233 protein-coding genes, 16 pseudogenes and 2 riboswitches (2 of these 251 running past the window's edge) are annotated in these 230,686 nt (G+C 34.3%); of the genes and pseudogenes, 184 read left to right on the top strand and 65 right to left on the bottom strand.

Annotated elements, in window-relative coordinates; genetic code table 11:
* The 5 genes from QOR44_RS05730 to QOR44_RS05710 all read right to left on the bottom strand — a co-directional run.
* Nucleotides 1-209 carry the start of a DUF3862 domain-containing protein gene (locus QOR44_RS05730; protein WP_000612513.1) on the bottom strand. The gene continues 415 nt to the left of window position 1, outside the view, so 209 of the gene's 624 nt are visible here — the first part of the coding sequence; the start codon lies at nucleotides 207-209; its stop codon lies beyond the left edge, outside the window.
* 68 nt (nucleotides 210-277) lie between these two features.
* Nucleotides 278-973 (bottom strand): LrgB family protein, encoded by a 696-nt coding sequence (locus QOR44_RS05725; protein ID WP_000224245.1) that lies wholly within the window; start codon nucleotides 971-973, stop codon nucleotides 278-280.
* Complete coding sequence (locus tag QOR44_RS05720) at nucleotides 954-1,346, bottom strand: CidA/LrgA family protein (RefSeq protein ID WP_000781334.1); 393 nt, start codon at nucleotides 1,344-1,346, stop codon at nucleotides 954-956. The genes QOR44_RS05725 and QOR44_RS05720 overlap by 20 nt, the downstream gene beginning before the upstream one ends.
* A 157-nt stretch (nucleotides 1,347-1,503) precedes the next feature.
* Complete coding sequence (locus QOR44_RS05715; protein WP_000235899.1) at nucleotides 1,504-2,739, bottom strand: cation diffusion facilitator family transporter; 1,236 nt, start codon at nucleotides 2,737-2,739, stop codon at nucleotides 1,504-1,506.
* A 63-nt stretch (nucleotides 2,740-2,802) separates the two neighbouring features.
* The gene (locus tag QOR44_RS05710) at nucleotides 2,803-4,149 is read right to left on the bottom strand and encodes an alanine/glycine:cation symporter family protein (protein ID WP_000956729.1); all 1,347 of its coding nucleotides are present in this window, start codon (nucleotides 4,147-4,149) and stop codon (nucleotides 2,803-2,805) included.
* A gap of 156 nt (nucleotides 4,150-4,305) precedes the next feature.
* Nucleotides 4,306-4,438: riboswitch (glycine riboswitch) on the bottom strand.
* Nucleotides 4,439-4,745: 307 nt separating this feature from the next.
* Here QOR44_RS05710 and QOR44_RS05705 point away from each other — a divergent pair.
* The 14 genes and pseudogenes from QOR44_RS05705 to tpx all read left to right on the top strand — a co-directional run bounded on the left by QOR44_RS05705 (nucleotide 4,746) and on the right by tpx (nucleotide 14,811).
* Nucleotides 4,746-6,071, top strand: a complete 1,326-nt coding sequence (locus QOR44_RS05705; protein WP_000174080.1) for a uracil-xanthine permease family protein — start codon at nucleotides 4,746-4,748, stop codon at nucleotides 6,069-6,071.
* Nucleotides 6,072-6,203: 132 nt separating this feature from the next.
* Complete coding sequence (locus QOR44_RS05700) at nucleotides 6,204-6,590, top strand: PaaI family thioesterase (RefSeq protein ID WP_283572681.1); 387 nt, start codon at nucleotides 6,204-6,206, stop codon at nucleotides 6,588-6,590.
* A 105-nt stretch (nucleotides 6,591-6,695) separates the two neighbouring features.
* Nucleotides 6,696-8,975, top strand: a complete 2,280-nt coding sequence (gene pcrA, locus QOR44_RS05695) for a DNA helicase PcrA (protein WP_001068641.1) — start codon at nucleotides 6,696-6,698, stop codon at nucleotides 8,973-8,975.
* 410 nt (nucleotides 8,976-9,385) lie between these two features.
* A complete protein-coding gene (locus QOR44_RS05690; RefSeq protein ID WP_000523009.1) occupies nucleotides 9,386-9,631 on the top strand; it encodes a GlsB/YeaQ/YmgE family stress response membrane protein in 246 nt (81 codons plus the stop codon).
* Nucleotides 9,632-9,678: 47 nt separating this feature from the next.
* The gene (locus tag QOR44_RS05685; RefSeq protein WP_000053321.1) at nucleotides 9,679-9,927 is read left to right on the top strand and encodes a GlsB/YeaQ/YmgE family stress response membrane protein; all 249 of its coding nucleotides are present in this window, start codon (nucleotides 9,679-9,681) and stop codon (nucleotides 9,925-9,927) included.
* A gap of 14 nt (nucleotides 9,928-9,941) precedes the next feature.
* Nucleotides 9,942-10,523, top strand: coding sequence for an alkaline shock response membrane anchor protein AmaP (gene amaP, locus QOR44_RS05680; RefSeq protein ID WP_000033484.1), 582 nt, complete (start codon nucleotides 9,942-9,944; stop codon nucleotides 10,521-10,523).
* 9 nt (nucleotides 10,524-10,532) lie between these two features.
* Nucleotides 10,533-10,727 carry a DUF2273 domain-containing protein gene (locus QOR44_RS05675; RefSeq protein ID WP_001288927.1) on the top strand — a complete coding sequence of 65 codons (195 nt, stop codon included), beginning with the start codon at nucleotides 10,533-10,535 and terminating at the stop codon, nucleotides 10,725-10,727.
* Nucleotides 10,728-10,782: 55 nt separating this feature from the next.
* A complete protein-coding gene (locus tag QOR44_RS05670; RefSeq protein ID WP_000141116.1) occupies nucleotides 10,783-11,325 on the top strand; it encodes an Asp23/Gls24 family envelope stress response protein in 543 nt (180 codons plus the stop codon).
* 46 nt (nucleotides 11,326-11,371) lie between these two features.
* The gene (locus QOR44_RS05665; protein WP_001288036.1) at nucleotides 11,372-11,569 is read left to right on the top strand and encodes a CsbD family protein; all 198 of its coding nucleotides are present in this window, start codon (nucleotides 11,372-11,374) and stop codon (nucleotides 11,567-11,569) included.
* A 21-nt stretch (nucleotides 11,570-11,590) separates the two neighbouring features.
* Nucleotides 11,591-12,142: an Asp23/Gls24 family envelope stress response protein gene (locus tag QOR44_RS05660; protein ID WP_000431296.1), complete on the top strand. Its 552-nt coding sequence runs from the start codon at nucleotides 11,591-11,593 to the stop codon at nucleotides 12,140-12,142.
* A 163-nt stretch (nucleotides 12,143-12,305) separates the two neighbouring features.
* On the top strand, nucleotides 12,306-12,947 hold the full coding sequence (locus tag QOR44_RS05655) for a GntR family transcriptional regulator (protein WP_000253260.1): 642 nt from the start codon (nucleotides 12,306-12,308) through the stop codon (nucleotides 12,945-12,947).
* A gap of 4 nt (nucleotides 12,948-12,951) precedes the next feature.
* Nucleotides 12,952-13,585, top strand: a pseudogene (locus tag QOR44_RS05650) (HAD hydrolase family protein).
* On the top strand, nucleotides 13,585-14,244 hold the full coding sequence (locus QOR44_RS05645; protein WP_000362932.1) for a DNA alkylation repair protein: 660 nt from the start codon (nucleotides 13,585-13,587) through the stop codon (nucleotides 14,242-14,244). The pseudogene QOR44_RS05650 and the gene QOR44_RS05645 overlap by 1 nt, the downstream one beginning before the upstream one ends.
* A 72-nt stretch (nucleotides 14,245-14,316) precedes the next feature.
* On the top strand, nucleotides 14,317-14,811 hold the full coding sequence (gene tpx / locus QOR44_RS05640) for a thiol peroxidase (RefSeq protein WP_000206525.1): 495 nt from the start codon (nucleotides 14,317-14,319) through the stop codon (nucleotides 14,809-14,811).
* Nucleotides 14,812-14,886: 75 nt separating this feature from the next.
* Here the strand turns inward: tpx and QOR44_RS05635 are convergent, their stop codons facing one another.
* The 3 genes from QOR44_RS05635 to QOR44_RS05625 form a co-directional block, all read right to left on the bottom strand.
* Nucleotides 14,887-15,420, bottom strand: coding sequence for a DUF3278 domain-containing protein (locus tag QOR44_RS05635; protein WP_000660088.1), 534 nt, complete (start codon nucleotides 15,418-15,420; stop codon nucleotides 14,887-14,889).
* Between the two features lie 99 nt (nucleotides 15,421-15,519).
* Nucleotides 15,520-15,717 carry a helix-turn-helix transcriptional regulator gene (locus tag QOR44_RS05630; RefSeq protein ID WP_001081068.1) on the bottom strand — a complete coding sequence of 66 codons (198 nt, stop codon included), beginning with the start codon at nucleotides 15,715-15,717 and terminating at the stop codon, nucleotides 15,520-15,522.
* 150 nt (nucleotides 15,718-15,867) lie between these two features.
* Nucleotides 15,868-17,151, bottom strand: a complete 1,284-nt coding sequence (locus QOR44_RS05625; protein WP_000061229.1) for a hypothetical protein — start codon at nucleotides 17,149-17,151, stop codon at nucleotides 15,868-15,870.
* Nucleotides 17,152-17,629: 478 nt separating this feature from the next.
* On the opposite strand from QOR44_RS05625, the gene QOR44_RS05620 reads away from it, so the two are divergent.
* The 4 genes from QOR44_RS05620 to QOR44_RS05605 all read left to right on the top strand — a co-directional run bounded on the left by QOR44_RS05620 (nucleotide 17,630) and on the right by QOR44_RS05605 (nucleotide 22,571).
* Complete coding sequence (locus tag QOR44_RS05620) at nucleotides 17,630-18,316, top strand: hypothetical protein (protein ID WP_000714060.1); 687 nt, start codon at nucleotides 17,630-17,632, stop codon at nucleotides 18,314-18,316.
* A 107-nt stretch (nucleotides 18,317-18,423) separates the two neighbouring features.
* Entirely contained in the window at nucleotides 18,424-19,431 is a 1,008-nt protein-coding gene (locus tag QOR44_RS05615) for a YeiH family protein (protein WP_000897651.1), read from the top strand.
* Between the two features lie 73 nt (nucleotides 19,432-19,504).
* Nucleotides 19,505-20,881, top strand: coding sequence for an NAD-dependent succinate-semialdehyde dehydrogenase (locus QOR44_RS05610; protein ID WP_000323654.1), 1,377 nt, complete (start codon nucleotides 19,505-19,507; stop codon nucleotides 20,879-20,881).
* A gap of 142 nt (nucleotides 20,882-21,023) precedes the next feature.
* Nucleotides 21,024-22,571, top strand: a complete 1,548-nt coding sequence (locus tag QOR44_RS05605) for a BCCT family transporter (protein WP_000037478.1) — start codon at nucleotides 21,024-21,026, stop codon at nucleotides 22,569-22,571.
* A 22-nt stretch (nucleotides 22,572-22,593) separates the two neighbouring features.
* Here QOR44_RS05605 and QOR44_RS05600 read toward each other — a convergent pair whose 3' ends face one another.
* Nucleotides 22,594-23,481: a polysaccharide deacetylase family protein gene (locus QOR44_RS05600; protein ID WP_000951496.1), complete on the bottom strand. Its 888-nt coding sequence runs from the start codon at nucleotides 23,479-23,481 to the stop codon at nucleotides 22,594-22,596.
* Between the two features lie 176 nt (nucleotides 23,482-23,657).
* Here QOR44_RS05600 and QOR44_RS05595 point away from each other — a divergent pair, with 176 nt between their 5' ends.
* The 14 genes from QOR44_RS05595 (at nucleotide 23,658) to QOR44_RS05530 (ending at nucleotide 36,692) form a co-directional block, all read left to right on the top strand.
* Nucleotides 23,658-24,941, top strand: a complete 1,284-nt coding sequence (locus tag QOR44_RS05595; protein WP_000152820.1) for a homoserine dehydrogenase — start codon at nucleotides 23,658-23,660, stop codon at nucleotides 24,939-24,941.
* Between the two features lies 1 nt (nucleotide 24,942).
* Entirely contained in the window at nucleotides 24,943-25,809 is an 867-nt protein-coding gene (gene thrB / locus QOR44_RS05590; RefSeq protein WP_001220327.1) for a homoserine kinase, read from the top strand.
* Entirely contained in the window at nucleotides 25,796-26,683 is an 888-nt protein-coding gene (gene rarD / locus QOR44_RS05585) for an EamA family transporter RarD (protein ID WP_001224294.1), read from the top strand. The genes thrB and rarD overlap by 14 nt, the downstream gene beginning before the upstream one ends.
* 1 nt (nucleotide 26,684) lies before the next feature.
* The gene (locus tag QOR44_RS05580) at nucleotides 26,685-27,947 is read left to right on the top strand and encodes a bifunctional folylpolyglutamate synthase/dihydrofolate synthase (protein ID WP_000222116.1); all 1,263 of its coding nucleotides are present in this window, start codon (nucleotides 26,685-26,687) and stop codon (nucleotides 27,945-27,947) included.
* An 18-nt stretch (nucleotides 27,948-27,965) separates the two neighbouring features.
* A complete protein-coding gene (gene folE / locus QOR44_RS05575) occupies nucleotides 27,966-28,529 on the top strand; it encodes a GTP cyclohydrolase I FolE (protein ID WP_001133587.1) in 564 nt (187 codons plus the stop codon).
* Between the two features lie 3 nt (nucleotides 28,530-28,532).
* Nucleotides 28,533-29,336, top strand: coding sequence for a dihydropteroate synthase (folP, locus tag QOR44_RS05570; protein WP_000690157.1), 804 nt, complete (start codon nucleotides 28,533-28,535; stop codon nucleotides 29,334-29,336).
* A gap of 1 nt (nucleotide 29,337) precedes the next feature.
* Entirely contained in the window at nucleotides 29,338-29,700 is a 363-nt protein-coding gene (gene folB, locus QOR44_RS05565) for a dihydroneopterin aldolase (protein WP_000358071.1), read from the top strand.
* Nucleotides 29,697-30,185, top strand: coding sequence for a 2-amino-4-hydroxy-6-hydroxymethyldihydropteridine diphosphokinase (gene folK / locus QOR44_RS05560; protein WP_000214500.1), 489 nt, complete (start codon nucleotides 29,697-29,699; stop codon nucleotides 30,183-30,185). Before folB ends, folK begins: the two co-directional genes overlap by 4 nt.
* A 143-nt stretch (nucleotides 30,186-30,328) precedes the next feature.
* Nucleotides 30,329-31,231, top strand: coding sequence for a UDP-N-acetylmuramate dehydrogenase (murB, locus tag QOR44_RS05555; protein WP_000598027.1), 903 nt, complete (start codon nucleotides 30,329-30,331; stop codon nucleotides 31,229-31,231).
* A 48-nt stretch (nucleotides 31,232-31,279) separates the two neighbouring features.
* Entirely contained in the window at nucleotides 31,280-32,434 is a 1,155-nt protein-coding gene (locus QOR44_RS05550; RefSeq protein ID WP_000184098.1) for an ABC transporter ATP-binding protein, read from the top strand.
* A complete protein-coding gene (locus tag QOR44_RS05545; RefSeq protein WP_000753812.1) occupies nucleotides 32,418-33,212 on the top strand; it encodes an ABC transporter permease in 795 nt (264 codons plus the stop codon). Before QOR44_RS05550 ends, QOR44_RS05545 begins: the two co-directional genes overlap by 17 nt.
* On the top strand, nucleotides 33,209-33,985 hold the full coding sequence (locus QOR44_RS05540) for an ABC transporter permease (RefSeq protein ID WP_000712712.1): 777 nt from the start codon (nucleotides 33,209-33,211) through the stop codon (nucleotides 33,983-33,985). The genes QOR44_RS05545 and QOR44_RS05540 overlap by 4 nt, the downstream gene beginning before the upstream one ends.
* The gene (locus tag QOR44_RS05535) at nucleotides 33,978-35,051 is read left to right on the top strand and encodes an ABC transporter substrate-binding protein (protein WP_001255371.1); all 1,074 of its coding nucleotides are present in this window, start codon (nucleotides 33,978-33,980) and stop codon (nucleotides 35,049-35,051) included. The genes QOR44_RS05540 and QOR44_RS05535 overlap by 8 nt, the downstream gene beginning before the upstream one ends.
* 108 nt (nucleotides 35,052-35,159) lie before the next feature.
* Nucleotides 35,160-36,692, top strand: coding sequence for a ClC family H(+)/Cl(-) exchange transporter (locus QOR44_RS05530; RefSeq protein ID WP_000427422.1), 1,533 nt, complete (start codon nucleotides 35,160-35,162; stop codon nucleotides 36,690-36,692).
* 56 nt (nucleotides 36,693-36,748) lie between these two features.
* Here the strand turns inward: QOR44_RS05530 and QOR44_RS05525 are convergent, their stop codons facing one another.
* Entirely contained in the window at nucleotides 36,749-37,678 is a 930-nt protein-coding gene (locus QOR44_RS05525; protein WP_001086430.1) for a helix-turn-helix transcriptional regulator, read from the bottom strand.
* Nucleotides 37,679-37,939: 261 nt separating this feature from the next.
* Between QOR44_RS05525 and QOR44_RS10315 the strand changes: the two are divergent.
* From QOR44_RS10315 to radC, 6 genes and pseudogenes are all read left to right on the top strand, one after another.
* Nucleotides 37,940-38,119 (top strand): annotated as a pseudogene (locus QOR44_RS10315) (hypothetical protein); the annotation flags it as partial.
* Nucleotides 38,120-38,300: 181 nt separating this feature from the next.
* Nucleotides 38,301-39,122 (top strand): Cof-type HAD-IIB family hydrolase, encoded by an 822-nt coding sequence (locus tag QOR44_RS05520; RefSeq protein WP_000593347.1) that lies wholly within the window; start codon nucleotides 38,301-38,303, stop codon nucleotides 39,120-39,122.
* A gap of 100 nt (nucleotides 39,123-39,222) precedes the next feature.
* Nucleotides 39,223-39,837: an SGNH/GDSL hydrolase family protein gene (locus QOR44_RS05515; protein WP_000895132.1), complete on the top strand. Its 615-nt coding sequence runs from the start codon at nucleotides 39,223-39,225 to the stop codon at nucleotides 39,835-39,837.
* 159 nt (nucleotides 39,838-39,996) lie between these two features.
* Nucleotides 39,997-41,436, top strand: a complete 1,440-nt coding sequence (locus QOR44_RS05510; RefSeq protein ID WP_000989489.1) for a 6-phospho-beta-glucosidase — start codon at nucleotides 39,997-39,999, stop codon at nucleotides 41,434-41,436.
* 90 nt (nucleotides 41,437-41,526) lie between these two features.
* On the top strand, nucleotides 41,527-42,660 hold the full coding sequence (locus QOR44_RS05505; protein ID WP_000667246.1) for an AI-2E family transporter: 1,134 nt from the start codon (nucleotides 41,527-41,529) through the stop codon (nucleotides 42,658-42,660).
* A gap of 95 nt (nucleotides 42,661-42,755) precedes the next feature.
* On the top strand, nucleotides 42,756-43,436 hold the full coding sequence (gene radC / locus QOR44_RS05500; protein WP_283572680.1) for a RadC family protein: 681 nt from the start codon (nucleotides 42,756-42,758) through the stop codon (nucleotides 43,434-43,436).
* Between the two features lie 12 nt (nucleotides 43,437-43,448).
* On the opposite strand, the gene QOR44_RS05495 is transcribed toward radC, so the two are convergent.
* From QOR44_RS05495 to QOR44_RS05475, 5 genes are all read right to left on the bottom strand, one after another.
* The gene (locus QOR44_RS05495) at nucleotides 43,449-44,087 is read right to left on the bottom strand and encodes a redox-sensing transcriptional repressor Rex (RefSeq protein ID WP_000605175.1); all 639 of its coding nucleotides are present in this window, start codon (nucleotides 44,085-44,087) and stop codon (nucleotides 43,449-43,451) included.
* Between the two features lie 154 nt (nucleotides 44,088-44,241).
* On the bottom strand, nucleotides 44,242-44,589 hold the full coding sequence (locus tag QOR44_RS05490) for a DUF1831 domain-containing protein (RefSeq protein ID WP_000863504.1): 348 nt from the start codon (nucleotides 44,587-44,589) through the stop codon (nucleotides 44,242-44,244).
* A 1-nt stretch (nucleotide 44,590) separates the two neighbouring features.
* On the bottom strand, nucleotides 44,591-45,706 hold the full coding sequence (locus QOR44_RS05485) for a cysteine desulfurase family protein (protein ID WP_000639601.1): 1,116 nt from the start codon (nucleotides 45,704-45,706) through the stop codon (nucleotides 44,591-44,593).
* A 3-nt stretch (nucleotides 45,707-45,709) separates the two neighbouring features.
* Nucleotides 45,710-46,684, bottom strand: coding sequence for a ribose-phosphate diphosphokinase (locus tag QOR44_RS05480; RefSeq protein ID WP_000840698.1), 975 nt, complete (start codon nucleotides 46,682-46,684; stop codon nucleotides 45,710-45,712).
* Nucleotides 46,685-46,859: 175 nt separating this feature from the next.
* Entirely contained in the window at nucleotides 46,860-47,432 is a 573-nt protein-coding gene (locus QOR44_RS05475) for a CYTH domain-containing protein (RefSeq protein ID WP_000149082.1), read from the bottom strand.
* A gap of 109 nt (nucleotides 47,433-47,541) precedes the next feature.
* Between QOR44_RS05475 and yjbM the strand changes: the two genes are divergently transcribed.
* From yjbM to QOR44_RS05445, 6 genes are all read left to right on the top strand, one after another.
* Nucleotides 47,542-48,213 (top strand): GTP diphosphokinase, encoded by a 672-nt coding sequence (gene yjbM, locus QOR44_RS05470; protein ID WP_000061345.1) that lies wholly within the window; start codon nucleotides 47,542-47,544, stop codon nucleotides 48,211-48,213.
* A complete protein-coding gene (locus QOR44_RS05465) occupies nucleotides 48,188-49,024 on the top strand; it encodes an NAD kinase (protein ID WP_000192908.1) in 837 nt (278 codons plus the stop codon). Before yjbM ends, QOR44_RS05465 begins: the two co-directional genes overlap by 26 nt.
* Nucleotides 49,021-49,905, top strand: coding sequence for an RluA family pseudouridine synthase (locus tag QOR44_RS05460; RefSeq protein ID WP_000667470.1), 885 nt, complete (start codon nucleotides 49,021-49,023; stop codon nucleotides 49,903-49,905). The genes QOR44_RS05465 and QOR44_RS05460 overlap by 4 nt, the downstream gene beginning before the upstream one ends.
* Before the next feature lie 25 nt (nucleotides 49,906-49,930).
* Nucleotides 49,931-50,923 (top strand): phosphate acetyltransferase, encoded by a 993-nt coding sequence (pta, locus tag QOR44_RS05455; RefSeq protein WP_001257096.1) that lies wholly within the window; start codon nucleotides 49,931-49,933, stop codon nucleotides 50,921-50,923.
* A gap of 61 nt (nucleotides 50,924-50,984) precedes the next feature.
* Nucleotides 50,985-51,746 (top strand): SDR family NAD(P)-dependent oxidoreductase, encoded by a 762-nt coding sequence (locus QOR44_RS05450; RefSeq protein ID WP_000625602.1) that lies wholly within the window; start codon nucleotides 50,985-50,987, stop codon nucleotides 51,744-51,746.
* 134 nt (nucleotides 51,747-51,880) lie between these two features.
* On the top strand, nucleotides 51,881-53,881 hold the full coding sequence (locus QOR44_RS05445) for a KUP/HAK/KT family potassium transporter (protein ID WP_001164948.1): 2,001 nt from the start codon (nucleotides 51,881-51,883) through the stop codon (nucleotides 53,879-53,881).
* Nucleotides 53,882-53,952: 71 nt separating this feature from the next.
* On the opposite strand, the gene QOR44_RS05440 is transcribed toward QOR44_RS05445, so the two are convergent.
* The gene (locus QOR44_RS05440) at nucleotides 53,953-54,624 is read right to left on the bottom strand and encodes a hypothetical protein (RefSeq protein WP_000853097.1); all 672 of its coding nucleotides are present in this window, start codon (nucleotides 54,622-54,624) and stop codon (nucleotides 53,953-53,955) included.
* 291 nt (nucleotides 54,625-54,915) lie between these two features.
* Here QOR44_RS05440 and QOR44_RS05435 point away from each other — a divergent pair, with 291 nt between their 5' ends.
* From QOR44_RS05435 to QOR44_RS05420, 4 genes are all read left to right on the top strand, one after another.
* On the top strand, nucleotides 54,916-56,256 hold the full coding sequence (locus tag QOR44_RS05435) for an MFS transporter (RefSeq protein ID WP_000162145.1): 1,341 nt from the start codon (nucleotides 54,916-54,918) through the stop codon (nucleotides 56,254-56,256).
* A gap of 202 nt (nucleotides 56,257-56,458) precedes the next feature.
* A complete protein-coding gene (guaC, locus tag QOR44_RS05430) occupies nucleotides 56,459-57,442 on the top strand; it encodes a GMP reductase (protein ID WP_000481329.1) in 984 nt (327 codons plus the stop codon).
* Between the two features lie 55 nt (nucleotides 57,443-57,497).
* Nucleotides 57,498-57,593, top strand: a riboswitch (purine riboswitch).
* A gap of 103 nt (nucleotides 57,594-57,696) precedes the next feature.
* Nucleotides 57,697-58,278, top strand: a complete 582-nt coding sequence (locus tag QOR44_RS05425) for a xanthine phosphoribosyltransferase (RefSeq protein WP_000770389.1) — start codon at nucleotides 57,697-57,699, stop codon at nucleotides 58,276-58,278.
* Entirely contained in the window at nucleotides 58,278-59,552 is a 1,275-nt protein-coding gene (locus QOR44_RS05420; RefSeq protein ID WP_000671148.1) for a nucleobase:cation symporter-2 family protein, read from the top strand. The genes QOR44_RS05425 and QOR44_RS05420 overlap by 1 nt, the downstream gene beginning before the upstream one ends.
* A 98-nt stretch (nucleotides 59,553-59,650) precedes the next feature.
* Here the strand turns inward: QOR44_RS05420 and QOR44_RS05415 are convergent, their stop codons facing one another.
* From QOR44_RS05415 to QOR44_RS05395, 5 genes are all read right to left on the bottom strand, one after another.
* The gene (locus tag QOR44_RS05415; RefSeq protein WP_000051853.1) at nucleotides 59,651-60,439 is read right to left on the bottom strand and encodes a formate/nitrite transporter family protein; all 789 of its coding nucleotides are present in this window, start codon (nucleotides 60,437-60,439) and stop codon (nucleotides 59,651-59,653) included.
* Nucleotides 60,440-60,537: 98 nt separating this feature from the next.
* A complete protein-coding gene (locus QOR44_RS05410) occupies nucleotides 60,538-61,773 on the bottom strand; it encodes an NAD(P)H-dependent oxidoreductase (protein WP_000673640.1) in 1,236 nt (411 codons plus the stop codon).
* Nucleotides 61,774-61,796: 23 nt separating this feature from the next.
* Complete coding sequence (locus QOR44_RS05405) at nucleotides 61,797-62,399, bottom strand: NADPH-dependent FMN reductase (RefSeq protein WP_000766628.1); 603 nt, start codon at nucleotides 62,397-62,399, stop codon at nucleotides 61,797-61,799.
* Nucleotides 62,400-62,416: 17 nt separating this feature from the next.
* Nucleotides 62,417-63,355 (bottom strand): FAD:protein FMN transferase, encoded by a 939-nt coding sequence (locus tag QOR44_RS05400; protein ID WP_001883325.1) that lies wholly within the window; start codon nucleotides 63,353-63,355, stop codon nucleotides 62,417-62,419.
* Between the two features lie 148 nt (nucleotides 63,356-63,503).
* Nucleotides 63,504-63,686, bottom strand: coding sequence for a 4-oxalocrotonate tautomerase (locus QOR44_RS05395; protein ID WP_001117229.1), 183 nt, complete (start codon nucleotides 63,684-63,686; stop codon nucleotides 63,504-63,506).
* Between the two features lie 137 nt (nucleotides 63,687-63,823).
* Between QOR44_RS05395 and QOR44_RS05390 the strand changes: the two genes are divergently transcribed.
* The 10 genes from QOR44_RS05390 (at nucleotide 63,824) to QOR44_RS05345 (ending at nucleotide 73,538) form a co-directional block, all read left to right on the top strand.
* Nucleotides 63,824-64,393 carry a thymidine kinase gene (locus tag QOR44_RS05390; RefSeq protein ID WP_000068109.1) on the top strand — a complete coding sequence of 190 codons (570 nt, stop codon included), beginning with the start codon at nucleotides 63,824-63,826 and terminating at the stop codon, nucleotides 64,391-64,393.
* A 34-nt stretch (nucleotides 64,394-64,427) separates the two neighbouring features.
* Nucleotides 64,428-65,507, top strand: a complete 1,080-nt coding sequence (prfA, locus tag QOR44_RS05385) for a peptide chain release factor 1 (RefSeq protein ID WP_001028823.1) — start codon at nucleotides 64,428-64,430, stop codon at nucleotides 65,505-65,507.
* Nucleotides 65,507-66,337, top strand: a complete 831-nt coding sequence (gene prmC / locus QOR44_RS05380) for a peptide chain release factor N(5)-glutamine methyltransferase (protein ID WP_001104942.1) — start codon at nucleotides 65,507-65,509, stop codon at nucleotides 66,335-66,337. The genes prfA and prmC overlap by 1 nt, the downstream gene beginning before the upstream one ends.
* Nucleotides 66,330-66,926 carry an L-threonylcarbamoyladenylate synthase gene (locus QOR44_RS05375; protein WP_000998736.1) on the top strand — a complete coding sequence of 199 codons (597 nt, stop codon included), beginning with the start codon at nucleotides 66,330-66,332 and terminating at the stop codon, nucleotides 66,924-66,926. The genes prmC and QOR44_RS05375 overlap by 8 nt, the downstream gene beginning before the upstream one ends.
* 91 nt (nucleotides 66,927-67,017) lie before the next feature.
* The gene (gene glyA, locus QOR44_RS05370) at nucleotides 67,018-68,274 is read left to right on the top strand and encodes a serine hydroxymethyltransferase (RefSeq protein WP_000575539.1); all 1,257 of its coding nucleotides are present in this window, start codon (nucleotides 67,018-67,020) and stop codon (nucleotides 68,272-68,274) included.
* Between the two features lie 4 nt (nucleotides 68,275-68,278).
* On the top strand, nucleotides 68,279-69,256 hold the full coding sequence (locus QOR44_RS05365; protein ID WP_000968657.1) for a nucleoid-associated protein: 978 nt from the start codon (nucleotides 68,279-68,281) through the stop codon (nucleotides 69,254-69,256).
* Between the two features lies 1 nt (nucleotide 69,257).
* Entirely contained in the window at nucleotides 69,258-69,860 is a 603-nt protein-coding gene (locus QOR44_RS05360; protein ID WP_000472259.1) for a lysozyme family protein, read from the top strand.
* A gap of 11 nt (nucleotides 69,861-69,871) precedes the next feature.
* Nucleotides 69,872-71,593, top strand: coding sequence for an ABC transporter ATP-binding protein (locus QOR44_RS05355; protein WP_000826942.1), 1,722 nt, complete (start codon nucleotides 69,872-69,874; stop codon nucleotides 71,591-71,593).
* Nucleotides 71,594-73,327 (top strand): ABC transporter ATP-binding protein, encoded by a 1,734-nt coding sequence (locus QOR44_RS05350; protein ID WP_000647643.1) that lies wholly within the window; start codon nucleotides 71,594-71,596, stop codon nucleotides 73,325-73,327.
* Nucleotides 73,328-73,340: 13 nt separating this feature from the next.
* A complete protein-coding gene (locus QOR44_RS05345) occupies nucleotides 73,341-73,538 on the top strand; it encodes a hypothetical protein (RefSeq protein WP_000746854.1) in 198 nt (65 codons plus the stop codon).
* Nucleotides 73,539-73,600: 62 nt separating this feature from the next.
* On the opposite strand, the gene QOR44_RS05340 is transcribed toward QOR44_RS05345, so the two are convergent.
* From QOR44_RS05340 to coaB, 4 genes are all read right to left on the bottom strand, one after another.
* On the bottom strand, nucleotides 73,601-75,319 hold the full coding sequence (locus tag QOR44_RS05340; protein WP_000222547.1) for a phospho-sugar mutase: 1,719 nt from the start codon (nucleotides 75,317-75,319) through the stop codon (nucleotides 73,601-73,603).
* Nucleotides 75,320-75,428: 109 nt separating this feature from the next.
* Nucleotides 75,429-76,001 (bottom strand): ECF transporter S component, encoded by a 573-nt coding sequence (locus tag QOR44_RS05335; protein ID WP_000728786.1) that lies wholly within the window; start codon nucleotides 75,999-76,001, stop codon nucleotides 75,429-75,431.
* A 45-nt stretch (nucleotides 76,002-76,046) separates the two neighbouring features.
* Nucleotides 76,047-76,589, bottom strand: a complete 543-nt coding sequence (gene coaC / locus QOR44_RS05330) for a phosphopantothenoylcysteine decarboxylase (RefSeq protein WP_283572679.1) — start codon at nucleotides 76,587-76,589, stop codon at nucleotides 76,047-76,049.
* The gene (coaB, locus tag QOR44_RS05325) at nucleotides 76,582-77,268 is read right to left on the bottom strand and encodes a phosphopantothenate--cysteine ligase (RefSeq protein WP_001873490.1); all 687 of its coding nucleotides are present in this window, start codon (nucleotides 77,266-77,268) and stop codon (nucleotides 76,582-76,584) included. Before coaB ends, coaC begins: the two co-directional genes overlap by 8 nt.
* Before the next feature lie 153 nt (nucleotides 77,269-77,421).
* Between coaB and QOR44_RS05320 the strand changes: the two genes are divergently transcribed.
* The 37 genes and pseudogenes from QOR44_RS05320 (at nucleotide 77,422) to QOR44_RS05135 (ending at nucleotide 118,357) form a co-directional block, all read left to right on the top strand.
* Complete coding sequence (locus QOR44_RS05320) at nucleotides 77,422-78,258, top strand: lipoate--protein ligase family protein (RefSeq protein WP_000455158.1); 837 nt, start codon at nucleotides 77,422-77,424, stop codon at nucleotides 78,256-78,258.
* Complete coding sequence (locus tag QOR44_RS05315; RefSeq protein ID WP_001067088.1) at nucleotides 78,251-79,450, top strand: NADH-dependent flavin oxidoreductase; 1,200 nt, start codon at nucleotides 78,251-78,253, stop codon at nucleotides 79,448-79,450. The genes QOR44_RS05320 and QOR44_RS05315 overlap by 8 nt, the downstream gene beginning before the upstream one ends.
* On the top strand, nucleotides 79,447-80,433 hold the full coding sequence (locus QOR44_RS05310; RefSeq protein ID WP_000778219.1) for an LLM class flavin-dependent oxidoreductase: 987 nt from the start codon (nucleotides 79,447-79,449) through the stop codon (nucleotides 80,431-80,433). Before QOR44_RS05315 ends, QOR44_RS05310 begins: the two co-directional genes overlap by 4 nt.
* Nucleotides 80,434-80,461: 28 nt before the next feature.
* Complete coding sequence (locus tag QOR44_RS05305; RefSeq protein ID WP_000717326.1) at nucleotides 80,462-80,794, top strand: glycine cleavage system H family protein; 333 nt, start codon at nucleotides 80,462-80,464, stop codon at nucleotides 80,792-80,794.
* Nucleotides 80,787-81,605, top strand: coding sequence for a protein-ADP-ribose hydrolase (locus QOR44_RS05300; RefSeq protein WP_001133613.1), 819 nt, complete (start codon nucleotides 80,787-80,789; stop codon nucleotides 81,603-81,605). The genes QOR44_RS05305 and QOR44_RS05300 overlap by 8 nt, the downstream gene beginning before the upstream one ends.
* A complete protein-coding gene (locus tag QOR44_RS05295) occupies nucleotides 81,574-82,452 on the top strand; it encodes an SIR2 family NAD-dependent protein deacylase (protein ID WP_000219401.1) in 879 nt (292 codons plus the stop codon). Before QOR44_RS05300 ends, QOR44_RS05295 begins: the two co-directional genes overlap by 32 nt.
* 26 nt (nucleotides 82,453-82,478) lie before the next feature.
* A complete protein-coding gene (gene lplA, locus QOR44_RS05290) occupies nucleotides 82,479-83,498 on the top strand; it encodes a lipoate--protein ligase (RefSeq protein WP_017647129.1) in 1,020 nt (339 codons plus the stop codon).
* Between the two features lie 88 nt (nucleotides 83,499-83,586).
* Nucleotides 83,587-85,257, top strand: a complete 1,671-nt coding sequence (locus tag QOR44_RS05285) for a formate--tetrahydrofolate ligase (RefSeq protein WP_000845305.1) — start codon at nucleotides 83,587-83,589, stop codon at nucleotides 85,255-85,257.
* 118 nt (nucleotides 85,258-85,375) lie between these two features.
* A complete protein-coding gene (gene cls / locus QOR44_RS05280) occupies nucleotides 85,376-86,971 on the top strand; it encodes a cardiolipin synthase (RefSeq protein ID WP_000638285.1) in 1,596 nt (531 codons plus the stop codon).
* 688 nt (nucleotides 86,972-87,659) lie between these two features.
* Nucleotides 87,660-88,268, top strand: a complete 609-nt coding sequence (locus QOR44_RS05275; protein ID WP_000482219.1) for an LPXTG cell wall anchor domain-containing protein — start codon at nucleotides 87,660-87,662, stop codon at nucleotides 88,266-88,268.
* A gap of 206 nt (nucleotides 88,269-88,474) precedes the next feature.
* Nucleotides 88,475-89,551: an aspartate-semialdehyde dehydrogenase gene (locus QOR44_RS05270; RefSeq protein WP_000542449.1), complete on the top strand. Its 1,077-nt coding sequence runs from the start codon at nucleotides 88,475-88,477 to the stop codon at nucleotides 89,549-89,551.
* 169 nt (nucleotides 89,552-89,720) lie between these two features.
* Nucleotides 89,721-90,059 (top strand): ATP cone domain-containing protein, encoded by a 339-nt coding sequence (locus QOR44_RS05265; RefSeq protein ID WP_001165746.1) that lies wholly within the window; start codon nucleotides 89,721-89,723, stop codon nucleotides 90,057-90,059.
* A gap of 130 nt (nucleotides 90,060-90,189) precedes the next feature.
* A complete protein-coding gene (locus QOR44_RS05260) occupies nucleotides 90,190-91,731 on the top strand; it encodes an ABC-F family ATP-binding cassette domain-containing protein (protein WP_000025413.1) in 1,542 nt (513 codons plus the stop codon).
* Nucleotides 91,732-91,770: 39 nt separating this feature from the next.
* On the top strand, nucleotides 91,771-93,003 hold the full coding sequence (locus tag QOR44_RS05255; protein WP_001178658.1) for a threonine/serine exporter family protein: 1,233 nt from the start codon (nucleotides 91,771-91,773) through the stop codon (nucleotides 93,001-93,003).
* 212 nt (nucleotides 93,004-93,215) lie between these two features.
* The gene (gene pyrF, locus QOR44_RS05250; protein WP_000890181.1) at nucleotides 93,216-93,917 is read left to right on the top strand and encodes an orotidine-5'-phosphate decarboxylase; all 702 of its coding nucleotides are present in this window, start codon (nucleotides 93,216-93,218) and stop codon (nucleotides 93,915-93,917) included.
* Between the two features lie 12 nt (nucleotides 93,918-93,929).
* Entirely contained in the window at nucleotides 93,930-94,559 is a 630-nt protein-coding gene (gene pyrE / locus QOR44_RS05245; RefSeq protein ID WP_000362324.1) for an orotate phosphoribosyltransferase, read from the top strand.
* 11 nt (nucleotides 94,560-94,570) lie between these two features.
* Nucleotides 94,571-95,863 carry a dihydroorotase gene (locus QOR44_RS05240; RefSeq protein ID WP_000275472.1) on the top strand — a complete coding sequence of 431 codons (1,293 nt, stop codon included), beginning with the start codon at nucleotides 94,571-94,573 and terminating at the stop codon, nucleotides 95,861-95,863.
* A gap of 164 nt (nucleotides 95,864-96,027) precedes the next feature.
* Nucleotides 96,028-96,951, top strand: a complete 924-nt coding sequence (locus tag QOR44_RS05235; RefSeq protein ID WP_001016471.1) for an aspartate carbamoyltransferase catalytic subunit — start codon at nucleotides 96,028-96,030, stop codon at nucleotides 96,949-96,951.
* Between the two features lie 13 nt (nucleotides 96,952-96,964).
* Nucleotides 96,965-98,041: a carbamoyl phosphate synthase small subunit gene (locus tag QOR44_RS05230; RefSeq protein WP_000826113.1), complete on the top strand. Its 1,077-nt coding sequence runs from the start codon at nucleotides 96,965-96,967 to the stop codon at nucleotides 98,039-98,041.
* 30 nt (nucleotides 98,042-98,071) lie between these two features.
* Nucleotides 98,072-101,254 (top strand): carbamoyl-phosphate synthase large subunit, encoded by a 3,183-nt coding sequence (gene carB / locus QOR44_RS05225; RefSeq protein WP_001126454.1) that lies wholly within the window; start codon nucleotides 98,072-98,074, stop codon nucleotides 101,252-101,254.
* Nucleotides 101,255-101,379: 125 nt separating this feature from the next.
* Nucleotides 101,380-101,703: a hypothetical protein gene (locus QOR44_RS05220; RefSeq protein WP_000921240.1), complete on the top strand. Its 324-nt coding sequence runs from the start codon at nucleotides 101,380-101,382 to the stop codon at nucleotides 101,701-101,703.
* Nucleotides 101,700-102,482: a lipase family protein gene (locus QOR44_RS05215; RefSeq protein WP_001883331.1), complete on the top strand. Its 783-nt coding sequence runs from the start codon at nucleotides 101,700-101,702 to the stop codon at nucleotides 102,480-102,482. Before QOR44_RS05220 ends, QOR44_RS05215 begins: the two co-directional genes overlap by 4 nt.
* Nucleotides 102,483-102,598: 116 nt before the next feature.
* Nucleotides 102,599-102,889, top strand: coding sequence for a WXG100 family type VII secretion target (locus QOR44_RS05210; RefSeq protein ID WP_000057247.1), 291 nt, complete (start codon nucleotides 102,599-102,601; stop codon nucleotides 102,887-102,889).
* A 166-nt stretch (nucleotides 102,890-103,055) separates the two neighbouring features.
* Nucleotides 103,056-103,346 carry a WXG100 family type VII secretion target gene (locus tag QOR44_RS05205; protein ID WP_000057250.1) on the top strand — a complete coding sequence of 97 codons (291 nt, stop codon included), beginning with the start codon at nucleotides 103,056-103,058 and terminating at the stop codon, nucleotides 103,344-103,346.
* 81 nt (nucleotides 103,347-103,427) lie between these two features.
* Nucleotides 103,428-106,445, top strand: a complete 3,018-nt coding sequence (esaA, locus tag QOR44_RS05200; RefSeq protein ID WP_000828089.1) for a type VII secretion protein EsaA — start codon at nucleotides 103,428-103,430, stop codon at nucleotides 106,443-106,445.
* Nucleotides 106,446-106,453: 8 nt separating this feature from the next.
* The gene (essA, locus tag QOR44_RS05195; RefSeq protein ID WP_000769476.1) at nucleotides 106,454-106,927 is read left to right on the top strand and encodes a type VII secretion protein EssA; all 474 of its coding nucleotides are present in this window, start codon (nucleotides 106,454-106,456) and stop codon (nucleotides 106,925-106,927) included.
* A complete protein-coding gene (locus QOR44_RS05190; RefSeq protein WP_001091721.1) occupies nucleotides 106,911-107,153 on the top strand; it encodes an EsaB/YukD family protein in 243 nt (80 codons plus the stop codon). The genes essA and QOR44_RS05190 overlap by 17 nt, the downstream gene beginning before the upstream one ends.
* Nucleotides 107,153-108,430 carry a type VII secretion protein EssB gene (gene essB / locus QOR44_RS05185; RefSeq protein ID WP_000447064.1) on the top strand — a complete coding sequence of 426 codons (1,278 nt, stop codon included), beginning with the start codon at nucleotides 107,153-107,155 and terminating at the stop codon, nucleotides 108,428-108,430. Before QOR44_RS05190 ends, essB begins: the two co-directional genes overlap by 1 nt.
* A 6-nt stretch (nucleotides 108,431-108,436) precedes the next feature.
* On the top strand, nucleotides 108,437-112,846 hold the full coding sequence (gene essC, locus QOR44_RS05180; protein ID WP_283572678.1) for a type VII secretion protein EssC: 4,410 nt from the start codon (nucleotides 108,437-108,439) through the stop codon (nucleotides 112,844-112,846).
* A 13-nt stretch (nucleotides 112,847-112,859) separates the two neighbouring features.
* Nucleotides 112,860-113,195: a TIGR04197 family type VII secretion effector gene (locus QOR44_RS05175; protein WP_001063019.1), complete on the top strand. Its 336-nt coding sequence runs from the start codon at nucleotides 112,860-112,862 to the stop codon at nucleotides 113,193-113,195.
* 14 nt (nucleotides 113,196-113,209) lie between these two features.
* On the top strand, nucleotides 113,210-113,590 hold the full coding sequence (locus QOR44_RS05170) for a hypothetical protein (protein ID WP_000251999.1): 381 nt from the start codon (nucleotides 113,210-113,212) through the stop codon (nucleotides 113,588-113,590).
* A complete protein-coding gene (locus QOR44_RS05165; protein ID WP_000241510.1) occupies nucleotides 113,577-114,809 on the top strand; it encodes a hypothetical protein in 1,233 nt (410 codons plus the stop codon). Before QOR44_RS05170 ends, QOR44_RS05165 begins: the two co-directional genes overlap by 14 nt.
* Before the next feature lie 9 nt (nucleotides 114,810-114,818).
* Nucleotides 114,819-115,475, top strand: coding sequence for a hypothetical protein (locus tag QOR44_RS05160; RefSeq protein ID WP_000479760.1), 657 nt, complete (start codon nucleotides 114,819-114,821; stop codon nucleotides 115,473-115,475).
* Between the two features lies 1 nt (nucleotide 115,476).
* A complete protein-coding gene (locus tag QOR44_RS05155) occupies nucleotides 115,477-115,782 on the top strand; it encodes a DUF4176 domain-containing protein (protein ID WP_000428216.1) in 306 nt (101 codons plus the stop codon).
* A gap of 766 nt (nucleotides 115,783-116,548) precedes the next feature.
* Nucleotides 116,549-117,397, top strand: a pseudogene (locus QOR44_RS10270) (hypothetical protein).
* A gap of 5 nt (nucleotides 117,398-117,402) precedes the next feature.
* Nucleotides 117,403-118,053, top strand: a complete 651-nt coding sequence (locus QOR44_RS05140) for a hypothetical protein (protein ID WP_000414939.1) — start codon at nucleotides 117,403-117,405, stop codon at nucleotides 118,051-118,053.
* A gap of 10 nt (nucleotides 118,054-118,063) precedes the next feature.
* Nucleotides 118,064-118,357 carry a DUF4176 domain-containing protein gene (locus QOR44_RS05135; RefSeq protein ID WP_000926390.1) on the top strand — a complete coding sequence of 98 codons (294 nt, stop codon included), beginning with the start codon at nucleotides 118,064-118,066 and terminating at the stop codon, nucleotides 118,355-118,357.
* 180 nt (nucleotides 118,358-118,537) lie between these two features.
* On the opposite strand, the gene QOR44_RS05130 is transcribed toward QOR44_RS05135, so the two are convergent.
* Complete coding sequence (locus QOR44_RS05130) at nucleotides 118,538-118,663, bottom strand: hypothetical protein (RefSeq protein ID WP_017646361.1); 126 nt, start codon at nucleotides 118,661-118,663, stop codon at nucleotides 118,538-118,540.
* Between the two features lie 124 nt (nucleotides 118,664-118,787).
* Here QOR44_RS05130 and QOR44_RS05125 point away from each other — a divergent pair, with 124 nt between their 5' ends.
* The 84 genes and pseudogenes from QOR44_RS05125 (at nucleotide 118,788) to QOR44_RS04695 (ending at nucleotide 183,986) form a co-directional block, all read left to right on the top strand.
* Nucleotides 118,788-119,030, top strand: coding sequence for a hypothetical protein (locus QOR44_RS05125; protein WP_000395451.1), 243 nt, complete (start codon nucleotides 118,788-118,790; stop codon nucleotides 119,028-119,030).
* Nucleotides 118,996-119,217, top strand: coding sequence for a hypothetical protein (locus QOR44_RS05120; protein ID WP_000915098.1), 222 nt, complete (start codon nucleotides 118,996-118,998; stop codon nucleotides 119,215-119,217). Before QOR44_RS05125 ends, QOR44_RS05120 begins: the two co-directional genes overlap by 35 nt.
* Before the next feature lie 287 nt (nucleotides 119,218-119,504).
* The gene (locus QOR44_RS05115) at nucleotides 119,505-119,837 is read left to right on the top strand and encodes a hypothetical protein (RefSeq protein ID WP_000344812.1); all 333 of its coding nucleotides are present in this window, start codon (nucleotides 119,505-119,507) and stop codon (nucleotides 119,835-119,837) included.
* Nucleotides 119,837-120,709 (top strand): hypothetical protein, encoded by an 873-nt coding sequence (locus QOR44_RS05110; RefSeq protein WP_001060854.1) that lies wholly within the window; start codon nucleotides 119,837-119,839, stop codon nucleotides 120,707-120,709. Before QOR44_RS05115 ends, QOR44_RS05110 begins: the two co-directional genes overlap by 1 nt.
* The gene (locus QOR44_RS05105) at nucleotides 120,702-120,911 is read left to right on the top strand and encodes a DUF4176 domain-containing protein (protein ID WP_366650194.1); all 210 of its coding nucleotides are present in this window, start codon (nucleotides 120,702-120,704) and stop codon (nucleotides 120,909-120,911) included. Before QOR44_RS05110 ends, QOR44_RS05105 begins: the two co-directional genes overlap by 8 nt.
* 240 nt (nucleotides 120,912-121,151) lie before the next feature.
* Entirely contained in the window at nucleotides 121,152-121,430 is a 279-nt protein-coding gene (locus QOR44_RS05100; RefSeq protein WP_000862792.1) for a hypothetical protein, read from the top strand.
* A 460-nt stretch (nucleotides 121,431-121,890) separates the two neighbouring features.
* The gene (locus tag QOR44_RS05095; RefSeq protein ID WP_228379874.1) at nucleotides 121,891-122,133 is read left to right on the top strand and encodes a hypothetical protein; all 243 of its coding nucleotides are present in this window, start codon (nucleotides 121,891-121,893) and stop codon (nucleotides 122,131-122,133) included.
* Nucleotide 122,134: 1 nt separating this feature from the next.
* Nucleotides 122,135-122,572: a hypothetical protein gene (locus tag QOR44_RS05090; RefSeq protein ID WP_000421723.1), complete on the top strand. Its 438-nt coding sequence runs from the start codon at nucleotides 122,135-122,137 to the stop codon at nucleotides 122,570-122,572.
* Between the two features lies 1 nt (nucleotide 122,573).
* Nucleotides 122,574-123,032: a DUF5085 family protein gene (locus tag QOR44_RS05085; RefSeq protein WP_000554277.1), complete on the top strand. Its 459-nt coding sequence runs from the start codon at nucleotides 122,574-122,576 to the stop codon at nucleotides 123,030-123,032.
* A 133-nt stretch (nucleotides 123,033-123,165) separates the two neighbouring features.
* Nucleotides 123,166-123,570, top strand: a pseudogene (locus tag QOR44_RS05080) (hypothetical protein); the annotation flags it as partial.
* Between the two features lie 11 nt (nucleotides 123,571-123,581).
* Nucleotides 123,582-124,126, top strand: a pseudogene (locus QOR44_RS05075) (hypothetical protein).
* A gap of 36 nt (nucleotides 124,127-124,162) precedes the next feature.
* Nucleotides 124,163-124,546: a hypothetical protein gene (locus tag QOR44_RS05070; protein ID WP_283572676.1), complete on the top strand. Its 384-nt coding sequence runs from the start codon at nucleotides 124,163-124,165 to the stop codon at nucleotides 124,544-124,546.
* Between the two features lie 316 nt (nucleotides 124,547-124,862).
* Nucleotides 124,863-125,156 (top strand): phage tail protein, encoded by a 294-nt coding sequence (locus tag QOR44_RS05065; RefSeq protein ID WP_283572675.1) that lies wholly within the window; start codon nucleotides 124,863-124,865, stop codon nucleotides 125,154-125,156.
* The gene (locus tag QOR44_RS05060) at nucleotides 125,150-125,818 is read left to right on the top strand and encodes a hypothetical protein (RefSeq protein WP_283572674.1); all 669 of its coding nucleotides are present in this window, start codon (nucleotides 125,150-125,152) and stop codon (nucleotides 125,816-125,818) included. Before QOR44_RS05065 ends, QOR44_RS05060 begins: the two co-directional genes overlap by 7 nt.
* A gap of 1 nt (nucleotide 125,819) precedes the next feature.
* A complete protein-coding gene (locus tag QOR44_RS05055) occupies nucleotides 125,820-126,035 on the top strand; it encodes a DUF4176 domain-containing protein (protein WP_000428218.1) in 216 nt (71 codons plus the stop codon).
* Nucleotides 125,993-126,782 (top strand): annotated as a pseudogene (locus tag QOR44_RS10265) (hypothetical protein). The gene QOR44_RS05055 and the pseudogene QOR44_RS10265 overlap by 43 nt, the downstream one beginning before the upstream one ends.
* Nucleotides 126,783-126,794: 12 nt before the next feature.
* A complete protein-coding gene (locus tag QOR44_RS05035) occupies nucleotides 126,795-127,445 on the top strand; it encodes a hypothetical protein (protein WP_017647134.1) in 651 nt (216 codons plus the stop codon).
* Nucleotides 127,446-127,447: 2 nt separating this feature from the next.
* Nucleotides 127,448-127,741, top strand: coding sequence for a DUF4176 domain-containing protein (locus QOR44_RS05030; protein WP_017647135.1), 294 nt, complete (start codon nucleotides 127,448-127,450; stop codon nucleotides 127,739-127,741).
* 246 nt (nucleotides 127,742-127,987) lie between these two features.
* Nucleotides 127,988-128,161, top strand: coding sequence for a hypothetical protein (locus QOR44_RS05025; RefSeq protein ID WP_017647136.1), 174 nt, complete (start codon nucleotides 127,988-127,990; stop codon nucleotides 128,159-128,161).
* 321 nt (nucleotides 128,162-128,482) lie between these two features.
* A complete protein-coding gene (locus tag QOR44_RS05020; protein ID WP_283572671.1) occupies nucleotides 128,483-128,833 on the top strand; it encodes a hypothetical protein in 351 nt (116 codons plus the stop codon).
* 33 nt (nucleotides 128,834-128,866) lie between these two features.
* Nucleotides 128,867-129,325 (top strand): hypothetical protein, encoded by a 459-nt coding sequence (locus tag QOR44_RS05015; RefSeq protein ID WP_017647138.1) that lies wholly within the window; start codon nucleotides 128,867-128,869, stop codon nucleotides 129,323-129,325.
* Complete coding sequence (locus QOR44_RS05010; RefSeq protein ID WP_017647139.1) at nucleotides 129,325-129,783, top strand: DUF5085 family protein; 459 nt, start codon at nucleotides 129,325-129,327, stop codon at nucleotides 129,781-129,783. Before QOR44_RS05015 ends, QOR44_RS05010 begins: the two co-directional genes overlap by 1 nt.
* 20 nt (nucleotides 129,784-129,803) lie before the next feature.
* On the top strand, nucleotides 129,804-129,944 hold the full coding sequence (locus tag QOR44_RS05005; RefSeq protein ID WP_017647140.1) for a hypothetical protein: 141 nt from the start codon (nucleotides 129,804-129,806) through the stop codon (nucleotides 129,942-129,944).
* A 51-nt stretch (nucleotides 129,945-129,995) separates the two neighbouring features.
* A complete protein-coding gene (locus QOR44_RS05000; RefSeq protein ID WP_017647141.1) occupies nucleotides 129,996-130,232 on the top strand; it encodes a hypothetical protein in 237 nt (78 codons plus the stop codon).
* A gap of 155 nt (nucleotides 130,233-130,387) precedes the next feature.
* On the top strand, nucleotides 130,388-131,023 hold the full coding sequence (locus QOR44_RS04995) for a hypothetical protein (protein ID WP_017647142.1): 636 nt from the start codon (nucleotides 130,388-130,390) through the stop codon (nucleotides 131,021-131,023).
* A gap of 5 nt (nucleotides 131,024-131,028) precedes the next feature.
* Entirely contained in the window at nucleotides 131,029-131,913 is an 885-nt protein-coding gene (locus QOR44_RS04990; protein ID WP_017647143.1) for a hypothetical protein, read from the top strand.
* Complete coding sequence (locus QOR44_RS04985; RefSeq protein ID WP_366650194.1) at nucleotides 131,906-132,115, top strand: DUF4176 domain-containing protein; 210 nt, start codon at nucleotides 131,906-131,908, stop codon at nucleotides 132,113-132,115. The genes QOR44_RS04990 and QOR44_RS04985 overlap by 8 nt, the downstream gene beginning before the upstream one ends.
* 299 nt (nucleotides 132,116-132,414) lie before the next feature.
* On the top strand, nucleotides 132,415-132,756 hold the full coding sequence (locus QOR44_RS04980; RefSeq protein WP_000957310.1) for a hypothetical protein: 342 nt from the start codon (nucleotides 132,415-132,417) through the stop codon (nucleotides 132,754-132,756).
* Nucleotides 132,757-133,497: 741 nt separating this feature from the next.
* Nucleotides 133,498-133,707 (top strand): annotated as a pseudogene (locus QOR44_RS10310) (hypothetical protein); the annotation flags it as partial.
* 566 nt (nucleotides 133,708-134,273) lie between these two features.
* Nucleotides 134,274-134,513: a DUF4176 domain-containing protein gene (locus QOR44_RS04970; RefSeq protein WP_000600994.1), complete on the top strand. Its 240-nt coding sequence runs from the start codon at nucleotides 134,274-134,276 to the stop codon at nucleotides 134,511-134,513.
* 3 nt (nucleotides 134,514-134,516) lie between these two features.
* Entirely contained in the window at nucleotides 134,517-134,861 is a 345-nt protein-coding gene (locus QOR44_RS04965; protein WP_228322087.1) for a hypothetical protein, read from the top strand.
* A 345-nt stretch (nucleotides 134,862-135,206) separates the two neighbouring features.
* Nucleotides 135,207-135,599, top strand: a pseudogene (locus tag QOR44_RS04960) (hypothetical protein); the annotation flags it as partial.
* 881 nt (nucleotides 135,600-136,480) lie between these two features.
* On the top strand, nucleotides 136,481-137,194 hold the full coding sequence (locus tag QOR44_RS04950; RefSeq protein ID WP_000772907.1) for a hypothetical protein: 714 nt from the start codon (nucleotides 136,481-136,483) through the stop codon (nucleotides 137,192-137,194).
* A gap of 1 nt (nucleotide 137,195) precedes the next feature.
* On the top strand, nucleotides 137,196-137,327 hold the full coding sequence (locus QOR44_RS04945) for a hypothetical protein (RefSeq protein ID WP_017284921.1): 132 nt from the start codon (nucleotides 137,196-137,198) through the stop codon (nucleotides 137,325-137,327).
* Nucleotides 137,302-137,478 (top strand): hypothetical protein, encoded by a 177-nt coding sequence (locus QOR44_RS04940; RefSeq protein WP_230247763.1) that lies wholly within the window; start codon nucleotides 137,302-137,304, stop codon nucleotides 137,476-137,478. Before QOR44_RS04945 ends, QOR44_RS04940 begins: the two co-directional genes overlap by 26 nt.
* Nucleotides 137,451-137,807: pseudogene (locus QOR44_RS04935) on the top strand (hypothetical protein); the annotation flags it as partial. The gene QOR44_RS04940 and the pseudogene QOR44_RS04935, both read left to right, overlap by 28 nt.
* A pseudogene (locus tag QOR44_RS04930) lies at nucleotides 137,794-137,997 on the top strand (hypothetical protein); the annotation flags it as partial. The pseudogenes QOR44_RS04935 and QOR44_RS04930, both read left to right, overlap by 14 nt.
* An 8-nt stretch (nucleotides 137,998-138,005) precedes the next feature.
* On the top strand, nucleotides 138,006-139,124 hold the full coding sequence (locus QOR44_RS04925) for a CHAP domain-containing protein (RefSeq protein ID WP_001883338.1): 1,119 nt from the start codon (nucleotides 138,006-138,008) through the stop codon (nucleotides 139,122-139,124).
* Between the two features lie 394 nt (nucleotides 139,125-139,518).
* The gene (locus tag QOR44_RS04920; RefSeq protein ID WP_025195485.1) at nucleotides 139,519-139,968 is read left to right on the top strand and encodes a hypothetical protein; all 450 of its coding nucleotides are present in this window, start codon (nucleotides 139,519-139,521) and stop codon (nucleotides 139,966-139,968) included.
* Nucleotides 139,969-139,972: 4 nt separating this feature from the next.
* Nucleotides 139,973-140,511: pseudogene (locus tag QOR44_RS04915) on the top strand (hypothetical protein); the annotation flags it as partial.
* Nucleotides 140,512-140,669: 158 nt separating this feature from the next.
* Nucleotides 140,670-141,203, top strand: a complete 534-nt coding sequence (locus tag QOR44_RS04910) for a hypothetical protein (protein WP_001883341.1) — start codon at nucleotides 140,670-140,672, stop codon at nucleotides 141,201-141,203.
* Nucleotides 141,204-141,550: 347 nt separating this feature from the next.
* Nucleotides 141,551-141,875, top strand: a pseudogene (locus QOR44_RS04905) (hypothetical protein).
* A 365-nt stretch (nucleotides 141,876-142,240) separates the two neighbouring features.
* A complete protein-coding gene (locus tag QOR44_RS04900; protein WP_000479582.1) occupies nucleotides 142,241-142,618 on the top strand; it encodes a hypothetical protein in 378 nt (125 codons plus the stop codon).
* Nucleotides 142,619-142,854: 236 nt separating this feature from the next.
* Nucleotides 142,855-143,037, top strand: a pseudogene (locus QOR44_RS04895) (DUF4176 domain-containing protein); the annotation flags it as partial.
* Nucleotides 143,038-143,271: 234 nt separating this feature from the next.
* Nucleotides 143,272-143,471 (top strand): annotated as a pseudogene (locus tag QOR44_RS04890) (hypothetical protein); the annotation flags it as partial.
* 89 nt (nucleotides 143,472-143,560) lie between these two features.
* Nucleotides 143,561-143,685 (top strand): annotated as a pseudogene (locus QOR44_RS04885) (lipoprotein).
* 539 nt (nucleotides 143,686-144,224) lie between these two features.
* Nucleotides 144,225-145,964 carry a sensor histidine kinase gene (locus QOR44_RS04880; protein ID WP_000171906.1) on the top strand — a complete coding sequence of 580 codons (1,740 nt, stop codon included), beginning with the start codon at nucleotides 144,225-144,227 and terminating at the stop codon, nucleotides 145,962-145,964.
* A gap of 11 nt (nucleotides 145,965-145,975) precedes the next feature.
* Nucleotides 145,976-146,710 carry a response regulator transcription factor LtdR gene (gene ltdR, locus QOR44_RS04875; RefSeq protein WP_000866956.1) on the top strand — a complete coding sequence of 245 codons (735 nt, stop codon included), beginning with the start codon at nucleotides 145,976-145,978 and terminating at the stop codon, nucleotides 146,708-146,710.
* 155 nt (nucleotides 146,711-146,865) lie between these two features.
* Nucleotides 146,866-148,350: a carbon starvation CstA family protein gene (locus QOR44_RS04870; protein WP_283572670.1), complete on the top strand. Its 1,485-nt coding sequence runs from the start codon at nucleotides 146,866-146,868 to the stop codon at nucleotides 148,348-148,350.
* Nucleotides 148,351-148,549: 199 nt separating this feature from the next.
* Nucleotides 148,550-149,122: a L,D-transpeptidase gene (locus tag QOR44_RS04865; protein WP_001231795.1), complete on the top strand. Its 573-nt coding sequence runs from the start codon at nucleotides 148,550-148,552 to the stop codon at nucleotides 149,120-149,122.
* Between the two features lie 275 nt (nucleotides 149,123-149,397).
* Complete coding sequence (ylqF, locus tag QOR44_RS04860; protein WP_000201279.1) at nucleotides 149,398-150,249, top strand: ribosome biogenesis GTPase YlqF; 852 nt, start codon at nucleotides 149,398-149,400, stop codon at nucleotides 150,247-150,249.
* A complete protein-coding gene (rnhB, locus tag QOR44_RS04855; protein WP_000201090.1) occupies nucleotides 150,236-150,997 on the top strand; it encodes a ribonuclease HII in 762 nt (253 codons plus the stop codon). Before ylqF ends, rnhB begins: the two co-directional genes overlap by 14 nt.
* A 20-nt stretch (nucleotides 150,998-151,017) precedes the next feature.
* On the top strand, nucleotides 151,018-151,623 hold the full coding sequence (locus QOR44_RS04850; protein ID WP_000136502.1) for a sugar O-acetyltransferase: 606 nt from the start codon (nucleotides 151,018-151,020) through the stop codon (nucleotides 151,621-151,623).
* 182 nt (nucleotides 151,624-151,805) lie between these two features.
* Complete coding sequence (locus QOR44_RS04845; protein WP_000735584.1) at nucleotides 151,806-152,768, top strand: ABC transporter permease; 963 nt, start codon at nucleotides 151,806-151,808, stop codon at nucleotides 152,766-152,768.
* Nucleotides 152,765-153,739 (top strand): iron chelate uptake ABC transporter family permease subunit, encoded by a 975-nt coding sequence (locus QOR44_RS04840; protein ID WP_000588582.1) that lies wholly within the window; start codon nucleotides 152,765-152,767, stop codon nucleotides 153,737-153,739. The genes QOR44_RS04845 and QOR44_RS04840 overlap by 4 nt, the downstream gene beginning before the upstream one ends.
* The gene (locus QOR44_RS04835) at nucleotides 153,736-154,497 is read left to right on the top strand and encodes an iron ABC transporter ATP-binding protein (protein ID WP_000614757.1); all 762 of its coding nucleotides are present in this window, start codon (nucleotides 153,736-153,738) and stop codon (nucleotides 154,495-154,497) included. The genes QOR44_RS04840 and QOR44_RS04835 overlap by 4 nt, the downstream gene beginning before the upstream one ends.
* 61 nt (nucleotides 154,498-154,558) lie before the next feature.
* A complete protein-coding gene (locus QOR44_RS04830; protein WP_000162771.1) occupies nucleotides 154,559-155,587 on the top strand; it encodes a siderophore ABC transporter substrate-binding protein in 1,029 nt (342 codons plus the stop codon).
* A 137-nt stretch (nucleotides 155,588-155,724) separates the two neighbouring features.
* Nucleotides 155,725-156,567, top strand: coding sequence for a DNA-processing protein DprA (dprA, locus tag QOR44_RS04825; protein WP_001015250.1), 843 nt, complete (start codon nucleotides 155,725-155,727; stop codon nucleotides 156,565-156,567).
* A 94-nt stretch (nucleotides 156,568-156,661) separates the two neighbouring features.
* Nucleotides 156,662-158,782, top strand: coding sequence for a type I DNA topoisomerase (gene topA, locus QOR44_RS04820; RefSeq protein ID WP_000246609.1), 2,121 nt, complete (start codon nucleotides 156,662-156,664; stop codon nucleotides 158,780-158,782).
* A 136-nt stretch (nucleotides 158,783-158,918) separates the two neighbouring features.
* A complete protein-coding gene (locus QOR44_RS04815) occupies nucleotides 158,919-159,620 on the top strand; it encodes an ABC transporter ATP-binding protein (RefSeq protein ID WP_000120354.1) in 702 nt (233 codons plus the stop codon).
* 11 nt (nucleotides 159,621-159,631) lie between these two features.
* Complete coding sequence (locus QOR44_RS04810; protein ID WP_000520605.1) at nucleotides 159,632-162,262, top strand: ABC transporter permease; 2,631 nt, start codon at nucleotides 159,632-159,634, stop codon at nucleotides 162,260-162,262.
* Between the two features lie 105 nt (nucleotides 162,263-162,367).
* Nucleotides 162,368-163,246, top strand: coding sequence for a CPBP family intramembrane glutamic endopeptidase (locus QOR44_RS04805; protein ID WP_001232131.1), 879 nt, complete (start codon nucleotides 162,368-162,370; stop codon nucleotides 163,244-163,246).
* A 106-nt stretch (nucleotides 163,247-163,352) separates the two neighbouring features.
* Nucleotides 163,353-163,943, top strand: coding sequence for a restriction endonuclease subunit S (locus QOR44_RS04800; RefSeq protein WP_001135930.1), 591 nt, complete (start codon nucleotides 163,353-163,355; stop codon nucleotides 163,941-163,943).
* A 33-nt stretch (nucleotides 163,944-163,976) separates the two neighbouring features.
* Complete coding sequence (locus tag QOR44_RS04795) at nucleotides 163,977-165,248, top strand: DUF2130 domain-containing protein (protein ID WP_001002576.1); 1,272 nt, start codon at nucleotides 163,977-163,979, stop codon at nucleotides 165,246-165,248.
* Nucleotides 165,249-165,260: 12 nt separating this feature from the next.
* Nucleotides 165,261-165,692, top strand: coding sequence for a GNAT family N-acetyltransferase (locus QOR44_RS04790; protein ID WP_000702700.1), 432 nt, complete (start codon nucleotides 165,261-165,263; stop codon nucleotides 165,690-165,692).
* Nucleotides 165,693-165,783: 91 nt separating this feature from the next.
* Entirely contained in the window at nucleotides 165,784-166,668 is an 885-nt protein-coding gene (gene truB / locus QOR44_RS04785) for a tRNA pseudouridine(55) synthase TruB (RefSeq protein WP_001883507.1), read from the top strand.
* 12 nt (nucleotides 166,669-166,680) lie between these two features.
* The gene (locus QOR44_RS04780; RefSeq protein ID WP_000690918.1) at nucleotides 166,681-167,613 is read left to right on the top strand and encodes a bifunctional riboflavin kinase/FAD synthetase; all 933 of its coding nucleotides are present in this window, start codon (nucleotides 166,681-166,683) and stop codon (nucleotides 167,611-167,613) included.
* Between the two features lie 42 nt (nucleotides 167,614-167,655).
* Nucleotides 167,656-168,069, top strand: coding sequence for a Spx/MgsR family RNA polymerase-binding regulatory protein (locus QOR44_RS04775; RefSeq protein ID WP_000631264.1), 414 nt, complete (start codon nucleotides 167,656-167,658; stop codon nucleotides 168,067-168,069).
* Complete coding sequence (locus QOR44_RS04770; protein ID WP_000625908.1) at nucleotides 168,062-168,343, top strand: UPF0223 family protein; 282 nt, start codon at nucleotides 168,062-168,064, stop codon at nucleotides 168,341-168,343. The genes QOR44_RS04775 and QOR44_RS04770 overlap by 8 nt, the downstream gene beginning before the upstream one ends.
* Nucleotides 168,333-169,097, top strand: coding sequence for an inositol monophosphatase family protein (locus QOR44_RS04765; protein WP_000338948.1), 765 nt, complete (start codon nucleotides 168,333-168,335; stop codon nucleotides 169,095-169,097). The genes QOR44_RS04770 and QOR44_RS04765 overlap by 11 nt, the downstream gene beginning before the upstream one ends.
* 67 nt (nucleotides 169,098-169,164) lie before the next feature.
* The gene (locus tag QOR44_RS04760) at nucleotides 169,165-170,475 is read left to right on the top strand and encodes an RsmF rRNA methyltransferase first C-terminal domain-containing protein (protein ID WP_000775409.1); all 1,311 of its coding nucleotides are present in this window, start codon (nucleotides 169,165-169,167) and stop codon (nucleotides 170,473-170,475) included.
* A gap of 178 nt (nucleotides 170,476-170,653) precedes the next feature.
* Nucleotides 170,654-171,520: a phosphate ABC transporter substrate-binding protein PstS family protein gene (locus QOR44_RS04755; RefSeq protein ID WP_017647148.1), complete on the top strand. Its 867-nt coding sequence runs from the start codon at nucleotides 170,654-170,656 to the stop codon at nucleotides 171,518-171,520.
* A 45-nt stretch (nucleotides 171,521-171,565) separates the two neighbouring features.
* Entirely contained in the window at nucleotides 171,566-172,483 is a 918-nt protein-coding gene (pstC, locus tag QOR44_RS04750; RefSeq protein WP_000795717.1) for a phosphate ABC transporter permease subunit PstC, read from the top strand.
* Nucleotides 172,473-173,360, top strand: coding sequence for a phosphate ABC transporter permease PstA (gene pstA, locus QOR44_RS04745; protein WP_000992187.1), 888 nt, complete (start codon nucleotides 172,473-172,475; stop codon nucleotides 173,358-173,360). The genes pstC and pstA overlap by 11 nt, the downstream gene beginning before the upstream one ends.
* A gap of 11 nt (nucleotides 173,361-173,371) precedes the next feature.
* Entirely contained in the window at nucleotides 173,372-174,175 is an 804-nt protein-coding gene (gene pstB / locus QOR44_RS04740) for a phosphate ABC transporter ATP-binding protein PstB (RefSeq protein WP_000852852.1), read from the top strand.
* An 11-nt stretch (nucleotides 174,176-174,186) separates the two neighbouring features.
* The gene (pstB, locus tag QOR44_RS04735; protein ID WP_000193363.1) at nucleotides 174,187-174,945 is read left to right on the top strand and encodes a phosphate ABC transporter ATP-binding protein PstB; all 759 of its coding nucleotides are present in this window, start codon (nucleotides 174,187-174,189) and stop codon (nucleotides 174,943-174,945) included.
* Between the two features lie 33 nt (nucleotides 174,946-174,978).
* Entirely contained in the window at nucleotides 174,979-175,632 is a 654-nt protein-coding gene (gene phoU, locus QOR44_RS04730) for a phosphate signaling complex protein PhoU (RefSeq protein WP_000946330.1), read from the top strand.
* Nucleotides 175,633-175,777: 145 nt separating this feature from the next.
* The gene (locus tag QOR44_RS04725; protein WP_000859375.1) at nucleotides 175,778-178,327 is read left to right on the top strand and encodes a M1 family metallopeptidase; all 2,550 of its coding nucleotides are present in this window, start codon (nucleotides 175,778-175,780) and stop codon (nucleotides 178,325-178,327) included.
* A gap of 161 nt (nucleotides 178,328-178,488) precedes the next feature.
* The gene (locus tag QOR44_RS04720; protein ID WP_000590620.1) at nucleotides 178,489-179,169 is read left to right on the top strand and encodes a response regulator transcription factor; all 681 of its coding nucleotides are present in this window, start codon (nucleotides 178,489-178,491) and stop codon (nucleotides 179,167-179,169) included.
* A complete protein-coding gene (locus QOR44_RS04715) occupies nucleotides 179,153-180,466 on the top strand; it encodes a sensor histidine kinase (RefSeq protein WP_000042576.1) in 1,314 nt (437 codons plus the stop codon). Before QOR44_RS04720 ends, QOR44_RS04715 begins: the two co-directional genes overlap by 17 nt.
* An 88-nt stretch (nucleotides 180,467-180,554) precedes the next feature.
* The gene (locus QOR44_RS04710; RefSeq protein ID WP_000402075.1) at nucleotides 180,555-180,887 is read left to right on the top strand and encodes a putative DNA-binding protein; all 333 of its coding nucleotides are present in this window, start codon (nucleotides 180,555-180,557) and stop codon (nucleotides 180,885-180,887) included.
* A 17-nt stretch (nucleotides 180,888-180,904) separates the two neighbouring features.
* Nucleotides 180,905-182,470, top strand: coding sequence for a signal recognition particle protein (gene ffh, locus QOR44_RS04705; protein WP_000863591.1), 1,566 nt, complete (start codon nucleotides 180,905-180,907; stop codon nucleotides 182,468-182,470).
* Between the two features lie 66 nt (nucleotides 182,471-182,536).
* Nucleotides 182,537-183,223 carry a SatD family protein gene (locus QOR44_RS04700; RefSeq protein WP_000280308.1) on the top strand — a complete coding sequence of 229 codons (687 nt, stop codon included), beginning with the start codon at nucleotides 182,537-182,539 and terminating at the stop codon, nucleotides 183,221-183,223.
* Nucleotides 183,213-183,986, top strand: coding sequence for a DUF3307 domain-containing protein (locus tag QOR44_RS04695; protein ID WP_000622403.1), 774 nt, complete (start codon nucleotides 183,213-183,215; stop codon nucleotides 183,984-183,986). The genes QOR44_RS04700 and QOR44_RS04695 overlap by 11 nt, the downstream gene beginning before the upstream one ends.
* A 32-nt stretch (nucleotides 183,987-184,018) precedes the next feature.
* Here QOR44_RS04695 and QOR44_RS04690 read toward each other — a convergent pair whose 3' ends face one another.
* A complete protein-coding gene (locus tag QOR44_RS04690) occupies nucleotides 184,019-185,680 on the bottom strand; it encodes a peptide ABC transporter substrate-binding protein (protein ID WP_141444591.1) in 1,662 nt (553 codons plus the stop codon).
* Nucleotides 185,681-186,131: 451 nt separating this feature from the next.
* Between QOR44_RS04690 and xerS the strand changes: the two genes are divergently transcribed.
* Entirely contained in the window at nucleotides 186,132-187,202 is a 1,071-nt protein-coding gene (xerS, locus tag QOR44_RS04685) for a tyrosine recombinase XerS (protein WP_000817926.1), read from the top strand.
* 42 nt (nucleotides 187,203-187,244) lie between these two features.
* Here the strand turns inward: xerS and QOR44_RS04680 are convergent, their stop codons facing one another.
* From QOR44_RS04680 to QOR44_RS04660, 5 genes are all read right to left on the bottom strand, one after another.
* On the bottom strand, nucleotides 187,245-188,183 hold the full coding sequence (locus tag QOR44_RS04680; RefSeq protein ID WP_000620977.1) for a sensor histidine kinase: 939 nt from the start codon (nucleotides 188,181-188,183) through the stop codon (nucleotides 187,245-187,247).
* Nucleotides 188,180-188,848 (bottom strand): response regulator transcription factor, encoded by a 669-nt coding sequence (locus tag QOR44_RS04675; protein ID WP_000076365.1) that lies wholly within the window; start codon nucleotides 188,846-188,848, stop codon nucleotides 188,180-188,182. The genes QOR44_RS04680 and QOR44_RS04675 overlap by 4 nt, the downstream gene beginning before the upstream one ends.
* Nucleotides 188,849-188,957: 109 nt before the next feature.
* Entirely contained in the window at nucleotides 188,958-190,913 is a 1,956-nt protein-coding gene (locus tag QOR44_RS04670; protein ID WP_000499554.1) for an FtsX-like permease family protein, read from the bottom strand.
* Between the two features lies 1 nt (nucleotide 190,914).
* The gene (locus QOR44_RS04665) at nucleotides 190,915-191,667 is read right to left on the bottom strand and encodes an ABC transporter ATP-binding protein (RefSeq protein ID WP_000923535.1); all 753 of its coding nucleotides are present in this window, start codon (nucleotides 191,665-191,667) and stop codon (nucleotides 190,915-190,917) included.
* Nucleotides 191,668-191,692: 25 nt separating this feature from the next.
* Nucleotides 191,693-192,655, bottom strand: coding sequence for a S41 family peptidase (locus QOR44_RS04660; RefSeq protein ID WP_001253128.1), 963 nt, complete (start codon nucleotides 192,653-192,655; stop codon nucleotides 191,693-191,695).
* Nucleotides 192,656-192,820: 165 nt separating this feature from the next.
* Here QOR44_RS04660 and QOR44_RS04655 point away from each other — a divergent pair, with 165 nt between their 5' ends.
* Nucleotides 192,821-193,309 carry a PASTA domain-containing protein gene (locus QOR44_RS04655; protein ID WP_001140790.1) on the top strand — a complete coding sequence of 163 codons (489 nt, stop codon included), beginning with the start codon at nucleotides 192,821-192,823 and terminating at the stop codon, nucleotides 193,307-193,309.
* A 31-nt stretch (nucleotides 193,310-193,340) separates the two neighbouring features.
* Here QOR44_RS04655 and QOR44_RS04650 read toward each other — a convergent pair whose 3' ends face one another.
* The 4 genes from QOR44_RS04650 to QOR44_RS04635 all read right to left on the bottom strand — a co-directional run bounded on the left by QOR44_RS04650 (nucleotide 193,341) and on the right by QOR44_RS04635 (nucleotide 197,289).
* Nucleotides 193,341-194,189 (bottom strand): MetQ/NlpA family ABC transporter substrate-binding protein, encoded by an 849-nt coding sequence (locus QOR44_RS04650; RefSeq protein ID WP_000694284.1) that lies wholly within the window; start codon nucleotides 194,187-194,189, stop codon nucleotides 193,341-193,343.
* Between the two features lie 132 nt (nucleotides 194,190-194,321).
* Nucleotides 194,322-195,065: a GNAT family N-acetyltransferase gene (locus QOR44_RS04645; RefSeq protein ID WP_000559006.1), complete on the bottom strand. Its 744-nt coding sequence runs from the start codon at nucleotides 195,063-195,065 to the stop codon at nucleotides 194,322-194,324.
* Between the two features lie 77 nt (nucleotides 195,066-195,142).
* Nucleotides 195,143-196,477, bottom strand: a complete 1,335-nt coding sequence (gene trmFO, locus QOR44_RS04640; RefSeq protein WP_000083748.1) for a methylenetetrahydrofolate--tRNA-(uracil(54)-C(5))-methyltransferase (FADH(2)-oxidizing) TrmFO — start codon at nucleotides 196,475-196,477, stop codon at nucleotides 195,143-195,145.
* Between the two features lie 113 nt (nucleotides 196,478-196,590).
* Nucleotides 196,591-197,289, bottom strand: coding sequence for a GntR family transcriptional regulator (locus tag QOR44_RS04635; RefSeq protein ID WP_000936162.1), 699 nt, complete (start codon nucleotides 197,287-197,289; stop codon nucleotides 196,591-196,593).
* Nucleotides 197,290-197,501: 212 nt separating this feature from the next.
* On the opposite strand from QOR44_RS04635, the gene guaA reads away from it, so the two are divergent.
* On the top strand, nucleotides 197,502-199,064 hold the full coding sequence (guaA, locus tag QOR44_RS04630) for a glutamine-hydrolyzing GMP synthase (RefSeq protein WP_000129872.1): 1,563 nt from the start codon (nucleotides 197,502-197,504) through the stop codon (nucleotides 199,062-199,064).
* A gap of 67 nt (nucleotides 199,065-199,131) precedes the next feature.
* Here the strand turns inward: guaA and QOR44_RS04625 are convergent, their stop codons facing one another.
* The 4 genes from QOR44_RS04625 to QOR44_RS04610 form a co-directional block, all read right to left on the bottom strand.
* On the bottom strand, nucleotides 199,132-200,325 hold the full coding sequence (locus QOR44_RS04625; protein ID WP_000237797.1) for a site-specific integrase: 1,194 nt from the start codon (nucleotides 200,323-200,325) through the stop codon (nucleotides 199,132-199,134).
* Between the two features lie 26 nt (nucleotides 200,326-200,351).
* Nucleotides 200,352-200,552: a DUF3173 family protein gene (locus tag QOR44_RS04620; RefSeq protein ID WP_000633907.1), complete on the bottom strand. Its 201-nt coding sequence runs from the start codon at nucleotides 200,550-200,552 to the stop codon at nucleotides 200,352-200,354.
* 497 nt (nucleotides 200,553-201,049) lie between these two features.
* On the bottom strand, nucleotides 201,050-201,280 hold the full coding sequence (locus QOR44_RS04615; protein ID WP_000845143.1) for a helix-turn-helix domain-containing protein: 231 nt from the start codon (nucleotides 201,278-201,280) through the stop codon (nucleotides 201,050-201,052).
* Nucleotides 201,277-201,699: an RNA polymerase sigma factor gene (locus tag QOR44_RS04610; protein WP_000804879.1), complete on the bottom strand. Its 423-nt coding sequence runs from the start codon at nucleotides 201,697-201,699 to the stop codon at nucleotides 201,277-201,279. Before QOR44_RS04610 ends, QOR44_RS04615 begins: the two co-directional genes overlap by 4 nt.
* A 530-nt stretch (nucleotides 201,700-202,229) precedes the next feature.
* On the opposite strand from QOR44_RS04610, the gene QOR44_RS04605 reads away from it, so the two are divergent.
* A complete protein-coding gene (locus QOR44_RS04605) occupies nucleotides 202,230-202,583 on the top strand; it encodes a helix-turn-helix domain-containing protein (protein WP_001227350.1) in 354 nt (117 codons plus the stop codon).
* 57 nt (nucleotides 202,584-202,640) lie between these two features.
* Here QOR44_RS04605 and QOR44_RS04600 read toward each other — a convergent pair whose 3' ends face one another.
* The 21 genes and pseudogenes from QOR44_RS04600 to QOR44_RS04500 all read right to left on the bottom strand — a co-directional run bounded on the left by QOR44_RS04600 (nucleotide 202,641) and on the right by QOR44_RS04500 (nucleotide 224,486).
* Complete coding sequence (locus QOR44_RS04600; RefSeq protein ID WP_001803271.1) at nucleotides 202,641-202,808, bottom strand: cysteine-rich KTR domain-containing protein; 168 nt, start codon at nucleotides 202,806-202,808, stop codon at nucleotides 202,641-202,643.
* Nucleotides 202,809-202,926: 118 nt separating this feature from the next.
* Nucleotides 202,927-204,846: a tetracycline resistance ribosomal protection protein Tet(M) gene (gene tet(M), locus QOR44_RS04595; protein WP_283572669.1), complete on the bottom strand. Its 1,920-nt coding sequence runs from the start codon at nucleotides 204,844-204,846 to the stop codon at nucleotides 202,927-202,929.
* 15 nt (nucleotides 204,847-204,861) lie between these two features.
* Nucleotides 204,862-204,909, bottom strand: a pseudogene (locus QOR44_RS10305) (hypothetical protein); the annotation flags it as partial.
* A gap of 313 nt (nucleotides 204,910-205,222) precedes the next feature.
* Nucleotides 205,223-206,152, bottom strand: a complete 930-nt coding sequence (locus QOR44_RS04585) for a conjugal transfer protein (RefSeq protein WP_000584386.1) — start codon at nucleotides 206,150-206,152, stop codon at nucleotides 205,223-205,225.
* A gap of 16 nt (nucleotides 206,153-206,168) precedes the next feature.
* Entirely contained in the window at nucleotides 206,169-207,191 is a 1,023-nt protein-coding gene (locus QOR44_RS04580; RefSeq protein WP_000768371.1) for a bifunctional lytic transglycosylase/C40 family peptidase, read from the bottom strand.
* On the bottom strand, nucleotides 207,188-209,215 hold the full coding sequence (locus QOR44_RS04575) for a CD3337/EF1877 family mobilome membrane protein (RefSeq protein ID WP_000192392.1): 2,028 nt from the start codon (nucleotides 209,213-209,215) through the stop codon (nucleotides 207,188-207,190). The genes QOR44_RS04580 and QOR44_RS04575 overlap by 4 nt, the downstream gene beginning before the upstream one ends.
* Nucleotides 209,212-211,665: a conjugal transfer ATPase TcpF gene (gene tcpF / locus QOR44_RS04570; RefSeq protein ID WP_283572668.1), complete on the bottom strand. Its 2,454-nt coding sequence runs from the start codon at nucleotides 211,663-211,665 to the stop codon at nucleotides 209,212-209,214. The genes QOR44_RS04575 and tcpF overlap by 4 nt, the downstream gene beginning before the upstream one ends.
* Nucleotides 211,649-212,044 carry a conjugal transfer protein gene (locus QOR44_RS04565; protein WP_000723887.1) on the bottom strand — a complete coding sequence of 132 codons (396 nt, stop codon included), beginning with the start codon at nucleotides 212,042-212,044 and terminating at the stop codon, nucleotides 211,649-211,651. The genes tcpF and QOR44_RS04565 overlap by 17 nt, the downstream gene beginning before the upstream one ends.
* A gap of 71 nt (nucleotides 212,045-212,115) precedes the next feature.
* The gene (locus tag QOR44_RS04560; protein ID WP_000248477.1) at nucleotides 212,116-212,754 is read right to left on the bottom strand and encodes a DUF6037 family protein; all 639 of its coding nucleotides are present in this window, start codon (nucleotides 212,752-212,754) and stop codon (nucleotides 212,116-212,118) included.
* A gap of 55 nt (nucleotides 212,755-212,809) precedes the next feature.
* Nucleotides 212,810-213,304, bottom strand: coding sequence for an antirestriction protein ArdA (locus tag QOR44_RS04555; protein WP_000870467.1), 495 nt, complete (start codon nucleotides 213,302-213,304; stop codon nucleotides 212,810-212,812).
* Between the two features lie 66 nt (nucleotides 213,305-213,370).
* A complete protein-coding gene (locus QOR44_RS04550; RefSeq protein WP_001565981.1) occupies nucleotides 213,371-214,132 on the bottom strand; it encodes an abortive infection family protein in 762 nt (253 codons plus the stop codon).
* A 59-nt stretch (nucleotides 214,133-214,191) separates the two neighbouring features.
* Nucleotides 214,192-214,413, bottom strand: coding sequence for a hypothetical protein (locus QOR44_RS04545; protein WP_001009054.1), 222 nt, complete (start codon nucleotides 214,411-214,413; stop codon nucleotides 214,192-214,194).
* On the bottom strand, nucleotides 214,410-214,700 hold the full coding sequence (locus QOR44_RS10335) for a hypothetical protein (protein ID WP_000055376.1): 291 nt from the start codon (nucleotides 214,698-214,700) through the stop codon (nucleotides 214,410-214,412). The genes QOR44_RS04545 and QOR44_RS10335 overlap by 4 nt, the downstream gene beginning before the upstream one ends.
* Nucleotides 214,697-215,881 (bottom strand): MobT family relaxase, encoded by a 1,185-nt coding sequence (mobT, locus tag QOR44_RS04535; protein ID WP_000426689.1) that lies wholly within the window; start codon nucleotides 215,879-215,881, stop codon nucleotides 214,697-214,699. Before mobT ends, QOR44_RS10335 begins: the two co-directional genes overlap by 4 nt.
* A gap of 181 nt (nucleotides 215,882-216,062) precedes the next feature.
* Nucleotides 216,063-217,466, bottom strand: a complete 1,404-nt coding sequence (locus QOR44_RS04530; protein ID WP_001130244.1) for an FtsK/SpoIIIE domain-containing protein — start codon at nucleotides 217,464-217,466, stop codon at nucleotides 216,063-216,065.
* A 21-nt stretch (nucleotides 217,467-217,487) separates the two neighbouring features.
* The gene (locus QOR44_RS04525; protein WP_000185761.1) at nucleotides 217,488-218,261 is read right to left on the bottom strand and encodes a Mom family adenine methylcarbamoylation protein; all 774 of its coding nucleotides are present in this window, start codon (nucleotides 218,259-218,261) and stop codon (nucleotides 217,488-217,490) included.
* Between the two features lie 9 nt (nucleotides 218,262-218,270).
* Nucleotides 218,271-218,648 carry a YdcP family protein gene (locus tag QOR44_RS04520; RefSeq protein ID WP_001234191.1) on the bottom strand — a complete coding sequence of 126 codons (378 nt, stop codon included), beginning with the start codon at nucleotides 218,646-218,648 and terminating at the stop codon, nucleotides 218,271-218,273.
* Between the two features lie 20 nt (nucleotides 218,649-218,668).
* Nucleotides 218,669-218,983, bottom strand: coding sequence for a YdcP family protein (locus QOR44_RS04515; RefSeq protein ID WP_000421279.1), 315 nt, complete (start codon nucleotides 218,981-218,983; stop codon nucleotides 218,669-218,671).
* 199 nt (nucleotides 218,984-219,182) lie between these two features.
* A complete protein-coding gene (locus QOR44_RS04510) occupies nucleotides 219,183-220,976 on the bottom strand; it encodes an ATP-dependent helicase (RefSeq protein WP_000181735.1) in 1,794 nt (597 codons plus the stop codon).
* Nucleotides 220,973-223,162 carry an ATP-dependent nuclease gene (locus QOR44_RS04505; RefSeq protein ID WP_000470931.1) on the bottom strand — a complete coding sequence of 730 codons (2,190 nt, stop codon included), beginning with the start codon at nucleotides 223,160-223,162 and terminating at the stop codon, nucleotides 220,973-220,975. Before QOR44_RS04505 ends, QOR44_RS04510 begins: the two co-directional genes overlap by 4 nt.
* A 133-nt stretch (nucleotides 223,163-223,295) precedes the next feature.
* Entirely contained in the window at nucleotides 223,296-224,486 is a 1,191-nt protein-coding gene (locus QOR44_RS04500; protein WP_000997693.1) for an IS256-like element ISLgar5 family transposase, read from the bottom strand.
* A gap of 650 nt (nucleotides 224,487-225,136) precedes the next feature.
* Here QOR44_RS04500 and QOR44_RS04495 point away from each other — a divergent pair.
* Entirely contained in the window at nucleotides 225,137-226,264 is a 1,128-nt protein-coding gene (locus tag QOR44_RS04495; RefSeq protein ID WP_000547446.1) for a cation:proton antiporter, read from the top strand.
* Between the two features lie 63 nt (nucleotides 226,265-226,327).
* Here QOR44_RS04495 and QOR44_RS04490 read toward each other — a convergent pair whose 3' ends face one another.
* From QOR44_RS04490 to gyrA, 4 genes are all read right to left on the bottom strand, one after another.
* Complete coding sequence (locus QOR44_RS04490; RefSeq protein ID WP_000023418.1) at nucleotides 226,328-227,290, bottom strand: DUF1002 domain-containing protein; 963 nt, start codon at nucleotides 227,288-227,290, stop codon at nucleotides 226,328-226,330.
* Nucleotides 227,291-227,443: 153 nt separating this feature from the next.
* The gene (gene gloA2, locus QOR44_RS04485) at nucleotides 227,444-227,857 is read right to left on the bottom strand and encodes an SMU1112c/YaeR family gloxylase I-like metalloprotein (RefSeq protein ID WP_000767937.1); all 414 of its coding nucleotides are present in this window, start codon (nucleotides 227,855-227,857) and stop codon (nucleotides 227,444-227,446) included.
* 15 nt (nucleotides 227,858-227,872) lie between these two features.
* Nucleotides 227,873-228,616: a class A sortase gene (locus QOR44_RS04480; protein WP_001244682.1), complete on the bottom strand. Its 744-nt coding sequence runs from the start codon at nucleotides 228,614-228,616 to the stop codon at nucleotides 227,873-227,875.
* A gap of 6 nt (nucleotides 228,617-228,622) precedes the next feature.
* Nucleotides 228,623-230,686, bottom strand: the 3' portion of a protein-coding gene (gyrA, locus tag QOR44_RS04475; protein ID WP_001152981.1) for a DNA gyrase subunit A. Its footprint extends 396 nt past the window's final position; 2,064 of the gene's 2,460 nt are visible here — the last part of the coding sequence; the start codon falls outside the window, past its right edge; its stop codon occupies nucleotides 228,623-228,625.

The following is a 230,686-nucleotide window of genomic DNA, read 5'->3' as shown; positions in this document are numbered from 1 at the left end:
CCTCCTTTAAAGTTATTTGCTTTAACCCCTAACTTTACTTTATTAAATTTCAAACGTAATTCTTCGTGGTCAGCTTTGATATTTTTATGTTGTGATACATTTGATTTTGAAGTAGAGGTTTGCTGAGTATTTGAAGAAGAGCATGCTGTTAAACCCAAAAATGAGAGACAGACAATCGTTCCAACAGTTATTTTTTTTAACGGTATCATAATTATTTATCCTAAATTCTATTTTTAAATATTATAACATAATTATTTTGGGTTTACTTTCCTTATCCTCATTTCAATATTAAGCCTGCAACTAAAGGACTGACAATAACATAGCAAATTCCTGTGATACCAATTGCTAGTCCAGCCATGGCGCCTTGAACTTGGCCATATTTTAAGGCTTGTCCAGTTCCTATAGCATGCCCAGTTCCTCCTAGCGCGAGCCCTATAGCAACAGGATCTTCTATCCTTAATAATTTTAGAAAAATAGGACCCAAAACGCTTGTTAAGATGCCTGTAATAACAACTACGACCAGAGTGATAGTAGCTAATCCACCTGCTTTACTTGTAATTCCAACGGCCATAGCTGTAGTTACGGACTTTGGGAAAAGTGAGATTGCTAAGAAATATTTCATACCAAAAAACTTAGCAATTATTGCGGTAAAAACTGTGTTGATAACAGAAGCTAAGATGATGCTAATGCTAATACTTTTAATGTGATGCTTCATTAAATGAAAGGTTCTATAGAGAGGAATAGCCAATACAACCGTTGAAGGCGTAATTAACATCGTTAGAAATGAACCACCATTGTAGTAATCTTTATAGGAGATATGTGTTAATTTTAAAAAAGCAATTAATAAAATAGTCGCCAAAAGAAGTGGAGTTGTTGCAGGGGAAGGATATTTTCTAAAAATCCTTATGCCAATGTAATACGCCCATACGGTTAACATAATACCAAAGATAGGGTTATTCGTTAAAGTTGCCATTTTTACCTCCAATTTCTGGATAATCTCCTTCATATCTCTTTTTGATCCATTGGGATACCAGTCCAATAGTTAGAATATTGAGAAATAGCGCTCCTAAGATAATGATAGCTATCCCAAAAAGATAGGGCTTTATGTCTTGAAAGTGCTCCATCAGTCCAACTGCTGGTGGTAAAAATAAAATGGTCATATTTGCTAATAGAAAATTCCCCACGGCATCAATATGCCTGAGCCTGATGATTTTGTATTTTAACGCTAGGAATAGTAATATTAATCCAATAATACTACCTGGTACAGGTAAGTTGAATAAAGTAGATAGAACCTCACCAGCGAATGAAAAGGTTAAAATAACCATTAATTGAACGTATAATTTCATGAAAAACTCCTTCCATTATAGTCTACTACTCTGAAAGTAATTTTCAAGGCTATGAAACGTTTACATAAAAACAAATTAAAAAGACCGAGATTCTTCTCAATCTTTTTAATTTATTTTTGTAAGCTATTTTATCAAGAGTAACTGATTAAATAGTATATTAATCAAGGGAAGTGATTTGATATCGTCTCGTTTTATACGGGCTTGACTTGGCAGTTATTTGATGGTAGATTAAGAACCATTTTTCATTACGGCGCCAAATACTAGTATGTCGTTTACCTTCCAATTCATAAGACACAAGTTTTGTTTTTTGACTAATTGATTTTACATTGAAATATTTAAAGTTGCTTGCCAATGAATGATTTGTAGCATTAGTGAGCATGTCAGAAGTGATAATATTTCCCTTTTCATTAATCATATAAAAGTCAGGACTAATAAAGGTCTCATAACCGGGAATTTTTGCTAGGATGATTTTTTCGTTTTTGTATAATTTTTGGTAAACATTATCGAAAATTTCGTCTTCTGGGATAGAAGCGGGTTCTACATGAATATCTATGTCATATACAGAAAATTTATCACTGAGTAGTTTTTCCACTCTTTCGGTAATGGCATGACTTTCAAAGACTGAGAGATCAGGGTTCATTTCGAGAACAATATCAAGGTAAATATTACTACCGTAAGTACGTCCACGTTGAGATTTTACAGCGGATATTTTAGGAATTGTTAATATAGCTTTTTCGTATTGTTTTAATTGATAATCATCGAAACCATCCGATAAGCTGAAAGCAGATTCTATAAAAATATCATAAGCTGTTTTAAGAATAAAATAAGTAATAATGATAGCAGCTAAACGATCAATAATAGGAAAATTTAGAGAAGCCGCAATGATAGCAATAGATGTGCCGATAGATGTCACAGCATCAGAAAGGTTATCTTTAGAAGCTGCAACCAGAGCGCTAGACTTTACTCTTTGAGATAATTGTTTATTATAGAAATAAACGCCAAGCATAACAAGAGCAGATATAGCACCTACTATAGCACCTAGAGGATCAATGTTAGTATCAGTATTATTAATAATCTTAGTGACAGTTTGAATAAAAACTTGAATACCTACGACAAACATGATAAAAGAGGTAATCAGGCTTGCTAAATCTTCAATTTTCCAGTGACCAAAACGATGGTTTGAGTCGGCTGGTTGACTAGCCAAGTGTAAACCAATTAAGAGTGCTACATTTCCTAAGATATCAGATAAGTTATTAAATCCATCTGCTACAAGTGAAGTAGCATCAAACCAATAACCTGCAGCTAATTTAGCGACTGCCAGTGTTATATAGGCAATGATACTAATAATAGGCCCTCTTTTTGCAAGTTGTAAGTTTTCAGTAGAAGTTGCCATTTTCCTAATTTCCTTTCATCTACACATTATATCACTTAGGAGCAGACTATAAAACTAGTAAGTTCAAGGCTTAGTGATATTTTTAGTCTCTGAAAAATATTTCTGTGTTTCTTTAACAATAATTGGTGACAAAGCTAGGAGAGCTATTAGATTTGGTAAAGCCATTAAACCATTAACGATATCAGCGATAACCCAAATGAGATCGAGCTGTAAGAAACCACCTAAGCCGACCATAATGACAAAAATAATGCGATAAGCGTTAATAAATTTAGTCCCAAATAGATATTCAAAGCAACGCTCTCCGTAGTAGCTCCATCCTAAAATAGTAGTAAAAGCAAATAAGACAAGGCAGAAGGTTAGGGCAAAACTACCTAGTGAGCCAAATACGGTATTAAAAGATGCTTGTGTTAACGGAGCACCCTGTAAATCAAATTCTAGCCATTTTCCTGTAACTAAAATTGCAATCCCTGTCAAAGTACAAATAACAATAGTGTCAATGAAGGTTCCTGTCATTGAAATAAGGCCTTGTTCAACAGGTTCTTTTGTTTTAGCTGCTGCTGCGGCTATTGGAGCAGAACCCAATCCAGATTCATTTGAGAAAACTCCTCTAGCAATTCCCTTTTGAATTGCTTCTTTAACGATAGCTCCAGAAAAACCACCAATGGCTGCTGTCCCAGAAAAAGCACCGCTAAAGATGAGTTGGAAAGTATGTGGAATCTTATTGTAATTAACTGCAATAATAATCAGAGTTGCTAAAATATAGCTTATAGCCATAAAAGGTACTATTTTTTCTGAAACTTTTGAAATAGATTTTATACCTCCAAATATAATAAATAATACTATAACAGCAAGAATGAGGCTGGTAAATCTAGTTGATATTTTGAAAGTATGCTCAAGAGAAGAAGCAATTGCATTGACTTGAGTGAATGTCCCTATTCCTAAAAGAGCTACTAAGATACCTGCTGCAGAAAAAAAGACTGCTAATGGTTTCCATTTTTGTCCCATTCCATTGACAATGTAGTACATTGGTCCTCCAGAAATTTCTCCATTAGTATCTTTTGTGCGATATTTGATAGCTAATAATCCTTCTGCGTATTTTGTTGCCATTCCAAAAAAGGCAGCTACCCACATCCAAAACAAAGCTCCTGGTCCTCCAGATTTAATAGCCGTAGCCACACCAACGATATTACCTGTCCCTACCGTTGCAGCAAGAGCAGTTGCAAGGGCAGCATAACTTGAAATATCTCCTTGCCCGTTATCCTCTCGGAAAATCAATTTGAAAGCTCTAGAAAGTTGTCTCAATTGAATAAAACCTAAGCGAAATGATAGGTAAATACCTGTTCCGACTAATAAACCAAGTAAAGGTGGACCCCAAACGAAGCTATTGATATGAGTAAAAAGTGTTAGCATATGTTCTCCTTTGATACATGACATACCTATGGATTCTGTAATGAAACGAAAAAAGTTATCTCTAAAAGAGATAACTTCTGAAAGATGCTAGCTAAAAAGCGCACAAATAAAGGTAGTAGTAAACTTAATAAGCTTACTACTCATTATTAATATTGGCTTTTAGCTTCTGTCCTTTTGCCTGAGAGATTGGAGGAGTTGTTTTACTCTTCTTGCCCCTTCGGCGCCTAGAGCACATCTTGGTGTCAATACAAAGATGTTGCTACTTATAGGTCTCTCCAGAAGTCCGTCTGTCAATCAGTCCTGTCTTAAGACACCTGAGAGTGTAATTCCTTCGGCGAAAGTCTAACTTTCTTCTCCTGAATGACGTCATTCGGTATATTTTATTATGTTAACTATCATAATGGAAAAGCATAGTTTTGTCAATATAGTTTCAAAAAAGTCTTGTTTTCTAAAATGTCTTATGCTATAATTCTTTCAGCGTAGGTTTTTAAACTCATCCCGTGAGGTGAGAAAAACATCAGGAAAAAAATAAAGCCTATGACTATATTGCTATAGAAAGTGGGCTTTTTTGTATGCCCAAGAGGACCAGTCTAGATATGACTTTAAATGCTAAAGGTGAAAGTAATCAAATTCTAGTAGATAAGGAAGTACATTCTACTAACTTATTACTAGATATCGATGAAAAACCAGAATTATTTCAAGGTTTGCTGTTAAGTTTTCAACATGTTTTTGCTATGTTTGGAGCTACGATATTAGTTCCGCTTATTTTAGGGATGCCTGTATCAGTGGCTTTATTTGCTTCTGGTTGCGGAACGCTCATTTATCAAGTTGCGACAAAATTTAAAGTCCCTGTTTACCTAGGCTCATCATTTGCTTATATTACAGCTATGGCATTAGCCATGAAACAAATGCATGGCGATATTTCGGCTGCTCAAACAGGTATTCTTTTTGTAGGTCTAATCTATGTCGTTGTGGCGACGGTTATTAAGTTCGTAGGAAATTCATGGGTTGATAAGATTTTGCCACCAATAATCATTGGACCTATGATTATTGTTATTGGTTTAGGTTTGGCAAACTCTGCTGTAACTAATGCAGGTTTTGTCGCTAAAGGTGATTGGCGTAAAATGCTAGTTGCTGTTGTTACATTCTTGATTGCAGCTTTTATCAATACTAAAGGGAAAGGTTTTATCAAGATTATTCCATTTTTATTTGCAATTATTGGAGGCTATATTTTATCAATCATTCTTGGCTTGGTAGATTTATCTCCAGTTGAAAAAGCTGCCTGGTTTGAATTGCCAAAATTCTATTTACCGTTTAAGACAGGTTTATTTCACAGTTATAAACTTTACTTTGGACCAGAAATGCTTGCAATTCTTCCAATCTCAATTGTAACGATTGCTGAAAATATCGGTGATCATACAGTTTTAGGTCAGATTTGTGGGCGTAACTTTCTAAAAAAACCAGGTTTAAATCGTCTTTTAATTGGAGATGGTTTAGCAACCGCATTTTCTGCTCTTATAGGAGGCCCAGCTGAAACTACTTATGGTGAAAATACAGGTGTTATTGGCATGACGCGTATAGCTTCTGTAACGGTTATTCGTAATGCAGCTTTTATTGCAATCGCTTTTTCATTCTTTGGTAAATTTACAGCTTTGATCTCTACAATTCCTAGTGCAGTACTTGGTGGAATGGCTATATTACTTTATGGTGTTATTGCAAGTAATGGATTAAAAGTGTTGATTGAAAATCGTGTCAATTTTGCTGAGGTTCGTAATCTGATTATTGCCAGTTCCATGTTAGTTTTAGGCCTCGGTGGAGCAGTCCTTGATCTAGGTGCTCTAACTTTATCAGGAACAGCATTAAGTGCTATAGTGGGTATTATATTAAATTTAATATTGCCAAAAGAAAGCATGAAATTATAACAAAAGAGCTCAGAGTATCTGAGCTCTTTTGTTATGATAGATCAGTTAAAAAGTTTAAAATAAAAACGTTTACAGTTATGGTTTCCTTATTTTCTGCTATAATGGTCATAGAAAAAGTGAGGTTATAGTAGAATGAAATTCAATTTAGAACAAGTAAAAGTATTTGAGAATTACGAAATTGAGAACTGGGAAGAAGGTCAAGTTACCTTAACAACGAAGGTCGTTGACTCTTCGCTCAACTATTATGGTAATGCTCATGGTGGTTATTTGTTTACACTGTGTGATCAAGTCAGTGGTTTAGTTGCTATTTCAACAGGATATGAAGCGGTAACTCTACAATCAAATATCAACTATTTGAGGGCAGGCCGATTAGATGATCTGCTTACTGTCATCGGTACTTGTGTTCATAATGGTCGTACTACAAAAGTCATTGATGTTCACATTAAAAATCAGAAAGGCGAGATGGTTACAACTGCTATTTTTACAATGTTTGTAACTGGAGAGAGAAAAGAGAAGTAAAAAAGGTAGGAGTTAGACAGCGTCTGTTTAACTCCTTTTTCTATTGGGAAAAATATGAAAAAATGATATACTAGAGAAGCAATTTTGACAAAATTAGGAGTAGAAATGAATCCTTTAATAATTGGAATGAATGATAAACAAGCAGAAGCGGTACAAACGACAGACGGACCGCTTTTGATTATGGCAGGAGCTGGCTCTGGAAAAACACGTGTCCTGACTCATCGTATTGCTTATTTAATAGATGAAAAATATGTTAATCCTTGGAATATTTTAGCGATTACTTTTACTAATAAAGCAGCGCGTGAAATGCGTGAACGTGCTATCGCCTTGAATCCAGCTACCCAAGATACTTTGATTGCAACTTTTCATAGTATGTGTGTTCGTATTTTACGTCGTGAAGCTGATTATATTGGATATAATCGTAACTTTACAATCGTTGATCCAGGTGAGCAGCGTACTTTAATGAAGCGAATCATTAAGCAATTAAATTTGGACACAAAAAAGTGGAATGAACGTTCAATTTTAGGTACAATCTCTAATGCTAAAAATGACCTTCTTGATGAAATTGCATATGAGAAGCAAGCCGGAGATATGTATACACAGGTAATTGCTAAATGCTATAAAGCTTATCAAGAGGAATTACGTAGAAGTGAGGCCATGGATTTCGATGACTTGATTATGATGACACTTCGATTATTTGATCAGAATAAAGATGTTTTGGCCTATTACCAACAGAGGTATCAATATATCCATGTAGACGAGTATCAAGATACTAACCACGCTCAATACCAATTAGTTAAGTTATTAGCTTCGCGTTTCAAAAATATTTGTGTTGTTGGTGATGCCGATCAATCCATTTATGGATGGCGTGGAGCTGATATGCAAAATATTCTTGATTTTGAAAAGGACTATCCGCAAGCCAAAGTTGTATTATTAGAAGAAAATTATCGCTCAACTAAGAAAATACTTCAAGCTGCTAATAATGTGATCAATCATAATAAAAATCGCCGTCCTAAAAAATTATGGACTCAAAATGATGAAGGTGAGCAAATTGTATATCATAGAGCTAACAATGAGCAAGAAGAAGCCGTTTTTGTAGCATCAACTATTGATAACATCGTTCGAGAACAAGGAAAAAATTTCAAAGATTTTGCCGTTCTTTATCGTACGAATGCTCAATCTCGTACTATTGAGGAAGCACTTTTAAAATCCAATATTCCATATACAATGGTTGGTGGAACAAAATTCTATAGTCGCAAAGAAATTCGAGATGTTATTGCTTATCTCAATATCCTTGCAAATACTTCTGATAATATTTCTTTTGAGCGGATTGTAAATGAACCTAAAAGAGGGGTGGGGCCAGGAACTTTAGAAAAAATACGGTCATTTGCCTATGAACAGAGCATGTCTCTTCTTGATGCCTCTTCAAATGTCATGATGTCGCCCTTAAAAGGGAAGGCTGCTCAAGCTGTTTGGGATTTAGCTAATCTGATTTTGACTCTACGTAGTAAGCTAGATAGTTTAACTGTAACGGAGATTACAGAAAACCTACTGGATAAGACAGGATATCTAGAAGCACTTCAAGTTCAAAATACATTAGAAAGTCAAGCGCGTATTGAAAATATTGAAGAATTCTTGTCAGTGACTAAAAATTTTGACGATAATCCAGAGATTACAGTAGAGGGTGAAACTGGTTTAGATCGTCTATCGCGTTTTTTAAATGATTTAGCTTTAATAGCAGATACTGATGATAGCGCCACTGAAACGGCTGAGGTCACTTTAATGACATTACATGCTGCCAAGGGTCTAGAATTTCCAGTTGTTTTCTTAATCGGTATGGAAGAAGGAGTATTTCCTTTATCGCGTGCAATAGAGGATGCTGATGAATTAGAAGAAGAGCGTCGTTTAGCTTATGTCGGGATTACGAGAGCAGAACAAATACTTTTCCTTACCAATGCTAATACCCGTACTTTATTTGGTAAAACTAGTTATAATAGACCAACCCGTTTTATACGTGAGATTGATGATGAGCTGATACAACATCAAGGGTTAGCTCGACCAGTTAATTCTTCATTTGGTGTGAAATATTCAAAAGAACAGCCTACACAATTTGGTCAAGGAATGAGTCTTCAACAAGCGCTTCAGGCACGTAAAAGTAATTCACAACCTCAAGTAACTGCCCAACTCCAGGCTCTTAACACGAACAATAGCCATGAGACATCATGGGAGATTGGTGATGTTGCAACTCATAAAAAATGGGGGGACGGTACGGTGCTTGAAGTTTCAGGTAGCGGAAAGACTCAAGAGTTAAAAATAAATTTTCCAGGTATTGGGTTAAAGAAATTATTAGCGAGTGTCGCTCCTATTAGCAAAAAGGAAAACTAACTTTCTTCTATTATATACTTAAATAATCAGAGACTAAGAATTGTATTCTTAGTCTTTTTGCATCATTTGAATAGAAAAATAAGTTATCATTTGGTTTTTACTTACTAAAAAGGTTGATATTAAAGCGTTTTCTAAAAGTGACCATACTATTTTAAAAAAAGAAGCGTTTCTCTTGCATTCTTTTCTAAAAAGAGTATAATAACAATATCAATTAAATATCAAGTGGTCACTTAAAAATAAAAGCATTTACCAAGCTTTTTACTTGGCAGTCACTTTATAAAGTTGTATAATATTAGTATAGTTAACAACTTAATTAATTGCCGAGTGGTCACTTAAGAAACTCTTGTTATTTAGTTAAGAACAAAATAAGTTTGTACACTGAGATGTACTTAGGAAGAAAGGTATTTATCATGGGTTTAATTTGGTCATTAATCGTTGGTGCTATTATTGGTGCTATTGCAGGAGCAATCACTAACAAGGGTGGTTCAATGGGTTGGATAGCTAACATCTTAGCTGGTTTAGTTGGTTCATTTGTTGGTCAAAGTTTACTAGGAACATGGGGGCCTAAGTTAGCAGATATGGCTTTGATTCCTTCAATCGTAGGTGCGATTATCGTTATCATTGTTACTTCATTTGTATTAGGCAAAAAATCATAACTACATAACTAGTGGAATGATTAGTTAAGAAAGAGAAGGTATTTATCATGAGTTTAATTTGGTCATTAATCGTAGGTGCGATTATCGGTGCTATTGCAGGGGCTGTTACTAACAAAGGTGGTTCAATGGGTTGGATAGCTAACATCTTAGCTGGTTTAGTTGGTTCATTTGTTGGTCAAAGTTTACTAGGAACATGGGGGCCTAAATTAGCAGGTATGGCTTTGATTCCTTCAATCGTAGGTGCGATTATTGTTGTCATTGTTACTTCATTTGTACTAGGTAAAATGAATAACTAGAAAAGGAGTTACCTATGTCAAAAGGACTAAAAAGTTTATATACTTTACTAGGTCTAATCTCCCTTACCCTACTAGGATTTGTAGCTGTTATCAGTAAACAACACATTTATCTACCATCTTTTAATTGGTTAGATTGGGATTTTAATTTGCCATCACCGATTGACGTTGGTATGTATCATTATTTCTTTTGGGGAGCATTAGTGCTGTTTGTAATCGTTTTACTGGCTATATTGGTAGTTCTGTTTTATCCAAGACGATACACAGAGTATAAACTAGCTGATAAAACTGGTAAATTGATGTTAAAAAAATCTGCAATAGAGGGATTTGTTAAAACAGAAGTATTAAAAACTGGTTTGATGAAATCTCCTAGTGTGACAGCTCATTTATATAAGAAAAAAGTGAAAGTTGATGTTAAAGGTCTTTTAACTTCTCGTACAAATGTACCGGAACAACTTGAACATATTCAAAGTGATGTTGAACTTGGCTTAAAAGAATTCTTTGGGTTGGAAAAGAAAATGAACACTAGAGTATTTGTTAAGCAAGTTGAAGAAGAAAATGTTGGAAATGCTAAGACGAATAAAAGTCGTGTAGAATAGGAGTCTAATATGTCAGAATTCGTGAGGAAATACAGATATCCACTAGGAGGTGCAGTTATTGGGCTCGTTTTAGCTGCAATGATTGTAACCATTGGATTCTTTAAAACAATTCTTGCTCTTGTTATCATTGTGCTAGGTGCTTATGCTGGACTTTATGTGCAAAGAACAGGTATGCTTGACCAATTCTTTAATAAGAGAAAATAAAATTTTTCGTTTATATTTATTCTACATTATTTAAATAAAAGAAAGAGGAACTATTATGACTGAAACTTACATCAAAAACACAACTAACAATTCTGGCACGACAGCTGTTCGTGGAGAATTAACTTTCGAAGATAAAGTGATTGAAAAAATTGTTGGAATTGCGATTGAGCATGTAGATGGTCTTTTGGCTGTAAATGGTGGTTTTTTCTCAAATTTAAAAAATAGCGTTGTAAATTCTGATTCAGTTACAGATGGCGTAAATGTTGAAGTGGGTAAAAAGCAAGTTGCAGTTGATTTGGATATTGTTGCTGAATACCAAAAACATGTTCCAACTATCTTTGCCGATATCAAAAAAGTTGTTGAAGCTGAAGTGAAACGTATGACAGACCTTGAAGTGGTTGAAGTTAATGTTAATGTTGTTGATATTAAAACTCGTGCTCAACATGAAGAAGATTCAGTAACTCTTCAAGATCGTGTAACAAATGCAGCACAAGCAACAGGTGAATTTGCTTCGAATCAAGTTTCAAACGTTAAAAGTGCCGTAGGTAACGGTGTTGATAAAGTGGAAGACATGAAGTCTGAACCACGTGTACAATAATTGATTTAAGTATAGTTTAAAGTATTGTTATTAGTAGGAGGCTATTATGTCTGAAGAAAAATTTGATGCAAAAGTTGATAAGGTTTCTGGTTCAGTAAAAGAATCTGTTGGGAAACTTACTGGCGATAAAGAAGTTGAATCTGAAGGTAAAGTTGATAAATTGAAAGGTCATGCAAAAGAAAAACTTGCTGACATTAAAGATACCATTAAGGGTGCTTCAGAGAGCTTTAAGAAAAAGGACTAGAAGGTTTGAGGTCATTTATTTATGGAAAATCAAAAACAAGATATTAAAACTTCAGTAACTTATGAAGAAAAGGTAATTGCTAAAATTGTTGGACATGCTTTAGAATCAGTAGACGGACTCTTAGCTGTGAGTGGAGGTTTCTTCTCTAATCTAAAAAATAGCGTTGTAAATTCTGACTCAGTAACTGATGGTGTAAATGTTGAAGTTGGTACTAAAGAAGTTGCAGTTGATTTAGACATCGTTGTTGAATACGGCAAGGATATCCCAGCTATCGTTGAAAGCATTAAAGCGATTGTCAGTCAAAACGTTGAAGTGATGACCCACCTTAAAGTTGTTGAATTGAACGCAAATGTCGTAGATATTAAGACTAAAGCTGAACATGAAGCTGACTCAGTGACAGTACAAGATCGTGTATCTGATGCAGCACAAGCAACAGGAAACTTTGCTTCTGAACAAGCTGGCAAAGCTAAAGCAGCAATTTCCTCTGGAGCAGAGAAAACAAAAGAAGCAGTATCAAATGGTACTGAGGCTGCAAAAGGAAAAATCTCAGAAGCTCGTACTAGTGAATCTTAATTCAGTAAACTACTTTTTATGATAAGACACTCGGAGCTGGGAGACCAGCTCCTTTTATATGATATTTACTAAAGACATTAGATATTAACAAAAAAGATATATTTGCAATATTTTGCTAATTGTGGTTTAATATGTATGTTTTTATTAGGATAAGGAGGGTTGGATGGTTTCTGAACAATCTGAAATTGTAACATCTAAATATCAAAAAATAGCAGTAGCGGTTGCACAAAGAATCGCAAATGGAGATTATGAAGTTGGAGAGAAGTTGAAATCTAGAACAACTATTGCTTCAACATTCAACGTATCACCAGAAACAGCACGTAAGGGTCTTAATATTTTAGCAGATTTACAGATTTTAACTTTAAAGCATGGCAGTGGAGCCATTATTCTTTCTAAAGAAAAAGCAATTGAATTCTTAAACCAATATGAAACCTCTCATTCAGTTGCTATTTTGAAAGGTAAAATCCGTGATAATATCAAGGCTCAGCAACAAGAAATGGAAGAGTTAGCTACTTTAGTTGATGATTTTTTGCTTCAAACACGTGCGGTTAGTAAACAATACCCACTAGCACCATATGAAATTATTGTCAGTGAAGATTCTGAACACCTTGGTAAGTCAATAGGAGAATTAAATGTATGGCATCAAACTGGTGCGACTATTGTGGCTATTGAACACGAAGGGAAATTTATTGTTTCTCCGGGGCCTTTCTCAGTTATAGAGCAAGGAGATCATATCTTTTTTGTTGGTGATGAAGATGTTTATGCACGTATGAAAACCTATTTTAACTTAAGGATGGGACTTTGAGAGAATGGATTTTGTCTTTGATATAGATGGAACTCTTTGTTTTGATGGTATGAGTCTATCTAAAGAAATACAAGGAATACTAGAGAGAGCCCAGATTGATTATGGTCATAGAGTCACTTTTGCTACAGCACGATCTTATAGAGACACTATAGGTATCCTTGGCGACAAGCTATCTTTATCAAAAATTATTGGTTTAAATGGTGCGACTTTACATGAAAATGGTCACTTAGTGGATAGTTACTATTTACAAAGTGACTTTTTTAGTACTATTATTTCATATTGTCATCGCCATCAGATTCCATATTTTGTTGATGAGGTCTTTAATTACGCTACTTATCAGGCTTCTAAAATTCCCTTTATTGCTTATGTTGATCCTCAAAAAAGGGGAGAGCTTCTAGAAGTTTCTAAAATTGAGAAACCGATAAAAATGGTGTTGTATTTTGGTGATCAGCTGGGAAGGGCAGACCAAATGTTAGCGAAATTAAATCGTTTTGGACTTAGTAGTCACTTTTTCCACGAATTTGAAAAATGTTTGTACATAAATCCCATTGCAGTTGACAAGGGAAAAGCCACTATCAAGAGAATCTGTACATGAAGGAATTACAACGCTTTTTGAAAAATACAAGGGGATTACGTAATGGATTTATTCCTAAGTTTAGAGAGGAAATTTAAAGCTGCAAGTGACAAAGAAGTTTCTAAGCAACAGGAGGCTTATTTACGCCATCATTTTAAATGCTATGGTATTAAATCACCTGAGCGACGTATGCTCTACAAAGAGCTTATAAAGGCCGCTAAAAGACAAGCAAAAATTGATTGGCAATTGCTTGATAAATGTTGGCAAAGTGACTATCGTGAATATCATTATTTTGTACTTGATTATCTATTAGCTATGAGTCAATTTCTCACCTATAATGATTGCTCTAGACTAGAGTTTTACGCTCGTCATCAACAGTGGTGGGATAGTATTGATATTCTGACTAAGATTTTTGGGAACTTATCCTTAAAAGATGACAAGGTTATGAATTTACTGTCAGAATGGTCACTTGAACAAGATTTTTGGATGAGGCGACTAGCTATTGAGCATCAACTAGGATTTAAAGAAAAAACAAATACTGATATTTTGTCACTTTTTATTTTAAGAAATACAGGAAGTCAAGAATTTTTTATCAATAAGGCGATTGGCTGGGCGCTTAGGGATTATTCAAAGTATAATAAAGTATGGGTAAAGGACTTTATCAGTAATCATTGTGATGAGTTGTCGACTTTGAGCATACGCGAAGGAAGTAAGTACCTTTAATTATCAGTTCAATTATTCGAAAAAGAAGAAGCTTCATAGTAAAATAAAGGTAATTGATAAGGAGGTAAACTTATGACAACATTTCTTGGGAATCCTGTTACTTTTACAGGAAAACAGCTACAAGTTGGGGATATTGCAAAAGATTTTTTACTAATAGCTACAGACTTATCTCAAAAATCTTTAAAAGATTTTGAAGGGAAAAAGAAAGTTATTAGCGTTGTTCCTTCTATTGATACAGGTATTTGTTCAAAACAAACACGTACTTTTAATGAGGAATTATCAGAGCTAGATAACACAGTGGTTATTACTGTTTCTATGGACCTTCCATTTGCTCAGAAGCGTTGGTGCAGTGCTGAAGGCCTTGATAACGTGATTTTATTATCAGATTTTTATGATCATTCGTTTGGTCAAGAGTACGCTCTTTTGATGAATGAGTGGCATTTGTTAACACGTGCAGTTCTTATTTTGGATGAGCATAATAAGGTGACTTACACCGAATACGTTGACAATGTTAATTCAGATGTTGACTACGAAGCGGCGATTAATGCTGCAAAGATATTACCATAAATAATAAGGCTGGAAAATTTTCCAGCCTTATTATTTATATAGACAGTGAGAACAATTAGAGATGAAATGTTGTCATTATTCATCTTTTTCAATATCAACATTGTTTTTAAATATTAGATACATAACCCCATTGTAAGCTACACCGGACATAATACTAGACAAAATAACTTTTAAAGAAAATAGTGATACAATCAGCGGAGTGTTATTGCTAGTTGTTAAACCCAAGATAAGCCACTGGATGACAGTATAAAATATCCCGATTTTGATAAATTTTTGTTTGTTTTTCTTTATTGCTACTGGATAGTCATTTTTTGAGATTTCTAGTGGCGTTATTAAATCATGACTGTTGAGATAAGAGGGAATAACAATTAGAAAAATACAAAAATATAGAAAGAATGTTAAAGCTAGGAGAGTATATGCAGTCTCTGTGGGATATTTACTTACCGTGAACCAGGCGATGATAGAGGATAAAATGTGATAGAGACTAGTGGTTGCAAATAATAGATTTCCAAGATAATTGATTTTTTGTTCTCTGTATTCATCGAATGGGCCATTAATACCATATAGGGATTTTATTAATTTTATCCCCAAATTTTTCTTTTCTTTCATAATATTCTCCTATCCTTGAACTATTTAATAAAGTTTGAGATTGAAATAATAACACGACCTAACCTCCCGAGTTTTCATAGATTTAGAGAGTCTAATCTGTTATAGATGTCTACTATCCCAAAAAAGAGTATTGAGGTCTGTTTGTAGGCATTCCGCTAGTCTTATACAAAGATCTAGCGAAGGATTGTATTTATTATTTTCAATAAGGTTTATTGTTTGTCTGGCGACACCAACTGATTTTGCTAAAGCTAATTGAGATATGCTAGCTTTAATTCTGTATTCTCTAAGACGATTCACGATTATTAGCTCCTTTAGTAAAGAATCTAAGAAGAGTGTCAATTATATGTGACAAATAAATATAAAAAACTTGTTTCCAGTCAAAATGGAAACAAGTTTAATGATTTTAATCAGTATAAGATAATGAGAGATTAACCCTATCGGTTATAACTATTTTTCTAAATAGCTATAGTTGTATGTAGAGTCAGTATTTTCGCAAGCAAATTGTTTGTTTGGATAACAAGCTGCTTGTGGTTTATTACCCAAAAATTCAGTTGAATCTTCTTCAGTATAGATGTTAGGCTGATTTTCAAGTGATCCTGAAGCGCCTGAGTGATAATCCCAATCAACAGGTCTTGCATCATAAGAAATTACGGGAGCGTTCTCTTTAGAATAAGGTGTTTCTGAAAGGTAAACAGTATATTCTTGTTCAGCTGTTTTTTTCATATTTTGAATAAAATATTTTTCTCCTGATTTTGTAGTTGGGATAAGATTTTCTTCAAAGAGTCTGTTATAGACATTGGAGACAGTTGCCAATTGATAACCCGTTAATGTGTGGTTAAATAGCGGTTGTTTAGTTTTGGCATCAACCATTTTAATCGAAATGGTTGATTCTGTACGTGCTAAACTTTTAGCATTTTTAGAAACATAGTAGCGTTCTGTAATGATGTCAGATTCTACTTCAGCTGATGAGCGACTTAATAGTGGACGGATATTCCCGATTTGGTAGTGAATATTTTCCTCATTAAAGTCATAATTGAAAATCAATTTATCAATTTGAAGGTTTTGTCGTACATTCGTGCTAATACGATGTTGAAGTTTGTAACCTTCTTTATCTAAACGAGAGTTTAAAAAAGCTTCGTAAGCAGACTTAGAAAGTGCATAGTCTGTGATATAATCTCCAACACGATAACCGTTAAGTTCCGAATCAGCAGTGTGTAGATTTGTGTATTCATCTAAAACTTTTCCAGAAGATTCTTCAACAAAGTAAATACGGTGTGATATATCGACTGGAGTCCCCCATCGAACTTCATGTGTTTCTGTTACGATAGGAGTAACAGTACAAGTTACTGGAACGTCAATCCAAAATTTGTTTGGACCATCTTTAGGTACAGTAACACCGTCGTTATCAATTGCTATTTCTTCTGTCTTGCCATCATCTAATTGACGCTTCAGATAAGCACTTTCCTTAAACTCGATGTTGCTGTATTGAACGTTTTTACTTTCTCCTCCAACACTAGAGTTTAAATTTCGAGCAATATAATCTAGAATTTCTTTTTTACTTAAAGTTTGTCCCATCTTTACATTGACTTCGATATAATGCGGTAAAATGCTATTTCCGTTTTGATCAGTACCTGTAACATTTACAATAATGTGAGGATTTGGGTTTTCTACGTATTGGCGGTCACTAGGACCAGCAATAGCGTGGGCTTTTTCAGTGTAATAAAGACTCATCGATAGTACGAGCGTGCAAACTCCAATCGATAGTATACGTTTAAATGTTTTCCTAGACATTCATAAATCCTTTCGTTTTAAACAATAAATTGTTTAGTTATCCTAAAATAAAGCGGTGAATGATAGGAATTAATCTCTACGACACTAAGTTATACTGAGATAAAAATCAATAAATATAGAAATGTATATATTAATTTAAAATCTATATTTATTTTATATTACCATAAAAAAGCGACAAATAATATAATAATTCGAAAAAATATTTAAATATACAAATGAAAACCTTTACTGAGATTAATTGTTTTATAATTATTATGTAGTAAAATTAAATGTTTTAGATTATGTCATTTTTACAAATAATAGGTTTTATTAAAATGTATAAAATTACAAACTTTTATATAATTATTTTACTATTTTAATTGAAGGAGTTGTGATATTATGTTATGATTAATGTAGTTTATCATAAGGAGTTTTTATCATGAAAAAGTTTTTAAAAGTTTTTTTAACTGTACTAGTACTTATTCTAATTGTAGGTGCAGGCGGTCTCTATTTCTGGAATAATCATCAGTCACTAGAGGGAAAATGGCGTACAGTTTCTTTAGAGAAGCAAGTTGAGAAAGAAATAGAACAACAACTTGGAAGTCAGGCAGCGGATATGGGGATTAGTGCAGCTGATTTGGTTAAGGGCGCTAATATGCATATGAACGTCAAAAACGATGAGGCAAAGATAACAGTCACTGCTCAAATTGATGAGGTAAAATTCCATCAAGCTATAAAAACTTTTATTGATAAAGCTCTTGAAAAACAATTAAAAGATCAAGGTTTGACTTACAATGATTTAAGTGAAGCAGGTAAAAAGATTTTTGATGAAACAAAAATCACTGACCAACAAATTGACCAACAAATTGATAGAAGTTTTCAAAGTGCTGCACAAGCTGCCGGAGGAAAATATAATACTAATACTGGTGAAATGACATTGCCAGTTATGGATGGTAAAGTACATCGCTTAACAAGTGTTATTAAAGTATCGCATATCAATAAAAAGGCAAATGCGTTCTATGGTAATATTGTGAAAAATGGTGAAAAAACAGCCTATAAAAAAGAGGGCTCTAAATTGATTTTAGGTAACGAAAAATCATATCCATTTATGAAAGTAACTAAATAATTGTGAATTAGTAATGAAAGAGGGTCAGAGCATATTCTGGTCCTCTTTCGGTTTTCCTGCCACGTTTTAAAGCTTGTGATATAATAGTCAATGTGAGGAGGACTATCATGTTATTTAAGGAAAAAATTCCTGGATTAATATTATGCTTTATTATTGCTATACCATCTTGGTTGCTTGGGCTTTATCTCCCTTTAATAGGAGCACCAGTCTTTGCTATCTTGATTGGAATAATTGTTGGATCCTTTTATCAAAATCGACAATTGTTTAATAAGGGTATTGCTTTTACGTCTAAATATATTTTACAAACAGCAGTTGTCTTATTAGGTTTTGGACTAAACCTCATGCAAGTGATGAAAGTTGGTATATCATCGTTACCCATCATTATTATGACGATTTCCATTTCATTGATTATTGCTTATGTTTTGCAAAAGTTATTTAAGTTAGATAAAACGATTGCTACTTTAATAGGTGTTGGTTCATCTATTTGTGGTGGATCCGCAATTGCAGCGACTGCACCAGTTATTAATGCTAAAGATGATGAAGTAGCACAAGCTATTTCGGTTATTTTTTTATTCAATATCTTAGCGGCTTTAATTTTTCCAACGCTGGGGAATTTTATTGGTCTCTCTGATCACGGTTTTGCATTATTTGCAGGGACTGCTGTCAATGATACCTCGTCAGTTACAGCAACTGCTACTGCATGGGATGCTATCAATCACAGCAATACTTTGGGCGGAGCTACTATTGTTAAATTGACACGAACATTAGCCATCATTCCAATTACGATTGTATTATCTATTTATCATATGAAACAAACGCAGAAAGAACAATCTGTAAGTGTTACTAAGATATTTCCGAAGTTTGTGCTTTATTTTATCTTAGCTTCTTTGCTAACAACGATAGTTGCTTCATTAGGTTTTTCGTTACGTATCTTTGAGCCACTTAAGGTTTTATCTAAATTTTTTATTGTTATGGCAATGGGGGCAATTGGTATAAATACTAATGTTAGCAAACTAATTAAAACTGGAGGAAAATCAATTCTTTTAGGTGCAGCGTGTTGGTTAGGCATTATTATAGTTAGTTTAACAATGCAAGCTATCCTTGGAACTTGGTGATCTTGTCTAAAGCTAAATATTTGTAATCGATTTCATAAATGTTATAATGAGGATATCAAAAGGAGGGAACATTATGGCATATAAAACAATTTATCCGTACACTAACGAAGTATTGCATGAATTCGATAATATCAGTGACAGTGATCTCGAACAGTCATTAGACATAGCGCATGCCCTCTACAAGACATGGCGCAAAGAAGATAATGTTGAAGAACGCCAAAATCAATTGCATAAAGTAGCAGATTTATTACGTAAGGATCGTGATAAGTACGCTGAAGTTATGACTAAAGATATGGGAAAACTTTTCACTGAAGCACAAGGAGAAGTGGACTTGTGTGCAGACATAGCTGACTATTATGCTGATAATGGGCAAAAGTTTTTAAAACCTGTTCCGTTAGAAAGTCCAAATGGAGAGGCTTACTATTTGAAGCAAGCTGTCGGTGTTTTGCTTGCTGTTGAGCCATGGAATTTCCCATTTTATCAGATTATGCGTGTATTTGCCCCTAACTTTATAGTGGGTAATACTATGCTTTTAAAACATGCTTCTATTTGTCCTGCCTCAGCTCAAGCGTTTGAGGATTTAGTCCGAGAAGCAGGAGCTCCAGAAGGAGCGTTTAAAAATATTTTTGCTTCGTATGATCAAGTTTCAAACCTTATATCAGATCCTCGTGTTGCAGGTGTGTGTTTAACTGGTTCTGAGCGTGGTGGGGCATCAATAGCAGCTGAAGCTGGTAAAAATTTGAAAAAATCGTCTATGGAATTAGGTGGGAACGATGCTTTTCTTATTTTAGATGATGCTGATTTTGATTTACTTAGTAAAACAATATTCTTTGCGCGTTTATATAATGCAGGTCAAGTATGTACATCTTCAAAACGTTTCATTGTCATGGCTGATAAGTATGACGAATTTGTAAATATGGTAGTTGAGACCTTTAAGTCTACTAAATGGGGTGACCCAATGGATTCGGAAACAACCTTGGCTCCACTGTCATCTGCAGGTGCAAAGGATGACGTTTTAAAACAAATTAAATTGGCGGTAGACCACGGTGCTGAGGTAGTTTTTGGAAATGACACTATAGATCATCCAGGAAACTTCGTCATGCCAACTGTTTTAACGAATATCACTAAAGCAAATCCAATCTATAATCAAGAAATTTTCGGCCCCGTAGCCTCTATCTATAAAGTGGATACTGAAGAAGAAGCTATTGCTTTAGCTAATGATTCTAGTTATGGTTTAGGAAGTACTGTTTTCTCTTCTGATCCAGAACATGCTAAAAAAGTGGCGGCTCAGATTGAAACAGGGATGACATTTATTAATTCAGGGTGGACATCATTACCGGAATTACCGTTTGGAGGTATTAAAAATTCAGGATATGGTCGTGAGTTGAGCCACCTTGGATTTGATGCCTTTGTCAACGAACATTTGGTATTTACACCAAATAGTGATTAATCACTAAGTCAAACACAAGAACCAGATAATGTTATTTGGTTCTTTTTTGTTGAGGAGACAAGGTGAGGTCTTGATACAGGTGGTTAAAATGAGAGGAGTATTTATTAAAGTATGCTATACTATTTTAGTGTAGGAGGAAGTTTTGAGTAAAAAACATATTACGCCTGTGTTTACAGGTTCACTAATTGTATCGCTTATTTTAGTCTTATTAGGAATTATTGTTCCTCGTGGTTTTCAATCTTGGACACAAATCTTGCGTGAACAGGTATCTACCAATTTCGGTTGGTTGTACTTGTTGTTAGTTACTTCAATTCTTGCTTTGTGTGTCTTTTTTATTATGAGTCCTCTTGGACAAATACGTTTAGGGCAACCTCATTCACGTCCTGAATATTCAACTGTATCATGGATAGCAATGATGTTTTCAGCAGGTATGGGGATTGGTTTGGTCTTCTACGGAGCAGCTGAACCCTTATCGCATTTTGCTATTTCGACACCTGGTGCACCTAAGGAATCGCAAACAGCATTAGCTGATGCATTTCGTTTTACATTTTTTCACTGGGGGATACATGCTTGGGCAGTATATGCATTGGTTGCTTTGGCTCTAGCTTATTTTGGATTTCGAAAGCAAGAGAAATACCTCTTGTCTGTCACTTTAAAGCCTCTTTTCGGTGATAAGACAGATGGTTGGCTAGGAAAAATTGTTGATATCACCACAGTTGTTGCTACAGTTATTGGAGTTGCTACGACACTTGGATTTGGAGCTGCTCAAATCAACGGAGGGTTAAGTTTTTTATTGGGTGTTCCCAATAATGCATTTGTTCAAATTGTTATTATCCTGATTACAACAGCTTTATTTGTTATGTCAGCTTTATCAGGTTTAGGAAAAGGTGTTAAAATTTTATCGAACTTAAATTTGATTTTAGCGGTAGCCCTCTTAGCTTTAGTTATTGTATTGGGACCAACAGTTCGTATTTTTGATACCCTAACAGAGTCTTTAGGCTCTTATTTACAAAATTTCTTTGGAATGAGCTTTCGTGCAGCTGCTTTTGACAATACTAAACGTTCTTGGATTGATAATTGGACGATTTTTTATTGGGCGTGGTGGATTTCCTGGTCTCCTTTTGTTGGAGTTTTCATCGCTCGTATTTCTAAAGGGCGTAGCATTCGGGAGTTTTTAACGGTAGTTCTTTTAATACCGACATTATTGAGTTTTGTATGGTTTGCAGCATTTGGCACATTATCAACTCAGGTACAACAACTGGGTACTAATTTGACAAAGTTTGCAACAGAGGAAGTATTGTTTGCTACTTTTAATCACTACACTTTAGGTTGGCTTTTATCCATTATTGCTATCATTTTAATTTTTTCATTTTTTATTACATCAGCAGATTCTGCAACGTACGTTTTGGCTATGTTGACAGAAGATGGTAATTTAAATCCAAAAAATCAAACTAAAGTAATTTGGGGGCTAGTGTTGGCAGTGATTGCTATTGTCTTACTCTTGTCTGGTGGTCTGTTAGCGCTGCAGAACGTTTTAATTATTGTCGCTCTGCCATTTTCATTCGTAATGATTTTGATGATGCTAGCGCTATTAGTGGAACTTTTCCATGAGAAAAAAGAAATGGGCTTATCAATTTCTCCAGATCGTTATCCACGTAAAAATGAACCATTTAAATCTTATGAAGAATAAAAAGAAGCCAGAAGGCTTCTTTTTATTGGTTAATCGTCTTGATCAAATCATCATCGCTAGTAGTTGGTAAGATACGAACTCGATTAAGAGAAAGTAAACCGTTATCTTTTGTTGCAACTCCTTCGTTTGTTGTAAGGCCTAGTTTATAATATTGACTAGCAATATCCAAGGTTGTAGGATTGTAGCGCCCTGATGGATAAGCAATCGCAAGAGTATCTTGAGAGAGTTTTTGATCTAAAAACTGTTTTGATAATGTCATTTCTTGGGTTTGTAGTTCTGGAGTTAAGAGAGAAAGATTGGGGTGAGTAACCGTATGTCCTTGGAATGACATGCCGTTTTGCTTCATTTCTAGCATTTGTTGAACGTTGAGGTTAGATTCTCGTCCTTCTTGAACAAAGCCAGTGATGATATTATTAGTGGCTTTAACCTTGTACTTTTTGAGTATAGGGTATGCCTTAGTGTAGAAATCGGCATTTCCATCATCAAAAGTAATCCAAATGACTTTTTTTTCAGGTAAGGCATTTTCGTTTAGTGCACGATATGCCTCGTTAGGGGCTAAGAAGTAATATCCTTCCTTTTTGAGATGTTTTATATGACTTTCAAAAATGTCAGGTGCCACAATTAAGTTAGCACTGGCGGCTTCAGAAGGGTCCATAACATGAACAGCATGGTACATTAAAATGGGTATTTTAACAGGAGTCTTTTGCTTAATCCATTTCTTTTTTTTGATAGATGTGACAATTTTTCGATGACTAGAGGCGTTCGTTTTTGTTTTTATTTCTTGCTTTGAACGATTGTTGAAGAATAGAAATATGCCGATTAAAGCTATTAACAAAAAAAAGACAGAAGCAATAGCTAACCATGGGGAACGTTTTCGTGGTTTACGATGACTAGTAGGTGTGTGTGCCATTTATTTCTCCTTAACTTTTAAAGTACTTTTATTGTATCATCTTTTCTGAAATAATATTCTCTTTTTAAGAATTTTCATAGGACAAGACGCGTTTGCCCTATAAAAAATATTGGTAATTTGTTATAATATAGCCAATGTTTGTCTTGAAGTTAGAGACAATTTCTAAGGAGAAATTCATGACTATTAAAATAGCTTTATTAGGTTTTGGAACGGTTGCTAAGGGTATTCCATATTTGCTAAAAGAAAATCAACATAAGCTACTGTCTTTAGAAGGCGAAGATATTCTGATTGATAAAGTATTAGTAAGAGATAATGAAAGCCGCCAGCGTTTCATCAATCAGGGATTTACTTATAACTTTGTGACAGAGATAAATACTATTCTTCAAGATCCACAAATTGATATTGTAGTGGAATTAATGGGGGGGATTGAGCCAGCTAAAACTTATTTGAGTCAAGCATTAGGATTTGGTAAACATATTGTGACAGCCAATAAAGATCTCATTGCTTTACACGGAAAAGAGTTGATGGATTTAGCAGACGCTAGAGGTCTAGCTTTATTCTATGAGGGAGCAGTTGCTGGAGGCATTCCTATTTTAAGGATTCTATCGCATTCGTTTGCCTCAGATAAAATGACACGTTTATTAGGAATTCTCAACGGTACCTCCAACTTCATGTTAACAAAAATGTTTGAAGAGGGATGGTCTTATGAACAAGCTCTAAAAAAGGCACAAGAGTTAGGTTATGCTGAAAGTGATCCCACAAATGATGTTGAAGGTATTGATGCTGCCTACAAAGCCACTATCCTAAGTCAATTTGGATTTGGTATGCCTATTGATTTTGATGATGTTAATTATAAGGGGATTTCTAGTATTCGCTCAGAGGACGTTGAAGTAGCTCAGGAGCTGGGCTTTGCCATTAAGTTGGTAGCTGATCTTCGTGAAACTCCAACTGGTATAAGTGTAGACGTTTCTCCGACACTAATTTCTCAAGAGCATCCCTTAGCTGCAGTTAATCATGTGATGAATGCAGTATTCATTGAATCAATAGGGATTGGTCAGTCTCTTTTTTATGGACCAGGTGCGGGACAAAATCCAACAGCAACCTCTGTTTTAGCCGATATCATCGATATTAGTCGTAGTATTCGATCACAGATAAAAATTAAGCCTATGAATACTTATCATTGTCCGTGTAGGTTGTCAATGCAGTCTGATATCTTCAATGAGTACTATCTAGCTATTTCTTTGAGAAATGCTGAAGATAGTGATACACTTGGAAGGTACTTTGAGCAAGAAAATATAGGTTTGAAAAATGTTATCGAAAAAGCATTGGGTGATAAACAACAAGAAATCTATGTATTAACAGATGAAGTTAGCCAAGAGAAAATAACTCAATTTATTGAGGAGTTTCCTGAGAGTGGTGTCATTCAGTTAATCAATGTTTTCAAAGTAATAGGAGGGTGAAATGAGGATAATTGTACCTGCAACTAGTGCGAATATTGGTCCAGGCTTTGATTCAATAGGAGTTGCGTTATCAAAGTATTTAATCATTGAAGTATTAGAAGAAAGTACAGAGTGGTTAGTTGAACACAATTTAGTAAATATTCCAAAAGATCATACTAACCTCCTTATTCAAACAGCTTTGCATGTTAAGTCGGATTTGGCACCACACCGCTTAAAAATGTTTTCAGATATTCCTTTGGCCAGAGGTTTAGGCTCTTCTTCCTCTGTAATTGTTGCAGGAATAGAATTAGCCAATCAATTAGGAAATTTGGCTCTTTCTCAAAAAGAAAAATTAGAGATAGCTACCCGATTAGAAGGACATCCTGATAATGTAGCACCGGCCATTTTTGGTGATTTAGTTATTTCATCAATAGTGAAAAATGATATTAAAAGCTTGGAAGTGATGTTTCCAGATAGTTCCTTTATCGCTTTTATTCCAAATTATGAATTAAAAACAAGTGATAGTCGAAATGTACTACCTCAAAAATTGAGTTATGAGGATGCAGTTGCTTCAAGCAGCGTCGCTAATGTGATGGTTGCGTCGTTGTTGAAAGGTGATTTGGTAACTGCTGGATGGGCTATAGAAAGGGACCTCTTTCATGAAAGATATCGTCAACCTTTGGTGAAGGAATTTGAAGTTATAAAACAAATCAGCACTCAAAATGGTGCGTATGCTACTTATTTGTCTGGAGCAGGACCGACGGTAATGGTTCTGTGTTCGAAAGAAAAAGAACAACCAATTGTCACAGAGTTAAATAAATTATGTTTAGATGGACAGATTCAAGTGCTTAATATTGAGCGAAAAGGAGTGAGAGTTGAGAAAAGATAATTTAGGAATTATCCTTGGCTTGTCAGCCTATGTTTTATGGGGGCTGTTATCTCTTTATTGGAAATTATTATCTGGAATTGAAGCATATAGTACGTTTGCTTATAGGATTATATTCACTGTTTTAACTATGCTTATTTATATGCTCGTTTCGGGTAGAAAAACAGTCTATTTAAAAGACTTAAAAGGCTTGGTTAACAATAAAAAGTCATTTTGGACAATGTTTGTGGCCAGTATTTTAATTTCAATTAATTGGTTGGTCTATATTTTTGCAGTCACGCATGGTCACGCTACTGAGGCAAGTCTTGGTTATTATATGATGCCGATTATTTCAATTTTGTTGTCGGTCCTTGTTTTACGTGAACATCTGGCAAGAGTAGTTAGCCTTGCAATTTTGATTGCAATCATGGGAGTTGGAGTTTTAGTTTATCAAACTGGTCATTTTCCTTTAATTTCACTAACTCTAGCGCTTTCTTTTGGTTTTTATGGGTTATTAAAAAAATCAATTTCTTTATCTAGCGATTTTTCGATGCTGGTAGAAAGTAGTTTTATTGCTCCGTTTGCACTCATTTATATAGTGTTTTTCGCCAAAGATTTTCTAACTGATTATAATATATTACAATTAGTTTTACTCTCACTTTCAGGAATCATTACAGCAGTTCCTCTTTTATTATTTGCAGAAGCCATTAAGAGGGCTCCTCTAAATATTATCGGTTTTATCCAATACATCAATCCAACCATCCAATTATTGCTAGCATTGTTTATTTTTAAAGAAACTATCGTTAGTGGGGAGATAATAGGTTTTATTTTTATCTGGCTTGCTATTTTAGTTTTTAGTATTGGACAAGTACATACGATGTTAAAGAAAGGTAAATAAGATGACTTATCAAGAAGCGCTAGAATGGATTCATAGCAAATTAGCTTTTGGTATTAAACCAGGTTTGGAACGTATGAGATGGATGCTAGAGCAGTTGGGAAACCCTCAAAACAACCTATCTGCCATTCATGTTGTTGGAACGAATGGTAAAGGATCAACAACTAGTTATTTACAACATATTTTTACCAATTCTGGTTATCAAGTTGGAACATTTACATCACCGTATATTGTTGACTTTAGAGAGCGTATTAGCATTGATGGTCAAATGATTCCAGAGTCTGATTTTATCAAACTTGTTGAAACTGTTCGTCCAGTTGTTGAACGGTTGCACCTTGAGACCAACCTAGAACCAGCTACAGAATTTGAAGTTATAACAGTTTTGATGTTCTATTACTTTGGCAATAGCTGTCCGGTTGATATCGTCATTATTGAGGCTGGAATGGGCGGTTATTATGATTCTACCAACATGTTCAAGGCTTTAGCAGTTACTTGTCCGTCAATTGGATTAGATCATCAGGAGGTTTTAGGACGAACTTATGTAGATATAGCTGAGCAAAAAGTAGGTGTTTTAAAAAAAGGAGTTCCATTCGTATATGCTAATGATCGTCAGGATGTTGAAGAAGTCTTTCAAATAAAAGCCAAGGAAACACACAGCCAGACTTATCGTTTACACAATGACTTTTATATAAAAGAAGAGGGAAATTATTTTAACTATATAGGTCCTCAAGCAAATATTGATCATATTCAGTTGCAAATGCCAGGACATCACCAAGTTTCCAATGCTAGCATAGCTATAACTACCAGTTTATTATTAAGTGACAAATATCCAAAGTTAACCCTACAGACCATTAAAGATGGGCTTGAAATGACAAAATGGGTAGGCCGTACAGAATTAATCTTTCCAAATGTAATGATTGATGGCGCTCATAATAATGAAAGTGTCGATGCTCTCGTTCAAGTTATAAAAAAATATCAGCAGAAAAACGTGCATATTCTATTTGCTGCAATTAATACTAAACCGATAGAGAGTATGTTAGAATCATTGTCTAGTATCGCTCCGGTTTCGGTTACTAGCTTTGATTACCCTAAATCAATAAGCCTAGACAAATATCCTAAAGCGTACACTAGAGTTAGTGATTGGAAGAAATGGCTACATGATATAAATCTGATATCAGATAAAGATTTCTATGTGATTACTGGCTCCCTTTATTTTATTTCTCAAGTTCGTCAGGAACTACTATTAATCAAAACTACAACAACTTAAAAAGGATAGGATAAATTAATGCCCAATCAAGAAAAAATGGAAAAAGCTATTTATCAATTTTTAGAGGCTTTAGGAGAAAATCCTGATCGAGAAGGATTGAAAGATACACCGAAGCGTGTGGCAAAAATGTATATAGAAATGTTCTCAGGACTTAATCAAGATCCAAAGGAGCAATTCACTGCAGTCTTTTCTGAAAATCATGAAGAGGTTGTGATTGTCAAGGATATTCCATTCTATTCCATGTGTGAACATCATTTGGTTCCTTTTTATGGTAAAGCTCATATTGCTTATTTACCAAACGATGGACGTGTTACTGGACTTAGTAAGCTTGCACGTGCAGTTGAAGTGGCGAGTAAGCGTCCTCAACTTCAGGAACGTTTAACAGCACAAGTTGCACAAGCTTTAGAGGATGCTTTGGCGCCTAAAGGTATTTTTGTTATGATAGAAGCAGAGCATATGTGTATGACAATGCGTGGCATTAAAAAACCAGGAAGTAAGACGATTACAACGGTAGCTCGTGGTTTATACAAGGACGATCGATATGAAAGACAAGAAATTCTATCGCTAATACAAAAAGGATAAAAGATGAAAATAGGACAATATGATATTACAGGTAAAGCTTGTATCATGGGGATTTTAAATGTAACGCCTGATTCCTTCTCAGATGGTGGTTCTTATACCACAATTGATTCAGCTTTAAATCAAGTTGGTGAGATGCTTGAACAAGGGGTGGCAATTGTAGATATTGGGGGAGAATCAACGCGGCCAGGTGCAGTATTTGTGACTGCTGAAGAAGAAATTAAACGTGTAGTTCCAATGATTAAAGCTATTAGAGAGGTCTACCCTGATCTTTTGTTATCAATAGATACTTATAAAACAGAGGTAGCTCAAGCAGCCCTTGATGCAGGTGTACATATTTTAAATGACGTTTGGTCAGGTTTATATGATGGTAAAATGCTATCTTTAGCAGCAGAACGAAATGTTCCAATTATTTTGATGCATAACCAGGAAGAAGCTGTTTATCAAGATATCAAAAAAGAAGTTTGTGAATTCTTACTTGAAAGAGCAGAGCGTGCTTTAGAAGCAGGTGTTTCAAAGGATAATATTTGGATAGATCCTGGCTTTGGTTTTGCTAAAACAGAGGAGCAAAATTTAGAACTATTAAAAGGTTTGGAACAAGTGTGTGATTTAGGTTATCCTGTGTTATTTGGGATCTCTCGAAAACGTACTGTTAATTATCTTCTAGGTGGTAATAGGGAAGTAACTGAACGTGATATGGGGACTGCTGCTTTATCGGCATGGGCAATAGCAAAGGGGTGTCAGATTGTACGTGTTCACAATGTTGAAGTAAATAAGGACATTGTGACAGTAATTAGTCAGTTGGTGTAATATGGATAAGATTTATTTAAATAAATGTCGGTTTTATGGTTATCATGGTGCTTTTTCGGAAGAACAAACATTGGGGCAAGTTTTTCAAGTTGATGCTGTTCTATCACTTGATTTGGCAAAAGCATCACAAACTGATGATTTAATTGATACGGTTCATTATGGTGAAGTTTTTGACTGTATTAAAAATCATGTTGAAAACGAACAGTATCAATTAATAGAGAAATTAGCAGGTGTTATTGTTGAAGATATTTTCTTACAGTTTCATCCAGTACAAGCTATTACATTAAAGATTACAAAAGACAATCCACCAATTAATGGGCACTATGAATCAGTTGGAATTGAATTGGAGCGCAAGCGAGCATGACAACCGTTTACTTGAGTTTAGGTAGTAATATTGGTGATAGAGAAACTTTTCTGAAGCAGGCTCTCTTTTCAATTGATCATTTGCAAAAGACAAAAGTTGCGCAAATTTCCGCTATTTATGAAACAGCTGCTTGGGGGAATACTAACCAAGAAGATTTTTTTAATATATGTTGTCAGGTAGAGACAGACTTAGCACCTTTTGAATTATTGGATTATTGTCAAGAAATTGAAAAACGCTTAAAGCGCGTGAGACATGAGCACTGGGGTCCAAGAACAATAGATATTGATATCTTACTTTTTGGTAATCAAGTGATTAACCAAGAAGATTTAGTAGTACCCCATCCGTATATGACGAAGCGAGCCTTTGTTCTAGTTCCGTTACTCGAAATAGCACCTCAACTAAGTTTACCTAATGGTTCTAAGCTAGAAGACTATCTCGAAAAATTGAATTTAGGAGAAGTTCATTATTTAAAACCAGTCGAATAGTCAGTTAGGATTTTAAAATTAAAATACACAGAAATTGTGATAATGTATCGTCAACAACCTATATTTTTGGTATAATAGAAATCGGTTTTATGCCGATTTTTTGTGTCTATAAAACACAATAAAACAGAATTGAGATAAAGGTTATGATTAAAACAATACAAAAAGAATTAGAAGGTCTCGATATTCGCTTTGATGAGCCTTTAAAGAAATATACTTATACTAAAGTAGGAGGACCTGCTGATTATCTTGCATTCCCAAGGAATCGCCTTGAACTATCGCGTATTGTTAAGTTTGCTAACAGTCAAAATATTCCTTGGATGGTTTTAGGAAATGCGAGTAATATTATCGTTAGAGATGGTGGTATCCGTGGTTTTGTTATCATGTTTGATAAACTGTCAACTGTGACAGTCAACGGTTATGTTATTGAAGCAGAAGCAGGAGCTAATCTCATTGAAACAACTCGTATTGCACGTTATCATAGCTTAACTGGCTTTGAATTTGCTTGTGGAATTCCTGGAAGTGTAGGTGGAGCAGTCTTTATGAATGCTGGCGCTTACGGTGGTGAAATTGCTCATATTTTATTGTCTGCACAAGTTTTGACACCACAGGGTGAACTCAAAACGATTGAAGCTAGGAATATGCAATTTGGTTATCGTCATTCTGTCATTCAAGAGAGTGGAGATATTGTTATATCAGCTAAATTTGCCTTAAAACCAGGAGATCATCTCATGATTACTCAGGAAATGGATCGTTTAACCTATCTCCGTGAGCTGAAACAACCTTTAGAATACCCTTCTTGTGGTTCTGTGTTCAAACGTCCTCCAGGACATTTTGCAGGGCAACTCATTAGCGAAGCACATCTTAAAGGTCAACGTATTGGTGGAGTAGAGGTTAGTCAAAAACATGCTGGTTTTATGGTTAACATTGCAGAAGGTTCAGCTCAAGATTATGAAAATCTTATTGAACATGTTATTAACACCGTTGAATCAACTTCAGGTGTTCATTTGGAACCAGAAGTTCGTATTATCGGTGAGTCGCTATTATAAAGTAGTTTAGTACTTACTTTAGTCAGAAAAATGGAGGATTTATGAGAATTGACTAACCCAATCATTGCATTTAAAAATGTATCAAAGGTATTTGAAGACAGCAACACTGTTGTCTTAAAAGATATTAATTTTGAACTTGAAGAAGGTAAATTTTACACCTTATTAGGGGCCTCAGGAAGTGGTAAATCAACTATCTTAAATATTATTGCAGGTTTACTAGAGGCGAGTACAGGCGATATTTACTTAGATGGGAAACGCATCAATGATGTTCCCACTAATAAACGGGATGTTCATACCGTTTTCCAAAACTATGCTTTGTTTCCACATATGACGGTTTTTGAAAACGTTGCTTTTCCATTAAAGTTGAAAAAAATGGATAAGAAAGAAATTCAAAAACGTGTTCAAGAAACTCTAAAAATGGTTCGTTTAGAAGGGTTTGAAAAGCGAGCAATTCAAAAATTATCAGGAGGACAACGCCAGCGTGTTGCGATAGCGCGTGCTATCATCAATCAACCTAAAGTAGTCTTACTAGATGAACCCTTATCAGCATTGGATTTGAAATTGCGTACAGAGATGCAATATGAATTGCGCGAACTGCAACAACGTTTAGGAATTACCTTTGTTTTTGTCACACATGATCAAGAAGAAGCGTTGGCAATGAGTGATTGGATTTTCGTCATGAATGAAGGTGAAATTGTTCAATCAGGAACACCAGTAGATATCTACGATGAACCTATCAATCATTTTGTAGCAACTTTTATAGGTGAATCAAATATCTTATCTGGCAAGATGATTGAGGATTATTTGGTTGAATTTAATGGTAAGCGCTTTGAGGCTGTTGATGGTGGTATGCGCCCTAATGAATCAGTCCAAGTAGTTATTCGTCCAGAAGATCTTCAAATTACCCTACCTGATGAAGGAAAACTTCAAGTTAAAGTGGACACACAACTTTTTAGAGGTGTCCACTATGAAATTATTGCTTATGATGATTTAGGTAATGAATGGATGATTCATTCAACTCGTAAAGCTATTGAGGGTGAAGTTATTGGTTTAGATTTCACTCCAGAAGATATACATATTATGCGTCTTAATGAAACAGAAGAAGAATTTGATGCGCGCATTGAAGAATATGTAGACACTGACGATCATGAAGATGGTTTAATCAATGCTATCGAGGAGGAGAGAAATGAAGAAAACCTCTAGTCTATTTTCAATTCCTTATATGGCTTGGTTATTCTTATTTGTATTAGCACCTGTTGCTTTGATTGCTTGGAACTCGTTCTTTGATATTAATGGGCACTTTACTTTAGCTAATTACCAGACGTTTTTTAGCTCAGGAACCTATCTTAAAATGAGCTTTAACTCGGTTCTATATGCAGGTATCGTTAGTTTCATAACGCTTTTGATTAGCTATCCAGCTGCTTATTTGCTTACAAAATTAAAACACAAGCAATTATGGCTAATGCTAGTTATTTTGCCAACATGGATTAATCTTTTGTTAAAAGCCTATGCTTTTATGGGGATATTTGGTCAACAAGGGGGAATTAACGCCTTCTTAACCTTTATAGGTATCGGCCCAAAACAGATTCTATTTACAGATTTTTCATTTCTTTTTGTAGCAGCTTACATTGAATTACCGTTTATGTTATTACCCATTTTTAATGCCTTGGATGATATTGATCAAAATCTCATTTATGCAAGTGATGACTTGGGTGCAAATGCATGGCAAACTTTTCAGAAGGTTATATTTCCTCTATCTCTGAATGGTGTAAGAGCAGGTGTACAATCTGTCTTTATCCCTAGTTTGAGTCTCTTTATGCTTACGCGTCTTATTGGTGGTAATCGAGTTATCACTTTAGGGACAGCCATAGAACAACATTTTTTAATCACACAAAATAAAGGTATGGGCTCAACCATAGGGGTTATTTTAATTTTAGTGATGGTTGCTATTATGTGGTTAACAAAGGAGAGGAAAGCATGAAAAAATTCGCAAATATCTATTTAGCACTTGTTTTTATTATCCTTTATATTCCTATTATTTATTTGATTTTTTATTCTTTCAATAAAGGTGGGGATATGAATTCTTTTACTGGATTCACCTTTAGTCACTATGGAGAACTGTTTCAGGATAGCCGCTTAATGCTAATTTTAGTGCAAACATTCTTTTTGGCTTTTCTTAGCGCCTTATTAGCTACAATTATTGGTACCTTTGGAGCTATTTGGATTTATCAGGTAAGACGTAGACATCAAACCTCTATTTTATCGCTTAATAATATCCTTTTAGTAGCACCAGATGTTATGATTGGTGCAAGTTTTCTCTTAGTATTTACTGTTATTGGTTTACAGTTAGGTTTCACTTCTGTATTATTGAGCCATGTTGCATTCTCTATTCCTATTGTTGTTTTAATGGTCTTACCTCGTTTAAAAGAAATGAATGATGATATGATTAATGCTTCCTATGATTTAGGAGCTTCAACTTGGCAAATGCTTAAAGAAGTTATGTTACCCTATTTGTCGTCGGGTATTATTTCAGGTTTCTTTATGGCTTTCACTTACTCGCTAGATGATTTTGCGGTTACTTTCTTTGTTACAGGTAATGGCTTTTCAACGCTTTCAGTAGAAATCTATTCACGCGCACGTCGCGGTATATCATTGGAAATTAATGCCTTGTCAACTATTGTCTTTTTATTTAGTATTTTATTGGTAATTGGTTATTACTATATTTCGAAAGAGAAGGGAGAAAAGAATGCGTAGAGTTTATTCCTTTTTAGGCGGTATTGTTCTTGTTATCCTGATCCTCTTTGGTTTAACCACTTACTTAGAAAAAAAGAGTAGTTCAACACCTAACTCAGATAAGTTAGTTATTTATAACTGGGGAGACTATATTGATCCAGCCTTATTAAAAAAATTTACAAAAGAAACTGGAATTGAAGTACAATACGAAACGTTTGACTCTAATGAGGCTATGCACACCAAAATTAAGCAGGGTGGGACGACATATGATATTGCTGTACCTAGTGATTATATGATTGACAAAATGATAAAAGAAAACCTTCTGGTTAAACTTGATCATTCAAAGATAGCTAATTGGGATGCTATTGGAGCTAGGTTTAAAAATTTGAGTTTCGATCCTAAAAATAAATATTCGATTCCTTATTTCTGGGGAACTGTTGGGATTGTTTATAATGATCAATTAGTTAAAACTCCTCCTAAACATTGGGATGATTTATGGCGTCCAGAGTTTCGAAATAAAATCATGCTAGTTGATAGTGCACGTGAGATTATTGGAGTTGGTTTAAATTCCTTGGGATATGGATTGAATACAAAGAACATATCAGAATTAAAAGCCGCTTCTAAAAAGTTAGATGCTCTAACACCAAACGTTAAGGCTATTGTTGCTGATGAGATGAAAGGCTATATGATTCAGGGAGATGCAGCGATTGGTGTTACATTCTCTGGAGAAGCACGAGAAATGCTTGATGGGAACAAGCATTTGCATTACGTTGTTCCTAGTGAAGGATCGAACCTTTGGTTTGATAATATTGTAATCCCCAAAACAGTAAAGCATCGCAAAGAAGCCTATGCCTTTATTAATTTCATGATGGAACCTAAAAATGCGGCACAAAATGCAGAATATATTGGTTATGCGACCCCTAATCTCAAAGCAAAAGCGCTGTTACCAGCAGATATCAAAAATGATAAAGCATTTTATCCTCCTGATAAAACAATTGATCATTTAGAAGTTTATAATAACTTGGGTCAAAAATGGCTTGGTATTTACAATGATTTGTACTTACAATTTAAAATGTATCGTAAGTAATCTATTAACTAAAAGTACTTCTCTGATGAGAGGTATTTTTAGTTACCAAGAGTTCCTAGAAAGTTTGTGATATTTTTGTTAAAATAATTGTAAGAAAAGGAGGAAAATATGGAAAATCATAAAAATGAATTTCAGTTTTCACTTGAATCAATTCTGGGATTTGTTTGGAGAGGAATAGTAGTAGGCTTAATAGCAGGATTTGTTGTCAGCATATTTCGATTAGCGATTGAAAAAATTTTTTTAGTTGTTATGGAACTTTATAAAAGTGCCCATTATCACCCAATTATTTTATTGAGCATTACGGTTACTAGTATTATCGCTGCAGTGATAATAGGTTTTTTTATCAAATCTGATCCTGATATTAAAGGTTCAGGTATCCCGCATGTTGAAGGTGAACTTAAAGGAATGCTATCGCCAGACTGGTTTAGTATTGTATGGAAGAAATTCATTGCGGGTATTTTAGCTATTTCTTCGGGACTTATGCTTGGTCGCGAAGGTCCCAGTATTCAGTTAGGAGCTATGACAGGTAAGGGAATTGCACAGTATCTCAATGCTAGTCGAATGGAAAAACGTGTTTTAATTGCTAGTGGTGCGGCAGCAGGTCTTTCAGCAGCCTTCAATGCTCCTATTGCAGGCCTTTTATTTGTAGTTGAAGAAATTTACCATCATTTTTCTCGCTTAGTTTGGATAACAGCTTTGGTAGCAAGTTTAGTGGCAAACTTTGTCTCACTTAATATCTTTGGTTTAACCCCAGTTTTAGCTTTACCATCAGAATTACCATCTTTAAATCTCAACTTTTATTGGATTTTTTTACTCATGGGTCTCTTTTTGGGTATCTTAGGTTTTATCTATGAGTGGGTAATTTTAAGATTTCATGTGATCTATGATTATTTGGGCAAACTATTTCATCTACCATCTCACCTATATGGTATATTAGCGGTAATTTTTATTCTTCCTATTGGTTACTATTTCCCACAATTATTGGGGGGTGGAAATGGCTTAATTGTATCACTGCCTAGGAGTAATCTTAGTCTGATGATGTTAGGATTATTTTTCCTCATTCGTTTTTTATGGAGTATGTTGAGTTACAGTAGTGGCTTGCCAGGAGGAATTTTTTTACCAATTCTAGCTTTAGGATCTTTAGCAGGTGCTTTTTTTGCAGTAGGTATGCAGTACTTTGGTATAATATCTCATCAGCAGATATCTTTATTTGTTGTTCTAGGAATGGCGGGCTATTTTGGTGCAATCTCAAAAGCACCACTAACAGCTATGATTTTGGTTACAGAAATGGTTGGCGATTTAAAACAATTAATGGCTATTGGAATTGTAACAATGGTATCTTATATTGTCATGGATTTATTAAAGGGAGAACCTATTTATGAAGCGATGTTGGCTAAAATGACCTTCAATCCAAAAGATAAAGTAATGACACCTACATTGATTGAATTAACTGTTTCAGATAAAATATCAGGAAAGTATGTCCGAGATTTAGAATTACCAGAAAATGTGTTAATAACGACTCAAATTCATCATAAGACATCGGCTGTAGTATCAGGAAATACTATCTTGAATGCTGGCGACACCATTTTTTTAGTTGTGAATGAATCGGAAATTAAAGAAGTACGTGAACAGCTGATGTAAGCTAATTAACGCTTAAATAATAAAAAATAGAAACTAGTCATGGATTTAACTAGTTTCTATTTTTTTGTATTTATATTTCTATAGACAAGCGTACTACCGTCTTTTTTGTTGGTAAATTGTTTGCGGTACTGGCGAGGAGTTGTATGATAATAGCGTTTAAATTGGCGATTAAAATTTGATAGATTATTAAAACCAACGCTGTTGGCAATATCAATAATGGCCGTAGTGGAGTTAATAAGATGCTCACTAGCTTTATTAAGACGAACTTGTATGATAAATTCTGTACAGGATGTTCCAGTATGCTGTTTAAATACGGTCATAAAATGTGTCTTACTATACCCCATATAATCAGCTAAAAATTCAATGGTAAGATTTTGCTGGTAATTATTATTAATATAATCAATCAGATCACGAATTCTCTCGTTTTTTCTGTAGGTATCATCAGTATGTTTTTTAATGACATATTGATGATAATAGAGTAAATACAAGAGTTCGTTTAATTTAGCTTTTAGGAGTAGCTCAAAATGTCGATTTTCTTCTTTTGAAATATTAAAAATATCAAACAAACAATTTTTGATATCATTATATCCTGTCATACTAGGTTTGATACATTGAATAAACTTAAAAGAGCTAGTCTGCAACGGTTGTAAATAACGAAGGCTAACTTGGTCTACAATAGAATATCCTATTAAATCTAAGTGAAATTTAATGCTATCTGTGATATGCTCTTTATTTTCAATCGGATGAATAGAATGCATACCATTTGGACGGATCAAGATAATATCACCAGATTGGCTATTAAAAAAATCATAATCGATGTGATAACGTGCGGTCCCCTCGTGGACATATGAAATTTCAAGTTCCGGATGCCAGTGAAATAAAATGTCAGGGTAACCATTTCTAACCTCAGTATGCATGTGTTCATAGGGTAATAAATGCCGGTTATCTTCTAAATTATGTGATAGTAAATTATCAAGTGAGTTCATCGTTTTTCTTTCTAAAATCGTAGGATAGTATTATTATAACAGAAAACTATCAAAAAATGGGTTTCGTAGGATAGTATTATTTTTTGAAAGGATAGTGTAAGTTTTGTATAGGAACATGACATATAATATAAGTCATAGAGAAAACGCTTTAAAATTTTTGCTTAGAGTGTTTCTAATAACTTCAAAATCCTTACAGGGTCGTTTAATCTCCTTATCTCATGTAAGGATTTTTTGTTGTATTAATATGACCAAATTTATTAATATACTCAATTATTTATTTTTTCAAAACAGAATAACTATGTGAAAAAAATAATTTTAGGTCTCTCAAAAACACGTATAGCCATTTCGAATCTCAAATATTTTATTATGACTATTGCAATAGTTACGAATCTATTATTCAACTCAACAATAAGAAAACTCTTCAGTAAATCATTATGTTAAACAAGCTCTGATAGTTGAAGATAAGTATAGGTAAAAGTCGATTTAATCTCTGAAACAAAATTTAACTTAATTAATAGAACCGTTGACGTATCAGGTATCAAATCTTTTTGGTTTATATGTGATATAATGAAAGAACATATTGAGATATTTGGCACCCTCTTGAAAGGCAAAGGTTACTTGTATGATTAAACTAATAGCAACAGATATGGATGGAACTTTTCTACGCTCAGATAAAACTTATGATAAAGCACGGTTTTCTTCTTTATTAACGTTGATGGAGAAGTATGATATTAAATTTGTAGCTGCTAGTGGTAATTTATACGATCAATTGTTGTTAAACTTTTTGGAATACCCTAATCGTATCGCCTACGTCGCTGAAAATGGTGGTCGTGTCATTGACCAAGATGGCACATTACTAAAAGAAACTTATTTATCTAATGATACAGTTGCAGCTGTTTTATCCTATTTATATCAGAACTATCCTGAGACACTCATCAGCTTATCTGGTGAAAAACGTTCATACCTTGAGCGAAGAACTCCTATTAATAGGCGGACTGAATTAGAATACTATATGCCTAATTTTATCTATAAAGACCATTTGCTGCCCTTAGATGATGACCGCTATTTTCAAATGACACTTTGGGTAAATGAAAATCTTGTTTCTGAGATGTTGTTAGATATTAGTGAACACTTTAAAAATCATCATATCAGATTGACCTCTAGTGGTTTTGGTTGTATCGATGTCTTACCAGCTGATGTCAATAAAGCGGATGGTATCGCTATTCTTCTTGAAAAGTGGGGATTGAAACAGGATCAAGTGATGGTTTTTGGTGATGGGGGCAATGATGTGGAAATGTTGAGAGCAGCAAATATTTCTTACGCTATGTCAAATGCGCCAGAAGAAATTAAAGCTATTGCTAAATATCAAACAGTTAGTAACGATCAAGATGGTGTGTTAGAAACGATAGAGAACTTTCTTCACAAGATGAGTGATAATGAATAGAACCACGTAGCTTTTAACGAAGCATACTATTCAATTCTCAGGTGAAATTTTGTTATAATACAAGAAAGCCTAGAGAAATATTTAAGAATGAAGGAGAACGATGTTAGAAGTTATTGACAAAGCTTTAAGAGATTATCAAATGAAACGAGAACAGTTTTTTGAGATTAACAATCAGACAGTACAAGAAGGTGCCATTGTTTTCACAGGAGATTCTATCGTTGAGTTTTTTCCTTTAAAAAAACATTTAGGACGTGACTATCCTTTAGTTAATAGAGGAGTAGCAGGATCAGATACTTATTGGCTTTTAGAAAACTTGAGAACCCAAGTATGGGAATTATTACCATCCAAAGTATTTATTTTAATTGGAACAAATGATATTGGTTTAGGGCATTCACAGTCAGAAATCATAGCTAATATCACGGATATAATTGCAGAAATTCGTGCGGAATCTTATATGACAGAGATTAATATACTGAGTGTTTTACCTGTTAGTGAAGAAGATGACTATATAGAGCGTGTCAAGGTAAGAAATAATCAAACAATAAAAGCTTTAAACAAAACCTTATCAGTAATTTCTGGCATTAATTATATTGAATTGTATGATTTATTAGTTGACGAAAAAGGTCAGCTTGCTAGCAGTTTTACAAAAGATGGTTTGCACCTAACAGATCAAGCCTATGCTAAAATTTCTGAAACGATAAAACTCTACCTTTAAAAGTGTTTTGATACTATTTTTATGTATTTAAATACACAGAATTAGTGAAAAGACCTTCTAAGTAGAAAGTTCATGTCATGGATAGTACCAGTATTTGGCGAATCAATGTCAGTAACTGGTCTTTTTTAATATTATGATAAGAAAAAACAAGAGGGGTAAATGATGGTAAAACAAGTATTTCCAAAAGGTTTTTTATGGGGCGGGGCAACTGCTGCCAATCAATGTGAAGGAGCTTACAATGTTGATGGACGTGGCCTAGCAAATGTAGATGTTGTTCCTACTGGAGAAGATCGATTTGCAATTATTTCAGGACAAAAGAAAATGTTTGATTTTAAGGAAGGATACTTTTATCCAGCAAAAGAATCAATAGATTTTTATCACCATTATAAAGAGGACCTTGCATTACTTGCAGAAATGGGTTTCAAAACCTATCGTATGTCAATAGCATGGACGCGTATTTTTCCAAAGGGTGATGAGCTATATCCAAATGAAGCTGGCCTTCAGTTTTATGAAAATATTTTTAAAGAGTGTCGTAAGTATGGTATTGAACCTTTGGTAACCATCACACATTTTGACTGTCCTATCTACCTTATTAAACATTACGGTGGGTGGCGGAGCCGTAAAATGATTGGTTTTTATGAGCGCCTTGTACGAGCTTTATTTACTCGTTTTAAGGGGTTAGTTAAATATTGGTTAACCTTTAACGAAATCAATATGATTTTACACGCTCCTTTTATGGGCGCTGGCTTATATTTTGAAGATGGTGAAAATCAAGAGCAAATTAAATATCAAGCAGCTCACCATGAGTTAGTGGCTTCGGCTATTGCAGTAAAAATTGCTCATGAAGTTGATCCAAATAATCAAATCGGATGTATGCTAGCTGCAGGTCAATACTATCCAAATACATGTCATCCACAAGATTATTGGGCTTCGATGCAAAAAAATAGAGAAAATTATTTTTTTATTGATGTGCAAGCGCGTGGCAAATACCCTAATTATGCTAAAAAACATTTTGAGCATTTAGGTATTTCAATTCAAATGACAGCAGAAGATCTTGCTTTGTTAAGAGACTATACGGTTGATTTTATTTCATTTTCTTACTATTCAAGCCGAGTAGCTTCAGGTAATCCAACCGTCAGTGAACAGGTTCAAGAAAATATTTTCGCATCACTTAAGAATCCTTACTTGAAATCTTCTGAATGGGGATGGCAAATTGATCCGCTTGGATTACGTATTACCTTAAATGCTATCTGGGATCGTTATCAAAAACCGATGTTTATTGTTGAAAATGGACTTGGAGCAGTAGATATTCCTGATGAGAATGGTTACGTAGAAGATGATTATCGTATTGATTACCTCCGTCAGCACATTGCTGCAATGAGAGATGCTATATATGTAGATGGTGTTAATCTAATTGGTTATACTACATGGGGATGTATTGATTTAGTATCTGCAGGAACTGGTGAAATGGAAAAACGCTATGGTTTCATTTATGTTGATCGCAATAATAAAGGAGAGGGAACACTCAAGCGTTACAAGAAAAAATCGTTTTATTGGTATAAGAAGGTTATTGCAAGTAATGGCAGTCAAATAGAATAAAGAACAGACTAATAACTGTTAACTCTCTTTTTCTCATTCATAAAATAGTGTATAATAATTGAAAGAAATTAAGATTAATAAGGAGATTTCATGAAATTTGAAAAACGGCAGGTCTATTATGTTGTCATAACATTTGCTATTTGCTATGCTATACAGGCTTATTGGGGAGCTGTTTCTAATATTTTAACTACGCTTCATAAGGCAATATTTCCTTTTTTGATGGGAGCTGGAATTGCCTATATTATTAATATTGTTATGTCAGTCTATGAGCGGTTATATGTAAAGCTTTTTAAAGGATCTAGACTATTAATGGCAATCAAGCGTAGTGTTTCTATGATTTTATCCTATGCAACTTTTATTGGTTTAATTGTCTGGCTATTTTCAATTGTCATTCCAGATTTGATTTCTAGTTTGAGTTCTTTATTGGTTATTGATACCGGAGCACTTGCTAAATTGGTTAATAATCTCAATGAAAATAAACAAATTTCTGAGGCTTTAAATTATATGGGAACAGATAAAGACTTAGTTTCTACTTTAAGTGGTTATAGCCAGCAGATTTTGAAGCAAGTTTTATCTGTTTTAACAAATTTACTAACCTCAGTTTCCTCTATTGCGGCAACACTCCTGAATGTTTTTGTTAGTTTTATTTTTTCAATTTACGTTTTGGCAAACAAGGAGCAGTTGGGACGTCAGTTTAATTTGTTAATTGATACCTATTTAGGTTCAACAGGCAAAACATTCCATTACGTTCGTCATATCCTTCATCAACGTTTCCATGGTTTTTTTGTAAGCCAAACTTTAGAAGCTATGATTTTAGGAAGTTTGACGGTTATTGGTATGTTGATCTTCCAATTTCCTTATGCTTTAACAGTTGGGGTTTTAGTTGCTTTTACAGCTCTAATACCGGTTGTGGGAGCCTACATTGGTGTTACAATCGGTTTCATCTTAATTGCTACTGAATCGCTTACTGAAGCATTCTTGTTTGTTCTTTTCTTGATCCTTTTACAACAATTTGAGGGAAATGTCATTTATCCAAAAGTTGTCGGTGGATCGATTGGACTGCCTTCTATGTGGGTTTTAATGGCTATTACTATCGGAGGTGCTTTATGGGGAATCTTAGGCATGTTACTTGCTGTTCCTGTTGCAGCTACTATCTATCAGATTGTAAAAGATCATATTATCAAGCGACAAACGCTTAGAAATCGTGCACGAACCTATCGTTAAATAAAAAATACTTAGATTTTTCATCTAAGTATTTTTTATTGATTTAAAACATGAGTTTTTGATTGGTTTACGAATATTATGACTGGAGGTGTTTTATGTACCATATTGAATTAAAAAAGGAAGCTTTACTACCAAGAGAACGCCTAGTTGATTTAGGCGCAGATAGATTGAGTAATCAGGAGTTATTAGCCATTCTCTTACGTACAGGTATTAAAGAAAAACCTGTTCTGGAAATTTCAACACAAATTTTAGAAAACATAAGCAGTTTAGCAGATTTTGGTCAATTATCCTTACAGGAGTTGCAATCCATTAAAGGAATCGGTCAGGTTAAATCCGTCGAAATAAAAGCTATGCTAGAACTAGCAAAACGGATTCACAAAGCTGAATATGATCGTAAAGAGCAAATTTTAAGTAGTGAACAATTAGCGAGGAAAATGATGCTCGAATTAGGGGATAAAAAACAAGAACATTTAGTAGCTATTTATATGGATACACAAAATCGTATTATCGAACAGAGAACTATTTTTATTGGTACTGTACGTCGTTCAGTAGCAGAGCCAAGAGAAATTCTACATTATGCTTGTAAAAACATGGCAACTTCTTTGATTATCATACATAATCCTCCCTCAGGTTCTCCAAAGCCCAGTGAAAGTGATTTAAGTTTCACTAAAAAAATAAAACGATCATGTGATCATCTGGGAATTGTCTGCCTAGATCACATCATCGTTGGAAAAAATAAATATTATAGTTTTCGAGAAGAAGCAGATATTTTATAAATAATGAACTATTTATTGCTGCTGGTTCATGAAATAAAGTAAAGTTTGTAATTCGCTTGTTAAATCTACATACTGAACAATGATATCTTTTGGTAATGTTAAATGAACTGGAGAAAAACTCAAGATGCCTTTTATACCTGCTTTGACTAAGATGTCAGCAACTTCTTGGGCTTCTGTACTAGGTACTGTTAGGATAGCAGTTTCAATATCACTATCTATTAAATGGTCATTGATAGTCGAAATACCGTAGACAGGAATGCCATCCTCGGTTGTTTTACCAACTAAATCATTGCTATCTAAATCAAAAGCCATTGAAATTTGCATTTTATTGCGATCGTGGAAACGATAATGCAAGAGAGCTCTACCGATATTTCCACATCCCACCAACATAACATTTGTTGTAGAATGATCGTTCAATATTTCTGCAAAGAAGTTCATAAGTTTTTTGACATCATAACCAAAACCACGGCGTCCTAGTTCACCAAAATAAGAAAAATCACGTCGAACAGTAGCAGAATCGATACCTAGGGCATCTGCAATTTGTTTGGAACTAGCTTTTTCGATGCCATCAGTATTAAAACGTTTAAAAATACGGTAGTACAGTGATAAACGTTTAGCAGTTGCTTTAGGAATAGACTTATCCATAATCACAAAATTATCTCCTTGTTAAAAATTTTATTATTCGATTTAGAATTAGTTATATAACTTAATTCTTCACATCTCTATTGTACAAAAAGATTGTGAAAGTGACAACAAAATGGTTCGCAAAAAGACCACTAAAATGTTAAAAATAGTGGTCGATAAATTATTTTGCAGTTTTCGTAAAGATATCACGCTCAACGAGGCTGTCCATTAAGAAATAAAATTTGTCTTGAAGAATTTTATGATCGGTAGATTTAAAGATATTTACTATTCTAAGGCCAGATTTATCAGTAATTAAGAGCTTAAAACCAGAAAGTTCTTTATTGATTGTAATCTTTAGAGGAAAGCCATCGCCAGAATTAGGTACTGTTTCTAGGAGACGCTCTAATTCATAATTACCTAAGCGATTTTGAGTGAATGTAGTATCGCGTAAGGTATATTTTTTAATGTTCGGGCTGATAGTGTAAATGTAATTGCAGTCTCGAAGATTTATTTCTTTTTCAAATGCCATATTAATCTCCTATAATTTTTCTTAAGGTTTTAGCTAATTCAAGAATTTCTTCTTGGGTATTTAGTTCTGAAAAACTAATACGTATTGATTCATTTAGACGTGGTGAGTTGGCTCCATACAAGCTTGTTAAGACATGGCTAGGTTCGACTGTTCCTGCAGTACATGCAGAACCTGTTGAAACTGCGAATCCAGCTAAATCTAATTGTGTCAATAACAAGCCATTATTCTGTCCAGGAAAACCTATATTAAGTACATGAGGTAAGCAGTCTTGACCGTTATTAAGATAGAAGTCAAGGTCTGAAATAGCATCTAAAAAGGTCGTTCTCAGCTGACTAATGTGAGTCCAATTTTTAAGGGTGTTAGTCGTAGCATCAGTAAGAGCTTGAGACATTCCAGCAATACCAATTATATTTTCAGTTGAAGCACGCCTTTTTTCCTCTTGGTCTCCACCGTGAAGTAGACTATCAAAGTGATGGGGAGCACAGTAAAGTATCCCAACACCTTTTGGACCGTGAAATTTATGGGCAGAAGCAGCTAAAAAGTCAATTCCTAAAGAATGAGGATCAAGTTCCATTTTGCTAAAGACTTGAACAGCATCAACGTGAAAAACAGCTTGGTGGTTCCTGAGAAGCTGACCAATCTCTTGAATTGGTAAAAAGTCCCCGGTTTCATTATTAGCAAACATGAGAGATACCATAATAGTATCATCTCGTAAAGCCTCTTGAACGTCTTTTGCAGTAATTTGTCCATGGTGTGGTTTTAAGTAAGTAATATCAAAACCAAATCGCTCTGATAAGTAAGTCATAGTATGTAGGACTGAATGATGTTCAATTTCAGAGGTAATAATATGTTTACCTTTTAGCTGATTTGCAAGAGCATACCCTTTGATAGCTGTATTGTTGCTCTCAGTTCCCCCAGAAGTGAAAATAATTTCACGTGAATTAACATTTAGATATTCAGCAATAATTTGTCGACATTCACGTAAAAGTTGATTTGCTTGACGCCCAAAGGTATGTATACTAGATGGATTACCATAGTTACTTGTCATGACATTGGTCATTTTCTCAATAACAGATGGGGTTAGAGCGGTAGTAGCAGCATTGTCTAAATAAATCATCAATTAATCCTTCTTATCTGAACGATATGAAAATAATGGACTTAAAGGTTTTCTTTCATGGATACGGATAATGGCGTCTGCAATGAGATGGCTAGCGGTCAGATATTTAATATTGCTAGGGATACGCTCTTTAGATAAAACAGAGTCTGTTACGATAATTTCTCTAATTGGTGCAGACTCTAAAATATCAGCTGCGCCGCCAGCAAAAAGCCCATGACTAGCAACAGCATAAATCTCAGTTGCTCCACCACGTTCTAAAATTTTTGCAGCTTCGGCAAAGGTTTTTCCTGTATTTAAAATATCATCAATAATAATAGCTTTCTTACCTTCTACCTCACCAATAATATAGCCTTCTTCACGTTCAGAATCATCTTGTGCATAATCAATGATAGCAATTGGAGAGTCAAGGTATTCTGCCAAACTACGAGCACGCTTGATTCCAGAATTTTTAGGACTAACAACGACGACATCTTCACCAGAGAGACCGAGTTGATTATAGTGTTCAGCAAATAGTGGGACAGTAAAAAGATTGTCAACTGGGATATCGAAGAACCCTTGTACTTGCACTGCATGTAAGTCGAGGGTAAGAACTCGATCAACTCCAGCTTTAACTAACATATTAGCGACCAATTTTGCAGTAATAGGTTCACGAGATGCAGCGATGCGGTCCTGACGAGAGTATCCAAAATAAGGGACTACGATGTTAACAGTATTAGCACTTGCACGTTTGCAAGCGTCAATCATAATGAGTAATTCCCAGAGATTATCATTGACTGGGAAGCTTGTAGATTGGATGATATAGATATCGTCACCGCGCACCGTTTCCTCAATATTAATCATAATTTCGCCATCAGAGAATTGACGTGATGACATCTTACCCAAAGGAATTCCTGAAGCTTGGGAAATTTTTTCAGCAATTTCTCTATTAGCGGTTAATGAGAAAAGTTTGATTTGTTTATCGGCGTATTGTTCTGCCATGAGATAGATGACTCCTTTAGATTGATACTAATAGTTTACCAAAAAAATAGAAAAAATTCACGATAAGAAACATGAAAATGCTTGCAATAACAATGTTGAGGAGAGATAGTATGAGATTTTAAGTTCTTGCTTAATGAGAATTATAAAAGAGATTGGAAAATCCAATCTCTCAACGTTAGTTATTTTTTAAAGTAGCAGAGAATCTAGCCACCTTACTTTTGGCGTATTTAAAATTAATATTATTTTCTTTTAAAAACTGGTCGAAATCTCTTTTCCCTTGTTTAGGTTGTTTGACTTCTAACTCAAGTTCATAATCTTTAATATCAGCATATATATTGCTGTCTAGAGCCATTAAGCCGATTGAAGTTTCCATCTCTCGTCTTGTTGTTGTAAGTTGTCCAAAGACAGCTAATTTGGTTGGATCAACTCCCTTTTCAAGGATTAAAGAAGCAATCTCAGTATCTTCAGGGAACTGGCCATTTTTAACGATATATTTAGCTTCTTCTAAAGTAAGGTCATGATTGTGCTCTAAATTTCCCACTTCTCTAGGGATTTTTAGTGTTAGTTCGGCACGGTTAGGTAACGTTCTAATACGAAGTGACATTCGGTGTGCTTTCATTTCAAATGTTTCTGTGTCAAAATAGTAATTGGTTTGAGTAACAGGTTGAACATGAGAAAATAAGCTAGTTAGACGATTAAATTCGTCTTTATTCAATAGAGTTTTGTATTCAATTTCTAGGTGTGTCATCTTATCACTTCCTTTTTCTAAATATGGTATAATATTAATTGTTGTGTTAATTTTATAGAAAAAAAGTTTATTTTACAAGAGAGTACATTAAATATTTTGGAGGATTAGAATGTCAATGGATTGGGAAACATTTCTAGACCCTTATATTCAAACGGTTGGTGAATTAAAAATAAAGCTTCGTGGTATTCGTAAACAATTTAGAAAGCAAAATCGTCACTCTCCAATAGAATTTGTTACTGGACGCGTAAAGTCGGTTGAAAGTATTCAAGAAAAGATGGTTTTACGTGGTATTTCAGAAGAAAATCTTGCTCAGGACTTGCAAGATATTGCAGGGCTTCGTATCATGGTACAATTTGTAGATGACGTTGATGAAGTCCTTGCTTTATTGAGAAAACGTCATGACATGACAGTGGTTCAGGAGCGAGATTATATTACCCATATGAAATCTAGTGGATACCGTTCATATCATGTCGTTGTAGAGTATCCTGTAGACACAATAGATGGACAAAAGAAAGTTTTAGCAGAAATACAAATTAGAACTCTGGCTATGAATTTTTGGGCAACCATCGAACATTCATTAAATTACAAATATCAGGGGGACTTCCCTGAAGAAATTAAACAAAGACTGGAGAAAACAGCAAAAATCGCTTTAGAATTGGATAAAGAAATGCGTAAGATTCGCGAAGATATTCGTGAAGCACAGCTTTTATTTGATCCTTTAAATCGAAAATTGAGCGATGGTGTAGGAAATAGTGATGACACAGATGAATTTTACAGATAGAGCAACACGTGTTGCTATAATTGCTAACGGAAAATATCAAAGCAAGCGTGTAGCCTCAAAGCTCTTTGCTGCTTTTAAACATGATCCTGATTTTTATTTATCAAAAAAGGATCCTGATATTGTCATTTCTATTGGTGGAGATGGTATGCTTTTGTCAGCCTTCCATATGTACGAAAAACAACTGGATAAAGTAAGGTTTGTCGGTGTTCATACAGGACATTTAGGGTTTTATACAGACTATCGAGATTTTGAAGTTGACACATTAATTAATAATTTGAAAAATGATAAAGGTGAACAAATCTCCTATCCCATTTTGAAAGTAACTATTACCCTTGAAGATGGTCGAATTATTCGTGCGCGTGCTTTAAATGAGTCTACTATTAAGCGTATTGAAAAAACAATGGTAGCGGATGTTGTTATTAATCAAGTGGTATTTGAAAGGTTTAGGGGAGATGGCATTTTAGTTTCTACACCAACCGGTAGTACTGCTTACAATAAATCACTAGGGGGGGCAGTACTCCACCCAACGATAGAAGCCTTGCAACTAACAGAAATTTCTAGTCTTAATAATCGCGTCTATCGTACCTTGGGGTCATCGGTTATCATCCCCAAAAAAGATGCTATAGAGATAGTTCCTAAACGAGTTGGTGTCTATACAATTTCTATAGATAACAAAACAGTCCATTACAAAAATGTTACCAAAATAGAATATAGTATTGACGAAAAAAGTATTAACTTTGTTTCAACTCCAAGTCACACTAGCTTTTGGGAACGTGTTAACGATGCTTTTATCGGAGAACCTGAACATTGAAATTTGAATACATAGCAGAAGAAAGGTGCAAAGTTAAAACACTTTTGAAAAGTCATGATGTTTCAAGGGGGTTATTAGCAAAGATTAAGTACAGAGGTGGTAAGATTTTTGTTAATGGTGAAGAGCAGAACGCTATTTTCTTATTAGAGATTGGCGATGTTGTTACAATAGATATTCCTGACGAGCCTTCTCACGAAACTTTGGAACCAGTGCCTCACGATTTAGATATTGTTTATGAGGATGATCATTTTTTGATTTTAAATAAACCTTTTGGTTTCGCTAGTATTCCTAGCTCTATTCATTCAAATACAATTGCTAATTTTATAAAACACTATTATGTGTCTAATAACTATGCCAATCAGCAGGTCCATATTGTGACCCGGTTGGATCGAGATACAAGTGGATTAATGTTATTCGCCAAGCATGGTTATGCCCATGCTCGTCTAGATAAACAACTTCATGCTAAAGCAATTGAAAAAAGGTATTATGCATTAGTATCAGGGAGTGGTGATTTAGTAGATAGTGGTGATATTATAGCTCCTATTGCACGAGATGTTGATAGTATTATTACGAGGCGCGTCCATGAATCAGGCAAATATGCACATACTAGTTATCAAGTAGTTGCTCGTTATGGTGATGTTAGATTAGTGGATATCAAATTACATACAGGGCGTACTCATCAAATTAGAGTTCACTTTGCTCATATCGGCTTTCCTCTTTTGGGAGATGATTTGTACGGAGGACGTATGGATCTAGGAATAAACAGGCAAGCATTGCATTGTCATTCTTTGTCTTTTTACGACCCTTTTATGGGAAAAATAAATAAACAGACGCTAGACTTGACAGATGACTTTGACAGCGTTATCATGGAATTACATTAATTTAGAAATAGAAGGTTTTATATATATGCGTTCCTTATTTGGTGGTTTAAGAGAAAAAGTTGCAAGTGATTATGTTAAGATTGTTTTCCCTGAGGGAAGCGATGAACGTGTATTACGTGCAGCAGCTCGTTTGAAATTTGAAGGTCTTGTTGATCCTGTTATTTTAGGTAAGGCTGACGAAGTTCACGATTCTTTGGCAAGACTTGGTTTTGTTGATCAAGATTATAGCGTTATTGACCCTGAACAATACGAAAAATTTGAAGAGATGAAGGAAGCTTTTGTTGAGATTCGTAAAGGCAAAGCTACTATGGAAGATGCAGATCGTCTTTTGAAGGATGTTAACTATTTTGGGGTTATGTTAGTAAAACTTGGTTTGGCAGATGGTATGGTATCAGGGGCCATTCATTCAACAGCTGATACTGTACGTCCTGCTCTTCAAATTATTAAAACAAAACCAGGAATTTCACGCACTTCAGGTGTATTCTTGATGAACCGTGAAAATACACAGGAACGTTATATTTTTGCTGACTGTGCTATTAACATTGATCCTAATGCACAAGAGCTAGCAGAAATTGCAGTAAATACTGCGGATACAGCTAAAATATTTGATATTGATCCCAAGATTGCTATGCTTAGTTTTTCAACAAAAGGAAGTGCAAAAGCGCCTCAAGCTGAAAAAGTTCAAGAAGCAGCTAAAATTGCCAAAGATTTATCTCCCGAATTAGCTGTTGATGGAGAATTACAATTTGATGCAGCTTTTGTTCCGGAAACTGCAGAAATTAAAGCTCCTAATAGTGATGTTGCTGGAAAAGCAAATGTTTTTATTTTCCCAGACCTTCAATCAGGAAATATTGGCTATAAAATTGCACAACGTTTGGGTATGTTTGAAGCAATCGGACCGATCTTACAAGGATTGAATGCTCCAGTAAATGATTTATCACGTGGATCAAGTGCTGAAGATATTTATAAACTTGCTATCATTACAGCTGCTCAAGCTATTGATGAGAAATCAAAATAAGTTATAAGACGAGAAGGATTTTTCCTGGCTCGTTTTTCTATATACTAGAGGAGGAGTATTTATGATATCACGTAAAGTTGCGCTTGTGACGGGGGCATCTGCTGGTTTTGGTGCTGCTATTGTTACTAAATTAGTTTCAGATGGTTATAGCGTTATTGGTTGTGCTCGTCGAATGGATAAATTAAAATGCCTTGGAGAAAAGTTTTCAGAGGGTTACTTTTATCCACTTCAAATGGATATTACAAGTAGAGAATCGGTTGACAAAGCTTTAGAAAGTCTGCCTAAAAATTTGCAATCAATTGATTTGTTGGTTAATAATGCAGGTTTAGCCCTTGGATTGGATAAATCATATGAAGCTGATTTTGGAGATTGGATGACTATGATTAATACTAACATTGTAGGATTAATTTACTTGACACGATGCATTTTACCTAAAATGGTAGAAGTTAATAGAGGGTTAATTATCAATTTGGGATCAACTGCAGGAACAATTCCTTATCCAGGAGCTAATGTCTATGGCGCATCAAAAGCTTTTGTAAAACAATTTTCTCTCAACTTGCGTGCCGATTTAGCTGGAACTAAAATCAGAGTTACTAACCTAGAACCCGGTTTATGTGAAGGGACAGAATTTTCAACTGTACGTTTCAAAGGAGATCATAAAAGAGTTGAAAAACTTTATGAAGGTGCGCATGCAATTCAAGCAGAGGATATTGCTAATACCGTGTCATGGGTTGCTAGCCAACCAGAACACATTAATATTAACCGCATAGAAATAATGCCAGTCAGTCAAACTTATGGGCCTCAACCTGTTTATCGTGATTAAAATAGTAAAGACCAGGAAACGCTTTAATAATTTCTGGTCTTTTTATAGATAAGTGTTGTTTTTTTAACTTAATCTGCTATAATGAGTTCAGCCATTTTTTTGACTAATATTATTTAATCGGAGGGTTGGCAGAAATGCAACATGTCAATCATTCTTCTTTTGATAAAGCATCAAAAGCAGGATTTATTATTGCTTTAGGCATTGTTTATGGAGATATTGGTACAAGCCCACTCTATACGATGCAATCATTGGTTGAAAACCAAGGTGGTATTTCTAGTGTCACAGAATCGTTTATCTTAGGTTCTATATCTTTAATCATATGGACCTTGACACTTATTACAACTATCAAGTATGTGCTTGTAGCTTTAAAGGCGGATAATCACCACGAAGGTGGTATTTTTTCTTTATATACCCTTGTTCGAAAAATGACACCTTGGTTAATTGTGCCGGCTGTTATTGGAGGTGCAACCTTGTTGTCAGATGGAGCTTTGACGCCAGCTGTAACCGTAACTTCAGCCGTTGAGGGATTAAAAGTAGTTCCTAGTTTGCAGCATATTTTCCAGAATCAGAGTAACGTTATTTTTGCGACCTTGTTTATTTTACTGTTACTTTTTGCCATCCAAAGGTTTGGAACGGGTGTTATTGGGAAATTATTTGGGCCAATTATGTTTATATGGTTTGCCTTTTTAGGTATTAGCGGTCTCCTTAATAGTTTTGCCCATCCAGAAGTTTTCAAAGCAATTAATCCATACTACGGTTTGAAATTGTTATTTAGTCCAGAGAATCATAAAGGTATTTTTATTTTAGGATCTATTTTCCTGGCGACAACGGGGGCAGAAGCACTATACTCTGACTTAGGTCATGTTGGGCGTGGAAATATACATGTTTCATGGCCGTTCGTTAAGGTTGCCATTATACTTTCTTATTGTGGGCAAGGGGCATGGATTTTAGCTAATAAGAACGCAGGAAATGAATTGAATCCCTTTTTTGCTAGTATCCCTTCGCAATTTACAATGCATGTCGTTATTTTAGCTACTTTGGCAGCTATCATCGCTTCACAGGCACTGATTTCTGGATCATTTACCTTAGTTTCTGAAGCTATGCGACTAAAAATATTCCCACAATTTCGTTCAACTTATCCTGGTGACAATATTGGTCAAACCTACATACCTGTTATTAATTGGTTCTTATTTGCCATTACAACCTCTATTGTTTTGCTTTTTAAGACTTCAGCGCACATGGAAGCGGCATATGGATTAGCGATAACAATTACGATGCTAATGACAACTATTTTACTGTCTTTCTTTTTAATTCAAAAAGGAGTAAAAAGAGGTTTAGTCTTATTGATGATGATTTTCTTTGGTATTTTAGAGGGAATCTTCTTCCTTGCTTCAGCTGTTAAATTTATGCATGGAGGCTATGTTGTTGTTATTATAGCAGTAGCAATTATATTCATCATGACTATCTGGTATAAAGGTAGTAAAATTGTTTCGCGTTATGTTAAGTTGTTGGATTTAAAAGATTACATCGGACAATTAGATAAACTTAGACATGATCATCGTTATCCGATTTATCATACTAACGTTGTTTATTTGACAAATCGTATGGAAGGAGACATGATTGATAAGTCTATCATGTATTCTATCCTTGATAAGCGCCCTAAAAAAGCACAAGTTTATTGGTTTGTAAATATTAAGGTCACTGATGAACCTTATACAGCTGAGTATAAAGTTGACATGATGGGAACCGACTTCATTGTGAAGGTAGAACTTTACCTTGGCTTTAAGATGCGTCAGACTGTGTCACGCTATCTTCGTACGATTGTAGAAGAATTACTTGAAAGTGGACGTCTGCCTAAACAAGGAAAGACATACAGCGTTAGACCTGATAGTAAAGTAGGAGATTTTAGGTTTATTGTCCTTGATGAACGTTTCTCAAGTAGTCAAAACCTAAAACCTGGTGAACGATTTGTTATGCTAATGAAATCATCTATAAAGCATTGGACAGCAACACCAATACGATGGTTTGGTCTACAATTTTCCGAAGTTACAACAGAAGTAGTTCCTTTGATTTTTACAGCTAATCGAGGTCTACCAATTAAAGAAAAAATTGAACTTACAACAACTGGAGATTGATTAATAAAAGGCGCTGGAATTAAACCAGTGCCTTATAGTTATTAGTTTTCTTTTTTAGAGTGACGAGTGGATTATAGTTCAAAATCATCGTTAGAGATAGAAGCACCAGACGTGACATCAGACCATCCAACGATAGCTTGACCGGATTCTTTTAAATACCCCTCTAATAGTGGTTTAATATTATGGACATGTTCAATATAACCAACTAGTTGCCCACTATCATTTTCTAAGCGTTTATAAGATTGTACTAGAATATAATCTTGTGATGCGCTAGGTAAGAGTAAATGTAGCTCTTTCGCTTCTTTCTCTATTAGGCTGTTTTGAACCCATTTGTCTATAGGATATTCTTCTTCAGGATAAATATCAAAAGGATCTTCAGGTTTATGGTTCGAATAAATTGTTTGACCGTCCTTATTATGCAATCTAAAACGATATGGGAGATGGTTAAATAAGTCAAAATTTAGCATATAGTGAAACTCGGTCATTGTTTTGGAGAGTTCCGAGAACGTTTTAATATCGTTAGCCTCTATTTTTGAGTTAGTCTGACTAATCGCTAAGTAGTTGGAGTCAATTACCAGATGAGGTATGCTAGTTTCTATATCATGGAATGCAAAGCTACCGTCAAAATCTGCATGATTGAGAGTTGAAATATCTGTAATGATTTGTATAGAAAATAAATAATTAAAGTAAGTCTTTAACGTAATAAAGAAATTATTTTCAGATTCATTTGAGGCAAAAGCCACTATTTTCTTGGGTATTAGCATATGAACATGATAACGGTATTAAGAGTAAATTGCAATTGTTATGTTCTCTGAAGTGGTGATTGATGGGTAGAGAATAGATAAGAAAGTGAAGACATTAATATTCAAAAAACTCTTTGTTTTTCTTAGCTTTATTTGATATAATAAGAGCTGTTGATTGTCCTTTGACAACTAATATAAACAATTTAATTTTAATTCGAATGAATTAAATGGAGCACCTTGATTTAGCGGGGTGCTCTATTTTATGATAATAATCAAAGCAAGGAGATTTTAATGACTAAAAAGGGATGGCGTATTATGCCTGCCATAATTACAACGGCTATATTAGGTTTTTCAGGGATTCTTATTGAAACATCTATGAATGTCACTTTTCCGCTTTTGATGAAAGAATTTGGGGTTAACCCCGCTGTTATTCAATGGGTGACAACAGGAAATTTGTTAGCTGTTGCTGTGACTGTGCCTTTGTCAGCATTTATGATTAAAAATTTATCAGAGAGACAAATTTTTACATTGGCAAATGTGCTTTTTTTATCTGGTGTTTTAATTGATAGCTTTGCCCCTAATTTAGCTATATTGTTAGTAGGGAGAGTCTTGCAAGGTGTTGGGACAGGATTAGCCCTCCCTTTATTGTTTCATATCATTCTTACACAAATCCCGATGGAGCGTAGAGGACTAATGATGGGAGTAGCTGCTATGGTCACACTTTTAGCACCGGCAGTTGGACCTACTTATGGTGGTGTTATTTCAGGAATGTTAGGATGGAAGATGATTTTTATGCTTCTGGCACCAATACTTATCATATCTACCTTTATAGGTTTGGCTTCTATTCCCAAACGTCAAGTAAGAATTAATGATAAACTCAATTTTCCTGCCTTTGTCAGTTTAGGTATTGGCTTGGCAACCCTTCTTTTAGCTATTGAAAAGATGTCTATTTTTTACTTATTAGTAGCTATTGTTAGTTTTGTTATTTTTTACTATTTAAATAAACAGCTAGAATTTTTGAATTTGAATGTTTTTAAAGATAAAGATTTCTCAATCTTATTGTATGGCGTACTGGCTTTTCAAATGATTCCTCTAGCACTTTCGTTCTTATTACCTAACCTTTTGCAACTTGTTTTACATCAAACTTCAACCAAAGCTGGTTTGTTTATGTTTCCAGGTGCAATAGCAGTAGTTTTTTTATCCCCTTTTGCAGGTTATCTCCTGGATAAAATTGGTGCATTTAAGCCAATTATGATAGGTATCTCCTTTTCTTTGATAGGTTTAATTGGTACAGCTATATTCATTCCTGCGAAGTCTGTTGTAGTACTTTTAGCCTTTGATATCCTTACTAAAATTGGTATGGGGATTGGAGCAAGTAATATGGTTACGACAGCTTTAACAAAACTAAAGCCAACACAGTCAGCGGATGGTAATAGTATCTTGAATACACTTCAACAATTTGCGGGAGCTTTTGCAACCGCAGTAGCCTCACAAATTTTTACCATCGGACAAGTAGCTATTCCGAAAAATGGAGCTATAATTGGTAGTCAATTTGCAGTTCTATTCGTTATCGTTGTTGTTATCTTAGCTATTGTAGGATTAACTTATCTTCGAAAAAGAAAAGCAATATAATAAATGTAAAATCCTATAGAGTACTGCTCTATAGAATTTTAATTTCTTTTGAAAAAAACGAACATTATTCAAATAAACTGAGCAAAAATTGACTAAAAATAAATAAAGTCTATAATTTAAAAAGGAAAGGTATGTTTTTACCTAGCGATGCTTTGTTATACAAAGTTATAGGAAGGTCATTTTACTCATTAGGAGAACCATTATGTTTAACGATATTCCTGTTTTTGATTATGAAGATATTCAATTAATACCAAACAAGTGTATTATATCTAGCCGCTCACAAGCTGACACAAGTGTCAAACTTGGAAACTATACCTTTAAACTTCCAGTAATCCCTGCTAATATGCAGACTATTATTGATGAAGAGGTAGCTGAAACATTAGCGTGTGAAGGTTATTTTTATATTATGCACCGTTTTAATGAAGAAGAAAGAAAACCTTTTATCAAGCGTATGCATGATAAAGGTTTAATTGCATCGATTTCGGTTGGGGTCAAAGACTATGAATATGATTTTGTGACAAGTCTGAAAGAAGATGCTCCTGAGTTTATCACTATTGATATTGCACATGGCCATTCTAACAGTGTTATAGAGATGATCCAACACATTAAACAAGAGCTTCCAGGAACTTTCGTTATTGCTGGAAATGTAGGAACGCCTGAAGCTGTTAGAGAATTGGAAAATGCAGGTGCAGATGCAACTAAAGTTGGTATTGGACCTGGTAAAGTTTGTATTACTAAAGTCAAGACAGGTTTTGGTACTGGAGGTTGGCAATTAGCTGCCTTACGTTGGTGTTCTAAAGCTGCTCGCAAGCCAATTATTGCTGATGGTGGTATTCGAACACATGGGGATATTGCAAAATCTATCCGCTTTGGTGCTAGTATGGTAATGATTGGTTCGCTGTTTGCTGGTCACCTTGAAAGTCCTGGAAAACTTGTGGAAGTAGAAGGACAGAAATTTAAAGAATACTATGGCTCAGCTTCTGAATATCAAAAGGGAGAACATAAAAATGTTGAAGGTAAGAAAATTCTATTACCTGTTAAAGGGCGACTAGAGGATACTTTGACAGAAATGCAACAAGATTTGCAAAGTTCTATTTCTTACGCAGGAGGAAAAGAATTAGATAGCTTGAGACACGTTGATTACGTTATTGTTAAAAATTCTATTTGGAATGGTGATTCCATTTAAATTAAATCTTGAAATCTTAATTAAAAATGTTACAATAGTTATCTATCATACATAACAATTAAATATATGATTTACTTATTTATGCTGAGGATTGGCTTAGCGTCTCTACAAGACACCGTAATGTCTAACAATAAGTAAGCTAATAAATAGCTTGCCTGTTGGTTCATGTTAATGAAGCGATAAATTAGAGGAGATTTGTGTCCTCTGATTGAGGTAAGTTATTTTTTTATTTTCTAAAGAGTGAAGGGGTTATTATGAAGTTATTGGAAGAACGTATTCTTAAAGATGGTGATGTTTTAGGTGAGAACATTTTAAAGGTTGATTCTTTTTTGACTCATCAGGTAGATTTTGAGTTAATGCAGGAAATAGGTAAAGTTTTTGCTGATAAATATAAAGAAGCCGGCATTACGAAGGTTGTTACAATTGAAGCATCTGGAATTGCGCCAGCAGTGTACGCAGCTCAAGCATTGGGCGTACCAATGATATTTGCTAAAAAAGCTAAGAACATTACTATGACTGAAGGTATCTTAACTGCTGAAGTGTATTCTTTTACAAAGCAAGTTACGAGTCAAGTTTCTATTGTGAGTCGCTTTTTATCTAACGATGATACTGTACTCATCATTGATGACTTTTTAGCAAACGGTCAAGCGGCTAAAGGATTACTTGAAATTATTGGTCAAGCTGGAGCTAAGGTTGCTGGTATCGGAATCGTTATTGAAAAATCTTTCCAAGATGGGCGTGATTTGTTAGAAAAAACAGGTGTTCCAGTTACTTCTCTTGCCCGTATTAAAGCGTTTGAAAATGGTCGAGTTGTTTTTGCGGAGGCTGATGCTTAATGAAATTTAATGAGCAAAGTAATTCGCAAGCAGCACTTCTAGGCTTGCAACACCTGTTAGCTATGTATGCAGGATCCATTCTTGTACCTATCATGATTGCTAGTGCTCTTGGTTATAATGCTAAGCAACTAACTTATCTTATTGCGACAGATATTTTTATGTGTGGGATTGCCACCTTATTACAATTACGATTAAGTAAGCACTTTGGAGTGGGTCTTCCAGTTGTATTAGGGTGTGCCTTTCAGTCTGTAGCTCCTTTATCAATTATTGGTGCACAACAAGGTTCTGGCTATATGTTTGGAGCTTTAATTGCTTCAGGAATATATGTCGTTTTAGTTGCTGGCATTTTTTCTAAAGTTGCAAATTTCTTTCCTCCAATTGTAACAGGATCAGTTATTACTACAATTGGTTTGACATTAATACCAGTTGCGATGGGAAATATGGGTGATAATGCAAAAGAACCAAGCTTACAATCTTTAACTTTATCACTGGTAACGATTGGTGTTGTTTTATTAATTAATATTTTCGCAAAAGGCTTTTTGAAGTCAATTTCAATCCTTATTGGACTCATTTCAGGTACAATTCTTGCAGCATTTATGGGCTTAGTTGATGCTTCTGTGGTAGCAGAAGCACCACTTGTACATATTCCGAAGCCATTTTATTTTGGAGCTCCTAGATTTGAATTTACTTCTATTTTAATGATGTGTATTATTGCAACAGTTTCTATGGTAGAATCAACAGGTGTTTACCTTGCGCTTTCAGATATTACAAACGATAAATTAGACAGTAAGAGACTTCGTAATGGTTACCGTTCAGAAGGATTGGCAGTATTACTTGGCGGCTTATTTAATACCTTTCCATATACCGGTTTTTCTCAAAATGTGGGATTGGTACAGATATCTGGGATACGTACGCGTAAGCCGATATATTTTACAGCTCTCTTCTTAGTTATACTTGGCTTGTTACCTAAATTTGGCGCAATGGCTCAAATGATTCCAAGTCCAGTTCTTGGTGGTGCTATGTTAGTTTTATTTGGTATGGTAGCACTTCAAGGGATGAAAATGCTTAATCAGGTTGATTTTGAGCATAATGAGCATAACTTTATCATTGCAGCCGTATCAATTGCAGCAGGCGTAGGTTTTAATGGGACAAATCTCTTCATTAGTCTTCCTAATACTTTACAAATGTTTTTGACAAATGGTATTGTTATCTCAACCCTGACAGCTGTTGTTTTAAATATCATTTTGAATGGATTGCCTAAAAAATTAATATGATACTTTCCTTTATTTATCAAAAAAGTTAATTTTTAGTTATTGATTTCAAGATGATAATAGAAAAGAAAAACTGAGTAATTTATTACTCAGTTTTTCTTTTATTCATGGTGAGAAGTTTTTGTTTTATTTAACCAAGTATAGGCTAGGCCGATGAAAACGCCCCCTCCTATCCAGTTACCAAAGAATACAAGTGTCCATTGGCGGATAACGTTTAGAAGAGTAAAACCTTTAATATGTTCGATATGGCTAAAAGCAGCTAACATAAAGGATGCAAAATTAGCAATTAAGTGTTCGTTTGATAGAAAAACAAACATAAAAATAGCAGATAAAATAACCGTCATTTTTGCCGATTCTTCTTTTAATAACATGTAAGCAAGGATAGCTAAATTCACAAACATATTAGCAATAATACCTTCTAGGAAAGCTCCTGAACTAGGTTTTCCTAACTTTTTAGCAACGACATGCCCTAAAAAGCTATCATTTGTTAAATGCTGGAATGAGTACGATTGATTAAACAACCAAGCTAATATGCAAGCACCAACGAGGTTGAAAAAAGTACAATAAATTAAAATTGTCATGGCTTTTTTCCAAGAGATATTTTTATTATAGGCTCCTGCAGTGAGATAAAGCATATTAGATGTCGCCAATTCACCATTAAATATTAAAACATAAATAAGTCCAAAACTAAAGATGAAAGCAAATACAAAACCTGATAGAGCAGGAGAAATTTTACCAATAGTATCAGCTGCGACGATACCGGCAGCAGTACTCATTGTCAAATAAGCCCCTGCTAGCATTGATCTCAAGGCGTAGCGTCCTAAACTCTCTTTATAAAGCGCTTCCTTTTTAGCGCAATTGTAAGCAATTTTTTCTTGAAAAAGTGACATAGTATATTCCTTTTATGTGATTTTATTAACTTGATTAAATATTAAAAAGGAGGATCTTGATATCTTTTTAAGATATCAGATCCTCAAAAGCGAGGAGATTAATGTTCAGAGGCACCAGAAGTGGCATCTGTGGCTTGATCAACGGGAGCATCCCCTGTGCTAGTTGAAGCGCTAGAAGTAGCGTCAACTGCTGAAGCTCCAGGAGCAGCAGTAGTTCCACCGACCAAACGTTGTCCAGTAGTTTGGAGGTACCAATCTAACCACGGTTTAAAGTTAAAGATAATTTCATTAATACCAGCATAAGATCCGTCTGGGTAGTACATAGCTTGATAGTTGTGAGTATTGATAACTTCTGGAGGTGTACCAGGAACGACTGTACGTACATATTCTTGATTTCCATTACGAAGAGTACCGATAACCCATTCAACATTTTTCATTCGTGCCGGTGGTAAACTACCATGAACTGTAGCCATACGGTTTCCTACTTGTTCACGAACACGTTTTCCTAACATTGTATCTGGATCTGGATGATTATTATTGTAATATAGAAATTGATTATTATCATCTGCATATGTTAGCTCAAATGGCATAGCATTTAAAAACATATTAAGTTGGTTAACAGTAAGTAAACCATTGTCTAGTTTAACGTAAGCATCCCCTTCAACGGCGTTAACTTTCTCAGCTGCCTTGTCTAACCAATCAGGATCATCTGGGTCGATACCAGTAATGGTTGTATCAATTTGTCCCTGACAGTAGAGGTCTTCAGATTCAATAGCTTTAGGTTTTCTCAATGATGATACAACTCCTACATATTTGATAAAATTATCAAGACAAGTTTCTAAAAATTGAACAGTCCCAGGATTGATAATGTTTCCATTATCGTCAAAGGCTTCTTTAGCTTTTCCTAATAAGAATTCATTTCCTGGAAGTGTGTAAGCATTAACGCCAGGAGCATCAAGGATTTTACGAAGGTGTATTTGAGCACGTGATGTGCCTTGATCATAATATGAAGCTCCGACAATCATAACAGGTTTATTTTCGAGTGGATGCACAGCAAATGAGAGCCACTCAAGCACACTTTTAAGAGCGGCCGTAATAGTATGATTATGTTCAGGAGTGGCAATAATAACGCCATCAGCTCGTGTGATCTTATTATTAAGAAGACGAAGTTGGAAACTTTCTTCCCAATTTTGGTCTTGATTAAACATTGGAATATCATCAATTTCAAGGACTTCCAATTCAAATTTGGTTTTAAAATTCTTGCGAATAAATTCAAGCAACATACGATTATATGATTGCTCTGCATTTGAGCCAACAATACCTACAAATTTCATCTTAGTTATTCCCTTCTATACTCTTATAAACTTTCCCAGTCAAAATTTTCTGCTTCTTTTTGAAGTAAATCACGAGCATTTGATAATTTACCAGTAATCTTAACAAAAAGACGAAAATCATCAAAGATAGCATCTAGCTTCTGACTTGTTTCGATATCGTGTAGGTTGCCATCTTTATCAAAGGCTTGGAGAGAGTGTGATAACAAGAATTCGTCAGGTAAAACACTTGCTTTTAGTTCAGGAGCGTTAAGTATTTGACGTAATTGTAATTGTGCACGTGATGATCCAAGTGTTCCATATGAAGCACCAGTAATCATAACGGGTTTGTTGAGAAGTGGGTAAATACCATATGATAGCCAAGCTAAAACACTCATTAAGGCCGAAGGTATAGAATGATCATATTCTGGCGTACCAATAATAACACCATCAGCTTCTTCAATTTTAGCAGCAATATCCAAAATTACTTGGGGAACATTTTTATCAGCAGGTTTATTAAATAACGGAAGGTCTTTAACTTCGATGAGTTCAATTTCTGCTTTGTCAGCAAAGTGTTGTTGCATGTATTGTAATAATTGACGATTTGTTGATTTATTTGAGTTAGTTCCAACGATGCCAATAAGTTTCATATTAGAAATCCTCTTTCTTAATGATAAAATAGTTGAAAATGATGTTTTAAGCCATCAGATAAATAGATACGATCATCTTTAGTGATGATAATGCCTTCAATGTAGGAAACAGCGTTTAAAATATCAAGAGCCTCTTTAATGGATAAGCCAAACAACCTTGTGGTCCAGATTTCACAGTCGACGGATTGTTTAGAAACAATAGAAATGCTAGCCATCTCTGTTTGTATCGGATAACCAGTCTGTCGATCAAAAATATGATGGTATTCCTTATCGTCAATAATCAGACGGCGTTCATAAGTACCTGAGGTTACAACAGATTGGTTTTTAATTTTGACAGCTCCAATATTTTGTCCCCGTTTCTTTTTCGGATGTTGAATGCCGATAACCCAATACCCTTCTGAACGATTAGGATTATCCCCGTGAACTAAAACGTTTCCGCCTAAGTTAATGATAGCAGAATCAATCATCTCATTTTTGAGATAGGTCATAATTTTGTCAGCGATATATCCTTTTGCAAGTGCACCCAAATCAATTTTCATTCCTATCTGATTTAAAAAAACAGATTGATTTTTTGAATCTAGAAGTATATGAGTTGGGTTAGATAAAATCATAGCTTCTGATATTTCACTAGGGCTAGGTAGTTTAGCATCTGAAAATCCAATTCTCCAAGTTTGCACTAAAGGACCAATAGCAATATTTAGGTTACTAGGCCTAGCTAAGCTGTGTTCTTTCCCAATTGTGATTAATTCAAAGAGGTCTGGATGTACTTGAATAGGCTTGATACCAGCGTTGTTATTTATAGCCATTAACTCTGAATTAAAGTCATTTGCACTAAAGCGATTTTTGTAGAGCTCCAAGAGTTCTATGACCTCTTGTATTTGTTTTTGAGCATTTTTAGAATTAATTTGAATATCGATAGTCGTTCCCATGAGTCTTAAACTATGAGAAAGTTGCAAATTTTCCACCCCCAAAGCAATATATTCTAATGATACCGTTTTCTAACTTGAAAATCAACACTTATTTTCAAATATTTTCAATTTGTCAAGAAATATGCTTACAAAGACTATCAAAAGAGGTTACCTGGGTAACCTCTTTTACTATTTCTTATTTTTTCTTAAGTTCACCTTGAGGATAGTAGGTTCCTTCAGGCATATCGTTGATAAAAACATGGATATTTTCTTTAGGTGCTTTTGCAATGCGTGATACTACTTCAGTAACCTCGCGAGCTAATTCATTTTTTTGTTCTTGTGAGCGTCCCTCAAACAAGTCAATTTTTACAAATGGCATAATGTTACTCCTTTATGTTATTGGGCATCATTGTAACATAATGTTGTGAAAAAGTACACACTGTTTTCAATGGCTGGGAAAACTTCAGCCTTTGTGGTAAAATAGGTAGAATACTATAGAAAGTAGGATTTTCCGCTTTGGCTCAACTCTATTATAAATATGGGACAATGAATTCTGGTAAAACCATTGAAATTTTAAAAGTTGCTCATAACTATGAAGAACAAGGAAAACCTGTGGTTATTATGACAAGCGCCTTGGACACTCGAGATGAATTTGGAGTCGTTTCAAGTCGTATTGGAATGCGTCGTGAAGCAGTTCCAATTTCAGATGATATGGACATTTTCTCCTATATTCAGAATTTACCACAAAAGCCTTATTGTGTTTTAATTGATGAATGTCAATTTTTGAGTAAGAAAAACGTCTACGATTTAGCTAGAGTAGTAGATGACTTAGATGTACCAGTCATGGCTTTTGGTTTGAAAAATGATTTCCAAAACAATCTTTTTGAAGGTTCAAAACATTTGCTATTATTGGCCGATAAGATTGATGAAATCAAGACAATTTGCCAATACTGTAGTAAGAAAGCAACCATGGTTTTAAGGACAGAAAACGGAAAACCTGTCTATGAAGGTGATCAGATACAAATTGGTGGTAATGAAACATATATCCCAGTTTGTCGAAAACATTATTTTAATCCAGATATTTAAAAGATAATCGGTTTTAAAGGAGATACAAAGAAAAATGAATATTTATGATCAATTGCAGGCAGTTGAAGATCGTTATGAAGAGTTAGGTGAGTTACTTAGTGATCCAGATGTTGTTTCAGATACAAAGCGATTTATGGAATTATCGCGTGAAGAAGCTAATACTCGAGAAACTGTCACAGCTTATAGAGAATATAAGCAAGTCATTCAAAATATTTCAGATGCTGAAGAAATGATCAAGGATGCTTCTGGTGATGCTGAATTGGAAGAAATGGCTAAAGAAGAACTTAAAGAATCAAAAGCAGCTAAAGAAGAGTATGAAGAAAAATTAAAAATCCTTCTATTACCTAAAGATCCTAACGATGATAAAAACATTATTTTAGAAATTCGTGGTGCTGCTGGTGGCGATGAAGCAGCGCTTTTTGCTGGTGATCTTTTAACAATGTATCAAAAATATGCTGAAACTCAAGGATGGCGTTTTGAAGTTATGGAATCATCCGTTAATGGTGTTGGTGGTATTAAAGAAGTGGTTGCCATGGTTTCTGGTCAGTCAGTTTATTCTAAGCTTAAATATGAATCAGGAGCTCATCGTGTTCAACGTGTCCCAGTGACAGAGAGTCAGGGTCGTGTTCATACTTCAACTGCAACTGTTTTGGTAATGCCAGAAGTTGAAGAAGTAGAATACGAAATTGATCAAAAAGACCTTCGCGTCGATATTTACCACGCGTCTGGTGCTGGTGGTCAGAACGTCAATAAAGTTGCTACTGCAGTTCGTATGGTACACATTCCTACAGGAATCAAAGTTGAAATGCAAGAAGAACGTACTCAGCAAAAAAACCGTGATAAAGCGATGAAGATCATTCGTGCTCGTGTTGCTGACCATTTTGCGCAAATTGCTCAAGATGAACAAGATGCTGAACGTAAATCAACAGTTGGTACTGGTGATCGTTCAGAACGTATTCGCACTTATAATTTCCCACAAAATCGTGTAACAGATCATCGTATTGGTTTGACACTTCAAAAATTAGATACTATTTTATCTGGAAAAATGGATGAAGTTATTGATGCACTTGTTATGTATGATCAGACTCAAAAGTTAGAAGCCTTAAATAAATAATGAATTATGCGCAATTAATCAAGCATTATGAACAGTTGTTAGAGGCTTGTGGTGAAGAAGTCGAAAATTTTATTTATGTATTAAAAGACTTAAAACAATGGTCAACAACTGATTACCTTTTAAATCAAAATAGTAGTGTGAGTGATACTGATCAGCAATTAATGGAAAATATTTTTCAACAGCTTAAAAAACATAGATCACCGCAGTATATTACAGGTAAAGCTTACTTTAGAGACCTTATTTTCTTTGTTGATGAACGAGTTTTAATTCCGAGGCCTGAGACAGAAGAGTTGGTTGATCTAATCTTGTCAGAGAATAAAGTAGAAGATTGTTCTGTTTTAGATATTGGTACAGGTAGTGGAGCAATTGCCATTTCTCTAAAAAAAGAACGCCCCTCTTGGGATGTTCTAGCTAGTGACATTTCTGTATCTGCATTAGACTTGGCAAAGGAAAATGCTAATAATTGTGATGCGGAAGTGACTTTTATAGAATCAGATGTCTTTAGTAACATTTCAGGTAAATTTGATATTATTGTGTCTAATCCTCCCTATATTTCTTACAATGACAAAGACGAGGTGGGGAAGAATGTGCTAGCTTCAGAGCCTCATAGTGCCCTTTTTGCAGACGAAGAAGGATTAGCTATTTATCGTAAAATCATTGAAAACTCAAGAGAATATTTGCAACCTAGAGGTAAATTATATTTTGAAATAGGTTACAAACAAGGTGATGATTTACGAAGTTTATTGAAAAGATATTTTCCAAACAATCGTTGCAGAGTTTTGAAAGATATATTTGGTAAAGATAGAATGGTGGTATTAGATAATGAATGATTTGGGACAGATTTTAGAGGATCATGGCGCAGTTATTATGCCAACAGAAACGGTCTACGGAATCTTTGCCAAAGCTTTGAGTGAAGAAGCTGTGAACCACGTCTATGAGCTTAAAAAAAGGCCTCGTGATAAGGCTATGAACTTAAATATATGTGATTTTGAGACTATTTTAAAATATTCTAAAAATCAACCGACCTATTTGAAGCAATTGTACGATGCTTTTTTACCAGGACCGCTAACCATTATTTTGGAAGCTTCACAAGAAGTTCCGCATTGGATCAATTCTGGGTTATCAAGCGTAGGATTTCGGATGCCTAAGCACCCTGTAACCCTTGATATGATAGCTAACCATGGTCCATTGATTGGTCCTTCTGCTAATATTTCTGGATGTGATAGTGGTCGTGTATTCTCAGAAATTCAAAAACAGTTTAATCATCAAGTTTTAGGTATTGAAGATGATAAAGCATTGACAGGTGTGGATTCTACTATTATTGATTTGTCTGGTGATAGAGTTAAGATTTTAAGGCAGGGTGCAATCACGCAAGAGGTACTAACGGCTACGATACCTGAATTAATTTTTGAAAATTAATTTAATCATCTTGCAACTAATAGTAAAAATGTGATAAATATAATGATTGAAACCATTATTTAAAAGTTATAACGAGCTTAAGGAGTAAAAAATGATTTTTGATAAAGACAATTTTAAAGAATTTGACCAAGAACTTTGGCAGGCTATTCATGATGAGGAAATTCGCCAACAAAATAATATTGAATTAATTGCATCAGAAAACGTTGTTTCAAAAGCTGTTATGGCAGCACAAGGTTCTGTTTTGACAAATAAATATGCCGAAGGGTATCCTAGTCATCGTTATTATGGAGGAACAGATTGTGTTGATGTAGTTGAAAGTTTAGCTATAGAACGAGCTAAGATGTTATTTAATGCTGAGTTTGCTAATGTTCAACCACATTCTGGTAGTCAGGCTAATGCAGCAGCTTACATGGCTTTAATCGAGCCAGGAGATACTGTCTTAGGGATGGACTTAGCAGCAGGTGGGCACTTAACACATGGCGCTTCAGTTAGCTTCTCAGGAAAAACTTATCATTTTGTTTCTTACTCTGTTGATCCTAAGACGGAGATGCTAGACTATGATAACATTTTGAAAATAGCACAGGAAACGCAACCTAAATTAATTGTTGCAGGGGCGTCGGCCTATTCTCGCATTATTGATTTTGAAAAGTTTCGTCAAATAGCAGACGCAGTAGATGCTTACTTAATGGTTGACATGGCTCACATTGCAGGTTTAGTTGCTTCTGGTCATCATCCTAGTCCTATTCCTTATGCTCATGTAACGACAACGACAACACATAAGACTCTACGTGGACCTAGAGGTGGTTTGATTTTAACCAATGATGAAGCAATTGCTAAAAAAATTAATTCTGCAGTCTTTCCAGGACTCCAAGGTGGACCATTAGAACATGTAATTGCTGCAAAAGCTGTAGCTTTGAAAGAAGCCCTAGATCCTTCCTTTAAAATATACGGTGAGGATATTATTAAAAATGCTCAAGCCATGGCTAAAGTTTTTAAAGAAGATGATGACTTTCATTTGATTTCTGATGGTACTGATAATCATTTGTTCTTAGTAGACGTCACAAAAGTTATTGAGAATGGCAAAAAGGCACAAAATGTTCTTGAAGAAGTCAATATCACCCTTAACAAGAACTCTATACCGTTTGAGCGACTATCACCATTTAAAACATCAGGTATTCGAATTGGTACTCCAGCAATCACTAGTCGAGGAATGGGAGTTGAAGAATCTCGAAGAATCGCTGAATTAATGATTAAGGCACTCAAAAATCATGAAAATCAAGATGTCCTCACAGAAGTTCGTCAAGAAATTAAATCATTAACGGACGCTTTCCCTTTGTATGAGAATTAATGTTATGATGGATTTTTATATCAAACAGATTATTATACATCAGTTTTCTCCTAACGACACAGAGTTAGTGCTATCAGATACTCCGTTAACCCTAACTCCAAGGATTGATGACTACTTTCGTAAAAAATTAAGTAAAGTTTTTTCTGATGAAGCTAAGCGTGGCTATTTTGGAGAGGATAATGTATTTATGAGTCATTTACAAGATGATTTATATGTTTCTTCCTGTCAAATTGCGCAACTTTGGAAAGAAGAGTTTGTCATATCGGAAGATCAAAAAACGAATGACTTAGTTTTTATTCAATTTGACAAGGATGGAATGGAACATTTTGCTTTTCTTCGAATCTCATTAAAGGAACAATTTGCTCATGTTTCTGAAAATCAAGAGCAACCAATTACAATAACACAGAATAACCTTCCAAGTGCTGCTCAAACTCCAGATGAAGCTTTGGTTGTTAACAAGTCATCAAAGCAATACTATTTAATTGAAAAGCGTATCAAACACAATGGTTCATTTGCTAATTATTTTTCTGAAAATTTATTACAAGTACAACCAGAACAGTCTGTTAAAAAATCTATCAAAATGGTTGAACAGACAGCTCAAAAAATTGCTGAAAATTTCAACAAAGATGATTTTTCTTTCCAATCAAAAATGAGATCGGCTATTTACAAGAATTTAGAAGAAGAGCAAGAATTGTCTCCAGAAAAATTAGCAGATCAATTATTTGATGATAATTTAACAGCCAGGCTGACTTTTGTTGATGAATTGAAAGACGCAATACCTGGACCTGTTCAAGTAAGTGATATTGATCATTCCCGTCAAATTAAGAAGTTAGAGAATCAGAAGCTATCTCTTTCAAATGGTATTGAATTGATTGTACCCAACAATGTCTACCAAGATGCCGAATCAGTTGAATTTATCCAAAACCCTGATGGTACATACTCAATACTAATCAAAAACATACAGGATATTCAAAATAAATAATATGTTTAAATTTTTAAAACGTTTGATAGCATTAATTATTATTATTTTCATTGGGTACCGTCTAGTTATCATCCATGAAAATGTTAAAAAAGTGCTTCAATATCATGATTTAGTGCAGAATACTCTTGCAGAGAATGGTTCAGAGGCTAATGTGCACTTAGTATTATCTATGATTTATACTGAAACTAAGGGAGATGCTATAGATGTGATGCAATCAAGTGAAAGTATCAGTGGAACTACGAACAGTATTACGGATAGCCACACCAGTATTAAACATGGCGTCACTCTGTTGTCACAAAATATAAGTCAAGCTAAAAAAGCTAAGGTTGATGTATGGACTGCTGTCCAAGCATACAATTTTGGTTCTTCTTATATTGATTATGTAGCGGATCATGGGGGTGAAAATTCCATTGAGTTGGCCAAAAATTACTCTAAAAATGTTGTAGCTCCCAGCCTAGGAAATTATAACGGGGACACTTACTTTTACTATCATCCTCTCGCCTTAATTTCAGGAGGGAAGCTCTATAAAAATGGTGGTAATATTTACTACTCACGTGAAGTTCAATTCAACCTTTATTTGATAAAAATAATGGAGTTGTTTTAAGAAGGGTAAGTATGAAAAGACTAACTTATTATTTTAAGGGGTATATCAAAGAAACTATCTTTGGACCCCTTTTCAAATTATTAGAAGCCTCTTTTGAACTTTTGGTACCAATCGTTATTGCAAAAATGATTGACGAGACCATTCCACGAGGGGATAGAAGTAGTTTACTGTTGCAAATTGGATTGATTTTCTTTTTGGCTGCGGTGGGTGTTGTAGTAGCGATAACTGCTCAATATTATTCTTCAAAAGCCGCAGTTGGTTATACGAGACAATTGACAGAGGATCTCTATCAAAAAGTCATGTCACTGGGTAAAAAAGACAGAGATGAATTGGGAACTGCTAGTTTGATTACTCGTTTGACTGCTGATACATTTCAAATCCAAACTGGTTTAAATCAATTTTTACGTTTATTTTTGAGGGCTCCGATTATTGTTTTTGGTGCCATAATTATGGCTTTTTCCATTAGCCCCTCATTGACTATTTGGTTCTTGGTAATGGTTGTCACGTTATTTATCATTGTTTTTGTAATGTCTCGACTATTAAATCCTATTTACCTTAAAATCAGAACTTCAACCGATTATTTGGTAAAGTTGACTAGGCAACAACTTCAAGGTGTACGAGTTATCCGTGCCTTTAATCAAGTAGATAGAGAGAGTGAAGCATTTAATGATATCAATTATCATTATACGAATTTACAATTAAAAGCAGGTAGGCTTTCTAGTTTAGTAACGCCTCTAACATTTCTAGTTGTTAATATCACTTTGGTTGTGATTATTTGGCGTGGTAATTTAAATATAGCTAATCATCTTTTATCACAAGGAATGTTGGTTGCTTTAATTAATTACTTATTGCAAATTCTTGTTGAATTGTTAAAAATGACAATGTTGGTGACATCACTGAACCAAAGTTATATCAGTGCTAAGCGAATTATAGCCGTTTTTGAAAGACCGTCTGAAATAATTGATGACAAACTTGAGCCAAAATATTCGAATAAGGCTTTAGAAGTGCAAGAAATGGCATTTTCTTATCCAAATTCCTCTGAAAAAGCTTTATCTGATATTACTTTTTCTATGAATGTAGGAGAAACTTTAGGGATAATTGGTGGAACTGGCTCTGGGAAATCAACCTTGGTTAATTTACTGCTTCATATTTATAAAGTGCAAGAAGGGGATATTGATATATATCATCAGGGAAAAAGTCCAGATACAATTTCAAATTGGCGTAGCCTGGTAAGAGTTGTTCCTCAAAATGCTCAGTTGTTTAAAGGAACTATTCGTTCTAACCTTTCTTTGGGACTTGGTAAAGTTAGTGAGGAAAAACTTTGGACTGCTTTAGAAATAGCACAAGCTAGTGATTTTGTAAAAGAAAAAGATGGTCAACTTGATGCCCCTGTAGAGAGTTTTGGTAGGAATTTCTCTGGTGGTCAAAGGCAAAGGTTGACGATTGCAAGAGCTTTAGTTCAAGATAAGATACCATTTTTGATTTTAGACGATGCAACATCTGCATTGGATTATTTAACAGAAGCTTGTTTATTTAAAGCTATAACTAAACATTTCAACCAAACTAATCTTATTATTGTATCACAGAGAATTAATAGTATACAAAATGCAGATAGAATCTTACTCCTTGATAAGGGGAAACAAGTTGGTTTTGATAATCATCAATCTTTATTAGCTCATAACAAAGTTTATAAGTCCATTTACCATTCACAAAATTTTAAGGAGGAGGAGTAAATGAAAGCAAGTCATCCTAAAAAGATACAAAAAAAGCTTGTTCAAGATCTTCTTTCTAAAAAAAGCTTAGTAGGAATGGCATTATTAGGGACGGTTGTACAAGTTTGCCTCACTGTTTATTTGCCTGTTCTAATTGGACAAGCGGTAGACGTTGTATTATCACCTCATTCTATGATATTATTGTTACCTATAATGTGGAAGATGATTGCAGTCATTTTAGCAAATACTATTATTCAATGGATTAATCCTCTGCTCTATAACCGCTTAATTTTTCATTATGTTGCTTCTTTAAGAAAGGCTGTAATGGAAAAGTTGAATCAATTACCTGTAGCTTACCTTGATAAACGTGGCATAGGTGACTTGATTAGTCGTGTGACTACCGATACGGAGCAATTATCAAATGGTTTATTAATGGTTTTTAACCAGTTCTTTGTTGGTTTATTAACTATTCTAGTTACTATTTTTAGTATGGCAAAGATTGATTTATTAATGCTTTTTTTGGTATTATTTCTGACGCCTTTATCACTCTTTCTAGCCCGCTTTATTGCTAAAAAGAGTTATCACTTATATCAAAATCAAACGGCATCACGAGGACGACAAACTCAATTCATTGAAGAGATGGTGAGTCAAGAAAGCCTTATTCAAGCATTCAGTGCGCAAGAAGAAAGTAGTGATCATTTTAGGACTATTAATCAAGAGTATGCTAACTTTTCTCAATCAGCAATTTTTTATTCTTCGACTGTCAATCCATCAACCCGATTTATCAATAGTTTGATTTATGGCTTCTTAGCTGGGATTGGTGCCCTTCGTATTATGTCAGGGGCTTTTAGTGTTGGTCAATTAATCACTTTCTTAAATTATGTCAATCAATATACTAAGCCATTTAATGACATCTCTTCCGTCCTGTCTGAGATGCAAAGTGCTCTGGCTTGTGCAGAACGCCTTTACTCTATTTTAGAAGAATCGTCACCAAATATAACAGGGACAGAAAAACTTGATTCATCAACGGTCAAGGGTCAAATCGATTTTAAAAATGTTGTTTTTGGTTATAATAAATCAAAACCACTATTGAATGGTATTAATTTACACATTCCAGCAGGAGCTAAGGTCGCTATTGTAGGACCAACAGGTGCTGGGAAGTCTACTTTAATCAATTTATTAATGCGTTTCTATGAAGTTGACGAGGGAAATATCCTTTTAGATGGTAAGCCTATTACTGATTATGAGCCATCACAATTAAGGCAAGAAATTGGAATGGTATTACAAGAAACGTGGTTAAAAAGTGCTACGATTCACGATAACATTGCATATGCCAATCCTAAAGCTAGCCGTGACGAAGTGATAGAGGCTGCAAAAGCAGCTAATGCAGATTTCTTTATCAAACAATTACCGAATGGATATGATACGTATTTAGAAGATGCTGGAGATTCGTTATCACAGGGGCAATGTCAGCTATTGACAATTGCTCGTATTTTTCTTAAATTACCTAGAATATTGATATTAGATGAGGCGACATCGTCTATAGATACTCGTACTGAAGTTCTTGTTCAAGAAGCATTCCAAATGTTGATGAAGGGGAGAACAAGCTTTATTATTGCACATCGCTTATCTACCATTCAAACAGCAGATATTATTTTAGTTATGGTATCTGGTGAAATTGTAGAAGTGGGTAACCACTCTGAATTAATGGCTCAAAAAGGTATTTATTATCAAATGCAAAATGCGCAAAAGTAGTAAGAGGAATTATATGAAAAAAAGGCTTCAACTATTATTACTGATATTTATTTCTGCAGTTTCATGGTTTATCAGTAACCAACTAGCAACTAAGAATACGGTATTATCTGTTTTAATAGGTTTAGTTGCAGTTATTGGGATAACGTGGTTAATTTTAAGTCTGCTCTATTATTTGTTCGTGAAGTTAATTGCAGTTATATTTCATAATTGAAAATAATAGAACATCGTTAGATAGATATAAAAAAGCTAGGAGTAAGTTCCTAGCTTTTTTTATTAATTTACAAATGTTGTAATCTCTTTTTCAATATTGGCGATTTTTGTTTCTGCATCTGCTAAATCATTACCGACCGTGGCAATATAGAACTTGATTTTTGGTTCAGTTCCTGAAGGGCGAACTGCAATCCATGAATCATCAGCTAACGTGTACTTCAAAACATTACTTGGAGGAGTTGTTAAGTTAGATATTGTTCCATCATTTTTAGTAGCGGTTTGTTTTTGGAAATCTTCTAATAATACAATATCAGTATTGTTAAATTGTTTTGGACCATTTTCACGGAATTTGTCCATAATCTTCTTAATTTCAGCAGCTCCATCCACACCTGAAAGTGTTACTGAAATCGTTTTTTCAGCAAAATAACCATATTCTTTGTAAATTTCATCAATACCATCTGCAAGTGTTAAACCACGCGAACGGTAATAAGCTGCAATCTCAGCAACCAAAAGAACTGCTTGAATAGCGTCTTTATCACGGACAAATGGTTTAATAAGATATCCGAAGCTTTCTTCAAAACCAAACATATAGGTGTGGTTATGTTTTTCTTCAAACTCTTGAATTTTCTCAGCGATGAATTTAAATCCAGTTAAAACGTTAAACATTGTAGCGCCATAACTTTCGGCAATTTTTGTTACTAATTCTGTTGATACGATTGATTTAGCGAGAGCAGCATTTTCTGGAAGTGTTCCTGCTGTTTTATGAGCTTCCAGGATGTATTTCGCAATAATCGCTCCAATTTGATTTCCAGAAAGGTTTTTATAAGAACCATCTGGTTGGCGAATTTCAACGCCTAGGCGGTCTGCATCAGGATCAGTAGCTACTAAGACATCTGCATCAACTTCTCGTCCGAGTTCTTCAGCAAGAGCAAAGGCAGCTTGGCTTTCAGGGTTAGGAGATTTGACAGTAGAAAAGTCTGGATCTGCCTTAGCTTGTGATTCTACTACAACAACAGATTCAAAACCGGCTTGAGCAAGGGCACGGCGTGTCAACATCTCACCAGTTCCGTGGAGAGGAGTATAGACAATTTTCATGTCTTTTCCAAAGTTATTGATTAAATCTTGATTGATATTAACATCTTTAACCTCTCTAAGATATTCAATATCAACATCTTCACCGATAACTTGAATAAGACCCGATGATTTGCTTTCATCTAAATCAGCAAGTTCAACTGCAAATGGATTTTCAATAGCACGGATAAAGTCTGTTAGTGCATCAGCATCAGCTGGTGGTAGTTGACCTCCGTCTTGTCCATAGACTTTATAACCATTGAAAGGTGCTGGATTGTGGCTTGCAGTAACCATAATACCAGCGTAGGCATTTAAATGGCGAACAGCAAAAGAGAGTTCTGGTGTTGGACGAAGAGCTTCAAATACGTAAGATTTAATTCCATGCTGTGCCAAGACCTGTGCAGACTCAAAAGCAAATTCTGGAGAGAAGTGGCGTGAATCATAGGCAATGGCTACACCACGTTTTTTAGCTTCCTCTCCCTTAGTTTCGATTAATTTTGCCAATCCTTCGGTTGCTTGACGGACAACATAAATATTAATACGATTTGTACCAGCACCAATATAACCACGCATACCAGCAGTACCAAATTCTAAGTTTGTGTAAAAAGCATCTTCTTTTGTTTTTTCATCCATTGATAGTAATTCTTGACGAAGATAGTCAGGAAGCTGCTCAAAATCTAACCATTTTTGAAAATTTTCTGTGTAAGTCATTGAAATACTCCTTCAATATTTATAAACGCTTTCATTATAACATGTTTTTTTCAATATGACTATAAAATATAAGTAAGAAAAGCCAGGAAGATTTCTTCCTGGCCAGTTTTTAATGTTTAATATTGAGAATACGAGGAACAGTTAGATATACAATGATAGCTGCAATGACCATCTCAGCTAATGAATTAGATGAAATAATCCCAGCGAGCATTAGCTTGATATTCCCATTATAAGTACTTGAAAAAAAGATAAAAATTCCAGATAAAACAAATACTGTGTTTGTTAGAGAGCCTATAGCACCTGAGATAGCCAAACCAAAGCGGTTGTGTAGTAATTTGTAAACGAAATAAGGAATAATCCCGATTAGAATACGTGGTACAAGTGCAATAATTAGCGAATAAAAATTACCATTTTCAACAAAAGGTGAGAAGAGGTAACTCGTTGGTAATAGAACAATGCTGCTGTTAGCTACGCTGATCCCCCCCATTAAGGCGCCTAGAGTTGCACCAATACGAGGTCCATAGGCTATAGATGCAATAATAACTGGGATATGCATCAAAGTAGGTTTAATAGGAACTAACCAAAAACTAAAAATAAATGATGACAAAAAATGAATGACAAGCATAATAGCAAAAAAGATTGCAATTATAGCAATGTTAGAGGATTTGTTTTTCTTTTTCATTATAACTCCTTAAATTAAACTAGAAATAGTATACAAATTTACAGCCTAATTTGCAACTTCTTGTATACATTTAAGTATAGTAGAGATATCAGCTAGGGCTCCTTGACCGGTATCACCACAGGCAAGCAAACTAATACGAGGTTCAATTTCCTGATAACCTATTTTTTTCAAAATATCAATATTACGTTGGGTGATTGTATTATGATACATCTTTGTATTCATTGCTGGTGCGATAAGTTTTGGAGTTCCATCAGGCATAGCAAGAGCAACGCTTGTTACGATGTTATCAGCGAAGCCATATGCTAGATGAGCAATAGTATTAGCAGAGGCAGGTGCAACGATAAATAAATCTGTGCGTTTTGCTAATTCGATATGGTTGATGATTTTTGGGTTATGCTCATCCATAACATCTAAATGAATAGGATTTTTTGATAATACTTGCAGAGTTAACGGTGTAATAAATTCTGTGGCAGCTTGTGTCATTATGATATGAACATCATAGCCAATTTTAGTTAATTGACTTGTAAGGTCTGCTGCTTTATAGGCCGAAATTGAACCGGTGACGGCTAGTGTAATACGTTTAATCATATTTTTTTACCTTCTCGTAAATTAATTGAGCAATGTCTTCTTTGGTGGTAGCTTTATACACATTATCATGATCAAGTAGGTAGGCTATGTGATGTTTTGAGGTAATATCAATGAGGTCATTAGCTAAAATAAACGTAGCTTTATTTTTGATTAAGCTATGACGAGCAACTTTAAAAAGGTTTTCTTTAGTAACGTTCACAAGTAGTTTAAAACCTACTAGAGTAATTTGAGGATTCCATTTTTTCACAAGGCTGATAACTTTTGGTGTTTTTTTGAGAAAAAGGACTTGATATTCTGATTCAGATGATATTTTCCCTTCGTGGTTATCTTTGCGCAAAAAAGTATCTAAATCATCGCTTGATTTAACCTTTTCGAAATCAGCCATGTAGACGGGGGTATAGTCAGACACTGCCATGCTATGAATTAAAATATCATGTTCTTTCACTAATGGCTTCAAGGTTTTTATTAATGAGTCAACGTCCTCAATCTCAAATATGGATAAGTTGGTAGCAGATTCTGGTTTGACTGCATTTTTAGTAGTCACGAGTGTCACCTGATGTCCTTCTCGTAAATATTTTTCTGCAATTATTTTTCCTAAAGTTCCTGTTGCGTGATTCGTGATACTCCTAACGGTATCAATTTTCTCGGTAGTTCCACCTGATGTAATCAAAATTTTCATAGCCATATTGTACATAAAAAAATGCTTTTCGTAAATAAAAGATATATTTCTTCTTGATAGTAATGGAATTTGAGGGAAACTTACTGGAAAATTTCAAGCGATTGCGATAAAATAAATCTTGCAGAGTTTTCTAGAGAAAGGAGGTCAGATTTATTGGAATGGCAAGATCTAGCGCAGTTACCTGTATCTATTTTTAAAGACTATGTTACAGATGCTCAAGACGCGGAAAAACCTTTTATATGGACAGAAGTATTTTTAAGGGAGATTAATCGCTCAAATCAAGAAATTATTTTGCATATTTGGCCGATGACTAAGACAGTCATTCTGGGGATGTTAGATCGAGAATTACCACATTTAGAATTAGCTAAAAAAGAAATCATCAGTCGTGGCTATGAACCAGTTGTTCGGAATTTTGGTGGTCTCGCAGTTGTAGCTGATGAAGGAATTTTAAATTTTTCATTGGTTATTCCAGATGTTTTTGAGAGAAAATTGTCTATCTCAGATGGGTATCTTATAATGGTCGATTTTATTAGAAGTATATTTTCGGATTTTTATCAACCTATTGAGCACTTTGAAGTAGAGACCTCCTATTGTCCTGGTAAGTTTGATCTTAGTATAAATGGCAAAAAATTTGCTGGCTTGGCTCAGCGCCGTATAAAAAATGGTATTGCGGTATCGATTTACCTTAGCGTTTGTGGCGATCAAAAAGAGCGGAGTCGAATGATTTCAGATTTCTATAAGATTGGTCTAGGTGATACGGGTAGTCCAATTGCTTATCCAAATGTAGATCCTGAAATTATGGCTAATCTATCTGATCTATTAGATTGTCCTATGACAGTAGAAGATGTTATTGATCGTATGTTGATTAGCCTTAAACAAGTAGGTTTTAATGATCGTTTACTGATGATTAGGCCCGATTTAGTTGCAGAGTTTGATAGATTTCAGGCTAAGTCTATGGCTAATAAGGGGACGGTGAGCAGAGATGAATAATGTCCAAGGTAATTTATTTCGTCCATTAACGCTTCCCAATGGATTGAGCTTAGAAAATCGTTTTGTTCTATCACCTATGGTAACTAATTCTTCTACATCAGAAGGTTTTGTAACTGATGACGACATAGCATATGCTGTTCGTCGTGCTAAATCTGCTCCATTACAAATTACTGGAGCAGCATATATCACAGAATATGGTCAGTTATTTGAATATGGTTTTAGCGTTTCAAAGGATGAGGACATTCCTGGTTTGACTAAATTGGCTAAAGCAATGAAGTCTAAGGGAGCGAAAGCTGTTTTGCAGCTGACGCATGCTGGACGTTTCTCAAGTCACACTTTGGCAAGACACGGATATGTGTATGGTCCCAGCCCTATGCAATTGCAATCGCCATACCCACATCAGGTTAAAGAACTAACACACAAAGATATACTAAGAATTATCGATGAATATGTCCAGGCTACAAGACGAGCTATACAAGCTGGATTTGATGGTGTTGAAATATCTTCTGCACAACGATTACTAATTCAAACTTTTTTCTCAACCTTCTCAAATCAAAGAAAAGATGAGTATGGTCCTCAAACTTTGACTAATCGCTGTCGTTTAGGCTTAGAAGTTTTTAAAGCGGTACAAAAAGTTATTAGAGAAGAAGCAGAGTCAGATTTTATCCTTGGTTTTAGAGCGACGCCTGAAGAAACTCGCGGTTCACAAATTGGATATAGCATTGAAGAGTTTATGGAATTTCTTGAAAAAATTTTAGCGATTGCTCAGGTAGATTATCTTGCCATTGCAAGCTGGGGGCATGATGTCTTTAGAAATACTATACGTTCTGAGGGAGTTTACAAAGGGCAGCTGGTTAATCAAGTTATATTTGAACATTTTGGTGATAGAGTTCCAATTATGGCAACTGGAGGTATTAATAGTGCTTCAAAGGTGTTTGAAGCCTTACAACATGCTCATATGGTAGGAGCTTCCACGCCCTTAGTAGTTGATCCGGAATTTTTACAAAAAATAAAAGCTAAGCGTTCTGATCAGATTAATTTAAGGATTAAAGTGAGTGATTTAGAAGGTTTGGCGATTCCAAAAGCCTCCTTTAAAGATATTGTTCCTTTGATGGATTATGGAGAATCTTTACCAAAGGAAGCTCGAGAAGTTTTTAGAGAACTTCGAAGCAATTATAGGGAGGAAAGATGAAATTAAGTGTCCTTGATTATGGGCTTATTGATTATGGAAAAACTGCAAGTGATGCAATACAAGAAACGATTCTTTTATCACAAGAGGCGGAGCGACTAGGCTATCATCAATTTTGGGTGGCTGAACATCACGGTGTTAAGGCATTCAGTATTAGCAATCCAGAATTAATGATAATGCATTTGGCTAACCAGACTAAATCTATCAAAATTGGCTCTGGAGGTATAATGCCTCTGCACTATAGTAGTTTTAAACTCGCGGAGACTCTCAAAACACTAGAGACATGTCATCCGAATCGAGTAAGTATTGGTTTAGGAAATTCACTAGGGACAGTTAAAGTTTCAAATGCACTTCGTAGCTTACATAAAGCACATGACTACGAAGAGGTACTGGAGGAATTGAAGTCATGGCTTATTGATGAATCATCCAGTAAGGAACCATTAGTTCAACCGGCTCTTTCTAGCTTCCCAGACCTATATGTGTTGGGGAGTGGTCAAAAATCAGCTCATCTAGCAGCTAAACTTGGCTTAGGCTTTACCTTCGGTGTTTTTCCTTTTATGGACAAAGACCCATTGACAGAAGCTAAAAAGCTTTCATCTCTTTATTATCATCAGTTTGAAGAATATTATCCTAATAAGTCTCCTAATTTGATGATAGCTGCATTTGTAGTTATAGCTGATACTTCAGAAGAAGCTGAAAACATAGCAAAGACTTTAGATATCTGGATGCTAGGAAATAAAGACTTCAATGAATTTGCAACATTTCCTACTATTGAAGAAGCTAATCATTACCAATTGACTCCTGAACAAAAAGCAAAAATTAAATCAAATCGCCACCGTATGATTGTAGGTGATCCAAAACAAGTTAAAGAAAGCCTTGACGCTTTAGTTAATGCTAGTCAAGCAGAAGAACTACTTTTGATTCCTCTTGTTCCAGGGCTTGATCAACGAATCAAATCCTTAAAATTATTATCACAGTTATATTAATCACGTTTTCTCAGAAAGGAAAATACTCATGAAAAAAATTGCGAACTACTTATTAATTGAAAAAAATGAAGAACTTTATACTATCAGCTTAACTCCCGAACTTCAAGATGACTTGGGAACTGTTGGATATGTGGAATTCACAGACGATACAAATTTAGAAGTTGATGATGTTATTTTAAATATTGAAGCTTCAAAGACGGTTATGGCAATTTTATCTCCTCTTACAGGTAAAGTTGTTAAAGTTAATACAGCTGCAAGTCAAGAACCAACTTTGTTAAATTCTGAAAAAGCTGACGAAAATTGGTTGGTTGTGTTAACAGACGTTGATTATGCTGCTTTTGAAGCTTTAGAAAATGCCTAATCAAAAACAACTATTGCTAGCCATGATTGAGTATCTTCGGTCAGAAAAATTAACAGACGTTGATGACTTGAGGACCACCGATTTACAAACGGTTTGGCGTGGTCTAGTTAATCAACAAGATCCTCAAAACATTAGTCAAGAGTACCTGTCTTTAGAAGATAGGTATTTGTCACATTGGTGGAATACTCAAAAAGTAAAAACGATAGACGTCTGTCATCAAACGGTATATTCAAATGTATTTACCTACTATGGGGATATTTGCTTATTACAAGTGGATGCTATTGTTAATGCAGCAAATAGTAAGTTGTTAGGTTGTTTTATTCCTAACCACCATTGTATTGACAATCAGATTCATACATTTGCAGGTTCACGATTACGTTTAGCATGTCATCAATTGATGACAGAACAAGGACGAATGGAAGCTGTAGGACAAGCTAAACTTACCGAATCCTATCATCTTCCTTGTAAGTATGTTATTCATACAGTCGGACCTTATGTAAAAGTTGATCAAAAGCCATCTCGTATAAGAGAGGATTTATTAAAGTCTTCTTATAAATCTTGCTTACAATTGGCAGTTCGAGCTAATCTTAAAACAATTGTCTTCCCTTGTATATCAACGGGAGAATTTGGTTTTCCTAATCAAAGAGCTGCTGAATTGGCTGTTCAAGCGATATTAGAGTGGCAACGCGAAAATCAGCACAAACTCTATATTATTTTCAATACATTCACACCTAAAGACCAAGAGATTTATCAAAAATTATTATTAAAAGAGGAAATAGATGACAGTGTGGAAGACTCTAGAAAAAACTAATCATTCTCAATCAGAAATACTAAGTCAGTTAATAGAAGAATCAGATGCTATTGTAGTTGGTATTGGTGCAGGCATGTCTGCAGCGGATGGATTCACCTATATTGGCCCCAGATTTGAAGAAGCTTTTCCGGATTTTATTGCTAAATATCAACTATTAGATATGTTGCAAGCAAGTCTTTATGACTTTGAAGATTGGGAAGAATATTGGGCCTTCCAAAGTCGTTTTGTGGCACTTAATTATTTAGATCAACCGGTAGGACAAGCTTATCTTGATTTAAAGGATATTTTAGCGAAAAAAGAATATCATATTATTACAACTAATGCTGATAATGCCTTCGCTGTGGCTGATTATAATTTAGAAAAAGTTTTTCATATTCAAGGTGAATATGGCTTATGGCAGTGTAGTCAACATTGTCATCAACAAACTTATCGAAATGATCAGGCAATTCGTCAAATGATTGCACAACAAAAGGATATGAAGATTCCTAGTAACTTAATCCCCAAATGCCCAAAGTGTGATCAACCGTTTGAAATTAATAAACGTAACGAAGAAAAAGGTATGGTGGAAGATGCTGACTTTCATGCTCAACGACAACGTTATGAAAATTTCTTATCACAACATCAAAATGACAAAGTTCTTTATCTAGAGATTGGAGTTGGACATACCACGCCACAATTTATTAAGCATCCGTTTTGGCGATTCGTCTCTTTAAATGAAAACTCTTTATTTGTTACTCTTAATCACAAGCATTATCGCATTCCTCAAAAGATTCGCTCAAGGAGTGTGCAACTGACACAGCATATCGCTGAATTAATTGCTGAAGCGAAAAAAGAAATTATTGGATAACTAAATTGCTATAAAAGGAGACCTAAATGTATCTTATTGAACCAATTAGAAATGGTAAGCGTATCACAGACGGTGCGATTGCACTTGCCATGCAAGTTTATATTTTACAAAATGTTTTTTTAGATGATGATATTTTATTTCCATACTATTGTGATCCTAAAGTTGAAATCGGAAAATTTCAGAATGCAGTTATAGAGACAAATCAAGAATATTTGAAAGAACATGATATTCCTGTTGTTCGTCGAGATACTGGTGGAGGGGCTGTGTACGTTGACTCAGGTGCTGTAAATATTTGCTATCTAATGAAAGATCATGGACAATTTGGTGATTTCAAACGAGCTTATGAGCCAGCTATTAAGGCCCTAAAAACTTTAGGTGCTTCTAGTGTTGAAATGAGGGGACGAAATGACTTAGTTATTGATGGTAAAAAAGTATCAGGTGCAGCAATGACGATAGTAAACGGTCGTATTTACGGTGGTTACTCTCTTTTATTAGATGTTGATTTTGATGCTATGGAAAAAGTGTTAAATCCTAATCGGAAAAAAATTGAATCTAAAGGGATAAAATCTGTCCGAAGTCGAGTAGGAGATATTCGTAGCCACTTGTCAGAAGATTATCGTCATATCACAACCGATCAATTTAAAGATTTAATGGTTTGTCAATTATTACATATTGATCATATTGATCAGGCAAAACGCTATCATCTAACCGAAAAAGATTGGGCTGCGATTGACGCTCTAGCTGATGAAAAATATAAGAATTGGGATTGGAATTATGGTAACTCACCACAGTATTCGTATCACAGAGATGCTCGTTTTCCGTCAGGAACTTACGATTTTCACTTAGAAATTGAGAAAGGTATTATTACGAATTGCCGTATTTATGGTGACTTTTTCAGTTCTAAAGATATTTCAGATATTGAAAACCTTCTCATTAGTTGCCCTATGAAAGAAGAATTAGTCTTGGAAAAATTAAGTACTTTATCATTAGAAGATTATTTTGGTCAGACTAGTCCAGAAGAAATAAAAGCAGTTTTATTTTCATAAGACGAACATTTTAAATTTTTTTTGCAAAAAAATATGTTTTTATAGGGAATATTGCTATACTATTTTTATTATTTAGAAGGAGAATATCATGAAAACAGATATTGAAATAGCGCAAAGCGTCGCCCTAAAGCCTATTGCTGAGATTGTTGAGCAAGTAGGAATTGGTTTTGATGATATAGAATTGTATGGTAAATACAAAGCAAAATTATCTTTTGATAAGATTGAAGCTGTAAAATCTCAAAAAGTAGGAAAGTTAATTTTAGTAACTGCTATTAATCCGACACCAGCAGGTGAGGGAAAATCCACTATGAGCATTGGATTAGCTGATGCTTTAAATAAAATTGGTAAAAAAACGATGATTGCGCTTCGCGAACCTTCTTTAGGTCCTGTAATGGGTATTAAAGGAGGAGCTGCTGGAGGTGGATACGCACAAGTACTACCAATGGAAGATATTAATTTGCATTTTACTGGTGATATGCATGCAATCACAACTGCTAATAATGCTTTATCAGCTCTACTTGATAATCATATTCATCAAGGCAATGAATTAGATATTGACCAACGTCGAGTGATTTGGAAGCGTGTAGTTGATCTTAATGATCGTGCTCTTCGTCAGGTGATCGTTGGCTTAGGAAGCCCTGTCAATGGGATACCACGTGAAGATGGCTTTGATATTACTGTTGCTTCTGAAATAATGGCTATTCTATGTTTAGCTACTGACCTATCAGATTTAAAGAAACGCCTGTCAAATATTGTTGTGGCTTACTCAAGGGACCGTAAACCAATCTATGTTAAAGATTTGAAGATTGAAGGAGCTCTCACACTTATTCTAAAAGATGCTATCAAACCTAATTTGGTTCAAACCATTTATGGGACACCGGCTCTTGTCCATGGGGGACCATTTGCTAATATTGCACATGGATGTAATTCTGTCTTAGCGACTTCAACAGCTCTACGCTTAGCAGATTACGTTGTTACTGAAGCTGGTTTTGGAGCAGACTTGGGCGCTGAAAAGTTTCTTGATATAAAAACGCCAAACCTTCCGACTTCTCCCGATGCGATTGTTATTGTTGCTACATTGCGTGCATTGAAAATGCATGGAGGTGTTTCAAAAGAAGATCTCTCACAAGAGAACGTCGAAGCAGTTAAAAGAGGTTTTACAAATCTCGAGCGTCACGTTAACAATATGCGTCAATATGGTGTTCCGGTAGTTGTAGCTATCAATCAGTTTACTGCAGATACAGAAAGTGAAATTGCAACTCTTAAAACCTTATGTAGTAATATTGATGTGGCAGTTGAATTAGCAAGTGTGTGGGAAGATGGAGCAGACGGTGGCCTTGAACTTGCACAGACTGTTGCTAATGTGATTGAAACACAATCATCCAATTACAAACGCTTATATAATGATGCAGACACTATTGAAGAAAAAATTAAAAAAATTGTTACTAAAATATATGGTGGTAATAAAGTCCATTTTGGACCTAAGGCACAAATACAATTAAAAGAGTTTAGTGACAATGGCTGGGACAAGATGCCTATTTGTATGGCAAAGACACAATATAGCTTTTCTGATAATCCAAATTTACTTGGTGCTCCAACTGACTTTGATATAACTGTTCGTGAATTTGTTCCAAAAACAGGAGCTGGTTTTATAGTTGCTCTTACTGGAGACGTATTGACAATGCCTGGTTTACCTAAAAAACCTGCAGCTCTCAATATGGATGTTTTGGAAGACGGTACAGCCGTTGGATTATTTTAAATAATAAAGAGGTAGGGCTTGTGATGCTAGCCTCTTTTTATTGGGGATTAGATTTTAACTAGAGATAATTTAGAATAATAGAATGCTATTCAAGTGACAGTATGCTATAATAAAATGATTGATTTGGAGGGGGGAAAAACTTATCAGTAATAAAGTCAAAATTGTTCGTTTACTTAATAAGAGTAAGAAAAGTTTACTAAGGGGTATATTTAGTCGAACAACCGTTATCGCTATTTTATTGATTTTACAATTATTGTTTTTACTAGCCTCTTACTCATGGCTAGAGCAGTATCGTGTTTGGTTAGCAACCGTTGAGCATGTCTTAACAATTGGAGCGGTCTTATATTTAGTTAATAGTGAAATGGATGCTTTGTCCCGAGTAACTTGGTTAATATTGGTAATGATTGCCCCTTTACTAGGGGCGATGTTCCTAATGTACACCAAATTTGACTGGGGTTATCGTGGTTTGAAACAAAGATTGGAGACATTGATTGATGAGAGTCAGATTTATCTAGAGGATGATCCTGAAACTTTGAATCAGCTTAAGTCGAGTACATCCACAACATATCATTTGGTTCAATATTTTGAAAAAGCACATGGAAATTTCCCAGTTTATCGAAATACTGATGTGACATTTCTACCAACGGGAGAAGCATTCTTTGAAAAAATGAAAGAAGAACTACTAAAAGCTAAGAAGTATATCTTTTTAGAATTCTTTATCATTGACGAAGGAATAATGTGGGGAGAAATACTTAGTATTTTAGAACAAAAGGTGGAAGAAGGTGTTGAAGTCCGTATCTTATATGATGGTATGATAGAAATTACAAAATTATCCTTTGATTATACGAAACGACTTGAGAAAATAGGAATAAAAGCAAAAGCATTTTCTCCGATTTCTCCTTTTATTTCAACTTATTATAACTATCGTGACCATCGAAAAATTGTTGTTATTGATGGAGTAGTAGGCATGACTGGTGGTGTAAACTTAGCCGATGAGTATATTAATCACATTGAGTTATTTGGGCATTGGAAAGATTCAGGTATTATGTTAAAGGGGAAAGCAGTGGATAGTTTCCTCCTACTTTTCTTACAGATGTGGTCCATTACTGAGGAAAAAATGTTAGTAGCGCCTTACCTCGGTGTACACGATGATTTAGTTGAAAATGAAGGCTATGTTATTCCTTATGGAGATTCTCCTTTAGACACTGATAAAGTAGGGGAAAATGTTTATATAGATATTCTTAATCATGCTAGAGAATATGTTTACATCATGACACCTTATTTAATATTAGACAGTGAATTGGAACATGCCATTCAGTTTGCTGCGGAACGTGGTGTAGATGTACGTATTATTATGCCGGGTATCCCAGATAAGCCAATCCCTTATGCTCTTGCTAAAACTTACTATCAAGCATTAACAAAATCAGGTGTTAAAATATATGAATACACCCCTGGATTTGTTCATTCAAAAATATTCCTTAGTGATAATACAAAGGCTGTTGTAGGTACGATAAATCTTGATTACCGTAGCCTGTATCACCATTTTGAATGTGCTGTTTATCTTTATAAGGTAGATGCAATCCAAGACATTTATCGAGATTATATGGATACGTTAAATAAATCAAGGTTAGTTAGCTTGAAAGATATAAATAATATTCCAAAATTCCAAAAAGTAATTGGCATAGTGACAAAAACTATTGCTCCCCTGCTTTAGAAATAATTTATTTTTAATTTAATATTAAAAGTAAACTGAAGAATCTAGTTATATTTAAAAAGTAAAGGTTGCATTTTAACTAAATTATGTTAAACTACTGTTATGCGATGAGTCGATATGTGGTTTTACCACTATTGCGCAGGGAGATTATAAACGCAGGAGCGGATCTTGATAAGTTGTGTGAACCTTCTTATCACACTTGAAAAGGTGCCCTTAGCTTACTACTACTTGTAATTCCTTACAAACTGTGGTAAGTAGCTGAAATGCAAAAAAGAAAGAACCAGTTTGGTTCTTTCTTTTTTTTGCATAAATAAGTCACAATTTCCTTCTAAAAATTATGTCTTTACTTAACTTTAATTGAATATGCTACCATCACATTCTTTGTAAAATTTTTAAATAATCTAGTTTCTGATGGTTTAGATGAAGTATTAAAAATATACTATTATCTCATTGTAAATCCTAATGTTAGTATGACTATCTATCATGTTTTATAATATTGAAGGAAAATTTAAAAATATCATGTTTTAGATATCAACTATTTAATTTTAAACATACAAATTAATAATAAATTGCAATTAAATAACAAATTACCTTGACATAAATTATAAAATATTTTAATATATATAATCTAAATAAAAATAATAATAAAATGACTTTTAAAATTTAAAAAAAGTAAGGAGAAAATTAATTGTTCAATAAAATAGGTTTTAGAACTTGGAAATCAGGAAAGCTTTGGCTTTATATGGGAGTGCTAGGAACAACTATTATTTTAGGATCAAGTCCTGTATCTGCTATGGATAGTGTTGGAAATCAAAGCCAAGGTAATGTTTTAGAACGTCGCCAACGTGACGTTGAGAATAAGAGCCAGGGTAACGTTCTAGAGCGTCGCCAACGTGACGTTGAGAATAAGAGTCAGGGTAACGTTCTAGAGCGTCGTCAACGCGATGTGGAAAACAAAAGTCAGGGCAATGTTCTAGAGCGTCGTCAACGCGATGTTGAGAACAAGAGCCAAGTAGGTCAACTTATAGGGAAAAATCCACTTCTTTCAAAGTCAACTATATCTAGAGAAAATAATCACTCTAGTCAAGGTGACTCTAACAAACAGTCATTCTCTAAAAAAGTATCTCAGGTTACTAATGTAGCTAATAGACCAATGTTAACTAATAATTCTAGAACAATTTCAGTGATAAATAAATTACCTAAAACAGGTGATGATCAAAATGTCATTTTTAAACTTGTAGGTTTTGGTTTAATTTTGTTAACAAGTCGCTGCGGTTTGAGACGCAATGAAAATTAAGTATAATCAATCATTTAGTAACTATTATAATGATATATGCAATCAATAAAAAGGAATCGGATACAAGATTCCTTTTTATAATTAGGTTGGTTAGGGTGACTTTTTCATTTGGCTATTCTTGAAAGTTTATAAAAATGTAGTATAATAGTCACATTAAAATGTTTTGAAAATATTGATGAACAACATCAACAAATAGAGGTCATTATATGGGATATACCGTTGCTATCGTAGGTGCTACAGGTGCCGTAGGAACACAAATGATTCGTCAATTAGAACAATCGAATTTACCAATAGAACAAGTGAAACTTTTATCATCAAGTCGCTCAGCAGGTAAAATTTTACATTTTAAAGATGAGGCTATACGTGTTGAAGAGACAACAAAAGAATCATTTTACGATGTTGATATTGCCTTGTTTTCAGCTGGTGGATCTATTTCAGCAAAGTTCGCTCCTTATGCAGTAAAGTCTGGAGCAGTTGTAGTAGATAACACGTCATATTTTCGTCAGAATCCTGATGTTCCACTAGTTGTTCCTGAAGTAAATGCTCGTGCCATGACTGGTCATAATGGTATCATAGCTTGCCCTAATTGTTCTACTATTCAAATGATGATTGCTTTAGAGCCCATTCGTCAAAAATGGGGGATAGAGCGTGTTATAGTTTCCACCTATCAAGCTGTTTCGGGTTCAGGTGCACGTGCTGTTGAAGAAACTAAGGAACAGTTGAGACAAGTTTTAAATGATAATCTTTCACCTGATCAATTAATTGCAACAGTCTTGCCATGTTCTAGCGATCAAAAACATTATCCTATCGCATTCAATGCATTACCTCAAATTGATATTTTTACTGATAATGATTATACGTACGAAGAAATGAAGATGACTTTGGAGACAAAGAAAATTATGGAAGATGCTACTATTAAGGTTTCAGCTACCTGCGTCCGTATTCCCGTTTTATCGGGTCATTCTGAGTCCATTTATATTGAGACGAAAGAATTAGCTTCAATCTCTGAAATTAAAAAGGCTATTGCAGATTTTCCTGGTGCCGTCCTACAAGACCTTCCATCTCAGCAAATTTACCCTCAAGCGATTAATGCTGTAGGCCATAGGGAGACCTTTGTTGGTCGTATTCGAAAAGACCTTGATCAAGAAAATGGTGTTCATATGTGGGTAGTTTCAGATAATCTACTGAAGGGAGCAGCTTGGAATTCTGTTCAAATCGCAGAAACATTGCATAAGAATGGACTGGTTAAACCAGCGAAAGAGTTAAAATTTGAATTAATATAGAAGAATATGACATTGCTTAATACTTATGCTGACTGCTAGTGATATTGATTTTTCATCAATATCAGGTAAAACACTTGACAAATTATGAAAACATTTGCATAATGAAATTAACAAATGAAAATGATTGCAAATCGTTTTAACATTGTTTCCACATTAAGGAGGGGCTCTTATGCAAATCATCAAACGTGATGGACAGATTGTTGAATTTGATCCTGAAAAAATCTACCAAGCTATCTTGAAAGCTGCTCAAACAGTTTATGTGCTTGATGAGTCACTTCGTCAAGACCTTGCTCAAGTGACTAAAAAAGTAATCTTAGATTTAGAGGATGCTCAGGTTGAACGACCAACGATCAATATGATTCAGTCTTTGGTTGAAAATCGTTTATTGGATGCAGGATACATTCATATTGCTGAACACTATATTTCATACCGTTTGCAACGTGATTTAGAGCGAAATGGTTATGATGATCAAATCACTGTTCATTTACACTTTGAAAAAATTAAGTAAGGTTTGACTTTTAAGTTTAAACTCTCTATACTTGTATATGGAACTTACTATGTAATGTACTAATTTAAAAACTTGTAGAGTGTCTCTATGAGTTTTTTAATAACCTCTATTATCAATCAAAGGATTTTAAATGAGTATTTTAGAAGTAAAAAACTTAAGTCACGGTTTTGGTGATCGTGCTATTTTTGAGAATGTTTCTTTTCGCCTTTTAAAAGGTGAACATATAGGACTTATTGGTGCTAATGGTGAAGGAAAATCAACATTCATGTCAATTGTCACAGGTCATCTTCAACCTGATGAAGGAAAAATTGAATGGTCAAAATATGTAACTGCTGGTTACCTTGATCAACATACTGTGTTAGAAGAAGGTCAAACAGTTCGTGATGTTTTGCGAACAGCATTTGATGAACTTTTTAAAACAGAGGCACGTATCAATGATATATATATATCCATGGCAGATGATGGCGCAGATGTAGATAGCCTTATGGAAGAAGTTGGAGAACTACAAGATCGTTTAGAATCACGTGATTTTTATACACTTGATGCTAAAATTGATGAAGTCGCACGGGCATTAGGAGTTATGGATTTTGGTATGGATTCTGATGTTACTGGATTATCTGGTGGTCAAAGGACAAAGGTCCTTTTAGCAAAACTGTTATTAGAAAAGCCAGATATCCTCCTGCTTGATGAGCCTACAAACTACCTTGATGCTGAACACATTGATTGGTTAAAACGCTATTTACAAAATTATGAAAATGCTTTTGTTTTAATCTCACACGATATTCCATTTTTGAACGATGTTATCAATATTGTCTATCATGTTGAAAATCAAGATTTAGTAAGATATTCCGGTGATTATACTAATTTTGAATCAGTCTATGCAATGAAAAAGGCTCAATTAGAAGCAGCCTATGAACGTCAACAAAAGGAAATAGCTGATTTACAAGATTTTGTTAATCGTAATAAAGCACGCGTTGCAACACGTAATATGGCAATGTCTCGTCAAAAGAAACTAGACAAAATGGATATTATTGAGTTACAAGCAGAGAAACCAAAGCCAAGTTTTGAATTTAAAGAATCACGCACACCAGGACGTTTTATTTTCCAAGCTAAAGATCTTCAAATTGGATATGATCGTGCTTTAACAAAACCTCTAAACCTAACATTTGAACGTAATCAAAAAATAGCCATTGTTGGAGCAAATGGGATAGGAAAAACAACATTACTTAAGAGTTTACTAGGTATTATCCCCCCTATTTCTGGTAATGTTGAACGAGGTGATTTTATTGATTTAGGTTATTTTGAACAAGAAGTACCCGGAGGAAATCGCCAAACTCCACTTGAAGCAGTATGGGATGCTTTTCCTGCTTTGAACCAAGCAGAGGTTAGGGCAGCTCTTGCTCGTTGTGGTTTAACTTCAAAGCATATTGAAAGTCAGATTCAGGTGTTATCTGGTGGGGAGCAATCAAAGGTCAGATTTTGCTTATTAATGAATCGCGAAAATAATGTCCTTGTACTTGATGAACCAACCAATCATTTAGATGTAGATGCTAAAGATGAGTTAAAACGTGCTTTAAAAGCTTATAAGGGATCAATCTTGATGGTATGTCATGAACCGGACTTTTATGAAGGATGGATGGATGATGTTTGGGACTTTAACCAACTTAGTTAAGTGGCTAGGGTAATAAAGTAGAAGGCAGGGCCAAATAAGATGCAAAATGATATGAGCGTTGTTCTTAGAGCAGGTAAATTACTGATTGAAAGCGGAGCAGAAGTCTATCGTGTCGAAGACACAATGAAGCATTTTGCAAAGGCTCTTCAGATAGAAAATTTTGAAGCTTATGTGGTTAGTAGCAGTATTATCGCTTCCGGGATTAACCGCTATGGTAAACAAGAAGCTAAAGTATGCAATACAGATGGTGTAACAGCAAATTTAGGTAGACTTGAAGCTGTTAATAACCTTTCTAGGCAAATTGCTAAACAAGACTTAGTATCTCCAGAAGAAATTGTAAAGCAGTTAGACTTAATTGAACATCAAAAAGATTATAGTTTACTTGTTACTTTAATTTCTTATTTTTGTGGAGCGGGTAGTTTTTCTTTAGCCTTGGGTAGTTCCTTATTAGATTCATTTTCCGCTGCTGTAACAGGCTTAATTTTAGGATATTTTCTGAATTTGATGGAAAGTCGTATACATACAGGATTTCTTTTGACCATTCTAGGTAGTTCTGTAGTGGCTTTAAGTGCTAATTTATTATATTTTTCAGGATTAGGTGAGCATCGTAGCATTATCATATTAGGGGCACTAATGGTGATGGTGCCAGGGGCTGCCTTTGTTAATTCGGTGAGAGAATTTTCACAGAATAATTTTTCAACAGGTTTAGCTTTGATTATGTCTGCTTTACTCATTTGTATTTCTATATCAGCAGGCGTGGCTATTACAATTGAAATTATTCCGTTTGCAGAACAAATGACAGGTTCTTTTTCTGGTGTTCCTAACACCATCCTTGAGATTACCATCAGAACACTAATGGCCGGTTTAGGGACGATAGCCTTCTCTATTCTCTACCATGTTCCAAAACGTTATTTCCTTGACTTAGGTATACTAGGAGCAATATCTTGGATGCTCTACCTGATCTTATGGCAACAGTTTCACATGGATGCTATAGCCGTATTTTTTCCAGGGCTTTTCATCACTTATTTTTCACGGCTATTAGCTGCTAAACGTAAGTGTCCTGCCACTGTCTTTTTAGCGACAAGTATGTTTCCTCTTATCCCAGGACTTAGCTTCTATAGAGCTGTTTACTTTTTATTGACGGGAGCAGATGCTTTAGCAATGGAATATTTTAGATCCTGTTTTGTAACAGCTTTTACAATTGCTATAGCAATTAGTATTGTACAGCAGATTCCTCTATCGTTCTTTATTAGACGTAAAATGATAAAATAATTTAGTATTTATTTGACAAAATGATTGTAAACTTGTAGAATACCTACAAATGTATCTTTAAGTGAGTCCAGAGAGGCGAACAAGGTCACCATCATAAGTCAAATAGCGAGTGCTTTTTCGCTAACTTTTTATGAAACCTTGCCCTCAGGCAAGGTTTTTTGTGTCATACTGGTACATTTCCAACAATTATTATTTCTATAGAGAGGAATTATATGTTAGAAAAATGCCCTATCATTGCCTTAGATTTTTCTGATTTGGCTTCTGTAACAACTTTTTTAGAACATTTTCCAAAAGAAGAATTGCTTTTTGTCAAAATAGGAATGGAGCTTTATTATTCCGAAGGTCCCTCAATTATTAGATATATTAAATCCTTAGGACATCGCATTTTTTTGGATTTAAAATTACATGATATCCCTAATACAGTTCGATCATCTATGTCTGTCTTAGCCAAATTAGGCATTGATATGACTAATGTCCATGCTGCAGGAGGAGTCAAAATGATGAAAGCAGCTAGAGAAGGTTTGGGGGAGGGTCCAATACTATTAGCAGTGACACAATTAACCTCGACTTCACAAGAACAAATGCAGGTGGATCAACATATTAACTTAAGTGTAGTTGATTCGGTTTGCCATTATGCTCAAAAAGCTCAAGAAGCTGGCTTAGATGGAGTAGTCGCATCGGCTCAAGAGGTAAAGCAAATCAAGAAACAGACTAACGAACATTTCATTTGCTTAACGCCTGGTATCAGACCTCCACAAACCAATCAGTTAGATGATCAAAAAAGAACGATGACTCCTGAGCAAGCACGTATAGTTGGGGCTGATTATATCGTTGTGGGAAGACCTATAACGAAAGCAGAAAATCCATATCAAGCATATCTAGACATAAAAGAAGAATGGAATCGTATTAAATAAAGGAGTACTGAGATGGATTTAGCAAGACAGATTGCCATGGAACTATTAGATATTCAAGCTGTTTACTTAAGACCCAAACAACCCTTTACTTGGGCTTCGGGGGTCAAATCGCCAATTTACACTGATAATCGTGTAACCTTATCGTATCCTGAGACAAGGACACTGATTGAAAATGGTTTTGTTAAACAAATACAGGAACATTTCCCAAACGTTGATATCATCGCAGGGACAGCGACTGCAGGCATACCACATGGCGCTATTATAGCTGATAAGATGAACTTGCCCTTTGCCTATATACGCTCGAAGGCAAAGGATCATGGTGTGGGGAATCAAATCGAGGGACGTGTTTACTCAGGCCAAAAAATGGTTATCATTGAAGATTTGATTTCAACAGGAGGATCTGTTTTAGAGGCTGTTACGGCTGCGCAGAGTCAAGGTATTGAGGTTTTAGGGGTAGTAGCGATATTTACATATCAATTAGCTAAGGCTGAACAAGCATTTCGTGAAGCTGATATTCCTTTGGTGACTTTGACGGATTACAATCAATTAATTAAAGTTGCTAAAGTTAATGGATATATTACAGCTGACCAACTGGTATTACTGAAAAAATTTAAAGAAGATCAAATGAATTGGCAAAGTTAGAGAGGACAGATATGTATATCATTAAAAACGGATTGATTATCGACCCTCAAAGTGGTTTTAATCAAGTATCAGACATGCTGATTGATCAAGGAAAAATTAAACAAATATCGAAAGAAATTGATATTAAAGGCATTCCAATCATTGATGCAAGCAATAAAATTGTAGCTCCAGGATTAGTCGATATTCATGTACATTTTCGTGAGCCTGGACAGACACATAAAGAAAATATCCATACAGGAGCCTTATCAGCTGCAGCAGGTGGTTTTACGACAGTTCTTATGATGGCCAATACTAACCCAACGATTTCTAGCCCAGAAATTGTAAAACAAGTTAAGGAGAGTGCAGCAAAAGAAGCAATTAAGATTGAAACAGTTGCTACAATTACTAAATCCCTGAATGGTAAAGATTTAGTTAATTTCGAAGAACTATTAGAAGCTGGAGCTGCTGGATTCTCAGACGATGGTATCCCTTTGACAGATACTAAGGTTTTGCAAGAAGCTATGAACTTAGCTAGAAAACATGATGTTGTCCTATCGTTACATGAAGAGGATCCATCGTTAAATGGTGTTCTTGGTATCAACGAACATATTGCTCAGAAAATTTATCATGTCTGTGGAGCTAGTGGTCTTGCTGAATATTCAATGATTGCGCGAGATGCTATGATTGCTTACCAAACACAGGCGAAAGTCCATATCCAGCATTTGTCAAGTTCAGAATCAGTAGAAGTAGTTGATTTTGCGCAGAAGCTTGGTGCTAACTTAACAGCAGAAGTAACCCCCCAACATTTTTCAAAGACAGAGGACTTACTTTTAACTAAGGGTGCTAATGCAAAATTAAATCCACCACTGCGACTTGAAAAGGATAGACAAGCCCTCATTGATGGTCTTAAAAGTGGTGTTATTTCAATTATTGCAAGTGACCACGCTCCCCATCATATTATGGAGAAAGCAGCAGATAATATTAGTCAAGCGCCCTCTGGTATGACTGGCTTAGAGACATCATTAGCCTTAGGGATTACTTATTTAGTATCTACTAAAGAACTCTCAATGATTGACTTTTTGGCAAAAATGACATGTAATCCTGCACAGTTATATGGATTTGATGCAGGTTATCTCAGAGAAGGTGGACCTGCAGATATCGTTATTTTTGATCAAGCTGAAGAGAGAATAATAAAGGCAGAATTTGCCTCCAAATCCAGCAACTCTCCTTTTATCGGTGATAAATTGAAGGGAGTTGTTCACTACACAATTTGCAATGGTGAAATAGTCTATCAAAAAGATAGCCACGCAGCGACATTGGTATAGGTAAAACATTTCTTATTAATATCCTTTAAGGTATTGTCCAGAGAGGCAAACAAGGAATTGCGTTAACAAATAGTAAGTTAGTTCTCTATCTAGCTTACTATTTTGCAGAGCCTCCTTGTTTTAGGAGGCTTTTTTCTAGCTAAAATTTATAGAAAGAAATTATCATGAATCATCAAACACAAACACTTTCATTAGAACATTTTGTCAGTTTAGAAGAATTATCAAATCAAGAAGTTATGTCTTTGATAAAGAGAAGTATCGAAGTTAAAGAAAATCCTAGCAACATTGGTTTTGATAAAGATTACTATGTGTCAAATCTCTTTTTTGAGAATTCAACAAGAACACATAAGTCATTTGAAATGGCAGAACTCAAATTAGGATTAAAAACAATTGAATTTAATGCTGATACAAGTTCTGTTAATAAAGGAGAAACTCTTTATGACACTATCTTAACAATGAGTGCTCTAGGATTGGACGTTTGTGTCATTAGGCATCCTGATATTGACTATTATAAAGAATTGATTGCTAGTCCGAACATTCATTCAGCTATTGTCAATGGGGGTGATGGCTCAGGCCAACATCCAAGCCAATCACTTTTGGATTTGGTAACTATTTACGAAGAATTTGGATACTTCAAAGGGCTAAAAATTGCGATTGTAGGAGATTTAACTCACTCACGGGTAGCTAAATCTAACATGCAAGTGCTAAAACGATTAGGAGCTGAAATTTTCTTTTCTGGACCCAAAGAATGGTATAGTAGCCAGTTCGATGAATATGGGCAATATTTACCAATAGATCAGTTAGTTGATCAAATTGATGTCCTTATGCTTTTACGTGTTCAACACGAACGTCATGATGGTAAAGGGGCGTTTTCAAAAGAAAGCTATCATCAACAATTTGGTCTTACAAAAGAACGCTATAAACATTTAAGGGATACAGCAATTATTATGCACCCAGCACCCGTCAATAGGGATGTAGAGATTGCTAGCGATTTAGTAGAAGCAGATAAGGCTCGAATAGTGAAACAGATGAGTAATGGCGTCTATGCAAGGATAGCTATCTTAGAAGCAGTGCTCAATAGCAGATAATAAAGGAGATAAAATGAAGCGTCTATTATTATTGGAAGATGGTAGTGTGTTTGAGGGTGAGGCTTTCGGAGCGGATGTAGAAACAAGTGGTGAAATTGTTTTTAGTACAGGAATGACAGGGTATCAAGAATCTATAACAGATCAATCTTACAACGGTCAAATCATCACTTTTACTTATCCTCTTATTGGAAATTATGGGATAAATCGAGACGATTACGAATCTATTAGACCAACATGTAAGGGAGTAGTTGTTTATGAATGGGCAGAGTATCCAAGTAACTGGCGTCAACAGATGACACTTGATGAATTTTTAAAATTAAAAGGAATACCTGGAATTTCAGGTATAGATACTCGAGCATTAACAAAAATTATTCGAAAACATGGAACAATGAAAGCTTGTTTAATAAACGAGGGAAATTCTATTCATGAAGCACTAGAAAACCTTCAAAAAAGTGTTCTTTTAAATAATCAAATTGAACAAGTATCAACCAAATTAGCTTATGCTTCGCCTGGAGTTGGCAAAAATATTGTATTAGTTGACTTTGGTTTAAAACATTCTATTCTAAGAGAACTGTCACAACGTCAATGTCATATTACAGTCGTCCCTCATACTACGACAGCGCAAGAAATCTTAAATCTCAATCCAGATGGAGTACTCTTATCTAACGGCCCTGGGAACCCAGAACAATTACCGAATGCTTTACAAATGATCCAAGAAATTCAAGGTAAAATTCCAATTTTTGGTATTTGTATGGGACATCAACTATTTGCTAAAGCCAATGGTGCAAAGACTTATAAAATGACTTTTGGTCATCGAGGTTTTAACCATGCTGTTCGTCATTTGCAAACAGGACAGGTTGATTTTACAAGTCAAAATCATGGTTATGCTGTCTCGAGAGAAGATTTCCCTGAGGCTCTCTTCATTACACATGAAGAGATTAATGATAAAACCGTCGAAGGTGTCCGACATAAATACTATCCTGCCTTTTCAGTGCAGTTTCACCCAGATGCAGCACCAGGGCCGCATGATACATCTTATCTTTTTGATGAATTTATTAATATGATTGATGATTTCCAGCAAAAAAGCTAGCTTTAAAATATAGAATTAGAGGAGTTTGATATGCCAAAGCGCACAGACATACGTAAAATTATGGTTATCGGTTCTGGCCCGATTGTGATTGGACAAGCAGCAGAGTTTGACTATTCTGGTACACAAGCCTGTCTCTCTTTAAAAGAGGAGGGATACCAAGTTGTTTTGGTCAATTCGAATCCGGCTACTATCATGACAGATAAAGATATTGCTGATAAAGTTTATATTGAACCTATTACCTTGGAGTTTGTCACAAGAATTCTCAGGAAGGAAAGACCTGATGCTCTCCTTCCAACTCTTGGAGGTCAAACTGGATTGAATATGGCTATGGCTCTATCAAAAAATGGTATCCTAGAAGAATTGAATGTTGAACTATTAGGGACCAAATTACCAGCCATTGATAAAGCTGAAGATCGTGATTTATTTAAACAGTTGATGGAAGAACTCAATCAACCTATTCCAGAATCCGAGATTGTTAATTCGGTAGAAGAAGCTATTCAATTTGCAGAGCAAATCGGGTATCCATTAATTGTTCGTCCTGCCTTTACTTTAGGAGGTACAGGTGGAGGCATGTGCGATAATCAAGAACAATTGGTTGACATCACGACGAAGGGGTTAAAGTTATCGCCTGTGACACAGTGCCTTATTGAACGTTCAATTGCTGGCTTTAAAGAGATTGAATACGAAGTTATGCGTGATGCAGCAGATAATGCTCTTGTTGTTTGTAATATGGAGAATTTTGATCCTGTTGGTATCCATACAGGGGACTCTATAGTTTTTGCACCCGCACAAACGTTATCTGATGTGGAAAATCAGTTATTACGAGATGCGAGTTTAGATATTATAAGAGCTTTGAAAATTGAAGGAGGATGCAATGTTCAACTAGCCCTTGATCCGAATAGTTTTAAATACTATGTCATTGAAGTTAATCCAAGAGTATCAAGATCTTCTGCTTTAGCTTCAAAAGCTACTGGATATCCAATTGCTAAATTAGCAGCTAAGATAGCTGTTGGTTTGACACTAGATGAGGTAATTAATCCTATTACAAAAACGACTTACGCTATGTTTGAACCTGCTTTAGATTACGTAGTCGCAAAAATGCCGAGATTTCCTTTTGATAAATTTGAAAGTGGCGATAGAAAATTGGGAACACAGATGAAAGCTACAGGCGAAGTCATGGCAATAGGACGGAATATAGAAGAATCTTTGTTGAAAGCTTGTCGTTCACTAGAAACAGGTGTCGATCACATTAAAATAGCAGATTTAGATAATGTATCAGATGATGTTTTATTAGAAAAAATAAGAAAGGCAGAAGATGATCGCTTATTTTATCTAGCAGAAGCTTTACGTAGACATTATAGTATTGAAAAATTAGCAAGTTTGACTAGCATTGATTCTTTCTTCCTTGATAAGTTAAGAGTGATTGTAGGGTTAGAAGATCTATTATCTAAAAACAGACTGGATATCAATATTCTCAAAAAGGTTAAAAATAAAGGTTTTTCAGATAAAGCTATAGCGAGTTTATGGCAAATAAACGAAGATCAAGTTCGTAACATGCGAAAAGAAGCAGGAATTCTCCCAGTTTATAAGATGGTTGATACATGTGCGGCTGAGTTTGATTCAGCAACACCCTACTTTTATTCGACTTATGCCGTAGAAAACGAGTCATTGATATCAGATAAAGCCTCTGTTTTGGTTTTAGGATCGGGCCCAATCCGAATTGGACAGGGAGTTGAATTTGATTATGCAACGGTTCATTCTGTTAAAGCCATCAGAGAGTCTGGTTTTGAAGCGATTATCATGAACTCTAATCCAGAGACGGTCTCAACAGATTTCTCTATTTCAGATAAGCTTTACTTTGAACCTTTGACTTTTGAAGATGTTATGAATGTTATTGACTTAGAAAAACCTGAAGGGGTCATCTTACAATTCGGTGGTCAGACTGCTATTAATCTAGCAAAAGATTTAAACAAGGCAGGGGTTAAAATACTAGGCACACAATTAGAAGATTTGGATCGTGCTGAAAATAGAAAACAATTTGAAGCCACTTTGCAAGCCCTAAATATCCCTCAACCACCAGGTTTTACCGCCACTACGGAGGAAGAGGCAGTTAATGCAGCGCAAAAGATTGGTTATCCCGTGTTGGTTAGACCATCATATGTTCTTGGTGGACGAGCTATGAAGATAGTTGAAAACGAAGAAGATTTACGTCATTATATGACAACCGCGGTAAAGGCAAGCCCAGATCATCCAGTGCTTATAGATGCATACCTTATAGGTAAAGAGTGTGAGGTTGATGCTATATCCGATGGTCAGAATATACTGATTCCTGGAATAATGGAACATATAGAGCGAGCTGGTGTTCATTCAGGAGATTCCATGGCTGTATACCCTCCTCAAACATTGTCTGAGACCATTATCGAAACTATTGTAGATTATACAAAACGCTTAGCAATTGGATTAAACTGTATCGGTATGATGAATATTCAGTTTGTAATCAAGGATCAGAAAGTATATGTTATTGAAGTTAATCCTCGTGCTAGTAGAACACTTCCATTCTTATCAAAAGTAACTCACATTCCTATGGCCCAAGTAGCAACAAAAGTTATCTTAGGAGATAAACTCTGCAATTTTACATATGGTTATGATCTCTATCCAGCTTCAGATATGGTCCACATTAAAGCCCCTGTCTTTAGTTTTACCAAACTTGCTAAAGTAGATAGTTTATTAGGTCCTGAAATGAAATCAACAGGCGAAGTGATGGGATCAGATATTAATCTTCAGAAAGCCTTGTATAAAGCCTTTGAAGCAGCATATCTCCATATGCCAGACTATGGTAACATTGTTTTTACAGTAGATGATACAGACAAAGAAGAAGCTTTAGAACTTGCAAAAGTCTATCAAAGTATTGGTTATCGTATTTATGCTACCCAAGGGACTGCAATTTATTTTGATGCTAATGGTTTAGAGACAGTTTTAGTAGGTAAGTTAGGAGAGAACGATCGAAATCATATTCCTGATTTAATAAAAAATGGTAAGATTCAAGCAGTTATCAACACAGTTGGGCAAAATAACATTGATAACCATGATGCTCTCATCATCAGACGTTCTGCGATTGAACAAGGAGTTCCTCTATTTACATCTTTAGATACTGCACATGCAATGTTCAAAGTTCTTGAAAGCAGAGCATTTACATTAAAAGTACTAGATTAATCAAACGGTCAAGGTAAAATTAACTTCCAACAAAACAGAGTCGGACTAGATTAAATATAGCTTGTTCTGTTTTTATAAAAAAGCCTAATTGTGATAAAATAGGGAACAAACTTAAGGAGTTAATTATGTTAAAAACACGAACACATATTAATGAATTAGAAACAAAAATCGCCCTTGATTTAGTACACAGATATCTAGGTATTCAACAACTTGTTTTTTCAAAGTGGAGGCATTCTTTAGAAACTGGTTCATGGTCTTCTATTATAACAATAAATGGCGCTAATATTATCAATTACATTGTTGATGACATTAGTGACAGTAATAGTATTTCAGGTATTATTTGTCATCCTAAAAGTTTTCATCTCAGACCTAGAGAAAAAAAGGAACCTATTCAGTCTATTGATGAGTTAGATATCACCTGGTCTTTGAATAGAGAGGAAAAAGAATGATTCCAGATAGTAGTTTTAAAGTGCTATCAGATATGGCATATAATATTGAAAAATCCAAAGCAGAAAGTAATGGACACCTTCAAATTATAGAAGGTAGTCAAATTATTGATTTCCATCAAAAACGCTCTTTTATGGTATTAGAGGTTAATGATGATATCAATAATGGTATGCAGGCTATGGCATGTCAGTCTTTGGATGAAAGTAATCATATTGTTATAGCATATTCAGGAACGAACGCTTTTAATAAGAAAGATATCTTAACAGATATCGATTCAGTTGTATTGGGGAAGAACAATAAATTGCTAACTTGTCCTTCAAGTATTACCCTGAGAGAGGATGGCATTTCTCTGCCTTGTAAAAATCCAAGTCAAATTACAACATCTAAACTATTTGCACAAAAAATTAAGATGAACTATCCTGATGCAACCCTCTGGTTAACAGGCCATTCTCTAGGTGGTTATTTGGCCATGATTGTGGCTTCAGAAATGAGATTATCAGCGCGTGTTTTTAATTCCCCTAGTCCCATTAACAATATGTCTGAAGCAGCCGCATCCTATGTAATTTCACATCCAGAGAAGTATCGTAGTTACCGTATTAATAAAGATTACATTGGTAATTTTGGTATTAATAGTTCAGATGATAAATTAGGTATTTCTAAAAGAGTCAATGCTAAGAAGCAACATGGTTTTTATAAAAAGATTTTCTTTCACGAATTGACACGATTTCGATTAAATCAACAAGGACAGATTGTTGATATAGATGAAAATAAACAGGATTAAACAATAACATTAAAAATAATTTTAAATAATGCAGTAAATTTGAATATATTTTAAAAAATATGTTATAATAATTATGCAGTTGTTGCAAAAGTGTTTATAGAAAAAGGAGAAAATTTATGGCACAAATTAAATTAACACCAGAAGAACTTCGCGCATCAGCACAAAAATATACTGCTGGTTCTCAACAAGTAACAGAAGTCCTTAACTCACTTACTCAAGAACAAGCTGTTATTGATGAAAACTGGGATGGTAGCGCTTTTGATTCTTTCGAAGCACAATTCAATGAGTTGTCACCTAAAATCACAGAATTTGCTCAATTACTTGAAGACATTAATCAACAATTGCTTAAAGTTGCTGATATTGTTGAGCAAACAGACTCTGATATCGCTTCACAAATTGGTGGATAATTTTTTAAAAGATTGTAAATAAAAAAAGTCTCTGGTTTTACTTAAATGATATTCCAGAGATTTTTTTATACTTTTTTGTATTAAATAAGGTAAATATTAGGTATTTTCTCATTTTTATGATATAATATTTATACGTGATAGCGCTATATTTAAGAAGGGGTATTCAATGGCACAAATTAAATTAACACCAGAAGAACTTCGCTCATCAGCACAAAAGTACACAGCTGGTTCTCAACAAGTAACAGAAGTTCTTAATTTGCTTACTCAAGAGCAAGCAGTTATTGACGAAAATTGGGATGGATCTGCTTTTGATTCTTTTGAAGCACAATTCAATGAATTATCTCCAAAAATTACAGAATTTGCTCAATTACTCGAAGATATTAACCAGCAATTATTAAAAGTTGCAGATATCATTGAGCAGACGGATGCAGATATTGCTTCTCAAATTAGTGGATAGTATCGTATCATAGTCTATAAGTGAATAGGAAGGCAAAGCCTTCCTATTTTGTTGAAAATAAAATATATTTTAGGAAGAATTATGAAAAGAAATAACTTTAGAATACTTTGGTATATTATAGCTGTTGCTCTCTTTTTAGTAGCTATTGCTGGCCTTAATCTTAAGCTTCAAGGCGATCATGCGAAAGAGAATAAAATAACACAGTCAGCTACTAACACTAAACTAAATATAGCATTAGTCAACGAAGATCAAAATGTATCTAATGGTAAAGAAAGTTATAATTTAGGAGCTAGTTATATTAAGTCTATCGAACGTGATAATAGTCAAAATTGGTCAGTTGTTAGTCGAGGTACTGCTCAAAATGGATTAAACAAAGGTGATTATCAATTAATGGTTATCATCCCTAATAACTTTTCTCAAAAACTCCTTGATGTCAATAAAGCAAATGCAGAGCAAACAACTATCTCTTATAAGGTTAATGCCAAGGGGAATTTAGCATTAGAGAAAAAGGCAACTGAAAAAGGGAAAGATATTGTTTCAGAGTTAAATAGCCACTTAGTAAATATGTACATGGCAAGTATTTTAAGTAACTTATATACAGCTCAAGAAAATGTACAGGCCATGGTAAATGTTCAGTCAGGTAATATCTCAAATTACCAAAAAAATCTTTTAGATTCTGCAACTAATTTCCAAAATATCTTTCCAGCCCTCGTTAACCAGTCTAGTAGTTCCATTACTGCTAACGAATCACTGAAAAAATCTTTAGAAGCTTCTGATAACATGTTTAATGATTTGGTGACAACCCAGACAAATACTGGAAAAGATTTATCAAGCTTAATAGAACAGCGCCATCAAGATAGCATTTCGTATGAAGCGTTTTCGGCCTCATTACTAGAAATGAATAACGAGTTATTAGAGAAGCAATTATCTGATATTATCACACAAGCACAAAAAGACCAAGAAACATTATCATCACAACTCAATAGTATTATGGGTGATGATAACGATAATGATCATAATCATAAAGAAAACTCATCAGCTTATCTAAATGTTGCAAGGCAAAAAATCCAAGAACTATCTGAAGCACTCAAGTCACAAGATAACATCGCTAAAGATCAAAGTGAACAACTAGATAAAATTGTTAGAGAGGGACTAGCAAGTTACTTTGCTAAGAATAATAAAGATAATATTACTTTATTAGAATTATTGAAGAGTCATTCTACTAATGAGAAGACTTTGAAAGATTTTAAAGCTAAGGTAGCAGATTTCACAAATTCTCTCATTTCAAGCATTCCCTCACTAAACCTTTCGGAGTTGCACTTAACCCAAGAAGAAGAAAAAGCCATTCAGTTTACATCTTCTGATTCGGAAATCATTAAAAAAGTAAGCAATGAAAGAACTCTGTATTTAAATACTAATTTATTGAATCGTCTTTTTGAAGCTAGGAAAAATAGAGATGAAGCCAAAAATAAAGTTAATCAATTAAAATTGCCATCTAGTTCTACTCGAACTGGGGAGCAGATAGTTTCTGTTGAATCAAATAATCCAGATTACAGGGTAGATACCTGGACGGTTAATGGTAAGCAAACAAGAACCTTGGACCCCAGCCAAAACAATAATATTATTATCAATAGCAGTTATCAAGGGGAATTATCTAACTCTAGTATTACAAAACCAAGCTATACAATCACTATCGGGAATCAGAAACAAATTGTACAAAATGATGACGGTGAAATCCAACGGTCTTACTTGGAGGCAGAAGCAACGTATCAACGAACTCTACAAGAAGTAATTGATGCATATAACACCACTCACGACTTAGTAGCTAAATACTACATTATTTCTGATGGCGAAGAACCGCAAAATTTATTTGATCAATTTTTAAATCAAAGTGTTAACGATACGATGGTTGATCTGGTCAAAAATGGTATAACTAAGTATTTGATGGATGAAAACACTGCTGATGCGCAACAGAAAGTTAAAGATGTCATGGAGGAAGTTGAAAATAGCCAAGATGAATTGGTGGATCAAATGGCAAAAGTAACTGAGACAAATGTACGACTAACAGATACACTCAAAAAACAGCTTGAGACTCTTCAAACAATTAACATGAAGGTCCAAAACATCACACAGGATCAATCTAAAGTAAACGACTCACAGAAAACAACTGATCAACAATTATCTGATTTGAAGAACCAGCTAGATGGGCTAATGACCTCTGCAACTGGCGTAAAAGATATGTCCAAATCTAATAGTCAAGAGGCGGACCAAGTTAATCAAATATTCACATCATTCAATAAAGATGTTCAAGATGCTAAAAATTCGGGCAACAAACTTTCGACGGATGCAACAGATTTAATGGCTAACTTCCAAAAAGAATTGGCCAATAACGGTGATTTCGTAGCTTCTTTCTCTAAAGTTTTTAATACTGCTTATAAAAATGGAGTGCCAAATGATATTCTCCTTAATTTCTTATCACGACCTGTCGCTGAATCAGCGTCTGCAGTTAGGGCAACTGAAAATACTTATCGACCATTCACTTGGATACTATTATTAGAAGTTGTTAGCCTATTTACAGCATATATCTTTGCGACTCAAAACCTTATTAAGAAATTGACAGATAGGTATAATGTCAATCGCTGGCTTCAAACAGACTTTTTAAATGTCATTGTCATTTCAGGCCTCTCTCTTGTGATTGGTTTAGCACTGGGAGTTATCTCAAGCAGAAGTCTTCATGTCATGCCTGAATATGTACCATCTTGGTTCCTAGTTATGACTCTGTTTAGTTTTTTATTAATTCATAGTCAGTATTTCTTTGTTAAAAATTTTAAAGCAGTTGGTATGGGTTTAGCTTTGTTTATGATTATTAGTTTTGTGTATCTATCAAATGCCGTAGGCACAGTAGCGACTGTTAGTGGACTTCCAAAATTACTAAAAGCTATTAATCCACTATCTATCCTTGAAAGTCAATTATCATCTTATTTTGATAATGTGACAACTGGATTTATTTTCCTTATCTTAGTACTTCTTGTGGATGTTGCTTTTATTATCATGAATATTTTTATCACCTTAAATTTTGAAACTAAAGTAAAAGAATGAGGTTGTTGATGAAGTTGAAACGATTTTTAGCCTGTCTACTAATATTATCCTGTATGAGTCAAACATCAGTATTTTCTGATGGGTTAAAGAATAATGATATTCATTTTGATACAAAACGTTTAGAATCAGATTCACAAAAAAATTCTGGTTTTCAAACTGAATTAACTAAAGATTTATTTAAAAAAGAAGACCTTAAAAAATTGGATAAAAACCGTCAATCTAAAGTCTCACTCCAGAAAAAGCAGTCTAAGCAACTGTTTCAATATTCAAATAAAGGACAATCTGATAGGAAAAAACGTATCAAACAATTATTTTCTGAAGAAAGTAATCAATTTAAATTTGTTACAAGAACAGAAGAAGCGACTGTTTCGGCTGATATTGGTCATATGATTATGTACCTGGTTCTCATTAGTTTGGTACTAATATTAGCTTCTATAATGACTTTTAAAATAAAGGACAAAAAGGATGAATACACATATTAACATTACTCTAGATATGGGGGAAACCTCAAAAGATTTACGTATCCCTTTGAAAATTAGCGTTAAGCAATTAGTAATGGAATTAGATAGTATTTTTAGCCGTACTGAAAGGCGTACCAAATATCAACTAAGAGTTATAAATAAAGGTATTTTATTGGGAGAGAACGATATATTAGCGCACCATCCAGTAACAACTGGTGATCGTATAAGGATAGAGGAGTTTTATTAATGGAAACAGATTCGTTTGTATTTGAAGAACAAGACTTTCAATTTGAAAAAGGACCAGATTTCTGGCAGTTATCTCTTAAGCGTTCAAAAGTAGGAACTCAAAATCTGCAACAACTGCAATTGTTAGAAATTCACCATTCTTTGTTGATGCCTATGACAACTGCAATTGATGCAGATACCATTCAATTTCAATTCCAGACAGAAGCGCACGCTCTATCTTTTGAAAGCTTTAAAAAAGAAACTTTATCTGAAAAATTACGATTAGCCTTGAATGTCTTGGATTTAGATAAGGCTTTGTCTTTGCCAGTAAATTTCATTTTGCATCCCTCTAATCTATTTTTAACAAAAAATGCAACTGCTAAAATAGCTTATCGTAGCCTTCCTGGGATTATGACACCTGAGAAGTTTGGTCCAGAGGAGTTTTTATATCAATTCAAATGTTTTGTCTTTGCATTATTGACGCAACATGACTATATAGAATTGTATAATGGTGCTATTTCTGTTATTGAAGTATCAGATTTCCTAAAAAGCATTTATCATGCAGAAACTATTCAGGCTGTTAGAGACATCATTACTACTGATTATGAGCAGCAAGTAGAAGTAGAAACTCATACGTTAGCAAAAGTATCAAAGGCAAAATATAAGCTTTATAAATACATAAGTGTCTGGCTAGGAGCTTTATCTACAATACTCTTAATTCCGCTAGTATATCTGGTTTTTATTCACAATCCATTCAAAGAAAAAATGTTGGCAGCGGATACTTCATTTATTAAAGTTGATTATAATCAAGTGATTAATCGACTAGAACATGTAAAAGTAAGTAAGTTACCTTATACACAGAAGTACGAGTTGGCCTATTCCTATATTAATGGAATGTCATTTTCTGAAGAACAGCGTGAAGTTATTTTAAACAATGTTACGCTCAAGACTGATGAGCTCTATCTTGATTATTGGATTAATATTGGCCGTGGTTTAGATGATGATGCTATTGATGCTGCCAAACGTTTAGACGATTCTGACCTTGTTATTTATGCTATTGTTCAGAAAATGGATCAGGTTAGAAAAGACAATAGTTTATCTGGTAAAGATCGTGAACAAAAACTTTCTGAGCTACAAACAGACTATGATAAATATTGGAAAGACCGTAAGACAGCCTTAACAGATGAGGAATCCAAATCGAAAAATAGCAATAATCATTCGACAAATTCCAACAAAGAGTTGTCATCTGAATCATCAAGTACTACAACAAGTACATCTTCTAAAACTAAAAGTAGGTAGGTGGATATGTTAGTTATTTGTTATTATCAATCACTCCGCTACGAATTTAATATTGAAGAGGAGAAATCCTTTCTAATATCATCAAACAGCAAGTCGCCAATACCAGTATCAGATTTAGAAAATGACATCACGCTAAAAAATATGCAAGGTCAATTGGTATATATTATTGACCAAAAAGAAAAAGAGTTAACTAATGGTGTAGAGATTTCAGGAATTGTCTTCTATTTAGCGAATAATCAAAAAGAAATCTATACTCCCTTAGATTACGAAGATATATTAATCGGTGATAAAGAAGGGTATCATATCCGTTTTAAAGAAGGAGCCCCTAATTTATTACTGAAAAAAATAGAAAGTAATTGGCAGCTTAATTTATTTGAAGGTGATATTTATTTGAATAATCATCTTCAAAAAGTAGTGCAGCAGTTACCTTTAAGTTTAGGTGATGAGATTAGCTTCCAAGGCACAATTATTAAGCTTTTTCCAGATGAAATTCAAATCTGGGGGGGAACTGATTATGAAACATCATTAACTAAGAAAGTTATGTCAGCTTATCAATTTTACGAAGGCTATCCTGATTTTCACCGCTCACCTCGTATTATTTATCGTTCCAGTGAAGATAAAATTACAGTTAATGCGCCTGGTAATGAACCTAATAAGTCTAAAGATGAACTGTTAAAATTAATTGTTCCTCCTCTAGTGATGATTGGAGTCAGCATTCTTATTTCTATTTTTCGTCCTCGTGGTATCTATATCATTGCAACAATGTCAATGGCTCTAGTGACGATGATTTTCTCTATCACTGGTTACTTTAAAAATCGTAAACAGTATAAGCAGGACTTACAAGAACGCATTGATTCCTATCATGACTATTTATCTGATAAGTCAATTGAACTTCAGAAGTTAGCTAAAGAGCAAAAGCGTGGGCAACACTATCATTACCCAACGATTGAAGATTTACAGGAAATGGCTGATACTTATCACCATCGTATTTATGAAAAGACACCACTTCATTTTGACTTCTTGTATTATCGCCTAGGTTTGGGAGAAGTACCAACGAGCTATAATATTCATTATTCTCAACCAGAACGTTCTGGGAAAAAAGATCCTTTAGAGAACGAAGGCTATAACCTCTACTTTAACAATCGTTATATTAAAAATATGCCGATTGTTGCGAATTTATCACATGGACCAGTTGGCTATATAGGACCACGAGGTTTAGTACTGGAGCAACTCCAATTGATGGTTAATCAATTAGCTTTTTTCCATTCTTACCATGATGTTCAATTTATTACTATTGTTCCAGAGGAAGAGATGGATAAGTGGTCTTGGATGCGTTGGTTGCCACATGCAACCTTACAAGATGTCAATGTTCGTGGCTTTGTTTATAATCAAAGAAGCCGTGATCAAGTGCTCAACAGTCTTAACCAAATTTTAAAATTACGTCGCACACAACGCGAAGATAAATCTGCCAAAGAAGGGACTTTATTTTCTCCGCATTATGTCGTTATTGTAACTGATGAAAAGTTAATTTTAGATCACGTCATCATGGAATTCTTTACGGAAGATCCTACAGAATTGGGATGTTCTCTCATCTTTGTTCAAGATGTTATGAGTTCACTTTCAGAAAATATCAAAACCATTATTAATATTAAAGACCGTAATACTGGTCAGTTAGTTATAGAAGAAGGAGAGCTTAAAGAAACAGATTTTGAATTAGATCATTTCTTAGAGGATTATGACAAGGAAAATATTTCACGTCGCCTAGCTCCGTTAAATCACCTACAAAATCTTAAATCTTCAATACCAGAAGCAGTTACTTTTATGGAAATGTATCAAGCAGAAGAATTTGAAGATTTGCATGTTCAAGAGCGTTGGATAAGCCATGCTCCGTATAAAAGCTTAGCTGTTCCACTTGGCTTACGTGGTCAGGATGATATTGTTTATCTAAACCTACATGAAAAAGCTCATGGTCCTCATGGATTAGTTGCAGGAACAACGGGATCAGGGAAGTCAGAAATTATCCAGTCCTATATTCTTTCTTTAGCTGTTAATTTCCATCCACACGATGTAGCTTTCCTTCTCATAGACTACAAAGGTGGGGGGATGGCAAATCTCTTTAAGGACCTGCCACACTTACTTGGCACCATCACCAACTTAGATGGTGCCCAATCGATGCGTGCTTTGGTTTCTATTAATGCTGAATTGAAACGTCGTCAACGTTTATTTGCTAAAGCTGATGTTAATCATATTAACCAGTATCAGAAGAAATACAAACTTGGAGAAGTTTCAGAACCAATGCCTCATCTCTTCTTAATCTCCGATGAGTTTGCCGAATTGAAATCCAACCAACCTGAGTTTATGAAAGAGCTTGTCTCAACAGCGCGAATTGGTCGTTCCCTAGGGATTCACTTAATCCTAGCGACCCAAAAACCATCTGGTGTGGTAGATGACCAAATCTGGTCAAACTCACGCTTCAAACTAGCTCTTAAAGTAGCAGACCGCGGCGACTCCATGGAAATGCTCCATACCCCAGATGCCGCCGAGATTACACAAGCAGGACGTGCCTACCTCCAAGTTGGTAATAATGAAGTCTATGAACTCTTCCAATCAGCATGGTCAGGAGCAGATTACCAACCTGAAAAAGACGACCAAGGGATTGAAGACCATACCATTTATTCCATCAACGACCTTGGCCAATACGAAATCCTAAATGATGATCTTTCAGGCTTAGACCAAGCCGAAAATATTAAAGAAGTACCTACGGAATTAGATGCCATCGTTGAAAACATTCAAGCTTTAACCAAAGAAATGGGCATCTCAGACTTACCTCAACCGTGGCTACCGCCTCTAAGCAATCAGATTTCAGTAACCGATCTCCGTAAGGAAGAATCAGTAGACCTCTGGAGCAAGGCCCCATCTTACAAAGCTGTTCTTGGCTTTATGGATATACCAAGCCAACAAGCACAAGAAGTAGCTTACCACGATTTTGAAGATGATGGGCATTTGTCAATTTTTGCAGGACCAAGTATGGGGAAATCCACAGCCCTTCAAACTGTAACAATGGATTTAGCACGTCACAATAGTCCAGAATTTTTAAACCTTTATCTCTTTGATTTTGGTACCAATGGCCTCCTACCTCTAAGACGTTTGCCACATGTAGCAGATTTCTTTACCATTGATGATGACGAAAAAATAGCCAAGTTTATTGCCCGTATCAAAGTTGAAATGTCTGACCGTAAAAAAGCCCTCAGTCGCTACAATGTCGCGACAGCAAAACTTTACCGTCAGGTATCTGGGGAAACCATGCCTCAAATCCTGATTGTTATCGACAGTTATGAAGGGCTACGGGAAGCTCAGACACTGACTAACTTAGAAGCTTGTTTCCAAAATATTTCGCGTGATGGGTCGTCACTTGGTATTTCCTTAGTTATCTCAGCTGGTCGTATGGCAGCTTTGAGGTCGTCCTTAATGGCCAACCTTAAAGAACGTATCGCTCTTAAATTAACAGATGACTCTGAATCACGGACACTTGTCGGTCGTCACCAACACATCATGGAAGATATTCCAGGACGTGGATTAATCAAACGTGATGACATTGAAGTGTTACAAGTGGCCCTCCCAACAGAAGGCACTGAAACCTTTGACATCATCAGTAACATCCAAACCGAATCTGACGCCATGAACGACAAATGGACTGGACCAAGACCAAAAGCAATACCAATTGTTCCAGAAGAATTAACCTTTGACGACTTTATGGCTACAGATAGTGTTCAAGCAGATCTATCAGCTAATCGTTTACCACTTGGGCTTGAAATGATTGACGTTGAAAGTTATGGTTTAGCACTTAATCGCTTTAAGCATATGCTTTACATGTCTGATTCTGACGAGTCACTCGAAGCAGTTGGTTCCCATATCATCAAGGTCTTGCTTAACGTCCCAAATTACCATACCATGATCATCGATTCGCTTGGCGAATATGAAAGCTATCAAAGTCAGGTACGTACTTATGTGGGTTCTGATATGATTGAAGATATGGCGGATCAGTTGATCTATGAGTTGCAGCAACGTGAAAGCCAATCTGAGATAGCTGAATGGTTTATCATGATTCCAGATTTTGAAAACTTTGCGGCTAAGAGCAATATGAAGCTTGAACAGGTTCAGGCATTGTTTGACAATGGACCACGCTATGGTTTACATCTGATTCTTGGATCAAGCTATAACTATGTTGGGACTAAGATCGATGCTGTGCCTAAATACGTTCGCACAACGGTTCAATATGTTCTTGCCGGCATGCGCCTCATGGATCAAACCTTCCTTGAAAAAGTGTATAATAGTAAGGAAATCCGTCCAAACAAAGACGAAGCCTACATTCACGATAGAAAAAACTATCAAAAATTAAAACTCACCATAGACTAAGAAAGGAGACCCAATGGCAAAAATACAAAGTAATGCCTCCGTCGCATCCACCTGTGCAACTGCAATACAATCAGGAGCCAGTGGAATTACAGCAGTAGGAAAAGTAACAAAAGATGAGTCCAGTCAGTATTCCGGACAAACTAGTGCCGATCTTTACATTGATAGTGAAGCTAGCAAGAGTGTAGACATAGCTGGAAAATTAACAGAATTTATTGGACTCATTCACTCTACGGCGAGTGAATTTGAGGCAATGGACTCGGCTATCAGCCAGTCTATCTCAGTGCCTAATCAATATACAACAAACTCTTATACAAGTCCTTCTATTACTCCAAAGCCTTATTTTAAATAAGGGGAGGGAATTGTATGGTAAGAATGGAAATAGAAGAGCTAGATAATCAGGCGGCAACTGTCCAAAAACAGGTTGAAATAATGGAAGAGAGAAGACTTCAATTGGAAAAGTCTTATGAAAAAGCCATTAATTTACAAAGTGATATCCACCAATCAATTCGTAATAATTCTCTTGAACTAACCCAAGAAGAGATTTTAGACAATGAAGAAATTTTAAGTGTTTTTTCAAGACAAAGTCGGCTAGTGGAAGAGTATTATTCAGAAGAAAAACGTCAATTGAAAGAAGAAGAGCTTAAGTTACGGGATAAACTAGACGGCATTATTCAAAAAAGGCAACTATTGTATATTGAAAATGAAGAAAAAATAAGGAAAGGAGAACTAAATGGTAAAAGTTAATGTTGGAACTATGAGCGCTCAAGTCTCATCGGTATCCTCTATAGTTTCTCAGAGAGTGGCAGCCTTAACCAGTGCCAAACAAAGTCTAAGTAGTTTTTCAAATCAAGAAGGCTTAGAGGGGACTGCTTATCAAAATGCAAAATCATATGCCTCGAGTGTAATGGCCCCTTTAATTGATGGCATGATTCTCTTGTCTGAGGAAACAGAAAAAGGTGTCACTAAATTACAGACTTTGTATGCGGAAAAATGTGGTAGCGAAAGTTTAGACTCAGAAGTCCTTACAGCAAAGATTGAAGACGATGAAGAATTATTACGAAAAATTCAAGACCTCAAAGATCATTTAGATAAAAATGCTAAAATCTTATCACATGCCTTTGACGGTTTGGAAGCTAGAGTCAAAGCAAGACTAAGAAAAAATCGTAAGAAACTCAAAAATCTTATGGAATTTAATGCAGAATCTACCTCGGTCTTTAATGATTTAATGGGATATTCAGATGCTGTATCGTCTGGTTTGACATTTGTATCTAAAGGCTTTAGTGGCTTCAATGGCCAGTTCTCTTTAGCCTCAAATCTTGATTGGATAAAAACAATCAAGACTGGGATGGAAGTAAGAAAAGAAGCTAAAGAGGTCAGTATTAAGAAAACCAAAAATACAGTTGAAAATATTAATAAAGTGGAAAGAGGTCTAAGCTACGGAAGCACTGCTAACGTGATGCGTAGTGAGGCTGTAGCAAGTGCAAAAAAAATACGAAATGGAACATGGAAGAATAATCCAGTTAAGAGTACAAAATCTGGTGTGAAAACTTGGAAACAAGTCAATGGAGAAGTAAATCGATTTAAGGATGTTAGAGAAGCAAAACATTTAGACCAGGCAATTAATGGAACAGGTGAGTATGTAAAAGGAAGTGGAATTAAGGGTGCTGCTAAAAGTGTAGGATATTTAGGAGGGACTATGGCTGTCTTGGATGGAGTAACTACATATATGGACAGAAAAGAAAAATATGGAAATACTAGTGCCGCAATTGACGGAGTAGCACATACTGGGACGGCTGTAGGTGCAATGTATGCAGGTGCATTTATTGGTTCTTGGATTCCAATTCCTGTTGTAGGAACTCTAGCAGGAGCAGCAACTGGCTATATAGTTGGTGGTCTTGCAAATACAATTTATGATGGGATAGCACATAATGATTGGGATTGGGATAATTTTGCAATATTTTAAGGAGTAATTATGTTTTTAAGAAAAAAAATTTATATAGGCGAAACTAGTAATGGGGTTATCTATTACAATACTAAAACTGGTGAAATTTTATTATCAGCTAATAAAAGTAAGTTACTTAATACAGAAGAATCTGGGCAATTAAATAAATTCATTCCATATCTGATTGGTTTATTTATGTTATTTGGTAGTCTGGGCATTACAAGTTTTTCTTTTGGAGAATACAACTATACAATATTAATGTTACTTATTATTCTTTGGGTAATGGAGTTTTTGGGAATGGTTATATTGTTAGAACGAGCTCTATATAAAGATGTCAATCATATGGTTAAAGCTAGTAAAAAAGAATTTAAAATTGCAGCCGATGGAAATCTTATGTGGAATAATTTTAGTGACAAAAAAGTAACGATTAAAAAAAAAATAATATCCTGGTTTATGGTTTTCCTAGTCGGTATTTGTGGTTTTTCTCCAATTTTGATTATAAATATTATTATTAATTCCATGGGAAAGAGTATAAGGAGTGAGATAGTAATGTTTAGTTTAATTGGTTTGATGCCAGCAGTGATGGTTATTGGAATATTCCAAAATAACCCGATTAGATTTTTCAAAGCTGTAGAAGAAGTAAGAAGTAATAAATATCAAAAGAAAATGAAGAAAGAAGAGAAATAATATGGAAAATAAAATTTTACCATTAGGAAGTATTGTCACTTTAAAAAATGGAGATGGAAGTGAGTTAATGATTGTTACTAGAGCAGCAATCATTGAAGAGGATGGAGTAGAAGTCTATTTTGATTACGGATCAGTTTTAATTCCTCAAGGGATGGTATCTCCAGAAAACGTTTATTTTTTCAATGCTGAAAATGTTGAAGAAGTTATTTTTAAAGGTTTTGAAAATGAAGCGGAAAAAGACTTTCAATCTAATTATGAAACTATGATTGAACAGTCTATTTATCCCAAAGGTAATGTTGAGGAATAATGAATAGTAGGTTTCATGACAGATTGACTTTGTTATCTATTTAGGCAATAGCTGTGTAAGATTAGTATACGGAAAATTAGTCAATATGAGTGATAACCAATTCTACAGTCTAATGTAATCAAAAGAAAAGTCTAAAAAACAGAAAGTAGAAAGTATATCCCTTAATAATAAAAATATTGTTACTCGCAGCCCATTTAGCGGATCAACACAATTATTTTTCAAAAATAAAAAAATGGCAAAGTAAAAAAAGTAAAAGATGGCTTTTCATGGACCGCACTCTTTTTTGGTGGATTAGTTCCTCTCTTTAGAAGAGATTTTAAATGGTTTTTCATTTATTTCGTAGGAGCTTTTGCTCTAATTTACCTATTAGAAGCATTTGGCCTTGATGAAAAGTATGTCGGTTATGGACTAGGTGCTTCATTTGGTATGGTATATAATTCGATTTTCATCAATGGTTTAAGAAATAATCCAGATTGGGAAGAAATATCAGAGTCAGATATTAAGTGATAGCGTAGACATCCTCAATTAGTCAATACATAATAAGATAGTTGTTTTTAAGCAACTATCTATTTAGGAACAGAGATGAAAGTTAAGTATCTTCTTTGTTCTTAAGTAGGTAGTTTCATGGATTATAAATTTTGGAAAGTTAATGATTCAGGACAATATTAGTATTAGATTGTGATGACTTTTAAAGCGTGAGCTAGGATATAAGATTTGTTAGTACTTTTCTGATTTTAAAGGTAACCTATGATTTAAAAAACATCTCATGGAATTCAACGCGGAATCCTCAACAGTCTTTGGTGGACTAACAGAAGTTCAGGATGCCGTTTCTGCAGGCCTTAACTATGTCTCAGAAGGTTTTAGAAATTTCAATGGTACATTTGATACCTCAGGTAAAGGTCTTGATTGGACAAAAACAATCAAGACTGGGAGGGAAGTAAGAAAAGAAGCTAGAGACAAGGAACTGAAGAAGAAAAAGTCAAATGAATCTTATGATGGAAAAGATGCAATTAACGATTTAGAAGGCAAAGTGAAAGATGTAAAAAATTATGCTACTGAAATTGCAGGACAACAATTTAGTAAAATAAGTTAAACTACGTTGAAAGATGGCAAAAATATAGGTAAAGTTTATGGTGCAAAATTACAACCAAGAGATGCTAACGGACGGTTCGTAAAGGATACTAATCCTTTGCGTAAAAGTGCAACAAGTAAACTTAAAGGTATTACAAATGCTGAGAGTAGAGTTATAGGGAGAGCTGCACGTGTTGGTGGTACTGTCTTAGTAGCATATAATTTTTATTCAGTTGCAAAAGAACATTATGATAGACATCATAATGTTGGAAGAGCAATGTCATATAGCGGATTAACAACGACAACCGGTGTGGCTGCTGGAGCAATAGGAGCTAGTGTAGGTACTGGATTAGCTACATCTGCTGGATTTGCAGCTACGAGTATTGTAGCTGGATTTGCAGCACCATTGGTGGGAGCAGTTGCGGTGATTGGTGCAAAAGCAATTTATGAAAATGTTAAACCTGTGCGAAGAGCAATTGACAGTGTTGGAGACGCTCTTAACAATATAGGTAAGTCTTTCAGTTCTGCATTAAAATGGGGGTAGACTAATTGGAAAAACAACAATTAAATCGTGTTGAAAAAATTACAAAATTAAATAGTAGATATTATTTAGTAAGTATCTGTGGACGTTATTACATTCTAGATTATGCTAACCCAAAAAACTACAAAGATTATTTAGTAGGTTTATTCCCTGAGAGATTGAATTCTTATGATATCTTTGATGTAACAGATGATAAGAATATATTCTTAAAAAAAGGAAAAAATTCCAAAGTTACTACTAAAGGTGTTACTATCTTTTTATTCTTATATTTAATACATATTACTATCTTTCCAAATAATATTAATTTGGCTTATCTTACCAGAAGTGAATATATATATAATCATATAAGTTTATTTTTAATTTTAAATATCATAATATTTATTGGTATTTTATTATATTTGAATATGACAACAAAAGAAATAGAATTATCAAAATATGAATCTAGAAAATTATTTAATTCAAAACCACGAAATCGGAAGTGGTTAACTTATATTAGTTCATTAATAATTTCATACCTCGCTTTATGGATTTTAGCAATTTTTGGAACAAATTATTGTAATTTAATATTATTTGGATTTATTTTCTCTAATTGTTTGTTACTAATCAAATTTATCGAATTTCAACCATCATTGAATGGGAAAATTTATTACATTAAATAGGAGAAAAAATATGTTATTACCAGTTGGAAGTATTGTATATTTAGTTGATGGAAACCAGAAATTGGTGATTTTAAACCGTGCTTCAATAGTAGATCAAAGTGGGCAAGAAGTTTATTTTGATTATCTGGGCGGGATTTTCCCAGAAGGCTTAAATATGGAACAAGTGTATTATTTTAATGAGGAAGATATTGATGAGGTCATTTTTGAGGGATATCATGATGAGGAAGAAGAAAGAGTATCAAAACTTATTGAAAAATGGAAACAAAAAGAAGGAAAAAATATACCCAAAGGTAAAACTGAATAGCTATTCAATGATTAGTTCGAATTTTTAGAAAATACTAAACTCAATATATATATAGATAGTTGTTTTTAAGCAACTATCTATTTAGGAACAAAGATGAAAGTTAAGTATCTTCTTTGTTCTTAAGTAGGTAGTTTTAATCAAAGATGGTGAAGATGTAGGAAATGCAGCTGTTAAGACGGGTCATGTTGCAATTGGAATGGGAGCAACTAAAGGAGGTGCATTGATTAGTGGACTGCCAGGAATGATAATTGGTGGAGCAATTGGTTTTGTTGGAAGAGTTGCAGGTTCGATAGCATTTGATGCCATTGAGATAATAAAGAGGAAATTGCTGATACCATAAATGATACTATAAGTGATACATGGGATAGTTTAGGAAATCTCTTAGGAGTTTTCTGACTTTAAAGGTAACCTATGTTTAAAAAAACGTCTCATGGAATTCAATGCAGAATCTACCTCGGTCTTTAATGATTTGATGGGATATTCAGATGCTGTAACCTCTGGTTTAACATTTGTATCTAAAGGCTTTAGTGGCTTCAATGGTCAGTTCACTTCAGCATCAAATCTTGATTGGCAAAAGACTATTAAGACAGGAATGAAAAAACGAGAAGACGCCAAAGCTGAAGAATTGAAGAAGAAAAATGCTGAAGAAAGTAAGAGAAAATATCAACAATAACGAAGTTTCATATGAAAACCTATATAATGAGTTCAAAAATATTATGGAAAGTGATACTGCTTGTAGAATTAGCCAGGTATTTGCTTTATTACCAGGGAACTTCTCAAAAAAAGTACTAAAATCTGATGGCCTATGGGATATTTTAGCGAATATGGAATCAAAAGGAGATTCAGGCAAAAAAATGTAGATTCAATTTTAAATTTTCTTGCAAAATATAAAGGTTATAGTAATTTTGGTAAATCTGCTACTAAAGCAAAAACGTATTTGGAAAATTTAGCAAGTCCCATAAAAGCGGGTGTAAAATTTGGTTTATAAAAAATATCTGGTTATAAAAATTTATCGAAAATAGTACTAAAAGGATGAGATAAAATTGAGACTACTGGTAAATTTTTAGGAAAGTCGGTTAAGATTATAGGAAAAGCTGCAACTGTTCTAACTATAGCCGATATTAGCATTTCTGGATTACCAAAGGGAATGGATGAGTATACAAAAACAAAAGATATTGGGAAGGCCGCAAAAAAGGGTGCCTTATCTGCGGTCGCGAGTGTCGGTCCCTTAGAAGGAGCAACATTGGGTGCGACTATTGGGAGTGCAATACCAGGAGTTGGAACCGTGACAGGAGCTGTTGTAGGTGGAGTTATTGGCGGAGGAATTCAATTAATTAAAATGGTTGATCCAAAGTTTTTTGATGAACCTGTAAAAGAAACAAAAAAAGTTATCAAAACAACAAGTCGAGCAATTGAGGATGTAAAAAATTGGACAACAAATAGTTTTGATAGTTTTGGTAAAATGGTAGGATTTGGATAATGAATAATAAATCAATTTTAAATGCAAGTTTTGAAGAGAGTTTAAACTTGCAGGATGATGAGTATAGAAGATTTAGTCAGAAATCATATGAAGATTGTGAAAAATATTTTTCAAATGGAGGACCTTCTTTTCTATTTAGTTTCATATATTTTATTTTGTCGCTTATTTTTCCGATAGGAATTAACTTACTTATTTTTATTTTTACAATTGGAACACAACATATCGAAAATAAAGTTAAATCATTAGATATTGTAAGTATTTTAATTTTTATTACTTGTTTTATATCATGGGTAGTATTAATTCTAATTGGGAAAAATTTTTCTCAACAATTTATAAAAATTTATAGATTCCAATTTCATATTCAAGTTACATCAATAATCTGGTTAGTTATTCAAATGAATCTTTTCTTTATATTGGTAATCAGAGGAGTTATAGATGATTTTACTATTCTTGGAATTTTTTCTTTATTATTATTTTTGTCCGTAATAATGGTTAAAAATAGATTGAAATACTTCAGAGAAATAATTTTTGAATTACAGTTAAAAAAAGATTATAAGAGTAACTTTCCAGAAAAATTAGCTAAAATAATTCCCTTAGGAATAATTTTATTAATAGTAATTAAGATATTTTTCTTGGCACTTCACTCTGATTTTAATGTAATTATACAAAGTATAACTTTACTTATTTCATGGGTAGGACTAGATATATTTATATTATTCTATTTTATTTATATCATTCCATCTCATTTTTTACCGGCCTATTTTATTTACAAATATCCTGAAGAATATAGGGACTGGGAAAATAAATCTGTTGAAGAATGGTATGGAAAAAAATATTTGAAAAAACATAAGGAGTTAATAAAAAATGATTAAAAATGAAGAGTTACTACCATTAGGAAGTATTGTTTATTTAGAAGAGGGAACAGTTAAACTAATGATTGTAGGTAGGGGGGTCATATATGATGATCCAGAAGGTACTGGTCAATTGTTTGCTGACTATATGGGGATTTTATATCCGGCTGGCCTTCAACAGAATCAACTTTATTTTTCCAACATGAGAACATTGACGAAGTGATTTTTGAAGGCTATAGAGATGAGGAAGAAGAAAGGTTTTTAAAAATATATCATGAATGGGGAAAAAAAGTATCTATCCCTAAAAGTAGATAAAATAACCTTAAAATATATTATTTTCTAAAAATACTTGTTTTATTTTGTCACTTGATTATGTGGATATAAAAACCTTGAAAAACAAGAGCAAGAATTATTGAGTTTTTGAATTTTTAAGAAGATAGAGAGAAAAGCTAAAGATTTAGGTATGAAAGTTGGAAGTGTTGATTATGTCCAAGCCCAAACTGGTGGTGTTGCAATTGATACTGCTAAAAGTGTTGGTGTTGGAGTGGTTTCAACAGCAGTTGCGACGACAGTCACTGCAGTTGTTAGCAGCTTAGCTATAGCTGGGGCACCGATTTGGCTTCCCGCGGTTGCCGGTGTAGCAGCGGCTACTGCATTAACGTTAACCGTTAATGCTATTGATGATAAATATAATGTTACAAAGAACATAAAAAGTGCATGGATTAAGTGGGTGAAAGGGTAGTAATGTTAATGAAAAAAAGTTTAATCAGTTAGTAGAAGTTTTATATCCCCGATTAAAGCCAGTGGATCAATTACATTTTTTCACAATGGCAGTTTATCTTTTATGTGGTACTGCTTTGTTCATCGGTAGTTCAATATTTTTGTATTTTGACAAAGATTATGAAGGTGTAAATAAAACAATTATTTTTTTGTTATTAAATATTGTTTGTTTGATTTTTTTCGCTATTTCGATATTATTATTAAAGTTTGGAAAACGACATGTATTTATAAGGTTGTTACCTTCTATCCTGCAATTTATTAATTACATATTAGTGATAAGCTACATAAGTAGTTTTATTAGAGGTATTGAACCTCACTTCTCTGTTATAACCTGTTTAAGTTATTTAATTCTTAATAGTTTTTATCAAGTTTTTATTATTGATTTATGCAAAGAAAAAAGCACTAACTTTAGATCAAACTTGATGTATTTACCCTTTGGTATATGCGCTAGCTTCGTAATTATTTCATCAATTATTGAGACAATTCTCAACATTACAGGTAATTTATTTTTTATTATTATGCTAGTATTAGTCACTATTTTCTATCAATTAGTCATGTTTGAATTTGTTTTTGCGACTAAAGGTGAAAAAGTTTATCAAGAACAAATGAAGAAGTCAAGGTACGGAGAGTCAGTATCATCATTACTTAAGAATAAAGGAAAATAATATGGAATTGTTAAAGACAGAGTTACACAATCTTGCTTGTCTGGAAAAGATGGCAACTAAAGATGATATCATAGATCTTGTTTTAGGGAGTGAACAACAGATCTTTGTTGAAGGTCTATATAAAAATGGCCCTACAATGATTTCTATTTCACTTAGTGAATTTCGAAAGAAGGATCCACAGCCTATAAAAGTTTACATACCCGTTAATATTAAAATTGAAGAAACAGATTCTTTCAAATATATGGAACATTTGACCATGGAAAAATCTGTTATGAAGCGTTTGTCACTTCAAGATAATCTAGATCAGGCAATTTCTGATATGAAAGATTATGCATGTAAAAATGGCTATGGTATTTCGCAAGATATTTTGTATATGACCTTTTATCCGGTATTTGATGAGTATTGGGTTGATCTTCAACTCTTGATTGAGGAGGTTTAAGATGCATCAAACGATAGGCGAAAGACAAACCTTACAATATAATAATGTGATTTCCACATTTTTTGAAGTCCAACCTAATCAGATTTCACAAACATTTGAATCATTTTTGACCACAATTTTTGATGCTCATTATAGTGCTAATGGTCCATTTTTTTACTGTATAAATTCTGATGTTTCTGGTGATGGTAACATTCTACTTCAAACCTTTCTACCTGTAAAAGAGGACCATATTAATGAACTACCATCAGATTATATTTATCAGACCTATTTTCAAGTACTGAATATGGTAGCAGTAAGGGCGTTTGGAGATAGCGAAGTAGTCATATCAGAGTCTTTTCAACACTTATTTCACTATATCAATAAGTTTCAACTCAAAGTCAGAACGCCGGTTTTCTACTTAGTTACAGTGGATGAAAGTGACATTTATACTGACTTATTAGTGGGTGTAGGAAGTGATTAATATTTATATAAAATGATATGTTTCATATAATCTTAGTAAATAAATCATAACTTAAAAGGAAATCGTTTTGAAAAAAGATAAATATATTGCATTAAGTTTGTTGTGTGCGGTTTCTACACTATACTTTTAAGTTGCTGCAAATGGAGCTGAATTATCAACTGCAATTGATGTCAATCCTGCTTATGCAGAGATGATTCGTGGAGGTAGTCAATTTGTGAAAAAAGGAGTTCCTGTTATTGGTGCTGCAGTTGACTTTGGACTACAACTTAAAGATGGTGAAGATGTTGGTGATGCAGCAGTCAAGACAGGTGGTCATGTTGCAATTGGTATTGGTGCTGCAAAAGCAGGAGCTATAATAGGGAGTGCATTTCCGGTAGTCGGAACTGCTGGTGGTGCCGTTGTTGGTTTTGCTATTGGGGTTGCTGGTTCAATGGTTTTCGATTGGTTGTATGATAATAAAGAACAAGTTTATAATGCTACTAAGAAAGTAATTTCCACTCGTAAGACTATTGATTCAGTAGTTTATGAAGGTTTTTGAAGGTGAAATTAATGAATAATAAAATTTTAGCACTAGGAACTTATTACTCAAATGATATTTTATATGATAAGCAAACAAATATTTTGTATAAGGATGTTAATATAAATACTAATTCAAATAAAAATTATCTAGTTGTTTCACTAACTTTATTTAGTCTACCTATCGTAAGATGGTTGACTCAATTTCTTCATTTTGAAAATAGTTTTATCAATATTTTTATCCTTTTTATAGTAATTTTCTTAACTTTTATACTTACTCATAGTTTAGTAAAGCAAAAATTCAATAAATTACAACTAGAAGTTATCTTTTTAACTGATTATGAAAAAAAGAGTTCTTAATAAAGGAGAAAAAAAATACTGAAATTGCAATCACAATCTTCTTTATTTCGTTAATGTTAAGTATTATCTGTATGTTTATATATTTGCTAATTTCGTCTATTATTTTGATTTTTATCATTTTTGGTTGCTCGTTTCTTGTATTTTTAACTTTAGAATTGTCAACATTTGAGCGAAAAAGAATTATTAACAAATTAATAAAAGAAGTTGAAATTAAATAAAATTTAAAAAAAGGAGAATATAGTCTGTATTAAATTATGAAAGAAAAAATAAAAATAATCCCAATGGGGTATCATGGGAAAATCCCAATCTATTATATTTTTGAGAAAAATACTCTTATGTATTCGGATTCTCAGGAACTTCCAAAAGATATAACTTGGAAAATAGTAACTCTAACATTATTATTTCTACCAATTGTAAGATTATTAGATAATAGTACTTTTTTTAATCATTCGGTATTGTTATTTGCTTCAATACTATTTTCAACCGTAGTTGTTATCTTATTTGGAAAATATTTTAATAAAAAGCAATATCAAACTTTGACACTTTATACCCTTAATATAAGTAGTTTTGAGATGGAAGAATTATTACAAAAATTAAGAAAAAACAATAGAATACTTTTTTTCTTAAGATGGTTTTAATAATATTGACGTGTATATCGTTATGTTTATTTATTATATCAGCTAAATTTTTATTTTTATTTTGTTATACTACTTTATTCTTGTCTTTATATATCTTTTATACTAATAAAATAAATTTGAGAACAAAAATAGTACGTAAATTAGAAGGAGAACTAAACGATGAATAAAATATTTCCAATAGGAACAGTAGTGACTTTAAAAATGGGAATAAAAAGATAATGATTATTACACGTTACCCATTATTCAATAACAAAGGGAAAATGCATTTGATACCTCAGGTAAAGGTCTTGATTGGACAAAAATAATCAAGACTGGGATGGAAGTAAGAAAAGAAGCTAAAGAGGTCAGTATTAAGAAAACCAAAAATACAGTTGAAAATATTAATAAAGTGGAAAGAGGTCTAAGCTACGGAAGCACTGCTAACGTGATGTGTAGTGAGGCTGTAGGAGCAATGTATGCAGGTGCTGCATTTGGATCAATGATTCCAATACCAGTTGTAGGAACACTGGCAGGAGCAGTTGTAGGTTATGCAATTGGTGGTCTTGCAAATACAATTTATGATGGGGTAGCTCACAATGATTGGGATTTGGATAACTTTGCGCTATGGTAAGGAGAAAAAATGATTTTGAGAAAAAAATTTATATAGGTGAAACGAGTCAAGGGGTTATTTATTATGATACTCAAACAGGGGAAATATTAGCTGCTAATAAAAGCAACTTACTTAATACTGAGAAATCTGGGCAATTAAATAAATTAATTCCCTACCTAATTGTATTGTTTCTGTCATTTGGTAGTTTAGGAATTACTAGTTTTTCTTTTGGTGAGTATAATAAGACTATATTAATGATCCTCATTGTGCTTTGGGTACTAGAGTTTATTGGAATGGTAATACTTCTAGAACAAGCCTTATACAAATATGTTAAACATGCGGTGAGCTCAACAAAAAAAGAATTTAAAATTGCAGCCGATGGAAATCTTATGTGGAATAATTTTGGAGATAAAAGAGTTACGAGAGGAAAAAAAATTTGGGCATGGATAATTACTACCATTGTCACACTTTGTGGTTTTTCTCCAATTTTGATTATAAATATTATTATTAATTCCATGGGAAAGAGTATAAGGAGTGAGATAGTAATGTTTAGTTTAATTGGTTTGATGCCAGCAGTGATGGTTATTGGAGTATTCCAAAATAACTCGATTAGATTTTTCAAAGCTGTCGAAGAAGTAAGAAATAATAACTATCAGAAGAAAATGAAGAAAGTAGAGAAATAGGATGGAAAATAAAATATTACCATTAGGAAGTGTTGTTACTTTAAAAAATGGAGATGGAAGTCAATTGTTGATTGTTACTAGAGCAGCAATCATTGAAGAGGATGGAGTAGAAGTCTATTTTGATTACGGATCAGTTTTAACTCCTCAAGGGATGGCCTCTCCAGAAAACGTCTCATGGAATTCAATGCGGAGTCCTCGACAGTCTTTGGTGGACTAACAGAAGTTCAGGGTGCCGTTTCTGCAGGCCTTAACTATGTCTCGACAGGTTTTGGAAATTTCAATGGTACATTTAATACCTCAGTTAAAGGTCTTGATTGGACAAAAACAATCAAGACTGGGATGGAAGTAAGAAAAGAAGCAAAAGTCAAATGAAACCTATGATGGAAAAGATGCTCTTACAGATTTTCAAACAGAAACTACAGGTTATGTGAATTATGGTACTGAGGCTGCAGGTCAACAATTTGATAAATTTGGGAAAATTATTATTAAAGATGGCAAATATATAGGTAAAGTTTATGGTGCAAAATTACAACCAAGAGATGCTAACGGACGGTTCGTAAAGGATACTAATCCTTTACGCAAAAGTGCAACAAGTAAACTTAAAGGTATTACAAATGCTGAGAGTAGAGTTATAGGGAGAGCTGCACGTGTTGGTGGTACTGCTTTAGTAGCATATAATTTTTATTCAGATGCAAAAGAACATTACGATAGACATCATAATGTAGGCAGAGCAATTTAGTATAGTAGTGTCACAACAACAACGGGTGTGATTGTAGGCGGTGTGGCTTCTACACTTGCGGAAGGTGCCTTGATAACTGCAGGTGTTGCAGTAGCAATTGGAGCAGTAGCTGTTGGGGGAGTAAAAGCACTATATGAAAATGTAAAACCTGTAAGGAACTTTGTAGATGACTTGGGTGATTCAATAAATGATATCGGTAAGTCATTTACTAAAGCTTTTTCATGAGGAAAATAACAAATGTCAAAAAATAAACTATATCATCTTGAAAAAATTTGTCGAATTTCAATCAGATACTATTTAATTAGGATAAACAAAGAATATTATATTATTGATTATTCAAATCCTAAGAATGTAAAGAATTATTTCACAGCTTATTTTAGTAATAATTATTGGGAAGTTTATAATGTAACAACAGATTATAAAAAATTTAAGAAACAAAATTTTGATTTACATCAATTAGAAAAATATTTTATAACAATCATGTTTATATACATGTTAAATATGATATTTTTTCCAAAAGTTTTAAATTTATCTCAATTGACTAGATCATCAATTATTGATGAAATACCTTTTTTATGGTTAGGTTTAGGTCTCGCTATTTCCATAATTATTGCATTAATTTTAATAATCACTGAAAAAAAAATAAATTTAACAACCTATAAAAAAGTTATTTTATATAGCCATAAAAAAAATAATTCTAGTATTGTAAAAGGATTTTTTTCAGAATTAATGATTTATACTCCTTTTTGGATACTGGCCTTTATGGGCAGTAGCTTTTTGAATTTATGTATCTTTGGGTATTGTCTCTCAAATTATGTACGCTTTTCTAGATTTATTGTATTTCAGCCATCTTTGAACGGGAAAAATTATTTTATTGAGGAGAAATAAAAATGTTATTACCAGTAGGAAGTATTGTATATTTAGTTGATGGGAACCAGAAATTGGTAATTTTAAATCGTGCATCAATAGTAGATCAAAATGGTCAAGAAGTTTATTTTGATTATCTAGGCGGGATTTTCCCAGAAGGCTTAAATATGGAACAAGTGTATTATTTTAATGAGGAAGATATTGATGAGGTCATTTTTGAGGGATATCATGATGAGGAAGAAGAAAGGGTATCTAAACTTATTGGAAAATGGAAACAAAAAGAAGGAAAAAATATACCCAAAGGTAAAACTGAATAGCTATTCAAAGATTGGTTCGAATTTTTAGAAAATACTAAACTCAATATATCTAGATAGGAACAGAGATGAAAGTTAAGGTACTTCTTTGTTCTTAAGTAGATAGTTTCAATTGAGCTAATTCCATTCTTTATTAACTTTAGAAAAGTTAATGATTCATTTCACTTTTGTTATTAGTTTGTGATCATTTTTAAAGCGACAGCTAGTTCATGAAATCTCTTAGGAGTTTTCTGACTTTAAAGGTAACCTATGTTTAAAAAAACGTATCATGGAATTCAATGCGGAGTCCTCGACAGTCTTTGGTGGACTACAGGTTCAGCTGCATCCGGTGCAGCTATGGATGCAAAAATTTTTGATGGTAATTCTATAACGGGACATGCTAAAAATGGATTAAGAAGTCTAGTGGGAGGATTAGGGTTTTAATGAAAAATATAGAAAAAAGTCGATATTACGGTCCATTAATACATTATAAGGTGGAATTAGATTATTTAAAAATTGTATCTTGGATTAATATATTTTTGTCGTTCTTTATTTATAAAGTAGCTATTTTTAATGATAGCTCTATTTACTACAAAATATTTGTTAATAACAACAATGATAATATTTGTTTATTCATTTCTTAAAAGGATCATAAACAAGTTTAAAAAGTTATCATACATCTTACTTAGTTTAAATTTTGCTATATTACAAATTAATTTTAATTTTTTAGGATTGATGTTTTTCCTAGGTGCAAATAAAGAATTGATGAATCAATTATATTCAGAAAAAGCTATATTTTATATATTGTTGATTATTTTAATTTCTCTCATATCAAGTTTAATCTATTTATGGTATTATTTTCCGAAAAATCAAGGAAAGCAATGGTCAATAAATCAAATGTGGAAAGGTGAGATAAAATCTAAGAATGCACAATATAAAACTAATTTTTTAATAATTTTTGGATTATCAATGATTGTTCCATCTTTATTAGTTGAAAGTATAGAAAATATTTTTGGATTTCTATTAGGAATACTTTTTTCTCTAGTGATACCATCACTAACAATCGATTCCCTTTATGCAGCATATTATGTTCATAAATATCCTGATTATGAATAATAAATTTTTTAAGTTTAGAAAATGAGGGTTAACATGAATAATGATAAAAATTTAAAATTTCTTAGTGTCAATAACGCTCTGGGCTTTTTAACAAATAAACCGACTGAGATTTTACTACCAGAGCTTTGTGCTAAAATATATGAAATCTGTCTCAATTTTAAAGCTGAAATGTTAGATGAGATATATTCAGATGGGCCTGTATTTTTTAAGTCTTATATAAAAGATGGGACAAATAATAATGAATTAATTATTTTTACTAGTATAGGGAATAAATTGAATCCTAAAGAAGAGAATCTTAAGCACCTTATTTTTGAACCACATCTACTTATCAAAAGTTATGACTTTGATTCTTTAAGACCAAACCAATTAAAAGAATATTATGATGATTTATTGCAAAAGTATAGAAAAGTTTATAACTCAATCGAAGTCTACCATGCACTTTATGTCATAGGTGATGAAGTCTTTGTAGATGTCTATAGCGAGGTGAACTAATGGAATATAAATTACGAGATGATGTAGAAATAGTTGATAAATTAGAAGCAAGAAATGTGATTAAAAGAAGGAAACTATTTAAATATGATCAGATGAAGGAAGAAATGAATCATTTTATTAGCGATATAGAAAATGAAGGTGGACATATTTCAGGTCCATTAGTATATAGCCTTAATAACGTTCCAGATGATGATTTTATCTTGGATATAGAGTTTATTTTTCCAGTAGAGGAAGATTATTTAGAAATAGAGAATGCAGCATTTTCTACTTATTTTGAAATCCCTAATTTAATTGCAACTGCAGTGGATCATGATTTTGAAACCCTCACTAAAGTTACTTATAATGAATTATTATCGACATTAAAATTAAATGACATAGATGTTAATACTCCTTTTTATCATGTTTTATCAGATGATAGTACCTCTAAGGTAACTATTTTACTTGGCTATGCCTATTAATACCCATAAGTATCTGAACATTGACTGGTCAAAGACCAAAAGCAATACCGATTGTTCCAGAAGAATTGACCTTTGAAGTTTTATTGCGAAAAATTCAAGACCTCAAAGATCATTTAGATAAAAATGCCAAAAACTTGGCACACGCATTTGATGGTTTGTAAGCTAGAATCAAAGCGAGACTAAGAAAAAATCGTAAAAAACTCAAAAATATTATGGAATTCAATGCAGAATCTACCTCAGTCTTTAATGATTTGATGGGATATTCAGATGCTGTAACCTCTGGTTTAACATTTGTATCTAAAGGCTTTAGTGGCTTCAATGGTCAGTTCACTTCAGCATCAAATCTTGATTGGCAAAAGACTATTAAGACAGGAATGAAAAAACGAGAAGACGCCAAAGCTGAAGAATTGAAGAAGGCTGAAGAAAGTAAGAGAAAATATCAACAATAACGAAGTTTCATATGAAAACCTATACTATATAATGAGTTCAAAAATATTATGGAAAGTGATACTGCTAGTAGAATTAGCCAGGTATTTGCTTTATTACCAGGGAACTTCTCAAAAAAGTACTAAAATCTGATGGCCTATGGGATATTTTAGCGAATATGGAATCAAAAGGAGCTTCAGGCAAGAAAAATGTAGGTTCAATTTTAAATTTTCTTGCAAAATATGAAGGTTATAGTAATTTTGGTAAATCTGCTACTAAAGCAAGAACGTATTTGGAAAATTTAGCAAGTCCCATAAAAGCAGGTGTAAAATTCGGTTTAGAAAAAATATCTGGTTATGAAAATTTGTCAGAATTGGTATTAAAAGGTGGATCTAAGGCTGAATCTGTAGGTAAATTTTTAGGCAAGTCAGTTAAGATAATAGGCAAAGGAGCAACAGTTCTAACTATAGCAGACATTAGCATTTCTGGATTATCAAAGGGAATGGATGAGTATACAAAAACAAAAGATATTGGGAAGGCCGCAAAAAAGGGTGCCTTATCTGCGGTCGCGAGTGTCGGTCCCTTAGAAGGAGCAACATTGGGTGCGACTGTTGGAGGAGTACCAGGAGCAATTATTGGTGGTGGAATAGGCTTTGCTATTCAAGGAGTAAAAGCTTTAGATCCTAAGTTTTTTGATCACCCAGTTAAAAGTTCACAGAAAATTGCTGATAACATAGGTAAATCTGTAAATGGGGTGAAAAATTCAGTTTCCAAATATATAGGTGGTTTTGGTAAGGTAATAGGTTTTGGGTGAGGATAATGCAAAAAAATAGAACAATTTATTCTGCAAATTTTGAAGAAAGTCTTAATCTTTATGACAATGGAATGAGTAGTCTTAACAATGAAGAGCACTTGAAAATTGAGAAACAGACAAAGAATGGGATTCCATCGGTTTGGTTTACTTTAAAATCCATAATTTTAACTATTTTATTTCCTATATTATTGAATTTCTTTATTGTCATTATTTCCATTACTATTCATGCGGAAAAACCTAGTGATTTAACAATACCTATTTCTGACGTTAAACTATTAACAATGAATTTATATTTAATAATGTTAGTTTTTTGGTTTCTCTTAGTGTTATTAGGAAAACGTTTTAAACAAGCATTTATTTTACCATATAGGTATCAGTTTCACGTTTATTCATATATGGTATGGTTTGTATTTGAACTTGATTTAATTGCAGTCGAATGGATTACACCCTCACTGTCAGTAATCGGTACTATTTCAACTTTATTATTTTTAGTATTAATTACAATAACTATTTCTTTGGGTTCAATTAATGATATAAAAGCCATGATATTTAAAAAATCTGAAGAAAAATCTTCCAATAAAACTTACGACTTTTTAAAGACTTATGGTTTAGGTTTTTTAATCATAGGTATCATTATAAAGTTAATTTTATCATCCTTAGATTTAGGTTTATCTGGAACCGTTAAATTATTGATTTTATTTATCGGGTGGATTATTTTTAATATTATTGTAGTTTATGCTGTATTTAAAGTTGCCATGCCATATTTTTTACAAGGTTTTTATAAGCTTAAGTATCCTGAAGAATATAGGGACTGGGAAAATAAATCTGTTGAAGAATGGTATGGAAAAAAATATTTGAAAAAACATAAGGAGTTAATAAAAAATGATTAAAAATGAAGAGTTACTACCATTAGGAAGTATTGTTTATTTAGAAGAGGGAACAGTTAAACTAATGATTGTAGGTAGGGGGGTCATATATGATGATCCAGAAGGTACTGGTCAATTGTTTGCTGACTATATGGGGATTTTATATCCGGCTGGCCTTCAACAGAATCAACTTTATTTTTCCAACATGAGAACATTGACGAAGTGATTTTTGAAGGCTATAGAGATGAGGAAGAAGAAAGGTTTTTAAAAATATATCATGAATGGGGAAAAAAAGTATCTATCCCTAAAAGTAGATAAAATAACCTTAAAATATATTATTTTCTAAAAATACTTGTTTTATTTTGTCACTTGATTATGTGGATATAAAAACCTTGAAAAACAAGAGCAAGAATTATTGAGTTTTTGAATTTTTAAGAAGATAGTGAGGAAAAATTAAACGTTTAAAAACAAAAATTCTTAGGGCTATTTATAATTTTAGTTGTAGCTTTTGTTGTTATTAGTAATTTGCTTACACCAATTCAAAGAACATCGAAAACAAATGGTACCTTTTATAAGACAGAAACTATAAATTCAGATAAGACGGTTTCACTTGATAAAACAGAGAAATTAAAAATCATGAATAAACAGTTATATTGGACAAAAAATGGTCAAACTCAAAAGTTTAAAATTAATAAAGAAAAAAGATATGTCTATAATGGATCCTCACAATATCACTATAATTTTCCTGGCAACTTTATTATTATGATTAGAAAAGTTAATGGAAAAGTTGAGTCAACAGAATTCGTAAAAAGTGGTACTCAAGATTACAATGATATTTTAAAAGGAAAACTCAAATATGGTAAATAAGTGCAAAGTAATTTTTGAGCAATAACATTAATATGTAGATAAAAATATAAAGAATTTGAAAAGTTTATCTTCGTAATTATATTTTATAGATTCAGCACAAATTATTTCACAAAATTGAAGACAACATTGATTCATGGAAAATAAACGAAGTTCCACAGGAACTTTTGCTTCATAACTATAGACTTTACATGCATTCAATAGGTCCACATTTAATAAAGAAAAACGTTTTGAAAAAAGATAAATATATTGTAATGAGTTTATTTTGAGCAATTACCACGCTATACTTTTAAGTTGCTACAAACCTATCGTTTGGGGTGTTTTTTGGTAAAATAGAATGAAAAGAGTTATGGAGATAAAAAAATGGCACAACCATTAATGCTTTAGGAGGAAAAACTTCAGTAGGAGTTATGAATCCCTTTTCAACAAGTAAACATAAAGGTAAAACAAAAAACAAAGTCTCTTGGAGCCGAAGCAAATGCTGCAGTTGGACAGTTCACTAATGAAGACGGAAAATCAGTGAAAGGGATTCAAGCTGAAGCTGGCGTAGATGCTTATATTATAGAGGGTGAAGCAAAAGCTGGATTTAAAGTATTTGGTTTAAATATTGATGCGAGTGCATCAGCGGGAATAGGATTGTCCGCGATAGCAAAAGTTGGTGTAACAAGTGAAGCTGCACAAGCAAAATTAAAATTAGGACCGGTTGGAATAGGGCTATCCGTTGGTTTGTGGGAAGGATTGGTTTTGGAATTATTACTAAAATTGACTGGAAACTCTGAGAGTTTAGTTCTTCAAATATATGATATTGATACGAAGGAGTGGAAAGAAAGAATCAGTCTAGAAAAAGTGGAAAAAGGTTTTTTTGTGAAATCAAAAATAGCTAATCTTGAATATCACACAAATAATAATATTACTTCAAATGAAAGATTATTAGCTTGGTCTGATAAAGAACCAATAAAGTATTATCAAAAAAAGTTCGCCGATAATCTCCTTGAAAAACCATTTTGGCATAACTATTTGGAATCATATGGAAATATGTTTACAATAACTTTTGTTCCTTCAGGAACAAAAGGCAGGATTAGTCCGGTATATAAGAATAGTGAGCCAGTTGGTGTTTTTGCTGCCTCTGATTTCTCAACTGCAGGAAAAAGAAATATTTCTCTTTATATTGATAGAAAAGAAAACATTGATGAATTGTTAATGTTATACATTTTTACATATTTAAATAGTTTTGACTATTTAAAAATAGATATGTTAGAAGTAAAATATAATCTATTTTATGCATTTTCGGGAAGAAAAAAATTAACAAAAAAACATATGGAGATGTTACCAAAATCAAAAAGGCCAACTACTACTGAAAAAATTATTTGGTATCTTATTAGTTTTATAATAATAATAATATTTCTAATATTACTCCCAAAATATGTTATTATGTCACTAATATTATTGCTTATCATACAGTTGTTTGAAGTCATAATAAATATAAGGAGAAATAAAAATGGTTAACAATTGGAACTACTGTGATTTTAAAGCATTGTAATCAGCCGCTTACAATTGCTGGAAGAGATCAGCAAAATAATGAAGGTGTTTTATTTGATTATTCAGGAGTTTTAGATCCACAAGGATTTGAGGATGCTTCTAATATGTATTTATTTAATGAATCAAAAATAGATTCAGTTATTTTTGAAGCTCCTACTACGAATTATGAAGATAAATACATTGAACTGTTAAATCAATTTATAGAAAAAGAGGAACATTAATTTATGAAGAAGATTTTATTTTTTGTAGTAAGTTTCTTATCAATTTTTATTCTAACTGGCTGTTCTGGTTCTTCAAAAATTACTGGGAAATGGCATGTGACAGATCCTAATGAAACATCCGCAATTCTTAAGATTGAAAAAAATTCTTTGATACTTGATGGACAAAAAATGAAGTATACCCAAAATGGGACTGGTATTAACAAAAAGACAAAATATTATGTTCTCAAAATGGAAGAATCACAAAAACTCTTTTCTATTATTTTTCCTGAGGGAAAAAAGATGAAGCAATCATGTTATAAATTGACGATATTGATGAACCCTATAAAGGGAAAATGGTATTTGCGTTAAATAAATCGAAAATTCCAAGCTATGGAGAGTATGCAAAAAAATATATGAACCCTTAATAATTTAATAAGACATACATTAAACCTCACTTAATAAGGAAAAACATTTTGAAAAAAGATAAATATATTGCATTAAGTTTGTTGTGTGTGATTACTACGCTATATTTTTAAGTTATTACAAACTATGAGTTACACCTCAAATGTTGGAGATAAAATCTATCGTTTGGGGTGTTTTTTGTAAAATAGAATGAAAAGAGTTACTCTGTGTCATTACTAAGTAAAAATTTATACGACTTAATTATTAACGTTTTATTGACTGAGTTACTCTTTCTAAAAAGATTCATTTATAAGTGACGGGTCAATTTTAAAAATTGCTGAAGCACTTTTAGAGCGTCTTAACGAAGATCCAGAACCTTCTAAATCTGCCATAAGTTCTACAAAAAGTAATATTACAAAATTAAAAAAACGTATAAAATCTAATCAAAAGAAATTAGACAACCTTAATGAATTTAACGCCCATTCAGCAACAGTATTTGCGGACATTTCTAATGCACAGTCGACTGTTAATCAAGCACTAGCGGCCGTTTCAACAGGATTTTCTGGATATAATAGTAAAACCGGAGCTTTTGGAAAACCAACATCCGGACAGATGGAATGGACAAAGACAGTTAAGAAAGAGTGGTCAGCGAGGGAAGAGAAAAAAGCGTATGAGAAGGTATTAAGAAAAGCAGCCAATAATGAGACCTTAACTGAAGAAGATTTAGTTAATATTTCCAAAGTTGTAGAAAAACATCCTGACAAACCATTACCTAAGGAATTGTTAGCTTACATTACTAGATACTATCCTGATCAAATTAGATATTTACAAGGTCAAGGTAAGACTCTTTATGATGGATTAGCACTAATTTATGCCTCAAGTAAGCTTTCAAGAAAAGGAAAGCAAATTTATATCAATCATTCCACTACCAAAGCAGGAAAGAAATTAGAAAAGTTCTTTGGGACGCAAAAATATTACAGTCAAAACCGTATAGGAAAAGGAAAAACTTCCACCCGAGTTACTAGTAATAAAGGTTCTAAAATTGATCCGAGTAGTTATGATTTAGCGAACGACTTAAACTTAAACCACGGTTCACAACTTGGATATGGACAAAATAGTTGGGAAGAGTATACTAAGACATTAGGAAATGGTGCAAAATCTAGTGCAATAAGCTCAATGAAATCTAGTGCAAGTGCAGGACTCACTGACGTATTTACTTATGTTAAAGGTGATGGTATTAAACTTACCAAATCGTTTAAAGCAGCAGGTGTAGCAGGAAAGTCTGTCGCAGTTGCTAATGTTGCTACAAGTGCAATCGATATTGCAAATGGTTATAGTGACACAGATGAGAAAGCTAAAGATTTAGGAATGAATGTTGGAAGTGTTGATTATGTCCAAGCCCAAACTGGTGGTGTTGCAATTGATACTGCTAAAAGTGTAGGCGTTGGAGTTGCTTCAACAGCAGCTGTAGGTGTGATTGCAGGCACTGCATTAACAATAGGTATAAATCATATTGATCATAAATATAATGTTACGGGTAAAATCAAGGATTCTTGGATTCACTTTGTTAAAGATTAGGAGAAACAATGAAACTTAACGAAAGATTGAACGAATTTTATAATACTTTGTATCCTGAACCTATACCAGTAGGTAGGAGAACTTATGGTATAGCATTTACTTATCTTTTCTCTGGATTTTTATTTATATTAATTGGTATAATATTAGATTATTTTACCAAGAATCATATAGCTTATTCACTAAATATCAAGTTGTTATTTATCAGTTTTATATTTAATTGTGTATTATTAATAAGCTGGTTGTTAATTAGAAATAATTTCAGGGCCTTTTTGAATAGAATAATTCCTTATATATTGCACTTTTTAGATTACATTTTATTAATTTACTTTTTCTCAAATACGATTAGTTTAGGAAATCAGAAATTTTTTATTATTATTCTTGTTTCTAGTTTGGGATACATTATATTAAATTTTTTGTTCCAATTATTAGTCATAGATTTTTATCGTGGAAAAAGTAAAGACAATGTTCAAAAAAATGTCATGTATATTCCTTTTGGAATGCTGTGTGCTATAGGTACATTTATGTCTATCTGGGGTACAATTTTCCAAGAATATAGTTATTTATTCACATATGTAATGCTTTTAATTATTACAATTTTTTACCAAACTGTTGTATTTGAATTTATTTTAGTTAATAAAGGTGAAAAACTTTACCAAGAACAAATGAAGAAGTCAAGGTACGGAGAGTCAGTATCATCATTACTTAAGAATAAAGGGAAATAAAATGGATATTATTAAATCTGAGTTACATAATGTAGCATGCCTTGAAAAAATGGCAACAAAAGAAGAACTCATTTCACTTGTTTTAGGTAGTGAAAAACAAGTATTTGTTGATGGATATTACAAAAGAAGATAACCTTGATAAAGCAATTTCCGATATGAAAGAACTTTCAAAAGTTAATAGCTATGAAGTGGTAGAAGATATTCTTTATATGACATTTACATCAGTTTATGGAGAATATTGGATTGATTTACAATTGCACAGTCGACTGTTAATCAAGCAGTAGCGACCGTTTCAACAGGATTTTCTGGATATAATAGCAAAACAGGAGCTTTTGGAAAACCAAGATCAGGACAGATGGAATGGACAAAGACAGTTAAGAAGAATTGGAAAGAGCGAGAAGACGTCAAAGCTGAAGAACTGAAAAGTAAAAAGGCTGAAGAAAGTAAGAAAGCTTCAACAATTGAAAATATTACTAAAAAAAGTAATGTTTCAGTTGATAAAAAGAAATTAATAAAAGCGGCTAATGAAGCGTATAAATTAGGAGAAATTAAAAAAGATACCTATGAATCAATTATCAGTGGTTTAACTAATGCATCGGCTGCCTTCAACTGATCTCCATGCCCAACCAGCAGATAGCACAACAGCTCCTACTGAGACTGTAACTGAGGAACCAACAGAAACTAATCCGACGACTAGTCCAGATAAACAGTTCCTTCAACAAGTGATTCCAAAGGAGAAACATAGGCTGGGGCGCAAACAGATACAAGCAAACCCGAAACTCCAGCTCCTAGTCAGTCTGTAACACCAGTGGTGCCAAGCCAGCCTCAAACTGAGACTAAAGCAAGCCAACCTCAAGTGACAACAACACCTCAGAAATCTGAAGTTGTGACACCAGCCATTACGAGTGGCATTGATTTGTCAGATGTTGCCATACCTACGGCAATGGCTAGCGCAGCTTATATCAAACACTGGACAGGCAATGATGCTTATACACACAATCTATTGTCTCACCGTTACGGCATTACTGCCGCACAGCTTGATGGATTCTTACTGTCGACAGGTATCACATACGATAGCAGTCGCATCGACGGTCAAAAAATCTTAGACTGGGAGAAATCATCTGGTTTGGATGCGCGTGCAATCATTGCCATTGCTATCGCAGAAAGTTCGCTTGGTACACAAGGTGTTGCCACAGCACCAGGTGCTAATATGTTTGGTTTTGGGGCATTTGACAACAATACAACTAATGCTCAAAACTTTAGTGATGACAAGGCTGTCATTAAAATGACGCAGGAAACCATCATCCAAAACCAAAACACCAGCTTTGCCATTCAAGACCAAAAAGCACAACTCTTGTCAACTGGCAACTTGAATGTAGCGGCTCGAGGTGGGGTTTACTTCACGGATGCTAGCGGTTCTGGTAAACGTCGTGCGGCCATTATGAAGAGCATTGACAAGTGGATGATTGACGCGCATGGCGGAATTTCTGAGATTTCAAAGGAACTGCTCAACACGTCGTCCGTCGCTATGATGGCAGTCCCAACGAGTTACTCTGTTTCAAGAGCTAATCAAGCGGGCAACTATGTGGCAGGCACTTACCCTTGGGGCCAATGCACTTGGTACGTCTTTAACCGCACCAAAGAACTTGGCTACCAGTTTGGACCATTTATGGGTAATGGTGGCGATTGGAAAAATAAGCCGGGCTATCAAACCACACACGAGGCAAAAACAGGCTACGCCATCTCATTTAGCCCCGGCCAAGCTGGTGCTGATAGAACTTACGGCCACGTGGCCATCGTCGAAGACGTTAAGGAAGACGGATCTATCCTGATCTCCGAATCAAATGTCCTAGGACTTGGCACCATCTCCTACCGCACCTTCAGTGCAGCAGAAGCAGCACAATTGACTTATGTAGTTGGGGAGAAGTAGATAATTATTCTTTGAAAAACAAAAGGTTCTTAGCTTGTCAAAATCTAAGACCCTTTTATCTTTCATAAGAACTTTAAAATCAACAGATTTTTATCACAAATGGACTGGACCAAGACCAATAGCCATTCCAATTGTTCCAGAAACACTTACCTTTGAGGAGTTTAAGGCATATGAGGATGTTAAAAAAGCAAGTGAGACTAATCAGATTTCACTTGGTATTAGCTTAAAAGAAGTTGATAATTGTAGCATTCCACTTTCGAAATTCAAACAGTTACTTTTTACTTCTGACAATCTAGATAATTTGTCTAACTTGACGCGCTTCTTAGTTAGATCTGTTTCATTGATTAAAGATAGTAAGGTTTATCTTTTAGACACTGCTTCTGATTATGATGATTTGACAGAACAACAAATTGAATATATCAATAATCGAAGTGAAATAGCAGGACATTTAGAAGCTATTGCTTCAGAAATCTATTTAAGAGAAGAATCTGGTAAAATAGAATCATGGTTTGTTACTATTCCTGATATGAATAGTTTTGTGGCAGAAACAAATATGGATAGAGAACAGATTTTATTCTTACTTGACTCGGCTCACAAATATCATATTTATTTCTTATTTGGTGGTTTAGCATCATACCTTATGACTAATATCTCAGATGTTCCAAAAGCTATTAGAACACAGGCACAGTATGTTTTCTTAGGAATGAGAGTTATGGATCAGTCAGTATTACCGAAATCATATAATTCAAAAGAACCTTATTTGAAACCAGATATGATTTATATTCATGATAGAAGACAAGAAAGAATGCTTAAAATCACTCAAGAAATAGAAATGGAGCATTGAGCATATGAAAAAACAAAAACTATTACTGCTTATTGGAGGCTTATTAATAATGATAATGATGACAGCATGTAAGGATTCAAAAATCCCAGAAAACCGCACAAAGGAAGAGTACCAAGCTGAACAAAATTTTAAACCGTTTTTTGAGTTTTTAGCACAAAAAGATAAAGATTTGAGCAAAATACAAAAATACTTACTATTAGTATCGGATTCAGGTGATGCATTAGATTTGGAATATTTCTATAGTATTCAAGATTTAAAAAAAATAAGAATTTAGGGAAGTTTGAAACAAGAAAAAGTCAAATAGAAAAGTCGGGTGGATATAATGAGTTAGAAAATAAAGAGGTTCCATTTGAATATTTTAAAAATAATATAGTTTATCCAAAAGGAAAACCGAATATTACATTTGATGACTTTATTATCAGAGCAATGGATACTAAAGAATTAAAAAAATTAAAAGTAAAAAGTTATTTATTAAAACATCCGGAAACTGAGTTGAAAGATATAACATATGAATTGCCGACACAGTCGAAGGTTATTAAAAAAATGAGAGATAAATTTAAAATATCTGATATTAAGGAAGCGGATATTACTTTTACAAAAAGTGGAAAAAATAATTTTGACTATACACTAAGGATAAAAACTAAAAATAAGAGATACTATTTGGGTGAGACCTATAGTTTTAGAAAATAAACGGAGAAGTTATGGGAAATGATAATGTAACTATAAAACTAGAGCATCGGGTTAAAACATCAGCAGATTTATCAGATTATGTATACAAATATGAGAGGGCTTATACAGATGCTTTAAATAATGGTGATGACGTAAAAGAAGCAAGTGAAAGTGCTAAAAAAGAGTTAAATCAACTAATTGGTAGAACTGATTTAACTTATAGTGACGGTATGTATGACAAAGAGACTGGTATTGCAGCTATTGCTGTAAAAGATAAAAATACTGGTGAGACTTATATAGCTTATGCGGGTACTAATAAGGATGCTGATGGGGCAACCGACTTTATTTCAGATGCAAATATCGGTGCTAATAACTCTGCTTATTTAAAACGATTAGGAGACAAAGCTACTAGCTTTTATGATCGTGTTCAAAGTAATGGCGATAATATTACTGTCACAACAGGTCATTCTTATGGTGACTTTCTCGCTTCTAGAGTGGCAATTGAGCTAATTCCATTCTTTATTAACTTTAGAAAAGTTAACGATTCATTTCACTTTTGTTATTAGCTTGTGATCACTTATAAAGTGACAGCTAGTTCATGAAATCTCTTAGGAGTTTTCTGGCTTTAAAGGTAACCTATGATTTAAAAAACATCTCATGGAATTCAATGCGGAATCCTCAACAGTCTTTTGTGGACTAACAGAAGTTCAGGATGTCGTTTCGGCAGGCCTTAACTATTCTCAGAAGGTTTTGGAAATTTCAATGGTACATTTGATACCTCAGGTAAGGGATTAGAATAGACAAAAACAATTCAAACCGGTATGAAAAAACGAGAAGAAGATGCTAAACAGTTGAGAAAAAAGCTTTAGAAGATTCAAATAAGCTCAGAAAAATTGCGTCAAAAGGAGTTACTTTGAATAATGCAGCAATAAAATCCCTTAAAAATGAAGTCCTTGAATTAAATCCCAAAAATGCTTTTAAAGGATGGGGAAAATTAGGAAGAATTGCTAAAGCTGGTAAAGTATTAGGTTGGACTGGGAAAATAGTCAATATAGGAACTAATGCCAAAAAAGATCTTTTTGATGATAAAACATCTTCAATAGATCAAAAAATCAAAAACTTTGCTATAGATTCAGGTGTAGATGCATTGTCCGGTGCAGCAATAGGGACTTTGGTAGGAGGACCTGTGGGAACCGTTGTTGGAGCAGGTGCAGGGCTGTCATTTGATTTTGCTTTGAATTTTAAAGTTAAGGAGTTGGGCAATGAATCAATTACAGGTTTTGCAAAAAAGAATTAAAAGATTTATTTGGAGGGTAAAATTTTTGAAACAGAGCAATCATAGATACCATGGACCGTTAGTTGAGTTTGAAATAGAATATTCATATATTAAGATTTTTCCATGGATTGGACTATTTATATCTTGCATAGGGTTATATGCAAGTAATTTTGGTGATCCTTTAGGTTTTATAAAATTCATATTTTCTGTATGCATTTTTGTTAATTTGGTCTCAATAATTATTTCGCTTTTTAAAAAATCTCTTATATTTTATTATCATTAGTATTCCTAACACTTATTGTAGGTTTTGATTTTATAGGCTTGGCAATGTTTTTAAATAATAGAAATTTTGGACATGTTCAATCAATTTATTATACTGAGATGGCAAAAATGTATATTATGATAATGTTAATTATTTTTATTGTATTTTCTGGAATATATTATTTCTATTATTTACCAAAAAATCAGGGGAAAAAATGGAAATTTAATCAGTGGAAATTACAAAAAGGAAAAAAGGAACAATTAAAAATTAATTATGGAATTATTTTTGGTTTAGTGATGCTTTCTCCAGTCTTTCTTGTAGGTAGTATTGAAAATATTTTTGGTTTGATTGGAGGTGTATTATTTACGGCAACTTTTCCAGCTCTGATTGTCGATTCCCTTTATGCAGCATATTATATTCATAAACATCCCGAATATGAGTGATAAATTAATTAATTTAAGGTAGGAGCAATGAATATCTAGAGAAAATGAAGTAGGTAGAATAGTCTCTACGCTTGCTGAGAGTGTTTTTGTAGTAATTATAACAGCTCCAATTTGTACCAGTAGTAGCAGTTGTTATAGGTACTTTGGCCATTGTGGAGTAAAAGCACTCTATGAAAATGTTAAAGATGTAAGAAATTTTGTGGAGCCATTTCATGAGCAAATATTATTGATCAAGATTATATTTTGATTATCTGGCAGGATTTTTCCAGAGAGCTCAATTTAGAACAAGTATATTATTTCAATGAGGAAGATATTGATGAAGTAATTTTTGGAGGTACCATGACGAAGAGCAAGAAAGAGTAGCTCGTGTCATTGAAAATTGGAAAAATATTTCTAAGGGTAAGACTAGTGTAGAATAGAAATAATACACAAAAAGGGAAATGAAATCTCATGAAATTAAGGGAAATAGTAAAAATATTTTTTGATTTTTTATCGTTATGTTTTATAAATACTCTGGTGATATTGATTTTTTTAATAGATAATAGAATTCATATTCAGTTTCTAGTACCAAAACCTATGCCATGCTTCAAGCGCGATGATGCCATTAATTGATGGAATGACCCTCTGTAGGATTTAAAGTACTTTGTTTAACTATTGATACGAAGGAGTGGGAAGAAAGAATCAGTCTAGAAAAAGTGGAAAAAGGTTTTTTGTGAAATCAAAAATAGCTAATCTTAAATATCACACAAATAATAATATTACTTCAAATGAAAGAGTATTAGCTTGGTCTGATAAAGAACCTACAAATAATATGAATTTAAAAATCTTGATTCTTACATTGATATGTATACCGTTACTATATTGCATTGAGTTGGTTGTTTGCGATAGCAACGTCAAGACAGCAATAAAATTGAAAAAATCAATAAGATAAGAGGAAAAGTGATGTTTAAAGGATTTAAAAAATTGATTATTATTATGGGAGGGATAAGCTTAATGATGATTTTAACAGCATGTGACTTAGTAAAAAAAAGATCACCAATGGGTTCAAGAACATTGAAAATACTTAGAAGCTGGATCAAAAGTTATCAAAGAAGTCAGCCAAAACATTCAACCAGTTATTTCTGTTCTGAATAGCTATCTCAATGGAGCGACAAGTGCTTTTGAGCAACCGGATTCGAGTGCAGCTACTCATATTAAAAATAACACCATCGTCCAATTTTAAAAAAGCAGTACCAAATCGTGTGAGAAATTACCAGGCTATAATTGTGAGTGAGAATCTATTGTTCTCACTTTTTTATTATCAAAACGCTTAAATTCTTTACTTAGACCTCACCTACACACTTCAGATAATGGGTGTTACCATATTAATTAATAAATATGTAAAAAATAATATTTGATATGCTATAATAATAATATATTTGATTAATCAAAATTTTTTAGTGAAAGTATCTATCATCCTTAAGTAGTTGTTTTCATAATAGTTGTTGATGGATATCCCCTTAATTGTCTTGAGAATACTTGATAGAGAGACATTTTAAATGAGTAATGAAATGAATCATTTTATACCTATGTTATAACGGACTAATTAATACTTTGGAGAGATTTAATGACACTCTTTTTAATTATGATGGAGCGAGCGGGGTTAATCATATTATTAGCCTATGCCTTTGTGCATATCCCCTTTATAAAACAAACTTTGAAGCAACCCGAATTAAAAAAACACCAGTATATTCTGCTTATCTTATTTAGCTTATTTGCTATTATTTCTAATTTTACAGGGGTAGAAATTCAGTCAGATTTATCTATCATTCCACAAACTCTTAATCATATAGCAGATCAATCATCGGTTGCCAACACACGTGTTTTAACCATTGGTGTATCAGGTCTAATCGGTGGCCCCATAGTCGGTATTATAGTTGGTCTCTTATCTGTATTCGTTAGGTACTTGCAAGGAGGATTAGCCCCTCATATTTATGTCATTTCTTCCTTACTAATTGGTTTATGCTCTGGGTTATCAGGCAATTATCTTCGTAAAAATTATAATAAAATTCGTGTTTTAGATGCAATGGTTGTTGGTTTCGGTATGGAAATTCTACAAATGATCTGTATCCTCATTTTTAGTGTTGACTTTAATCAGGCGCTTCGATTAGTATCTTTTATCAGCATGCCAATGATTTTAAGTAATACTTTAGGTTTAGGTATATTTATATCCATTATTTCATCTACTCAAAAATTAGAAGAACATGCTAAAGCATTTCAAACCCATCAAGTACTTGAATTAGCAAATTTAACCCTTCCTTACCTTAGAAAGGGACTGACAACAGAATCTTGTCAACCAGTAGCTGAAATTATTCATAAACATATGGATGTGAGTGCTGTTAGCCTGACTAGTCAATCAGCCATTTTAGCCTATGTAGGAGATGGAGCTGACCATCATCTTCCTAATACTCAAATATTAACAAAGCTTGCTAAAAGAGCAATAGATACTGGTAAAGTTAGTGTCGCAACTGATAAAAGTGAAATCGAATGTGACCATAACAATTGCCCACTTAGTTCAGCAATTGTTATTCCATTACACATCCACGATGTTATAGTGGGTACTTTGAAATTATATTTTTCAGACGCACAACATATGACTTACGTTGACCGTCAATTAGCTGAAGGATTAGGCAATATCTTTTCCACTCAGTTAGCTTTGGGACAAGCTGAGGAAGCAACAAGGTTACTACAGGATGCGGAAATGAAGTCTCTCCAAGCGCAGGTTAATCCGCATTTTCTTTTTAATGCACTCAATACTATTTATGGTTTAATTCGCATGGATAGCGAAAAAGCAAGAAAGCTCGTCCAAGATTTTAGCAAGGTTATTCGTGCTAATCTTCAACGGGCAAAGCAAAATTTAATTCCTCTCCATGATGAATTGGAACAGGTTAACGCCTATTTAGCCCTTGAAGAAGCAAGATTTCCCAACATGGTGGCCTTTAATTTAGACAACCAAACAAATTCAGATGACAACCTAATGATTCCTCCCTTTACATTGCAGGTCTTGATTGAAAACTCTTATAAACACGCTTTTAAGCATGTTAATAAAAATAACCAGCTAAAGGTTACTATTACAAGAAATAATGATAGGCTTCATATCATTGTCCAAGACAATGGTATTGGGATTCCAAAAGAAAAATTAATAACGCTTGGAAAAAAAACTCAAATTTCAAAACAAGGTTCTGGTACAGCTATTGAGAATCTCGTTCGTCGCTTGAATATTATTTATGATGGACAAGCAAGTTTAAAATTTGAATCAAATGATTCAGGAACTTGTGCTATTGTTAACATCCCCATTAAAAGTTAGAAAGGTATTGTATGAAAGTTTTAGTAGTTGATGATGAACCAGTTGCACGTAACGAATTAATTTATCTTCTTAATAAGTATGATTCTAACCTCGTTATAGCAGAGGCGCATGATATAGCTACTGCATTAGCTATTTTACTTAGAGAAACTTTTGATGTAGTACTGTTAGATATCCATCTCAGAGATGATTCTGGGTTGCAATTAGCAGAGTATATCAATAAAATGCCCAAACCACCATTATTGATATTTGCGACTGCTTATGATCAATATGCTATTCAGGCTTTTGAGCAGGATGCGCGTGATTATTTGTTAAAACCCTATGAGTTTGATAGGTTAAAGCAAGCTATGGATAGAGTAAAAGGAGCGCTAAGTACATCTACAATTATAGAGAGCGTAACTTCCGGTCCTCTCTTCAAGCAACAGTATCCATTGACAGTAGAAGATCGAATCTATCTGGTGTCGGCGGACGATATCCTTTTGATTGAAGCTATGCAAGGAAAACTGATTATACAAACACCTGATAAAAATTATGAAATTGATGGCTCTCTACAACAATGGCAAGATAAACTACCATCATCTCAATTTGTACGGGTACATCGCTCTTACATTGTGAACATTAATGCTATTAAAACGATTGAACCTTGGTTTAACCAAACACTTCAGTTACACCTTTGTAATAAAATAACAGTTCCTGTTAGCAGAGCAAATGTAAAACCCCTAAAACAAATGTTAGGCATATCTACCTAACTAATGAAAAGTTATTCATCATAAAACTTAGACTATTCATTTCTAAAAAACAACCATTCATCTTGAAAATAGGAAATTTCAATTTTTCAATGCTATACTAAAGTCATGAAAACGCTTAATAAAATTAAGCAAAAAAATTTTTAGGAGGCAGTGATATGGTAACATTTTTAGGAGGGGTAGCCCTTTTAATTGTTGGTTATTTCACGTACGGTAGATACATTGAAAAGAATTTTCAAATTGATGAAAATCGCCAAACACCTGCAGAAGCATTAAGGGATGGATATGATTTTGTTCCTATGCCAAAATGGAAGAATGGGATGATCGAGTTATTGAACATCGCAGGAACCGGACCTATCTTTGGACCTATTTTAGGAGCACTCTATGGTCCAGTTGCTTATATCTGGATAGTCTTAGGATGTATTTTTGCAGGGGCTGTTCATGATTATATGATTGGAATGATTTCTCTTAGAAATAATGGTGCATATCTTCCTGAATTAGCTAGTCGCTATCTTGGAAAGTCAATGAAGCATGTGATCAACATTTTTTCAATGCTATTACTTATTTTAGTTGCAACCGTATTTGTGGTAACTCCAGCTAATCTTATCCTGAGTATTTTACCAGCTGGGACACTATCTTTACCTTGGATAATCGGTCTTATTTTCGTTTATTACCTTATTTCTACAGTCTTACCTATTGATAAAGCACTTGGTAAAGTTTATCCTGTATTCTGCGTCATCCTAATGGTTAGTACAGCAGCAGTTGGCTTCCGTTTACTAACTGGTGGCTTTGATATGCCAAACTTAACTTTTGAAACCTTTAAAAATATGCATCCAGCTGGGCTTGGGATATTCCCTGCTTTATTCTTTACCATTTCATGTGGAGCCATCTCTGGTTTCCATGCTACCCAAGCACCTATGGTCTCAAGAACAACTGTTAATGAGAGAGAAGGGCGTTTCACATTCTACGGCATGATGATTGCAGAAGGAGTAATTGCGATGATTTGGGCAGGTGCTTCAATGAGCTTGTTCAAAGGTCAAAATCTCTATGAAATGATTGTTGCTGGAACACCTTCTGCAGTCGTCAATCAAGTAATGTTAATGTTACTCGGTAGTGTAATTGGAACTATCGCTATCATTGGTGTTATTGTTCTCCCTGTTTCATCTGGTTTATCAGCTTTCCGTAGTTTACGTACTATCGTTGCTGATTATATCCATGTCAAACAAGATACTCTTCCAAAAATCTTTGCTGTAACTATCCCATTATATGTTATTTCATTTGTCCTTACACACGTTGATTTTAATCTCCTATGGCGTTACTTTAACTGGGCAAATCAAGTAACTGCTGTTATTGGTTTATTAGTTGCTACAAGATATCTCATCCTAAAAAGACGAAACTATTGGGTAACGTTTGTACCAGCTATGTTCATGTTGTATGCAGTAGTTGTTTATATTTTATCTCAACCAATTGGATTTAATATGGGCTTAGGCATCTTAACTTATTCACTTGCTTTAGTGTTAACAGGTATTCTTGTTGGACTTTTCTGGAAATCTGGTCAAAAACAATTAAAAACTGTTCATCCTGAAGCATTCCTGTTTAACGATCATAGACCAATTAATTATTACAGTAGTTTAGATTCTTAATATTATTTTGAAGCCATGTTATTAAGACTTACAGTTATCACAATAACCTCGAATGAAGTATCATTCGAGGTTATTTTTCTACTAAAATTCCAGTAAATATTTCTGTTTGATTACAAATGTTACAAAAATATTTGACAACCTTCTTTCAGAAACTTATAATAGATTTGTCCATAACAGAGCAAAAGAGAGAGGATAGTATATGAGAAAACGTTCAATTTTGCCAATATTAGCTGTCTTATTTGTTTTCATGAGTATCTTTAGCGTATATTCTATTTTTCATGGTGATAAAGCCAAAGAAAAAGCAAGTGTCATAAAACAAGCATCCCAAACAAGTCAAACTTCAAAAAAAGAGGTCTTACAAAAGAAGACTTATCCAAATCTAAATAAATATTCAAATCTAGAAATTCATGTTTCATCTACGAGGCAAACAATGACAATAACCTCGAATGACAAGGTCATCTTTAAAACGATTGTTTCAACAGGAGCAAAAGAGAGCCCTACCCCAAAAGGAACTTTTGTCATAGAACCGGAACGAGGAGATTTTTTCTATAACGCCTCATCAAAAGAAGGAGCCTATTATTGGGTCTCCTTTAAAGAGCATGGTATTTATCTCTTTCATAGCGTTCCGACTGATCAACAAGGAAATGAGATCCCAGAAGAAGCAAAGCAATTAGGAAAAGCCGCCTCACATGGCTGTGTGCGTATGTCAAGGGCGGATGCAAAATGGTTCTATGAAAATATTCCTCAAGGAACGACTGTTACCATCAAATAGTCTTAATGGGGTAAAAATCATGTTATTAAAAGCTCGGAGTAAACTTCCAGAGCTTTTTCGTATATCCCTTAAACTCAATTAGTAAACGAAACCTATCAGCGGAATAAATGTATAAAGTATTTCGATATCATTAAAAAAATGATAGAATAATAGTGTTAATCGAATATTTTATCGACCTTTATATGCGGTTGAAGAAGAATAAAACTAAAAGATTAGACCTCTAACAAATAGATGTAGACTTTTAAGGTAGTCTATACATAAGGAGAATTTATTTCATGGCTACTATTCAATGGTTCCCAGGACACATGTCCAAAGCTCGCCGTCAAGTTCAAGAAAATATTAAGCATGTTGATTTTGTTACAATTTTAGTGGATGCAAGGTTACCTCTTTCTAGTCAAAATCCAATGCTAACCAAAATCGTCGGAGACAAACCCAAACTAATGATCCTCAATAAAGCTGATCTAGCAGATCCCATTCGAACTAAAGAATGGAGAGATTTTTATGAATCTCAAGGTTTAAAGACATTAGCTATTAATTCTAAAGAACAATCAACAGTTAAAAAAGTAACCGACATCGCTAAAATATTAATGTCCGATAAAATTGCTAAACTACGGGAACGTGGTATTCAAAAAGAGACACTTCGTACGATGATTATTGGAATTCCGAATGCAGGTAAATCGACTCTAATGAATCGCCTAGCAGGTAAAAAAATTGCAGTGGTTGGTAATAAACCAGGTGTCACAAAAGGTCAGCAATGGCTCAAATCTAATAAGGAACTGGAAATTTTGGACACTCCTGGTATCTTGTGGCCCAAATTTGAAGATGAATTAGTTGGATTAAAGCTAGCATTAACAGGGGCAATCAAAGATCAATTATTGCCTATGGATGAGGTAACAATATTTGGATTGAATTACTTTAAAACCTATTATCCTGATCGTCTCAAAGAGCGTTTTAAAAGCATTAATTTAGAGGATGAAGCTCCTGAAATCATCATGACCTTAACACAAAAATTAGGTTATCGTGACGATTACGATCGCTTTTATAATTTATTTGTCAAAGAAGTTCGCGATGGTAAATTAGGACGCTACACGTTAGATATCGTCGGAGAACATGATGGCAACAATTAAAGAAATCAAAGCAATTTTAGAGACTATTGTTGATTTAAAAGACAAACGTTGGCAAGAATATCAAACAGATTCACGCGCAGGTGTTCAAAAAGCAATCCTTCAACGAAAAAAAAATATTCAGTCAGATTTAGACGAAGAAGCGCGCTTAGAACAAATGTTGGTCTACGAAAAAAAACTTTACATTGAACATATAAACCTTATTGCAGGAATCGATGAAGTAGGTAGAGGTCCTTTAGCGGGACCAGTAGTAGCTGCTGCTGTTATTCTTCCACCAAACTGTAAAATAAAACATCTCAATGATTCCAAAAAAATTCCAAAGAAAAAGCATCAAGAAATCTATCAAAATATTTTAGATCAAGCGTTAGCAGTTGGTATTGGTATTCAAGACAGCCAATGTATTGATGATATCAACATTTATGAAGCTACAAAACATGCTATGATTGATGCAGTTTCTCATTTATCTGTAGTTCCTGAACATCTTTTAATTGATGCTATGGTTTTGGATCTACCAATTCCACAAACTAAAATTATCAAAGGCGATGCTAATTCACTCTCTATTGCAGCAGCTTCAATTGTAGCTAAAGTGACCAGAGATAAAATAATGTCTGATTATGATAGCAAATATCCTGGATATGCATTTTCTAAAAATGCTGGCTATGGTACTAAAGAGCATTTAGAGGGTTTGCAAAAATACGGTATTACTCCGATACATCGTAAAAGTTTTGAACCTATAAAATCAATGTTGTAAATAATACGGAAGAGGAAAAGATGACCGAAAAAGAAAAAATGTTAGCAGGACAATATTATCGTCCATCAGCACCTGAACTACGCAAGGATAGAGAAGTTGCACTAAAAAATATGCAAGCCTTCAACAATGAAGATGATAGTAGCAAACGTAACGTCATTTTACAAAAATGGTTTGGTGCTACTGGGAAAAGTATCCATATGGAACAACGTTTTGTCTGCGATTATGGTTGCAATATTTATGTTGGTGAAAACTTCTACGCCAATTTTAACCAAACTTTCTTAGATGTTTGTGAAATTCGTATTGGCGATAACTGTATGTTTGGCCCAAACTGTCAACTCCTCACCCCACTCCATCCTCTAGATCCAATAGAAAGAAATTCAGGATTAGAATACGGTGCCCCAATCCAAATCGGGAATAATGTCTGGCTAGGTGGAGGAGTGACTATTTTACCAGGTGTTGTATTAGGAGATAATGTCGTCGTTGGTGCTGGAAGTGTCGTTACGAAATCATTTGAAAATAACGTTGTTATAGCAGGAAACCCTGCTAAGATAATCAAAAAAATTAGCTTGAAATTAGAAAAACCTTTAATTATAACGAAGGTTTTTTCTAATTTAAAAAATAGGTAAAGTAAATATTCTGCTAATTTAATCTATCTTATTTATAATGATTTTAAATAGAAAAACCTTGATATAATAATGTTTTCTTAAGTATAAAATTCTTTAAAAAAGTAGATATTTTTCCAAAAAATTATGTTATTATAGATTTGTGCTCATTTTTGAACACTTTATCTTTCATTTTAAGGAGTTTTATGAAAAAGCTATTAACCACTCCTGTAATGGGTTGTACTTTGGTTATACTTTCTCTAACGTCCCTATTTGTTGGTGTTAAATCTATCCCACTGGAGCAAATAACACACCTTGATCAATCACAGGTAGATATTTTTTTAGCGAGTCGCTTACCAAGAACCATTAGTATCCTAATATCTGGTGCAAGTTTGTCAGTCTGTGGCCTGCTGATGCAACAACTCACCCAAAACAAGTTCGTTTCACCGACAACTTCAGGGACTATGGATTGGGCGAAATTAGGAGTAGTTGTTACGCTGATTTTCTTTAAAAATACCTCTATTTTTATTCAACTATGTATAGCTTCAGGTTTTGCCATTTTAGGATCGCTTCTTTTTGTAACCATTTTAAAAATGATTACTTTTAAGGATAATATTTTTATACCTCTTATCGGACTGATGCTTGGACAAATTGTAGCAGCAGTAACAGTATTTTTAGGAACACATTTTCAAGTACTACAATCTGTCAACAGTTGGCTTCAAGGTAATTTTTCCATCATGACTAGCCATCGCTACGAAATTCTTTACTTAGCATTGCCATGTTTGTTTTTAGTGTATTTTTTTGCTCATCAGTTTACCATTGTTGGGCTTGGAGAAAGCTTCGCTAAAAATTTAGGGATTGCTTATGAAAAGATGATTTACTTTGGTTTAGTTTTGGTTTCAATTATGACATCCCTAGTCATTATTATCGTAGGAGCTTTACCTTTCTTAGGTTTAATCGTACCTAATCTAATTAGCATAACTAAAGGAGATCATATGTCCTCAACTATCTTAGAGACATCGCTTTTAGGGGCTTGTATCGTCATGATATGTGATCTTTTTGGTCGCTTAGTAATTTTTCCTTATGAAGTCTCAATAGGAGTTACGCTAGGAGTATTGGGTAGTGCCTTTTTCTTGATTTCAATTATAAGAAATGAGGGAAAATCATGATTAAGGATTTAGAGATACCAAAATTACTTATTTTACTGATACTACTAATTGCTGCCATTATTTTGTTTTTAATTTATGGTATTCCAACTGACGCAAATGAATTTTTGATTATCTATATCCTAAAAACACGTTATCAAAAATTGATTGCATTAATTTTGGTTGGTATCTGCATTGGTAGTTCTAGTCTTATTTTTCAAACTCTAACCAATAACCGACTTTTAACTCCGTCCATTATTGGTTTAGATAGCTTATATGTCCTTATCCAAACAGGATTAATGTATTTAATCGGAGCTCAGCGTGTCATAAAATTTTCATCTTTTAGCAGCTTCCTCCTTTCATTATTATTAATGGTTGGATTCGCTTACTTATTATTTACGATACTTTTTCGAAATAAAAAACAGTCTTTGTATTTTGTTCTATTAGCTGGACTCATATTTAATACATTATTTTCTTCTATCTCATCCTTTATTCAAGCCATTATGGACCCCAACGATTTTATGATTTTACAAAATCAGCTCTTTGCTAGTTTCAATGCTATTAATACCAAGATCCTTTGGATTTCTTTCATTATCATTGTCGTTAGCTTTGTCATTAATTGGCCTTTTATAAAGGAATTGGATGTCTTACTATTGGGTAAAGAAAATGCGATATCACTCGGCATCTCATATCAAAAGCTTACTACTAGAATTTTTTTATGGTTAGCATTGATGGTAGCTATAGCAACAGCATTAGTTGGGCCGATTACTTTTTTAGGCTTACTTGTAGCACATATTACCTATCACAGTTTTCATACCTTTAGACATCAAATATTAGTTCCTATAGCCATTGTTATCTGTATCTTTACACTTGTCTTAGGGCAGCATCTCGTTCAAAATCTATTACACCTTACTGTTCAACTAAGTGTTCTCCTCAACCTTATCGGGGGAAGTTATTTTATATTCACCTTAATCAAAGGAAGGAAAAACTTATGATTCAAATAAACAATTTACATAAGTTCTATGGCCAAAAGGAAATATTAAAAGACATTAATATTTCGATTCCTAAAGGAAAAGTAACAGCTATTTTAGGTCCAAATGGATCTGGAAAGAGTACATTGCTGAGTTGTATCAGTCGGCTTGAACCTTATGATAATGGTGAAATTTTCCTTGATAAGGTACCATTAGCCCACTACAGTTCAAATGACTTAGCCAAAACATTAGCCATATTAAGACAATCTAATCACTTAACACTCAAGATAAAGGTGAGAGACTTGATAGGATTCGGTAGATTTCCTTATAGTAAAGGACGGTTAAGTCAAAAAGATAAAACTGTCATAGAATCAGTTATATCTTATATGGATTTAAGCGATATAGCTGACGAGTTCATTAATAACCTCAGCGGAGGTCAAATTCAAAGAGCTTTTATCGCAATGACAATGGCACAAGATACTCAATATATTTGCTTAGATGAGCCACTCAACAATTTAGATATGAAATATGCTGTTCAAATGATGGAACTTATCAAACGATATGCGTATGAGTTTAATAAAACTATAGTGATTATTATTCACGACATCAATTTTGCAACTCACTACGCTGACAATGTTGTCGCTTTAAAAGAAGGACAAGTGGTGTCTTGTGGGACTGTTGAAGATGTTATGCAAGAAAAAATCCTTTCTCATTTATTTGATATGCCTATCCGTATCGAAACTGTTGATGGTAAACCAATTATCCTTTTTTGTACACCATAAATAAAGAGATTTATGTAGGATAACATTTTTAGTTTTTATCTATTTTAGGAGATTTTATTTAATGACAAAAAAACTTATTATTGCTATATTAGCACTATGCACTATCTTAACCACTTCTCAAGCTGTTTTAGCTAAAGAAAAATCACAAACTGTTACCATAAAAAACAACTATTCGGTCTATATTAAAAAAGAAAAAAGAGACAAGCCGGATAATAAAAAGCAAATCAGCGAGACACTTAAAGTTCCTTTAAAACCCAAAAAAGTAGTTGTTTTTGATATGGGAGCTTTGGATACTATCACAGCTTTAGGAGCTGAAAAATCTGTTATTGGTATCCCGAAGGCTAAAAATGCTCTAAGTTTATTGCCTAATAACGTCAAATCTGTTTATAAAGCTAAGAGATACCAAGACGTAGGAAGTCTCTTCGAACCAAACTTTGAAGCTATTGCTCGTATGCAACCTGATGTGGTTTTCCTAGGAGCACGTATGGCTTCTGTTGATAATATTGAAAAATTAAAGGAGGCTGCACCTAAAGCAGCATTAGTATATGCTGGAGTCGACTCAAAAAAAGTATTTGACAAAGGAGTTGCTGAGCGTGTCACAATGTTAGGGAAAATCTTCGACCAAAATAAAAAGGCAAAAACCTTTAATAAAGATATCGCACAAGCTGTTCTTAAATTGCAGAAAACTATTGAGAAAAAAGGTAAACCTACAGCTCTATTTGTAATGGCAAACAGCGGTGAACTTTTAACTCAATCACCTTCTGGTCGTTTTGGTTGGATTTTCTCTGTAGGCGGATTTAAAGCAGTCAATGAAAATGAAAAACTAAGTTCACATGGTACTCCCGTATCTTATGAATACATCGCTGAAAAAAATCCTAACTATCTCTTTGTTTTAGATCGTGGAGCGACTATTGGACAAGGAGCTTCATCAAAAGAACTTTTTAATAACGATGTTATTAAAGCAACTGATGCTGTCAAAAACAAACGTGTTCATGAGGTAGATGGAAAAGATTGGTATATCAATTCAGGCGGAAGCCGAGTAACACTCCGTATGATTAAAGATGTACAGAACTTTGTTGATAATCGTTAATTTTTTGTCAAAGGCTAGGAAAAATCCTAGTCTTATTTTTTTGAAAAAATAGCTATTATCAATGCTTCAGCGTATAGATTGATCTTATCACTTTATTTTGTCTATTATTTTCGAATATAGTCAATGGAGGTAACCTTATGAATCATTTTGAACTATTTAAGCTTAAAAAAGCTGGACTAACAAATCTTAATATCAACAATATTATCAACTACCTTAAAAAGAATAGTTTAACTTCTCTATCTGTTCGCAATATGGCCGTAGTGTCAAAATGTAAAAACCCTACTTTCTTTATAGAAAATTATAAACAGCTAGACCTTAAAAAACTTCGACAAGAATTCAAAAAATTTCCAGTTCTATCGATTTTGGATTCTAACTATCCTTTAGAGTTAAAAGAAATATATAATCCACCAGTTCTACTTTTTTATCAGGGTAATATTGAACTTCTATCTAAACCTAAATTAGCTGTAGTGGGAGCAAGACAGGCATCTCAGATAGGTTGTCAGTCTGTTAAAAAGATTATCAAGGAGACTAACAATCAATTTGTTATCGTAAGTGGTTTAGCGCGTGGCATTGATACAGCAGCACATGTTAGTGCTTTAAAAAATGGAGGCAGTAGTATAGCTGTTATCGGGAGTGGTTTAGATGTTTATTATCCAACGGAGAATAAGAAACTTCAAGAATATATGTCATATAATCATCTCGTATTATCAGAATATTTTACCGGAGAACAACCCTTGAAATTTCATTTCCCCGAACGTAACCGTATTATTGCAGGGCTATGTCAAGGTATTGTGGTTGCCGAAGCTAAGATGAGATCTGGAAGTTTAATTACCTGTGAAAGAGCATTAGAAGAGGGACGAGAAGTTTTTGCCATTCCCGGAAATATTATCGATGGCAAATCAGATGGATGCCATCATCTTATCCAAGAAGGAGCTAAATGCATTATTTCAGGAAAAGATATCCTTTCTGAATATCAGTAGTGTTTTGCTTTCTACTATAGGAGAAGTTTTCTATTGACAGTTTAAGAAAAGTGAGTTATTATGCTATAAGTTTACGATATAGAAAGTGATACCTATGGCAACTACGACAAAAACGTCGACCAAAAAAACAAGTAAAAAAAAATCAGCTACTGCTAAAAAAAATCTAGTTATTGTGGAGTCTCCTGCAAAAGCAAAGACTATCGAAAAATACTTAGGACGTAACTATAAAGTTGTAGCCTCAGTAGGTCATATCCGTGATTTAAAAAAGTCAAGTATGTCCATTGATTTTGAGAATAATTACGAACCACAATATATTAATATTCGTGGTAAAGGACCTCTCATTAATGATTTAAAAAAAGAAGCTAAAAAGGCTAAAAAAGTTTACCTCGCGAGTGACCCGGACCGTGAAGGAGAAGCTATTTCCTGGCATTTAGCACATATTTTAGATTTAGACAAAGAAGACAGAAACCGTGTTGTTTTCAATGAAATCACAAAAGATGCTGTTAAAAATGCTTTTGTGGAACCTCGTCAGATTAACATGGATCTCGTTGATGCTCAGCAAGCACGACGTGTTTTAGATCGCATTGTTGGTTATTCTATCTCACCTATTTTATGGAAAAAAGTAAAAAAAGGGCTATCAGCTGGACGTGTACAATCAGTTGCTCTTAAACTAATCATTGATCGTGAAAATGAGATTAAGGCTTTCCAACCGGAGGAGTATTGGACTATTGACGGTTCCTTTAAAAAAGGAACACGTAAATTCAATGCCACTTTCTACGGTTTAGACGGAAAGAAATTCAAATTATCGAATAATGAAGACGTCAAAACAGTTCTAAAACGTATTAAAACTGATGAATTCTTAGTTGAAAAAGTTGAAAAAAAAGAGCGTCGTCGTAATGCACCATTACCGTATACAACTTCTTCATTGCAACAAGATGCAGCTAATAAAATCAATTTTCGAACTCGTAAAACCATGATGATTGCGCAACAGCTGTACGAAGGACTTAGCTTAGGCACAGCAGGTCATCAAGGTCTGATTACCTATATGCGTACTGATTCTACACGTATTAGTCCGTTAGCACAAAATGAAGCAACAGAATTTATTACTAACCGTTTTGGTGCAAATTATTCTAAACATGGGAATAAAGTTAAAAATGCTTCTGGAGCACAAGACGCTCACGAAGCTATTCGCCCGTCTAGTGTTCATCATACACCCGAAAGTATTGCTAAGTATTTAGACAAAGATCAACTAAAACTTTACACTCTTATCTGGAACCGTTTTATTGCAAGCCAAATGACAGCAGCAGTCTTTGACACAATGAAAGTTAATTTAACGCAAAATGGTGTTACTTTTATTGCTAATGGTAGCCAAGTCAAGTTTGATGGTTACATGGCTGTTTATAACGATACTGACAAAAATAAAATGTTACCAGATATGGAGGAAGGAGAAAGTGTTAAAAAGGTTAATACGAATCCTGAACAACACTTCACTCAACCTCCTGCAAGGTTTTCAGAAGCAAGTCTCATTAAAACACTTGAAGAAAACGGTGTAGGTCGTCCTTCAACTTATGCACCAACGCTTGAGACTATTCAAAAACGTTATTATGTTAAGCTTGCAGCTAAACGCTTCGAACCAACTGAACTTGGTGAAATTGTTAATAGCCTTATTGTAGAATTTTTCCCAGATATTGTTGATGTTACCTTCACTGCCGAAATGGAAGGAAAACTAGACGAAGTTGAGATTGGTAAAGAGCAGTGGCAAAAGATTATCGATGAATTTTATAAACCATTTGAAAAAGAACTTGCAAAAGCAGAAACTGAAATGGAGAAAATTCAAATAAAGGATGAACCTGCTGGATTTGATTGCGAGCTATGTGGATCACCAATGGTAATAAAACTAGGACGTTATGGAAAGTTTTATGCGTGTAGCAATTTCCCTGAATGTCATAACACAAAAGCTATCACTAAGGAAATAGGTGTTATTTGTCCTATCTGTCAAAAAGGACAAGTTATTGAGCGAAAAACAAAACGCAATCGTATCTTTTATGGCTGTGACCGCTACCCAGAATGTGAGTTTACATCTTGGGACAAACCTATTGGACGAACTTGCCCCAAATCAAATGATTTCTTAGTGGAGAAAAAAGTACGCGGTGGTGGTAAACAAGTTGTTTGCTCAAATGAAAAATGCGACTACCAAGAAGAGAAAATTAAGTAAAGTGGAATCTGAGTGTTTAGCTCAGATTTTTAAAAAAATTATTATTTTACATAACTTAATTTATGTATTTATTTTTATGGGAGAATTAATAAAAAAGTGCTATAATATAGGTGTATTCATAGTGTGAGGTGCCGTTATGTCCTATATTGAAATGAAGCATTCCTATAAGCGTTATCAAACAGGTGAAACCGAAATTGTTGCTAACAATGATATTAGTTTCAGTATTGAAAGAGGTGAGTTGGTGGTTATTCTTGGTGCATCCGGAGCTGGCAAATCTACTGTTCTCAATATACTAGGAGGGATGGATAGTAATAGTGAAGGTGAAGTTTTAATTGATGGTAAGAATATTGCTAATTATACCATCAGGGAATTGACTCATTACCGTAGATATGATGTCGGATTTGTTTTTCAATTCTATAACTTAGTCCCTAATCTAACAGCACTAGAGAATGTAGAATTGGCTTCAGAAATTGTTCCAAAGGCATTAGATGCCCAAAAGGCGTTAGAAAACGTAGGTTTGGGACACCGTATCAATCATTTTCCAGCACAGCTTTCCGGTGGCGAGCAGCAACGCGTTGCGATAGCTCGAGCTATTGCCAAAAAACCTAAACTGTTACTTTGTGATGAACCTACTGGTGCTTTAGATTACCAAACCGGAAAACAAGTACTAGCTATCTTGCAAAAGATGGCGCAATCAAAAGAAACAACTGTGATCATTGTTACTCATAATACTGCCTTAGCGCCAATTGCAAATCGCGTGATCCATATGCATGATTCAAAAATCAGTGATATTGTAATAAACGAGAATCCAAGTGATATTCAGAACATAGAATATTAGAGGTTATACAAATGGGAAAGACATTTTGGAAAGATATCTATCGATCAATTATGACTTCAAAAGGTAGATTTTCATCAATCCTCTTACTTATGATGTTAGGTTCATTTGCTTTTATAGGACTGAAGGTCGCAGCACCTAATATGCAAAGAACAGCACAAAATTACCTTGCTCATCATCATGTTATGGATATTACCGTTTTCAATTCTTGGGGACTTGACAAACATGATCAAACTGTTTTAGAAAGCTTAAAAGGATCACAAGTTGAATTTTCTTACTTTGTAGATACAACCCCTCAACAGAATAGTAAATCTTATCGATTGTATTCCAATACCAAAACAATATCAACCTTTGATCTTGTTAAAGGACGTCTCCCTTTAAATAACTCAGAAATTGCTCTCTCATTTCAGGAACGAAAAAAATATGCAATAGGTGATAAAATTAATTTTAAACAAGATAAAAACAAACTGTTTTCAAATACAGGTCCTCTAACTATTGTAGGTTTTGTTAATTCTACCGAGGTTTGGTCTAAGACAAACCTTGGTAATTCTCAAACAGGGGACGGCGACTTAGATAGTTATGGCGTATTAGATAAGACAGCATTTCACTCTCCAGTATATACAATGGCAAGGGTAACTTTTAAAGATCTTAGGTTGATTAACCCTTTCTCAATAAGTTACAAAGAAAAAGTAGCGAAATACCAAGAAAAGGTATCGCGAAAATTAAATATTCACAATAAAATAAGATATACCAAAACAAAAAAAGAGAGTTTACGTAAAATCGATGAGGAGGAAAAAAGCCTACTAAAAGCTCAAAAACAAATCAATCGGTTAGATAATGATAGTCTAGCAATGCCACTATCTCAAAGACAAACTATGCAAATGAAAATTAAACAAGACCGACTATCTCTTTTGAAACGAACAAAAGAACTTTTAAAATTGAGACATAACACCCAAATAATGGAATCGCCTCAAATTATTGTCTACAACCGTACTACCTTTCCTGGAGGACAAGGATATAACACTTTTGACTCCAGTACAAATAGCACTTCTAAAATCAGTAATCTTTTTCCCATTATTTTATATTTAGTCGCAGCATTAGTAACCTTAACAACAATGACTAGGTTCGTCGAGGAAGAAAGAACCAACGCAGGCATATTAAAAGCACTAGGCTATAGTGACCGCCAAGTTATCTTTAAATTTATTATTTATGGTTTTATAGCAGGAACATTAGGGACTACTTTGGGTATCATTGGAGGGCATTATCTTTTACCTCGTATTATTTCTGATATCATTTCCAAAGACCTGACTATTCCAAACACACAGTATCATCTTTTCTTAAATTACAGTTTACTAGCCTTTGTTTTTTCATTATTAAGCATTGTTCTTCCAGTTTTTGTTATCACTCGACGTGAGTTGAAAGAAAAAGCAGCATTTTTATTATTACCAAAACCACCAGCTAAAGGATCTAAAATAGCTTTAGAGTATATCAATTGGATTTGGAAAAAACTGTCCTTCACACAAAAAGTAACTGCTAGAAATATTTTTCGTTACAAACAAAGGATGATTATGACCATATTTGGAGTTGCTGGATCAGTAGCGCTCTTATTTTCAGGTCTAGGAATACAATCCTCCTTAAAGCAAACCGTCAACGAACATTTCGGTCGTATTATGCCCTATGATATATTGCTAACATATAACACAAATGCTTCTCCCCAAAAAATACTTGAACTACTTTCAAAAGATTCAAAAATAGACAAATACCAACCAATACACCTTGAAAATCTTGACGAATCCATTCCTGGACAAATTAATAAACAGTCAATTTCCCTATTCATAACAGACAAAAAACAATTACTACCTTTTATTTATTTACAAGAAGCAACAACTAATAAGTCATTGCACTTGAATAATAAAGGGATTATTATTTCTAAAAAATTAGCTCAATTTTATCATGTTAATACCGGTGATTTTATCCATTTATCTCATTCACAAACACTTCCTTCTAGAAAATTAAAAATAGCAGGAGTTGTCAATGCGAATGTTGGTCACTATATTTTTATGACAAAACAATACTATCAAACTATTTTTAAGAAAGAAGCTAAAGATAACGCTTTTTTGGTTAAGTTAACCAAACATAAAATCGCAAATAACTTAGCAGAAAAACTTTTAGAAATTAATGGAGTTGAGTCTCTTACGCAAAATGCTCTTCAGCTGGCTAGTGTAGAAGCCGTTGTGCGTTCTTTAGATGGCTCTATGACTATTTTAGTTGTCGTATCTTTATTGTTAGCCATAGTAATTCTCTATAATCTCACTAATATCAATTTAGCAGAACGTAAGCGGGAGCTATCAACTATAAAGGTATTAGGTTTTTATAATGAAGAAGTAACTTTATATATTTACCGCGAAACCATTATTTTATCAACCATCGGTGTGATTCTAGGCACCATTAGCGGTACTTATTTACACCGTCAAATGATGTCGCTAATTGGTTCAGATCAAATACTTTTTGGTGAAAAAGTATCACCAACTACATTTATAATACCAATAAGCGTAATAGTCATCATTCTAATAAGTCTAGGTTTTATAGTTAACCATCAATTAAAAAAACTCAATATGTTAGATGCCTTGAAATCAGTAGATTAGTTTATAAAAAAGATTATCTTTTCTAATCTTTTCAATAACGATTGACAGTAAGTAATCTTAATTGTATAATATAACAGTATAATGTTAGATAAAAGTGAGATGTTTATGAGAAAGTCTATTTTTGAGGAAACTGCAAAAGGTAAAGTATCAAGGCATATCCTTTTAACTATATTATTGGCTTTGATATTACTATTTACAGCAGATTTCCTTACCTATATTATTATTGAATTGATTATCTCGCTTGATTTTTGGAAACTAGAGTGGGATAGCGATATCGTCCAGTTAATCATTTTACTAGCAACTTCAATTAGTACGGTAATGTTATTTATGTGGGTGAAATTTAAAGAGAAGCGTCCAATTAGTTCTCTAGGGCTATTTAAAGAAAGAGCCCTAACAGAATTATCTAGAGGATGGTTAGTCGGGAGCGTTCTCTTTGGAGCCTGCTTAATATTAACAATAATTTCAGGCTCTGGAGTTATCGAAACTGTTCGTTTTACAGCTGATAAATTGATTTGGTTTCTTATTTTTGCTGTTGGATGGCAGGTACAAAGCGCCTCTGTTGAAATATTGTGTCGTGGATGGTTACTTCCGGTGAGTGCCACAAAGTATAGTAAGATAGTTTCTGTCAGTATCAGTTCGATCTTTTTCGGTCTTCTGCATAGCGCTAATAATCATGTAAGTCTTATCTCGATTTTCAATCTGTGTCTCTTTGGACTATTTCTATCGCTCTATGTTATTTTAAAAGGTAACATCTGGGGGGCGTGTGGTATTCATGGCGCCTGGAACTGTGTACAAGGGAGTGTCTTTGGAATCGAAGTTAGTGGAGAGCCAATGTTGTCTAACTCCCTAGTCCATGTTAAAACCTATGGTGCTGACTGGATTAGCGGTGGAAAATTTGGTGTGGAAGGAAGCATGATTACCAGTATTGTTCTTATCGTAGCATGTTATTGGCTTTATCAAAAATCGAATTTTCCTTACGACTAATAGATTTAATCTAAATAAGCTTCTCTTACTGAAAGCTTATTTTTTATTTTAGTATTAAAAAACTATGTTTTGTGATATAATATTTCAAAGACGAAAGGAGTCTATTGTGCCACAAAATCCAACAAGTAACCCAGAGAAAAAAACTTATTTATTATCTGAATTGGTAGACTGCTTTAAAGGTAAGGCTGTGCCTTCAAAAGCAGAAGCAGGCGATATCCGTATTATTAATTTGAGTGATATGTCTCCTTTAGGAATTGACTACCATAACTTAAAAACATTCCAAGATGAACAACGCTCACTTTTAAAATATCTACTTCAGGAAGGCGATGTTTTAATCGCTTCAAAAGGAACTGTCAAGAAAGTTGCTATCTTTGAAGAGCAAGATTACCCTGTCGTTGCCTCTGCTAATATTACAATACTAAGACCTACACAACACATTAGAGGGTACTACTTAAAGCTTTTTTTTGATTCAGAAGAAGGTCAACAGGCACTTGAGAATGCTAACAAAGGAAAAGCCGTGATGAATATTAGCACAAAGGAACTGTTAAATATTGCAATACCAAGTATCCCGCTTTTTAGACAGGATTATCTTATCCAACGTTATAAACAGGGCCTCAACGATTACAAACGTAAGATAGCACGTGCAGAGCAGGAGTGGGAACGTATCCAAAATGACATCAGACAACAACTTAGCTAGAACCAAATACAAAACATCATAGGAAGAGTTATCATGAACGAAATCAAATGCCCTCATTGTGAAACAGCTTTTGCCATCAACGAGTCTGAATACCATCAATTATTAGAACAAATTCGTGGAGATGCTTTTGACAAAGAAGTAAGTGAACGGTTGGAAAAAGAACGTCTAATATTAGGGGAGCAAGCAAAAAATCAATTACAGGAAGTTGTTGTAGAAAAAGACAAGGAGATAGCTAAACTTCAGTACAAAGTCAAACAATTTCTTATAGAAAAAGACAATCTTCTCAAAGACAATGAGTACCAACTCGCTGAGCAATTAAATCAAAAAGACATGATGCTTCGCGACCTTGAAAACCAAATCGATAGACTACGTTTAGAGCATGAAAATAGCTTGCAAGAGGCGCTAACAAAAGTCGAACGAGAAAGAGATGCAATACAAAATCAGTTGCACATTCAAGAAAAAGAAAAAGATTTAGCTTTAGCTTCAGTAAAAAGTGATTATGAAGTACAACTAAAGGCAGCCAATGAACAAGTAGAATTCTATAAAAACTTCAAAGCTCAACAGTCTACTAAAGCAGTAGGAGAAAGTTTAGAACATTATGCTGAAACAGAATTTAATAAAGTGCGACATTTGGCCTTTCCTAATGCTTATTTTGAGAAGGACAATACATTATCAAGTCGTGGCTCAAAGGGGGACTTTATCTATCGAGAAAAGGATGAAAATGACCTTGAGTTTTTAAGTATCATGTTTGAAATGAAAAATGAGTCTGATGATACTATCAAGAAGCATAAAAATGAAGATTTTTTCAAAGAATTAGATAAAGATCGTCGTGAAAAATCTTGCGAATATGCAGTTTTAGTAACTATGCTTGAAGCAGACAATGACTATTATAATACTGGAATTGTTGATGTTAGTCACAAATACCCTAAAATGTACGTTATACGTCCACAATTTTTTATCCAATTAATTGGTATTCTAAGAAATGCAGCACTCAATACCTTAAAATATAAACAAGAGCTTGCTTTGATGAAAGAACAGAATATTGACATCACACATTTTGAAGAAGATTTAGATATTTTCAAAAATGCATTTGCTAAAAATTATAATTCTGCAAGCAAAAATTTCCAGAAAGCAATCGATGAAATAGATAAATCTATTAAACGTATGGAAGCTGTTAAGGCTGCTTTAACAACGTCTGAAAATCAACTACGTCTTGCAAATAATAAATTAGACGATGTTTCTGTCAAGAAATTAACGAGAAAAAATCCAACAATGAAAGCAAAATTCGATGCTCTAAAAGACTAAGAGGTTATGATTATGAAGATTAGAACTGCAACACTAGACGATAGTGAAAAATTAGTCCCTTTGTATCAAGAATTAGGATACGCAATATCATTATCAGAGATTCAATCTATTTTAAAGGTTATTCTTATTCATTCAGATTATGGCTTTTTGATAGCTGAGGATAATGGCAAACTACTCGCCTTCGTTGGATATCATAAACTTTACTTTTTTGAAAAAAGTGGGACTTACTATCGGATTTTAGCACTAGTAGTTAATGAAGAACACCGTCGTAAAGGTATCGCTAGCCAACTTATTAATCACGTTAAACAGCTAGCTAAAACAGATGGAAGTGAAGTACTGGCTTTAAATAGCAGTTTAAAAGAATATCGTCAGGAAGCTTATCATTTTTATGAAAACCTAGGGTTCAAGAAGGTTAGTACAGGTTTTTCATACTATTTAGATTAGGTATAAATCCTTATAGTAATATACCAAAAGAGCGTAAGTTTTTACGCTCCTTTCTTTGTGTTACCGCTTATTTACTGATATAATATAAAACATGATTACAGGAATAATTAATTTAAAGAAAGAAGCTGGAATGACATCACACGATGCTGTATTCAAGCTTCGAAAGATACTACATACAAAAAAAATAGGACACGGCGGAACTCTTGATCCAGATGTTGTTGGGGTTTTACCAATTGCGGTTGGAAAAGCCACTCGTGTTATTGAATATATGACAGAAAGTGGCAAAATTTATGAAGGAGAAATCACTTTAGGATATGCCACAAGTACAGAAGATTCTAGTGGAGAGGTTATTTCAAGAACTCCACTAACTCAATCCGATCTTAGCGAGGATGTTGTGGATCATGCGATGAAAAGTTTTATCGGTCCAATTACACAAGTTCCTCCTATGTATTCAGCAGTTAAAGTAAATGGTAAAAAGCTCTATGAATATGCTCGTTCAGGAGAAGAAGTAGAGCGACCTAAACGACAAATAACAATTTCTGAATTTAGACGCACAAGCCCATTGTACTTCGAAAAAGGCATCTGCCGTTTTAGTTTCTACGTCTCATGCAGTAAAGGTACCTATGTTAGGACGTTAGCTGTTGATCTAGGAATAAAACTAGGATATGCTAGCCATATGTCTTTCCTAAAAAGAACTTCATCTGCAGGATTATCCATTACACAATCATTAACGCTTGAAGAAATTAATGAAAAATATAAGCAAGAAGATTTTTCATTTTTACTTCCAATTGAATATGGTGTTTTAGATCTCCCAAAAGTTAACCTAACTGAGGAAGATAAAGTTGAAATCTCATACGGACGTCGTATCTTATTAGAAAATGAAGCAGATACCTTAGCAGCTTTTTATGAAAATAGAGTTATCGCTATACTAGAAAAACGTGGCAACGAATTTAAACCACACAAAGTATTGTTATAAAGAAAGTCAATCATGAAAATCCATTACATTAATGATTATAAAGATATTCAAGCTAAAGAAGATTGCGTCTTAGTTTTGGGCTATTTTGATGGCTTACATCTGGGACACAAAGCCCTCTTTGATAAAGCTAAAAAAATCGCGACCGAAAAAAAATTGAAAATTGTCGTCTTAACGTTTAATGAGACACCTCGTCTAACCTTCGCTCGCTTCCAACCTGAATTATTGCTACATCTTACCTCTCCAGAAAAACGTTCTGAAAAATTTCAAGAGTATGGCGTCGATGAGTTATATTTAATGAATTTTACCAGCCATTTTTCAAAAGTATCTTCTGACCTTTTTATTAAGAAATATATTTATGGTCTCAGAGCAAAAGCTGCTGTTGTCGGTTTTGATTATAAGTTCGGTCATAATCGTACCAGTGGTGATTATCTAGCGCGTAATTTCAAGGGACCAGTCTATATTATTGATGAAATTTCTGAAGGTGGTGAAAAAATCTCTTCTACACGTATTCGTCAATTGATTACAGAAGGTAATGTTGAGAAAGCTAACCAACTTTTGGGTTATGAGTTTTCAACCTGTGGCATGGTAGTACATGGCGATGCTAGAGGACGAACTATAGGGTTCCCAACTGCTAATCTAGCTCCCATTAATCGCACTTACTTACCTGCAGACGGTGTTTATATTTCCAATGTTCTGATTAATGGAAAATATTATAGAGCGATGACGAGCATTGGAAAAAATATCACTTTTGGTGGTACAGAACTTCGTTTAGAAGCTAATATCTTTGATTTTGATGGCGACATTTATGGAGAAACTATTGAAATTTTCTGGTTAAAAAGAATCAGAGAAATGGTAAAGTTTAATGGTATTGACGATCTTGTAAAACAACTTAAAAAAGATAAAGAAATTGCTTTAAATTGGAAAAAAGATAGTCAAACTCTTTAATTTTTTGTATAATAGTCTCTAGTAAATACAAGAGGCGGTTATATGATTACCTTATTTTTATCACCCAGCTGTACTAGTTGCCGAAAAGCGCGTGCTTGGCTAAGTAAGCATGAGGTTGCTTTTGAAGAGCATAACATTATTACAAGTCCACTCAATAAAGAAGAACTATTACAAATTCTATCGTTTACAGAAAATGGTACAGAAGACATTATTTCCACACGTTCAAAAGTCTTTCAAAAACTTGCTATTGATGTAGACGAATTATCAACATCTTCATTAATGGAATTAATTTCAGAAAATCCAAGTCTTTTACGACGCCCAATTATTTTAGACAAAAAACGTATGCAGATTGGTTTTAATGAGGATGAAATTCGTGCCTTCTTACCGCGTGACTATCGTAAACAAGAACTGAAACAGGCCACTATTCGTGCTGAAATTGAGGGAAAACATGATTAGTAGTAATTATAGTTATCCTCTTGATCCTTCGTGGAATACGGAAGATATTACTAAGGTACTTCGCTTTTTAAATCAAGTTGAACACGCCTATGAAAATAGTGTTAAAGTTGATAATTTGCTAGATAGCTATAAAGAATTTAAAAAAGTTGTTAAATCCAAGGCGCAGGAAAAACAAATTGACCGTGAATTCCAGAGAACTAGCGGTTATTCCACTTATCAAGCTGTTAAAGCAGCACAACAACAAGCGAAAGGATTTATTTCACTTGGACGCTAAATTTGATTTCGCTAAACAATTAGTGTATAAAGCTGGTCAATTCATTAAATCTGAGATGCAAAATACTTTTGATGTTGAGGAAAAGTCTCGATTTGATGATTTAGTGACAAGTCTTGATAAAAAAACACAAAAATTATTAATTCAAGAAATTATTCAACATTACCCAGATGATAATATACTTGCCGAAGAGGATGATGTGCGCTCACCCATTGCTCAAGGTAATGTTTGGGTTTTAGACCCTATTGATGGAACCGTTAATTTTATTGTTCAAAAAGATAACTTTGCTGTTATGTTAGCTTATTACGAAGAAGGCGTTGGACAATTTGGTATCATCTACGACGTTATGGCTGATATTCTTTACAGCGGGGGAGGACATTTTGATGTCTATGCTAACGATAAAAAAATTGTTCCTTTTCAAGAGTGTCCTTTAGAACGTTGCTTACTTGGAGTAAATTCTGCTATGTATGCAGAAAATGATTGCGGTATTGCCCATTTAGCTTCTGAAACTTTAGGTGTTCGTATCTATGGTGGTGCTGGAATTAGCATGGCAAAAGTCATGCAGGGCAAATTATTAGCTTATTTTTCGTATATTCAACCTTGGGATTATGCTGCAGCAAAAATCATGGGGGAGACATTAGGATTTACCTTATTAACGCTTGATGGGGAAGAACCAAACTATTCAACAAGACAAAAAGTAATGTTCCTACCAAAGTCGAAATTAAATCTTATCCAATCCTACCTTACCAAAAAATAAACTTAAAACCTTCTAATTAAATAGAAGGTTTTTTTGCACGACCGTGATTATATAGTATAATAGAAACATGAAATTACCGAATGAATTTATTGAAAAATATCAGACTATACTTAAAGATGAAGCAGAAGCTTTTTTTGACAGTTTTGAACAAAAACCCATATCGGCATATCGCACCAATCCTCTCAAAGAAAAGCAACTTGATTTTCCAAATGCCATCCCAAGTACCCCTTGGGGGCATTATGGGAAAATATCAGGAAAATCCATAGAACACACAACTGGCCTTGTTTATTCTCAAGAACCTGCTGCTCAGATAGTTGCTCAGATTGCTGAACCACAAGAAGGAATGAAAGTGCTAGATTTAGCAGCTGCACCTGGTGGAAAAACAACACACCTTCTATCATATTTAAACAATACTGGTCTATTAGTTAGTAATGAAATTTCAAATAAACGTAGTAAAATTTTAGTCGAAAATGTCGAACGTTTTGGTGCTAGAAATGTTATCGTGACTAATGAAAGCTCCCAACGACTAGCCAAATGTTTTAATTCTTTTTTTGATCTTATTGTTTTTGACGGTCCGTGTTCTGGTGAGGGAATGTTCCGCAAAGACCCTCAAGCAATACAATATTGGCACAAAGATTACCCCACAGAATGTGCACAGTTACAAAGAGATATTTTAAAAGAAGCAATCAAAATGCTAGCTCGTGGTGGTATACTTGTATACTCTACTTGTACATGGTCACCAGAAGAGAACGAAGAAGTGGTTAATTGGCTCCTTCAAGAGTATGATTACTTAGAACTTGTTGATATTCCTAAACTAAATGGGATGGTTGAAGGGATTAATGTACCACAAGTTGCAAGGATGTACCCTCATCATTTTCAAGGTGAAGGACAATTCGTTGCAAAACTGAGAGATACTAGACCTAAGGAAGCACAGAAAATTAAGCCAAAAGCACAGAAAATAAATAAAATGCAGTTACAATTGTGGCAACAATTTGCACAAGACCATTTAAAGATAGACTTGAACGGTGTTTTAGATGTTTTCGGCGACCAACTCTATCTTCTACCTAATGGTCTCCCTGATTTGTCTAAATTAAAAATAGCACGCAATGGTCTCCATCTAGGCACTTTCAAGAAGAATCGTTTTGAGCCATCGTTTGCTTTAGGAATGGCACTTAGCGAACATGACCTAGTACAGTCTATTGAAATTGATATAGAACAGTTTGAGGTGTACGTATCTGGAAATGTAGTCAAACTAGACAAGACTGTTCCAAACGGTTGGTATCAAATTCTTGTAAAAGGCAATGGATTAGGTTTTGCAAAAGTGACAAATAATACTCTTAAAAATTATTACCCTAAAGGACTACGATTTCAGACATAACTGTTATTGAATACTTTTAATAAAAAAGGAAAAAGAAATACTTTTCAAACCCTAGAAACTTATGGTACTATGGGACAGTGATGTGTGTTTTTACTATTTGTAAATCATTAAACACTCAATGATTTTAGTAATATATATCAACTATTAAATATCAAAATTTATTCAAAAGAATAGGAAAATGAAAATGAAAAAAAACATTTTTTTGTTAACCTTGCTAGCCACCGTCTTATTGACGCTGTCTGGTTGTGCTAATTGGATTGATAAAGGTCAATCAATCACCAGCGTTGGTTCAACCGCCTTACAGCCACTTGTAGAAGCTGCAGCAGATGAGTTTGGTAAGACAAACCTCGGTAAGACTATCAATGTCCAAGGAGGAGGCTCAGGAACAGGCTTATCACAAGTACAGTCTGGAGCTGTTCAAATTGGTAATAGCGACTTATTTGCAGAAGAAAAAGATGGTATTGATGCTAAGAAATTGAAAGACCATCAAGTCGCAGTAGCTGGATTAGCTGTTATTGTTAATAAAAAAGTTAATGTTAAAAATCTAACCACCCACCAACTTCGTGATATTTTTGCAGGAAAAATTAAGAATTGGAAAGAAGTGGGAGGACAAGATTTAGATATTTCCATCATCAATCGAGCAGCAAGTTCTGGATCCCGTGCAACCTTCGATAATACTATTATGGGAAATGTTGCTCCTATTCAAAGCCAAGAACAAGATTCAAATGGTATGGTGAAATCAATTGTTTCTCAAACACCTGGTGCGATTTCATACCTCGCTTTTGCATACGTTGATAAATCTGTCGGAACATTAAAACTAAATGGTTTTGCGCCAACAGCTAAAAATGTTACTACCGACAACTGGAAACTTTGGTCATATGAACATATGTATACAAAAGGTAATGAAACAGGTCTAACAAAAGAATTCTTAGACTACATGAAGAGTGATAAAGTTCAAAGTAGTATCGTACAACATATGGGATACATCTCTATTAACGACATGAAAGTTGTTAAAGATGCCAAAGGTAAAGTAACCCCAAAATAAAACTTAATCACATCTAGATAAAGCATCTTGATCCTAGGAGGAATTATGAAAAATCAAGAATTAGCTAAAAAATTAACATCTCCTTCAAAAAACTCTCGATTAGAAAAATTTGGTAAAGGAATAACTTTTCTTTCGCTTGCCCTAATCGTCTTCATTGTTGCGATGATTTTGATTTTTGTTGCTCAAAAAGGACTATCTACATTTTTTGTTGATGGCGTTAAATTAACAGACTTCTTATTTAATACAAAATGGGAACCAAGTGCTAAGTCATTTGGTGCTCTTCCAATGATAGCTGGATCATTTATTGTTACTATTCTATCAGCTATCATTGCTACACCATTTGCTATCGGGGCTGCCGTATTTATGACTGAAATCTCACCTAAATATGGTTCTAAAATTTTACAACCTGCAGTTGAATTACTAGTTGGGATTCCTTCTGTTGTTTACGGTTTTATTGGTTTACAGATTATTGTTCCCTTCGTTCGCTCTATTTTTGGGGGAACAGGTTTTGGCATTTTATCTGGGGTCTGTGTCCTCTTCGTCATGATCCTACCAACTGTTACTTTCATGACAGTAGATAGCCTTAGAGCTGTGCCACGTCACTATAAAGAAGCAAGTTTAGCCATGGGGGCAACTCGTTGGCAAACAATTTGGCGTGTTATATTAAACGCTGCACGTCCAGGAATTTTCACTGCAATTGTTTTTGGTATGGCACGTGCATTTGGTGAAGCTCTAGCAATTCAGATGGTTGTCGGAAACTCTGCAATTTTACCAACATCATTGACAACACCAGCAGCAACATTAACGTCTGTTCTAACAATGGGTATTGGTAATACTGTAATGGGAACTGTACAAAACAATGTCCTCTGGTCGCTAGCCTTAGTACTTTTAATTATGAGTTTAGCATTTAATACAGTTATTAAATTAATTACAAGGGAAGGAAAGAAAAACTATGAACGCTAAAAAGGCTGACAAATTAGCAACTGCAATACTCTATAGTATTGCAGCTATCATCGTTACAATCCTCGCCTCTCTTTTAATTTTTATTCTTGTTCGCGGATTGCCACACGTATCTTGGTCATTTTTAACTGGGAAATCATCATCATATGAAGCAGGAGGCGGTATTGGAATACAATTATACAATTCCTTTTTCCTACTCATTGTTACTCTGATTATTTCTATTCCTCTATCTTTAGGAGCTGGAATATACCTCTCAGAATATGCTAAAAAAGGACGTTTAACAAACTTTGTTAGAACATGTATCGAAATTTTGTCATCTCTTCCTTCTGTTGTAGTTGGTCTGTTTGGTTACCTAATCTTCGTTGTTCAATTTCAATATGGCTTCTCAATTATCTCAGGTGCCTTAGCACTTACTGTTTTTAACTTACCCCAAATGACACGTAGTGTTGAAGATAGCCTTCAAAATGTACACCACACACAGCGTGAAGCAGGATTAGCCCTAGGTATTTCTCGTTGGGAAACGGTCATTTACGTCGTTGTCCCTGAAGCTCTGCCAAGTATTGTAACTGGTGTTGTGCTAGCTTCAGGACGTATTTTCGGTGAGGCAGCAGCACTTATTTATACAGCTGGTCAATCTGCTCCAGCACTTGATTGGTCAAATTGGAACGTCCTTAGTGTTACAAGTCCAATCTCAATTTTCCGTCAAGCAGAAACTTTAGCTGTTCATATTTGGAAAGTTAATAGCGAAGGGACAATCCCTGATGCAACACAAGTATCTGCCGGTAGCGCCGCAGTCTTATTGGTTGTTATTCTTATTTTCAACCTTTCAGCTCGCTCGATCGGTAAGAAACTTCATTCAAAATTAACCTCGTCTAATTAAAAGGAGTAGTAATGGCAGAATATAATTGGGACGAACGCCATATCATTACCTTCCCTGAAGAAAATTCAGCTCTCACCACAAAAGATTTACACGTTTACTACGGTGAGAAAGAAGCTATCAAGGGAATTGATATGCAATTTGAAAAAAATAAAATTACAGCCTTAATCGGCCCATCTGGATGTGGAAAATCAACATATCTTCGTAGCTTAAATCGTATGAACGATACGATTGATATTGCACGCGTGACTGGACAAATCATGTATGAAGGAATTGATGTTAACGCTCAAGATATCAATGTTTACGAGATGCGAAAACATATCGGAATGGTTTTCCAACGTCCAAACCCGTTTGCAAAATCAATTTATAAAAACATTACCTTTGCATATGAGCGTGCTGGTGTAAGAGATAAAAAATTCTTAGATGAAGTTGTCGAAACCTCACTAAAACAAGCTGCTCTATGGGATCAAGTAAAAGATGACCTTCATAAATCAGCATTCACTTTATCTGGCGGTCAACAGCAGCGATTATGTATTGCACGTGCTATCGCAGTTAAACCAGAAATTCTCTTAATGGATGAACCTGCTTCAGCACTCGATCCGATTGCAACTATGCAACTAGAAGAGACAATGTTTGAACTCAAGAAAAATTACACTATAATTATCGTAACACATAATATGCAACAAGCAGCACGTGCTAGTGATTATACTGCATTTTTCTATCTTGGAGACTTAATCGAATACGATAAAACGAATAACATTTTCCAAAATGCTAAATGTCAATCTACTAGCGATTATGTTTCTGGTCGATTTGGATAGTGAGGTAAAAGATGACACAACCTATTTTACAAGTCAGTGATTTGTCTGTTTACTATAATAAGAAAAAAGCTTTAAAAGAAGTCTCAATGGACTTCTATCCTAATGAAATTACAGCCTTAATTGGTCCGTCTGGTTCTGGAAAGTCAACACTCTTACGAGCTATTAACCGTATGGGAGACTTAAATCCTGAAGTCACTCTAACAGGAGCAGTGATGTATAACGGACATAATGTTTATAGCCCACGCACTGATACCGTAGAACTTCGTAAAGAAATTGGGATGGTTTTTCAGCAGCCTAATCCATTTCCTATGTCAGTATTTGAAAATGTTGTTTATGGTCTTAGACTCAAAGGAATAAAAGACAAAGCTACGTTAGATGAAGCCGTAGAGACTTCATTGAAGGGCGCGTCTATCTGGGACGAGGTCAAAGATAGATTACACGACTCTGCTCTTGGTTTATCTGGTGGTCAACAACAACGTGTTTGTATTGCCAGAACCCTTGCTACCAAGCCTAAAATTATCCTTCTAGATGAGCCAACCTCTGCACTTGACCCAATTTCTGCTGGTAAAATTGAAGAGACTTTACATGGTCTAAAAGATCAATATACCATGTTACTTGTTACACGTTCTATGCAGCAAGCCTCACGTATTTCTGATCGTACAGGTTTCTTCTTAGACGGTAACTTAATTGAATATGGCAATACAAAAGAAATGTTTATGAATCCTAAACATAAAGAAACTGAAGATTACATTACAGGTAAATTCGGTTAATACCATATAATAAGATCAGAAAGAGAATACAATATGTTAAGATCAAAATTTGATGAAGAATTAGATAAACTGCATAACCAATTCTATGCAATGGGAATTGAAGCTATCGGACAAATCAAAAAAACAGTTCGTGCTTTTGTCAGTCATGATCGAGAGTTAGCTAAAGAAGTGATAGAAGATGATGTAACGCTTAACAACTTTGAAACGAAGTTAGAGAAAAAATCATTGGAAATTATTGCACTCCAGCAGCCTGTATCACAAGACTTACGCACCGTTATTACCGTTTTAAAAGCTACTAGTGATGTTGAGCGTATGGGAGACCATGCAGCAGCAGTTGCAAAAGCAACCATCCGTATGAAGGGCGAGGAAAGAATACCAGCAGTAGAACTAGAAATCAATAATATGGGAAAAGCAGTTAAAAACATGCTTGAAGAAGCCTTAACAGCTTATATCAATGGTGATGATGAAAAAGCTTACGAAGTAGCAGCAATGGATGAAATAGTTGATGATTACTTCCGTGATATCCAAAAAATGGTAGTTGAAACAATTCAAAAGCATCCTGACGTAGCATTTGCCGCCAAAGAATACTTCCAAGTCTTGATGCACTTGGAGCGAATTGGGGATTATGGCAAAAATATCTGTGAATGGATTGTTTATTTAAAAACTGGAAAAATTATCGAGTTATGATATAATTATTGCTTGTAGAGTGGTAATTGTAAGTATAGTTCGTGCGATAGAAAAGCTGTAACTATCTTGTTACAGCTTTTCTATCTTTTCTAGCCCATACAGGACTAGTAATGTTTCAAATGTTTCTGAATTAGTTAGGAGTTATATGAAAACTGTAGAACATTTTGTTACCAAATTTGTCCCTGAAAACTATAACCTTTTCTTGGATATTAATCGTCAAACTAAAACCTTTTCAGGTAACGTTGCTGTGTCTGGCGAAGCCTTAGATAACAATATCTCTTTTCACCAAAAAGGGTTAACCATTAAATCTGTCCTATTAGATAATCAACCATTAGATTTCCAACTAGATGAAGACAATGAAGCTATGCATATTCAATTGCATGAAACTGGTAGCATGGTATTAGTCTTTGAATTCAGCGGTCACATTACCGATAATATGACAGGTATGTATCCATCTTACTATACAGTTAATGGCATCAAAAAAGAGGTTATCTCCACACAATTTGAAAGCCATTTTGCTCGTGAAGTATTCCCAAGTATTGACGAACCAGAAGCAAAAGCAACCTTTGATTTGAGCCTAAAATTCGATCAAAAAGAAGGAGAGATTGCTCTTTCAAATATGCCGGAAATCAATGCTGAACAACGTCAAGAAACAGGTTTATGGACATTTGACACCACACCTAAAATGTCATCATATTTATTAGCTTTTGCCTTAGGGGAATTGCATGGTAAAACAACACATACCAAAAACGGCACTCTTGTTGGCTCATATGCTACAAAAGCCCATCAGTTAAATGAATTAGATTTTTCTTTAGATATCGCTGTGCGTGTTATTGAGTTTTATGAGGACTACTTTGGTGTACGTTATCCTATTCCTCAGTCACTCCATGTTGCTCTACCTGATTTTTCTGCTGGAGCTATGGAAAATTGGGGATTAGTAACATATCGTGAAGTCTATCTTTTAGTAGATGAGAACTCTAGTGTTTCCAGCCGTCAGCAAGTAGCATTAGTTGTAGCACATGAAATAGCTCACCAGTGGTTTGGTAACCTCGTTACTATGAAATGGTGGGATGATTTATGGTTAAATGAATCATTTGCTAATATGATGGAATATGTATCAATTGATTATATTGAACCAAAACTTAATATATTTGAAGACTTTCAAACAGGTGGTCTACCATTAGCTCTTAAGCGTGATGCCACAGATGGCGTCCAATCTGTTCACGTTGAGGTCAATCATCCTGATGAAATTAACACACTTTTTGATCCAGCTATCGTTTATGCAAAAGGTAGCCGCCTCATGCACATGTTACGTCGCTGGTTAGGCGATACAGATTTTGCCGCAGGGCTAAAAATTTATTTTGAAAAACATCAATATCAAAATACCATTGGTCGTGACCTTTGGAATGCACTTTCTCAAGCCTCAGGAAAAGATGTTGCAGCTTTCATGGATTCTTGGTTAGAGCAACCAGGATACCCTGTGATGGCAGCTAAAATAGAAGAAGATGACCTCGTTTTAACTCAAAAACAATTCTTTATTGGTGAACACGAAGATAAGTCTCGCTTGTGGCAAATTCCTCTTAATAGTAATTGGGAAGGAATCCCAGAGATATTAACAGAGGAAACGGTAGTAATCCCCAATTTTAGTCAGTTAGCTGAAAAGAACAAAGAAAATGGTGCACTGCGTTTCAATACTGAAAATACTGCACATTACATTACTAACTATCAAGGTCAACTCTTAGAGCATATCATTTCTGATCTTCCTCTTATGGATAACATTTCTAAACTACAAATTGTACAAGAACGTCATTTACTTGCTGAAAGTGGTATGATTTCATACAGTAGTTTAATACCTTTAGTCTCTCTTTTGAGTCAAGAGACATCATATCTTGTTAACTCTGCTATTAAGAGTGTTATTGATGGTTTATCCTTATTCGTCCAGGAAGATAGCCAAGATGAATTCGACTTTAAAAAATTTGTTAATAAATTATCAGCATTTAATTTTAATAGACTTGGCTTTGAAAAAAGAGAAGGAGAAGGAGATGATAGCGAAATGGTCCGTCATCTATCCCTAAGCCTTGCTCTCTACTCAGATAATGAACATGCTATTGAAGAAGCTCACCATATTTTTAAAGCCCACGAAAATAATATCGCTGCTATACCAGCTGCAATTCGCCTGTTAGTTCTTACCAATGAAATGAAGCATTTCGAATCCAAAGAACTTAGCCACTTGTTATTAGAGACTTATAGTACTACTACCGATGGGAATTTCAAACGACAACTAGCGAGTGCTTTATCTCATACTACAGATAGCAAGACACTCAAGAAATTATTGTCAGATTGGAAAAATAAAGATATTGTGAAACCACAAGACTTAGCTATGAGTTGGTATGCTACTTTCCTTAAAAATTCTTTTACACAAGAAAGTGTCTGGGAGTGGGCCCAAGAAAACTGGGAATGGATCAAAGCAACTCTAGGTGGTGATATGAGTTTTGATAAATTTGTGATTTATCCCTCAAGTAGTTTCAAAACAGAAGAACGCCTTGAACAATATAAAAACTTTTTCGAGCCTCAATTAAGCGATATGGCGATTAGCCGTAATATTTCAATGGGAATTAAAGAAATTTCTGCTCGTGTCCTTTTAATCACGAAGCAAAAAGAAGAAGTTATCAATACTATCAAAAAATATACCTAATAAACTCAAATAGAGATTGATGGATTATTCAATCTCTATTTCTTTGTCTGTGTCATGAAATTAGTTGACATAAAACATACTTTATTTAGGATTTATTAAGCAAAGTTTGGTATTCTAATATTAATAGTTCAGATAAAATATGTACATCGAAAGGATATACTATGATAAAAATTTTATTAATTGAAGATGACTTGAGTCTTTCCAATTCCGTTTTTGATTTCCTTGATGACTTTGCCGATGTCATGCAAATTTTTGATGGAGAAGAGGGTCTTTACGAAGCCGAAAGTGGAGTCTATGATCTGATTCTTCTAGATCTCATGTTACCTGAAAAAAACGGCTTCCAAGTGTTGAAAGAGCTACGTGAAAAAGGTATTACAACCCCTGTATTAATAATGACCGCTAAAGAAAGCATTGATGATAAGGGACAAGGTTTCGACTTAGGTGCTGATGATTATCTAACAAAACCTTTTTACCTAGAAGAACTAAAAATGCGAATTCAGGCTCTTTTAAAGCGTTCTGGAAAATTTAATGATAACAGCCTAATTTATGGTGATATTCGCGTAGACATGTCTACTAACTCAACCTTTGTTAATCAAACAGAAGTTGAGCTCTTAGGTAAAGAGTTTGATCTTTTAGTCTATTTCCTTCAAAATCAAAATGTTATCTTACCGAAATCTCAAATCTTTGATCGTATTTGGGGATTTGATAGTGATACAACGATTTCAGTTGTAGAAGTTTATGTCTCTAAGGTTCGGAAAAAATTAAAAGGAACACTTTTTTCAGAAAACCTTCAAACTTTGCGTAGTGTAGGATATATTTTAAAGCATGTCGAAACCGATTAAGATAAGTAAATTCAAAAAAAATGTCTCAGATAGTCATTTTATCCATTTTTTCACAGTTTTTAGTGGTATTTTTCTGGTTATGACTGTTATCATCCTCCAAGTCATGCGCTATGGTGTTTATTCTTCTGTTGATAGTAGTTTAAAGTATATCAGTACCCATCCTAAAAATTACATCAATATGGTTATGTCACGTACCGCTGCCTACCTAGATAACTCCAATATCGCAAGTGTCAAGTTAAAACCCGGCGGTCAGACAGTAGCTAATACTGATATTATTCTTTTTACATCAGAAGAAGAAGTCATTAACTATTTTGACGCATTTTCAAACTATCAGTTTTTAAAACCTAATAAAAAAAATCTAGGTGGCATTAGTGAATTAACTTTAACCAACATCTTTGGTCAAGATGAGACATATCATGCTGTCACCGTAAAAGTTAATAACCCTGCTTATCCTAATGTGACTTACATGACAGCTATTGTTAATATTGATCAATTAGTAAATGCTAAAGAACGCTATGAAAAAATTATTATATTTGTCATGACTACTTTTTGGATTATTTCAATTGGAGCAAGTATCTACTTAGCTAAATGGGCACAAAAACCGATTATAGAAAACTACGAAAGACAGAAGGCTTTTGTCGAAAATGCTAGCCACGAGCTGCGTACTCCTCTAGCTGTCTTACAAAATCGCCTAGAAACGCTATTCAGAAAACCGAATGCCACCATTTTAGAAAATAGTGAAAATATCGCTTCAAGTCTAGATGAAGTACGAAATATGCGTATTTTAACCACTAATCTTTTAAACTTAGCAAGACGTGATGATGGAATCAAACCAGAATTAGCTGTTATTAAGCCTACACTTTTTGATAGTATCTTTGAGAATTATGATCTAATCGCCCAAGAGAATGGTAAAAATTTTACTGGACATAATATGATCCAAGATAGTTTCAAAACAGATAAGACACTGCTAAAACAACTCATGACTATTTTATTTGATAATGCTATAAAATATACTGACAATGATGGTAGCATTGACTTTACCATATCTGAAACTGATAAGTATCTCTTTTTAGAAATCGCTGATAATGGACCAGGAATTTCAGAGGAGGATAAAGTCAGAATTTTTGATCGTTTTTATCGTGTTGACAAAGCAAGAACACGACAACAAGGAGGGTTTGGCCTCGGCCTTTCTTTAGCTCAACAAATCGTTAACTCACTGCGAGGTAATATTACAGTAATTGATAATAAACCTAGAGGCAGTATTTTTAAGATAAAACTACCAAAAGTAAAAGGTTAGGCCATGTTAGTCCTAACCTTTTAAATTTTAAAGTGGTCTTGCATACTTGATATAGCAAGCTGATAGGAAATTTGGTATAATAAAAGCTATGGAAATTGAAAAAACAAATCGTATGAATGCCCTTTTTGAGTTTTATGCGGCATTATTAACAGATAAACAAATGAATTATATCGAGTTATACTACGCCGATGACTACAGCCTTGCTGAAATAGCTGAAGAATCCGGTGTTAGCCGACAAGCTGTCTATGATAATATCAAACGAACTGAAAAAATTCTTGAGGCGTACGAAATGAAACTACATATGTATTCAGATTATATTGTCCGTAGTCAGATTTTTGATGACATTCTAGAAAAATATACCGATGATGCCTTTTTACAAGAAAAAATTTCCATTCTAAGTAGCATTGATAATAGAGATTAAATGAGGAGAAATAATTTATGGCTTTCGAAAGTTTAACAGAGCGCCTGCAAGGAGTTTTTAAAAATATTCGTGGTAAGAAAAAGTTATCTGAAAAAGATGTGCAAGAAGTCACCAAGGAGATTCGTCTAGCTCTTTTAGAAGCTGACGTTGCTCTTCCAGTTGTTAAAACCTTTATTAAACATGTTCGTGAACGTGCTGTTGGACATGAAATCATTGATACACTAGATCCTACGCAACAAATTGTTAAGATTGTCAATGAAGAGCTAACAGATTTATTAGGGGCTGAGACCTCTGAAATTGAAAAATCCCCTAAAATTCCAACCATCATAATGATGGTTGGTCTACAAGGTGCTGGTAAAACAACTTTTGCCGGTAAGTTAGCAAACAAACTAATCAAAGAAGACAATGCTCGTCCTATGATGATAGCAGCTGATATTTATCGACCAGCTGCTATTGATCAGTTAAAAACCCTTGGTAGCCAGATTAATGTTCCTGTCTTTGATATGGGAACTAACCATTCAGCAGTTGAGATTGTCACTAAAGGTTTAGAACAGGCTCGTGAAAATCGTAATGACTATGTTCTTATTGATACAGCCGGACGCCTACAAATTGATGCAACCCTTATGCAGGAATTGCATGATGTCAAAGCCATAGCTCAACCTAATGAAATACTCCTTGTCGTTGACAGCATGATTGGACAGGAAGCTGCAAATGTCGCTGAAGAATTTAACCGTCAGCTCAGCATTAGTGGTGTTGTTCTGACAAAGATTGACGGTGATACACGCGGTGGTGCTGCCCTTTCAGTACGCGAAATTACTGGAAAACCAATTAAATTTACAGGAACAGGGGAAAAAATCACTGATATTGAAACTTTCCATCCCGATCGTATGGCAAGCCGTATATTGGGGATGGGAGACCTGCTAACACTTATTGAGCGCGCTAGTCAAGAATACGACGAAAAACGTTCAATGGAATTAGCGGAGAAAATGCGTGAAAACACCTTTGACTTCAACGATTTTATTGATCAATTAGATCAAGTTCAAAATATGGGGCCAATGGAAGATCTCCTTAAAATGCTTCCAGGAATGGCTAACAATCCAGCAATGAAAAACTTCAAAGTGGATGAAAACGAAATTGCTCGCAAAAGAGCCATTGTGTCATCAATGACTCCAGAAGAGAGAGAAAATCCAAATCTCCTCAATCCAAGTCGTAGACGTCGTATTGCTGCTGGATCAGGTAATACTTTCGTTGATGTTAATAAATTCATTAAAGATTTTAACCAGGCAAAACAAATGATGCAAGGCGTGATGTCCGGTGATATGAATAAAATGATGAAAAAAATGGGAATTGATCCTAATAACCTCCCTAAAGATATGCCTGGAATGGACGGAATGGATATGTCTAATTTAGAAGGTATGATGGGGCAAAATGGCATGCCTGACTTATCTAGTTTAGGTGGCGATATGGACTTCAGCCAAATGTTTGGTGGTGGCTTAAAAGGAAAAGTAGGAGCCTTTGCAGCTAAACAATCAATGAAACGTATGGCTAATAAAATGAAGAAAGCTAAGAAGAAACGCAAATAAAAATGTCTATTTAAATAGACATTTTTATTTTTGTCTGCTATAATAGACAAAAAGGTGGTGATATTTATGTATTTAGCATTAATCGGTGATATCATTAATTCAAAACAGATACTTGAACGTGAAACTTTCCAACAGTCTTTTCAGCAACTAATGACCGAACTATCTGATGTATATGGTGAAGAGCTGATTTCTCCATTCACTATTACAGCTGGTGATGAATTTCAAGCTTTATTGAAACCATCAAAAAAGGTATTTCAAATTATTGACCATATTCAACTAGCTCTAAAACCTGTTAATGTAAGGTTCGGCCTCGGTACAGGAAACATTATAACATCCATCAATTCAAATGAAAGTATCGGTGCTGATGGTCCTGCCTACTGGCATGCTCGCTCAGCTATTAATCATATACATGATAAAAATGATTATGGAACAGTTCAAGTAGCTATTTGCCTTGATGATGAAGACCAAAACCTTGAATTAACACTAAATAGTCTCATTTCAGCTGGTGATTTTATCAAGTCAAAATGGACTACTAACCATTTTCAAATGCTTGAGCACTTAATACTTCAAGATAATTATCAAGAACAATTTCAACATCAAAAGTTAGCCCAATTGGAAAATATTGAACCTAGTGCGCTGACTAAACGCCTTAAAGCAAGCGGTCTGAAGATTTACTTAAGAACGAGAACACAGGCAGCCGATCTATTAGTTAAAAGTTGCACTCAAACTAAAGGGGGGAGCTATGATTTCTGATTTTTTAAGGGATAATCCAATCCTAACTTTATTATTTTGCGCACATTTTTTAGCTGACTTTCAGTGGCAAAGTCAATCCTTAGCAGATAGTAAATCACATAGTTGGAGGGGACTCTGGAGACATCTCTTGATTGTTTTCCTCCCCTTAGCAGCTTTAATGATATTGATACCAGAAACTACTTTATTAAATTTAAGCATATGGGGAAGCCATATTGTTATTGATAGTATAAAGAAATTGAGTTACCCTTGGGTAGAGGAAGGACATTTCCAAAAAGAAGCTTTTACTATAGACCAACTAGCCCACTATACTTGCATTATCGTTTTTTACCATGCGCTTCCTACATATTTACCGCCTAATCATTGGCTTTTGCCTATCAAGCACTTTATTGTCATAGCTCTGGTTTTTATCATTATCACCAAACCCATTAATATTGTGTTTAAAGTTTTCTTTAATAAATTTCAAGCTAAAGAATTATCATCATTATTAACACAAGAAAAAACAAAAATAATGAAAGAAAAATCTGAAGATCATGAAGAAACAATTGAAGGAGCAGGAGCTATGATTGGTAATTTAGAGCGTCTAATTATGGCTATATTACTAATCTCAGGACAGTATGCTGCTATAGGTCTTGTTTTTACTGCAAAATCCATTGCACGTTACGATAAAATTTCTAAAAGTCAGGTTTTTGCCGAATATTATTTAATTGGATCATTATTCTCAATTATAAGTGTTTTGATAACTCATTGGTTACTTTTGGTATAGAAAAGCGCTAGAAATATCCTAACGCTTTTCTTTTATTCTGTCTTATAAGCATAAGTAAAATCAACATTCAAACCAGTTGAATTTCTTACCAACCCTTTTAATTTAGAATTTTGGAGCCCTTTTTTCCCTAGGTAATAAACTGGGTTATAATATGATTGATCAAATAAAGCTTTTTCAGCAGTTTTGTAATCATTAGCGGCATCTCCTGGTTTCAAGGCGTCAGTAGTAATTGCCTTTTGATAGGCATTGTCATACTCTTTAGAAGAAAATTTACCATAATTATACGCAGAATTAGTCGTGAATAACCCATAGAAAGTTGATCCTTCTGGATAATCTCCTCCCCATGAGAAGAGCACGACATCAAAATTTTCATTTTTTGCATCTTCAAGGCGTTGCTTGAAAGTAACGAATTTTTCTTCAACAGTTAGACCAGGCAAAGCACTCTCCCATGTAGATTTCACATAGTCAACAGCATTTTTAGCTGCTGGAGAGTCCGAATCGGCTGTGATTGTTAACTTGAGAGATGACTGACCAACCTCAGCAAGACCTTCTTTGAAAAGTTTTTGAGCTTTACTTGTATTATACGTATAACCTGGGGCAGTATACTTGGAAAGATCCTCACCATTAGGTAATTTGGCTAATTTTTTAGGGACCAGAGATTCAGCAGGAGTTGAACCTGTATCAACTGCCGCTTTAACAACACCTTTACGATCAGTCGCTAAATTCAAAGCTTGCCTAATTTTCTGATTTGTCAATGCTTTAACCGAACCAGTTTGGTTATAAATAATATATGTAGTACGTGCATCAGACGCATCTACTACATCTTTATTATTTTTATTAGCTTGATAAATAGCAGAAGTTCCTGATATTTCAGCAAAATCAATCTGACCTTGCTTGTACATTTGAACTGCAGTATCTGGTTTTTTGATAGTTTGAACTATGACACTATTTGTTTTAACATGTTTAGAATCCCAATAATATTTATTTTTGACTAATTTAAATTTACCATTTGAACCATTCCAATCCTTAACAAGGTAAGGACCTGAGTAAATTTGATTTTTTGATGTTGTACCATAATCTTTACCAACTTTTTCAACATACGATTGTTTCTGAGGCATAAAATTAGAGAAGGCTAAATAATATTTAAATTGAGGGCATGGACTTGTCAATTTAAAGGTCACTTGATTGCCTTTAGCTGTTACACCAAGTTTATTTAAATCTTTAATATCTCCAGAATTAATCTTATCAGCATTTAAAAGGTGCGATTCTGTCGCCAAGTAAGCATATTCAGATGCAGTTTTAGGATCAACTATTCTCCGCCATGTGTAAACAAAATCTTCAGCGCTTAGTTTGCTTCTATCTGACCATTTTAAATTATCACGAAGTGTAGCAGTATAAGTAAGACCATCAGAAGAAACGGATACTTTTTTAGCTAAATCGGGTTTTGGTTTGCCCTCTTTATCAATTCTAAGTAAATTGCTGCCTGAATTACCTATAGCTAAGTTTGAATAAGCATCTGTATTCTTTGAAATGTCCAATGTACTGATTTCAGTAGGAACATACCAATTAATAACTTTATTATCTCCAGAGTTCTTTGACTCATTACCACAGGCAACTAGGGTAACTGTGGTGGCTGTTAGAGTCGCCAAAGATATACCCAAAAACTTAAGTTTTTTTCTATTAAAACTAGACATAATACCAGTCCTCCTAAACCTTCTATAAAGATATAGGACATATTATATCATAAAATTTCAAGAAAGAAAGGAATATTTCAAATTTTCTGATTTTTATAAGGCGTAGTAGATCTAATATTGAGAAAACTAGTATAATTTTAAAGTAGAATTTAACTTTGATTATTAACTTGCAAATATAATTAAATAATTGAGTACCCTTTATTACCTTTTCAGATACCGATAAAATCAATGAAATTATGAATCAGTTTTCTCAAAATACTCTGTCTTTACTATAACAAACATGTTAAATGATAATAAGTAATACTGATCATCATAAAGAATGGCTATTTGATGTACTTACCGAATGAATTCCTGTTTTTAACTTTTAAACTTTCCGAAAAACTATAATTTTCTTGAAAGTTATGCTAGGGTATGATATACTTCTATTTATAGATATAACGGAGATTTTATTATGAAACGTGAATTACTACTCGAAAAAATCGATGAACTAAAAGAAATTATGCCTTGGTATGTTCTAGAATATTATCAATCAAAGCTTTCTGTTCCTTATAGTTTCACAACACTCTACGAATATTTAAAAGAATATAGACGTTTTTTTGAATGGTTATTGGATTCTGGTGTTGCTAATTGTCATCATATTGCAGAAATTGAGCTTTCAGTTTTAGAAAACCTTACTAAAAAAGATATGGAAGCTTTTATACTATATTTACGAGAACGCCCTTTATTAAATGCTAACACAAGGCAAAATGGGGTGTCTCAAACCACCATTAACAGAACTCTATCTGCCTTATCTAGTCTTTTCAAATACCTTACTGAAGAGGTTGAGAATGCTGACGGGGAGCCTTACTTTTATCGCAATGTCATGAAAAAACTCTCAACCAAAAAGAAAAAGGAAACTTTAGCTTCTCGGGCAGAAAATATTAAACAAAAGTTATTTTTGGGCAATGAAACGATAGAATTCTTAGAGTATATAAATTGTGAATATCAAAACAAACTTTCCAAACGTGCTTTAGCTTTTTTCAACAAAAATAAAGAGAGAGATTTAGCTATTATTGCTTTGCTACTAGCTTCAGGAGTGCGTCTATCTGAGGCAGTAAACTTAGATTTAAAGGATATTAACCTTAATGTAATGGTTATTGATGTCACACGAAAAGGGGGGAAAAGGGACTCTGTCAATGTCGCTAGCTTTGCGAAGCCCTACCTTGCTAATTATTTAGACATCCGTAAAAATAGATACAAAGCAGAAAATCAGGACATTGCTCTATTTTTATCAGAATACCGTGGGGTGCCAAATCGTATTGATGCTTCAAGTGTAGAGAAAATGGTTGCTAAGTATTCCCAGGATTTTAAGGTTCGTGTAACACCTCATAAACTAAGGCATACTCTTGCTACTAGGCTATATGATGCTACAAAATCTCAAGTATTAGTTAGTCACCAACTAGGTCATGCTTCCACTCAAGTTACTGACCTATATACCCATATTGTTAACGATGAACAAAAGAACGCTTTAGACAAACTCTAGTAACATAAATAAAGTTATGTAAATGTTTTATTTTACATAACTTTATTTATGTATAAAAACAGCAGTCCCATAATTAATTTTGCTATCCACCGAAATGGACAAATTCAGACTAGATAAGACTTCTTTTGTCATATATAACCCCATGCCTGTTGCCTTTTGGTGCTCATGACCGTTGTAACCCGTAAAGCCATCTTCAAAAAGTCTAGGGATATCTTCTTCGAGTATTCCGATACCATAATCTTGTATTCTAATACTTTCTTCTCCTATACTTATTATTATCTTTGACTCAGGATTAGAATATTTTATGGCATTATCTAGCACCTGTGAAAGAGCAAAAGTTAACCACTTTTTGTCTGTTTTCCAGATATTATCGCCTTCAATTATGATAGATAAGTTTTTGGATAGACAAATGACCTTATACGATTTTATAATTTCTACTACTACTTCTCTAAGGCTAACAGCTTCAAAACGAAAATCGTCACGATATTGTCTAAATTTCAAAAATGCTAACAACGTTTCAAGATAATGTTGCAATTTCAATAATTGTTGTTCAACTTCCTTAGGATCGAGATGATTTGTCTGGGCCATTAATGAAATAGCTGCCAATGGAACTTTCATTTGGTGCGACCACATCTTTATCATAAGTGCAACATGATTGGTTTGTTCAATTGTTTCAGAAACTTTTTGTGCTTCTCTAGCTTCTAATTGTGTAATAATATTAAAATAAGCATAATCACTCGGTTGAAGTTCGAAAGAGGGGTCCTGACTACTATTAAAATATTTGAGATGTAACATTTTTTTCCTGTAATGACTGTATTGCCAAATACTAATTCCTAGTAAAACAATAACATTTAAACCTAAGGAATTAAACAAATAGGGCATTGGTAAATGATATAGATAGAAACTAATAAAAAATAGGACAAACATCATGATATATAAAATATACCAAATCAAGTGTTCTCTTAAAAACTGGCGTATCATTGTAGTAAATACCCTACTCCTCTCACTGTATGAATGTAATCAAAACCTATTGGGACAATTTTTTTACGTAAGCGTGTCATATTAACATTAAGTGTATTTTGATCAATAAAACTATCATTTTCCCAAAGTTTCTCTAATAGAGACTCTTTTGAGACTACTTGTTTAGGATGCATGAGCAAGATAGATAGGATTTTATTTTCTGTTGGCGATAAAATAACCTCTTTATCTTGGCTAGACAATAACCCTTCTCTTGTCAACGTAAATCCCCCAAAAGTTAATTCCTGTTGGATAAATTGTTGACTTCTCCTTAAAATAGCAGTTAGCTTAGCATCTAATACAGCTAGAGAGAATGGTTTTGAAATAAAGTCATCACCCCCCATATTTAATGCCATAACCATATCCATTTCATCATTACTAGATGAAATGAAAATAATAGGAATTGTTAAAAACTTACGCAATTCTGCAGTCCAGTAAAAACCATTAAAATAGGGTAACGTAATATCCATTAGTATCAAATCGGGTTGAAATGCGATAATTTCTTGTTTCACATCACGAAAATTGCTGACACTAGAGACATGATAGCTAGCTGATAAATGGCCTTTTAAAAGTGACACAATCGTCATATCATCTTCTACAATATAAATTTTTCCTTGATCTTGTGACATATCCCCTCCTAAAATAGTACGAAATCTCTTTCTTTCATTTAGTATAACAAATTTTTTAGTCTATCGGTTTCTATTAATGCAAAAGGATTGGTAAAATAACCAATCCTTTTTAGCGTTCAATAATATGATAATAAGTTCGACTAGTTATACGGTAAATGATAAAGTAAATTATAGAAATCGCAAGTACTGTCAAACCACTTACTACATATACGATTGTTGAGTTAAGCACCCCAAATACCAAAAGCATCTGTTTTAGCATTGGAATAGCAACTCCAAAGTGAATAACCGCTACCACTAAAGGTTGGAAGAAGAAAATCATAATTTGAGAATTAATAGTCCGTTTAACTAATTTTTTGCTCATACCTACTTCTTGTAAAATACGATAAGATCTCTTATCTTCATGACCTTCTGAGTATTGCTTATAGTAAACAATTAGAGCTATACCTAGCAAAAAGCTTATACCTAACAGAAATCCAGTAAATAATAACCCACCAAACATTTGATAACCTTCTTTTAGAAAACTCTGTTTAGTGCTAATATTTCCAACATACTTACCATCTACCTCTATTATGTCGTTTTTAGAAATTGAATTTATCTCTTGACTATTCAAATCCAAATATGCCTTAAAGGTTTTTGGAAAAGTATTGATGTTCTTAGTATAAGGTAAATATGCTTTTCTAATATTGTCAATTTGTTTGTTGTTTGCAAATATAATTAAACCCGGGTTATAAGTATTTGTAGTCTCTGGAACATAAGCCTCTTTTAAATTTTTTACAACGTCAAATTTATTTCCCAATAGATTTATTTTTTTCAAACGACTATCACCTTTTTGAACAAAGTAAGCCACTTGGTTATCTTTTAATTTTGGTAATCGGTGACCTAAACGACGGAAATCATTCTGAGTAATTAGGTACATAAAACCCGTTTTTGTGATATCAACATGTTTGACGTTTTTAGATGTGATATTAAGTTCACTTGATTGACTAACTGGCATTGAAATCATTGTCTGATTATAAGTGATAGCTTCCTTAGATGACTTACCTAGTTTCTTCAAAATCTTTTCTTCAAATATATTTTTCGCGTCACCTTTTGAATTATCTATTGATAAACTTACTGATTTTGGAAATAGTCCGGTAACAACATTTTGTGTATTTGAATAGAGTGAGACTGTTGTAGCAATAGTAACTAGAGCCATAACAGCTAATAAAGTGATACTTGCCAACCCCACTGCATTTTGCTTCATTCGAAAAATCATTTGCGAAGTTGATACAAAATGCTCAGATTTATAATAATAATGCTTGTTTTGACGTAACCTTTTTAAGTACCATGTCATAAAACTAATATAAAAAAGATAAGTACCAGCAATAACTAAAAGTACTGCAAAGAAGAAACGATAGATAACAGCTAATGCAGGTGCTTTACCTGAAGTAAGAGCCATTGTATAAGCGATGGCGATAGCTACTAACGCTAAAATTGCAAGTATAAGATTACCTTTTGGTTCCTTTTCTCCCTGTTGTTTCTTCCTAAAAAGGCTTAATGGGGATGATAAATGAACATGTCGAATAACTGGAACTTCTAAAGTCAGAAAAATACCTGTAAATATAACAATACAAATAATAAATGGCCATAAACTTAAACTAAGATTTAGTGCATGATAGTTAATAATGTTGACAAAAATTAAATAAATAAATTTAGCAAAAAAAGCACTAAACAGACTTCCTATAGAAATAAGAAATATATAAATAATAAACAGCTCTAGACTAGCTACACGCGCAACTTGACGTTTATTCATCCCCAAAATGTTATACAGTCCAAATTCACTACTACGCTGTTTCATCAAGATATTGTAGCTATAATGTTCCATGACTACCGCAAAGATTGACAAAACAATCACTCCAAGAAAAAGAACCGTTGCCGCTGTCCCCATATCTCTTCCAACAGCACTCATTAAGATTAGTAGCGTAGAACAAGTCAATGAATAAAGTAATAAACTGGCTAAGAGGAATGGTATGTACTGGTCTATAGAATGTTTTAAATTATGCCAGGCTATTTTGAGATAAAACATATTATTCACCCCCTAATATGGCAGACATTGTTAAAGAAATATCTTTATTGAATTCGCTATTATTCTTATTACCACGATAAAGTTGGTGAAAAATACGTCCATCTTTGATAAATAAAACGCGTTTGGCATGACTAGCAGCATTTGCTGAATGGGTTACCATCAAAATAGTTTGTCCATCCAAGTTAATAGTTTCAAATAAATTCAGCAAGTCTTCTGAATTACGGTAATCTAACGCTGCTGTTGGTTCATCTGCTAATAAAATTTGAGGGTTGGTTATCAAACTACGAGCAATCGCTACACGTTGCTTTTGACCACCAGAAAGCTCGAAAGGTCTCTTATCTAATAAGTCATCAATTCTCAGATGAGAAGATAATTCTGACAAACGATGATCCATTTCTTTGTAACGTTTACGATCAAGAACTAAAGGAAGATAGATATTATCTCTTACAGAGAGAGTATCCAAAAGGTTGAAGTCTTGAAAGACGAAACCAAGATTTTTCAAACGAAAACTCGCTAATTTTGCCTCTTTGATTTTCGTAATATCTTCCCCATTTAAAATCACTTGTCCATTTGTCGGTTTTTCTAAAGTAGCTAAAATATTTAGCAGAGTTGTTTTTCCCGAACCAGACTCTCCCATAATAGCAATGAATTCCCCTTGTTCAACTTTAAAATCGACGTCTTGTAGAGCCCTTGTCTCTTCTTTTGAAAAACGTGTACGAAAAACTTTTTCTAAGTGATTAATTTCTAATAACATATAATTCTCCTTTATTTATTATACCCTAATTTTGATTGATTCTACTCTTTAACCAAGACTGTGACTCTTGTAAAGGAAGGCTGGTTACTTGATCTGGTAAGATAGGGGTGTTCTCGTATTTATATCCTTGTCGATCACTAACTATTCCTGTAGTTAAAGCTAATCTAGCACCGTCGTAAAGCATGAAAGTTTCATTAACAGTCGTATATCCTGCTGTGGCTTGACCAAAGCTTTTAACATTAGGTAATCCTTTAAATGATAAAAAAGTCATTTCTGCCGAACTAGCAGTTTTATGATTAGTTATAATAGCGATTGGAACATGCTTAGTATTGATTGTTTTCCTAGATATTTTTAATGCTTCTAGCGGTATATTTTTCATCGTGATTGTTTTCTTATTTCCATACTTATCAGTATAATGAAATAGGGTATCATTTGGTAAAATAGAGGCTAACCCCCCAATCATAGGGATCATATTGCCGCCAGTATTATTCGATAAGTCTAAAATGAGTCCCTTATAACTTTTTTCCATCAATATATTTTGTAATTTACCACTATAACGGCTAATAGATCGTTTATCTAACTTACTTATAGAAGGAATAGTAATTAAGAGAATGTCTTCGTTTAATCTTCGATATTCTGGATATCGACTATCTAGGGTATCTCTTCGTACAGTCTCTTTGGATAATATTTGACTATGTTTACCTCCTCCATACCGTACTGCTTCCTGTACAATGTTGCGACTCTCTTGGTAAGATTTTGACGTTTTCAACTTTTTTTCTGATCGTTGTCTTATAATTTGCCATTGACGACCTTGCGAATACAAACCACGCTGTTCAACACGATCTAAAATAACACGTCCATAACGTTCGCTACTAGGAGGTAATAGATAAATATTTAATGCTGAACCATAATAATGAACTACCACTCCTAAAATTCCTAAAACTATAAGCATTGGAACTACAAAAAGTAAAACTATTTTTCGCCGCATCTCTTGCTCCCCCTTTCTCTTTAAGTCTATTATATGGCAAAATAGATTACTATAACCTTACATCTTAAGACCTATTTCTTACAAATTTGAAAGTTTTAAAAGCTTTATAAACTATAATTTTGATATAATATCTTACATAACAAATGGAAAGTACGGTGAAAATATATGGCCAAGACAAGTAAAAAATTGACAAAATCTTTAGGGCCTATTGGTAAATTAATTTCAATAATCCCTGACACAACTGAACTTATTGGAAAAGCAATTGATAATTCTCGTCCAATTATTGAAAAAGAACTTGATCGTCGTCATGAAAAAAAACAGACTTATACTCAGCTTGATAATGTAGTACACCTTGATATCAATGATGCGCAAGTTTACTTAGAGCAACGCCATTTTAATGTATCAAGGATTGTTGCTGAACCAAATTCAAAGTGGGCAACCCTACATCCTAATCAAGTTGTGAATATGTCGCCTAAAGCTGGTAGGGTCAGAATCGGTTCATTAGTGAAGTTGTACTATATTACAGAGGATATCCTTGAAGAAAGTAAGACACTACTTTTATCTAAATCCGAAAAAAGTAAAGCACGACAACAACGGTTAACAGAATTATTGAGTACCCCTAGTCAATTACTCAAAAAAAATCGAAATAAATAAGCATGATCGAATTGACCATGCTTATTTATTTTTACCAAACAGGTTGATCTAAACCTTGAGATGTTTTTTCGATAACTTTTTTAACCGCATCTGTATGGTAAGCTTTCACAACTTCTTTAATGGCTTTAGCTTTTGATTTGTCTTGCCAACCTTTTTGAGCAACTAAAAGGTTGTACCATTGTTTTGCATTTTTACTTTTTGGTTCAATAAAAATAGCTGATTTAGGATTTATTCCTGCTTCTGTCACAAAATCATTATTAATAACTGCTGCATCTGTGGAATCCAAAGAACGTGCGGTCTGTGCTGCATCTACTTCTTTTAAATCTAAAGATTTAGGATTGGAAACAACATCTGACATTGTTGCTAATGTATCACCTGATACTTTCAATTTTAGCAAGCCTGCTGATTGTAACAAGTAGAGAGAGCGACTTTCGTTAACTGCATCGTTTGGGATAGTAATAGTTGCTTTATTTGGAATTTCAGAAACTGTTTGGTATTTACCTTTACCGTTCTTAGTACCAGAGTATAATCTAAAGGAAGTAAAGTATGTCTCAGCAACGGAAACAAGATTGGTCTTATTTGCTTTATTCCAATTGTTTAAGTAATTATAATGCTGGAAAGCATTAATATCAATCTCATCACTTTCTAAAGCTTTATTAGGTTGTGTATAATCTGTGAATTCCGTAAATTTTAGCTTAACGCCTTTTTTCTTAACTAATTCTTCGATTTTATCCCAACGAGCTTTTTCAGTTTTACTCTTTACCATTGTTCCAACTCTAACGACTTTGGCGTCTTCATTTTTAGACTGACCACAGGCTCCTAAAATAAGTGCTGAAATTACTACTGTTGTCGTTAATCCTAATAGCTTTTTGATTTTCATAATTTATTTCTCCTTTGATATGGTTGTATGATTAATCAACTGATACTAGTGTAACAAAAAGCTAATGGATTAAAAAATACTTATTATCAATCAAGAGATATAGCTTTTAACTATATCATTTCTTTTATAATTTTACTTTCGAGGGCTCCGTAAAGCGGTCCAATAATAGGCGACTTCCTCATAACCTTGGTGCTCATACATTTTTCTGTTTTCTTCTTCTGAAATTAAGATAACTTTCTTAACCCCCCTACTTGCATCAAATTGTAGGCGCGTACCAATTCCTTGTCCTCTGTAGGACTCTTGGACATAAAAATCATCTATTTCCACGTATTCACCATAGTCCCAAGCTGTTACATCTCCAATAATTTGATTATCTTTAATAGCTAGGTAAACTTTAGCATTATTATTTAAAAGATTAGCACGATTATCATTATACATTTGCTTAGCGTAAGTTTCTCCGTAAACTATACTTTGTTCATATTTGAACTTTAGGTATTTTTCTAGGTAATTTTCATTAAGTTTAGTAAATGTGATGTCATCAAATTCTTTTTCAAAAAGTTTAAGATGATTTAATGAATTTGTAAATATGATATGTTTCTCTGATTCAAAGCCTTGTTGTGATAAAGTTCTCTGTAATTCACTGCTCAATTCAGCATTTTCCTCAAAAAATACAAAAGCAAAATCAGACTGATAATCTTTTTGTTCATCTGCTAAATAGATCATATCCTGTAAAAACTCACTTACTGTAGGCATTATTTTGTAGCTAATATAGTTTGAAAAATAACGCTCTGAAGTGATTATATTCTTAAAATGTTTATACCGATTAGTTTCCAAATAAGGTTTTTCGGATGACTCAAGTAATTCTTTATAGTGCATATTTACTCCATTCATACATTTTTAAAAATCAATATAGAAAATTTGACCTTGCTTGTTGGCAAAGTCAAATGAATATGTCAATAGTTGAGAAATTTTTCTAAATCTTTCAAAGCTCGTGTAGCAATAGCTTCATAACGCTCTTTCTTATCACGAATTCGTGGACCTTCTAATTCTTTGATGATACCAAAGTTAACATTCATTGGTTGGAAATGTTTGCTGTCTTTATGTGTAATATAATGTGGCAGTGCACCAATAGCAGTAGTTTGTGGGAAAACTACTTCACTCTCCCCATTAAAGCGACGGGCAGCATTGATTCCCGCTACAAGACCACTTGCTGCCGATTCTACATAACCTTCAACACCGGTCATTTGTCCAGCAAAGAAAAGATTTGGGTTCTTACGTATAGCAAAGGTTTGGTTTAAAAGATTTGGTGAATCCATATAAGAATTGCGATGCATAACACCATACCGGACAAATTCAGCATTTTCAAGACCAGGAATCATTTGAAATACACGTTTTTGTTCTCCCCACTTAAGATGAGTTTGGAAACCAACTATGTTATAAAGAGAGCCTGCAGCATTATCTTGACGTAATTGAACAACAGCATATGGTGTTTTAAATTCACCATCTCGCGGTCCTTTGTAGTCCTCAGGATACTCCAAACCAACTGGTTTCATTGGACCATAAAGCATCGTTTTAATACCACGCTTAGCCATCACTTCGATAGGCATACAACCTTCGAAGTATTTTTCTTTCTCAAAAGAATTTAGTGGTGCTTCCTCAGCTGTAGTTAAAGCTTCGTGAAATGCCATAAATTCTTCTTTGGTCATTGGACAATTTAGATAAGCTGCTTCACCTTTGTCATACCTAGACTTAAGGTAAACTTTATTCATGTCAATCGTATTTTTATCGACAATTGGAGCGGCGGCATCGTAAAAATAAAAACCGTCACCACCATTAAGTTCATGAATTTTAGCTGCCAGACTATCACTTGTTAATGGTCCTGTAGCGATAACTGTAATAGCATCTTCAGGGATATCTGTGATTTCATCACGAATTACTTCGATTAATGGATGTTTATGGATTTCCTCAGTAACAGCTTCAGAATAACCTTCTCTATCAACGGCCATGGCTCCACCTGCTGGAACTCGATGTGCCTCCCCATTTCTCATAATGATAGAATCCAAACGACGCATTTCTTCTTTTAAAAGACCAACTGCATTTGTTAGAGAATCACCGCGGAATGAATTGGAACATACTAATTCTGCAAAATTATCTGTTTTATGTTGAGGGGTTGATTTTACCCCACGCATTTCATAAAGCTTAACTGGTATTCCACGTTTAGCAATTTGATAAGCTGCTTCAGAACCAGCCAAACCAGCGCCGATAACATTAATGTAAGATTGAGACATGAACTAATACCTCTTGAAAGTAGTCAACTACTTCCTCAAATCTTTCTATATAATTTATTTTTCCATTATAACATACATAGCTACTTCTTCAAAAAACGTTATTCATTAAACTACTAGTTATTCTCTAAATAAAACTCAAAACGATCTCCAACATATTGCCCATGAACATATTCAAAAGGCTTACCATCAGTAAAGTATGAAACTTGTGTCAATGCCAAAATAGCATGGCCTGCGTTAACTTCTAAATGCGAAGCAACACGTTCACTAGCATTTCTAGCATATATAGTTTGTTGGCTTTTCCCAATTTCGTAGCCATTCTCTGTTAAGGTTTTAAAGAAATGTTCTGTAACCTCTGATTGTTCAAAACCTTTAATTAAATTCTCTGGTATAGAGGCTACCTCATAAACCAACGGGACCTTATCAGCATAACGTACCCTTTCCATACGAACCACATAATCTGACTGTGATAAATTTAATTTTTGAATTTCGGTTTCATTCGCTAGTTTTCTTTGAAATGAGATTAGTTTACTGGATGGCTTACGCCCTTGAGAATTGACAATTTCTGTAAAACTAGTTGTTCCCCGCATTTTTTCTTGAACACGATGACTAGCAACATAGGTGCCACTACCAACTCGTCTCTCCAAAATACCTTCTTCAACTAACAATGTAATTGATTGGCGAAGTGTCATACGGCTTACACTATAATCATCCGCTAAATCTCTTTCGCTAGGTAACCGCTGCCCAATCTTCCAAGTCCCTTTATCGATTTCCTTTTTAATAGCGTCGTGAATTTTAATATATGCTGGTAACAATATTCTCTCCTCCTAGAATCTACACTTCATTTTACCATACTTCTATATATTTCTAACTCTAAAATCGTGAAATAATTCAGAAAAATCATAAGCAATATTTCTTGATAAGAAAGCGTTTAATCAATTATTTTAATGATGTTAATTTATATAAAATATGCTAAAATGGTATAGGTACAGCTGTTTTTAAAATTAGCTACAAAGAAAGGGAAACAATGACTGATATTTCTATATTGAATGATATCCAAAAAATTATCGTTCTAGATTACGGTAGTCAATATAACCAGCTTATCGCACGTCGTATCCGTGAATTTGGTGTATTTTCTGAGTTAAAATCACATAAAATTACGGCTGATGAAATTCGCGATATTAATCCTATTGGTATCGTACTTTCAGGTGGTCCAAATTCCGTATACGCTGATGGCGCTTTTGGAATCGATGAAGAAATTTTTGAATTAGGAATTCCAATCTTAGGAATTTGTTATGGTATGCAACTGATTACCCATAAACTCGGTGGTAAGGTTCTTCCTGCGGGAGAAGCTGGTCATCGTGAGTATGGTCAATCAGCACTTCGCCTACGCTCAGAATCAGCACTCTTTGCTGGCACTCCTCAAGAACAACTTGTTTTGATGAGCCATGGTGATGCTGTCACTGAAATTCCTGAGGGTTTCCATCTCGTTGGTGACTCTGTTGACTGTCCATTTGCTGCAATGGAAAATACTGAAAAACAATTTTATGGTATCCAATTCCACCCCGAAGTTCGTCACTCAGTATATGGCAATGATATCCTTAAAAATTTTGCTGTTAATATCTGTGGCGCACGTGGTGATTGGTCAATGGATAACTTCATTGATATGGAAATTGCAAAAATACGTGAAACTGTAGGCGATCGTAAAGTACTTCTTGGACTATCTGGCGGTGTTGATTCATCTGTTGTCGGAGTACTCCTACAACGTGCTATCGGTGATCAATTAACATGTATTTTTGTAGATCATGGTTTATTACGTAAAAATGAAGGTGACCAAGTTATGGATATGCTTGGTGGTAAATTTGGACTTAATATTATCCGTGTTGATGCTTCAAAACGCTTCCTAGACCTTCTTTCTGGTGTTGAAGATCCCGAGAGAAAACGAAAAATCATCGGAAATGAGTTCGTGTACGTTTTTGATGATGAGGCAAGTAAACTTAAAGGCGTTGATTTCCTTGCTCAAGGTACCCTCTACACAGATATTATTGAATCTGGGACAGAAACAGCCCAAACAATCAAGTCACACCATAATGTTGGTGGATTGCCAGAAGATATGCAATTTGAATTGATTGAGCCACTTAACACATTATTCAAAGATGAGGTTCGCGCTCTTGGTACTGCACTTGGAATGCCTGATGAAGTTGTATGGCGTCAACCATTCCCTGGGCCTGGTCTTGCTATTCGCGTTATGGGTGAAATTACCGAAGAAAAACTTGAAACAGTCCGCGAATCAGATGCTATTCTTCGTGAAGAAATCGCTAAAGCTGGTCTAGATCGTGACGTATGGCAGTATTTCACAGTTAATACTGGCGTACGTTCTGTCGGTGTTATGGGAGATGGTCGTACTTATGACTATACAATTGCTATCCGTGCAATTACTTCAATTGATGGCATGACAGCTGATTTTGCGCAACTTCCTTGGGATGTACTTAAGAAAATTTCGACACGTATTGTTAACGAAGTTGATCACGTTAACCGTATTGTTTATGATATCACAAGTAAACCACCTGCAACTGTTGAGTGGGAGTAGTTGTAGGAGAGCTAGAAATCCTCTTATACCAAGGGTTTCTGGCTCTTCTTATCTTTTTACTGCACTTTTATTGCACTTTTTTCATTTCTTTGTTTCGCAAGTAGTCTACAGTAAATTGATTCTTTGGTGAAGTATCATAATTTTGTTTTGCTTCTTTAAAGGAAATGGCTCCATTTAATTTGTTAGCTACCTCGAAATTACTGTTAGGATAAAGATGTCCATACGTTCCTAAAGTCGTCTCAATATCTTCGTGTCCTAGACGATCTTTAATGATAAGTGGATTTTCTCCCATACTGATTAACAAGGAAGCATGAGAATGCCGTAACCCATGGATTCTGATTCGATGGATACCAGCCAGCTTAGCATAGCGTTCAATAGCATATGATAGTGTATGTTTTTGGGTAGGAATACCGTTATAGCTCATTACAAAGTCTGTCTGAATTAGATTTTGTTGTACTTCCTTCCATTCGGATAAATAAGTTAATGTGCATTTATCTAATACAATATGACGAACGCTCGCCTTTGTTTTTGGTTCAACAAATCTATAATTCGATTGATTCTTGTAATAGAGTGTTTTGTTGATGGTTAGTACTCCTGAGTCAAAATCAATATCTTCCCATTGAATGGCAGTAGCTTCACCAATTCGCATTCCAGTCATAAATAAAAACCACAGAGAGATAAATAAAAAGTGTTGATAGTAATCTTCTTTGTAAATTAGAGAGATTACTTTTTCAAATTCTTCTTTTGTCCAAAATTCAATTTTAGACTTTTGCTTTTTCACATTGCCAATAATCTTAGATGGATTTGTGGTGGTTATCCCAAGGACAATTGCTCGATCCATAGCAACTGAAAATAGTCCTTGAACAGCTCTTACATAAGAAGACTTACACTTCTTTGATAATTTTAGTTGCCAATTTTGCACATCAATAGGCTCAATATCGGAAACAGCCATTTTATCAAAATAAGAGAAATGCTTCTTAATAGTTGGTAAGCGATTTTCATATGTTCTGAGCTTTACCTGTGTCTTATACCATGGAAGGAAAATTTCAAAGATATAATGTTTAAACGTCATTTTATCCTTATTCTCACTTAATTCTTCTGGTTTCATCAATAGCAGTTTCGAATATTCTTCTCTTGCTTCTTTTTTAGTAGTGAATCCACTACGATATTTTTGAATTTTTTTCCCTTTAGAATCATAACCTAGATTTGCACGAAAATAATAGGTTCCATTCTTTGCTTTTTTTATTGGGTCTTTAACCATAGTTTTTACTCCTTACTGTGCAAAAACTACTCAGACCTGTTTTCATTTGAAAACCGAATTCCTAGAATTTCTTCAACAGCTTCACGAGGGACTCTATCTAGCTTTCGAGATTGATAGTAGATATGCCCTTTTGTAATCATCAATTCTTTTGCTTTTTTTATGATGTCTGCTGAAAAAGAAGTTCCATATCCTAGCTCAACTAAATCCTTTTTTGTGACCGTTATCATTATTACTCCTTTCCCAATTATAGGCTAGGAAAACTCCAATATTCACCTATAATTATATCAAATAGTTTTATAATAATACACTGACAAGAGAAGAATATCTTAGCAATCGAACAGCTCTAGCAAAGCTCACAGGAATTTCACTTCTGCATGGTTCTCATGTAGCCGTACCCATTGCCTGTGACGCTTCTAACGCTCGGACTATGGCTATACGGGAGTATCATTATCACGATAAGAAAGTCATGGCAGCAATCCTGCTAAAGATTACTTTCGAATTACTAACATGAATCGCTCACTAATTTTGTAGGTCATGGCGTGTTAGTTCATCAGCTCTTTTCTTACCGAAACGTATTCGATTGCCTTTATTTGGTTGTCAAAGAACGTTTGGCTTGTTAGCCTATCAAAACCTACTGAACACACAATATGCTTTGATGGAATAACAAACCTCCCAAATCGGGAAGCGTGGATACGATTCGACACGCTTCCACGAAAAAATGGGACTATTTAATTTCGAACGATAAAATCTTAGAGATGAGTTTCGTTTCCATTCTGCCACGTAGGGTTTCATCAATAACCATATGAGAATTTCCATATTCGTCTGTCATGCGACGTAATGAACGTTTTGAGGTATACCCTCGATAATGTTTAACAATCTGATTAATTGCTTCCACGTCGCCATCTGTCGCCTTTACAATGAGGGGGAAGGGGACCCTTGGATAGGCTGTTTTCATTCTTTACACTCCTTCATGAATTCTTTAATCATGGCTAGTCCACTTATTCGATGACGATAAACAGTCGAACGATTCAAATTTAGTAACTCCGCAATCTCCACATCACTCATATCCATAAAGTAATGAAGTAAAATAATGTTCCGTTTTTTCTCTGAAAGATGACGCAGGGCTTCACTTAATAAATCACTTTCAACATTGATTCTTAATCCAAATAATTTAAATAGTTGGAAATCAGTGACGTACGTATCAACAGTAGAAAAAGAGTTGACAAGGTAGTTATCTATATCAGAAAACGAGACTTCTTTTGCTGATAGTCTGTCTAGATGTTTGAAGTAATCTTTTCGTTCATCTTCAATAACTTGTTTGCAGATATAGTCAAACTGATTTTCTATGGTTTCTTGAAAAGAAGATGGTTTCATGCTTTTCACCCCCTTTCTGTCGTGAAAGGGAGTGGCATGTGCTTCTTTATCTCCCTTCATACTAAGCCCCGACACGAAAGGGGGATTTGTTGCATAAATGAAGAGAAATCCTAAAAGATATTTATTAAGTGACCAAAAAAGCACATAAACAGATTGTTTTCTCTGTTCATATGCTTTGATTTTTCTATCTATGTAATCTGCAAAACCACATTGATGGTCATATCTATCCAGTACAGGTGGATAAGTTTTTTTGATAAGAACTTAATTAAGAGAACTAGATGACAGATTATCTTTCTCACGGCGACTTTTCCCTCCATTAAGTCGCCAATTTTATCTACTTTCTAGGAGTATGACTAAATTTTATAAAGTTGTATAGGTAAATAAAATCAGCGACCTTTCTATTTGAAATTGGATTCATCGCATTAATAAATTCCACAGTGTTCTATAGGAACTCATAAACTATATAACATGTTTTTCTATACCTGTTTATGGTTATATAGGAACAGTAAAATGTATAGAGGTGATTTAGTATGCGTAAAAAAGAAGATAAATACGATTTTAGAGCCGTTGGTTTAGCGATTAAAGAGGCTCGAATGAAACGGGGTCTCACTCGTGAACAAGTGGGAACAATGATTGAAATTGACCCACGTTATTTAACAAATATAGAAAACAAAGGACAACACCCAAGTACACAAGTGCTGTATGATCTTGTATCATTACTCCATGTATCTATTGATGAATTTTTCTTACCTACAGATAATTTGATTAAAAGCACTCGAAGGTTACAGGTAGAAAAATACATGGATAGCTTTACAGACAAAGAACTATCCTTAATGGAAGCACTAGCAAAAGGTATCAATGAAGCAAGAAATATTGAAGGCTAGTCAGTAAAATTCAGATAAACAAAAAGAGCCGATAAGATGAGAGTTTCATTTCTCAAATTATCGGCTCTGCGTCTTGGCGTCTGGCTCTTTGATTGTTATTATATTCATTTTTTGAACATTAATTAAAGTTTCGTTCTTACATTTGGGGCAGTATAAAGGGAAATTTTTAAGTATAGTATCCACTCGTATTCGTAGTCTTGTTTTATTTCCACAAATAGGACACAATATCCACTTGTAGTTTATAATAACAATCTCCTCCTTTCCACTTTAATTCAAATCTATATTAAAGAATATTTCATCTTATTTAATAAGAAACCATATTTATATAACAACATAAAACGCACTAAGTTATTTTATTGAACATATATCTTACTTTATCTATCCGACTATTTAGACGACGGGTCTGGCAAACAGGTTCGCCAGTGGTAACCTGATATCCTTTTAGCTCTGCTAAACAAACACTAAGCCCATTTGTAAAAAAAGTTAAATCATTGCGATAATCTTGAATACATCGAGCAGGAATTTCTCCAATAATAATGACCTCATTATTTTTCAGTTGAGTATTTACGATATTTGCACAATATTTGGGAGCATCGTTATATGCCCGTGAAAGATATTCCTGTGGTGCATAAACTTTAAAACTAAGATATGGCTCTAACAATTCTGTTCCAGCTTTTCTAAAGGCTTGCTCCAGTACAATAGGAGTAAGCATCCGAAAATCTGCTGGAGTACTAACAGGGCTATAGTATAAACCGTACTTAAAACAGATTTTACAATCCGTCACATTCCAACCATATAATCCTTGTTCGCAACCATAGCGTATCCCTTCCATAACTGCATTTTGAAATGATTGATTTAAGTATCCAAGAGAAACCGAGCTCTCATACTGCATTCCACTTCCCAACGGAAGCGGTGATACAGATAAACCAATGGAAGCCCAGAAAGGATTTGGCGGCACTTCGATGTGAATGGTATATTCTGCATTTTTTAACGGTCTCTCCATATAAATGACTGTAGGCTCTTTTAGTTCTATCTCCACATGATACTTTTCTTGCAACAGTGCACTAATCACTTCCATTTGTACTTTCCCTAAGAAAGAAAGTATAATTTCATGTGTCGTAGAATCCACGTAATATCGTAGAAGCGGATCACTATCTGAGATTTCCAAAAGGGCATCAAGCAACATTTCTCTCTGTTCAGGTTTACTCGGTTCAACAGTTGTTTGTAGTAGAGGGTGCGGATTTTCAATCTTTTTTCTCTGTGGCAATAGTTTTGTATCTCCAAGAACACTATTTAACTTCAAAAACTCATTTTGCAAAATAACAATTTCTCCAGAATAATCTCTATCAATCTTACATAATTCACCATTTATTGAAGTATACATTTCTGTAACTTTTATTTTTTCTTTTTCTGATACTCTAACCGAATCTCGTAAATGTAGTACTCCACTATAAAGGCGTATATATGCAAGACGTTGTCTTTTTTTTGTATATTCAATTTTGAAAACATTTCCGCAAAGTTCAGACGGACCTCGATGTGTTGATGAATAAAATTTATTAGTAATAACTTCTATAAGGTTATCAATCCCTATATTACTTTTTGCACTTCCATGATAAAGAGGGAACAGAGAACAATTCTGAAATCTTATGCTTTCCTCTTGTTCGAGTTCCAATGCTTCTAATGATTTACCGGACATATATTTCTCTAAAAGGTCATCGTTTCCCTCTATTACCGTATCCCATTGTTCAGATTCGGTAAAGTTCGTCACACACATATTAGGATACAGTTCTACCTTCTGTTTGATTACAATTTCGGCAGAAAGTTTCTCTTTAATATCCTGATAAACCGTTGATAAATCAATTCCATTTTGGTCAATCTTATTGATAAAAAAGATTGTGGGAATCCCCATTTTCCTAAGTGCATGAAATAATATACGAGTTTGTGCTTGTACGCCATCTTTTGCAGAAATCAGTAGAATTGCCCCATCTAAAACTGATAATGAACGATATACTTCTGCTAAGAAATCCATATGTCCTGGCGTGTCTATGATGTTCACCTTCGTATTTTCCCACTGAAAAGAGGTTATTCCTGTCTGAATTGTAATTCCTCTCTGACGTTCTAAAAGCGTATTATCCGTCCTCGTTGTACCTTTGTCCACGCTTCCTAATTCTGTAATCGCTCCACTGTTATATAATAAGCTTTCTGTTAAGGTAGTTTTTCCTGCATCAACATGAGCTAAAACTCCAATATTAATAATTTTCATGTGATTTTCCTCCATTCAAAAACCCAAAAGGGCATAAAAATCCCAGTGATAAATACTTTTATCACTGGGATTTTTATGCATAACCATAGGTATACAAAGCATACAGATATTCTCTGGATACTTTAGAATCACATGATAAAGGTATTCTTAAACTGGGTACAAAAAACTAAGCCCTCCTAAAAAAGGACATCTAATTATTTGTTCCTGCTATCAAATTGACAGTTTATTTAAGAATACCTTGCCGCATATTTATTAACTCCTTTTAAATAGTCACTTAAATAATAGCACGTAAGAGCATATTTGTAAAGGAATCTCCAATTTTTTATCAAAAAGAGTACATGATTACAAAGTATCTGTAATCATGTACCAATATTTGTTATTTTACAATCTTCCAATTATCTTGTTTTTCTAATATCAACTCAAATTGCGAGATTTGGGTTGCCTTTGTTTCTTGATCTAAATATTTCACAGCGACATTCACGATTACTTGGTTATCTTTTCTGGTAAAGATAGGATTCACCAATTCCTCGAAAACATATTCCTTGTTAATCATAGGTAACACATGATTACTTACATAGTAAGTCAATTCTTTTTCTGTGGCGGTAGGATAGAGCTGGAAGAACGTTTCTAAAAAGCTAATGATTTCGTCCATCGTTTCTGTATCTACTGTATGGTCACTTTCTAGCTGTTTGGGTTGGTAGTCCGATTTTTGAGGTTTCTTACTCATTGTCGGATTTTTGATAATAACCATATTATCTGATTCATCTATATGGACAACCACATGAAAGCTAGACGATATAGTTTCCTTGTCTTTGTCTTCGGTAATAACTTGTTCAACAGAAAACAGTACCTCAAAGGTGTTCTCATTCACTTGAGAAACCTGCCACACCTGTATATCGTTCACACTAGAACTAGTAGGAATATCCTTACGAATCATTTCTTCATTTAATACCTGCAATTCTTCCGTCAAATAATGGGTCAATTTCTCATTTCGTTTATCAATGGCTTCTTGGGATTGTTGCCACGAAAAGTAGTCTTTCGCAAAGGATTTCACAAAACTTTCTACTTGGTTGGTATCGACAATCTGCTGTTTAATGATTTCTGTTTCACGGACAGTATGAGTGTCAATGGCAGTAAAATTTTTATAGATTCCAAATCCGACACTACCAATCAATAAAACCCATAAAACAAAGGTTAATTTCTTATGCGTGCCAACTTTAATCATCGGAACTTTTCTTTGCTTGCTCGGTTTTTTAGATTTCTTTGGTTTCTCCTTCTTTTCTTTTCGCTCGATTTTTATAATCATTTGATTCATTCCTTTCTTAGTTATGAATAACACGTCTAGCCCCAATCAGATGGTCTTGCCAATAACGACTGCTTAAGTCGCCATAACCGATTGGGTCGCCTGCATGATAAAAGCGATTTCCCTCTAAATATATCGCCACATGAGTCACATATGTGCCTGCATTATAGGTTGAATGAAAGAAGATAAGGTCGCCTGCTTGGGCTTCTTCCATAGAGATTTCTTGCGTAGCGTCATACTGATCTTGGGCGACACGAGGGAGAGAAATGCCAGCTTTGTCATACACCCATTGTATTAAGCCACTACAATCAAAAGAGGTGGTAGGCGACGCCCCTCCAAAGACATAGGGAAACCCTTCGTATTTCAAGGCTTCGTCCATAATGACTTGCACGGTTTCATCATCAAATTCTGTTGGGGAAGTGTCGGTTAGGTATTGTGAAACCAACTGAACATAAAACTGATTTCCATAGTTATATCGCCAACCACCATTCACAGGTATGGCTATGGGATTGGGATAGTCTGCTTTTTGACCACCCGACTTCTCTTTAGAAAACTGTTCGGCTAATTCATAGGTATATTTTTTCCCATGACTCCTCACATAATTTAAAAAGCCACCGCCATAATTATAAGATTGGATAACAGAATCTATATCCACTCCTTGTTGTTCTGCACTGGTTAATAATTCACTGAAATATTTAACCCCTTGTTTGATGGACTCTTCGGTACTCAAACTGTTGGGCGGTAAACCCAAAGATTCGGAACTTTGCATAACATCTTCTGCTGTACCGCCCGATTCCGCTTGCATAATGGCTAAGATATAAGAAACATAGTCTTCAATCCCATATTCCTTACCATATTTTTCAATCAACGGACGGTGTGCCAACACTTCTGGTGAAACGGTCACACCGCCTTCTGGAATAGAAGAATCCTTGTTGTTTTCGCCACTGTCCGTATCATCTGCAAAGAAAATGACTAGGAATAATAAGAGAAAAAAGAAGAGAGAGAAGACCACACTACAAATCACTGTTATTTTTAGCTTCATGTTTGTTGTCCTCGCTTATCCGTTCTTTTATTTAGCTTCCTCTGATTGAATTGCTTCGGTGGTGTCTTTTGTTTTTGCTCTTTTTTCAATGGTCGCTGATGATTTTCACGTTTAGTGTTTTGTGACAAAACAGGCGTGACGGTTTGCTGACGCTTGCGAACATGCTGCTGGTTATTCTGAACAGGAGATGATGGGTTTTCTTTTCGTCTTTTTTCTTTTGCTTTATCCAGCTCCAAACGCTTTTGAGCAATGTTCTTTCGTTTTTGCTCCTGCTGGTTCATACGCTGTTGTTTGCGTTGAGCTTTGGTATCTGCCATAGATTGTTTAAAGTCTGTTACATTATGAGTGACATTCTCTTTTCCTTGATGAAGGGCATATTTGACATGGGTTGGTGTCGCCTGTATCTGTTGTTTTGCCTGCTTTCTTTTATTGACTAGACGATTTTTCGTGTCCAATACATGGGCTGTCTTTTCACCTAATCGTTGCCCGATACCGCCTTGTTGCTTTTTCACATTGGAAAGTGCTGTTTCTTTCTTTGGTGTAGTCCGTTCATTTTGACGAGTATGGTTAGCTTTATTGGTTTGATTCTGCTTTGTTGTCATTGTCTTTTGCTTCGTTGACCCTGCTTTTCCACGAAAAATCTTACTCATACTGCGTTGAAATCTTCTGGTTTGTCGATTCATCATTTGACGAGGTCTGCGAAACACTTGTCTGCCCATGTTTTGAGAGTCGTTGCTTTGTAAAGAGAATAGGCTCATTAAATCGCCCAGTTTAAAATAAATCCCTGCAAAGGTCACAATTTGTAAAAACATAATCATGAAAAAGGGAGAACTTGCTGACAGCGAATAAAGCATAGTGGAAATACTAAAGGCAACGGTAATAATCAAGGTAATACCAGCCCTTGTCATAATCACATTAAATAACTTGGTAATGGCATGCCTGCCCATGCCATCAAAACTCGGCAACATACTTAATAGGAAACTGATTGGCAAAAACATAGCGAAAATAATAAATAGCACTTGCGAAAAAATCATGATTCCTGTTAGAAGGAAAACAAAAATCGAGATACCAATATTGAATACAAACAAAAAGAAGACTGTTCCTAATCTGGAAATCGTCTTCGGTAGGGTTAAATAGGTATTGTCATGATCTTCAATTTCTTCAATCACTACATTTTCTCTATCTTCACCATTGTTTGTATCTGGACTGGTAGACAATAAACTTTCCACACGTTCTTCCCCTAACGCTTCTACATCAGTGGAGCCATATTGAAGCAATAGCCATGGTTGCTTTACTTGAACAGAGAATAAGCTGTCACGTATCATGTCCACACTGTCTTTCCCTTGACTATCCGTGTTAGGAAGAACAATTTTTGTCCCAATATTCAGACTGGCGGTACTGACATCTTTGGAAAAATCATTGATTTTCGCAATATAATCGGGTGCATACGCAATAAAGGAAGCCGATAGAATAAACACCACGACAAAGTTTAAAACAGCTCGTATCACTTTCGTCGTTTCTCGCTTAACCAATCCTGTATAGGCAACATAGATTCCAACAATGAGAATAAAAAGAAGGAGGAAACCGACATAAAACCCTGAACTGGAAAAGCCATTCGGTGTAATGCCTGCAATCGTCTGCATGTTTTCGCCAATTGCTTGGGATGTTTGACTAATGAAATCTAAGGCATAGGCTTCTTTCACCAAATAACCTGTGGCGTTCGATAGATAAAGAGAAATTGTCCAAATAAAATTAGTAATGGCATACAATCCATACATCACCGATTGTCCTATGCCATCACTCCAATTCCATGGAAGCCAGCCCCAGCTATTGTCCACATAATAATCAAGCTGATATTGATTCAAACCATACTTGGAGTATTCATTGCTTGTATCAATGGTTTCATCAACTAAGCCTGTCGCTTGTACTGCATTGCCCAGCGTGCCTAATAAAAGTAAAATAACGCCCACACAAAGGAGCGTTATCCAACTATAGTGAAGAAATTTCTTTTGTTTTTGTGTCATTCTTCCACCTCATTTCGCACAGGCGGTCTGGTATCAAAGGCATGAAGCAACTCTTCAAAAATCGGGTGAAACTGCATAACCCCTACACGACCATAGATGTCTGAAACTAAACATTGTCCATTTTCTAATTCACGTAAGCGTTTCTGATTGTTTTCATCTTCCTTGTCCACACCAAAAAATTCTAAGGTCTTTTTGATTTCCACTAGGTCAGTGGAACGAAAGGCAAATTTCAAGCCAATATTATTCTTCATCTTTTCATCTAGTAAATCGTCCGCGTTTTGAGTAACGAAATAGACCCCTGCATTCATGGCACGTCCTGCTCGAACCAATCGCATAGATAGAGCTTTTCCTTGTACCACTTGTAAAAAACTCCAAGCCTCATCAAGGTCAACAATTTTAAAAATGGAACGGTCAGAGTGGATAAAGTCTAAAGCAAAGGTACTAATGACAATCAGCATTGCCACACTTAATAATTCCATGGTAGTGTATTCTTCAAAAGAGCTATTGGAATCGGGTAAGACCAAATCTGCCACTTGAATAATATTGAGTTGTTTTTCCAAGCTAATGGATTGGGTGACACTGCCATCACTGAATAACAGATGGGCAAAATCATAATCGACAAAGCTTTCGATATGGTCAGCAATACTATTGCTGATGGGCGTATCTTCTTTTCGCAATTCATCAATCACCAATAACAACCCTCGTTGTTTGCTTTGAGTTACACTCCGAATAGCTTTACGCAGGACAGGAAACTTCTCGCTATCTCGGCTGGAAATACCTGTTAAGAACGTGAGAATATCAATGGCAAGGCTTTCTGAATCTTTCGGGAGTTTTAAAATCACATAAGGGTCAAGTAACCCTTTATTGTCGTTCTCACTCGTGAGATTAACAATATTGATTTCATGGGCAATATCAGGTAAGGTTTCTTTCCATTCACCACGTTCAGCTTTTGGGTCAACAATGGTTGCCTGTCCGCCAAAGAGTACTGAATAATAGACCAGCATATTGTTAGAGAATGATTTTCCGCCACCTAATGAACCAATAAAAGCGGACGCTAATGCATTTGTTACAGAGCCTTTAATTCCTTGACTTGCAAGGCTAGGTTGGAGATAAATATTTCTGCCTGTATCGAGATTGTAACCGACGTAAATACCAGAATTTTCACCAATCATTTGTGTAGCACCGAAACCAAGACCAGCCAAAAAATCCGACGTGACATATTGAATATAGTCATTGATATATCGCTTGCTTGAGGGAATAAATTCATTATGCAAGCCTAGCATATCGCCAAAAGGTCGTACTAATTTGATAGACAGATCATCATAAAAATCTTTTACTTCATCACAACGTTGTTTCAGCTCGTCCAAATTCTTTGCCGATACCCGTACCACATAGCTTAGTTTGTACATAGATTCTTTGGTTTGGTCTAAATTACTTTCTAATTCATCGACAGATTCTAAAGCGTCCACCACATTAGTACTGGTTTCGTTGTCGCTTTCCCATGCGTGGCTATCTAAATCTTTCAGTTCTTTCTTTTTATTGCGAACGGTAGATAAGGCTTTTTTATTGGCGACAATTTCAACATTCATACTGGTATCAACGGGGAAAGTAAACTGCTGTTGCTGGTAATAAAAAATTTCACTATTAGGGAAATCCAATTCACCAACAATACTATTAATTGTAAAATACGCCACATAAGTAGTGGTATCTTCCTGTTCAATCCGTAAATAGCGTTGATTTTCTTCGATTAAACAGCGAGTGGGTTTGAGAATATCGTATTTCTTTACCAACACTTTTTTATCTTCGTATCTTTTCGGTAAATGGTAGTCGTAGTCATCAAAAGGGACACCTGTTTGCCCGTAAAGATGTTCAATAATATAACCAAAATCATCTTTCTCCAATTTACGAATCTGAAAGCGTCTGGATAATTTACTTTCTAACAACTGTTCCATCTTAGAAAAGCGTTCGATTTCCGCCATAGGCATAGAAACAAAATCGCCCATTAATTTGTGATTCACACCATGAAAGAATTCCGCAAATGCTTTTTGAATTTCTTTCCCAACATTTTTTACGGATACTTCCTGTTCATTGAGGTAGAGTTTAAAACCAATAAAAAAGCGATAGTCTACTTGATTGTCACCAATCATAGAAATTAACGCTTCGGTCTGTTCATCTATTTTTTCGTAAGCTATCTCTTTTAATCGTCCAGTGATTTCTTTTTTCGATTGTTCCTGTGTGGCTCGAATACTTGATTCGGTTGCTAGTTGCAGAGCATGAATCTTGCCATCACGATTTTGGGCAATCAATTGACAGAAATTATCATGAACTTGAATTTTTTCATCGGAACTTAAAAAACTGTAATTATAGGGAATTAATTCATAATAAGCGAATACTTCGCCATCATGATTAAATACGAGATTATCTTCCATATATTTAATCGGATATGCCATCTAGTTGTTCACTCCTTACAATCGTAATCGATTCATTCATTGTTTCTTTTTTTAATCGTATTTGTTTGCCAGCGTAGGTTACTTTAGGGCGTAGAGCATAGGTAATGATAGACTTTAGAAATCCATAGGGTTTCTTTCCGTCAAAGGTCTTTTGGCACATGAACCCAGTGAGAACAATGGGAATCCCTAAGTATTTGAGTAGTGCTCCGTCAATCAGAGAAAGTGGTGGTAAACTGCCAAAGAGTATGACGACAAACAAAGAAACGATAAACCATGTCATTTGCGTAAAGGTAATTGGGAAAGGGAGTTGTAAATCATTAATCGCATAAATCACTTTTTCTACTGACCAAATACTGGTGTAACTTCTTATTTTTTTCATGTCTTCACGTCCTTTCCGTAAAAATAGAAAAAGAACAATCAAAATAGGTGATTGCTCTTTCAATGCTTTAACTATTCAATTTTATTTTTTGTCCATTTTGCAATAATACCTTCATCAGTTTCTTCATCATCTGGATTCATTGAATATCTGAAACTTAAATTGGTATCTGACCCTAATCGTTCATATAAGCTGGGTCTATACAATCTCGTTTTATTGTCATTAAAAGGACTTCGTTTTCCCAGCTCACCATTTCCCTTTAAAGGATTTCTTCTAACTGAAAAACAATATTTTTTTCTGGGATCTTCTGAATCACTTTGACTTAATGAGAAACACATGGCTTCTTTTTGGTCTTCATTTTTCTTCTCACTAACTTCTGTCGGAATAAATCGAGCAAGAGTTTGGCTAAATTGAAATAAAACATCTCCCAAGTTACTACTGTATTCGATACCAAAATATTCTCTTATTGTTTTCGTGTCTGTATATAATTTTACCGAATTAGCATAGACAGCTAGCATATCTGAAAAATCGTTTTCCTTTAAAAATTCTAGTTTTAACAGAGCATATTCTGGAACTTTTTCCTCTTTTTCAAATAGCTTAACAAGTACAATATAATTTTGCTGTTTGTAACGAAAGTAAAAGGAATCTATCACCCAGCCTTTATCTTTCATGTCTAGTTTTAATAGTTTAAGATTTTCAAATACATTTACCATAATTTATACCTCTCCGTGCTATTTATTAATTTAATTATAACACGGATTGTTAAACTTACTGACAATATTCAAATACCCCATGAGAGGTAACTAGGTAATTACCCTCTATTTCCATATCACGTCCCAAAGATTGGTAGTCAATATAATTTTGTAAATTGGAAGGGACTTCACCAAGCTGTCCTGTTTCTTCCACGTAATAACGGGCGACATCTTCCATCGAATCACAATCACTATAACAATGAATATCCTCTTTGTTTTCCAGTAATTCTTCCAAGCTACTAAACCACATGCCTTGAATTTCTTTGAGTTCATTATAAATAGGTGTACCTTCGATTTCTTGAATGGCTTCACATAGACGGTTGATTTCACTAATCGGCGTGTATTCGTCCACATCAAAAGGAAGCTCAAAATCATGTATTGCATATTCTTCGTAGTCCTCATTTAAACCGATTCTTTCTGCCATTTCTTCCTCATCAATTGGTGGAGTAAACCATGCTCCGACTAATTCACCTTCATTATACCGTCCTAAATTTGCCACATAGACTTTCATTTCCAATTCTTATCACATCCTTTTTATAAAAATAGTCATAAAAAAAGTAGCAATCAGTTAATGACGCTACTTATCAAGGTATCCGCTAATATAATCTGTAACTGTACTTGAAATACCTATTATTAGTTTTGCTTCTCTCTTTCCAATAATATTTGTATTAGGGTGTGCAAGTGAATGCCTATTTCTTGCTTCATTAAGAGAGCTAATCATTCCATTTGATGACCTTATCGTTGTCTTCACTATATCAGCAAGTTCAGTAGGTTGAATTTCTTTTTCAATTAATTGTTGTATCCTACTATATAATTTAGATAGATTTTCGTCTCTAGGAACTGTAATTTCATATTTTTTTAGTATTTCAATTAAATATCCATGAAAAGCAGTGTGAACTCTGTCAAAGGCACGTTGATATTCACCATTACTCATAAAAGACTCAGCGTCTTCAATAGCTTGTGAAACCACATCACTAATTTTCAACTGACTAAAGTTAATTACTTCGTAATTCTCTGGAAGTGGTACTAAAATAGTATCCACTAATACATTATCACCTTGTTTATCATATATGGAGCTTGCTGTCTGGGTAATCAAATCTTTATGACTTTCAAAAAAGTCTAAATCATCAAAAGGAACTCTTATTTTAAGATATGTGCAAAGCGTATTCCAGCCCTTTTTATATCCTTTATAATAAGTAAAATCGTCAGTCTCATCTAAAGTTACCTCTGATATTTTCATTTTAGAAACAATCTCGTTACCTCCTTCATAATAATTTGAAGAGCTCTTTCTTTCTAATGTTTTAATTAAAAGAGATTTAAATTGATCATTTGTAAACATATTCATAAATCCTTTCATAACAAAATATATACTTCCTATTTTATCATGAAAAATATCTGTTAAGCACCAATGATTCGGTTAAATAAGTTTAATAACACATCTTTCACGCCAGCTGCATTGAACACAAGTCCGACGGCGATTAGAGCAATAATCAAGAAGCCAATGAGTTTTGAAAATTCTCGTTTAAAACCTAAAAACAGTCCAATGACAACAATCGCTAACAATACCAATGACTGTGCATTATCCAAGAACCAGTTGTACAAATTCTGCCCAAAATTCATGTGATTGTCCTCCTTTCCTTAAGATATTTTTCTCGATAATAGATATAGCTTTTTACACGCCTTAATAATTGAAAAGGGGTTAAATGCTCTCCATAGACGGTTACTCGATTGGTATAATTATTATAAAATCTCACCTTGTAAAAATCATAGGTATAGATGGTATCACCAGCTTGCCGTTTTCCCTCAATAATGAGAGACGTATATTTCCCTGTATTTTGTATATACGCTTGAAACTCAATGCCACACTGAAACCCTAACTTCTTTAATTCTTTTGTTAAAAGGCTCATGTAATCAAATCCTCCATGGCTAGATGTTGTTGTTCAATTAATTTCTCATGTTTTTCTGTCAGTTTGGCTTCCTGAATCATGGTGGAGATAATGGTTGTACCGTTGAGAACATCTAAAATGCTTGCGATTTTTAATGTAGGGGCGACTTGATGATGTAACCAGTTCAATGTTCGTTCAAAAGAATAAGGCTCTGGCTGTGTGGTTAGGCGTAATGCTCCACGATTTTTACCGATAAACCATTCCCAACGTTCATTAGTTTTCCAATCACTCCGACGTTTAGTGTCGTCTTTATCTGCAAAGCGGATATAGCGATTGATAATTTCAAAGGCTGTTTTTTCCGCCTGTTGATGTGCCAATAAATCTTTCATGGCTTGGGTGGCTCGGTCATTTTTTAACCGAATTTCAAACCGATTCTTTACTTCTGCGTCTTCTAAGGGAACATCATTTTTCACGTATTGCTCATAATCTTTCTCATATATACAGAAATAGACTTCACTTTTTAATGAGCCAATATAAAGTGTGTTTCCCATGTATGGTTTTTCATCACGGTGAACCAATTCACCACTGCGATAATTTTTAAAGCTTCGAAAGACGGAAATGCATTCTTCCTGTTTACATTTCTTTGCCAAATCTGGAATATTCAAAATCCCTGTTTTATCGTTGATAGCTAAATCCAAGCGTTTGAAAATACCTTTATGTTCCATGCAATCTTGAAAGAAATCATACCAGCTCCGATGTTGAGCCAATAGAAAGTTTTCAAATTGCCGACAGCCTTTTCCTTTCAGTTCTAATAAAACACCTTTACTTACATCATGAGAGACTAGGACAACAATATCACCGAAACGATAGTGTTCGGGATAAGAATAATAGCCAAAGTCTTCGTGTAGCATATAATCCATATTCAAACGTAAAACCTCACCGATAATTTGAGCCACATCATTGGTAGGGAATCGAATCCGTACATAGTCGAATAACATCTCCAATGGGTTATCGGGATTGAAGCGTTCCAAAGCGTTCAGTAAATCTTCTTTCACCTGTTGAGTAGGGACTGCCTTGCCTGTTTCAATATCCGATAGGTAAGGTCTGGTAATATGAGAAGCAACCGCCAGTTTATTTTGAGAAACGCCATAAGCCAGTCGCTTTTCTTTCAATTCCTTAATCCAAATTTTTTCGTTTTCCATTCGCAAACCTCCAATCTAAAAAAGATGTAAACTATGACCCTTGAGTTTACACCTTTCATATTTTCCGCAATCCTTTGTACCATCAACATTGGTTGATGAGAATTGCCTGTTTTCAGTTGTATTTGTGCCCCCCTGTTAGATAGAGGGGGCTAAAGGATTGGCGTGGCTAACGCCACACCAGTCAAAGCAAGTCTGAACCTGTACCTTTCACTTCGTGCGGTACAGGCTCAGATTGCTTTTTTTGAATGACTTTTCCTATTTCTCCTAAGAAATCGTACCTTTTTGGTACAAGGGGTGTATAAAACTCACTAATCACACTTTTTCCTGTATCCACGTAACCTCTTCCCTTGATGGGTTTTAAGAAAAATTGTTTTTGTGTATCGCTTCCGAACATCATACCAAAGCCCATTTCAGACATACGACCCAAAGCCACACGGAAGTTAAAGTTGTCCCGAATCCCATCACTAAAATATTTTGCGTCTGGACGTTGACAGGCAAGAATTAAAAAGAAGCCTGCTTGTCGTCCTAACATTACAATTTGTTTGAGTTTATGAATAACGGTGGTACTTTCACGACCTAGCATATCCATCATTGCCACATATTCATCAAAAATAAGAAAATTGGCAGACAAACCAAGATAAGCATAATTTTCTCCTGTTTTATAGTTAGGGTGTTGTTTCATGGTTTCACTGCGATCAATCATATCTTCGTAAAATTGATTGATACATGCCAACATATCTTCTTTACGGTAATAGACATTATTCATGACCGCCCCTAAGTCTGCCAAATCAGCATTTTTAGGGTCAAGAATATAAAGCTTTGCATTTGTATGCAGGAGAGATTCAATCAATGTGAGAATAAAATAGGATTTTCCACTACCAGTGCCCCCAGCAATTAACATGTGAGGGAGAGAATCGAACTCCCAATAGACCGATTCCATCAATTTGACACGTCCATCTTGAGCTACCACGTCTTCAATGCCAATTCGATTGCCAATAGTATCATAAAGTAGGACATACTCTACATAAGAATCTTTCAACGTTTTTTCCACTAATTCACAATACAATCCTGTTTCTAGTTTGTTTTCTAGGTGCAAAAGCTGATCTTGATATTTCCCTAAGGTGATTTCTACATGAATATGGATTAGTCCATCTTTCATTCGATAATATATTTTAGGAAAATGGCGGATTCGTTGTTTGGTTTTCTTGCTGGGTAAATCTTTAAAGAATCCCTCTGATTGAGTTTCTTCGGCTTCATACCAATGATTTTCTAAAATCATACGAGCTAACTTTTGACGGTGCTCTAACTGTTTTATAGAATCTATACGATAGTGATAATAAAGCCAGCTGATAAGTCCGCATACAAAAAGAGCAGTGAGAATACTGCTCCAAAAGTATGGCGTATGAAGTTGATAGAAAAATGTATCTAACTGAACTGCTTGCCAGTTCACCGATTGTAACGCTCTCCAATGAAAAGGGAGTAGGACGACTAGAAAAACTACCAGCAATGAAATTAGTACAAAATGATAGACCAAGTGCTTATCGTTGGCTTTGATTCGCTCTCCTCTGTCATGAAGCAATGGCATAAAAATCCTCCTTTCCACCTATCAAAATAATTGTGTATTGTAGATACGAGCCTGTTTATCAAAAGTTGGTTGAGAAATGGCTTCATATTTCTGATAAGCGATTCGCTTTTCAAAGCGTAAATTTTTTTCTTTCGGATAATAATGACGTCGATAGAGAGTGTGTCCTAACAGTTTTTTCGCTTCTTTTGTCAACGGATAGAGATAGCGAAACATGCGTCCATTGATTTTCTCAATCCCTTTGTATTCGCAAAATGCCTGGGAAAGCCAATGCTTTTTCTCTACCTGTTCAAAGCGAGCATTTTCCTCTAATAAAAGGCGAGCACTTCGAGGGTGTATCTTTTCCCATGACTGCTTATCACGATAGACACTTGTCTTGAAATACCCGCAGTAAAAGAAGTTGGACGCTTGATAGACATAGCCACATTTTCCCTCAATTCCATCTGCCAGTGTATATAAAAAATGACAGTCCGTATGTTCTTTCAACCACTTAATTAGAGCTGAAAGAGCTTGACTGCCAAAATAATTGGTTTGATTCATTTCTGGAAGAAAACACATCTTTCCAATTTCTAAATAATCTGTGGTTTGAAGGGAACTGTCGGGAAAGAGTTTGCGTATGGTTTGTAGGGGTTGCGTACCCCAGCCTAATTCCACAACGCCTAATAATTTTTCTTCTGAAAAAATCCCTAGAAAGTATTTACACAATCTAGGGAGTATCTTTGAATAATGGTATTGCCGAATAAAAGAAATGGCTTCATCTTTCGGAATTTCTTTCAAAATCAATGGTGTGTTTGTCATAAGCAACACCTATTTTTCACTTTCGGACGCTTCTTTTTTATATTTCTGATGAGGTTTTGTCTGTCCTTTTAATACAAGATCGTCTGCTTTCACGTACCAATCAACGTCTGCCCCTCGAAAAGTAGCCGTCGCTACGGTATCTGCCACAGGATTGATTAATTCCACTTCTGCGTTGTAGTCAAATTCTTTCAAAGGAACAGAAGCGGGGATACTGACTTGTATCATGCGTCCTTGTCCTTTTGATTTTAAGTCATAGGTACGTTCTTTAATTTCTTCGGAAACCGTACCATCTTCATTCTGGATACGAACCTCACGACGCAAGGCGGAAAATTTCAATGTGCCAAATGTCTGGTCTTTTTCAATCACAATACCTTCTGCTAATCTCATATTTTTTCACCTTTCCTTTCTTATGCTTTTACCATATCGTCTGCGTGCATAATGTAATTGGTAAATCCTCGATTGCCAATTTTATAACCTTCTGCGGTAATATGTGGGTTGATGAGTTTGACTTTTTCGTCGGATTCAAAATGTTTCTCGCCAGCTTCGGAGGGAAGAATGACAACAATATCATCTGCTCGTTGAATCGTTGAGTATAAATTGTAACTACGAGAGAGAATGGTTGGTCTGCCATTTATTCGACGTTGTTCAATGTTCCCTTCACCAGCATATTCTAATTGTCCAAATGTTTTTTCCATATTGGGAATGACATATTTAAGTTCCATATTTTTACCTATCCTTTCTGTTTTTATGTTTGAATGAATCTTATTTGTGTGATGGTTTTAAAGGGGGGAGAGCGACCTTTTGATTCTTGATTTTTTATTTTCATAAGTTCACTTCCTTTCAAAATTGGGTAAAAAAATAGACGCTCCGTACTGAGCGTCCGATTCCTACTATATTTAAAACAACGACTACCTAGGTATTTTAAATATTATAATCAAATTCTATTTTATCTAATAATTGAGTGGGATAAAGCAAGTCTCCTTTACTCGTAAAATAACCCACCTCTGAGAAAAGAAATAAATTATTTTTTGCTCTTGAACAAATTACGTATAGTAGTTTTCTCGCTGAACTAATTCCTTTATCAGAAACATTAAAAATTTCATTCCAATGAGGAATTTTCCCGTTTAGAAGATTAATAGCGATAACAGTATCATACTCATTTCCTTTAACTTTATGTGCTGTAGTAAGTGTGATACCATCTCGAGATTTAAACATCTTCTTAAAACTAGATACACTACTAGATAATGAATTATTTTTTATCCGATCTTCTACTTCGTTAATAAAAAATAGATAGTGCTTAAAAATAGACGGGTAATTTTTCTCGTCAATATTAAGATTAACAAATATATGTTTGGTAACAAATTTGTATAAATCAACACCGTTGTCGTCTCCACTATACATTCTTTTCACACTGTTTATTAGCTGTAATAAATCTAAGTCAATAAAATAATCTTTAACTTCTATTCCAAATTCATTTTTTAATATAATTAAAATATCGTTTGCAATTAGCTTTCTTCTTCGAACCTTTTCACCTGATTCAGTAAAGTACAAAATTGCTAACTTGAAAAATAAACTATGATTATTTACCTTAATTGGTGATATATTTATAGCATCAAAATTGCAATACGGTAATTCTTTCTTTAAATACTCACCCAGTGAAAACAGAGGATAGTGTTGAGGAGCAAGTACACAAATATCTTTTTCATGAATGCCGCTTTCAATCTTTTCCTTTATTATATTTTTTATTATGTTGGGTAAATCCTCCTTAGTAACTTTGCAATCATAACTTATAAAACCACGGTCGTTTTTATTATTCCCTCTGCTTTCAATCTCGTAAGGACAACTCTGAAAATTAGAGTAGAAGTCTACTAATCTCTGATTAGACCTGTAACAGCCATGTAGCGTCTTTGATTGAAAAGTGTGACTAGTTAGCATTTCTAGTTCTTCAACTGATTTAGCTATACCATCTAATGATCCATAAATTGCTTGGTCAATATCTCCAACAAACATTGACTGAATTTGAGGGTTGTTTTGAAGTAATTTAGCTATTACATTGTATTGTAATTCTCTAGTATCTTGAAATTCATCCACATAAATCGCCCTTATATTACTAGCAATATTACGTGCAACGTTACTGTTTACAGTTAAAATTTTATACGCTACTAGTAAAATCATATCAAAATCAATTTCTTTATTTTTTTCCAACATAGTGTGATACATTTCAGAAACTTGAGTATACTGAACTTCATTAATTTTAAAATCATGAGAAAGTGACAAATCAATTTTGTTCAGTTCATACGTTTTGAGATTTAAATTCAGCATATTATTAATTTGGCTGACGTAAGCTCTTTGAGTATAATCATCAATAATTGTAAATCCTTTTGATACTCTTGAGAGATTCATTTTAAAAGGATAAATAATAAATTCAAGACAAAACTGATGTATTGTCCCCACCCAAATATTAATATCATCATCTATACTAAGTAAACTTAGGCGTTCCTTAATTTCTTCAGCAGCTCTATTAGTGTATGTGATAGCAATTATTCTTTTTAGTGATCCATCGTGTTTAATTGCTTGGTAAGCAATTTTCCTTGTAAGTACCCTTGTTTTCCCACTCCCAGGACATGCATTTACATAAAGGTTATCTTCACTTTCCACAACATCTTTTTGTTCTAAATTTAAATCATTTACGATTTTTTCGAAGATATTTGTCATTTTGAAACCTCAGCATAAAGTATTTTTGTGTAATTTTCTATCTGATTGATTAGATACACAACATCCTCATCTTTACCAAAGTACTCTAATAAAGAAATTATTGCTATATTCAAATCAGCTGTATCACTTGTTTTTAAACTAGCTGATAAAGCTGACAATTCTGTAGTTTCCTCGTACAAGTCGATTGTATGGAGTAGAATTTTTTTATAAATTGAGAGATCTACTATTTCCTGACATGCAAAAGCAATAGCATTAAGAATATACTTAGGAATTTTGATTAAAAAGTCAATTTTTTCACCTAACTCAATTGCAAACCACCCCTTACCAACATGATTGGCTAGTTTTAACATCGCTAAATTTCTTTCTAAATATTGTTCACTTTGTATTTCTTCTTTATAAGCAGTTATTGTTTTTTTATCTTTGAATGCGTCATCTATAATTGGACTGACATAAGTTAGAATATTTTCTTTATTCACATCTAAAAACTCAATTTCAAATGTTGTATTAGCATAAAAACAATTAACCCAATTGTTTTCATTAAAAAGGGAGGATAATTTTTCTTTTCTTGCTTGACCTTTCTCTTGTGCAGTGCTTTTATACAATCGATGTTCTGATGGGATTGCCTGTTCATCTAAATCAGTTACAATAGCACACTTTCTCTGTATTCTATCATCGTCAAACAAGCTAGCGATATATTCAAACGAAGTACTACCAACATTAATCAAACCTATTCCAAGTTCGTCTAAGTTTATACCAAATAATTTTTTTACTATTTGAGGAATAAGTATTTCTTCAGCATCTCCTTCAACTAAGATAACACCTTTAGAAAAAAGCAATCCATTTCTTTTAACATCTAAATATCTCTCTACTGCGTTTATTAGATTTAGATTGTTCTTTTTTAACTTTTCTTTAGCAAATGAGTTCAGATTATTTGCTGGATTCATAACGATAGATTTGCCATTAAACGATTTTAATACATTCATCCGAGATATTTCAGACACTTCAGCTAAATGTACAGAATGTGTGGTCATGAGAATCTGAGTATAGTTTTTTTGAAGATTTAATCCTTCGAACAGAGTTTTTTGAATATGATGATGAATATGAGCTTCTGGTTCTTCAATCAACATAATATTAAGTAGTTCTCTTGAACGACACGCTTCAAATTCGACTATTTTCAAAGCTAAATAAATCATATTTAGATGTCCTAACCCTAGTAAGTCTAAGTCGATATTTTGTTCTGGCTTCATTGAAAGAAATTTTGCTAAAGAACCCATATCATCTGACATAGTTGAGGAAAGAAGAAGATTAGGAGAATACACTGAACCAATTATGCTATTTAGTTGCCGATTAATATTTTCGCCAATTTTCCTAATTTCAGGAACACTGGTAATAGTCTCATTTAATTGCTGTATAATTGTTTTTAATGACTCAACATTATCTGATGATATTTTTGATTCAATTGTTTCCATGATTCTTTTGACAGGGTTTCGATTGTTTTTCATTTCTCTAAGAACATCTCGAAGAGCGTCAACATAAACAACCGAAATATGCTTGAAAATATCTGACATGTCAATTCTTGAGCCCAAAAGAGCTTCATCGTCTTCTTCAGGATTACTAGCTATATTGTCATTGAGTCTTCCTACCAATTTATCATAATTTTCATTGATACAGAAATTTAGATTTGATTTAGATGTGTAGTAAAATTCATAGTCGGATAGACGAATAGAATTTCTAAATTCGTTAAATTGATGAGAGTCTAATTCAGTGGAAATATCAAATAATTGCTTTCTAATAGCTTTGTTAGGTCTAATAAATAGAGAAATACTACCTACACCTTTATCTGCATTTGAAATCAATTCTTCTAAGATTGTTTGACTTTCAGAATTTAAAGAAATGGAAGCACAAATCTCATTGTCAAATTCTTCTTCGCTGATTCCTTCAAATGTCGCAGAGATAATAATCCAATGCCCTTGCCACCCATTTTGAATTCCATGAAAAAAATCTGATTCTTTCAGTGTTTTACTACTATAGTAATAACTATCATCTAATAAGATTCTCAATGCAGTAAGAGCATTGGTTTTCCCTGAATCATTCTCACCTATAATAGTATTTGTCTCATTATCGAATCGAAAGATTTCGGATTCATAATTTCTAAAATTTCGAATTTGAAGAGTAGATATAAACATAAGCAGATCTCCTAACTATTTAATTAATATGATTATATAGTAAGTTTATCATAAATTATGTTAGTAAAAGTTCTCATTATAAGGGAGCGTCAATAATTTTGTGTAAATGATTCTTCCCTACTGCAGATTGTTTCTAATTCTCAATCAGTTGGCTTAGCATTTGTTCAAGTTCGCCTTCGGCCTGTTGAAAGCCTTTATGACTGCGACCTAGGAATTTTTGGTTGTAAGTATCAAAAGACGAGACTAAGAAACGTTCCATCGACTCTTCGTTTTGGAACTGTTCCTTGCGGTGGCTGTATTTCTTGATTTGCTTATTAAAGGATTCAATCAAGTTCGTAGAATAAATACTCTTGCGTATGGCCAAGGGGAAATCATAGAAAGTGAGCAAGTGATCGTTCGAAAGAATCGATTCAACCACTTTTGGATAGCTGGTTTTCCTTTTTTCCGCAAAAGCACCACGTGCTTCCAACGCCACCTCTTTAGATGAGGCTTGATACACCATTTTAAAATCATCACAGACTTCCTTACGATCATCGACACGCACTTTGTGACTGATATTACGGGAAACGTGTACACAACAATGTTGAAAACGAGCTTTGGGATAGAACCGACTAATCGCTCCTACCATCCCCTTTAAGCCATCCGTGATGAACAGGAGGACATTTTTCAAACCGCGCTCTTGAAGGTCCAATAAAATTTCCTCCCAAATCGTGATGGATTCAGTCGGTGCAATCGCATAGCTCAATACTTCCTTTGATCCGTCCGGGCGAATGCCAACTGCGATATGAATAGCTTCCTTGGCGACGGTTTTCCGCTTTAACGGAATATACGTTGCGTCCATATAAATAGCAGCATAACGGTCATGAAGCTCCCGCCCTTTAAACGCCGTTACCTCTTCTGTAAATGATTTTGTTATATTGGACATGGTTTGGGGCGTGTAGTAATGCCCATACATTTTCTCAATCAAGTCTGCGATTTCCGACATGGTAATACCTTTTCGGAAGAGGTGAATGACGGTCTCCTCTAACGTGTCATTCGTCCGTCTATAAGCAGGAACAGTCTGTTGCTTGAACTCACCATTGCGGTCGCGCGGAATCTGGAGATGAAGTTCCCCATACTCGGTCTTGACCGTACGGTCATAGGAGCCGTTACGAGAATTACCCGTGTTAAAACCAATGCGATCATACTTTTCGTAATCTAGGAAAGCCGTTAACTCCGTTTTGAGAAGCGTATTGACTGCTTTCTCCAAATGGACACGGAATAATTCATTCAAATCGCCTTTGTTCGCTAGAGTCTTTAGAATTTCTGTAGTAAAATCGTTCATAGGGAAGTCCTCTCTTCTGTGAATGTGTTGTGGTAACTCTATTCTACAGAAGGGACTTCCTTTTTTCTATTTACACAAAATATTTTACACTCTCCATTATAACAATTGGGTTAAAAAGAAAATAGATAGTATTCTACCTCATATTTATTTGAAAGTAATATATAAAAGACGTTCAAATTCGAACGCCTCTCGTTAACCAAATATTGGATTCAGAATCTAGTTTTCATATATAAACAGAGTATGATTAGGTGCAAAAATTGCACTTTTATTGCACTTTTATTTTTATTTATAGTGTTTTACTGTTCTGTATATTGTTTTAACTCCCTTGATAGTATCGCATTCTGTTTTATACACTTTACGTTGAAAACAGAGTGGGAATAAAAACTTAGCTACTTTAAGTAGCTAAGTTTTTTTACTCTTATTTCTTGAATAAGGGATACTTACACTTAAAATATCATTTTTATATAGTTCGATAGTTACAAGTTCATTATTCTTAAAATGAATATTTTTCAGTATATTTTTCCATTTTCTTGATAATAATATGAAAAAGGCAGAAAAGAAATATTCCTAGATTTTAGGCTTAAAAAATGGTATTCTAAATATTCAGTACAATATGATTGATATCATTTTATTAATATTAGGAGGAAAAAATGCATATTATCATTCAAATTACAATCATTTTGTTGGCAAGCGTTCTTGCAACTCTTATTTCAAAAAGAATTGGAATACCGGCTGTTGTTGGACAACTGCTTGTAGGTATCATCATCGGACCTGCAATGCTAGGACTTGTTCATCAAAATCAGGTATTACACGTCCTGTCAGAAATTGGTGTTATCTTACTCATGTTTTTAGCAGGTCTTGAAGCTAATTTTGATCTTTTAAAGAAGTATCTTAAGCCCAGTCTACTAGTCGCAATTACTGGTGTTATTGTTCCTATGGCTCTCTTCTACTTCTTGACACGCTTGTTTGGGTTCCAAATCAATACTGCTATCTTTTACGGGCTCGTATTTGCTGCAACTAGTATTTCTATCACAGTTGAAGTTTTACAAGAATACAATCGTGTAAAAACAGATACTGGTGCTATTATTTTAGGTGCTGCTGTTGCTGATGATGTCTTAGCTGTTTTGCTTCTAAGTGTCTTTATTGCAACAAATGGAAGCTCTTCTAATATCGGATTACAAATTATCATTCAATTGTTATTCTTTGTTTTCTTATTTATTTGTATGAAATACCTTGTACCTGCTCTTTTCAAATTAATCGAAAAGGTCCATTTCTTTGAGAAATACACTATTCTTGCTATCCTTATCTGTTTTTCTCTATCGATTTTAGCTGATAAAGTTGGAATGAGTTCTATCATTGGTTCGTTTTTTGCAGGATTAGCTATTGGACAAACTTCTTTTGTTGATAAGGTAGAACATAAAATTTCACTTCTTAGTTACACCTTCTTTATCCCAATTTTCTTCGCTTCAATTGCACTACCTCTTAAATTCGATGGAATGATGTCTCACCTTCACACGATATTAATCTTTACTGCTTTGGCTGTTTTATCAAAATTAATTCCAGGGTACTTTGTCGGTCGAGGGTTTAATTTTTCAAAATTAGAATCTTTAACAATTGGTGGTGGAATGGTCAGTCGTGGCGAGATGGCTCTCATTATAGTTCAAGTTGGATTAGCTGCTAAAATTATTTCAAGCACTACTTATTCCGAGCTTGTTATTGTTGTTATACTATCAACTATTATTGCGCCATTTATTCTTAAATATTCATTTAAAGATTAGTTAAAAAAACACAAACATTTATTTAGGATAAAAAAAGTCTAGCTTATAAGCTAGACTTTTTTATTAACTACCAAACTGCTGGAAAAAATTAACAATTTGTTGCCAAATATTAGCTAAAAATCCCTTACCTGATTCAACAGCTTTATTAGCATTAAAATTGACATTGATATTTTTAAATTTAGATCCTGCTTTCGAAACAATGTTGTCTTTCAAATTATTCAAGGTGTTCGTGAAATCACTATTTTTGATGACATTACTTTGTGAAAGATTAACTGCAAAATTAACAATTAAATTTATTTGATTTTCTGTTACAGCGTTATCAAGATGATAATTTTTCAATGTTTCCTCAACAATTTTTCGAATATCATCTTTTGAAAGATCAGATCCTCCTTTAGCTACGGCTGACTTAATATCCGTTAAAGCTACATTAAGCTTGTCGGCGTCATAACCTTCCTTACCCTTATTCTCAGCATTAATACCAGATAAAGTACTTAACTCTTCTTGTGCTAGTTGTTTATTTTCCGACGATACACTTGCTCCATTTTTCTCTAATGAATAATAGATACCTGCAAGAGCACTCTCTCCAGTTACTTTTATTGGAGCAGCCACTGATATCGTTGCATGCTCAATACCTAATGTAACTGCAGCATTGCGATACATATCTTCTGTAACTTTAGTAATATTCTCAGGTGTAACAATGTTTACTGCTAAGGTATCGTTAGACCCTAATTTTTTTATTTTAACAGATGAATATAATTGGATGCTTGCATCATCAGCTATATTCATTATTTTAGCATATGAGCTAGTATTTAGCGTTTTAACTTTCGTGTCTCTAGATTCATCATAATTCAGAAGTTGTAATGTCTGTGCACGCTGTTCTTGATTTAGCGAATAACCTAAGACATAATCAGGTTGAACATAAGTTTCATCAATAACTTTCTGAACATCTGATGCAGCATATGCTGGACTCGCTAGGGTAAATAAAATAAAAGCAAGGCCTGCAAACAATAGCTTTTTAATACTCATTTTAGTATCCTCATTTCAAAATAATTCCTTTTCAATTCTTTTCATACCTTACATTATACCATGATTAACTTACTTATTTCTTTAAAAAACTTCTTGAATATAAAATTATTCAGTAAATTAAAACAAAGTTGCGTATCCACGCAACTTTGTTTATTATTCATGTAATTCTAAAGGTAAACCATCTGGATCAAAGAAAAAGGTCATCTTTTTGCCAGTATAATCATCGTAACGAATAGGCTCTACAAAAATTCCTAAATTCTCCAGTTCTACCTTGTACGCTTCCACATCTGGAACGTAAAAGGCAAGGTGTCGTAAACCACATGCTTCACGTGGCCAATTCGGCCTACCTATTCTCTGAGGAGGAGTTTCATATTCTGGATCATCAAGACGATTTCCAAATATTTCAAGCTCAATATCACCGCACCGTAAATCTAATTTATAGTCATGACGCTCCGGACGATGGTTTTCACGAATAATTTCAAAACCTAGCTTATTAACATAGAAGTCTTTTGACTTTTCATAGTCAGAAACAATTATCGCAATATGATGAACAGCCTTTAATTTCATAATTCTAACTACCTTCTAGAGATTAATTTGATTATATTTTTTCGAAAATGCTTTTAATATCGACTCATCTGCTGTTGAAAATTCACCTGTTTTTTCTAATTCAGCATGCACAATAATACGTTCTGTGGCTTCTGGATCCGTACAGGTCACTAAAGTGAGTTGGCTCTTGCCAGGTGTATCATCAATAACCTCAACATGTTCTGGTGTTACCTTTGAAATTTCAGTAATAGTGTAAGTGTATACTTTGCTTTTATCAGTGAGGTAAACTTTCATACCTTTCTTAGCATGTTCTAAAGGCGAAAAGAGCATCTTAGAAGAACCTGTCAAACCAAAGACATGGTGACTAGCTAAGGCATAGTTATTTTGGCCTCCCATAATCTGGTTTTCCTTCATCGTTCCTGCACCATAACTCAACTCTGTATTGCCTAGTCCTTTGAAAATTGGGAGATTGATTTCGACATCTGGTATAGCAATCCCTCCTATTACAGGCAAATTATGTGATTTCGTTTGAGCAGATAAAATCGATTCTGTACTAATAGATTTGACTGATGAAAAGTCATAACTTGTTTTAGATTTCTTATTTTTTTCAATTGTTTTTTTACTAACTCGTGAAATTTGATAATGATTTGATTGATGAGCTATGAAAGCATTGCGAATTGGTTTATTGAACACCAAAGCCAACCCAACAATAATTAGCAATACAACCAATAACCATCTAACAAAGTTAAAGAAACCATGTGATTTTTTTTTATTACGCATAACTTCCTATTCTTTTGTATCCTCTATATTAGACTTATCTTCAATTTCTTGTTCCACTAGCGCAACAGTAACGATTTTAGCTTCTTGATCAAGTCTCATCACTTTAACACCCATAGTAGAACGACCAGTTTGAGAAATATTAGCAACATTGGTTCGAATAATAACGCCTGTATCTGTAATGACCATGATGTCCTCATTTCCATTAATCGTCACTAAGCGTGCTAATGGCCCATTTTTAGCAGTAATATTAGCGGTTTTTATTCCTTTACCACCACGACCCTTTGTAGGATATTCCGAAGCTTCTGTTCTCTTGCCATAACCTTTTTCAGTGATGATCAGTACTTCTTGTCCATTAACGATACGAGAAGCTCCCACAACTTTATCACCTTCACGAAGATTAACGCCTCGTACCCCAGTCGCTGTGCGTCCCATATTACGTACAGCGTTCACTTTGAAGCGAACAGAGTAGCCTGTACGTGTCCCGATAATAACATCTTCATTTTCGTCAATCAAGAGGACGTTAATCAACTCGTCATTCTCTTTCAAATTAATAGCACGAAGTCCATTTTGACGAATGTTACTAAATTCAGAAACACTTGTACGTTTCACTATACCTTGCTGAGTTGTGAAAAAGAAATATTTATTAGCGACATCTTCTTTTCTAGCATTAATAATTGTTTGAATTGTTTCACCTTCGTCAAGTTTTAAAAGGTTAACGATAGGGAGACCTTTAGCTGTACGTCCATATTCTGGAATTTCATATGCTTTCAAACGATACACACGCCCTAAATTTGTAAAGAAAAGCACAGTATCGTGAGTACTTGTTGAAACCAATTCACGAACAAAATCATCGTTATTAACTCCAGTCCCTTGAATACCGCGTCCTCCACGTTTTTGTGCTCTAAACTCATCTTGAGCGAGACGCTTGATATATCCCTTGTTTGAGAGAGTAATAAGAACATCTTCTTCCTCAATAAGGTCTTCATCTTCAAGTGATAAAACTTCACCAACCATTAATTCTGTACGACGGGCATCAGCATACTTACGCTTAACCTCATCCATCTCTTCTTTTATAATGGTAACAACACGTTCAGGCTTAGCTAAGATATCTGCTAAATCAGCAATTAAAGCTAGTAAGTCATTGTATTCTGATTGGATTTTATCGCGTTCTAATCCAGTTAAACGACGAAGACGCATATCTAAAATAGCTTGACTCTGACGCTCCGATAATTCAAAACGTGACATCAACTCTGCTTGAGCAATGGTGTCTGTCTCACTATTACGAATAATTGTGATAACTTCATCCAAGTGATCAAGCGCCACAAGTAAACCTTCTAAGATATGAGCACGGGCTTCTGCTTTAGCTTTGTCAAACTGAGTACGACGAACAATAACTTCCTTTTGGTGTTCAATATAGTTATCAATGATTTGTCGTAATGACAAAATTTTTGGAACACCTTTTTCAATAGCAAGCATATTGAAGCTAAAATTTGTCTGCAAGCTAGTTAATTTGAAAAGATTATTTAAAATCACATTTGCTGAAGCATCACGACGAACTTCAATAACAAAACGAACGCCTTCACGACTTGATTCATCACGAACAGCAGTAATACCTTCAATACGCTTTTCTTGTGCTAAACGTACAATATGCTCGTGTACTTTTGTTTTATTAACACCATATGGAAACTCTGTGACAACAATACGCTCTTTCCCATTTGAAGTTGTTTCAATTTCAGTCCGTGAACGTAAGACAATTGATCCCTTTCCAGTTTCATAGGCACGGTGAATACCTGAACGTCCCATCACCAAGGCACCAGTAGGAAAATCTGGACCAGGAATAACTTCCATTAACTCCCGTGTAGTAACATCAGGGTTATCCATAACCAACTTGACAGCATCTATAGACTCACCTAGATTATGTGGTGGAATATTTGTTGCCATACCTACAGCAATACCAGTTGCACCATTGACTAATAAATTAGGGAAACGCGCTGGTAAAACAAGAGGTTCACGTTCACTGCCATCATAGTTATCTTGAAAATCAACTGTATTTTTATTGATATCACGAAG

The sequence above is a fragment of the Streptococcus agalactiae genome (assembly GCF_949788565.1).
Taxonomy (GTDB): Bacteria; Bacillota; Bacilli; order Lactobacillales; family Streptococcaceae; genus Streptococcus; species Streptococcus agalactiae.
The sequence above is the reverse complement of the archived record's forward strand: the minus strand, read 5'-3'. Positions and strand labels throughout refer to the sequence as shown.

Bases quoted from the DNA above. Each gene is read 5' to 3' on its own strand.
- QOR44_RS05725 (WP_000224245.1), bottom strand. From the start codon at position 973: ATGGCAACTTTAACGAATAACCCTATCTTTGGTATTATGTTAACCGTA.
- QOR44_RS05720 (WP_000781334.1), bottom strand. From the start codon at position 1,346: ATGAAATTATACGTTCAATTAATGGTTATTTTAACCTTTTCATTCGCT.
- QOR44_RS05715 (WP_000235899.1), bottom strand. From the start codon at position 2,739: ATGGCAACTTCTACTGAAAACTTACAACTTGCAAAAAGAGGGCCTATT.
- QOR44_RS05710 (WP_000956729.1), bottom strand. From the start codon at position 4,149: ATGCTAACACTTTTTACTCATATCAATAGCTTCGTTTGGGGTCCACCT.
- QOR44_RS05705 (WP_000174080.1), top strand. From the start codon at position 4,746: ATGACTTTAAATGCTAAAGGTGAAAGTAATCAAATTCTAGTAGATAAG.
- QOR44_RS05700 (WP_283572681.1), top strand. From the start codon at position 6,204: ATGAAATTCAATTTAGAACAAGTAAAAGTATTTGAGAATTACGAAATT.
- pcrA (WP_001068641.1), top strand. From the start codon at position 6,696: ATGAATCCTTTAATAATTGGAATGAATGATAAACAAGCAGAAGCGGTA.
- QOR44_RS05690 (WP_000523009.1), top strand. From the start codon at position 9,386: ATGGGTTTAATTTGGTCATTAATCGTTGGTGCTATTATTGGTGCTATT.
- QOR44_RS05685 (WP_000053321.1), top strand. From the start codon at position 9,679: ATGAGTTTAATTTGGTCATTAATCGTAGGTGCGATTATCGGTGCTATT.
- amaP (WP_000033484.1), top strand. From the start codon at position 9,942: ATGTCAAAAGGACTAAAAAGTTTATATACTTTACTAGGTCTAATCTCC.
- QOR44_RS05675 (WP_001288927.1), top strand. From the start codon at position 10,533: ATGTCAGAATTCGTGAGGAAATACAGATATCCACTAGGAGGTGCAGTT.
- QOR44_RS05670 (WP_000141116.1), top strand. From the start codon at position 10,783: ATGACTGAAACTTACATCAAAAACACAACTAACAATTCTGGCACGACA.
- QOR44_RS05665 (WP_001288036.1), top strand. From the start codon at position 11,372: ATGTCTGAAGAAAAATTTGATGCAAAAGTTGATAAGGTTTCTGGTTCA.
- QOR44_RS05660 (WP_000431296.1), top strand. From the start codon at position 11,591: ATGGAAAATCAAAAACAAGATATTAAAACTTCAGTAACTTATGAAGAA.
- QOR44_RS05655 (WP_000253260.1), top strand. From the start codon at position 12,306: ATGGTTTCTGAACAATCTGAAATTGTAACATCTAAATATCAAAAAATA.
- QOR44_RS05645 (WP_000362932.1), top strand. From the start codon at position 13,585: ATGGATTTATTCCTAAGTTTAGAGAGGAAATTTAAAGCTGCAAGTGAC.
- tpx (WP_000206525.1), top strand. From the start codon at position 14,317: ATGACAACATTTCTTGGGAATCCTGTTACTTTTACAGGAAAACAGCTA.
- QOR44_RS05635 (WP_000660088.1), bottom strand. From the start codon at position 15,420: ATGAAAGAAAAGAAAAATTTGGGGATAAAATTAATAAAATCCCTATAT.
- QOR44_RS05625 (WP_000061229.1), bottom strand. From the start codon at position 17,151: ATGAGTCTTTATTACACTGAAAAAGCCCACGCTATTGCTGGTCCTAGT.
- QOR44_RS05620 (WP_000714060.1), top strand. From the start codon at position 17,630: ATGAAAAAGTTTTTAAAAGTTTTTTTAACTGTACTAGTACTTATTCTA.
- QOR44_RS05615 (WP_000897651.1), top strand. From the start codon at position 18,424: ATGTTATTTAAGGAAAAAATTCCTGGATTAATATTATGCTTTATTATT.
- QOR44_RS05610 (WP_000323654.1), top strand. From the start codon at position 19,505: ATGGCATATAAAACAATTTATCCGTACACTAACGAAGTATTGCATGAA.
- QOR44_RS05600 (WP_000951496.1), bottom strand. From the start codon at position 23,481: ATGGCACACACACCTACTAGTCATCGTAAACCACGAAAACGTTCCCCA.
- QOR44_RS05595 (WP_000152820.1), top strand. From the start codon at position 23,658: ATGACTATTAAAATAGCTTTATTAGGTTTTGGAACGGTTGCTAAGGGT.
- thrB (WP_001220327.1), top strand. From the start codon at position 24,943: ATGAGGATAATTGTACCTGCAACTAGTGCGAATATTGGTCCAGGCTTT.
- QOR44_RS05580 (WP_000222116.1), top strand. From the start codon at position 26,685: ATGACTTATCAAGAAGCGCTAGAATGGATTCATAGCAAATTAGCTTTT.
- folE (WP_001133587.1), top strand. From the start codon at position 27,966: ATGCCCAATCAAGAAAAAATGGAAAAAGCTATTTATCAATTTTTAGAG.
- folP (WP_000690157.1), top strand. From the start codon at position 28,533: ATGAAAATAGGACAATATGATATTACAGGTAAAGCTTGTATCATGGGG.
- folB (WP_000358071.1), top strand. From the start codon at position 29,338: ATGGATAAGATTTATTTAAATAAATGTCGGTTTTATGGTTATCATGGT.
- folK (WP_000214500.1), top strand. From the start codon at position 29,697: ATGACAACCGTTTACTTGAGTTTAGGTAGTAATATTGGTGATAGAGAA.
- murB (WP_000598027.1), top strand. From the start codon at position 30,329: ATGATTAAAACAATACAAAAAGAATTAGAAGGTCTCGATATTCGCTTT.
- QOR44_RS05545 (WP_000753812.1), top strand. From the start codon at position 32,418: ATGAAGAAAACCTCTAGTCTATTTTCAATTCCTTATATGGCTTGGTTA.
- QOR44_RS05540 (WP_000712712.1), top strand. From the start codon at position 33,209: ATGAAAAAATTCGCAAATATCTATTTAGCACTTGTTTTTATTATCCTT.
- QOR44_RS05535 (WP_001255371.1), top strand. From the start codon at position 33,978: ATGCGTAGAGTTTATTCCTTTTTAGGCGGTATTGTTCTTGTTATCCTG.
- QOR44_RS05530 (WP_000427422.1), top strand. From the start codon at position 35,160: ATGGAAAATCATAAAAATGAATTTCAGTTTTCACTTGAATCAATTCTG.
- QOR44_RS05525 (WP_001086430.1), bottom strand. From the start codon at position 37,678: ATGAACTCACTTGATAATTTACTATCACATAATTTAGAAGATAACCGG.
- QOR44_RS05520 (WP_000593347.1), top strand. From the start codon at position 38,301: ATGATTAAACTAATAGCAACAGATATGGATGGAACTTTTCTACGCTCA.
- QOR44_RS05515 (WP_000895132.1), top strand. From the start codon at position 39,223: ATGTTAGAAGTTATTGACAAAGCTTTAAGAGATTATCAAATGAAACGA.
- QOR44_RS05510 (WP_000989489.1), top strand. From the start codon at position 39,997: ATGATGGTAAAACAAGTATTTCCAAAAGGTTTTTTATGGGGCGGGGCA.
- QOR44_RS05505 (WP_000667246.1), top strand. From the start codon at position 41,527: ATGAAATTTGAAAAACGGCAGGTCTATTATGTTGTCATAACATTTGCT.
- radC (WP_283572680.1), top strand. From the start codon at position 42,756: ATGTACCATATTGAATTAAAAAAGGAAGCTTTACTACCAAGAGAACGC.
- QOR44_RS05490 (WP_000863504.1), bottom strand. From the start codon at position 44,589: ATGGCATTTGAAAAAGAAATAAATCTTCGAGACTGCAATTACATTTAC.
- QOR44_RS05485 (WP_000639601.1), bottom strand. From the start codon at position 45,706: ATGATTTATTTAGACAATGCTGCTACTACCGCTCTAACCCCATCTGTT.
- QOR44_RS05480 (WP_000840698.1), bottom strand. From the start codon at position 46,684: ATGGCAGAACAATACGCCGATAAACAAATCAAACTTTTCTCATTAACC.
- QOR44_RS05475 (WP_000149082.1), bottom strand. From the start codon at position 47,432: ATGACACACCTAGAAATTGAATACAAAACTCTATTGAATAAAGACGAA.
- yjbM (WP_000061345.1), top strand. From the start codon at position 47,542: ATGTCAATGGATTGGGAAACATTTCTAGACCCTTATATTCAAACGGTT.
- QOR44_RS05465 (WP_000192908.1), top strand. From the start codon at position 48,188: ATGACACAGATGAATTTTACAGATAGAGCAACACGTGTTGCTATAATT.
- pta (WP_001257096.1), top strand. From the start codon at position 49,931: ATGCGTTCCTTATTTGGTGGTTTAAGAGAAAAAGTTGCAAGTGATTAT.
- QOR44_RS05450 (WP_000625602.1), top strand. From the start codon at position 50,985: ATGATATCACGTAAAGTTGCGCTTGTGACGGGGGCATCTGCTGGTTTT.
- QOR44_RS05445 (WP_001164948.1), top strand. From the start codon at position 51,881: ATGCAACATGTCAATCATTCTTCTTTTGATAAAGCATCAAAAGCAGGA.
- QOR44_RS05435 (WP_000162145.1), top strand. From the start codon at position 54,916: ATGACTAAAAAGGGATGGCGTATTATGCCTGCCATAATTACAACGGCT.
- guaC (WP_000481329.1), top strand. From the start codon at position 56,459: ATGTTTAACGATATTCCTGTTTTTGATTATGAAGATATTCAATTAATA.
- QOR44_RS05425 (WP_000770389.1), top strand. From the start codon at position 57,697: ATGAAGTTATTGGAAGAACGTATTCTTAAAGATGGTGATGTTTTAGGT.
- QOR44_RS05420 (WP_000671148.1), top strand. From the start codon at position 58,278: ATGAAATTTAATGAGCAAAGTAATTCGCAAGCAGCACTTCTAGGCTTG.
- QOR44_RS05415 (WP_000051853.1), bottom strand. From the start codon at position 60,439: ATGTCACTTTTTCAAGAAAAAATTGCTTACAATTGCGCTAAAAAGGAA.
- QOR44_RS05410 (WP_000673640.1), bottom strand. From the start codon at position 61,773: ATGAAATTTGTAGGTATTGTTGGCTCAAATGCAGAGCAATCATATAAT.
- QOR44_RS05405 (WP_000766628.1), bottom strand. From the start codon at position 62,399: ATGAAACTTATTGGCATCGTTGGAACTAACTCAAATAAATCAACAAAT.
- QOR44_RS05395 (WP_001117229.1), bottom strand. From the start codon at position 63,686: ATGCCATTTGTAAAAATTGACTTGTTTGAGGGACGCTCACAAGAACAA.
- prfA (WP_001028823.1), top strand. From the start codon at position 64,428: ATGAATATTTATGATCAATTGCAGGCAGTTGAAGATCGTTATGAAGAG.
- prmC (WP_001104942.1), top strand. From the start codon at position 65,507: ATGAATTATGCGCAATTAATCAAGCATTATGAACAGTTGTTAGAGGCT.
- QOR44_RS05375 (WP_000998736.1), top strand. From the start codon at position 66,330: ATGAATGATTTGGGACAGATTTTAGAGGATCATGGCGCAGTTATTATG.
- glyA (WP_000575539.1), top strand. From the start codon at position 67,018: ATGATTTTTGATAAAGACAATTTTAAAGAATTTGACCAAGAACTTTGG.
- QOR44_RS05365 (WP_000968657.1), top strand. From the start codon at position 68,279: ATGATGGATTTTTATATCAAACAGATTATTATACATCAGTTTTCTCCT.
- QOR44_RS05360 (WP_000472259.1), top strand. From the start codon at position 69,258: ATGTTTAAATTTTTAAAACGTTTGATAGCATTAATTATTATTATTTTC.
- QOR44_RS05355 (WP_000826942.1), top strand. From the start codon at position 69,872: ATGAAAAGACTAACTTATTATTTTAAGGGGTATATCAAAGAAACTATC.
- QOR44_RS05350 (WP_000647643.1), top strand. From the start codon at position 71,594: ATGAAAGCAAGTCATCCTAAAAAGATACAAAAAAAGCTTGTTCAAGAT.
- QOR44_RS05345 (WP_000746854.1), top strand. From the start codon at position 73,341: ATGAAAAAAAGGCTTCAACTATTATTACTGATATTTATTTCTGCAGTT.
- QOR44_RS05340 (WP_000222547.1), bottom strand. From the start codon at position 75,319: ATGACTTACACAGAAAATTTTCAAAAATGGTTAGATTTTGAGCAGCTT.
- QOR44_RS05335 (WP_000728786.1), bottom strand. From the start codon at position 76,001: ATGAAAAAGAAAAACAAATCCTCTAACATTGCTATAATTGCAATCTTT.
- coaC (WP_283572679.1), bottom strand. From the start codon at position 76,589: ATGATTAAACGTATTACACTAGCCGTCACCGGTTCAATTTCGGCCTAT.
- coaB (WP_001873490.1), bottom strand. From the start codon at position 77,268: ATGAAAATTTTGATTACATCAGGTGGAACTACCGAGAAAATTGATACC.
- QOR44_RS05315 (WP_001067088.1), top strand. From the start codon at position 78,251: ATGAATAATGTCCAAGGTAATTTATTTCGTCCATTAACGCTTCCCAAT.
- QOR44_RS05310 (WP_000778219.1), top strand. From the start codon at position 79,447: ATGAAATTAAGTGTCCTTGATTATGGGCTTATTGATTATGGAAAAACT.
- QOR44_RS05305 (WP_000717326.1), top strand. From the start codon at position 80,462: ATGAAAAAAATTGCGAACTACTTATTAATTGAAAAAAATGAAGAACTT.
- QOR44_RS05300 (WP_001133613.1), top strand. From the start codon at position 80,787: ATGCCTAATCAAAAACAACTATTGCTAGCCATGATTGAGTATCTTCGG.
- QOR44_RS05295 (WP_000219401.1), top strand. From the start codon at position 81,574: ATGACAGTGTGGAAGACTCTAGAAAAAACTAATCATTCTCAATCAGAA.
- lplA (WP_017647129.1), top strand. From the start codon at position 82,479: ATGTATCTTATTGAACCAATTAGAAATGGTAAGCGTATCACAGACGGT.
- QOR44_RS05285 (WP_000845305.1), top strand. From the start codon at position 83,587: ATGAAAACAGATATTGAAATAGCGCAAAGCGTCGCCCTAAAGCCTATT.
- QOR44_RS05270 (WP_000542449.1), top strand. From the start codon at position 88,475: ATGGGATATACCGTTGCTATCGTAGGTGCTACAGGTGCCGTAGGAACA.
- QOR44_RS05265 (WP_001165746.1), top strand. From the start codon at position 89,721: ATGCAAATCATCAAACGTGATGGACAGATTGTTGAATTTGATCCTGAA.
- QOR44_RS05260 (WP_000025413.1), top strand. From the start codon at position 90,190: ATGAGTATTTTAGAAGTAAAAAACTTAAGTCACGGTTTTGGTGATCGT.
- QOR44_RS05255 (WP_001178658.1), top strand. From the start codon at position 91,771: ATGCAAAATGATATGAGCGTTGTTCTTAGAGCAGGTAAATTACTGATT.
- pyrF (WP_000890181.1), top strand. From the start codon at position 93,216: ATGTTAGAAAAATGCCCTATCATTGCCTTAGATTTTTCTGATTTGGCT.
- pyrE (WP_000362324.1), top strand. From the start codon at position 93,930: ATGGATTTAGCAAGACAGATTGCCATGGAACTATTAGATATTCAAGCT.
- QOR44_RS05240 (WP_000275472.1), top strand. From the start codon at position 94,571: ATGTATATCATTAAAAACGGATTGATTATCGACCCTCAAAGTGGTTTT.
- QOR44_RS05235 (WP_001016471.1), top strand. From the start codon at position 96,028: ATGAATCATCAAACACAAACACTTTCATTAGAACATTTTGTCAGTTTA.
- QOR44_RS05230 (WP_000826113.1), top strand. From the start codon at position 96,965: ATGAAGCGTCTATTATTATTGGAAGATGGTAGTGTGTTTGAGGGTGAG.
- carB (WP_001126454.1), top strand. From the start codon at position 98,072: ATGCCAAAGCGCACAGACATACGTAAAATTATGGTTATCGGTTCTGGC.
- QOR44_RS05220 (WP_000921240.1), top strand. From the start codon at position 101,380: ATGTTAAAAACACGAACACATATTAATGAATTAGAAACAAAAATCGCC.
- QOR44_RS05215 (WP_001883331.1), top strand. From the start codon at position 101,700: ATGATTCCAGATAGTAGTTTTAAAGTGCTATCAGATATGGCATATAAT.
- QOR44_RS05210 (WP_000057247.1), top strand. From the start codon at position 102,599: ATGGCACAAATTAAATTAACACCAGAAGAACTTCGCGCATCAGCACAA.
- QOR44_RS05205 (WP_000057250.1), top strand. From the start codon at position 103,056: ATGGCACAAATTAAATTAACACCAGAAGAACTTCGCTCATCAGCACAA.
- esaA (WP_000828089.1), top strand. From the start codon at position 103,428: ATGAAAAGAAATAACTTTAGAATACTTTGGTATATTATAGCTGTTGCT.
- essA (WP_000769476.1), top strand. From the start codon at position 106,454: ATGAAGTTGAAACGATTTTTAGCCTGTCTACTAATATTATCCTGTATG.
- QOR44_RS05190 (WP_001091721.1), top strand. From the start codon at position 106,911: ATGAATACACATATTAACATTACTCTAGATATGGGGGAAACCTCAAAA.
- essB (WP_000447064.1), top strand. From the start codon at position 107,153: ATGGAAACAGATTCGTTTGTATTTGAAGAACAAGACTTTCAATTTGAA.
- essC (WP_283572678.1), top strand. From the start codon at position 108,437: ATGTTAGTTATTTGTTATTATCAATCACTCCGCTACGAATTTAATATT.
- QOR44_RS05175 (WP_001063019.1), top strand. From the start codon at position 112,860: ATGGCAAAAATACAAAGTAATGCCTCCGTCGCATCCACCTGTGCAACT.
- QOR44_RS05170 (WP_000251999.1), top strand. From the start codon at position 113,210: ATGGTAAGAATGGAAATAGAAGAGCTAGATAATCAGGCGGCAACTGTC.
- QOR44_RS05165 (WP_000241510.1), top strand. From the start codon at position 113,577: ATGGTAAAAGTTAATGTTGGAACTATGAGCGCTCAAGTCTCATCGGTA.
- QOR44_RS05160 (WP_000479760.1), top strand. From the start codon at position 114,819: ATGTTTTTAAGAAAAAAAATTTATATAGGCGAAACTAGTAATGGGGTT.
- QOR44_RS05155 (WP_000428216.1), top strand. From the start codon at position 115,477: ATGGAAAATAAAATTTTACCATTAGGAAGTATTGTCACTTTAAAAAAT.
- QOR44_RS05135 (WP_000926390.1), top strand. From the start codon at position 118,064: ATGTTATTACCAGTTGGAAGTATTGTATATTTAGTTGATGGAAACCAG.
- QOR44_RS05130 (WP_017646361.1), bottom strand. From the start codon at position 118,663: ATGGCATCAAATGCTATCGAACCTGCAACTCTTCCAACAAAACCAATT.
- QOR44_RS05125 (WP_000395451.1), top strand. From the start codon at position 118,788: ATGGAATTCAATGCAGAATCTACCTCGGTCTTTAATGATTTGATGGGA.
- QOR44_RS05120 (WP_000915098.1), top strand. From the start codon at position 118,996: ATGCTGAAGAAAGTAAGAGAAAATATCAACAATAACGAAGTTTCATAT.
- QOR44_RS05115 (WP_000344812.1), top strand. From the start codon at position 119,505: ATGGATGAGTATACAAAAACAAAAGATATTGGGAAGGCCGCAAAAAAG.
- QOR44_RS05110 (WP_001060854.1), top strand. From the start codon at position 119,837: ATGAATAATAAATCAATTTTAAATGCAAGTTTTGAAGAGAGTTTAAAC.
- QOR44_RS05105 (WP_366650194.1), top strand. From the start codon at position 120,702: ATGATTAAAAATGAAGAGTTACTACCATTAGGAAGTATTGTTTATTTA.
- QOR44_RS05100 (WP_000862792.1), top strand. From the start codon at position 121,152: ATGAAAGTTGGAAGTGTTGATTATGTCCAAGCCCAAACTGGTGGTGTT.
- QOR44_RS05095 (WP_228379874.1), top strand. From the start codon at position 121,891: ATGTATTTACCCTTTGGTATATGCGCTAGCTTCGTAATTATTTCATCA.
- QOR44_RS05090 (WP_000421723.1), top strand. From the start codon at position 122,135: ATGGAATTGTTAAAGACAGAGTTACACAATCTTGCTTGTCTGGAAAAG.
- QOR44_RS05085 (WP_000554277.1), top strand. From the start codon at position 122,574: ATGCATCAAACGATAGGCGAAAGACAAACCTTACAATATAATAATGTG.
- QOR44_RS05070 (WP_283572676.1), top strand. From the start codon at position 124,163: ATGAAAGAAAAAATAAAAATAATCCCAATGGGGTATCATGGGAAAATC.
- QOR44_RS05065 (WP_283572675.1), top strand. From the start codon at position 124,863: ATGGAAGTAAGAAAAGAAGCTAAAGAGGTCAGTATTAAGAAAACCAAA.
- QOR44_RS05060 (WP_283572674.1), top strand. From the start codon at position 125,150: ATGGTAAGGAGAAAAAATGATTTTGAGAAAAAAATTTATATAGGTGAA.
- QOR44_RS05055 (WP_000428218.1), top strand. From the start codon at position 125,820: ATGGAAAATAAAATATTACCATTAGGAAGTGTTGTTACTTTAAAAAAT.
- QOR44_RS05035 (WP_017647134.1), top strand. From the start codon at position 126,795: ATGTCAAAAAATAAACTATATCATCTTGAAAAAATTTGTCGAATTTCA.
- QOR44_RS05030 (WP_017647135.1), top strand. From the start codon at position 127,448: ATGTTATTACCAGTAGGAAGTATTGTATATTTAGTTGATGGGAACCAG.
- QOR44_RS05025 (WP_017647136.1), top strand. From the start codon at position 127,988: ATGTTTAAAAAAACGTATCATGGAATTCAATGCGGAGTCCTCGACAGT.
- QOR44_RS05020 (WP_283572671.1), top strand. From the start codon at position 128,483: ATGAATCAATTATATTCAGAAAAAGCTATATTTTATATATTGTTGATT.
- QOR44_RS05015 (WP_017647138.1), top strand. From the start codon at position 128,867: ATGAATAATGATAAAAATTTAAAATTTCTTAGTGTCAATAACGCTCTG.
- QOR44_RS05010 (WP_017647139.1), top strand. From the start codon at position 129,325: ATGGAATATAAATTACGAGATGATGTAGAAATAGTTGATAAATTAGAA.
- QOR44_RS05000 (WP_017647141.1), top strand. From the start codon at position 129,996: ATGGAATTCAATGCAGAATCTACCTCAGTCTTTAATGATTTGATGGGA.
- QOR44_RS04995 (WP_017647142.1), top strand. From the start codon at position 130,388: ATGGAATCAAAAGGAGCTTCAGGCAAGAAAAATGTAGGTTCAATTTTA.
- QOR44_RS04990 (WP_017647143.1), top strand. From the start codon at position 131,029: ATGCAAAAAAATAGAACAATTTATTCTGCAAATTTTGAAGAAAGTCTT.
- QOR44_RS04985 (WP_366650194.1), top strand. From the start codon at position 131,906: ATGATTAAAAATGAAGAGTTACTACCATTAGGAAGTATTGTTTATTTA.
- QOR44_RS04965 (WP_228322087.1), top strand. From the start codon at position 134,517: ATGAAGAAGATTTTATTTTTTGTAGTAAGTTTCTTATCAATTTTTATT.
- QOR44_RS04950 (WP_000772907.1), top strand. From the start codon at position 136,481: ATGAAACTTAACGAAAGATTGAACGAATTTTATAATACTTTGTATCCT.
- QOR44_RS04945 (WP_017284921.1), top strand. From the start codon at position 137,196: ATGGATATTATTAAATCTGAGTTACATAATGTAGCATGCCTTGAAAAA.
- QOR44_RS04910 (WP_001883341.1), top strand. From the start codon at position 140,670: ATGGGAAATGATAATGTAACTATAAAACTAGAGCATCGGGTTAAAACA.
- QOR44_RS04900 (WP_000479582.1), top strand. From the start codon at position 142,241: ATGTTTTTAAATAATAGAAATTTTGGACATGTTCAATCAATTTATTAT.
- QOR44_RS04880 (WP_000171906.1), top strand. From the start codon at position 144,225: ATGACACTCTTTTTAATTATGATGGAGCGAGCGGGGTTAATCATATTA.
- ltdR (WP_000866956.1), top strand. From the start codon at position 145,976: ATGAAAGTTTTAGTAGTTGATGATGAACCAGTTGCACGTAACGAATTA.
- QOR44_RS04870 (WP_283572670.1), top strand. From the start codon at position 146,866: ATGGTAACATTTTTAGGAGGGGTAGCCCTTTTAATTGTTGGTTATTTC.
- QOR44_RS04865 (WP_001231795.1), top strand. From the start codon at position 148,550: ATGAGAAAACGTTCAATTTTGCCAATATTAGCTGTCTTATTTGTTTTC.
- ylqF (WP_000201279.1), top strand. From the start codon at position 149,398: ATGGCTACTATTCAATGGTTCCCAGGACACATGTCCAAAGCTCGCCGT.
- rnhB (WP_000201090.1), top strand. From the start codon at position 150,236: ATGGCAACAATTAAAGAAATCAAAGCAATTTTAGAGACTATTGTTGAT.
- QOR44_RS04850 (WP_000136502.1), top strand. From the start codon at position 151,018: ATGACCGAAAAAGAAAAAATGTTAGCAGGACAATATTATCGTCCATCA.
- QOR44_RS04845 (WP_000735584.1), top strand. From the start codon at position 151,806: ATGAAAAAGCTATTAACCACTCCTGTAATGGGTTGTACTTTGGTTATA.
- QOR44_RS04840 (WP_000588582.1), top strand. From the start codon at position 152,765: ATGATTAAGGATTTAGAGATACCAAAATTACTTATTTTACTGATACTA.
- QOR44_RS04835 (WP_000614757.1), top strand. From the start codon at position 153,736: ATGATTCAAATAAACAATTTACATAAGTTCTATGGCCAAAAGGAAATA.
- QOR44_RS04830 (WP_000162771.1), top strand. From the start codon at position 154,559: ATGACAAAAAAACTTATTATTGCTATATTAGCACTATGCACTATCTTA.
- dprA (WP_001015250.1), top strand. From the start codon at position 155,725: ATGAATCATTTTGAACTATTTAAGCTTAAAAAAGCTGGACTAACAAAT.
- topA (WP_000246609.1), top strand. From the start codon at position 156,662: ATGGCAACTACGACAAAAACGTCGACCAAAAAAACAAGTAAAAAAAAA.
- QOR44_RS04815 (WP_000120354.1), top strand. From the start codon at position 158,919: ATGTCCTATATTGAAATGAAGCATTCCTATAAGCGTTATCAAACAGGT.
- QOR44_RS04810 (WP_000520605.1), top strand. From the start codon at position 159,632: ATGGGAAAGACATTTTGGAAAGATATCTATCGATCAATTATGACTTCA.
- QOR44_RS04805 (WP_001232131.1), top strand. From the start codon at position 162,368: ATGAGAAAGTCTATTTTTGAGGAAACTGCAAAAGGTAAAGTATCAAGG.
- QOR44_RS04795 (WP_001002576.1), top strand. From the start codon at position 163,977: ATGAACGAAATCAAATGCCCTCATTGTGAAACAGCTTTTGCCATCAAC.
- QOR44_RS04790 (WP_000702700.1), top strand. From the start codon at position 165,261: ATGAAGATTAGAACTGCAACACTAGACGATAGTGAAAAATTAGTCCCT.
- truB (WP_001883507.1), top strand. From the start codon at position 165,784: ATGATTACAGGAATAATTAATTTAAAGAAAGAAGCTGGAATGACATCA.
- QOR44_RS04780 (WP_000690918.1), top strand. From the start codon at position 166,681: ATGAAAATCCATTACATTAATGATTATAAAGATATTCAAGCTAAAGAA.
- QOR44_RS04775 (WP_000631264.1), top strand. From the start codon at position 167,656: ATGATTACCTTATTTTTATCACCCAGCTGTACTAGTTGCCGAAAAGCG.
- QOR44_RS04770 (WP_000625908.1), top strand. From the start codon at position 168,062: ATGATTAGTAGTAATTATAGTTATCCTCTTGATCCTTCGTGGAATACG.
- QOR44_RS04760 (WP_000775409.1), top strand. From the start codon at position 169,165: ATGAAATTACCGAATGAATTTATTGAAAAATATCAGACTATACTTAAA.
- QOR44_RS04755 (WP_017647148.1), top strand. From the start codon at position 170,654: ATGAAAATGAAAAAAAACATTTTTTTGTTAACCTTGCTAGCCACCGTC.
- pstC (WP_000795717.1), top strand. From the start codon at position 171,566: ATGAAAAATCAAGAATTAGCTAAAAAATTAACATCTCCTTCAAAAAAC.
- pstA (WP_000992187.1), top strand. From the start codon at position 172,473: ATGAACGCTAAAAAGGCTGACAAATTAGCAACTGCAATACTCTATAGT.
- pstB (WP_000852852.1), top strand. From the start codon at position 173,372: ATGGCAGAATATAATTGGGACGAACGCCATATCATTACCTTCCCTGAA.
- pstB (WP_000193363.1), top strand. From the start codon at position 174,187: ATGACACAACCTATTTTACAAGTCAGTGATTTGTCTGTTTACTATAAT.
- phoU (WP_000946330.1), top strand. From the start codon at position 174,979: ATGTTAAGATCAAAATTTGATGAAGAATTAGATAAACTGCATAACCAA.
- QOR44_RS04725 (WP_000859375.1), top strand. From the start codon at position 175,778: ATGAAAACTGTAGAACATTTTGTTACCAAATTTGTCCCTGAAAACTAT.
- QOR44_RS04720 (WP_000590620.1), top strand. From the start codon at position 178,489: ATGATAAAAATTTTATTAATTGAAGATGACTTGAGTCTTTCCAATTCC.
- QOR44_RS04715 (WP_000042576.1), top strand. From the start codon at position 179,153: ATGTCGAAACCGATTAAGATAAGTAAATTCAAAAAAAATGTCTCAGAT.
- QOR44_RS04710 (WP_000402075.1), top strand. From the start codon at position 180,555: ATGGAAATTGAAAAAACAAATCGTATGAATGCCCTTTTTGAGTTTTAT.
- ffh (WP_000863591.1), top strand. From the start codon at position 180,905: ATGGCTTTCGAAAGTTTAACAGAGCGCCTGCAAGGAGTTTTTAAAAAT.
- QOR44_RS04700 (WP_000280308.1), top strand. From the start codon at position 182,537: ATGTATTTAGCATTAATCGGTGATATCATTAATTCAAAACAGATACTT.
- QOR44_RS04695 (WP_000622403.1), top strand. From the start codon at position 183,213: ATGATTTCTGATTTTTTAAGGGATAATCCAATCCTAACTTTATTATTT.
- QOR44_RS04690 (WP_141444591.1), bottom strand. From the start codon at position 185,680: ATGTCTAGTTTTAATAGAAAAAAACTTAAGTTTTTGGGTATATCTTTG.
- xerS (WP_000817926.1), top strand. From the start codon at position 186,132: ATGAAACGTGAATTACTACTCGAAAAAATCGATGAACTAAAAGAAATT.
- QOR44_RS04680 (WP_000620977.1), bottom strand. From the start codon at position 188,183: ATGATACGCCAGTTTTTAAGAGAACACTTGATTTGGTATATTTTATAT.
- QOR44_RS04675 (WP_000076365.1), bottom strand. From the start codon at position 188,848: ATGTCACAAGATCAAGGAAAAATTTATATTGTAGAAGATGATATGACG.
- QOR44_RS04670 (WP_000499554.1), bottom strand. From the start codon at position 190,913: ATGTTTTATCTCAAAATAGCCTGGCATAATTTAAAACATTCTATAGAC.
- QOR44_RS04665 (WP_000923535.1), bottom strand. From the start codon at position 191,667: ATGTTATTAGAAATTAATCACTTAGAAAAAGTTTTTCGTACACGTTTT.
- QOR44_RS04660 (WP_001253128.1), bottom strand. From the start codon at position 192,655: ATGCGGCGAAAAATAGTTTTACTTTTTGTAGTTCCAATGCTTATAGTT.
- QOR44_RS04655 (WP_001140790.1), top strand. From the start codon at position 192,821: ATGGCCAAGACAAGTAAAAAATTGACAAAATCTTTAGGGCCTATTGGT.
- QOR44_RS04650 (WP_000694284.1), bottom strand. From the start codon at position 194,189: ATGAAAATCAAAAAGCTATTAGGATTAACGACAACAGTAGTAATTTCA.
- QOR44_RS04645 (WP_000559006.1), bottom strand. From the start codon at position 195,065: ATGCACTATAAAGAATTACTTGAGTCATCCGAAAAACCTTATTTGGAA.
- trmFO (WP_000083748.1), bottom strand. From the start codon at position 196,477: ATGTCTCAATCTTACATTAATGTTATCGGCGCTGGTTTGGCTGGTTCT.
- guaA (WP_000129872.1), top strand. From the start codon at position 197,502: ATGACTGATATTTCTATATTGAATGATATCCAAAAAATTATCGTTCTA.
- QOR44_RS04625 (WP_000237797.1), bottom strand. From the start codon at position 200,325: ATGGTTAAAGACCCAATAAAAAAAGCAAAGAATGGAACCTATTATTTT.
- QOR44_RS04620 (WP_000633907.1), bottom strand. From the start codon at position 200,552: ATGATAACGGTCACAAAAAAGGATTTAGTTGAGCTAGGATATGGAACT.
- QOR44_RS04615 (WP_000845143.1), bottom strand. From the start codon at position 201,280: ATGAAAACAGCCTATCCAAGGGTCCCCTTCCCCCTCATTGTAAAGGCG.
- QOR44_RS04610 (WP_000804879.1), bottom strand. From the start codon at position 201,699: ATGAAACCATCTTCTTTTCAAGAAACCATAGAAAATCAGTTTGACTAT.
- QOR44_RS04605 (WP_001227350.1), top strand. From the start codon at position 202,230: ATGCGTAAAAAAGAAGATAAATACGATTTTAGAGCCGTTGGTTTAGCG.
- QOR44_RS04585 (WP_000584386.1), bottom strand. From the start codon at position 206,152: ATGATTATAAAAATCGAGCGAAAAGAAAAGAAGGAGAAACCAAAGAAA.
- QOR44_RS04580 (WP_000768371.1), bottom strand. From the start codon at position 207,191: ATGAAGCTAAAAATAACAGTGATTTGTAGTGTGGTCTTCTCTCTCTTC.
- QOR44_RS04575 (WP_000192392.1), bottom strand. From the start codon at position 209,215: ATGACACAAAAACAAAAGAAATTTCTTCACTATAGTTGGATAACGCTC.
- tcpF (WP_283572668.1), bottom strand. From the start codon at position 211,665: ATGGCATATCCGATTAAATATATGGAAGATAATCTCGTATTTAATCAT.
- QOR44_RS04565 (WP_000723887.1), bottom strand. From the start codon at position 212,044: ATGAAAAAAATAAGAAGTTACACCAGTATTTGGTCAGTAGAAAAAGTG.
- QOR44_RS04560 (WP_000248477.1), bottom strand. From the start codon at position 212,754: ATGGTAAATGTATTTGAAAATCTTAAACTATTAAAACTAGACATGAAA.
- QOR44_RS04555 (WP_000870467.1), bottom strand. From the start codon at position 213,304: ATGAAAGTCTATGTGGCAAATTTAGGACGGTATAATGAAGGTGAATTA.
- QOR44_RS04550 (WP_001565981.1), bottom strand. From the start codon at position 214,132: ATGTTTACAAATGATCAATTTAAATCTCTTTTAATTAAAACATTAGAA.
- QOR44_RS04545 (WP_001009054.1), bottom strand. From the start codon at position 214,413: ATGAATTTTGGGCAGAATTTGTACAACTGGTTCTTGGATAATGCACAG.
- QOR44_RS10335 (WP_000055376.1), bottom strand. From the start codon at position 214,700: ATGAGCCTTTTAACAAAAGAATTAAAGAAGTTAGGGTTTCAGTGTGGC.
- mobT (WP_000426689.1), bottom strand. From the start codon at position 215,881: ATGGAAAACGAAAAAATTTGGATTAAGGAATTGAAAGAAAAGCGACTG.
- QOR44_RS04530 (WP_001130244.1), bottom strand. From the start codon at position 217,466: ATGCCATTGCTTCATGACAGAGGAGAGCGAATCAAAGCCAACGATAAG.
- QOR44_RS04525 (WP_000185761.1), bottom strand. From the start codon at position 218,261: ATGACAAACACACCATTGATTTTGAAAGAAATTCCGAAAGATGAAGCC.
- QOR44_RS04520 (WP_001234191.1), bottom strand. From the start codon at position 218,648: ATGAGATTAGCAGAAGGTATTGTGATTGAAAAAGACCAGACATTTGGC.
- QOR44_RS04515 (WP_000421279.1), bottom strand. From the start codon at position 218,983: ATGGAACTTAAATATGTCATTCCCAATATGGAAAAAACATTTGGACAA.
- QOR44_RS04510 (WP_000181735.1), bottom strand. From the start codon at position 220,976: ATGACAAATATCTTCGAAAAAATCGTAAATGATTTAAATTTAGAACAA.
- QOR44_RS04505 (WP_000470931.1), bottom strand. From the start codon at position 223,162: ATGTTTATATCTACTCTTCAAATTCGAAATTTTAGAAATTATGAATCC.
- QOR44_RS04500 (WP_000997693.1), bottom strand. From the start codon at position 224,486: ATGAACGATTTTACTACAGAAATTCTAAAGACTCTAGCGAACAAAGGC.
- QOR44_RS04495 (WP_000547446.1), top strand. From the start codon at position 225,137: ATGCATATTATCATTCAAATTACAATCATTTTGTTGGCAAGCGTTCTT.
- QOR44_RS04490 (WP_000023418.1), bottom strand. From the start codon at position 227,290: ATGAGTATTAAAAAGCTATTGTTTGCAGGCCTTGCTTTTATTTTATTT.
- gloA2 (WP_000767937.1), bottom strand. From the start codon at position 227,857: ATGAAATTAAAGGCTGTTCATCATATTGCGATAATTGTTTCTGACTAT.
- QOR44_RS04480 (WP_001244682.1), bottom strand. From the start codon at position 228,616: ATGCGTAATAAAAAAAAATCACATGGTTTCTTTAACTTTGTTAGATGG.